The sequence below is a fragment of the Herbaspirillum sp. RTI4 genome, assembly GCF_034313965.1.
Lineage (GTDB): Bacteria > Pseudomonadota > Gammaproteobacteria > Burkholderiales > Burkholderiaceae_D > Herbaspirillum.
Window position 1 is genome coordinate 3,226,956 of the sequence record NZ_JAVIWQ010000002.1, and the last position, 230,686, is coordinate 3,457,641.

A 230,686-nucleotide genomic window follows, 5' to 3' on the forward strand; every position below is an offset into this window, starting at 1 on the left:
AGAACCAGACCAGAGTGCCGGCGGGGAAGGTATTGCCGGTCATGCTCAGATTAAAGGTATCGGCGGCATTTCCGGTGTTGTACAGCTTTTGCGTGAAGCGGAGCGTGCTGCCTGCGGTGGCAGTGGCGATGGTGTTGAGATCGTCTGCGCCATCTGCGGTGCCGGGTGTGACGTCCTTACCGCTGGTGACGGTGGCGACGGCATTTCCCATCACGACGCCATAGGTCGCCGTCACTTCGAACGGTGCGGGATTGGTCTCGGTGGGGGGGATGCCGGGTTCGTTCGGCGAGGTGTAGGTCACTTTGTTGGTGGTGGTGCTGGTGCCGACTGCGGCGGTCTCGTTGATGAGAACGACGAAGCTGATAGTGCCGGAGACGTTCGGCCCTACCCAATCGGCAGGCGTGGCGCTTCCCGCAGCGGGAACGGGGCTGAGGCCGACTTTGGCTGTGAGCTTGCGTTCTGCCGCAGAGTAGTTGAAGTCGATGCCGCTAGGATCGCCGCCGGGGCCATCGCCCAAAGCGACACCGCCGGCGCTGCTCCATACGGCGGAGCCGGTGACGTAGGTCAGGCCGGAAGGCAATTTGTCTTCCATCTGGAATACCCCTGCCACGCCGCCGGTGTTGCGGTAAGTCACGGTGTAGACGGTGTAGCTACAGGTTGGGCTGGAAGAGATGGCAGCGAAGCTGGTCGGGCAATTGGCGGCGGCGGAACGCGGGCCGCTGGACAGTGCTTTCGGCCAGGCGGCTCCACCCGGCGCGGCGACTTTGGGCGCGTCCATCGATTTGTTGGCGCTGAAGGCCGCGAGGTTGGTGACGGTAACTTTATCGGTATTGCTCAGCGTCGCCGGCGCATAGGTACTCAGTAACGACGAAGCGACCGGCGCAGCCTGGACGATGGCGGTGTTGTCCGTGCTGGCGGCCTGATTGCCGGGTACCGAATAAGCTACGACGAATTTGAATGTGCCGCCGTTACCGGCCACGGTTTTTGCCGCGACCTTACAGGTGGCGGTGGCCGAAGGCGTGACGGAACACAAGGGGGTGGTGCTGTCGGGCTGGCCGTCGCCATTGGCATCTTCGAACACTTCGATTTTGCTGAAGTCGAACGCGCCGGTGCTGTCGCTGACGGTAATGCTGAAGTCGTCCGGGCCGTTACCGGTGTTGGTCAGCGTGTGCGGTGCGTAAATGGTGTTACCGGCACCGGCCGACTTGACGTTATCGGATGTCAGAGTGAAAGAGCCGACCTGCGCCACTTCGGTTTGCACCAGATTGGAGGTCGACAGTTGCGGCTTGCCGTTGGCATCGACATACGAGGCCGAGGCTTGATTGCCAATTTTGGTCTTGGCCGGCGGCGCGGCCGCCATGGCGCCGGGAGTCGCGAACAGGGCGGCAACGCTCAGTGCGACGGCGCCCCATGCAAGGGCGGGACTAAGAGCCCGCAGACGATCAGATAATTGGGTTTTCAATTTCATATCCTTCGATTCGAATGAAAAAAAGCCCGCAAGCAAGCTTGGGGGCTGAAAAATAGTTAAGGACGAGCGTTAGCAATCGCGGGGGGAGCAAGCGGCATGGCGTGTGCTCCGGCCACGGAGGCGCCGGTAGGAGCGAACACAGGCACTACCGCACGCGCGCTGACAATTGCCTGACCGTGCGCAGCAAGCTGGCCTATGGTCCAGCGCAGGGTGCGGTAATCGGCGTAAGGCACTGGCTCTGTTTTACCGCCGATCTTGTGAATCAGCGGCTCAGCGCCGTACACCTGGTCGCTGGTGGCGGCTTGTACCGGGATGGCATTGGGTCGTGCGCTTTGAGACTGATATTCGAGGCCGACCGGAATCGGTAGCGTGGCAACGACGCCGCTGACGGCCTTGTCGCTGCGGTTGGTATAGGTGACGCGATACTCGATCACATCGCCGGGCTTGACCGATTTGGCATCGAGCAACTGTTCTTTGCCGTCGGCACCCTTCACCACTCTGGATTGGCTCAGTTGCACCGTCACGGCACTTTTTGCGGCCAATGCAGGGACTTCTGATTTTTTTGCTTCGGTCAGACGCGGGGTCTGCGCACTGGCGGAGACCATGCCCAAAGCCATCAGGGTGGCGATACCCAATTGCCTTGCTTTCAAGCCGGCAATGAATGTGATCGATTTGATTATTAGTTTTTCCATTATGCTTCCTTGATTTTTTGGCAAAATAACGCCCACCCTTCTTGCAAAAGAAGGTTTTTAAAAGTGCAATATCAATAAAAAATTTTGATTAAATGAAAAACGGATTTTTGCTTTTCATTGCTTAACCAGATGAATGAATTAATTCTTTTAAAAAATTCATTTCTGCCAAGGTATTTTTATAAGCTGCTAGCAGCTAATTTGCGCAACATAAATCTGAATAAATATGAATCTACAAATTAAACATGTAGATTATTTTTTATTTCCAAATAAAAATATTTAAAAATGAATATTTCTCAGTTTTAGAACTAATTTTTAACGAGCCCATTACAACATCTCCGTTTTTTCATGTCATTAGGATGAGTACTAATGTGTAGAAATTATTCGATTAACATTAAAAATTAATTCTATTTATTCATTTAGTACTCGTATTATTTTTTAGCTCGAAAATGTGTGATATTGGAATAACGCATAAAGGAAGGTGATTAAGGAGGAGTATTTGAAATGCAGCGTCGATCCGCAATGGCATCGGCGCTGAAATCCAGGACGGACTGGCGTAATCCTTATCGGATCACGCCACATCGCCTGTCGCTGCAGAAGTGAGAATGCGTGCTTGGTGCTTGGTGCTTAATACTTACGGCTTACGGCTTACTAGGGTCTGTTGCAACAGACCCTAAACATCGACTACTGCGAATGCCCGCCATCCGCTTTGGCCAGCATGTTGAAGATGCTGGAAAAATCCAGACCACCCGCACCCGACTTGCTGTGGATGTCGTACAGATTACGCGCCAGCGCACCCATTGGCACGCTGCTGGAGGTGCTGAGGGCATTTTCCACCGCCAGCCCGAGATCCTTGAGCATCAGATCCACGCCGAAACCGCCGGCGTAATTCTTCGACGACGGCGCTGCTTCCATCACGCCCGGACAAGGGTTATAGACTTCCAGCACCCAATTACGGCCGGAGCTTTTCGACATCACTTCGGACAGTACTTTCGGGTCCATCCCGTTCGCCATGCCCAGACGCAGCGCTTCGGCAGTGCCTATCATCTGAATCCCGAGCAGCATGTTGTTGCACATCTTGACCGTCTGTCCGCTGCCGCTGCCGCCAGCGTGATAAATCGCCTTGCCCATGATTTGCAAATAGGGCTGTGCAGCGACAAAGCCTTCCGCGCTGCCGCCGACCATAAAGGTCAGTGTGCCGGCAGTCGCGCCGCCGGTGCCGCCGGATACGGGAGCGTCGAGCATGGTGAAGCCCTTGGCTTCGGCTGCCGCCGCCACTTTGCGGGCGACGTCGGGTGCAATAGTGGAACAATCCAGCAGCAAGGCCCCGGCGCGGGCATGCGCCAGAATGCCGTTCTCTCCCAGATAAATCGATTCCACATGACGGCTGGCAGGCAGCATGGTGATGACAACATCGGCCTTGGTCACGGCCGCCATGGCATCGGCTTCGGTCTTGCCACCGGCTGCCACCAGCTTCTCGACACTGGACTTGACCAGATCATGGCCGCTGACTTGCAGGCCGGCGCGAGCCAGATTCTGGGCCATCGGCAGCCCCATATTGCCGAGTCCGATAAAAACGATATTGGCGCTCATGGTGATTCCCCTTTATTTCATGGAAATGGTGGTGTTGACCTTGCCGCCGTCGGCGTCGGGAGCAAACCAGCGGGCCGTGACGGTTTTGGTTTGCGTCCAGAATTGCAGCGCCTGTTTGCCGTTCGGGCCGAGATCGCCCAGCTTGGAAGCGCGTGAACCGGTGAAGCTGAAATACGCGACCGGCACTGGCAGCGGCACGTTGATGCCGACCTGACCGACGTCGATTTCATTCTGGAATTTACGCGCCGCCCAGCCCGACGAGGTAAATATGGAAGTGCCGTTACCGTTGGGATTGGCGTTGATGAAGGCGATAGCCTCATCCAAAGTAGCGACTTCGACAATGCACATGGCGGGGCCAAAAATTTCCTGGGTATAGATGTCCATCTCGACGCCCACGCCGCTGAAGACGGTAGGGCCGACGAAATTACCTTCGGCATAGCCTTCCACACGACAGTTGCGACCATCGAGCAGCAGCTTCGCGCCCTGCTCCACGCCGCTTGCGATCAGACCTTCGGTACGGGCCTTGGCGGCTTTCGACACCATAGGGCCAACGTCCGCTTCGCGGTCGGTGCCGGGGCCGATCTTGAGCAGCTTGGAGCGGGCCACGATTTCAGGAATCCATTCTTTGGTTTCGCCCACCAGCACCACCACCGAATTGGCCATGCAGCGCTGACCGGCTGCACCGAAGGCCGCACCGAGCAGGTTGTTGATGGCCTGATCCTTGTTTGCGTCGGGCAGCACGATGCAATGGTTCTTGGCACCCATCATCGATTGCGCGCGCTTGCCTGCCTGACTGGCACGGTTATAAACGTGGGTACCGACCTTGGTCGAACCGATGAACGAGACCGCGCGGATATCGGGATGATCGCAAATCATGTTGACCACGTCGGGGCCGCCATGCACCACATTGAGTACGCCCGGTGGCAGTCCGGCGCGATTGGCCAGTTCGACCAGGAAGAGGGAAGAAGTCGGGTCTTGTTCAGACGGTTTCAGCACGAAGGTGTTACCGGCAGCGACGGCAATCGGAAACATGAAGCAAGGCAGCATCACCGGGAAATTGAAGGCGGTGATGCCGGCACCGACGCCGATTGGCTGGTGGATGGTGTACACGTCGATACCGGAGGCGGCGTTTTCCGCCAGTTCGCCCAGTTGCAGCGAGGTGATAGAGCAGGCATGTTCCACCACTTCCAGACCGCGCATGACTTCACCTTCGGCGTCGGGCAGCGTCTTGCCGTGTTCGCGGGTAATCAATTCTGCCAATGGGGCAATGTTTTCACGCAGCAGTTGCTGGAACTTGAGCATGATGCGCATGCGCTGTCCCAGCGAGGTGTTGCGCCAGCTGGCGAACGCCTGTTTGGCATTGGCGACGGCCTGATTAACTTCGGCTTCGGTGGCGAACGGCACGCGCGCCACGACTTCCTGGGTGGCCGGATTGACGACGTCGCGCCATTCGGTGGAAACGGACTGAACGCGTTCGCCATTGATATACAGGGGGACGTTAAGAGAGTTGTTGGTTTGGCTCATGATGCGGGACTCCAATGAAATTAAAACGCAATTTGAAAAATGGCGACGCCGGCAGTGCGCCGGTCGCCGCGGGCAAAAATTATTTCGTCAGCGGGCAGCTGGCATCCATAGGCTTAAAGGCTTGCTGCGCCGGGATGGTCGACAACAGTTTCAGGTAATCCCAAGGCCCTTTCGATTCGGCCGGGGTCTTGACCTGATACAGATACATGTCATGGATGACGCGGCCATCAGGACGGATGGAAGCATTGCGCATGATCGGGTCCTGGATCGGCATGTCACGCATTTTTTGCGCCACGATTTTGGTATCCGCCGTTTTGGCGGCAACTCGCGCTTTCAGGAAGTGGTAGACGCTGGAGTACACGCCGGCCTGCACCATCGTTGGCTTGTTGCCCTTGGAAAGGGCTTCGAAACGGGTCGAGAAGGCGCGGGTGTCCTTGTCGAAGTCCCAATAGAAACCGTCGGTATAGATCAGACCCTGTGCCGCTTCCAGACCCAGCGCATGGACGTCGGACAGAAATACCAGCAAGGCCACCAGACGTTGGTTTTTGTCGCCGACAGCAAATGAGCGCGCCTGCTTGATCGCATTGACGGTATCGCCGCCGCCGTTAGCCAGTCCGATAACTTGCGCCTTGGAGCTTTGCGCTTGCAGCAGGAACGAGGAGAAATCGGAGGCGTTCAGCGGATGGCGCACTGAGCCGACTACCGTGCCGCCCAGACTCTTGACGACGTCGCCGGCATCTTTTTCCAGCGAGTGGCCGAAGGCGTAATCGACGGTGACGAAGTACCAGGATTTATTGCCCAGCTTGGTCAGGGCTGCGGCGGCACCGGCGGCTTGCGAGTAGGTGTCGAACATCCAGTGGAAACCGTTGGGTGAGCATTCGGCGTTGGTCAGCGCCGTCGTTGCCGGGCCGCTGAACAGGGCGATGCCGCCTTTTTCCTTGGTCATTTTTTGCACGGCCAGCGCCACCGAGGAATTGGTCAGGTCGGCAATGGCTTCCACTTTGTCGCGGTCCAGCCATTCGCGGGCGCGGTTGGCGCCGACGTCGGCCTTGTTCTGGTTGTCGGCGGAAAGCAGTTCTACTTTCATGCCTTTGCATTCGGCTTTCAGGCAATCTTCGATCGCCATGCGCGCGGCGACGACCGAACCCGGGCCACCCATGGACGAATAGGGGCCGGACATGTCGGTCAACACGCCGACTTTGATCGTATCGGAAGTTTGTGCGTGGGCTGCGGCAGCGCTTAAAGCGCAAGCGGCGGCCAGCAGCCTTACTGTGTGGCGTACTCGGTTCATGCTGTCTCCTGTAATTTTTATAGTGAGGACTTCCGCAAAAAGCCGCTGGCGTTGTTGCATCGCCCTGTCGCGCTCTGTGCTAACTGGCACTGCCCACGGCAATGCGCCTAGCCAGCGACATTTTGCGGAAGTCCTCTTAGTGTGATGAAGCGCAACTATTCTGCCTGTGCATTAATACAGATACAATAGCCATAAAATCAAGATGCTTTTGCATTAATGCACAAAAGGAGCGGCAACGATGGATTGGGATAATTTGCGGATATTCCTGGAGCTGACGCGCAGTCAGGGACTGGTGGATGCGGCTAAAAAGCTGGGCATAGACCATTCGACCGTCTCGCGGCGCATGAAGCGCTTTGAAGAGCAGGTGGGAAGTCAGTTATTCGACCGCAATCACCACGGTTATACGCTGACCGCCGACGGTTACCGGCTGGTGGACTATGCCGAACGGATGGAAAGCACCATGTATGCCGCGACCGAGGAACTGAGCGGGCATAACCGCCTGCTGTCCGGTCAGGTCAGACTGGGCGCGACCGAGGGCTTTGGTACCTTCGTTCTGGCGCCGCATATTGCGCATTTCTGTGCGCGTCACCCGCATATCGCGGTGGACATGCTGCCGATGCCGCGCCTGATCAATCTGTCCAAACGCGAAGCCGATATCAGCGTGACCATCGAACGCCCGCAAAGTGGTAATTATGTGGTCGCCAAACTAAGCGATTACCGGCTCAGGCTATACGCTACGCCGGGCTATCTGGCGGAGCACGCGCCGATTAGCAAGGTGGAGGATCTGAGCGCGCATCCGTTCATCGGTTATGTGGACGATCTGGTGTTCAGCGAAGAGCTGCGTTACAAGGACACGATTGCGCCGGCGGCTTTCCGCAATTTCCGCAGCACCAGCGTGGTGGCGCAATATACGGCGGCGCGGCAGGGCCAGGCGCTGGCAATCTTGCCGTGTTTTCTGGCGCAGCAATGCGACGATCTGGTGCCGGTGCTGCAAGAAGAAATCGAAATTACGCGCTCGTTCTGGCTGGTGGCGGCCGCCGAACAACGTCCGGTGGCGCGGGTATCGGCGCTGTGGAGCTATCTGCGCGAAGCGATAGAACCGAACCATGATTTTCTGATGGGTAAATCGCGGGAGATGGTGTGGCGGGAGTAGTTTGCCAACACGGAGGGGAGGTAATCGGCTTGCCCATAAAAAAATGCCGCTATGGTTAGATAGCGACATTTTTTGCGACGCGCTAAACGCTTGTCGCTGGTAATGCTGGCGTCCCCAGGGGGATTCGAACCCCCGTACTCACCGTGAAAGGGTGATGTCCTAGGCCTCTAGACGATGGGGACATATTGTCCGGTATTGCGGTTTGCTGTAAATGACACCGATGCGGGCGTGCCATATATCCATGCTCGTATTGTCAGTATGTCCGTATGCCTGATATACCTATGTACAACAGACGCCAGTCAGATCAAAACACTGGCGTCCCCAGGGGGATTCGAACCCCCGTACTCACCGTGAAAGGGTGATGTCCTAGGCCTCTAGACGATGGGGACAGTGACTTTCCGATACGACAAACTTAAGTTACTACCCAAAATTTACTGCTTAAAGCGTATTGCTTAAAACTTGCTACTTAAAAATCGGGCCGGTGCGGCTAACCGGCTTAACGACTTTTCAAACTCTTATTCTTCGCATAAAACTTGGTGGAGGTAAGCGGGATCGAACCGCTGACCTCTTGCATGCCATGCAAGCGCTCTCCCAGCTGAGCTATACCCCCCGGTGCGAAGAAGCGAGATTATAGCAATGTTTATCCGGCTTAGGGAAGTTTCTCTTCGAAAAATTCCTAGGCTCGATTTAAACCTTATTTTACGAATGCCGCCAGCCTCGCCAGCACGTTTTCGCGGCCGAATAATTCCAGTACAGCATCGATAGCCGGCGTCTGCAATTGCCCTGCCAGCAACAAGCGCAAAGGCATTGCCAGTTGCGGCATTTTCAGTTGGTGCTGCGCCAGCACTTCCTTGATCATCGCCGCCAGCGCTGCGCGATTCCACTCGACCTGCCCGCAACGCGCCGCGAAATCGGCCAAAGCAGGCGTAATGGCAGGCGTCACATGCTGCGCTACCAGAGCGGCATCCGGCGCAGGTGTGCGATAAAAAATCAGTGCCGCAGTCGCGATATCGTTGACTGTGTTGGCACGCTCTTTCAGCAAACCGACCACTGCCGCCAGATCAGGCGCGCCGGGAGTGAATTGCGCACCTTCGCGCTCCATCAGCGGCTGCGCCAGTTGCGCCAGGCGCACATTGTCGGCCAGCTTGATGTAATGGTTATTGAGCCAGTTCAGTTTTTCAGGATTGAATTGCGCCGCCGATTTGGACAAATGATCGAGATCGAACCAGCCGCAAAACTGCTCCATCGAAAACACTTCCTCATCGCCGTGGCTCCAGCCCAGACGCGCCAGATAATTCAGCATGGCTTCCGGCAGATAACCCTGCGCCGGATAATCCATCACGCTGACCGCACCGTGACGCTTGGACAGCTTTTCGCCATCCGCGCCCAGAATCATAGGCACATGGCCGTACAAAGGCAGCGGCGCGCCCAGCGCCTTGAGGATATTGATCTGACGCGGCGTGTTGTTAACATGGTCATCGCCGCGAATCACATGCGTGATGCCCATGTCCCAATCGTCCACCACCACGCAGAAGTTGTAAGTCGGCGTACCGTCAGGACGCGCAATGACCAGATCGTCCATTTCCTGATTGGAAATCGTGATTGGTCCCTTGACCACATCATCCCAGGTCACTTCGCCGTCCAGCGGATTGCAAAAGCGCACGACCGGTTGACGATCCGCCGGCACCGGCGGCAGTGTCTTGTCCTGCGCCGGCCGCCAGGTGCCGTCGTAACGTGGCTTGTCGCCCGCAGCGCGTTGCCGCTCGCGCATGGCCTCGACTTCCTGCGGCGACGAATAACAATAATAGGCCGTGCCTTGCGCCAGCATCTGCGCAATCACTTCGCGGTAACGATCCATGCGCCGCATCTGATAGAACGGGCCTTCGTCATGCGCCAGTCCCAGCCACTGCATGCCGTCGATGATGGCTTGCACCGCTTCCGGCGTGGAGCGTTCCAGATCGGTATCTTCAATCCGCAAGATGAAAGTGCCGCCGAAACGACGGGCAAACGCCCACGAAAACAAGGCAGTGCGTGCGCCTCCCAAATGCAGATAGCCAGTAGGGCTAGGGGCAAAACGGGTGCGGACGGGGGAGGAAGTAACTGAAGTCATGAGCAGTAATAAAAACGGCCTTGGCGCACCAAAGCCGTCATTAGCAAAAGAGGAAAGCAGTCATTTTACCGTGTCGCTGCAAAACCACAGCAGCAAAAGCCGAAGCGGCGCTTCAACACGGGACATTTCCAGCGCTTGAAAACATCACACAGAGAATTCCAGCACTTGAAAATGCTGGTCTCAGTACGGAGAACCAAGCCACATTCCTGTCTGAGCGCGCACTTGTCCCTTCCCCGTTAAGCCCCCTCCTCGTTCGCCCCTTAGTCGTTCTGAATCACAATCGTCGGAAACTTGCTGCTCATATCCTTCGCCGTTTCCGCGACCTTGACTGCCAACCGGCGCGCGATGCTCTTGTAGATCTCCGCCACCTGTCCGTCGGGCTCGGCCACCACGGTCGGGACGCCGGAATCCGTCTGCAAGCGAATCGACATCGTCAGCGGCAGCGCGCCCAGGAAATCGACGCCGAAATCGTGACACATACGCTCGCCGCCGCCTTCGCCGAAGATCGGCTCTGCATGGCCGCAATTCGAGCAAATGTGCGTGCTCATGTTTTCCACGATGCCCAGAATAGGAATGCCGACTTTTTCAAACATCTTCAAGCCCTTGCGCGCATCCAGCAGCGCAATATCCTGCGGCGTCGTCACAATCACCGCGCCGGTGACCGGCACTTTTTGCGACAGCGTCAGTTGCACGTCGCCGGTGCCGGGCGGCATATCGACGATCAGATAGTCGAGGTCGCGCCAGTTAGTCTGATCCAGCAATTGCTGCAAGGCTTGCGTCACGATAGGGCCGCGCCAGACCATAGGCTCGTCAGGATCAACCATGAAACCGATACTGGCCACCTGAATGCCGTAGTTTTCCAGCGGCTCCATGGTTTTGCCGTCCTTGGATTCAGGCCGGCCGGCAATGCCCATCATCATCGGCTGCGACGGCCCGTAGATATCCGCATCCAGTATCCCGACCTGCGCCCCTTCCGCTGCCAGCGCCAGCGCCAGATTGACCGCCGTAGTGGATTTGCCGACCCCGCCCTTGCCGGACGCCACCGCAATGATGTTCTTCACGTTGGCCTTGAGCTTGACGCCGCGTTGCACCGCATGGGCCACGATCTTCGAATACACATGCACCGTCACATCGTCCACACCGGGCAAGGCACGGATCGCCGCCGTCACTGCCGCCCGCATCGGCTCCAGCTGGCTCTTGGCCGGATAGCCCAATTCCACATCCAGCGCCACCAAACCGCCGTCGACCGCAATGTTTCTGGCCGAGCGCGTGCTCATCAGATCCTTGCCGGTATTGGCGTCGATCACGCCCGAAAGTGCTGCCTTGACTGCTTCTATCGTAATGCTCATTGAACGGATCTCCTGAAGGTTCGGACTGGAATGGCGCAAGTCTAAACTAATGCGGCGCAGCGCACAGAAGCAGACTAGGTAGCGGCGAAGTACAGCCGAAGTACAGGCGAAGTACCAGCTAAGGACCGGCGACTGCTAAAATCGCCCCTTTCCTCTATTTCCGAGCCCGCATCGCCAATGAGCATCTCCCCTCCCCGCCAGCTATTCGTCACCACCGCCCTCCCTTACGCCAATGGCGTGTTCCATATCGGCCACATCATGGAATACATCCAGGCCGATATCTGGGTGCGCTATCAGCGCATGCAGGGCAGTGAAGTCAATTTCGTCGGCGCCGACGATGCCCATGGCGCGCCGATCATGATCGCCGCCGAAAAAGCCGGCATTACCCCGCAGCAATTCGTGGCCAACATCGCCGCCGGGCGTAAACAGTATCTGGACGGCTTCCATATCGCCTTCGACAACTGGCACTCCACCGACGGCCCAGAAAACCACTTGCTGGCGCAGCAGATCTATATCGACCTGAAACAAGCCGGCCTGATCGAAGCCAAAACCATAGAACAATTCTTCGATCCCGACAAAGGCATGTTCTTGCCGGACCGCTTCATCAAGGGCGAATGCCCCAAATGCCACGCCAAAGACCAGTACGGCGACAACTGCGAAGTCTGCGGCGCGGTGTACGCCCCGACTGACCTGATCGCTCCCTACTCGGCCCTGACCGGCGCTACGCCCATCCTCAAAAGCGCCGAACACTTCTTCTTCAAGCTGTCCGACCCGCGCTGCGTGGAGTTTCTGGAGCAGTGGATACAGGGCAGCAACAGCAAGGGTCAACCGCATCTGCAAGCGGAAGTGGCCAACAAGGTCAAGGAATGGTTCTCGCCGCGCAAAAATCCCGACGGCAGCATCAGTGACGGCCTCGGAGATTGGGATATCAGCCGCGACGCGCCCTATTTCGGCATCGAAATCCCCGATGCGCCGGGCAAATATTTCTACGTCTGGCTCGACGCTCCGGTCGGCTATCTGGCCTCGCTGAAGAATCTGCTCGACAAGCGCGGCGAAGATTACGCTGCCTACCTCGCCAACAAAAACCTGGAACAGGTGCACTTCATCGGCAAGGACATCATCACCTTCCACACCCTGTTCTGGCCGGCAATGCTGCATTTCAGCGGCCGCAAAACCCCCGACAACATCTTTGTGCACGGCTTCCTGACCGTCAACAACGGTGAAAAAATGAGCAAAAGCCGCGGCACCGGCCTCGACCCGCTCAAGTACCTCAGCCTGGGCATGAACCCGGAATGGCTGCGCTACTACCTCGCCACCAAACTCAACGCCCGCAACGAAGACATCGACTTCAACGCCGAAGACTTCCTGCTGCGCGTCAACAGCGATCTGATCGGCAAATACGTCAATATCGCCAGTCGCTCGGCCGGTTTCATCGCCAAAAAATTCAACGGCAAAATCCGCCTCGACCCGCACAACCCGGCCGACGCCGTCCTGCAAAACCTGCGCGACGTCGCGCCCGATATCGCCGCGCTGTACAACCAGCGCGAATACAGCAAGGCCGTACGCCTCATCATGGAACAGGCCGACAAAATCAACGCCTATGTCGATGCCAACAAGCCGTGGGAACTGGCCAAGAAACCGGAGCAGGCCATTGCCCTGCATGAAGTCTGCAGCCGCTTGCTGGAAGCCTTCCGCATCCTGACCATCTATCTCAAGCCGGTCTTGCCGCAAATCGCCGCACAGGTGGAAAGTTTCCTCAATCTGGCACCGCTGGGCTGGAACGACGTCGCCACCGCATTGCCGGACGGTCACACCATCCAGAATTACGCGCACCTGATGACACGCGTCGAACCTCCCATGCTGGAAGCGCTGTTTGACATGCCTGAACCGGCTGCATCGGCCACATCAGCGGCCCCCGCAGCAGAACAAGCTACCCCGGCAGACTCAAGCGCCATCGAAGCCTTAGCCCCCGAAATCACCATCGACGATTTCGCCAAAATCGATTTACGCATTGCCTTGATCGTCAATTGCGAAGCCGTGGAAGGCTCCACCAAACTGCTGCGCCTGACGCTGGACGCCGGCGAAGGCCGCCACCGCAACGTCTTCAGCGGCATTGCCTCGGCCTACCAGCCGCAGGATCTGATCGGCAAACTGACCGTGCTGGTGGCTAACCTCGCCCCGCGCAAAATGAAATTCGGCATCTCCGAAGGCATGGTCATGGCCGCCTCCGCTGCCGATGAAAAAGCCCAACCCGGCATCTATGTGCTGGAACCGGGTCCGGGAGCGCAGCCGGGCATGCGGGTACGCTAAGAGGTTTACCCCTCAACTCAGAGTAAAATGCACAATTAGTTCGTACCATTTCTTCAATTAAACTCAACACGGCGACGAAAACATCATGTTCTTTTCCAAACAGATCCCAGGCTACCAATCGGAAGCGACCAAGTTCATCGCTGAACTGAAAGAAAAAAACCCACAACTGGAAGAAGCCCAGCGCGCCGGTCGCGCTCTGCTGTGGGACAAAGAACCAATCGACCTCGACAACACGGCCCGCACCAAAGCGGCGCTGATCAAGCAAACGCCTTACGTCTATCAAAATCACTAAAACGGTGACGGTCGCTGAGCATGCGCCCATAGGCGCTTCGCAACTGACGCTGGATGGCCGCCCGGACAGCACCCCGGACACGGTCGATGGCGTCGCCTTCGCCAAGCTGTACGGCGAACCGCTGTTCAAAATGCCCAACGACCTGTACATCCCACCGGATGCGCTGGAAATTTTCCTGGAAGCCTTTCAGGGACCGCTGGATCTGCTGCTCTACCTGATCCGCAAGCAAAATTTCAATATCCTCGATATCCCGATGGCGCAGGTCACCCTGCAATATCTGGAATACGTCGAGCAAATCCGCGAACACAATCTGGAACTGGCCGCCGAGTACCTGCTGATGGCCGCCATGCTGATCGAAATCAAATCGCGCATGCTGCTCCCGGTCCGGGGCGGCGACAGCGGCGAAGAAGCCGGCGACCCGCGTGCCGAACTGGTGCGTCGTCTGCTGGAATACGAACAGATCAAACTAGCCGCACAAGAGATCGACCGCATGCCGCAAATCGGCCGCGACTACGTGCGCCCGCAAGTGCATATCGAACAAGACACCATCACCCGCTGGCCGGACGTCGATGCGCTCGACCTGCAAGCAGCCTGGGCCGATGTGGTCAAACGCGCCAAACTGACGCAACACCACCACATCAGCCGCGAAGAATTATCCGTACGCGAACACATGACCGGTATTTTGCGACGTCTGCAATCGGCCAAATTCGTCGAATTCGCAGACCTGTTCGACCCCTCGCGCGGCGTGCCGGTGCTGGTCGTCAATTTCATCGCCATGCTGGAACTGGCCAAAGAAACGCTGATCGAAATCACCCAGGGCGAACCCTTCGCCCCGATTTATGTGCGTCTGGCGTATTTGCCGCACTGACTCACTGACGAACCGCCGCCTGACGCATCCGTCCTCCCTCTCCCTGCACCAACTTAATTAGCGGCCCCATGAAAATCATTTCCTCTATCGAAGAATTGCGCGCTCAGTTACGCGGCCAGTTGCGCACCGTGTTCGTCCCGACCATGGGCAATCTGCACGAAGGCCACCTGACGCTGATGCGTCTGGCGCGCCAGCATGGCGACCCTATCGTCGCCTCCATCTTTGTCAACCGCCTACAATTCGGCCCGGGCGAAGATTTTGAAAAATATCCGCGCACCTTCGAATCCGACGTCGCCAAGCTGGAACAAGAAGGCGTCTACGTGCTGTTTGCACCGACCGAAAAAGATTTGTATCCCGAACCGCAGGAATACCGCGTGCAGCCGCCGGACGGCCTGGGCAATACACTGGAAGGCGAATTCCGCCCCGGCTTTTTCACCGGCGTTTGCACTGTCGTAATGAAGTTGTTTTCCTGCGTGCAACCGAGCGCCGCCGTGTTCGGCAAAAAGGATTACCAGCAATTGATGATTGTGCGCAACATGGCGCGTCAGTTTGCAGTACCGACTCAGATCGTCGCCGCCGAAACGCATCGCGCCGATGACGGTCTGGCACTCTCTTCGCGCAACGGTTATCTCAGCGAAGACGAACGGGCCGCAGCCCCGCTCTTGTTTCGCACGCTAACGCAAGTCGCGCAGCAAATGCACGCAGGCGATCGCAACATCGCCGCGCTGCAAGCCCAAGCGATGAGCACGCTTGCTGCGGAAGGCTGGCAACCCGATTACATCGCCGTGCGCAAGCGCGCCGATCTGCAAGCCCCTTCCCCCGCCGATCTGGAGCAAGGCGAACCGCTAGTGGTGCTGGCCGCCGCCAAGCTGGGAAAGACACGCCTGATCGATAATCTGGAAGTCTAAAACGTAAAACGGATACGGCACCTATCCTGCCTTTGCGCTGAGTCCTGTTGAGAAAAACAGGACTCAGCGATTCAGCCGGAACAGCGCGTCTCAGGTCTCAGGTCTCAGGTCTCAGGTCTCAAGTTTCAAGTTTCAAGTTTCAAGTTTCAAGTTTCAAGTTTCAAATTTCAAATTTCAAATTTCAAGGATCAGGTCTCAATCCCCAATTGCGCCTCCAACTCCCGAATCAGCGGCGACAAGGCCATCTCCAGCGAATCGGCCAGCGCCATAATTTCCTGCTTCGCTATTTTATTTTTGCAGCCGTGCTCAATCGACGCTGCCAGTTCATTGATGCGATCCGCACCGGCATAGCTGGACGTGCTCTTGAGCGTATGCGCCAATCGTTCCGCCGTCGCTGAATCGTCCTGCGCCATTGCCGCATGAATGTCGGCCGCAGTGGTTTTCTGCGAGATTGCGTATTTTTTCAGAATCGATAAGTAAAGCGACTTCTTCCCCATGCAGGAGCGCAAGCCTTTCTCCGTATTCAGGCCCTCGATATTTTCAGGTAGCTCATCCTCTCCCAATACGATTTTTTTCACCGGCGCAGCCTCAATCACTACTGAAGGCGGCTTGTACCATTTCAACAAAGTGCGCCACAGCGCATCAACATCGATAGGCTTGCTGATGAAGTCATTCATCCCTGCCGCAAAGCAATTTTCCATGTCGGTTTGCATCGCATTGGCGGTCATCGCCAGAATCGGAATGGTGCGCAGATGTTCAAGCTTCCTGATTTCGCGCGTCGCCGTAATCCCATCCATGACAGGCATTTGCATGTCCATCAGAATCAGATCATAACTGGCCTCCTGCGCCATGCGCACACCAATCTCGCCGTTGTCTGCAATCGCAACGACCAGCCCTTCCGACGTTAATATTTCACTGGCAATCTGCTGATTAAGCTCGTTATCTTCCACCAGCAAGATACGGCCGCCGCTCAGCATCTTGATCTGTTCCTCCTGATAGGCCGAAGAAGACTCACTTCTCTCAGGCGTCTTGATGCCGGTATGCAGAACCTGCACTACCGCATTGAACAGTTGCGATGCCTGCACCGGTTTCACCAGCACGGTTTCCACGCCCATTTGCACCGCCTGAGCCTGAAGGTCACTACCGTCATACGAGGTCACCATCACCAGTTTAGGGAGATGCGGCAAGTCCATTGTCTGAATGCTTTTCGCGACAGCCAGACCGTCCATTTCCGGCATCTGCCAATCCAGAAAAACGACGTCGTAAGGCGCGCCCTTATCGTGCGCCTGTTGTATCGCCTGCAACGCAGCCATGCCGGAATGGACGGCGCGCGTTTTAAACAGCATCCCCTCCAATAAATCCTGCATCACTTCACGCGCACTATCCACATCGTCCACCACCAGGATGTTCCGCCCATGCAGCTCCGACTGCGGCATCAGCAATGCGCCAACATTCTTGGCAATACCCAAATGCGCGGTGAACCAGAAGGTACTGCCCTTGCCCGGCTCGCTTTCGACACCAACATCACCATTCATCAACTGCGCCAGCTTTTTAGCAATCACCAGACCTAAGCCAGTACCACCGTATTTGCGTGTAGTGCCGGAATCGGCTTGCTGAAACGACTGGAATAATTTATTGATCTGTTCCGGTGTCAGGCCGATGCCGGTGTCTTGCACCGCGAAATAGACGAACACATCATCGTTCGTATGTTCTTTCAAACGAACGATGACCTTGACCTCTCCTTGCTCGGTAAACTTCACGGCATTATTGGCATAGTTGATCAAGGTCTGCGCCAGACGCGTCGGGTCGCCGATTAAATAGCGCGGCAGAGCCTTGTCCACATCGAACACCAGCTCCAGCCCTTTGGCCGCCGCTTTGTCATTGATTAAATTAGCGACATTGTCGAGAACCTTTTCCAGCGAAAAATCAATCAGCTCAATGTCCAGTTTGCCGGCTTCAATTTTTGAAAAATCGAGGATGTCGTTAATGATGCCCAACAGGTGATTACCGGCCCCTTGTATCTTGGTGACATAGTCTCTCTGCTTGTCATTGAGTTTTGTTTTTTGCGCCAGATGGGAAAGCCCGATGATGGCATTCATCGGGGTGCGGATTTCATGGCTCATGGACGCCAGAAACTCGCTTTTTGCCTGGGTTGCCTTCTCCGCCACATCACGCGCATTTTCCAGATCGGCGTAGCTCAATTGCAATTGCGCCGTACGCTCTTCCACGCGCTGTTCCAACTCCATATTCAGTTTGAATATTTTTTGTTCCGCCTCCTTGTGACTGGCCACTTCCGCCGACAATTCACTGGTGCGTTCCGCAATCGTCTGCTCTAACCGCTCATTGGCCAGACGAATCGTTTCCTGCATCTCCAGCAACTTATTGTTGTTCTGAACCGCGGTCTCGTAAATGGAAAGCAGCAAACTCAAAATATGTTTCTTATCGGAGTCGATGTAATATTTTGCCCCGGAAAAAAAGACCGGCACCCCGCCTTTGTCTTCCTCATCGACGCGTATGTTGGAACTGAGCAGCATGTACTTGATCCGCAGCAGCAAATCATGGGCGTCATAAGGTTTGGTGAGAAAATTATCGGCGCGGCATTCAAGCCCGCGAATGACGTCGGTAGGATCGGTCAACGAGGTCAGCAAAATGACGGGAATATCTTTCAGCCCGGCGTCGTGCTTGAGCTGAGAACATAATTCAAAGCCGTTCATGTTGGGCATGTTGATATCGCTGATGATGATGTCCGGCTTTTTACTATGCGCTATTTCCAGCCCTTCCCTGCCGTTTTTTGCCAGCAACACCTGATAACCTTCGACCGCCAGCGTACGTTTCAGCATGAGTGCCTGAATACTACTGTCCTCAACAATCAGCACCGAAATGCTTTCACTGGACGCTGCGATTTCATCTGAATCGGAATGGAGTGCGCTCATGTTGTACTCGCAGGCATAAGTAAAGGGAGATTCCCCAAAAACTACGGATGAAACAACTGCCCGGCTAACCCGGCTTGACCAGCTGTTCCAGAAACGGTGCAATGTCATCCAGCGCCAAAACATGTCTGACCGAGCCTAGTTCAATCGCTTGCTTCGGCATGCCAAACACCACACAGCTTTCCGCATTCTGCGCAATGGTCATGCCCCCGGCATTGCTAACGGCCAGCATGCCATCGGCCCCGTCATTCCCCATTCCGGTGAGCAAGACAGAAATCATCTGTTTGCCAAAATGGGTCGCTGCCGAAATCATCGTCATGCTCACGGAAGGACAATGTCCACGATGCAGCATATCTTTTGAGATCACAAATCTGCCATGCGAATCAAACTCCAGATGCGCCTTTTCATGCGGAAAATAAATATTTCCAGGGACAGGAAATTCGCCGGCTTGCGCCACCCGACAGCTCAGTTTGCAGAGCGATCCCAGCCAGGAAATGAAGTTATCCAAAAAGCCATCACTGATATGCTGAACACAAACGATGGGCAAAGGAAAGTCAGCTGGCAATTCCGACAAAATCGACAGCAGCGCCTGTGGCCCGCCAGTAGAGGCGCCGATCACCAGCATCCGATATTCGTTACGGGATTTCACTTCCCCATACCCAATCATCGGGGGCAAACGTACGACAGGTGTGTGCCGTCGAAAAACATGCACGCCGGACAAGATGCGTATCTTGTCCAGCAACTCAGCGGCAATGCCGTTGTAGAGCCCCGCATCCTCCAACCCGGGTTTGGTCAGCACATCCAAGGCACCGGCTTCGATCAGCTTGAAGACATTGCCCGATCCCGATTGCGCTGAAATACTCACCACCAGCACCGGACGGGGATGATCCGCCATGATATTTTTCACCAGCTCCAGGCCATCCATTCCGGGCATATGAAAGTCGGTACACACCACCGCCGGATCCAGACTGGAAATCATTTGCAAGGCCTGATTGCCATCGTTTGCTGTTCCAACGACTTCAATGTCAGAAGTCTGTCCAATTATTTTTCTCAAAATCCGAATGGCGACTGGAGAATCATCGACGAGCAGTACCCGGATTTTTTCATCGTCCATATCAGACCAGTCTTTTCAAAGTATCGAGCAACAATTTCTGTTCAAAGGTCGCCTTAGAAATATACGCATTGGCACCCGCTTCCATACCGCGTTTTTTATCTTCGTCGGTCGATAACATGGTGACCAGCACCAGCGGCAATTTTGCATATTTCTTATGTGACCGGACTTTTTGCGCCAGCTCAAGGCCATCCATGTTGGGCATATTGATATCGCTGACAATCGCATCGAAAGGCCGGGTATCGAGTTTGGAATACGCGTCCATTCCATCGACCGCCATCACCACCTCGTAACCGCCGGACTCCAGAATCCGCTTCATCTGCGCGCGCGTGGTCAGGCTATCTTCTGCCAGCAGAATCAATTGTTTTTTGTGTACAACAGCGTGAGCGGAAGAGGCCGATTCGGTCGCCTGACGTTTCAGTTCCGCGACAAAATCGACTGGATTCAACACCATGCACACTTCCCCCGTCCCCAGAATAGTGACGCCGGACAAATCATTGATATGCCGCAGTAAAACGCTTTGCGATTTCAAAACGATTTCCTGCTCATCCAGTAACTCATCGACAATCAGACCAAAGCGCTCTTCATTGACTTCCATGATGATGCAAGGCGAGCGCTCTTCCGCTTTCTGCTGCGCGCCATCTTTTTCCGCCCGGACAAAATCTTTGCGTTTGAATTGCAGCAAATTCCCCAGGCGTGCCACCGCCACCGCCTTCTGTTCAAACATGGTCGCCAGATGCCCTTCGACCGTGAACAAGTCTTTCCAGGGCAGGGAGTAGGACTTTTGCACATGCTCCACCGGCACCGCGTACTTGACACCGTTATCGACCACAATCAGCACCCGCGAAGTAGCCAGCGTCAGCGGCAGTTGTATCCGTATCATGCAGGAGGTATCCGGCACCGACGAGACACTCACCGTCCCCTTCAGTTTTTTGACATTGGCATGGACCACATCCATGCCCACGCCACGCCCTGACACATCGGAAACAAAAGTGCTGGTAGAAAATCCCGGCATGAAAATCAGACTCATGATTTTTTCATCGTCCATCGCCGCCAGCTCTTCTTCGCGCCACAGATTCGTTTTCAGGGCCGAACGCCGTATCGCTTGCAGATTCAGTCCGCGCCCATCATCTTCGATATCGATCATCACGTTGGACGACGACTGATAAGCGCGCAAGCGGATATGGCCGGTAGCAGACTTGCCCTTGGCCAGCCGCTCTTGCGGCAACTCCAGTCCGTGATCGATGGCGTTTCGAATGATATGCATGAGAGGATCTTTCATCTCCTCCAGAATGCGCTTGTCGGCGGTAATGTCACCGCCCTCGATATGCAGCTCCACTTCCTTGCCACACTCGCGTGAAAGTTTCCTGACCATCAGCCCGAATAGATTGAAAATCGTCGACAGCGGCAGCAGCCGCACGGAACGAATGCCGTCCTCCAGCTCACCGGTCACAAAATCAAGGCGAGCGCTATCTTCATACGCGGCACCGACCACGTTCTCAAGCTGGCTGGCATATTGCTCCAGCAAGGCCGACAAGAGAGAATTTTCAGACGTGCTTTTTTTGAAATTCAAATGGATCTGATCCCACTTTTCCTGCAACTCTTCCAGATCCATATACCGTCGGGCAATTCTGACTTTGGCCACCGTCAGTTCCCCTGCATGCGTCATCAGCATATCGAGCTTGCGGGTTTCCACGCGGATGGTTTCAATCACAAACTGCTCCGCCCCCGCCTTGCCGCCCAGGATGGCTTTACTGACATTGAACATCTCATCGATCTGGCCCGCTGAGCCCGCATCAGAACTCCTCCGTTCGCCTGACATCGCAACATTTTCTTCGCTACCGGAATCGGCAAATAAGACCGCATCCGTAGCAGATTCGCGCTCCGCCCCAATGCCACCCGCGTCGCCCGCATCTGCCGCCTTGAGCACATCCAGCACAGCACCGACATCCACATTCGCGCGCTCGCCATGTGTCGCCTCGTTGACCAGTTTACGAATGGCATCCAGCGATTTGCACATGCAATCGATGGCCGCGCTGGTCAGCCGCTGTCCGCTGGTTCTGGCCTTGCCTAAAATATCTTCAAAGCGATGAAAAATGCGCTCGATATCGTACAGCTCCAGCATCCGCGATGCGCCCTTCAAACTATGTGACTCACGGAACAGCTCTTCAAGCAAAGGCACATTATCGGGATCTTTTTCAATGTGCAGCAAGCCGCTTTCAATGGCCTGCAAATGCTCGCTGCTTTCAATGCGAAACAGATCACGCAGTTCGCTGTCTTCAATCATGCTGGCTCCCATAACAGGCAGGGCAAATACCGCGCTTGAGTAGCGGACAATGCCCCGGCCAATCCACCTGCAAATCCACTTACCACCGTGGAATCATCATCGATGACTCATCATCGATGGCTCACGCTTTACATTATTTTCCTCAATTTATTATTCGTCTCGTTGAGGTTCTCAATGGCGGCCTTGCTCTGAATAAATCCTGTCGCCGTTTCCTTGGCACCGGCATTCATGGTGTTGGCTGCGCCCACCACTTCCGCAATGGCCGATGTTTGCTGTCTGGCATTGAGCGCGCTTTGCTGCGAACTTTGATACACCAGATTGGTGACGTTGGAAATCGATTCAAACAACTCGTTGACCCTGTCCACAATCCCCATCACCGTTTCGATATTGCGTGTTCCTTCTTCGGTCCGCATGATGGAAGTATCGGAAGCTTTTTGTATGCCCGACACAATCAACTTGGCCTGCTCCGCCGATTTTTTACTTTCCACCGACAGCTTGCGCACTTCTGCCGCTACTACCGAAAAACCTTTTCCATGCTCTCCCGCGCGCGCCGCTTCCACGGCGGCGTTCAGCGCCAGCATATTGATCTGGTTGGAGAGGTCCTTGAGCAGTTCGGTAATCGTGCCGATTTGTCCGGTCTGCTCGGACAGCGACAAAATCTGATCGGCAATCGCGCCTATCTTCAGCTTCAGACCATTCATCGCCTCCACCACCTGACGGATCGCATCATTACCGTCTTTGGTCAGGCTACTGGCGCTTTTCGCCATGTCGGCGGCGCTGGTCGACTGTTCCGTCGATTGTCGCGACGAGACCGAAAGCTCCTCCAGCGTCGTGGTCATTTCATTCGTCATGGCCGCTTGCTGGCTGGCAGTGCGTTCATGTTGAAGAATTTTCGCGGCAATTTCGTCGGAAGCGCTCACGCCCAAACTGATGCTACTGGTGATGCTGCGCATGAGCAGGAAGGCGGCCAACAGCCCAATAATAATGGAGCCGAGGGTCATCTCGATGATCAGAGTACGGACAGAGTTGTAGGTGTCCAGCGCTTCCTTTGCGCTCCGTGTAATTTCCGATTTTTGAAATTCGAAAAATGCTTCAATCGCATCGATGTATTTGATTTGCATCGGACGGGCTTCCTCCAGCAGAACCTTCTTCGCTTTGACGAAATCTTTCGTCGTGATCAGCCCGATGAAGCTCGTTTCCGGCACAAGATATACCGCACGCGCATCGACAATTTTCTTGAACAGTTCCCTGTCCTGACCGGGCTGATCGAGCTCCTTGTCCAGATCTGCCATGATTTCTTTGCGATGAATAATTTCCTTTTCCAGCCCTTTCACCTCTAGCGCAATCAAATCCGGCTCAGTGAGGATGAGCGTGTTACGCATGTGGCGCGCGCTTTGCAGTACGCTCACTTCCCATTCGCTGGCAAACACTATGCGGGGCACCCTGTCATCGCTAAGATGGACCAGGTTGTCTTTCAGCGCAGTCATATTAATCAGGCTAAAAGTGCCTAACATCAACATCAGCACCAGCATGAGGGAGAAGCCTAAAGTGATGCGGACCGACATTTTCATCTCATTGAATTTCATGACGAACCCCGTTTTTTTGACGACTATTAAAAGGATGAAGGCAATTCAATCTCTGGCAAAAGAGAAAAGGGAAAAAATATAAAATTAGCTGCGCTCACTCACGATCAGTTCTTTGCTTCTTAATATTTCAGGCAGATTGAGTATCGTCATTGCCTTGTCGTTGTAGTGAATCGTGCCGACGAAATAGCGCAACACATCCTGATGCGCAGAAGTAGGCAAAGGAACCACTTCGGTTGGATCGACCTGCACGATATCGTCGATATCGTCCACTGCCACGCCGACTAAAATGTTGTCCGTTGAACCGACCACAATCTTGGCACTAAGATTAAAGTTATCCACGGGCATTCCTAGTACCGTGCGGATATCAATGACGGTCAGAATATTGCCGCGCAGGTTCATGTTGCCCAACACATGGGAAGGACAATTGGGCAGAGGAATGATATTTTTTATTTTGGTGAATTCATTCACATAGCGGATATCCATGCCGAAATACTCATGCCCGAGCAGCACGACGGCAAATTGCTGGATTTCTTTTCCGGCATCCGCTTCGGTTTTGCGAATTAATTCCGCTGCCCGTTTTTGCAAAATATCGTGATCCGCAGAACTCAAGGGCTCCGCTGCCTGAACCACATTGCCCGAAAGACCTTCCTCCACAATCAGGTCGTCCCTGTGCGCAATGAGCAAGCGGTGATCGAGAATGCTGATGATCTGCTCGTCCACCCGCGCCATTCCCACTATCAGCGAGGATTGCCGATGCTGCGTGTCCTCCCACTTGGGCGGCAAATCAATTTGCGCTGCCTCAATGTGGATGACATCAAGCACCTCATTGACGATCATGCCCACCATCTCATGCCCCTCCTGGATGACCAGTACGGCATCGCTGAGATGGCGCTCCTGCCCTCTCCCGCCAAGCAACAGACTCAGGTCCAGCACCGGCATGATGCTGCCGCGCAAATTAATGACTCCGGCCACATACGCAGGCGCGCTTTCAATATGCTCGATAGCAGGCAGACTGAAGGTCATATTGACGAAGACCGAATCAATCGCATACAGGGAGTTGCGCATACTGAATACAAAATAAAGATTTCTGGATGCTTCCATTCAACCCCCGTTGGATAATTTAGCTTTGTATTGATCCAGCACCTTCAGCAACTCGCTGACGCTATGCCCATCGTAAAATTCAATGCTGGTTTTTTCCGGCATGTTTCTGGCGATCTGTAGCGCGGCATCCAGCATTTTCTCGGCCTTCTTTTTATCCGACTCCTGCTTGTAAATATTGAACAGTTCAATATGGCCGGCCAGAAATTCATGATCGATATACAAGGCTTTATTCAACAGCTCTTTACTCTCCTGACGCTTGCCCAAAATTTCGGCAATCTGGGACAACACAAAATAAGGCAGAGGAGAATCATGGTTGAGCGCAATGGCTTTGTGACAATCGGCAACGGCAAGATCGTAATTGCCTTGCCCGGCGTGCTTTTTCGCATGCTTAAGCAGCAAGGTGAAATCTGCAATCGGTTCTGATGAAGGATGCGGGGACGGATGCGGGGACGCCTGCGCTATTTTTTTTTGCGCCTGTTGTGGCGGCGAAACAAGCGTTGAAGAGGGGGTAAAAGAAGAAATAGCGACTGAATCAACAACAGGGGTAGATGATAATTTGGGATGTCTTCTGTTGCCGACTACCGGGGCTGTCACTGGTCTGGCGTCCGGTTGCGTGTTCGCTGCCACCTCTTTCCGATAAATGATCAGTTGATCTATCCATTCGACTTTCAAATCATGATTGTGAAACATGCCGAACTCGCTGTGTCCGGTCATGAGATAGCCATGCTCGGTTAAACAAGCGGCCATTTTTTTGGCGATCAGATTGATTGTCTTCGGCAAAAAATAAATGAATACGTTGCGGCAAATGATGAAATCGAAGGAGTAGAGCCCGGAGTAGAGATTGGGAAATTCATCCTCCACCAGGTTGCCATACGCAAACGTCACCATGTCCTGTATGTCCTGGTTAATTTTCCAGCCTTCCGCTTGCCGGGTGAAATAGCGGCTCTGCAAACCCGGATCAACCTGCCGGAATGACCAGTCGCTGTAAATGCCGGTTCTGGCCCGATTCAGAATGCTTTGATTGACATCGGTTGCCATGATGCAGATGTCCCATTTCTGGTTCGGGTCCAACAAAGACAGCAATTGACTGAGCAAAATAGCGATGGAATACGCTTCCTCGCCTGAGGCGCAAGCAGCGCTCCAGATGCGTAATTTGCGCATGGATTTATTTTGACTGATCAGCGTTGGAAGAATATGGTCCCGGAGTAAATCGCATTGCCCCTTGTCACGGAAAAAATACGACTCGCCCACCGTCAACAAGGCCATCAATTCATTCCACACCGGTGTTGACCCAGTATTTCCCTGCTGCAAACCAGTCAGAAAGGTGTCGGTATCCATCCCTAGTTTCACCCGGCTCATCTCCTCAATTTCTTTAGCCAGGCCGGTACGCGCTTCGGCACGCACAATCAACCCTGTGCGCCTCTCAATTAACCGGACAAGCTGACTGAACCAATCATTCACGCTTAACCTCTGACCTAGTTATCGAGCAATGAAATCAGGTACATCTGAAAAGGTATGGCGAAACTTGTAAGCTGCAGTGAAGAAGCGCAACCGTACTTGAGTACGATGAGCATTGTGAATCCTTGCAGCCCTAAGATTGCACCGCGCAGTAGCTTAATCAGCGGTTCTTAGGGAAGAGCGGCTTTATCGTCCGAATACATTTCTTTTATTTTGAGAATCTCAGGAAGTGCCCGTTCCAGCGCATCAATCAAGCTCGGATCGAAATGAGTGCCGGCTCCTTTTTTTATTTCTACGATTGCCGCGTCTACCGCCCAGCCTTCTTTATAGGGCCGCTTGCTGGTGAGTGCGTCAAATACATCGGAAATCGCCACGATGCGACCCGATAGCGGAATTTCTTCGTCTTTGAGTTGTTTTGGATAACCGCTACCGTCCCATTTCTCATGGTGGGTCAGGGCAACGACGCTGGCAAGCGCGAGCAGAGGGTTGACGGCGTCGCCTAAAATATCGGCACCGATTTCAGGATGCTTACGCATGATGGCCCATTCATCTGCATCCAACTTTCCATTCTTTTGCAGAATGCGGTCGGGGATGCCAATTTTTCCTACGTCATGCATGGGCGCGACGGTCAATAACATGTCGGCAGAAATATCATCGACACCGTAGGCCAGGGCAATCAGACGAGAATAGTGACTCATCCTGAGAATATGGTTGCCGGTATATTCGTCTTTATATTCGGAGGCGCACGCCAGTCGGAGGATGATCAGTTTTTGGGTTTGCTCCAGCTCAATTGTGCGTTGACGTACTTGCACTTCGAGTTCGCGCTTCTGGTCATACAGAGCTAGATGGGTACTGATCCGCGCCAGCACTACGGCAGGACTGATGGGTTTGGTGATGTAATCCACACCACCGACATCGAAGCCTTTTTTTTCGTCTGCCACATCGTTCATGGCAGTCACGAAAATAATAGGGATTTTTGCCAACCGAAAATCTTTTTTGAGTTCGACGCAGACCTCATAACCGTCCATGCCGGGCATCATGATGTCGAGCAAGATGATATCGGGAGGATTGGTTCTTGCCTCCTGCAGCGCCATCGCTCCATCAATAGCAATACGGACATCGTAAAAAGGCTCGAGCACATACCGCATTAACTCAAGATTGATTTCCGTATCATCAACAACCAGGACGCTCTGCTTTTCAAGCATGACAACCTCTTTTACGGTTATAGCATAAATGGAGCGGCGATGTTCCGTTTCTCACAGAGCAGATATAAACTCGGATAGGCTGTTTAAATAATTACATTTGAGACAATATATTATTATCTTTTATTAACTTGTTCGAACCAATTATATCCGCTAAAAACAAAATTTCAATAAAATAATATTTAAAAAAAATAAACAACTATTAAATTCATTTTAGAAATATTTATAATAAAGAAATATTTTTTATTGATAATATTTATAAAAATTAAATTAATTTTAATTGGTATCTGCATAGCAATATTTTACGAATAATATTAAATGACGTAGCGCCAGCTAAAGGTGCGAGACACCAATAATAAATTCCTGAAAAAGTGTGATGCGTTTCGTCAGATCAACGCAAGGAACGCAACCGTGCTCGCTAAAATACGGCAAAAAAAACCGCCATAAGATGGCGGCGCGCAGCGATAGGAGTGGCGAATCCTTGAATCAGGACTCACCAATCCGATTTAGTTATAAATCACTTCAATGCCACCAGTGCCGCCAGCAAAGGCTGCACTGCATCGGCAATCTGATCCAGACTCCGTTCACGCAAGGCCGCCAGATCGAGCGGTGCGGCCGTTTCCAGTCCCGCCCATACCAGCAGAGTTTGCAAAGCAGCCGGGGTATCGAATACGCCGTGCAGATACGTCCCCATCACTTGATCGTCAGCCGAACGCGCTCCCTCAGAACGACCATCAATATGCATCAATGGCCTTGCCATAGCCGCTCCGTGCGAAGTCCCCATGTGAATTTCGTAGCCGCTAATTTCAGCCTCGGCAAAAGCGCAGGGACCGCTGACTTGCGCCAGCCGCTTGGTCTGCGTCATTTCGGTGTCGATATCGAGCAAGCCGAAACCGGCGCTATCGCCCGCCGGGCCTTCCACGCCATGCGGATCGGCAACGCGATTTCCCAGCATTTGAAACCCGCCGCAGATCCCCATCACTTTCCCGCCATAACGCAAATGCTTTAGTAAAGCGGCATCCCAGCCATGCTTCTTGAGCCAGGCCAGATCAGCGCGTGTATTTTTACTGCCCGGCAAGATAATCAGATCGGCGGCTGGCACCGTCTGCCCGGCGGCAACAAAACGCAGATCGATTTGCGGATGCGCACGCAGAGCGTCGAAATCGGTGTGATTGCTGATGCGCGGCAATTGCGGCACGACGATGCGGAACGCCCCATGTCCAGACTGCCCTCCCTGCACCGTATCTTCCGCATCGAGTACCAGTCCTTGCAAATACGGCAGCACCGCCAGCACCGGTTTCCCGGTACGCTGCTCCAGCCAGTCCAGCCCCGATTGCAGCAAGCCGATATCGCCGCGAAAACGATTGATGACGAAGCCGATAATCCGCGCCTGTTCGCTTTCTGACAGGCAATCCAGCGTGCCGACGATATGCGCGAACACGCCGCCGCGATCAATATCGGCCACCAGAATCACCGGGCAATCCACGGCCTCGGCAAAACCCATGTTGGCGATATCGTGCTGACGCAAATTGATTTCAGCAGGACTGCCTGCGCCCTCCACCACAATGGTCTGGTACTGCTGTTGCAAGCGGTGATAAGAAGCCAGCACCGCCACCATTGCCTCTTTTTTATAGTGGTGATAATCGCGTGCATGCATGTCGGCCCGCACCTTGCCATGCACGATGACTTGCGCTCCGGTATCGCTGGAAGGTTTGAGCAAAATCGGATTCATGTCGCTGTGCGGCGGCACACCGGCGGCCAATGCCTGCAAGGCCTGACCGCGCCCGATTTCTCCACCGTCCACCGTCACTGCGCTATTGAGCGCCATGTTTTGCGGTTTGAACGGCACCACGGACACGCCCTGCCGCGCCAGCAAGCGACACAACGCCGCTACCAGCGTAGTCTTGCCGGCATCCGAAGTCGTGCCCTGCACCATCAATGTTGGGTAAGGAAAACTCATGCGGCCTCCTGCCATGTCGCCAGCGCGTGGTGCAAACGCTGCCAGGCGTTCTCATGGGGCGGCAAGCCCAGACGTACGCCGGTATCGCCGAAGCGTCGCACCCAGATCGCCTGTCGCGCCATGTGTGATTGAAACGCGACTGCCCGCGGCTCCGGCCACCACTGGAACAGCGCAGTGCCGCTGGAGGCAATCGCATACTGTGCCAGCAAGTCTTGCAAACGCTGTCCAGCTGCCAGCAATTGCGCGCGCATGGTCTGCTGCCAATCGGCATCGGCCAGGGCCGCGCAGCCTATGCTTTGCGCCGGCCCGCTGACCGTCCACGGCCCCAGCAGTTCGGACAAGGCCGTCAGTATGTCTTCATGCGCACCGACAAAGCCCAAGCGCAAACCAGCCAGCCCGAAAAATTTACCGACCGAGCGCAATACGATCAGCCCCGGCTGCCCGATATGCTGCGCCACGCTGATTTCCGGCGTCATGTCGCCGAAAGCTTCATCGACAATCAGCCAGCCGCCGCGCATCGCAAGTTGCTGCGCCCAGTCCAGCAACTGCGCGGGGGCGACGGTTTCGCCGGTCGGATTATTCGGGTTGCACACCACCACCACATCGCTATCCGCAATCGCCGCGCCCAGATCGGCATACGCCACGCGGCACAAGGTATGGCCCGCTGCAGCCCAGCAATGGCCGTGTTCGGCATAGGCCGGTGCCGCTACGCTGACCAGTCCCTGCGGTCGCAGACGCGGCAAAGCCTGAATCGCGGCCTGCGTGCCAGCCACCGGTAACAAATGCGGTGCGCCGTAATAGCGCATGGCGGCAAGCACCAGCGCCGGATCGTTTTCCGGCAGCCTATGCCAGGCATCCGGTTCCAGTGCCGGTGCCGGGTAAGCATGCGGGTTAATACCGGTAGACAAATCCAGCCATGCGCTGCGCGGCTGGCCGTAATAGGCCACCGCCGCTAATAAATTGCCGCCATGTTCAAGCATTCACAATCCCATCCAATTCGTTATTCCAATTACTTTTCAAGTTGCTTTTTAAATGATCCAGCCAAGCATGGCTAACGCCGCCAGCCACAACGCGGTAGTGCGCGCCACCAGCGTCCAGGCGCGGACGATATCCGCTGCGCACGCTACAGGTCCACTGCCCAGCGGCGGACGCACTTCCGCTTCGCCGTCGTACACCGCGCTGCCGCCCAGAGCCAGACCCAGCGCACCCGCGCCGGAGGCCATGACCGGCCCGGCGTTAGGACTAGGCCATGCCGGGGCTTGCGTGCGCCAGCAGTGCAGCGCCAGCCGCGTCTGGCCCAGTACGGCATAGGACAAGGCCGTCAGCCGTGCAGGAATCCAGTTCAGTACATCGTCGATGCGTGCGGCGACGCGTCCGAACAGGTCGTAACGTGCATTGCGATAACCCCACATTGCATCCAAGGTATTCACCAAACGGAACAACACCGCCCCCGGCGCACCCGCCACAACAAACCAGAACAGCGTGCCGAACACGGCGTCGTTACCGTTTTCCAGCAGCGATTCCACTGCGGCTTTGCTGAGGTCGGCGGCATCGGCAGCAGCCGTGTCGCGACTGACGATACGTGCCGTCAGTCGTCGCGCCTCGTCCATATCTCCGGCTTGCAGAGCGGCAAAGATAGGTTGCGTATGATCGCGCAAGCTGCGCAGACCCAGACATACATACAACAGCAAGGCCTGCAAACTCCACGACAGCCACGTTGGCAAAGTCGCACACAGCCATGTCGTGACAGCCACCGGTGGAAGCACTGCCAGCATCCATGCAAACATACCGCGCAGCACCCGTATCAGCGGCCTGCCTTGCTGGTTCAGACGATTTTCCAGCAGATTGGCGCAACGACCGAATCCGACCAAGGGGTGCCAGCGGCGCGTCTCGCCGAGCAAGGCGTCGAGCAGCACGCCGCCCAGCGCCAGCCACGCCAGCAGCGACAAACTCAGACCACTCAACATGCTGCACCCTTCATGAGCAGCGGCAGACCGGCAGCGACAAACACCGCCCGTTCGCAAATCGCCGCCACGTCCTGATTAAGTCGGCCCGCTTCATCGACAAACCAGCGCGACAGCGCCCCTTGCGGCACGATCCCCATACCGACTTCGCCGGATACCAGAATCACCTCGCCTTTGGCTGATGCCAGCGCGTGCAAAAAAGCCGCGCGTTGTTCTGCAAACGCCGCTGGCGGCTCAATCGCGCCAATCTCGGGATAATCGCGGATTTCGGAAAACAATAAATTGGATAGCCATACAGTCAGGCAATCGATCAGCAGCACACGCTGCGGCGCGCTCCATTCCGTGATGGCCGCACCCAATGCCAGCGGCGATTCCACCGTACGCCACACAGCCGGACGACGGGCGCGATGCTGTTCGATGCGCGTCTGCATTTCGCTGTCTCCGGCTTGCGCTGTAGCGAGATAAATCACTTCGCGGCCAGTGACGGCAGCCAACTGTTCGGCATGCGCGCTCTTGCCGCTGCGGTTGCCGCCGAACACCAACGTGCGGATGAGGGGAATCTGATTCATTCGGCGATCTCAATAAGATGACGGTGGGGAAAACAATTGCGCCGCTGCCTGCGGAGCGGAGGGGAAATAGGCATGCAAATACGTGGCGGTAATACGGCCCTGCCGATATAGCCCTTCCCCGGCTGAAGTGTTGTGCAGACGCTCGCCATGCGCGACTGCGGTCAGCGGCGTGGTCAGTGTCGAATGATGGAAGGTGTGCGTGCGCAGCGTGCCGCCCGGCAGTGACAAGGATTGATAACCCAAGCCTTGCAGTCGCGATTGCAAAGTGGCGTGACCGGGCAGCAGGCCAGTCATTGCGGCGCGTTGACCGGCGCGGTCGGTCAGGCTTTCCAGCAAATACAAAAGGCCACCGCATTCGGCATACAGCGTTTTTCCCTGAGCGATGTGCTGCTGCAAGGCGGCGTGCATGGCACGATTATTTTGTAGCGTTTGCAAATGCAATTCGGGATATCCGCCCGGTAAATAAACCGCGTCCACGTCGGGCAAGTGCTGGTCGGTCAGCGGCGAGAAATAATGCAGTTGCGCGCCCATCGCTTGCAGCCAGTCGATATTGGCCGGATACAAAAAAGAAAACGCTGCATCACGCGCAATGCCAATGCGCAGGCCCGCTAACAGCGGTTTCCTTGCTGGCGAAGGTGCGGCGGAAAACGCCACCGTATCAGGCAAGGCGGCCAGCGCAGTCGTCGACAATGCTGCGGCAACAGCATCGATGCGGGTATCGATGTCTTCGATCTCTGCTGCCTGCACTAATCCCAGGTGACGTTCCGGTAAAACAAAATCGGTGCTGCGCGGCAAGCCGCCGCAATACGGCAAACCGGCACCGCGCATGCCCTGCGCCAGCATTTCCGCATGACGCGGACTGGCAACGGAATTGGCCAGCGCCCCGGCAAAGCGCAATCCAGATCGATGCCGCGCCAGTCCGGCGGCAATCGCGCCGAAGGTCTGCGCCATGCCACGCGCATCAATCACGGCCAGCACCGGCACATCAAGCAGCAAGGCCAGATCGGCGCTGCTCGGTTGGCCGTCGTGCAGCCCCATCACGCCTTCGATCAGAATCAGATCGGCATCGGCGGCAGCCTGGTACACCATGTGGCGACAGGCATCGGCACCAGCCAGCCACAGATCAAGCTGATACGCGGGATGATCGCCAGCGGCAGCGCGCGCCAGCAACATGGGATCGAGAAAATCGGGGCCGGTTTTGAATACGCGCACCCGTCGTCCCTGCGCCGCATGATGACGTGCCAGCGCCGCCGTGACGGTGGTCTTGCCCTGATGCGAAGCCGGTGCGCTGACCAACAGGGCCGGCACATGGCGAACAGGATGCTGCTCGCTCAAAACTCGACACCCTTTTGCGCTTTGATGCCCTGCTCCTTGTACGGGTGTTTGAGCGGACGGATTTCACTGACCAGATCGGCGGCGTCAATCAGCGCCTGCGGTGCATGGCGGCCGGTCACAACAATATGCAGCATGGTGCGACGGGCGGCGAAAGCGGCCAGCACTTGTTCGATATCCAGATATCCGTATTTCAGCACGATGTTGAGTTCGTCCAGAATCACCATGTCGACGCTGGGATCGGCAATCATGCGCAGTGCGTGTTCCCAACCGGTCGCGGCAGTGCGCATGTCGGCCTGACGATCCTGTGTGTCCCAGGTATAGCCTTCGCCGACGACGTGAAATTCACAGTTGGCGTGCCCGCCCAGAATAGTGCGTTCAGCACTGTGCAAAGCACCCTTGATGAATTGCACTACGCCCAGTTTCATGTCGTGCCCGAGAATGCGCATGCCCATGCCGAACGCTGCGGTCGATTTACCCTTGCCGGTGCCGGTATAGACGATCAACAATCCTTTTTCATTTTGCGCGGCAGCTTTCTTTTTTTCGAAGCCTTCCTTGTGCCGTTGCGTCATACGTTGATGCGATGCGTCGTCGGTTTTCATGCACACACTCCAGAAAAAAGTTGTTTCATAACATGTCCGCTTGCGGGGCTTAATTAAGATGGCTATCCCATCCATCTCTGACGGGGAAATCTCCGCCTATCCCATGCCCAAAATACCTGCCTCTATTCCTGCCATGCCGCCCTTGAGCCGCGCATCTGCACTCCCGCTTGATACTGCACCCTCTGCATCTTCTTCTGCTCCTGTCGCGAAAGAAAGAAGAGGACCGTCGCATAGACCGCTGTTTTTCCACGCCAGACACTATGGCTATAGCGGGTCACTGCCACTTACACGGAAGACCGTAATCGTGACGCCACCGTTTCGCGGCTTGACCAGCGCCTCGCCGGTAGCCGCGGCCAGCCCCTCGGCTGTTCCGGCTTCTGTTTCACCTGCTATTTCAACGACTATTTCACTTTCTCTTTCGCGCTCGGCTCCAGGTTCCACGCCCCCCTCCATCCCAGCGACAATGTCAATGACAGCGCCCTCAACGAGCCAGTTGCCGCCTCCCGATGTGCGGGCCTCTTCATCGACGCAGGCAGCGAAAAAGCCTCAACTCTACGTCTCTATCCTCAAAAAAAGCCCGCGCCAGGAAATCGCTCACCAGCAACAACTCAAACGGCTGGCGAAGCAAGAAGTGTTAAACCATCCCAATAAATACAAATGGCGGATAGCCGCCAGAAACTATAAGGTAGATGGAAAATTTCCGTTTGTGAAACAGGACGGCAGCGTCGATTTGCTGGCTTATCACTGTCATGTCAATCAACTCTCACCGATGGAAATTAACGCCATACAGAATCGGTTAGCCCGGACAACAACAGCGCAATCTGGGCCCGTTGCAAGTGGTAGCCAATCAACACCAGCTCGCTGCCCTGACCCGGCTCCTGTCGCGGATCGGGAGTAAGCGTGATGCGGGCGCGCACGCCTTGCAGCAAGAGCGCCTGACCGGTATCGCGACAGCGCAGAAAGCCCTTGCTACGTAACAGCGGTGCGCTGCGCGCAATAGTGGTGAGGGCTTCCTGCACTTGCGCTGCCGATTGCGGTGCATCGCTGCGCAGCGTGAAAGAAAGCCAGCCGGGGTCTTGTTCATGGAAGTGGCGGTGCGTACTCAGACCATGCGTGTGCGCCGCCATGCCGGAATGGGCGTGTCCGTTAAAGCGCGTCTGGTTTGCCAGCGGTGTGCCATCTGCGGCCGACACCGGTATGTAAGTGTGCGGATGGGTGCGCTGCGTCGCCTGATGCAAGCGCAAACCCATCGCCAGCCGCACTTCCAGCTTGGCCTGATACGCCAACTCAAGAAAACGCACGTTGGGTGCCAGCTCACGCACTTGCGCTTCCGCCGCCAGCAAAGCGCTTTCGTCGAGATCGTCGATTTTATTGAGAACTACGACATCGGCGTATTCCAGCTGCCGGGCGAACAATGCCGTCACTGCCGCATCGGCCTCCATCTGCGCACCGTCAACGGATGCGCCGAAATGCCCGGCCAGCAACAAGGGCGTGTCGACCACCGCCAGCGTGGCATCCAGCACAAAGAAATCGGCCAGCGCCGGGCCTTGTAACAATTCCATTACTGCCGTCGGCAAGGCCAGTCCAGAGGTTTCAATCAGCACATGATCGATACCGGCACGGCGCGCCGCAATGGCCTGCATCGCGGGAATGAAGTGTTCATCGCCACCGTAAGCTATCAGGCCATCGGCGAAATCCTGAATCTGCACATGCGCATCGCCGGCCGCCTGCTCGCGCATCAGGATGCCGTCAATCGCCACATCGCCGAATTCATTGATTAGCAGCGCTAGTCTGCGCGTCTGGCGGCGTTGCACCAGACCACTGAGCAAGGTGGTTTTTCCCGAACCGAGAAAGCCGGTGATGACCGTCACCGGAATCGGTTGCAGCGGCGCGGGGGTCGGCAGGGATGTCGGTGTGACTGTCATTGTGCTGTGCTCACGCGGCCAGCCAGTGCGCCAGCTGCGCTCTGACTGCGGCAAAATCGGCTACTGCCAGCGGGTAATCGAGCGGCGGCCGACGCACGACCAGCAGCGGAATACCCAGCGCTGCGGCAGCGGCGGCTTTCGCTTCAAAACCACCGGCGGTGCCGGAGTCCTTGGTAACCACGCAATCGATGCGCCAGTCGCGCCACAATGCCTCATTGAAAGCCTTTGAAAACGGCCCCTGCATGGCACACAAATGGCTGCGCGGCAGGCCGAGGTCAATGGCGCGCTGAATAAATTCAGGTGCTGCCGTGACGCGCGCAAACCAGTCGCGGTCCTCGGCACCGGGCGCTTGCAGGAAGCTCTGCAAATCCTTGGAGCCGGTCGCCAGAAAGATGCGGCGGCCAGCGGCGATAGCGGCTTGCGCGGCAGCGGGCATATCAGCGCAAGGCCGCAACAGTTCATTGCCCACCTGCGTCTGCAAGCCGGTTAATTGGGTATCCGATTCCAATGCGCTGGGACGTTCATAACGCAAATAAGGAATGCCAAGTTCTTTCGACAACGCGATCAATTGCGTCGATATGACATTCGCAAAGGGATGCGTGGCATCGAGCAATACCCGCGCCCGACTCGCCGCCAGCGCTTGCCGGCGCGCTTCCACGCCCTGCCGTCCGGCCCAGACGTGTAAACCAGGACTATCTTGCGCCGCCAGTTCGCCGCCGTATTCGGTTGCCGCGGAAACCACGATAGGAATGCCATCGGCTGCCAGTTCCCGCGCCAGCGCATTGCCGTCGCCGGTACCGGAAAAGACCCACACGGCTTGCTGCGGAAATTCAGGAACAGCGGCAACCGAAGCAGCAGGAATAGCCTCGTCTGCCTGCCAGTCGTTATAGCCACGCGGGGTGAACATCCAGCCGCGTTTGCGTTGCGTGAATCGATTGCCGATCACAATCGTGGTCAGCATGTCGAATTTGAGCGTGAGCAATTCCTGCAAGGTATGGATGGCCACCGCCTGTTCCGGCCGGTAGGCGTTTCTGACCACGCCGCACAAGGTACCGGGGGCTTTCGATTCCAGCATGATGTTGAGGATGCGATACACGCCCTCTTGTCGTCCGGCGCTTTGCACGTTGTAGAACACGCAGGCCAGATCGGCTTGCGCAATATGTCGCGCGCGCTGTTCTATCCAGTCCCACGGACACAGCAGATCGGACAAACTGAGCGTGGCGAAATCATGCGACAGCGGCGACCCCAGCAGCGAGGCGCAGGCATTGGCCGAGGTGATGCCGGGTATGACGTTGACGCTGAAAGTGTCGCCTTCGCGCATGTCGTCGAAAGCCAGCGCCGCCATTGCATAGACGCCGATATCGCCGCTGGAAATTAAGGCCACCGTCGCGCCGGCGCGTGCTTTTTCCAGCGCCAGCAGCGCCCGTTCGCGCTCTTGCGTCAGCGGCGGGGTATGGATTTCCTTGCCTTCTATCCACGGCGCAATCCAGCGCAAATACAAATCGTAAGCGACGATCACATCGCTCTGACGCAGCGCTTCGATAGCGCGCGGCGCGATCATGTCGGAAAAGCCGGGACCGACCGACACCAGATTCAAGACTCCACTCATGCTTATTGCTCCTGCAGATTCGATGAAATGTTCGATGGAATATTCGTTGGAATATCCGATGAAATATTTGATGAAATATTCGATGAAATATTCGATGAAATATTCGATGAAGCAAATAGGGACGGCGCGGCGCCTGCGGCGCGGAAACCGTCCTCGACGATGGCAACGGCCACTCCGTTGAGCGCCGTCTTAGTCACGACCAAAACACCACGCGGCGCCGCCAGCAGGGCGCAAGGTTCGCACACACCGTCCAGACCCACATTGCTGCGCACCCATTCGGACGCCTGCCCGACCCAGCCGCGACCGGCAATCGAGGCATGCGAGAACACCCGCAGCGGTACATCGTGTTGCGCGCACAATGCCAGCAAGCCCGGCTCTTGCGCTTTCAGATCGACAGTGGCGATTTCTCGCACGTCGGCCATTGTTCTCCCGTCCAATTTTTCCAACGCGGCTTGCACAGCAGCGGCAATGCGTTCGGCTGACACCTCCTTGCGACAACCAATCCCCACCACCAGCGACTTGAGCGCCTCGGTTGCGGTCGTCACGACCGGGGTGGCACCGATCAATGCCGCTGCCTGAGCGGCAAGTCGGTTGGCACCGCCTTCATGGCCGCCCAATAAGGAAATCGCAAAGCGCCCCGCTTCGTCGATGACGACCAGCGCAGGGTCGCTGTGTTTATCTTGCGTAAGGCCGTCCAGAAAGCGCACGGCAATGCCGGTCGCACCGAGCAGCAGCCAGTGACGATGGTGGGGATAGGCGGAGGCGAATTGTTGTTTCTGGCTGCGCGTTGTATCAAGCCAGGGCCGGTAAAGCGTACCGCCCAGTCCTGACTGCAACACCGCTGCCAGCGGTTCGGCTTCGGTACGCACTAACCAGATGCCGATTCCGTCCTCGGAAGGAGTCGGCTTAAGAGTCGGCTTAAGATTCGGATTAAGCATCGCCGGCAACGGCGGCGTTGTCTTGTGTTGCCAATTCAGTTGCAGATTCGGTTGCAGATTCGTTGGCGGATTCCGTGACATCGGTAACGCCGGCGGCAAGGTCGGCTACAAGGTCGGCGCCAGCTTCAGTCGCTTCGACGCCACGGCGTTTTTTGGTTTTTTTGACTACGCGGAACAGGTGGGTGTAGTCCTTGGAATACAGGCTGGATTCGACTTGCTCGCCATGTCCGAGCGCTTCGCCCACCAGCATCATGGTCGTCAGGTTCCAGCTGCCGCGTTTGGTTTCAGCCAGGACCGTCGCCAGCGTGCCCTCATAGATGCGCTCTTCAGGCCAGGTAGCGCGATAGACCAGCTTGACCGGGGTATCGTCGGGATAATGCAGGCGCAGATCGGTCACGATTTGCTTCAGATGCGGGCCGGACAGAAAAATGCACATGGTGGCGCGGTGGGCGGCGAGTCCGGCGATCGCTTCACTTTCCGGCACAGCGGAGGCGCGCCCCGATACGCGGGTCAGGATGATCGTTTGCGATACCGTCGGCTTGGTCAGTTCGGACTTCACCACGGCGGCAGCGGCGCTGAAGGAAGAAACCCCCGGCACGATTTCATACGGAATGGCCAGCGCTTCAAGCCGCCGCATCTGTTCGGCCGTCGCGCCATAAATGGCAGGATCGCCGGAATGCAGCCGCGCCACATCGCAACCGGCGGCCTGTGCGCGTACGTAACAGGCTTGCTGCTGTTCCAGGTCGAGCTGGGCGGTGTCAATCAGTTCAGCGCTGGCGGAGCAATGCTCCAGCATGGCGGTCGGCACCAGAGACCCTGCATACAACACCATGCCAACACTGCCCAGCAAACGCGCACCGCGCAAGGTAATCAGGTCGGAAGCGCCGGGGCCAGCGCCGATGAAATAGACTTTCATGTGCGAATCATTTTCTTGTTGGTGGGACAGAATAGTCGCAGGATAGCGAGCAGAGAAATCTGCATGTCGACATTCTACCCTTCCCCTATGAAAAACCTAGGGCGCTGGCGATAAAACAGGCTTGTTGCAGGGACTTTTATTCAGGGACTCGACTGCTGCGCTGTTATTGCGAAGAGGAAGGCGTCTGTTACGGAGTCTGTTACGGAGTCTGTTACGGAGTCTGTTACGGAGTCTGATGCGGGGGAATTGCGCGGGAAAATTTCGAATTTCTGGCGGATTTTTCTAGAGATATTGTGAGATACCACTTTGTTATTGGCATCGAACGGAGCGGCCTGCGTCGTCCCATCGTCGAAATGGGCAATGCATTGGGTGCCTGCCCAACTGACGGTGTCCGGCTAGCCTGGCGCATGAAATGTGCGATTTACAGCGGCTTTTCCGGGGAGGCCTCCGATTCCTCTTGCAACTTGGCCTCCAACTCTAGCCAGGACGATCGATAAAAGAGTCTAAAAAATAAAATGCAAAACTCATTCACGAGTCGATAAAAAAATGATTTCTTTCGCTTTTCCAGCATTGTATAAATATCTGCACGTACTTCCTCCTCGTTAAAACAACCCCACACTGGCGGCGCAACACACATTAAATTTCCACCACAAACTGGAGCGACCTCTCGAAATAAAATTTTTTTAATCTCTTTTATATCGAATCCTTTTAAATGGCGAGTAATGTAAATATATTCAATTTCGGTGTCTACAAATATATCAGATAAAGCATCCCATATTTTTTCACGTTCCAAATCTGTCATTGCATCTACCTCAATATAATAATTAAAAAAATAAAATATTTTAAAAAAATCAAAATAATAACTTGAAAAATTTATTTTTATATATGCCCGAATATATTTTTATCAAAGTTAAATTATCTTACATATATTTATATATTTTTTTACATCCATCACATAATTTATTTTTTTAGTGCAATCCCGATCGTATAAGTAAGATTTATAAAGAGGGCATGCATTTATCAAAACACCCCTGATAGCCTTGTCAATCTATTTAATGACGGCGATTTTTAATTGAAAATATTTAATTAAAAATCGCAATCAGATAATCATTAAATATTTCTTAATTCGACAATCAACTTCAGGGAGTCCGCATGGGCAAGAGGTATTTCATTCACGAAGGCGACAAAACCACCGTGGGCGGCGTTGTGCTGCCGAGCAGTCTGACCACAATCAACTGGCATGGCATCAAACATTCCTACATCGGCGATCAAATCGACTGCCAGAAGTGCAATTCGACAGGGACAATCGAAGCCTCCGGCACACGGCACACCATCGCCTTGATGGGACGGATACCGGCCCTCAATGGCGATCTTTGCATCTGCAAATGCCACCCTGCCCCGCTTCTGGTCGCCTCACAAACCACCGAAAAATGTTCCGGCGAACCGGATTTGGCCACCGCCGCCCACACGGAAACAGAGGGGCATGACCGTCGCGTGCAGATGACCGACGCACTCACCGGCGTACCGCTGGCTCACCATCCTTACCGGCTGGAACACGAGGGCGGCTATATCGACGGACATACCGACGCCGACGGCATGACCCTGCCCGTACACACCGGCGACGCCAGCCGCAAAGTTCAGGCGCACATCATCGGCATCGACAACGAGGAGGACGCCAATGGCTAAGTCGGCACAATACGAGGCATTCAGAAGAAATGAAGAGTGCAGCTACACCAGCATTCAAACCAGCGAGTTCCCCTCTACCCCGGTGACGGACAAAACGCCGCACACCATGGCCAGCAACGAACTGGCAGACGCCATCAAATATATGGAAGGCACGGCAGCGGCATTTGCCGAGAGTTTTATCAAAGATCCCAAGGCGCGGGTTGAATACAACCAAAGAACGAAAGCGGCTTCCGATGAAATCGTAAAGCTCGTGAAGGAAAGGAAAATTACGCCGTTTGAAGGGGCGTTGAGTGCTCATCGAATACGTAAAGACTTAAAGAACATTATCCGTAAAAAATCTACTTATTTAGGAGAGCATGTTGCTATAAACATCAAAAAAGATGGGCCTTCTTTTTATGAACTAGAGTCAAAATATGCTGAAAAACTCTTCCATAAATCCTTCGACCAGCTATCCCAATCCGAGAGGGAAGCGGTATGGGTGAGAATCGTTGAAGGCTCAGGCACTCCGCAGGCCAAGGCTAACCTTGAAGCGAAAATATGGGGCATTGCCGGCCGCACGCTCATGGTCATGGCGGTGTTTTCTGCCGCCTATAATATTTACGAAGCCAAAGATAAAACAAGACAGGCCAGCAAAGAAGCGGTCACCTTTGGTTCAGGAATCGTGGGCGGGGCGGCAGGTGGCGCATTGAGCGCTTTTTTATTAACAAGCAACCCTATTGGCTGGGTTACTGGCCTGGCAATGCTTCTTGCCGGTGCTGTCAGCGTAGCTGCGAGCAGCGAAGCCTTTGACATGTACTGGATTGAAAAACGATGAGCACCTCCACTGAGCTGTTAGTCGAGTGTGGTCGCATCGCATTTAATGATGACGGAATTGAAATTAATTTAACCCGAAAATTATTAATGCTGGCACGAGTAAAAATAAGGATCCCATGGAAAAGTGTCAGCTTTGTCTGCCCCACCCCTTATGTGATGAGAAGTGACAATGATTGGGCCACTTACAGGGGAGAAAAACTAACAGCAGACGCCATTTCAAAAGGACTTTCTTTTTATAGTTTTGAGATTGCACTGGTAGATAGAAATGAAATTTTGGAAGGAAAATCTCGTTACATGAAAGCCTGGATTAAACATACCTTATATTTAAGTGCTTTTGAAAAATTAGATTTCCCTCCTTTTAATGACATTGATTATCAAAAAAGAGGGTACATAAACTTATATCTCAAAGAAAAATGGATCCGAAATAACGGGGATAAAATATTAATTGCACTAGATTTAATTGAGCGCCATTCTAGATTTGAACTCATTTGCTGCAATGATTAATTCCACTGAACTATTAGCCGAGTGTGGTCGCATCACATTTAATGACGACGGCATTGAAATTAATTTAAGCCGAAAATTATTAATGCTGGCACGAGTAAAAATAAGTATCCCATGGGAAAGTGTCAGCTTTGTCTGCCCCACCCCTTACGTGAAGAGAGGTGATCATGGATGGCTTACTTTCGAGAATGAAGCGATAACAACAGAGGCCATCTTAAAAGGACTTTCTTTTTATAGTTTTGATATTGCTCTGATAGATCGAAATACGATTCTAGAAGGCAAATCTCGTTACATGAAAGCCTGGATTAAACATACCTTATATTTATGTGCTTTTGAAAAATTAGATTTTCCTCCTTTTAATGATATTGATTATCAAAAAAGAGGGTACATAGATTTAAATCTTAAAAAAAAATGGGTCCGTAATAACGGGGATAAAATATTAATTGCGCTTGATTTAATTGAGCGTTATTCTAGATTTGAACTCATTTGCTGTAATGATTAATTCTACTGAACTATTAGTCGAGTGTGGTCGCATCACATTTAATGACGATGGCATTGAAATTAATTTAACCCGAAAATTATTAATGCTGGCACGGATAAAAATAAATATCCCATGGAAAAGTGTCAGCTTTGTCTCCCCCACCCCTTACGTGAAGAGAGGTGATCATGGCTGGCTTACTTTCGAGAATGAAGCGATAACAACAGAGGCCATTTTAAAAGGACTTTCTTTTTATGGTTTTGAGATTGCACTGGTAGATAGAAATGAAATTTTGGAAGGCAAATCTCGTTACATGAAAGCCTGGATTAAACATACCTTATATTTAAGTGCTTTTGAAAAATTAGATTTCCCTACTGATGATGACATTGCTTATCAAAAAAGCGGCTACATAAACTTATATCTCAAAAAAAAATGGGTCCGCAATAACGGGGATAGAATATTAATTGCACTAGATTTAATTGAGCGTCATTCTAGATTTGAACTCATTTGCTGCAATGATTAATTCCACTGAACTATTAGTCGAATGTGGTCGCATCACATTTAATGACGACGGCATTGAAATTAATTTAACCCGAAAATTATTAATGTTGGCACGGATAAAAATAAATATCCCATGGAAAAGTGTCAGCTTTGTCTGCCCCACCCCTTATGTGATGAGAAGTGACAATGATTGGGCTACTCACAGGGGAGAAAAACTAACAGCAGACGCCATTTCAAAAGGACTTTCTTTTTATAGTTTTGAGATTGCTCTGATAGATCGAAATACGATTCTAGAAGGCAAATCTCGTTACATGAAAGCCTGGATTAAACATACCTTATATTTAAGTGCTTTTGAAAAATTAGATTTCCCTCCTTTTAATAACATTGATTATCAAAAAAGAGGATACATAAACTTATATCTCAAAGAAAAATGGGTCCGTAATAACGGGGATAAAATATTAATTGCACTAGATTTAATTGAGCGTCATTCCCGTTTTGACCTTATTTGTTTTGAATATCAATCGAATTATTTGATAGGAAATAGATTAAAAGTCTGCGGACGACTAAGCCAATCTATTATCCGAAGGTGCCTGGGATGGGAAGTCATCTCCCCCATTCCCGGCCACAACGCAGGCAATTTTTAACAATCCCGCTCTCCACGCAACAAGGGCCCGTGATTCACATCACAGGCCCCGACACAAACAGCTTACGAACAACGAATTAACCAAGACAACTCAAGCAACTGAGGCAACTGAGGCAACTAAGGCAACTGAGGCACCTAAAGTACCTAAGCCAACTAAGCCATCACCCCATCGCCACCGCATTTTTAGCAATCACGCCAGCCAGCGGCAGTTGCTCGATTTTCCAGCACAGGTCCATCAGTCGTTTCGATTGCGCTTTTGGCAAAATGCCGTCGATCAGATCAGCGAATTTCACTTCCAGTTGCGCGTCCGTCATCGGCACTTCCACGCTGCCAATGGCATGTTCAATGAAACGATGCAGCTTGCGTCCATCGGTAGTGGTGATGGTCATGTCGACTTGTTCGGGCTTGATCTTCGGGTCGATGATGGCGTTGACCTTGTCGCGCAGCGCAATGATCTTGGGATTGCGCACCGCCGCGTCGCTGTACTGTTTTTCACCGGCGGCACCGTCAATGAGGGCGGCAGCAACGGAATGGAACACGCTGAACTTGCCTTCGAGTCCGATCTGCGGCGTCTTCTTGCCGGTCAGTTCGATAACCAGAGGATGGACGCGTATTTCGATGCCGGCAACCTGCTCCGCCGTGAGGTGGTACTCATTGCGTAACTGAATCGCCGCATCAATCGCCGGGTGGATCACAATTCCGCAGGCAAACGGTTTGTAGGTATTCAAGGCAGACTCATAGCGGGTACCGAGACCCTCGGTGATTTCGCGATAGTCTTGTTTGGTGCTGATGGTGTTAGCCCAGCCGCGTTTGGCTTCGATCATGCCTTCGGAGCTGGTGAAATTTTTCTCTGCCAGCAAAGCGGCAAACAAACCATTGCTCGCGGCCCGGCCAGGATTGAAACTCTTGTTCATCGAGCCGAACGATTCGCGCAAACCAACCGGTTGCGACGCCGCCAGTCCAAGCGCCCACACCATTTGCTGTTCGTTCAGGCCGAGAATTTTTCCGACCGCCGCTGCCGCGCCAAACACACCGGCAGTGCCGGTGATATGCCAGCCCACGTCGTAGTGATTCGGATAAACCGAATTACCAATGCGGCATTCCGTTTCGACGCCAAGAATCAGCGCATTGAGGAAATCTTTGCCCGTGATCGGCCGATATTCCGACAGCGCAATCAAGGCCGAAATGACGGGTCCACCCGGATGGATAATGGTTTTGAGATGCGTGTCGTCGTAATCAAAAATATGGCTGCTGACGCCATTGATAAAGGCGGCATTCATGATATCGAAGCGCTCGCGACGTCCGAACAAACCGGCTTGCCGTGGGCCTGAAAACGGGCCAAGCGCCGCAACTGCGCGCTCTATCGTTTCGTGATGCGAACCACCGACGGCGACACCAACCCAGTTCAGCAGCGTGCGCGTGCCTTCCTTGCGCACGTTGGCGGGCAAGTCCTCGTAACGCGCTTTCACGATATAGCTGGCAAGGGTATGCGTTACGCCATGCACTTCCGCTGCAGCAAGGGGTTTGATTGTTGTACTGGCAGCAACATCGGCCGCCTGAGCAGTACTCGCCATCGGGGGTACCACGACGGCGGCGGCGCTCATGGCGCTGACTTTTAAGAATTGACGACGATCCAGATCACTCATGCATATCTCCGATTTTATTTTTTTATCAAGGTCCAGACTAATACTCTGGTGCGGCGAGTATAACCAGTGATACAAGAGTCTGCTGAGGGCGATTAAAAGCGGCCAGCGCGCCTATTCAGAGGGACACAAAAATTACTTCACCGCCACCTCAGGCACGTCGTTTTTCTCGCGGCGTTTTACGGATCAGCATGGTCGCCAGATAACCGCTGGCATCCTCCGCCGACAGCTCGCTCACATCCGTCGCCAGCAGCTCGCCGGACAGTCCGATACGGCGTGCAAACGCGCAGTGACCGGCAATGCCCATCTCTTGCAGCAGTTCCAGCACCCACGATAAACGCGGGCCGATCTTCATCAGTACCACGATGTCGTGCGTCAGAATATCCTCGCGCAGCGCGGCGGAATCGTCGGGGCAAGGCAGGATCAGCGTGCGCTCCTTGCCCTCGCCCAGCGGCCAGCCAAGCGCGGAAGCCGCCGCGGCGTAACTGGTAATGCCGGGGAAAGTCCGGTGCGGCAAATGCGGCAGGCGTTCCAGAAGCGCCGCCAGCAAATAGCCATAGGTTGAATAGGTCAGCGAATCGCCGATGGTCAGGTAAGCCACATGCCGACCGGCGCTGAGCTCGGCGGCGATCACATCGGCCAGATGCGCGTAATGACCGGCCAGCACGCGGCGGTCGGGGTCCATATTGAATTCGATTTCGCGCAGCTTGAGCGGATCGAGAGGAATGCCTTCCAGACATTGCAGCGCGACCGAAGCGTCGGCGCCTCGCGCGCGCGGCGCATAAATCAGATCGGCTTTCTGCAAGGCTTCCAGCGCGGCCACCGGCAAATAACCGGCCGGCCCGGGACCAACGCCAAGACCCCACAGGGTGCCGCAGGGAATGTTGTTTTCAGCTTGATTCTTTTCAGCTCGGCTCATGCGCTTGCTTTCTGCTTTGATAGTGTCATTTGTTTTATGCCATTTGCTTCATGCGATTTGCTTCATGCGATTCGAGTGATGCAATCCGAGTGAGGCAATTCGGGTGATGCAATCCGATTAATACAGGTGGATTAATACAGGTGGATTAATACAGGTGGATTAATGCAAGTAAATTAATGCAGGTAGATTAATGCCGATGGATTACTGTGAGCGACGGCTTATGCCACCGACTCGCCCGCCCGCTCCAGTCCCAGCACATTACCGGCCATGTCGAACAAGCGCACCCGCACACAGTCCACTGCCGGTACGCGTTGATGCACACGTTGCGCAATGCGATGTTCGATGTCGCTCCACAACGCCGGGCCGTCCGCTTCGTTTTTCAGTAACTCAACCGCCGCTTCCACGGTATTGGCCGCGACCAGCGCATCGACCAGCGCCGCGCTATGACCGCGACCGGCAGCAACCCGCGCCACCGCGCCCATCGCCATATCGCTGCGGCTGGAATGGGTGTCCCAGACATCGTCGAGCACCTTGGCTAATTTTCCCGGATGACCGGCCAGCCACAGTTGCGGCAAACGCCGCTGCCGTTCGGCCAGCGCGGTTTGCGTGAAGTCCAGCGCGTCGCCGAGAAAATTGGCAATCTGCACTGCTCGCCGCTCCGGCAAACCGAGCACGTCACGGGCAAAGTCGCGGCCGATTTTTCCGGGCAGATACGCCACGCATTCGGCTCCGCTGTCTGCCGCGCTGTCTGCCGCGCTGTTTTGTGCGCTGTTTTGTGCGCTATCTGCCGCGCCGTCGCCGCCATCGGCCAGCGCCACCCGCACATACACTTCAATCGAGGCAATCCACGAAGCCATCGACATCGGTTCCACGATGCCCGAGGTCCCCAGAATCGAAATGCCGCCGACGATGCCCAGTCGCGGGTTGAAAGTTTTACGGGCAATCGCTTCGCCGCCTTCGCAACCGATGGCGAGATCGAAACCCTGCGCATCGCCTGCCAGCGCGGCAACAGCTTGGCGCATCATGCGGCGCGGTACCGGGTTGATGGCCGGCTCACCGACCGCCACGCGCAAGCCGGGTCGGGTCGCAGTGCCGACGCCTTGTGCCGCAAAAAATCGCAGCATGCCTAGCGTGTTGCGTCGCACTTCGGCAAAAATGGTCGCGCCGTGGGTGCTGTCGGGATCGTCGCCGCCATCCTTGAGTACTTCCGCCCGCACCGTCTGCGCATCCTGCCAGCGGACGTGCTGAATAGGCACCACTAAATAGTGCTGCTGGTCGGGCAGCATGACTTCCGCTTCCGTCACCGTTTCATTGCGCAACATCAAATGCAGCGCGGCACTGACTGCCGCCGTAGCGCAACTGCCGGTGGTGCGACCGCGCCGCAAGCCGTTGAGTGCCAGTACGCGCAGATCGAATTCGGCGCGCATCGGTTCTGGAGCGGCATCCATTTCAGGCACTGGCACCATCGGCACTATCGGCACTATCGACACTATCAGCCAGTTGATTTTGCGCATCGATCATCATGCCGTTGACCACGCTGGCCGCCCACGGCGAACCGCCGCGTGTGCCGCTGTTCGTGATGCGCGGCACTTGCAGGCAGCGACGCAAATCTTCCTTGCTTTCACGCGTGCCGACAAAACCCACCGGCAGGCCGATCACCAGTTGCGGTCGCCAGCCTTGTTCGCGAATCAGGCGGGTGGTTTCGGCAATCGCAGTGGGCGCGTCGCCGATAGCCAGCACGATGTCGTTACCGAATTTTTCAAACGCACGACGGATGCCAGCGGCGGAGCGCGTGATGCCGTGACTGGCGGCCATCAGATGCGTTTCGCGGTCATGCACGCCGCACCAGGTTTCAATCTCCAACTGTTCCAGCAAGGCGCGTTTGAGTCCGGTCTGCACCATCGTTACATCGGTGACGATGCGCTTGCAGCGCAGCAAGGCGCGAATGCCGGTTTCCACCGCACCGGGCGAGAGGTAAATATCGTCCACTGCGCCAAAGTCGCCGCTGGTATGCACCAGTCTTTGCAGGACAGTCAGGTGAGCGGCGGGGAACATCGACCAGTCGCGTCCGGCGGCGATAATGCGAAAACTTTCGGCTTCGATAGGATGCGGAACATAGCGCGGCAATGCGCCTATGCCGTCCGATGTGGCGGGCAGCGAGGCATCAGCCGCCTCTTTTTGCAGCAGGCCGCGCACCTGCAAATGATGGGCGCGTTGCGGTTCGCCGACCTGCTCTTCAAAACCGACGATCTGCACCCGGTATTTGCACAGCGTGCAATTCATGTCGGCGCGACCCAGCACCGCTTCGCGGGCACGGTCGATCAGTACGTCGGCCACCAGCGGATCGGGGCCGAAGTAGCCGGCATCGACGATATCGAGTTCCGGTTCGCGCTGACGGGCATCCTCGGAGGCGGCATAAATGCGCTTGACCAGTACGCCGTCGAACAGAAAAAACGGCAACACGATCAGCCTTGCAAAGCCTAGCTGCGCGGCGGCACGCAAGCCATCGGCCACCAGCGGTTTGGCGCTGCCGGAATAGCAGGTCAGCGAAGCGCCGAAACCCATGCCCTCCTCCAACATGCGCGCCAGTTTGGCCACTTCGCCGTTGGCGTCGGGATCGGTGGTGCCGCGGCCGACCAGCACCAGCAGCGTATCGGCACGGCTGATGCCGGGACGGCCTTTGGCTTCGGCGGTGACGATGCGTTCTTGTGCCAGTTGCAGTAATTGCGGATGCAATTTGAGCGGCGCGCCGAAATGGAAATCGATGCCGGGCCAGGTTTGCGCGGCGGTCAGCAATTCCGCCGGCATGTCGTTCTTGGCGTGACGCGCCGCCAGCAGCACACCCGGCACCATGGCGATTTGTTTGCTGCCGGCGGCGAGATTGGCGGCGATCGCTTCGGCGATGGTAGGACTGGAAAACTCCAGATAGCCATGCGTCACCACTTGCTGCGGCGCGCGCGCCCGAATCAGTTCCACCAGGGTTTCGAATTCACGGACGGCATCGGCGTCGCGACTGCCGTGGCCAGCAACCACGATGCCGAAATGCTCAGCGGGGGCGCTCAGACTCATACGGACTCCGGCGCGGCTTCGATCTGGCTGGCCATCGGCGTCTGGGTGCGGATCAGCATGATGCTCATGTCGCTAAAAATTTTCTGCGCGCATTCGGCCAGCGTGCCGTGCCATTCGGCTTCGGCGCGGGTCAGGTTTTCCCAGACTTCGGTCGGATGGTCGGGGGCGATGCCCTGTTCCAGCAAATAGGTGGCGATATGCGGCGGCATGAAGGAACGCGCGGCATCCCACGGACAGGGAATGACGATGGCATTGCGGCCGTCGTTGAGCACATGCACCAGATGCCGCTTGAACGGCGTGAGGTCGCCGCGCCGGTGGAAAGTGATGAAAGTGGTTTCGTCGAAACACACCTTGGCGCGGGAGGCCAGTACCTGCGCCGAAGAAATGCCCGGCAGGGTATCGACCGGATGACCGCAGGCGCGCTCGACCCGTTCCAGATATTGAAAGCCGCTGAAGTGGATATCGCCCATGAATACCACCACGCAACGCTTGCCGGCGTGGTGCGCCTTGGCAACCAGATCGAGCTGCGCCACCTGATCGCGGTAATTCATCAGCACCACTTCAGCGCTGGCCGGAATCAGGGTTTGCACCACGTTGACGACCGCATCGAAGCCGGCGATGAGGTCGGCTTCGCGCAGCAATTGCGCGCCGCGTTGGGTCAGGTAACCTGGGTCGCCGGGGCCGGCGCCGATGCAGATGATCATGGAAAACTTCCTTCGGGTTAAATCAGTTAAACGAGTCAGTGAGTCGGCTAAATAAGTCAGCTAAACAAGTCGGCTAAATAAGCAGCCAAATGCGTCAGCTAAATACGTCACTCCAGTGAAACAGTTCAGTGCATCCGGGCGCGGATGGCCAGCGCCAGATTATCCGCTGTTAATTGCTCCAGGGTGAGACAAGTCGCGCCCAGGGCTGTGGCGAGACTTGCGGCGCGGCCGAGTCGCAACATGCCCTGTTCGGTGTCGAGCACCAAAGCCGGTGTGCCGCGCGCGGCCAGTTGCTCTGCCAGCGCCAGCGTTTGCTGCCACGGATCGCCATCGGCTTGCAGCGCGACATTGGCCTTGCCGTCGCTGAGCAGCACCAGCAGCGGTGGTGCGCTATCGCGGGTGCGCCGCTGGAGCATCTCTAGCGCCAGTTGCAGCGCATGCGGCAGCGGCGTACGACCGCCGGTCGGCAAGCTGTGCAGACCTTGTTCGGCCAGATCGACGCTGCGGGTCGGCGCCAGCAACACGCCCGCCGTGGCACCGCCGAAAGAGATCACGGCGACTTCATCGCGTCGCTGATAGGCATCTGTCAGCAGCGCCAGCACCGCGCCCTTGACTGCTTCCATGCGACGCTGCGCGGCCATCGAACCGGAGGCATCCACTACGAACAGAATCAGATTGGCGCTGCCGGCCACCCGCACTTGTTGATGCAGATCGGCCGTCGTGACCTGGAATTGGCTGGCGTCGCGCAAAGCGGCGCTGCGCAAGGTGGCGGCGATGGCCAGACTGGTCGGAGCGGGATCTGGCACGCTGCGCAGGGTGCGGCCACGCGAGGTGGAATCGACTTCGCTGCGGCGACCAGCGGCAAAGGCGGCATCGGGCGCGGTGAGCGATTCGACGGAAATGGCGCGGGCTGCGCCGATTGCTGCGCCGACGAAAATTTGTTGCGGCGGGGCTGGGCGCTGGCTGATGTCCTGATCGTTGTGTTGATCGTTGTGTTGATCGTTGTGTTGATCGTTGCGCGGGTCATTATTTTGATCGTGGCCTGGGTCATTGCCTGGGTCATTGCCTGGGTCATTGCCTGGGTCATTGCTTTCGTCACTGCTACCGTCATTGCTTTGATCCTTGCCTTCTGCCTCGCCATTTGCGCCCGTCCTCTGATCGTTCTCCTTGCCCGGCGGCGCGGCGGCTTGCTGCATCAGTTCATCCAGCTTGTCCTGATCCAGCCCCGGCTGTTCAAACGGAGTACGACGACGACGATGCGGCAGCACCAGTTCGGCGGCGGCGCGCACGTCGCTGGCGGTGGCGCGGGAACGGCCGTCCAGCGCGGCCAGCGCACGCGCGGCCTTGTGCATGACGATGTCGGCGCGCAGGCTGGCGACTTCGAATTCGCAACACAGGTGGCTGATCAGTTCCAGCAACGTATCGTCCAGCACCACCAAGGGATGCAGGCGCTGGGCGTGTTGCAATTGCTCGCGCAGCACCGATTGCGCAGCGCACCAGCGTTGGGCGAACGCGGCCGGATCGGCTTCGTAGGCGATGCGGCGACGCACGACTTCGGCGCGTTGGGTTTTATCTCGCGGCGCGCCGACGTCCACCATCAGGCCGAAACGATCCAGCAACTGCGGCCGCAATTCGCCCTCTTCCTGATTCATGGTGCCGATCAGGGTGAAGCGCGCCGGATGGCTGACCGAAAGTCCTTCGCGCTGCACGACATTGACTCCCATGGCAGCGGCGTCCAGCAAGACATCGACCAGATGGTCGGCCAGCAAGTTGACTTCGTCGATATACAACATGCCGCGATGGGCGCTGGCCAGCAGGCCGGGCTGAAAACTGCGCGCTGCACCTTGCAGGGCGCGTTGCAAATCGAGCGTGCCGAGTACGCGATCTTCGGTTGCGCCCAGCGGCAGTGTGACGAAAGGTACGCTGACGTGTTGCACGCGCCGTGCCGGATCGGCGCAGGCAACGCATTGGGCGTAGGGTGCAGCCGGGTCGCAGTTGTAGGCGCAACCGACAATCCTTTGCAGCAGCGGCAGCAACACCGGCAAGGCGCGCGCGGCAGTGCTTTTGGCGCTGCCCTTGTCGCCGCGAATGAGGACGCCGCCCAGCGTGGGGTCGATGGCGCACAAGAGCAAGGCGGTTTTCAGTTGCGGCTGGCCGACGATGGCGGCGAAGGGGAACAGCGCTGTGCGGCTGTCGCTGCCGCTGTCGTTATCGTTGTTGGTAGGGATGTCGGGAGTCATGAGACGCTGCGCGGGGTTTCGCCACGCGCTTCCAGTAAGGTTTCGCTATCGAGATAAAGCTGGCGCAGCGCTTCCAGCGTGGCCGGGTCGGGCGCGGCCCACATGCCGCGACTGGCCGCTTCCAGCAAGCGTTCGGCAATCGCGTTTTGCGCCCAGGGGTTGGCGTCCTGCAAGAAGGCCTGCATCACTGGCTCGAAGGCATAGGTGCGGGCGACTTCTTCGTACATCCAGTCTTCCATGACTTGCGCGGTGGCGTCGTAGCCAAACAGGTAATCGACGGTGGCGGTCAGTTCCAGGCCGCCTTTGTAGCCATGTCGCTGGATGCCGGTCAGCCATTTCGGATTGACCACGCGGGAGCGGAAGACGCGCAAGGTTTCTTCTTTCAGGTCGCGCACCTGCGCCCGCGCCGGGTCGTGACTGTCGCCGAAATAATGGCGCGGCTGATTGCCGGTGAGTGCGCGGATGGTGGCAATCATGCCGCCGTGAAATTGCAGGTAATCATCGCTATCGAAAATGTCGTGTTCGCGGTTGTCCTGATTGTGCAGCGCGACTTCGACCCCGGACAGGCGCTGACGGAAGGCGGCGCGTTGATCGATGCCGTGGGTGTCGCGACCATAGGCGTAGCCGCCCCAGTTGACGTAGGCTTCGGCGAAATCGGTATCGGTGCTCCAGTTTTTTTCCTGAATCAGCGGCAGGATGCCGGCTCCGTAGCTGCCCGGTTTGGCACCGAACAGCCGCCAGCCGGCACGCTGCTGCGCTTCTTTGGCCGGCACGCCCTGCTCCAGCCATTTGTCGAGGTCTTCCAGATAATGCTTGCGCACGAAGTTCGATTCCGGCGGTTCGTCCAGCGCCAGCACGGCGTGGACGGCATCGTCGATCAGTTCGATCAATTGCGGGAAGGCGTCGCGGAAAAAGCCGCTGATGCGGGTGGTGACGTCGATGCGCGGTCGTTTGAGTTCAGCCAGCGGCACCACTTCGATGCCGGTCAGTTGCCGGTTTTCAGGACGCCAGAGCGGACGCACGCCGAGCAGCGCCAGAATTTGCGCAACGTCGTCGCCGTGAGTGCGCATGGCGCTGGTGCCCCAGACGCTGATGGCGACGCTTTCGGGATAGCGGCCGGTTTCGCGCAGATGTCGGGTGAGGACTTCGGTGGCCAGTTGGCGACCGACGCGCCACGCCGATTGCGACGGAACGCTGCGCGGATCGACCGAATAGAAATTGCGTCCGGTCGGCAGGATGTGCGCCATGCCGCGAGTCGGCGCGCCGCTCGGCCCGGCCGGGATGTAGCCGCCCGCAAGTCCGTTGAGCAGATTGTCGATTTCATCGGTGGCGCGCGCCAGATTGGGAACCAGTGTGGCGCAGGCGAAATGCAGCACGCGGCGCAGGGCGACGAAGCGGTCGGCGGCAGTGGCGGGGGTGGAGCTGCTTGCCGCTGTTGCCTGCGCTGTTGCCTGCGCTATAGCCCTCACTGTCGCTGCCGGGGGGGTGGATTTGATCGGTGCGGCAGGCATAGTCCGCTGCGTGGGTTTGCCCGTTGACGATAACAAACTCCCCAGACTACCACCGGCCCGTCGCGCCGCCGGTTGCAGCAAAGTCCGCGCGGCGCTGAGGTCGGTCGCGCCGAACAGTTGCACCAGCACCGTATCGATGGCCGTCGGTGCGTAGTCGGCCTCAGCCAGTTGTTGCATCAGCTTGCGGCACAACAGGTCGATGGCGTCCAGCGCATCGGCGCGGGTGACGATGGCGCACGCGCTCAGTTGCGCCAGTGCCGGATCGGCATTCAGACGGCGACCTTTCTGATCGAGCAGCATGGTGGTGTCGAGACCGAACAGGCGGGCGACTTCTTGTTGCAGGCCGGGGATGTCCTGATTCGGCAGACGCAGCAGCGACACCAGCATATCGACCAGTTGTTCCCCCTGCGGACTGCCGCCGAGGATGTGCAGGCCGTCGCGGATTTGCGCCGCGCCCAGTTCGCACAGATAGCCGTCCAGGTCTTCGATCAGATGGGCGACGCCGGCACCGTCCAGGGTGCTGAGGGCATCGGGCAAGCCTTCGTCGTGGGCGTGGTGGTCGTGGTCGTGATGATCGTGACCGTGGTGGTCGTGACCCTCGTGCGCGTGGGGATGGCCGCGATCGTGCGGGTGATCGTGCGGGTGATCGTGTCCATGATCGTGGCCTTCGCCATGCGCATGGTCGTGATGCAATAAGCGCGCCTGCAAGTCGCTGTCGAGATTGGTTTTCTTGACCAGATCCCAGATTTGCTGTTGCAGCAGCGGCAGTTTGCCGGGATCCAGCACTTCGACCTGATAGTACTCATCGACCAGTTGCGTCAGTTGCGCCAGTTCGCCGTAGGTATCGGCGGTGGTCATCGGTGGCGTCAGGTGATCGACCACGACAGCGTGGGCGCGGCGCTTGGCTTGCGCGCCTTCGCCGGGGTCGTTGATGATGAAGGGATAAAACAGGGGCATGTCGCCCATCAGCGCATCGGGGAAACAGTTTTCAGACAGGCCGACGCCTTTGCCGGGCAGCCATTCCAATGTGCCGTGTTTGCCGACGTGAACAATCGCGTCGGCGCGCCATTCGTCGCGCAGCCAGCGGTACAGCGCGTAGTAGTGATGGGTGGGCGGCAGATCGGGCTGGTGGTAGATGGCGTCGGGGTCCATGCCGTAGCCGCGCGGCGGTTGCAGCACGACCAGCGCGTTGCCGAGTTCCAGTCCGGCGAAGACCAGCTGGTCGTCATGCACATAGGCCGCGCCGGGGGCGGCGCCCCATTGCTGCGTCATGCGCGCTTGCATGGCCGGTGGTAAATCGGCCAGCCAGCCGGCGTATTGCGCGGCCGAGACATGGCCGACGGCGTTGTTCAGTTGCTCGGCGGTGAGGTAAATCTCGTCGTAGGAACAGCGGTCGATGAGCTGGTGAATCAGGGCGCTGCCGCTGTCCGGCAGTTTTCCCTGTGCGTCACCGACTTGATAGCCGGCCGCTTGCAGCGCTTCCAGGATGTGCATCAGCGAGGCTGGGGCATCAAGGCCGACCGCGTTGCCGATCTGCGAGGCTTTGCTGTTGGAATTGGTGAAGATGAAGGCGATCCGCTTGTCGCTGGCCGGGGTGCGGCGCAAGCGCGTCATTTTATGCGCCAGTCCGGCGACGCGGGCGGCGCGGTCGGGTACGGGTTGGTATTCGACGGCGCTGGCGGCGTTATCGGCCTGCGTTTTGAAGGAGATGGGGACGGTGATGATGCGGCCGTCGAATTCGGGCAGCACCACGTTCATGGCGGCGTCGAGCGGATTCATGCCGCGTGCCGATTGCTCCCAGGCGGCCTGCGTCATGCCGCTGGCGATGGCTTGCAGTACCGGCAGGTTGAGTTGTTCCAGCAAGGCGACCGACCAGCCGGGAGTAGTGGTACCGCCAGCGTTGATGTCGCCCATGGCGAAAGCAGTGGTGTTGATGAGGACGTCGATCAGCGGCTGTGATGCGTCGTCGCTGTCGAGGAAGTAGCGCAGCGCGGTCGGTACGCCGCTGTCGGCACCGTGGCGCAACGAGGAAGTAAATACCGGGAGGGCGTTCATGCCGCGCTGTTCCAGGGCGTCGATCAGGACGTCGATGAAGCGGGTGTTGCCGCTGATCCAGTGGGCGCGATAAAACACGATGCCGACGGCGGGACGCTGGCTTTTTCCTTGTTCGGCATGGGCGGCGCGCCAGTCGGCGCTGCTGGCGCCCTGCTCCAGATCGGGATGGTAAATGCCGTGATCCGGTAGAGGCTGCGCGGGCAGGTAGCCGAGGCCGCTCAGAAGCAGATGATCGGACAGGTAGCGCAGCAGTTGCGCCAGATTGACGCTGCCGCCTGCCTGAAAATACGCGGCGGCCTGATCGGCGACGGCGGCGGAGACGGTGGAGACCGCGGCCAGTTCGGGATCGGGTTCGCCGGTGCCGCTGATGGCGATCAGGTGACAGCCTTGCTGACGGACGTGACGCAGCAGTTCGCCGAAACCGGGAATGCTGCCCAGCCGACCCAGTACGCGCACGATGAGGATACGGGCGGTGGCGAGTTCGGTGCGCAGCAATTCGGCCATGCGGCTGTCGCTTTCCAGCGCTTGCAGGTCGATGCCGCGAATGGCGGCGGCGAATTCGACGGGCAACTGGCGGCGCGCATTGTGCAGTACGGCCAGGTCGTTGGCGGTGTGGGTCAGCAGGGCGAGGTCGCAGGGCATCAGCGCAGATTCAGGGGCAGTGGGCGTCATGCTAGTGGCTCCGGGGGAATGGACACATCCTGATCTTCCGGCGGATCGACGTCGCCGCTGCCGAGCCGGTGAAATACCAGATCGCTGACTTCGCGGCCGTGTTCCAGGTGTTCTTCGACGATGCGTTCCAGCGCCTCACCGTCGTGGCAGCGGTACCAGATTCCTTCGGGGTACACCACCAGCAGCGGTCCCTGATTTTTGCAGGCGACCATGCATTGCGTGCGGGTGCGTTTGACGCGCAACTGCGGGCGGGCGTCAATCGCGGCACCGAGTCGGGCGAACATGGCTTCCGAGTGAACGCCGTCTTCGGTGCAACGGGGGCCGGTACACATCAGGACGTGGCGGGTGTGAGTGCGCATGGGGATTTCTTCAGGCCGACCGGGTTGTATGGTCAGCGGTCAGGGGTAACAAATGAGGGCGAAGCGACGCGCCGCAGGCTGCTGGCAGGCGCGGCGACATCTGACTCGCCCTCCGCGAGACAAACTGCATGACTGTTTCAGGCCGGTATCCGGGCTTGCGAGGGGAATGGGGTCGCCCATTCCGGGAGGGTGCGCCTTCCCGGAGGTGGCTTGCGCCGAATCCAGTGGCTGGTTGCATCTCCCTGATTGCATTTCCATGCAACGCCGAGCGCTTGCGCCCTGCGTTTTCACTCGCTTACCGTTGCGGGGGCAGCATCGGCATGGTGGAACTAAGCACTCAGTTCCCTGCACCGATTTCCCGTTTAATTTCACGCCTTCTGGACGTGGAACACCTGAAACGATTAGCTGCGCAGTATAGCTGGTTCGTGACCAGGTCTGCTGTCTGCCGCCTGTCGTCGGTATAAGGATCGGGCAGGTAGGGCTAATTCAGCTCCAGCGTCGTCAATTCGCCATAGGCAATGCTGTGCGGTGTACTGGCAGCGTGCAGCGCGGTTTCCGGCAAGCTCAGTCCCAACTGACAGGCTGCCAGCAGGCGGATAGTGCCGGCATGGCACACGACGATCGTTTCGCCGTCGGCGCGCGTCAGTACATCGTCGTAGAACGCGCGTACCCGCGTCGCCATTTGCAGCACGCTTTCGCCGCCGCCGGGTTGGTAGCGCACCATATCCTGCGCCCAGGCGTCGACGGCGTCCTTGCCGATGACATCCCAGTGGCGCATTTCCCATGTCCCGAAATGCATTTCGAGGAGTCGCGCATCGGGGGTGGGAGTGGCGTTACCGAGTGCAGCCGCCAGCGGCAGAGCCAGTAGACGGCAACGCTGCAAGGGGCTGTAAAACATCGATGCCTTGGGCGGCAAACGTTGTATCAACGCGGCAATGAGCGTGGCGAGCGGTTCCGGCTTGAGCGGCAGGTCGCTGCTGCCATAGCAAATGCCGCTTTCCACTTGCGGCGGCGGGTGACGGATCAGATGGAGGCGTTGTCGCATGGCATCAAATAAGCGTTTTATGAAAGTCAAATAATGCCAAGAGGCTACTTTGTGGAACTTATCTTATTTTTACAAAGGTGAAATCCATGAACATCCAGCCCACAGCACCCTCGCCTCCGGTAAAGACTGAAAACAAGACGGTCAAAACAACGCTGTCCAACCTGATGAAATCGGCATTCCAGGTCAAGCACCCGGCCGCAATGGCTCCACTCAGTCAACAGTTTGTGCGGGCGGGCAATTCCACGGCCACCATGCATAAGGTCCGCCCCGGCGACATCGCCCATCCACGCAAATCGATTGAAGTGCGCTATACCAAGGACGTGAAGCAGCATCTGACCGGGGTGCGCATGCATCAGAGGACGAACTCAATCGGTGAAACCAGCTTCATCGAACAGCCCTTACCTTTACCGCGAATCACGCTCACCGATGTTTCACAATCCACGAGTGACCTCTTTACGGAAGCAGGGAACACGGCCAAGCTCCCTGCAAAACGAAACAAGCTGGATATCGACCCACGCTGACATCGCCGGAGCGCGCTGCCCCCGGCCTTAAAACCGGGGCTTCTTTTCTTAATAGTGAGGGAGATTAAGCAGCAGACAGAGATAGCAGGCCACCTCGGTCAGTTGCTGCACCGCCCCCAGACAATCGCCGGTGTAACCGCCAAGACGACGACGAAACAGCCGCATCAGCCACAGCGTCACACCGGCCACCGCGATACACATCAGCGCTATACGCGGCCATGACAACCCGCCTCCCACTCCTGCCAGCAGCAACGGCAACACGCCCCCCACGATAGCGACCATCCATGCAGCGGGAGGCATTTTCTGCACCATGCCATGCGCCTTGCCCTCTGTTCTGGCATAGGGCAATCGCGCCGTCAGCATCATGCTGGCCAGCCGGGATAAAGGATGCGCCACGAATAAACCGACGACGGCCTGTGGCAGAGGCAGCGACATCAGCGTGACGCACTTTAATGCCAATAACAGCAGCAAACCGAGCACGCCATAGGTGCCTAGCCGCGAATCGCGCATGATGTCCAGCGCCCGTTCGCGGCTCACGCTACCGCCCAGTCCGTCGCAGACATCCGCCCAGCCATCTTCATGCAGCGCGCCGGTCAGAACAATGCCGAGTGCGCTTGCCAGCAAAACCGCGACGACTGGCGGCCAGATGTGCAACAGCAAGGCATACGCCAATGCCGTTAAACCGCCTACCAGGATGCCGACTATCGGAAAATACGCCAGCGAAGGACTACGCCAGGCAGGATCGAAACCGACCCAGCGCGGAACAGGCAGACGGGTAAAGAATTGCAGCGCCGTAAAAAACAGCCTTAGCTGATACATGACGGTGGATGTCGCGATCTTGATCACTGCGCGGGACTATCGACCAGTTTTCCACTGACCTGCGCCGACGAAAACGTCGCCATTTGCGTCAGGAAGTTGACCGCCGAGTGCAGCAGCGGCATCGCCAGCGCGCAACCGCTGCCCTCGCCCAGCCGCAAGTCGAGATGCAACAGCGGCCGCGCGTGCAGATACTCCAGCAGGAGCCGGTGTCCCTGCTCTTGGGAGCAATGTGAAAACACGCAGTAATCGAGTATTGCCGGTTGCATCCTTGCCGCTACCAGCAAGGCGGCGGAGACGATGAAACCATCGATCAGCAACACCATGCGACGTTCGGCGGCGCGCAGCATGGCACCGACCATCATGGCGATTTCAAAACCGCCGTAGGTGGCCAGCACGGCCAGCGGTTCGGTCACTTCAGCGTGAAGTCGGTGCGCGGCCTCAATCGCCTGCTGTTTGCGCTGCACGCCGTCGGCATCCAGACCGGTGCCGGTGCCGACGCACTGAGCCGCTGCCAAGCCGGTCAGCACATGCATCAAGGCGGCGGCAGAGGTGGTATTGCCGATGCCCATTTCACCGAAACCGACGACATTGCCGTTCAGTTCATCGACCAGCGACGCACCATGTTGTAAAGCGAGCTCGCATTCGGCCGCACTCATGGCTGGTTCGCGCACAAAATTGCGTGTGCCGGGAGCGACTTTACGGTCGACTAAACCGGGGCGGGTGCCGAATTCATGATTGACGCCGGCGTCGATAATTTTCAGCGCGCAGCCGTTTTGTCGCGCAAATACATTAATTGCCGCGCCTCCCTGCAAAAAATTTTCCATCATTTGCCAGGTGACACTTTGCGGAAACGCGGAAATATTTTCCGCAGTGACACCATGATCGCCGGCAAATATCAGAATGACCGGTTCGATTAATTGTGGCGCGCAACTTTTCTGGATCAGACCGATGCGGGCGGCAAGCCCTTCCAGCAGCCCCAAACTGCCGCGTGGTTTGGTTTTATTGTCTATGGCGAGGTGCAGAGAAGTGGCCAGGGCGGCGTCTGCGGTCGGAACGATGGTGGGTGCGAACATTACCGGAAAGAACCTTATCAGGAAGTGAAAATAAATGCCCCGGCAGAAACTGAATACCTTCGAGCAAAACGCGCCATTGTACGAGCCGCCACGTTGAATCACAATGCGGGTGCAGATTCACCGCACTGTCCTAATTTAGACTGCTATGATACGGATCAAGGAAGGAAATGCGCCTTATAATTAATCAATTCCAAGCGTATTGAACGTAAGCACTGGGGGTGCTTACAAAAACAAAGATGAAAACGACGAGGGCGTAACTGCATAAAGATACTGTTTTAACAGATATGCGCTTTACATTGCTCATCGCAGTCATCTTATTCATCCGCGGCACCTGACGTAAAAACAGGCAAGAAAAAAAAGGAGCGCCGCTACAAGGCCGGCGCGCCGAAACTGAAATTATCAAAGCAAAGAGAGGCCAGATTATGAGTGATGCAGATGTTGATTTAGAGGCCTTGTTCGATGAAATTTCCTCGCAAGGCGCTGCAGAATCTGCCGCGACAAGCAACGCTCCAGACGCCGCAGCAGAAACCACCGCAGACCCCGTCCCGGAAGTTGCAGAACACACCGCCTCTGCCCACGACACTTCTGACGCGCCGCCAGATACAGGCGAAACCGAAGCTGGCGCCGACGCCGGCAACATGTTCGGGCGACTGGGCGGTATCGTTCGACTGCTGCATGACTCCATGCGCGAACTCGGCTATGACCGCTCACTGACAGATGCCGCCTCGCAGATAGGCGATGCGCAAAGCCGCCTCGAATACATTGCCACGCTGACCGAGCAAGCCGCCAACAAAGTACTCAACGCCATTGATGAAGGCATGCCTGCGCAAGACAAACTCGCTGCGCACGCCAAGGACATCGACACCCGTTGGAGTGAATTGTTTGCCGGCCAGATGGATATGGAACAGTTCAAAACTCTGGCTAACGACTCCCGCACTTTCTCCTCCGCTGTGACACTATCGACCGAACTTGAAAAAGCACGGATGATGGAAATCATGATGGCGCAGGACTTTCAGGACATCACCGGCCAGCTGATCAAGAAAATCGTCAACATCACCGTTCTGGTTGAACAGCAACTAGCCATGCTGTTGCGCGACAATGCACCGCCGTCCGTGATCGCCGCCATCGATGCAGACAAGCCGGAAACACTGGCAAATGGACCCTCCCTTGCCGGATCGGGCCTGGAACAAGACGATGTAGATAACTTACTTGACAGCCTGGGGTTCTGATGGATGATGACATGCTCAAGGATTTTGTTGTCGAAGCTCTGGAGCTGGCAACAAGCGTCGAGTCACATTTACTGACGCTGGAGCGCCAACCGGAAGACAAAGAAGTCATCAATGCCGTGTTCCGAGCGTTCCACACAATCAAGGGCGGCGCAGGCTTCGTCAATTTGCCTGCGATGGTTTCCGCATGTCATCTGACTGAAAACCTGTTTGATGCACTGCGCACCGGCAAAGCCAAAGTCACCCCGCTGGCCATCGAAGCCGCACTGCAAGCCAGCGGCTTTGTTGCCGATCAGCTGGAACAATTATCGAACGGTGAAAATCCGGCCAGCCTGGCTCCCATGCCACAAGAGCTGGAAGATATCCTGACCCACGCCATCGAAGGCGAATCCGAAGTCGCCCCGGTCAGCGCGCCAATGAGCGCACCGGCGGCAGCCACACCAGTCGCCAGCGAGCAGAACACCGATGCAGACGCAAGCTCCGACGAAGATCTCAGCGGCGTCAGTACCGTCGACGCCAATGGCGAACTCAACTGGGCAGCCATGCATCAGGCGGTGTCGGGTAAAGGCGGTTCGGCAGAAGCATCTGCCGACGCCGAAAGCAGCGAAGCGGCAGCAGTCAGTCTGCATCCGAAATCACTGCCCTCTGCAACACCGAAGCCCGTAGCAGATGCCGTTGCTGCGCCCGCTACTGCCGCACCGGATGCCGTTCGCGCGAACCGCCGCGCCAGTGACGGTCCGGCCAAGGAAGAAAGTATCCGCATCGACGCTGGCAAGCTCGACGCCTTGCTGGAAGTCGCCGGCGAATCGGTGCAGGCGGCCAATCAGGCCACCGTCCTGCTGGAAAAACTCCAGCAATTCAAGTTCGAAGGTTCCGCTGCGGCACTCATGAGCACCCTGGCAGAAACGCTCAGCCGCGCTTCACGCTACTCCAGCGAACTGCAAAGAGCCACGCTGTCGACACGCATGCAACCGGTCGGTCGTCTGTTTCAGAAATTCCCTCGCCTGATCCGCGAACTTGCAAAAGACTTGGGCAAAGACGTTGACCTGGCCATTTCCGGTGCCGAAACCGAAGTCGACCGCGTGGTCGTTGACAGTCTCTACGATCCGCTGGTGCACATGCTGCGCAACTCGCTCGATCACGGCATCGAAAGCGCAGCCGATCGCGCCAAGAGCGGCAAACCAGCACGCGCCACGATTTCCCTCAACGCCTGGCAGGAAGCCAGCAGCGTGATGATAGAAATTTTCGACGATGGCAAGGGCATGGACCCTGACTTTCTGCGGCAGAAAGCACGCAGCAAGGGCCTGATCGGTGAAAACGATGCCCAAAGCGTGAATGAAGCGCTGCAACTGGTGTTCCTGCCAGGGTTTTCGACTAAGGAAGTCGCCTCCAGCGTATCGGGCCGCGGCGTCGGCATGGACGTGGTCAAAACTGCCGTAGAAAAACACCGCGGCAGCATCCACATCGACTCCACCATGGGCGTAGGCACACGATTCTCAATCCGCCTGCCGATTGAACTGTCGATCATCCCCACCATGCTGGTCCGCACTTCGGCTGCCGCGCTCGCGCTGCCGATGTCGTCGGTCCAGCGTGTGGTCGAGTTGCCGGCTGAATTTGAAAAAGTCGGCGGTGCGCCAGTCATGCGCGATCAGGGTCGGCCATTGCCGGTGCATTCCCTGGCCGGTGTGCTCGGTTATGAACCCGGCAGTGAACGGGTCGGAATCGTCATGGCTGTGCCACAGCCCTACATCTTGAGTGTGGAAGCGGTAGAAGGAACAGCCGATCTGGTGATCAAGCCACTGACTGCCATCCGCACCAACGGCGTGACCGGCACTGCCCGTTCTGCCGAAGGCGAACTGGTACTGGTGGTGGGACTTTCCTTCCTGCTGGACGGTTGCCGTACAGGTCTGGCCAAAATAGCGGCCTGATAAGGAAGAGGCCGGCGCACGCTACCGGCCTCTCCCGTTCGCCTTCCCTGCTAATGCAAGTCTGCACAAGCAACTCACTTCAATTCCCTCTCAAACCGCAACACAATATTCGTCTACGCCTGCGCGCGCCGATAACGCTCGGCCAGGGCGTCGTACAAAGGCGGGGCAAACAGACGCGATATCTGGCTGGCAATGAGCGCCGTCGCCATCAATGAAATCACCAGCGCGTGGCCATCGATCATTTCCATCACGATGACGAAAGCGGTAATCGGCGATTGCGTCACCGCGGCCAGATAACCGACCATCGCCAGCGCAATCAGCAAAGGCAGCGAGATATCGCCGCTCAGCATGTGCAGTAAATTGCCCAGCCCCGCGCCAATCGACAGAGACGGGGCGAAAATCCCACCCGGAATACCCGGCAGATACGAGCCCACCATCGAAGCCATTTTGAGCAGCGGATACCAGCCCGACAATTGCGCTGTTCCGCTCAGCAAGCCATTCGCTTCGGCATAGCCGCTGCCGAAGGTAACGCCGCCGGCAATCACGCCGATCACCGCCACCAACAAACCGCACAGCGCTGCGAACACCACAGGCCGGTTGGCGCGCAGATGCCGCAGCGGCGCGGGAATCCAGCGGTGGGTATTGAGCAGCAACCAGCAAAAAATGCCGCCGGCGATACCGCTCACAACTCCTGCCGCCAGCACTGCAATGACGATGCTGCGGCTGATGTCGCCGCTCATCCGCAAGATGCCGAAATAGGTGTAGTTGCCATTCATGCCCAGCGCCACCACCCCGGCGAACACAATGGTGGTAATGACCACGCCGCTGGCGCGCTGCTCAAAGCTGCGTGACAGCTCCTCGATGGCAAAGACAATCCCGGCCAACGGTGTATTGAACGCCGCCGCCAGACCCGCTGCCGCCCCGGCCAGAATCAGGCGTTTTTCCATCATCACGCTGGGTCGGGGAAACCAGCGGCGCATGTAATACATCAACACCGCGCCGATCTGCACCGTCGGCCCTTCGCGTCCGATAGTCAGACCGCCAACCACGCCCAGCGTCGACAGCACAATCTTGCCCACCATCACCCGCAGTGACAGCAACTGCGGCGCACGCCCGGCCGTTTCGTCTTCCAGAACCGCGATCACTTGCGGGATGCCGCTGCCTTCCGCGCCAGGGAAAAAACGCCGCGTCAGATAGACCGCCAGCGCACTGAGCGTCGGCGTCAACAGCAAGGGCAACCAGAAATAGCTGCTCTGCATCCAGCGAAACAAGTGAAAACCGGCGTCAATCAAGCGCGCATACAGCACCGCGATCAGCCCGGTCACGATGGCCCCCACCCAAAGAATCCCGTAGTGCAACCAGAATCGTCGTATGTGTCGCAGATTTTTGTGGATTAGCCGGGAAAACAGTGCTGTCATCTTGATCGTTCATCCATTCTCAGGGTATGGACGGCGGGCAGGATGCGCCACCGCTTTGTTGCACTACAACTCGTAAAGGTCTTTCTCACCATCCATCACTTGCCCGATCAGTTTCCGGTTCAGCGTCGGCGCCATCAATTCGATGAAGGTATACACGTAGCTGCGCAGATACGCGCCCTGTTTGAGCGCCAGCCTTGAGACATTGGTGCCGAACAGATGACCGGCCGGCAGCGACCGCAAACCCTTGTCCCGTTCGGCATCGAAGGCCATGCCGGCAATAATCCCTATTCCCATGCCCAGTTCGACATAGGTCTTGATGACATCGGCATCGATCGCTTCCAGCACGATATCCGGCTTCAGATCGCGCAGCGCGAAGGCATGATCGATCCGGGTACGGCCGGCAAAAGCGGCGTCGTAAGTAATGAGCGGATAAGTCGCAATTTCTTCCAGCGACAGGTTTTTGGAGCGCAGCAAGGGATGGTCGGGCGGCGTCACGACCACATGCTCCCACTGATAACAAGGCAGCGAAATCAAGCCGTCCACCTCACCCAGCGATTCGGTGGCAATCGCCAGATCGGCCTGATCGTTACGTACCATCTCCATGATTTGCTTGGGATTGCCTTGCAGCAAGGACAGGCGCACCTTAGGAAATTTCTGGGTAAATGCCTGCACGACCTTGGGCAGGGAATAGCGCGCCTGGGTGTGCGTGGTGGCAATGGTCAGGCTACCGCTGTCGTGCGCGGCGAACTCCATGCCGATGCGCTTGAGGCCTTCGACTTCCAGCAAAATCGCTTCCACCGAATGCAACACCGCCCGCCCCGGCTCGGTCAGGCCGCGTATGCGTTTGCCGTGACGGGTGAAAATGTCCACGCCTAGCTCTTCTTCCAGTTCAATAATCGCCTTGGAAACACCAGGTTGCGAGGTGTACAGCGCTTTGGCGGCTTCGGTCAGGTTGAAATTTTGCCTGACAGCTTCCCTGACAAAGCGGAATTGATGGAGGTTCATCGAGGCACCCTTGAGAATGAAAAATGAGAGAACTCATTTGCATATATCAAATACGTATATAAGCAAATAAATACTCTGTAGTTTGGAATATAGACGAAGTTTATTACGATTCTGTCTATCTTGTTGGGAGTCTTATGACCGTTTCGTATGTAATTAGTGGATTTGCCGTCGGCTTATTGGTCGGATTGACCGGCGTAGGCGGCGGCTCACTGATGACGCCGCTGTTGACCTTGATGTTCGGCATCCACCCCAGTGTGGCCGTCGGGACCGACCTCGCCTTCGCTTCGCTGACCAAAACCGCCGGTACGATCGCACACCGCTCACGCGGCACGGTGCGCTGGGATATTGTGCGTCGACTATCGCTGGGGGCACTGCCGGCGGCCATCATCACGACGCTGCTGCTCAAGCATTTCGGCGCGGTGAGTCCGCAACTCAGCAGCATTATTCGCTATAGCATTGCCGGCTCGGTGATGCTGACCGTGATCGCTTTGCTATTCAAGAGTAAACTACAGGGCTGGCTGAACGCACATCCAGAACGGCATCTGCAAGGCCGGTCACTGGCGGGTGCCACGATCGCCTCCGGCGTCTTGCTTGGCACGCTGGTCACTATTTCTTCCATCGGCGCGGGTGCAGTGGGTGCAACTTTGCTGGTTGTCCTCTATCCTCGCCTGTCACCGGCTGAAATCGCCGGTACCGACATTGCCTATGCCGTACCCCTGACCGCCATCGCCGCATTCGGCCACTGGTGGCTGGGATCAATAGACTGGGCTTTGCTGGGTGCGCTGCTGTTGGGTTCCATCCCCGGCATCACGCTAGGCTCGCTGGCAGCCAAAGGCGTATCGGAAAAATTGCTGCGCGGTTTGTTAGCCGTCACGCTGACAACCGTGGCGCTGAAGCTGGTGTGGTAAGTTCATGCCCCTGTCAATGACAGCGGCATGAAAATCGTAGACGAATTTTATAAGGGAAGCTCTGATCAAGCACTGTGCAGTCGCTTAATCAGAGGCTCCCAATACCTTTTTAAAGGACACGAGAGATGTACCGCTACGATCAATACGATCATCAGATCGTCAAAGAACGCATTACCCAATACCGCGACCAGGTCCGCCGCCGCCTGAGCGACGAATTGGCAGAAGACGAATTCCGCATCCTGCGCCTGCAAAACGGCCTGTACATGCAGCGCCATGCCTACATGCTGCGCGTTGCTGTCCCCTATGGCTTGCTGGCAGCGCAACAGGTGCGCATGTTTGCCCATATCGCCCGCAAATATGACCGCGGCTATGGCCACTTCACTACCCGTCAAAATATCCAGTTCAACTGGATCAAGCTGGAAGAGTCGCCGGACATTCTGGCCGATCTGGCGACCGTCGAAATGCACGCCATCCAGACTTCCGGCAATTGCATCCGCAACACCACCTCGGACGAGCTGGCCGGTGTGGCGCAGGATGAAATCATCGATCCGCGTCCCTACGCCGAGCTGATCCGGGAATGGAGCACTTTCCATCCTGAATTTGCCTATCTGCCGCGCAAATTCAAGATCGCTATTACCGGTGCCGAACAAGATCGCGCCGCAACAGCCGTGCATGATGTCGGCCTGCATGTGATCCGTAATGCCGAAGGCGAAATCGGTTTCCGTGTGCTGGTCGGCGGCGGCATGGGTCGCACCCCGATTCTGGGCAGCGTCATCCGCGATTTCCTGCCGTGGCAGCACACCATGTCCTATCTGGAAGCAGTGCTGCGCGTCTATAACCAGTACGGTCGGCGCGACAACATTTACAAGGCCCGCATCAAAATTCTGGTCAAAGCGATTGGTCCCGAGGAATTCGCCCGTCAGGTCGAACTGGAATGGCAGTCGATCAAGGACGGCCCTTCCACCCTGACGGTCGAGGAACTGGAACGCGTCGCGCAGTTTTTCACTGCGCCCGCCTATGCCACGCTGCCCGCAGTCGATGCCGAATTCGAGCGTCTGAAAGCGGAAGAAAAAGGCTTTGCCAACTGGCTCAAGCGCAATGTCAAACCGCACAAAGTGCCCGGTTACGCCGCCGTCATCCTGTCGCTGAAGAAAACCGGCGTACCGCCGGGCGACATCACCGCCGACCAGATGGACTTCGTCGCCGATCTGTCGGATCGCTACAGCTTTTCCGAATTGCGCGTCACGCATGAGCAAAATCTGGTGCTGGCCGATGTCGAACAGTCGAAACTCCATGCCCTGTGGCTGGAAGCCAAGTCGCAAGGTCTGGCGACGCCGAATATCGGTCTGCTGACCGATATCATTTGCTGCCCCGGCGGCGATTTCTGCTCGCTGGCCAATGCCAAGTCGATTCCGATTGCGCAAGCGATTGCCGAAAAATTCGACAATATCGATTACCAGCATGACATCGGTGAAATCGAACTCAATATCTCGGGCTGTATCAACGCCTGCGGCCACCACCATGTCGGCAACATCGGCATTCTGGGCGTCGATAAGGATGGTGCCGAGTGGTATCAGGTCTCCATCGGCGGCGCGCAGGGCAATGAATCGAGCATAGGCAAAATCATCGGGCCTTCGTTCTCCGCGCATCAGATGCCAACCGTGGTCGATCGTCTGCTGCAGGTCTACGTCAAGCAACGCAACGGGGAAGAGTTGTTTATCGATACCGTGCGCCGCCTGGGTGTTGCCCCCTTCAAGGAGCATGTGTACGCCACACCGATCAAAACCAGCGCCACACGCGGAGAAGACAATGCCTAATAAAATCATCAAAGACCGGCTCGTCGTCAGCGATGACTGGACTGTTCTGCGCCTGAGCGAAGGCGAAACCGCCGCCGACATCGTCGTCCCCGAAGGCAAGGTCATCGTGCCGCTGACCGTCTGGCAGGCGCAAACCGAGAAACTGAAACTACGCCCGCAACTGGGCGTGTGGCTGGCCAGCAATGAGCGGCCGGAAGAGCTGGCGGATCAATTAGCCTCGTTTCAGGTCATTGCCGTGGACTTCCCCAAGTTCGTCGATGGCCGTGGCTATTCAAGCGCCTACAACCTGCGCGCGCGACTGGGTTACACCGGCGAACTGCGCGCCATTGGCGATGTGCTGCGCGACCAGTTGTTTTATCTGCAGCGGGTTGGCTTCAACGCCTTCGCGGTGCGGGCCGACAAGAATATCGACGATGCGCTCAAGGGCCTGACCGACTTCTCTGAAAAATACCAGACCTCCTGGGATGAGAAAAATCCCTTGTTCCGCCGTGGCCGCAGTGCTGCTGCGGCGGGTAATGCTGGCACTGCAGCGACTAAGGAGTAATCCAGCCATGACGACTGACCTCAACACCCTGATCGCCGAGACCCTGACGACCCTGCGCAAAATCGCCAGCGACTTCTCGCCGGCGGTGATGGCCTCCAGTCTGGCAGCCGAAGACATGGTGCTGACCGACATGATCCTGCGCGACGGTCTGCCTATCGGCATCTTTACGCTGGAAACCGGACGTCTGCATTCCGAGACCCTGGGCATGCTCGACCGTATTCGTGAAACTTACGCTTACGACGTCACGCCCTACCGCCCGGAACCGGCGGCAATCGACACGTTTGTGGCCGATCATGGCCTCAACGGTTTTTACGACAGCATCGACCTGCGCAAGGAATGCTGCCGTATCCGCAAGATGGAACCGCTGAACCGCGCTCTGGCTGGCAATGCCGCCTGGGTCACCGGTCAACGCCGTGCGCAATCGGTCACCCGTACTGCGCTCGATGTGCAGGAGCAGGATGCCGCGCACAACATGGTCAAGTTCAATCCGCTGGCCGACTGGTCGGAAGAACAGGTCTGGCAATATCTGCGCGAGCGTCAGGTGCCGTACAACCCGCTGCATGACAAGGGCTATCCCTCCATCGGTTGCGCGCCCTGCACCCGTGCGATCCAGCCCGGCGAAGACGTGCGCGCCGGTCGCTGGTGGTGGGAAAACCCCGACTCCAAGGAATGCGGCCTGCATGTGGTCGACGGCAAACTGGTGCGCATGAAGCCGGTTCAGGCCACGGTCACCGGCAGTTAAGCACTGCGCTTGGCGCGTACTTATCAGCACTTATCAGCACTTATCAGCACTTATTAGCACTTATTAGCACGATTTGATCTCGCTTCGCCCTTATTGATTATTCGCCGCCTATTCACTATCTATTCACCGCCGTTTTGCGCTGCTTTCTCCTTACAGAGCAAGCTCGCCCAACCGCAGACCTCCACAGGACTACCGAATGAACACCGCCGTACAGAACTCCCTCCCTGAGCGCGCCAGCAACCGCCATCTGGACTGGCTGGAATCCGAAGCCATCCACATCATGCGTGAAGTCGCCGCCGAATGCGGCAATCCGGCCCTGCTGTTTTCCGGCGGCAAAGATTCCGTCGTGCTGCTGCGTCTGGCCGAAAAAGCCTTCCGTCCGGGCAAATTCCCGTTTCCACTGGTGCATATCGATACCGGCCATAATTTTGCCGAAGTCATCACCTTCCGCGACCAGCGCGCGGCTGAACTGGGCGAAAGACTGATCGTCGGTTCGGTGGAAGACTCCATCGCCCGCGGCACGGTGCGGCTGCGCAATCCCCTGACCGATTCCCGCAACGCGGCGCAAGCCGTGACGCTGCTGGAAACGATTGCCCAATACAAATTCGACGCCTGCATAGGCGGCGCTCGTCGCGATGAAGAAAAAGCACGCGCCAAGGAACGTATTTTTTCTTTCCGCGATGAATTCGGTCAGTGGAACCCGAAGGCGCAACGGCCTGAGCTGTGGGATTTGTATAACACCCGCGTCCATCCCGGCGAAAACATGCGCGTATTCCCGATTTCCAACTGGACTGAGCTGGACGTCTGGCAGTACATCGAGCGCGAACAGCTGGCTTTGCCGCCGATTTATTTCGCCCATCAGCGCCAGGTGATCCCGCGCAACGGCCTGCTGGTGCCGCTGACCGATCTGACCCCTGCCCTCGAAGGCGAAAAGGTGGAAACGATGTCGGTGCGCTTCCGTACGGTCGGTGATATTTCCTGCACCTGCCCGGTAGCATCCGACGCCAGCGATCTGGCCGCGATCATCGCCGAAACGGCCGTAACGCAAATTACCGAACGCGGCGCGACCCGGATGGATGATCAAACCTCCGAAGCCTCGATGGAAAAACGTAAAAAAGAAGGATATTTCTGATGACCGCCGCACTGAGCACCGCACCGACCACCCACCGCGCCGACACGGCTGACCACGACTCGCAGGAACGCGGCATGCTGCGCTTCATTACGGCCGGTTCGGTGGACGATGGCAAAAGCACGCTGATCGGCCGCCTGCTGTTCGACAGCAAGGGCATTTTCGCCGACCAGCTCGACGCCATGTCACGCGCCAAACACAAGCGCACCGTGGGCGATACCATCGACCTGTCGCTGCTGACCGATGGACTGGAAGCCGAGCGCGAACAAGGCATCACCATCGACGTCGCCTACCGCTACTTCGCCACGCCGAAACGCAAGTTCATCATTGCCGATACGCCGGGCCATGAGCAGTACACCCGCAACATGGTCACTGGCGCATCGACGGCCGATGCGGTCATCATTCTGATCGATGTGTCCAAGGTCAAGCTGGGCGATGACGGCAGCGTTGAGTTGCTGACGCAAACCAAGCGCCATTCGATCATCGCGCATCTGCTGCAAATCGAGCATGTGGTGGTAGCAGTCAACAAGATGGATCTGGTCAACTACGACCAATCGGTATACGACCGCATCGTTGCTGCCTACGGCGAGTTTGCCGCCCAGCTCGGATTGAAGGACGTGCATCCGCTGCCGCTGTCCGCACTGGCGGGCGACAACGTGGTTGTGGCCGGCGACCGCATGCCGTGGTATCAGGGCCCGACGCTGATCGAGCTGCTGGAATCGCTCAAGGTCTACGACAATGCGCATACCGCGCCGCTGCGCTTTCCGGTGCAACTGGTGGCGCGTCACAACGGTCACGCGGCGGAAGATTTCCGCGGCTACATGGGTCGCATCGAAGCAGGCCGTGTCAGCAAGGGCGACAAACTGGTGGTGCAACCGGGTGGCCAGAGCGCAACGGTCAAAGATATCCGGGTGATCGACACCTCGCTGGAATCGGCCGGTGCCGGGCAATCGGTGACCTTGCTGCTGGAAGAGTATCTCGATATTTCTCGCGGCGACATGCTGGCATCTGCCTCGCAGCCGCCGACGCTGCTGAAAACGCTGAAGGCCGATCTGTGCTGGCTGTCGGAAGATGCGCTCGATCTGCGCCGCAAATACTGGCTCAAGCACACCACGCGCCAGGTCACTGCACGCATGAGCAGCATTGAAAGCCTGCTCGACATCAATACTCAGGAGCGCCGTCCTTCGGCGCTGCCCTTGCAGCTCAATGACATTGCCCGTGTCACGCTGAACCTGCAACAACCGGTCGCTGCCGATAGCTACGATGACAGCCGGACTACAGGTTCTTTCATTCTGATCGATGAAGTGACGCACCAGACGGTGGCGGCCGGTATGATACGGCTGGATTAATACGGCTGGATTAAGACTCACCCACAAGGCATGGCAATGACAACAGCGTCCTCAGCGGCAGCGGCAGCTTCAGCAGTAGCTTCAATGGCAGCTTCAGTGGCTACCGCCGCTCCGGTATTCGGCAAAGTCTATCTGGTAGGGGCCGGCCCCGGCGCAGCGGATCTGATTACGCTGCGCGGCGCACGCATTCTGGCGCTGGCCGATGTGGTGTTGCACGATGCCCTGTCCGGCGCCGACATGTTGGCGCTCTGCCCGCAGGCGCGTCTGATTCCGGTGGGCAAACGCAGTGGTCAGCGTTCGACCGCGCAAGTCGATATCAATGAGCGTCTGGTTGAATGCGCCCGTCAGTATCAGCATGTCGTGCGACTCAAAGGCGGTGACCCTATGCTGTTCGGTCGCGCCGATGAAGAATTGCGGATGCTGGAAAGCCACGGTATTGCCTATGAAATCGTGCCCGGCATTACTGCCGCGCTGGCCGCCGCAGCGGCCGCTCATCAGCCTTTGACCAAGCGCGGCGTGGCACGCAGCGTGTCGCTATTCACTTCCAGTACCGGCGCCGATGAGCCGCACGATGTCAGCATGCCGAATGGCGATACGCTGGTTCAGTACATGGGTGGCCGGGAGGCCGCAGCTACCGCGCTTCGTTTGCTGGAGGCGGGACATGCTGCCGATACGCCGGTCGTAGTGGTCGAAAACTGCAGCCGCAGCGATCAGCGCATCCTGCGCTTGCCGCTGGCCGCCCTGGAGCAGGGCCTGACGTCTTGTCTGGGGCCGGTGCTGGTCATGATAGGCGAGGCGCTGAGGCGGCGGGAGAATGGCTTGGCGGGGGATGGGGAGGAGGCACATCCAGCGTCTATGACGGCACAGGCACGCTGAGCAACACCACAGCACTTGCCGGGATTTCCTCCGCGCTATCCGGCTTGCTCAGTACCAACCCCACTCTTGCATCGGTCGCTGTGAGCGATTCGATCAATCAAGGCATTGTCAGCAACTTGTAAACGGCGGCGAATCGCACCGCCCCAATGATCGTTGATCGTTGATCGTTGATCGTTGATCGTTGATCGCTGATCGTTGATCGTTGATCGTTGATCGTTGATCGTTGATCGCTGATCGTTGATCGTTGATCGTTGATCGTTGATCGTTGATCGCTGATCGTTGATCGTTGATCGATCAGGCGGCGATAAAAAAACCAGAACTGCTTGCGCGGTTCCGGTTTTTTTATGCAGAGGGAAATGGCATTGCGCATTTCCCTCGGTTACTGCATTTGCTGCATTTGCCTCATTTACTCGACTACTACTCGACTATTACTCAACTTCCACCTTTTCCAGCGGCTCGGCCGGTGGACGTGTCAGATCGACGATGGCGGGGAATTCCAGTACGACCTGATCCTTGTCATCCAGATCCACATTCACCCGTCCGCCACTGACCAGTTTGCCGAACAGCAGCTCGTCGGCCAGCGCCTTGCGGATCATGTCTTGTATCAGACGTGCCATCGGCCGTGCGCCCATGAGTGGATCGAAGCCCTTCTTGCCGAGGAATTGACGGAGCTTGTCGCTGAAGACGGCTTCCACTTTTTTCTCGTGCAATTGCTCTTCCAGCTCCATCAGGAACTTGTCCACCACGCGCAGGATGATTTCTTCGTCCAGTGCGCGGAAGCTGATGATCGAATCCAGACGGTTGCGGAACTCGGGAGTGAACATCCGCTTGATGTCGATCATTTCGTCGCCGGCTTCTTTCTTTTCAGTAAAGCCGATGGTGCGTTTTTGCAGGCTTTCCGCGCCGGCATTGGTCGTCATGATGATGATCACATTGCGGAAATCCGCTTTGCGGCCGTTGTTGTCGGTCAGCGTGCCGTGGTCCATGACCTGCAACAGGATGTTGAAGATGTCCGGATGGGCTTTTTCGATTTCATCGAGCAGCAGTACGGAATGCGGCTTCTTGGTAATCGCCTCCGTCAGCAATCCGCCCTGTTCGAAACCGACATAGCCCGGCGGTGCGCCTATCAGACGGCTCACTGCATGACGTTCCATGTACTCGGACATGTCGAAACGGATTACTTCGATGCCGAGAATGAAGGCAAGCTGCTTCGCCACTTCGGTCTTGCCGACGCCGGTCGGGCCGGAGAACAGGAAGGAGCCGATAGGTTTGTCGGTCTTGCCCAAACCTGCGCGCGCCATTTTGATGGCCGATGCCAGCGCTTCAATGGCCGGCTCTTGTCCGAACACGACATTTTTGAGGTCGCGTTCAATGGTTTGCAGCTTGGAGCGATCATCCTGATTGACCGATTGCGTCGGGATGCGCGCAATACGGGCGATGATCTCTTCGATTTCGTTCTTGCCGATGGTCTTCTTCTGCTTCGATTTTGGCAGGATACGTTGTGCTGCACCCGCTTCGTCGATCACGTCGATGGCCTTGTCGGGCAGATGACGATCATTAATGAAACGCGCTGCCAGCTCGGCGGCAGAGGTCAGTGCAGAGGCAGAATACTTGACGCCATGATGCTCTTCGAAGCGCGACTTGAGTCCGCGCAAAATCTGCACGGTTTGTTCGACGGTCGGTTCGATAACATCGATCTTCTGGAAGCGCCTTGCCAGTGCCTGGTCTTTTTCAAACACGCCGCGGTATTCAGCGTACGTGGTCGCACCGATGCACTTGAGCTGACCGCTGGACAGTGCCGGCTTGAGCAGGTTGGAGGCATCCAAGGTGCCGCCGGAGGCAGAACCGGCACCGATGATGGTATGGATTTCATCAATGAACAGGATGCCGTTCGGGCTGTCCTTCAATTGCTTGAGCACTGCTTTCAGACGTTGCTCGAAGTCGCCGCGGTATTTGGTGCCGGCCAGCAGCGCGCCCATATCGAGCGAGTAGACGATGCCGTTGCGCAGGATTTCAGGCACATCGTTTTGCGTGATGCGCCAGGCCAGCCCCTCGGCGATGGCGGTCTTGCCAACACCTGCTTCGCCTACCAGCAAGGGGTTGTTTTTCCGACGGCGGCACAAGGTCTGAATGACGCGCTCGACTTCGAAATCGCGTCCGATCAAGGGGTCGATCTTGCCTTCGAGAGCGGCCTTGTTCAGGTTTTGCGTGAACTGATCGAGAGGACTTTCTTTTTGCTGGCCTTCTGCTTGCACGTCTTCCACTCCTTCCGGGGCTTTTTGCGGATCGGCCTGCTGGTCCTTGCGTACGCCATGGGAAATGAAATTGACGACATCCAGACGTGTGACGCCCTGCTGATGCAGGTAGTACACGGCGTGAGAATCTTTTTCGCCAAAGATCGCTACCAGCACGTTGGCACCGGTGACTTCTTTTTTACCGTTCGAGGCCGACTGTACGTGCATGATCGCACGCTGGATCACGCGCTGGAAACCCAGCGTCGGCTGTGTATCGACTTCGCTGGTGCCGGGCACCATGGGCGTGTTGTCGTTGATGAAATTGGTCAGCGTCTTCCGCAGATCATCAATGTTGACCGCGCAGGCGCGCATTACTTCGGCTGCAGACGGATTGTCCAGCAGCGCCAGCAACAGGTGCTCCACGGTGATGAATTCATGACGCGATTGTCGGGCTTCGACAAAGGCCATGTGCAAACTGACTTCTAATTCCTGCGCAATCATACTTCCTCCATCACACACTGCAGGGGATGTCCTGCTTTTCGAGCGTGGCTCAACACGAGTTCAACTTTTGTGGAGGCGACATCTTTCGAATACACCCCGCACATCCCTTTTCCATCTCGGTGAACTTTGAGCATAATCTGCATCGCCGTTTCACGATCCTTGCTGAAATACTCCTGGATGATCGCCACGACGAATTCCATGGGCGTGTAATCATCATTGAGTAAGAATACCTGGTACATCGATGGCGGCTTGAGCTTTTGCTCCTGCCGGGTCAGAACCGTACCATCATCGTAATCGCGCTTAGTGGCCATGCGTTTAATCTACAACTTTCAGATGCGTAGGCATTGCACAAATATTGTGAGGTAAACCCATTACTGGATATTACGCGTTTTCAGAATAATTCGCAGATGGCGTTGATTCACGCCAAAACAAGGCTTTGCTGGATTTGAATAAAATTTAGCTATGGAAATAAAATAAAATAGCCTCAAAAAATACGCCTTGACTTTCCTTTTTTTTGCGAGAAGAATGGAATTCGTTGATTGGCGTCACCGCTTTTCAATAAGAAGGGGCCGGAGTTTCAGGGGGGCTGCGATGCGTTTTATTTGCTTGCATGCTCATACGATTGGTTTTTATTGAAAGATGCATTTATGTCTACAGGTACAGTCAAGTGGTTCAACGATTCTAAAGGCTTCGGCTTTATCACTCCCGATGATGGCGGTGAAGATTTGTTTGCACACTTCTCAGCAATCCAGATGAACGGCTTCAAAACATTGAAAGAAGGTCAAAAGGTCCAGTTTGAAGTGACGCAAGGCCCCAAAGGCAAGCAAGCTTCCAACATCCAAGCTCCGTAACCCCTTCTGCGTTCAACCCTCCTGGTAAACAATCCGGCAATCGGGTATTTTCACCCCGACATCACTTCTGAAGTGGCAAGGTAACATTTCCAGGTTTAACTTGACGGCCCGCAAGCATCTGCCTACGGGCCGTTTTGTTTTACCAAGCGCTCGCGTTTCCCCGTATCCCCCATCCCTAGCGTCATCAATTCTGACTTGGTAATTCTGGCTTAGTAAACGAACAAGCCCCGGCATAGGCCGAGGCTTGTTCGCAACAAAGCAGAAGGATCAGCGTTAACCGATACCCTCCTATTTTGCCTGCATCATTTACATATTTTCTACCATCACATCACCGAAGCCGGAGCATGACACTTGCGTAGCGCCTTCCATCAATCGGGCAAAATCGTAGGTGACTTTTTTCGATGAAATCGATTTTTGCATGGACCCGATGATTAAATCTGCCGCCTCTGTCCAACCCATGTGGCGCAACATCATTTCAGCGGACAAGATCAAGGAACCCGGATTCACATAGTCCTTACCTGCGTATTTCGGTGCTGTCCCGTGAGTGGCCTCGAACATCGCGATCGAATCCGACAAATTAGCCCCCGGTGCAATACCGATACCGCCGACTTGCGCGGCGAGCGCATCGGAAATGTAATCACCGTTCAGATTCAGCGTAGCAATCACGCTGTACTCAGCGGGACGCAGCAGGATCTGTTGCAAGAACGCATCGGCAATAGAATCCTTGACGATGATGTCTTTACCTGTCTTAGGATTCTTGAATTTGGCCCATGGCCCACCATCGATCAGCTCTGCACCGAATTCTTTTTCCGCCAGTGCATAGGACCAGTCGCGGAATCCACCTTCGGTGAATTTCATGATGTTGCCCTTGTGTACGATGGTCACGGACGGCTTGTCATTGTCGATGGCATACTGAATCGCCTTGCGGACCAGACGTTCGGTGCCTTCGCGCGAAACAGGCTTGATGCCGATACCAGAGGATTCTGGGAAACGGATTTTAGTGACGCCCATTTCCTTGATCAGGAAATTGATCAGTTTTTTGGCGTCGTCGCTACCCTCTTGCCATTCGATACCGGCATAGATGTCTTCCGAGTTTTCACGGAAAATCACCATGTCCGTCTTTTCCGGCGCACGCACCGGCGAAGGCACGCCAGTAAAATACCGCACAGGGCGCAGGCACACGTACAAATCAAGCTGCTGGCGCATCGCCACGTTCAGCGAGCGGATACCGCCACCGACCGGCGTTGTGAGCGGGCCCTTGATCGACACCACATAATCTTTCACTGCAGCCAGCGTTTCTTCTGGCAGCCATACGTCGGGACCATAGACCTTGGTCGATTTCTCACCCGCAAATACTTCCATCCAGCTGATTTTGCGTTTGCCGGCATAAGCCTTGGCAACCGCCGCATCCACCACCTTCATCATCACCGGAGTGATATCGACGCCAGTACCATCACCTTCGATGAAGGGAATGATGGGATTGACCGGAACATTCAGTGAAAAATCGCTATTGACGGTAATTTGCTTACCTTCTGCTGGTACTTTGATATGTTGATACATAGTAGTCTCCGAATTGTGCGGAAAAAAGGAAAGACGATCGTGCTGCGTTTAGCCTGCGTCAAACCGCGGCAGTAAGCTCTCGCACTTAGTCTTTCAGACAAGTCTTATATAAGACATAAGACAATTGCGTTCCATTATGCACTACTATTTTGCAGCACGCTATGTTTGTGCGATAACGTCAGTACTTGCATAAACGAAGTCAATTGGCGCAACATACGACACCTTAATGAAACCGGCAAGACACCATCGCAGCGCCCGACTCTGAAAACACCTCTGTCCATGCCCCTGATTTTATTTAACAAACCATTCCAGACCATGTGTCAGTTCTCCCCCCAGGAAGGGCGGGAAACACTGGCAGACTATCTGGACATTCCCGACATCTACCCTGCGGGACGCCTGGACGCCGATAGCGAAGGACTGCTACTGCTGACCGATGACGGCAAGCTCCAGCACAGAATCAGCCACCCCCGTCGCAAGCAGCCCAAAACCTATCTGGTACAGGTCGAAGGGATTCCCGATGAGCAGCAGTTGCAGCGCTTGCGGCAGCCGCTGCAACTCAACGATTTCCTGACTCAGCCCTGTCAGGCGAAGCAAGTGCAAACACCGGATTGGCTTTGGCCAAGAGAGCCGCCGGTACGGATACGACTTGAAATTCCCACCAGTTGGCTGGCACTGACGATCAGCGAAGGAAAAAACCGACAGGTCAGACGAATGACAGCGGCGGTCGGCTTGCCGACACTACGCCTGATCAGAACCGCAATCGGTCCTTTTTCACTGCAAACTCATCCCTTATGGCCCGGACAATGGCAAACAGTTGATCCCGGCGCGATGGACGGCTCGGTATAATCATTCACTTATTTTTCTTTTCACCGGATACCCAACAATGCGCCAACTGCCTGCCGTTCTGATTGCTTTTGCCTCCTGCATTTTCTTAGCAGCTTCGCCAGTGGCACTATCGCAAACGCTGGCAAAATTTCCGGTAGCTTCGCTCAATGCAGGCATTCACCTGATCAAGGCGGAAGTCGCGGCAAACGAAGCGCAAAGAGAACAAGGTCTGATGTTCCGCAAACAACTCGGCCCGAATGAAGGAATGGTTTTTTTGTTTGGCGAGCCGGCCGGGATTTGCATGTGGATGAAAAATACGCTGATTCCCTTGTCGGTGGCCTTTCTCGACAGCAGCGGCAAGATCATCAACATCGAAGACATGGAGGCGCAGACCACGAATTCGCACTGTGCGACCAAGCCGGCCTTTTATGCGCTGGAAATGAGTCTGGGATGGTTCCGGCAAAAAAATATCAAACCCGGCATGATGATAGAAGGAATCCCCCACCGATAAGACTGAAGCCGACACGGCGGGTAAAAGGGCAAGTGAGATGCCCTCTTGCCACTACGCTTTAACCAAATTGTGCGCCGCTAGGGCCTTGTTGACGTCTGATATGGGAGCGGGAGCGGGCCATTGCGATGACCGGGGAAGCCGCGCTGGCCCAGGGCTTAGTCAAGAATTAAACAAACAACTAAGCAACAACTAAGCAGCAATTCAGCAGCAATTCAGCAATCCACAGCACCAACAAATAAAACCCGCCTGACTGAGTCAGGCGGGTTTTATTTGATTTGCAACTGTCCCGCAAAATTAACTTAATTTAATTTTGCTTAACTGATTCCACAAGCTATGCCCTAAAGCCACACCTGTAAATTAGTATCGGCACCGGAAAGATTCTCTCCGGAAAACAAGGCGCTTACTATCGCTTAATATTATCTACTGCTTAATATTATATTAAGCAGCCAATGCCTTCAGCGCAGCAGACAGACGGCTCTTATGGCGCGCTGCTTTATTCTTGTGAATGATTTTCTTGTCAGCGATGCAGTCGATAGTAGAAATCGACGATTGGAACACAGCAGTCGCTTTCTCTTTATCGCCGGCTTCGATCGCCTTACGAACAGCCTTGATGGCGGTACGCAGAGTCGAGCGTTGGCTCGAGTTATGCAAGTTTTGTTTGACTGCTTGACGAGCACGCTTGCGCGCTTGTGCTGTATTTGCCATGAATATATATCCTAGATCGGTCAAAGCCTCATCGTGTACGGCATATAAACCTGCCTAGCGATGCGGAATTCTGTAAAGCCTAAGATTATAGCCGCTTTTCTACAAACTAGCAATCCGCACGCAGCATTACTCGAAGTTACCCTAAAAACACTGGCGCCTGTTGATAATTCGCTTACGGCTGCGAAGGGCTACACCCCCAGCAAGTACCTTGGCAAACGTTCAAGGAAGGGGCCAGCTCAGGCGAGCATAGCAGTTATAATCCACCCCCATGAATCTGCACAAAACGCTTGCCACCATCTCTGGCATGACGATGTTGTCCCGCATTACAGGACTCGTTCGAGAGATATTGTTCGCCCGTGCATTCGGCGCATCGGCTTTTACCGATGCCTTTAATGTCGCATTCCGCATCCCCAACCTGTTGCGTCGCCTGTTCGCGGAAGGTGCCTTTTCCCAGGCCTTCGTCCCCATCCTCGCTGAATACAAAAACCAGAAGGGTACGGAAGCGACCAAGGAACTGATCGACCATGTCGCCACTGTCCTCACCTGGACCATGCTGCTGACCTGCGTAATCGGCATCCTGTGCACTCCCCTGCTTGTGTTTTTCATAGCCACTGGCCTGAAATACAACCCGCAGGCATTCGATGCCTCGGTGCTGATGACGCGCATCATGTTCCCTTACATCGGATTCATGTCCTTCGTCGCCCTGTCGGGCGGCATTCTGAACACCTGGAGCGAATTCAAAGTACCCGCATTCACCTCGGTGCTATTAAATGTGGCCTTTATCATCGCCTCCCTGTTCGTCGCTCCCTACATGGCGCAACCGATCTATGCCATGGCCGGCGCTGTATTTGTCGGCGGCATATTGCAAGTCGCCTTCCAGATCCCGGCGCTGCTCAAAATCGGCATGTTGCCGCATCTTTACCTCAATCCTGCATTCGGATTACGCGACCCCGGCGTCAAGCGCGTACTGAAAAAAATGGGCCCGGCGGTGTTCGCCGTCTCTGCCGCGCAAATCAGCCTGATGATTAATACCAATATCGCCTCGCGCCTGCCGCATGGCAGCGTGTCCTGGCTCTCGTATGCCGACCGTCTGATGGAATTCCCGACAGCCCTACTCGGCGTGGCGCTGGGCACCATCTTGCTCCCCAGCCTGGCCAGCGCCCACACTCGTGGCGACCATAAAGAGTATTCCGCCTTGCTCGACTGGGGTCTGCGTCTCACGTTTCTGCTGGCCTTGCCCTGCGCCGTCTGTCTGGCGACGATGTCGCAAGCGTTGACGGCCACCCTGTTCCACTACGGAAAATTCGATGCACTGGCAGTAGCCATGACCAGCCGCGCGCTGGTCGCTTACGGCGTCGGACTTATTGGACTGATTCTGGTCAAGATACTGGCGCCGGGCTTTTACGCCAAGCAAGATATCCGCACTCCGGTGCGCATCGCGATAGGCGTGCTGATTGCTACACAGTTGATGAATTATCTGTTTGTACCCTGGATTGCCCATGCCGGACTGGCCTTATCGATAGGTATCGGTGCCAGCCTGAATGCCGCGTTTCTGTTCACCGGTTTGCGCAAACGCAATATTTATGTCCCCTTGCCCGGATGGGGCTGGTTTTTCCTCAAACAAGCGACCGCTCTGCTCTTGCTGGCAGGCGTCAGTTTCTACGCAGCACGCCAGGTCGATTGGATAGGTTTGCACAGCCAGCCGCTCGTGCGCGTAGGAGCCCTGTTTGTCGTCATTCTGTTGTCAGGGGGCGTCTATTTTTCAGCACTGTTCCTGATGGGATTCCGGCTCAGCCAATTCAAACGTAGCGCAAGGTAATGTGTAATAAGCAATATGTCTTCCGGCATGAGGCCGCCAATTGCATCCGTCGTTTCGTTTAACAAAATAGTTTGGTAGGATGGCTGACATATGCCGCTAAAATCCCTCGAATATTTTGAATCACTGGTTAAACAAGACGACTCCATTCCCTTGTTTGAAACCGCGCTGGCGATCGCACAGGATGTTTATCCTCAGCTCGATCTGGAAGCGTGCGAACTCGAAATCGATACCCTGGCGCTCAAATTGCAACAACGGCTACCGGCAGATGCCTCGCATATCCAGAAATTGCGCACGCTGAACCATTTCTTCTTCAAGGAAATGGCCTTCGCCGGCAACGTCAATAATTACTACGATCCCGACAACAGCTATCTGCACCGCGTACTGGCAACCCGGCGCGGCATCCCGATTTCGCTGGCCATCGTCTATATGGAACTGGGGTTGCAAATCGGCCTGAGCATGAAAGGGGTGTCCTTCCCCGGCCATTTCCTGATGAAACTGACGGTGCAATCGGGCGATATCGTGCTTGACCCTATGGACGGAGCCAGTCTGTCGCGCGAGGAGCTGGAAGAACGCCTGGAACCCTACCTGGAGCAACAGGATTACGGCGACGAATTACCGCTAGGCGCTTACCTGAGAGCCGCCCATCCGCGTGAAATTCTGGCGCGCATGCTGCGCAATCTGAAGGCGATTTTTCTCGATGCACAACGCTGGCAGCGTGTGCTGGACGTACAGGAAAGACTGGTGATTTTATTGCCGGATGAAATTACTGAACGGCGCGACCGCGGACTGGCCTATGCCAATCTGGCCTACCCACAGGAAGCGCTGGACGACCTGGAGGCCTATCTGAATCTGCGTCCCGACGCCGAGGATGCCCCCGAGCTGGAACGACGGCTACCGCGCCTGCGGGCAGACAGCGGCCGATAAAAAACAAGGCTGGCTTCCTATGCAGATAAGCCAGCCTTCTTCCCGCTCTTTGGAATTACCCGAGTATTACCCGCGCGCCTCGATCTGCTCCCACTTCTCAAGACTGATCAGTAATTGCGCATCGATTTCGGCAAAACGTGCATTGAGACGCACGGCTTCGTCGGGTTGACGCTGATAGACGCTGCCATCGGCCAGTTTCTCAGTGATCGCTTTTTGCTCCGCTTCGAGCTGCGCAATCAATACCGGCAACTCATCCAGTTCGCGCTGTTCCTTGTAGCTGAGTTTTTTCTGCTTGGCAGCAGGTGCTACGGCCGCTGTAACTGACTTCACATCAGAAACAGTGTCTGCCTTGGCCCGGGCCGTTGCTGCCACCGGACGCACACGCTCCCAGTCGCTATAACCGCCGACGTATTCGCGCCACAAACCATCACCTTCGGCGGCGATCACTTGCGTGACTACATTGTCGAGGAAAGTCCGGTCATGGCTGACCAGGAACACGGTGCCGGTATATTCTTCCAGCAATTCTTCCAACAATTCCAGCGTATCGATATCCAGATCGTTGGTCGGCTCATCCAGCACCAGCACATTGGCCGGCTTGGCAAACAAACGCGCCAGCAACAGCCGGTTGCGTTCGCCACCGGACAGCGACTTGACCGGCGATCTGGCGCGCTCAGGCGCAAACAGGAAGTCTGCCAGATACGTCATCACATGCTTGCGCTGGCCGTTGACTTCCACCCAGTCGCTACCCGGCGCAATGGTATCGGCCAGACTGGCTTCATCATCGAGCTGACCGCGCATCTGATCGAAATACGCCACCTGCAACTTGGTGCCCTGCTTCACAGTACCGCTATCCGGCTGAATTTCACCCAGAATCAGCTTGAGCAGCGTAGTTTTACCTGCGCCGTTATGACCGATCAGACCGACCTTATCGCCGCGCAGAATCGTGCCTGTAAAGTCGTTGACGATACGTCTGTCGCCATACGATTTATTCACATTGGTCAGTTCCGCGACGATCTTGCCGGAGCGTTCGCCGGAAGAGACTTCCAGCTTGACCTGACCTTGACGGTCACGACGCGCAACGCGTTCGCCGCGCAAAGATTCGAGACGCCGCACACGACCTTCGTCGCGGGTACGACGCGCCTGCACGCCCTTGCGGATCCAGATTTCTTCCTGCGCCAGAAATTTATCGAACTTGGCATTTTCCACTTCTTCATTGGCGAGCAAGTCGGCCTTGCGCGTCTGATAGGTGGTGAAATTACCGGGAAACGACAGCAACTTGCCGCGATCGAGTTCGATAATCCGGGTCGCCACATTGTCCAGAAAACTCCGGTCATGGGTGATGAACAGCACGCTGCCCTTGTAGTCGCGCAGCAGACCTTCGAGCCAGAGGATGGAGCTGAAATCCAGATGGTTGGTCGGCTCATCGAGCAGCAGCACATCGGGTGCGCCCACCAGTCCGCGCGCCAGCGCCACGCGCTTTTGCATACCGCCTGACAAAGCGCCCATCAGCGAACTGCGATCCAGGTTGAGGCGATCCAGAGTCGTTTCGACCTTGTTGCCCAGATTCCAGGCATCCGCCGCATCCAGCTTGACCTGAATGACGTGCATGCGCTCCATGATGGCATCGTCGTCGCCGTTGCCGAATTGTCCGGTCAGCGCATCGTATTCCGCCAGCAGACCGGGCATTTCACCCAATCCCAGCGCTACCGCATCGAACACGGTCATTTCAGGCTCAAAGTGCGGTTCCTGATCGACATACGCGATCTTGATGCCTTGCTGCATCACCAGCAAGCCATCGTCCAGACGCGATGCGCCGGCGATCGTCTTGAGCAAGGAAGATTTGCCCGTACCGTTACGGCCGATCAGGCCGACCCGTTCGCCGGCTTCCAGCGAAAATTCTGCACGATCGAGCAATGCGACGTGACCGAACGCCAGTTGGGCGTTGGAGAGAGAGATGACTGCCATAAATGAGTAGGTAATGCCGGGCGATGCCGCTCGGCGTAATAAGGAAATCAGGAAACCGGATTGCACCACCTGGCGCAGAACGGAAGAAAACGATCGCATGTCGCAGCATGGAGCTGCGAGCAACAGGTCATCAAGGCAAACAGGGAATACATTGCACTGGCTGGCCCGCACAATCGCGGTAAAAGTGGTTGGTGCCCCCGACACGGATCGAACGTGTGACCTATCCCTTCGTACCACTATGGCTTTCGCCACCGAAGCGTTTGTGGTCTGGACTATACCTTGACCATGAACCGCAGTTATCAAGAAACCTGCGGCCTGTAGGCCGGAGCCGTCTAGTCTCTACACCTTCCCGCCGACATCGTGGCGGGCTTGGCTCGGTATTGCCATCAGCATCCGGTAAGAGATTCTGGAAGGGTTCACCGACTTTGACTCCATTCACGCGGCGCCTTTCGAGGCCGGTGCCCAAATTTAGGAGGGGATCGCTCTATCCACTGAGCTACGGGGGCTCCAAGGGCGCTATTGTAACGGCTGGGGCCTGAGATGGAAAGCAAGATACAGACGCCGCACTGCCTCGCCCGGGCTCCTTTGCCGTTTCTTTTCAGGTTGTTGCGTCTTTGGCCTGCGGTCATGTCCGAAAAACAACGACTTGCGCCCTATAATGGGTCTCTGCTGAAATTCCCTCCCGTTCGCACTCCGGGTTCTCTCCCGAATCCAGCTCCCCCTCATTCCGTTTGCGACTGCGAATTCATTATGCTTTTTATCACCAGGCAATCGAAAGCCAGTACGGCAGTGCTACGCGCCGCCACTGCCACGCTACGGAAACCCCTGCGTCTGCTCATACTGCTGAGCGCCATCCTTGCCAGTGCCGCGCAGCCCGTCCGCGCCGACGACGCCTTACCCGACACCATGCAGCAGCGCATGGCCGCCTGTACCGCGTGCCATGGCAAACAAGGCAGTGCCGGCACCGATGGCTACTATCCGCGTATCGCCGGCAAGCCGGCCGGCTATCTGTACAACCAGTTACGCAATTTCCGCGATGGACGCCGGCAATACCCTTTGATGACCTACATGCTGGACCATATGTCGGATGCGTATTTGCATGAAATCGCGCAATACTTTTCCGAGCAGCATCCGCCCTACCCGCCGCCACAACCGATCACCGACTCCCCCGCTCTGCTGGAGCGCGGACGGACACTGGTGTTCAACGGCGACCCTGCCAAAAAAGTCCCCGCCTGTATCGCCTGCCACGGCCAGACATTGACCGGCGTCGCGCCCTTTATCCCGGGCCTGCTCGGCTTGCCGCGTGATTACGTGAATGCCCAATTCGGCGCATGGCGTAACGGCATCCGTCGGGCCAGCGCGCCCGATTGCATGGCGTTCATTACCGGTCGCCTGTCACTGGAAGACATCGGTGCCGTGAGCGCCTGGCTCGCCGCCCAGCCGGTCGCCGCCAATCCCTTGCCCCTACCCTCGGTGGCATCGCTACCCTCGCCCCCACCCGTGACTTGCGGCAGTCTGGCCCAGGAAAATAAATGAAACGCCTCTTAATCACTCTCCTTGCTCTGATCGTCCTGATACCCGCCGCCATCATAGTCTGGCAATTAAAGGATGCCGATGATGACACCTCGACCACGACCGTTCCGGCAGCAACAAGCTCTCCGGCAGATGCCGCCCGCCTGCTAGAAACCGGGCGCTATCTGGCCCGGGCCGGCGATTGCATGGCTTGCCACACCGCACGCAGCGGCAAAGAGTACGCTGGCGGACGCGCCGTCCCGACCCCATTCGGTACGATCTACACGCCCAACATCACCTCCGATGAGCAGACCGGCATCGGCAAGTGGAACGCCGGAGACTTCTGGCGCGCCCTGCATCACGGCAAATCCAAAGATGGCAGCTTCCTGTACCCGGCCTTTCCTTTTACCGAATACACCAAAATCAGCCGCGGCGATTCCGATGCACTATTCGCTTATATGAAAACCGTGGCCCCTGTGGCACAGGCCAACCGCGAAAATGCCTTGCGCTTTCCTTATAACCAGCGGATTTTGCTGGCGTTCTGGCGCGCGCTGTATTTCCGGCCCGGCGTGTTTCAGCCAGATACCAAGCAATCGATGGACTGGAACCGCGGGGCCTATCTGGTGCAGGGTCTGGGACATTGCGCAGCCTGCCACACGACGCGCAACGCACTCGGTGCCACGTCCAGTTACGCCCCACTGGCGGGTGGACTGATCCCGGTGCTGAACTGGTACGCTCCATCACTCACCTCCGACGCCGAAGCCGGCCTCGGCAATTGGGAGCTGCAATCGATTCATGATTTATTGCGCACCGGCGTTTCGACACGCAGCACAGTGTTCGGCCCGATGGCGGAAGTAGTCGGTGCCAGTCTGCAATATTTGAGCGACAGTGACATCAAGGCGATGGCGCTTTACCTCAAATCCCTGCCGCAGAATGAACGCGCACCGGTCATCGAAACGCCGCAACCCTCAGAGCGTGAAGCGGAACGGATAATGGCTTCCGGCGCAATCCTCTACAAAAACAATTGTGCTGAATGCCATAAAGCCTCAGGAGCAGGTATCCCACTGGCCTATCCGCCGCTGTCGGGCAACCGGGCTATCACCATGGGCTCTGCGATCAATCCCATCCGCATCGTCCTCAATGGCGGCTTCCCGCCCACCACGACCGGCAATCCCCGTCCGTACGGCATGCCGCCGTTCAGTCAGTTACTGAGCGATCAGGAAATTGCCGATGTGGTGTCGTATATTCGGAATAGCTGGGAAAACAAGGCGGGTTACGTCAGCCCGGCGGAAGTGAACCGTTCAAGGGCGGTACCGCTGGACGATTGATCGGGTGGGCGAGGAGTTCTCCTGCCCGAGAGCCTCTTTAAGAGACGTGCTTCATGCGGGGACAGACCGGCTAAGGCTGCTGAGCTGGTACCCCACTCCGCGCACCGTCTTGATGTAGTCGTGCGCAGGGCCGAGCGATTTACGCAAGCGCATGATGTGCACGTCGACGGTCCGCTCTTCTATGAAGGCATGGTCGCCCCATACTTTGTCGAGCAATTGCGCACGCGAGTACACCCGTTCCGGGTGTGCCACCAGATAGCGCAGCAATTTGAATTCGGCCTGATCCAGCATCACCGGCATGTCCCCGACAGTCACTTCCAACCGCTCGAGATCGATTTTAATCAATCCATAAATCTGAATTTGTTGGCCGATTTCAGGCATTTTCCGGCGTAACAAAGCCAGAATTCGGGCAACCAGTTCCTTCGGAGAAAATGGTTTGGTGACATAGTCATCCGCGCCCTCGTTCAAACCTTTGACCTTGTCTTCTTCCATCCCTTTTGCGGTCAGCATGATGACCGGCAAAATGGCAGTGCGGGGATTCCTGCGCCATTCTTTCAACAAACTCAGACCAGGCATATCCGGCAACATCCAGTCCAGCAACACCAGATGCGGCAAGCTCTGCGCCACCGCTTCGCGCGCTTGCGCTGCGCTAGGAACAATGACGACGGAAAAACCGGCATTTTCCAAGGAAAATTTCAATAATTCGGCAATACTCGGTTCGTCTTCCACTACCAGAAGATCGGTCTGTGGCTTTTGCATGCTATGCCTCTCAGACAAAGAACGTGAAATGATCGTAATCAGGCGGCAACGACAGTCGCGGCAATGCGCTGGGCAAGTGACTGCGCCACCTCGGCATCTTCCGCTTCTACCATGACACGAATCAGCGGCTCAGTGCCGGAGGGCCGGATCAGGACGCGTCCACGCTCGCCCAGCAGTTCTTCGACTGCCGCTTTTTCAGCCTGCATGGCAGGATTTTTTTGCCAGTCAAAGCCGGGAGCGATCCTGACGTTGATCAAGGATTGCGGATACATTCGAATATCGGCGGTGCTTTGTTCCAGTGTCAGGCCGCTTTGCTTCAATGCCGACAAGACTTGCAAGGCCGAGACGATGCCATCGCCGGTCGTATGCTTATCCAGGCATAGCAAGTGACCAGAACCTTCACCACCGAGAATCCAGCCGCGCTGTTGCAGCGTTTCCAGCACATAGCGGTCGCCGACTCTGGCGCGGGCGAAGCCAATACCGAGCTTCTTGAAAGCGACTTCCAGCGCCATATTCGTCATCAGCGTGCCGACTGCGCCAGCGACCGGGCCCAAAGCGAGACGATCCTTGACAATGACATACAACAATTCGTCGCCATTGTAGATGCGCCCGGCGGCATCGACCATCACCAGACGGTCGGCATCCCCATCGAGCGCAATACCGATATCGGCATGATTGGCGCGCACGGCCATGGCCAGCGCTTCCGGGGCTGTCGCACCAAAACCGGCATTGATGTTCAGGCCATTAGGCTGATTGCCGATTGTGATGACCTCCGCACCCAGTTCGTGCAGCACATCCGGCGCGATATGGTAAGCCGCACCATTGGCGCAATCGACCACGATGGTCATGCCCTTCAGGTCGAGCGCATTAGGGAAAGTGCTTTTGCAAAATTCGATATAACGGCCTCGGGCATCGTCGAGCCGTCGGGCTTTGCCCAATTTATCCGATGCCACACATTGCATCGGTTGTTCCAGCGCCGCTTCGATTTCGGCCTCTACCGAATCCGGCAGTTTATTGCCGGAACCGGAGAAAAATTTAATGCCGTTATCGTGATAAGGATTGTGTGAGGCTGAAATGACCACCCCGGCGGCCAGCCGCAAAGTCCGCGTCAGGTAGGCGACGGCCGGCGTGGGAATCGGCCCAGCCAGCATCACATCGACGCCGGCTGCCGCAAAACCGGCTTCCAATGCGGCTTCCAGCATATAACCAGAAATGCGCGTGTCCTTGCCAATGAGCACAGTCGGCTTCCCGGTTTTTGCCGCCGCACTGGTCAGCACCACTCCCGCCGCGTAGCCCAGCCGCATGACGAAATCAGGCGTAATCGGCGCTTTGCCGACCAGACCGCGCACTCCATCGGTACCGAAATATTTAGATGCCATAGTTCCCACTTTTTTAATTTTCTATTTGTTTATACGTTGTTTGGCTGCCATACCTTGGGCTTAATGCAGAAGTGCCTCGATACCCGTCCCTCAGCTCATGCCAGCCTGCCACACCCGCAAGGCATCCACAGTCGCCGCGACATCATGCACGCGCACGATTGCCGCACCTTGCGCAGCGGCAACCAGCGCTGCACCCACACTACCGGCAAGACGGTTTTCAATACCTCTGCCGGTCAGATCGCCAATCATTCTTTTGCGGGACATGCCTGCCAATAAAGGCAGATCAAGTGTCCTGGCAATATGCCCTATATTTTTTAACAGGGTCCGATTGTGTTCGCTGTTTTTGCCGAAGCCGAAGCCGGGATCGATGCTCAAGCGCGGGCGTTCGATGCCAGCTTCCAGCAATACATCGACACGCTGGCGAAGGAAGTCGCTGACTTCCTGAACGACATCGGCATACTGCGGTTCCTCCTGCATAGTTTGCGGCACACCTTGCATGTGCATGATGCACAAACCGCAATCACTGTCGCGAACGACGTCGATTGCGCCATCGCTCCGAAAACCGAAAATGTCATTGATCATATCGGCACCGGCCGCCAGCGTTTCCCGCATGACGGCGGGTTTGTAGGTATCGATGGACAGGGGTTTGCCGCAATCGCGCAAAGCGTAGACCACCGGCATCAGGCGACGCAATTCTTCTTCCAGTGCCAGCGGAGGGGAACCGGGCCGTGTCGATTCGCCACCGATATCGATGATATCGACGCCATCCGCAATCATCTGCTCCGCATGGGACAGTGCCAGATCCAGCGAATGAAAACTCCCACCGTCGGAAAATGAGTCAGGCGTGATGTTCAATATGCCCATCACCAGCGGACGGGGTCCGCGATCAAGCGGAAATCGGTAACGTCCACAGTGAAAATAATGTTGCTTCATGGGTTTTTGGAATACTGAAGTACCGGGACAAGTCAAAAATAACAATCGCCCCAAATGAAAAAAGGTGAGGATTTCTCCTCACCCCTAGGCCTGGATACTACCTTCGCTTAGGCCGGAGCCGTTGCGCTTGGTGAGACATCGCTTGGCGGATTATCTGGCGGTGGCGTTTTCTTAGTCTGCGGATACTTAGGCTGACGTGGCTCGTTGCCGCTCATGATGTCGTTGACCTGATCTGCATCGATGGTTTCCCATTCCAGCAGCGTCTTGGCCATCAATTCCACTTTTTCACGATTTTCCTCCAGCAGTTTGCGCGAGAGAGCATATTGCGCATCCAGTATCCGGCGGATTTCAGCGTCGACCTTTTGTTGCGTCGCTTCAGACACCGTCTTGGAAGACATGCGGCCAAAATAAGCATCCTGCTCGGTATCTTCATAGACCATGGTGCCGAGGCTTTCCGACATACCGTAGCGCGTGACCATCGCCCGAGCCAGTTTAGTAGCGCGCTCGAAGTCGTTGGAAGCGCCGGTCGACATCTGATGCATGAAAATTTCTTCTGAAATACGACCGCCAAAAAGGATGGCGATTTCTTCCAGCATCTTGTCTTTGTACATATTGACGCGGTCATGCTCAGGCAATTGCCATGTCAGACCCAGCGCGAAACCGCGAGGCATGATGGTGACTTTGTGAACCGGATCGGCCTTGGGCAACAATTTTGCAACGACTGCATGGCCAGATTCATGGAAAGCCGTATTGCGACGTTCTTCTTCGCGCATGACGGCGGATTTGCGTTCCGGCCCCATGACGATTTTGTCCTTGGCATCTTCGAAATCCTGCATTTCGACGACGCGCTTGCTGCGGCGTGCAGCAAACAACGCCGCTTCATTCACTAAGTTGGCCAGATCAGCACCGGAAAAACCTGGAGTACCACGCGCCAGGATATCTGCCTTAACGTCTGTCGCGATAGGCACCTTGCGCATGTGAACATACAAGATCTGTTCGCGGCCACGGATATCGGGCAGGCCCACCGACACTTGACGATCGAAACGACCTGGACGCAGCAGCGCCTTGTCGAGTACGTCGGCACGGTTAGTTGCGGCAATCACGATGACGCCGGAATTTGCTTCAAAGCCGTCCATTTCAACCAGCATCTGGTTGAGCGTTTGTTCCCGTTCGTCGTTCCCGCCGCCCATGCCTGCGCCGCGATGACGACCGACCGCATCAATTTCATCGATGAAAATAATGCAGGGCGCGTGTTTCTTGGCGTTTTCAAACATGTCGCGCACACGGGATGCGCCGACACCGACAAACATTTCAACGAAATCAGAACCGGAAATAGTGAAAAACGGGACCTTCGCTTCGCCGGCAATCGCTCTCGCCAGCAGCGTTTTACCGGTACCAGGAGGGCCGACCATCAGCACGCCGTGAGGAATGCGTCCGCCGAGTTTCTGGAATTTAGTAGGATCGCGCAGAAATTCGACCAGCTCCTGCACTTCTTCTTTGGCTTCGTCGCAACCGGCGACGTCGGCAAAGGTGATGGTATTGCTGTTTTCATCCATCATGCGCGCTTTGGACTTGCCGAATGAAAAGGCACCGCCCTTGCCGCCACCTTGCATCTGGCGCATGAAGAACACCCAGACGCCGATCAGCAACAGCATCGGGAACCAGGAAATGAATATCTGAGACAGGAAAGATGGCTCTTCAGGCTGTTTGACGTCGAATTTGACACCATTGGCCAGCAAGTCGCCGACTAAGCCGCGATCCAGGAAAGTAGCTGCCGTCTTGAGTTTCTTACCATCTTGCGTGGTCGCAAGAATAGTCCGGTCCTCAATCGTCGCGTCCTTGATGTGCCCCGCCTTGACCTCGCTGATGAAATCCGAATAGGCGATTGGCGCCGCTACCGCAGCTTGGCCGCGATTGTCGAACTGTTTGAATACCATAAACAGTACCAGGGCGATAACTACCCATATGGCGGCTTTGGAAAACATATTATTCACAAGAACTCCTCAGGCGCGAGCGCCCCACTTTACGGATATAGATTTTTCGATTTTACTCGGAATACCCGGCTCTTACTAGGAAACAGCAGTTTGTTATGCTGCGCCCAACGTCAGCATTCGCGGACAACCGGGAAAGACAATCAGGATTGCATCTGACAAGGTCAACGTAGTTGCTTCGTTGGCAATGTTTGATAGCGTTAGTGACGAACAATTGAACCCTGCCTACACAACTTCTTCCGCTTCATATTGTGACCGCAGCAGTAATAACAAGAAAAACTTTTATAATTTCTTATTCGTTCTTAGGCATGGACGATGAATGAGGTTCATTGCAGAGGGTTTTTCAGTATTTTCCCGAGTAAAAATATTTCCGACGACTTATCGCGACTGGCTTTTGGCTTTTTCGCCACAACCGTCTGAAATTCGGCGCGGAACTTCATGAGTATTTCGTTATAGCCTGTTCCATTGAAGCATTTGACCAGAAGTGCCCCGCTTGGCTTCATGTGCGCTTTAGCAAATTCAACTGCCAAATCGATCAGATACTCCACCCGCGCCGCATCCGAGATCGCAATCCCGGACAAATTCGGCGCCATATCCGACAACACCAGATCAACCTGACGCCCGGCCAGTAGCGTTTGCAGCTGCTGCAAGGATTCATCCTCGCGGAAATCGCCCTGAATGAAATGCACGTCAGCGATCGGATCCATCGGCAACATGTCGAGACCGATGATGATCCCTCGGATGCCGCCGCCCTCCTGCCCTGCCAGCTTGTTGCGCGCGTATTGCGACCAGCTTCCAGGCGTACTACCCAGATCGACAATGATCTGCCCGGGTTTGATCAGATGTTCGCTTTCATCGATCTCCTTGAGCTTGTAGGCAGCGCGTGCGCGGTAGCCTTCTTTCTGTGCCAACTTGACGTAGGGATCGTTGATATGATCGTGCAGCCAGTTTTTGTTTAATTTGTTCTTTGCCATTCGCGTAGAATACCGGTTTTACCTAATGCACAGCAGGGCCGGGATCGGCACTGCCTGTCAGAAAATCTTAAAGTCCATGTTCACACTCTCTTCCGCCGAGCGCAGCGAATTACGCGCCGAAGCCCATGCATTGAATCCTGTCGTCATCATCGGCGAGGCGGGATTGACACCGCCCGTCCTCAAGGAAATCAGCGCCGGGCTCAATATCCACGGTTTAATCAAAATCCGTGTCTTCGGCGACGACCGCGCAGCGCGCGTTGCCATGTACGAAGCTATCTGCGAACAAATGCAGGCGGCACCAGTACAACACATCGGCAAACTGCTCATCATCTATCGGCCGAAAAAAGAAACCGAGAAAGAGCGTACCGAATCACGCGGCAAGGGCATGCGTGAAGTCACTATCGTCAAGCCTAGCCCCAGCGGTACCAAGCGACCTACAGTGACCAAGGTCATGGTCAAGGGTAATGAACGGGTGACTGCGGGCGGCTCTATCAAGCGCGCCAAACCTCGCCAGAAAAGCACGAAGAAAACCCGTCTCGGCTAATATTTCTGCAGGAAGCCGTCCTTAAAGGAGGGCTCCCGCTACGGAAATTCCGGGAATAAACCGCCGCATTGAAAAGTGCGGCGTGTTTTTTTGCGTCGATGACTAAGTAACTCAGCGCAGCTTCAGAATCAGCGCTGCGCCCAATAAGCTTTGAATCAGATAGATGCCACTCGCGATCCCGTGCAGAGCGCCAAACTGCATCTTGGCTGCCGACTCCATTACCCCGCCAGGTCCGGCAGCGGCACGCAATCCGGCCATCCAGGGCTGCACCGCAAAATAACCAATCAGAGTACAAACCAGCATCGTACCAATCAGTCGCAGGCAACTGCGGCGGCGTATAGGATCAGCCTCCCGCATCAACAAGCACGCCAACAGCACTGCCGATACCACCGACAACCAAGCCACAATACGAAACAGGCTACCGGCAATCGTTCCTGCCAGCACCCTGTCGGCCAGCGTGGCAAACAGGGTCGGCGCAACAACATAGCCAATCGCCCACAAGCTCCCGACCCACAGCGTGGCAATCAGGATCCTGACAGAGGCAAGCGGCATGGACATCTTCATACGTAACGCACATCCAGAATTTCGTATTCGCACAAGCCGGACGGTGCCTCTACAACCACCACATCGCCGGCACTTTTGCCAATCATGGCGCGGGCGATCGGTGAAGTGATAGAAACCTTCGCCGCCTTGACATCAGCTTCGTCCAAACCGACGATCTGATACGTGACTTTTTCGCCGGTTTCCAGATTTTCCAGATCGACAGTCGACGCGAAGACCACGCGGCCCTCTGCGTTCAGCGTGGCGGGATCGACGATCAGCGACGAGCCCAGCTTGCCTTCCAGATCGGCAATACGGCCTTCAATAAACGACTGCTTTTCCTTCGCTGCATCGTATTCGGCGTTTTCCGACAGGTCTCCGTGGGCGCGCGCTTCTGCGATTGCGTTGATGACGGCAGGCCGTTCCTTGGTCTTCAGGCGCACCAATTCCTGCTTCAGCATCTCGGCGCCCAACTTGGTAATAGGTACAGTACTCATAATATCGTTCAGATTTAAAAAACCACAGAGGGCATCGAATACTCAGATGCCCTCTGTGATTGAGGCGTTTGCAAAACATATCCAGCAAGAAAAATACGCAATGCCGACAGGCCCGGCAAACGCCGTTCAAGGATGAAAAAGTGTGAGGTCAGTGTATAGCTTTATGCAAGCCTTGTAAATCATACACATCCAGCGCATCCAGATGCCGCATCCCCTCAACGGCGGCTTCTGCACCGGCAATCGTGGTAAACGTGGTGACCCGCGCCATCAACGACGAAGTACGAATCGCACCGGAATCCGCAATGGCCGTCCGTTTTTCTTCCACGGTATTGACCACCAGCGTCAGCTCATTATTCTTGATCATGTCGACAATATGAGGACGGCCTTCGACCACCTTATTGACGATAGTCACCGGAATACCGGCTGCGCTGATTGCCGCTGCCGTACCGCGCGTGGCGACAATGCTAAAGCCCAGAGCGACCAGATCTTTTGCCACCTGCACCGCGCGCGGCTTATCGCTGGCCTTGACGCTGATAAAGACTTTGCCGCTCGTCGGCAATTTAACGCCCGCGCCCAGTTGCGATTTGACAAATGCCTCACCGAAAGTTTTGCCCACGCCCATCACTTCACCGGTCGATTTCATTTCCGGTCCGAGGATGGTGTCGACGCCAGGGAATTTAACAAACGGGAAGACCGCTTCCTTGACACTAAAATACGGCGGCACAACTTCGTTGTGGATACTCTGACTATCAAGCGACTGGCCAACCATGCAGCGCGCCGCAATTTTCGCCAGTTGCAAGCCGGTTGCCTTCGACACAAACGGCACTGTGCGCGAAGCGCGTGGATTGACTTCCAGCACAAACACCACGTCCTCCATCTTGCCGTCGACTTCTTTTTGCTGAATGGCAAACTGCACATTCATCAGACCGACCACATTCAACCCCTTGGCCATCATGGAAGTCTGACGCTTCAGTTCATCGATGGTTTCTTTCGACAAGGAGTAAGGCGGCAGCGAACAGGCGGAATCACCCGAGTGCACGCCGGCCTGCTCAATATGCTCCATCACACCGCCGATGAAAGTGCGCTCACCGTCGGAAAGGCAATCCACATCGACTTCAATCGCATCATTGAGAAAGCGATCCAGCAATACCGGCGAATCGTGCGACACCTTGACCGCTTCGCGCATGTAGCGCTCCAGATCACGCTGCTCGTGCACAATTTCCATCGCCCGGCCGCCCAGCACATACGAAGGACGCACCACCAGCGGGTAACCGATTTCCTGCGCCAGACGCAAAGCATCCACTTCCGTGCGCGCAGTGCGATTGGGCGGTTGACGCAAGCCCAGATCCTGCAACAGCTTCTGGAAACGCTCGCGGTCTTCCGCCGCATCGATCATGTCCGGCGAAGTGCCGACGATGGGTACGCCGTTGGCTTCCAGATCCAGCGCCAGCTTTAGCGGAGTCTGACCGCCGTACTGCACGATCACGCCGTAAGGCTTTTCCTTGTCGACGATTTCCAGCACGTCTTCCAGCGTCAGGGATTCAAAATACAGACGATCGGAAGTGTCGTAATCGGTGGACACGGTTTCGGGATTGCAATTGACCATGATGGTTTCATAGCCATCCTGACGCATCGCCAGCGCCGCATGCACGCAGCAATAATCGAATTCGATACCCTGACCGATACGGTTAGGACCGCCGCCCAGCACCATGATTTTCTTATTGTTGGTCGGATGCGATTCGCACTCGCCATCGCCGTCGCCATTACCTTCGTAAGTCGAATACATGTACGCGGTGCTGGTGGAAAATTCGCCGGCGCAGGTATCGACGCGCTTGTAGACCGGGCGCACGTTCAGCGCCAGGCGCCGTTGCCGCACGGCCGTATCGGTCGTGTGCAGCAGCTTGGCCAGACGACGATCGGCAAATCCTTTTTGCTTGAGCTGGAACAGCGTAGCGCGATCCAGCGCATCGAGCGTCTGGCTGCTTTCCAGCCACAGTTCGATGTCGATGAGTTCCTTGATCTGCGACAGGAACCACGGATCGATATGCGTCAACTGATGCACTTCTTCCAGCGAAAAACCCTGGGCAAACGCATCGCCGACATACCAGATACGATCCGGCCCCGGCTCGCCCAGTTCTTCCTTGATGGTTTCGTGGTCGGTGGTCTTTTCGTTCATGCCGTCGACGCCGACTTCCAGTCCGCGCAAGGCTTTCTGGAAGGATTCCTGGAAAGTACGGCCGATTGCCATCACTTCGCCGACCGACTTCATTTGCGTCGTCAGGTGATGATCGGCCTGCGGGAATTTTTCAAAGGCAAAACGCGGAATCTTGGTAACGACGTAATCGATCGAAGGCTCAAACGATGCCGGGGTTGCGCCGCCGGTAATTTCATTGCGCAGTTCATCTAGAGTGAAACCCACTGCCAGCTTGGCCGCGATCTTGGCGATCGGGAAACCGGTAGCCTTCGACGCCAGCGCGGACGAACGCGATACGCGCGGATTCATTTCGATAACGATCATGCGGCCATCCGCCGGATTGACCGAAAACTGTACGTTGGAACCGCCTGTATCGACGCCGATTTCACGCAGTACCGCCAATGAGGCGTTACGCATGATCTGATATTCCTTGTCGGTCAGCGTTTGCGCCGGCGCCACAGTGATCGAGTCGCCGGTATGCACGCCCATCGGGTCCAGATTTTCGATAGAGCAAACGATGATGCAGTTGTCGGCTTTATCGCGCACGACTTCCATTTCATACTCTTTCCAGCCGATCAGCGATTCTTCGATCAGCAGTTCGGAGGTAGGCGACGCTTCCAGGCCGCGCTTGCAGATGGTTTCGAATTCTTCCGAGTTATAGGCAATCCCGCCGCCCGTGCCACCCATGGTGAAGGAAGGCCGGATAATAACCGGAAAGCCGAGGCCCTTTTGCACTGTCCACGCTTCTTCGAGCGTGTGCGCCACGCCGGAGCGTGCAGAAGCCAGACCGATCTTGGTCATGGCATCCTTGAATTTGGAACGGTCCTCGGCCTTGTCGATTGCTTCCGGGGAAGCGCCGATCAGTTCGCAGCCGTATTTCTCCAGCACGCCGTGACGATGCAGATCCAGTGCGCAGTTCAGCGCGGTCTGGCCGCCCATGGTCGGCAGAATCGCATCCGGTTTTTCCTTGGCGATGATGCGCTCAACGATTTGCCAGGTAATCGGCTCGATATAAGTGACATCGGCCATTTCGGGGTCGGTCATGATCGTGGCCGGATTGCTGTTGACCAGGATGACTTTGTAACCCTCTTCGCGCAGGGCTTTGCAGGCTTGCGCGCCGGAATAGTCGAATTCGCAGGCCTGACCGATGATGATAGGGCCAGCGCCGATAATCAGAATACTTTTAATGTCGTTACGCTTAGGCATGTTTCTTTTTCTCCATCATCGCCACAAATTTATCGAACAACGGGGCGATGTCGTGCGGACCGGGGGACGCTTCGGGGTGACCCTGGAAGCAAAAGGCAGGCTGATCGGTGCGCTCGAAACCTTGCAGCGAACCGTCGAACAGCGATATGTGGGTAATGCGGCAATTGGCCGGCAGCGTCTCCGCATCGACAGCGAAACCATGATTCTGGGAAGTGATCATCACTTTTTTGCTGTCCAGATCCTGTACCGGATGATTGGCGCCGTGGTGGCCGAACTTCATCTTCAGTGTCTGCGCGCCAGACGCCAGCGCCATGATCTGATGACCGAGGCAAATACCAAAAGTCGGAATGCCGCGCTCGATCAATTCTTTGCTGGCGGCAATCGCGTAATCGCAAGGCTCAGGATCACCGGGGCCGTTCGACAGGAAAATACCGTCAGGATTGAACGCCAGGGCGTCGGCCGCAGTGGCTTGCGCCGGCAGCACAGTCACCTTGCAGCCGCGCTCGGCCAGCATGCGCAAAATATTGAATTTCACGCCATAGTCGAAAGCGACGACATGGTGCTTAGGCGCGATTTGCTGGCCGTATCCACGCCCCAGCTTCCATTCGGTTTCGGTCCAGTTGTAGGCCTTGGCCGTCGTCACTACCTTGGCCAGATCCATTCCGGCCAAGCCGGGGAAGCCGCGCGCCAGTTCCAGTGCCTTTGCCTTGGCGGCGTCAACATCGGCAAAACCGGCAATGATCGCCCCGCCTTGTGCGCCTTTTTCGCGCAGGATGCGGGTCAGTTTGCGCGTGTCGATACCGGCGATAGCAACAATATTGCCCTCAACCAGGTAATCGGACAGCGATTGGCGACTGCGGAAGTTCGAGACCAGACGCGGCAGATCTTTGATGATCAGTCCGGCGACATGAATTTTTGTCGATTCGACATCTTCACGGTTGACACCGGTGTTGCCGATATGGGGATAAGTCAGCGTTACGATCTGACGGGTATAACTGGGGTCGGTCAGAATTTCCTGATAGCCGGACATGGCGGTATTGAATACCACTTCACCGGTCGTATTGCCGGTGGCACCGATCGAAAAACCCTGAAAGACAGTTCCGTCTGCTAGCGCGAGGATGGCTGGGACAGGGACCGCACCCGGTGAATCACCGTTAGCGATCGCGGAGCCGGAAAAAGAAGGCAGCAAGGGTAACTCCTGAGATGGTTACCGCCGCTAGGCCCAGACATCTCATCCTCCATAATCAAGCCGATTTACAGCACCCCTGCGCTTGGTGCGGGCGGGGCCGATGCAACGGTCAATACGAGTGATGTGACGATGAAAAGAGGGTGTATGCGCTAGGGCGGAATAAAATAAGCTAAACCGCACGATTATAGCGCAAAACGACCCTCCCGACAAACCGGAAGTTGCCCGGGAAGACAGTTTGCGGCACCTGAAGGGGCAAATTGCCCCGTAATTTCCAGGTTAGCCGCAGCGTATCAAAGTCCTAGCGCTGCAATCCCGGCTTTAGCGATTTGCACATCTTCCGCAGATTTGACACCGGAAACACCTACCGCGCCGACAAACACGCCATCGACCACAATTGGCACGCCGCCTTCGAGTGCGCCGTCGATCGGAGCAGTCAGGAACGCATAGCGACCGTTATTGATCATGTCTTCGTAAATTTTGGTTTCGCGCTGACCGAGAGCGGAGGTTCTGGCCTTGGCCGGGGCGATATGGGCGCTCAAAGGAGCGGCGCCATCGAGCCGCTGCAACCACAGCAAATGACCGCCGTCGTCAACGATGGAAATAGAGACTGCCCATTTGTTGGCAATGGCCTCGGCTTCGGCTGCCGCAGCGATTTTTTTGATGTCTTGCAGTTCCAGGATAGGCTTGGTCTTCATAGAATTCCTTGTAGGGATGGGTTCGAAAAAACACGATTGTAAGGCTAGTGCAGGTATTTGGCATTCTTTGACTTGAAATGACCTGCATCCTCCACTTGTACTATATGGAGCGAAGCATTGACTCCTTGTCACAATTCGCTTACATTCTGAAACATTCAACGCCCAACAGGACTTTTCTCCCGATGCAGCTAACCCGACCGCCCCGACTCCGACGATACATAGCGCAAACCTGTATTCTGGCAGCTGGCCTCTGGATTTCTAGCACCGCCTGGAGCATCGACTCCCTTCCGCAAGACCCCGCCGCAAGCAAAAGCAACAGCGCCCTTTCGCGACTGCACGACATCACCTCCCAGGTCACCTCCCGCGTTACTACTCGCGCCTCAGAACTGGCGATGCAGGCATTCAGCATGCTCGGCATTAATTATCGCTACGGCGGCACCTCCCCGGAAAGCGGTCTGGATTGCAGCGGTCTGGTGCGCTACGTATTTAAAGAAGCGTGGGGCAAGGATTTGCCACGCACATCAGCAGAAATCAGCCGGGTTGGCGAAAAAGTAGAAAAACCGGATCTGCAACCAGGTGACCTGGTGTTTTACAACACACTGAAACGCGGCTTTTCGCATGTAGGGATTTATCTGGGTGACCAGAAATTTATCCACTCCCCTTCCGCTGGCGGTCAGGTTCGAATTGAAAGTATGGACGTGGCCTACTGGAAGCAGCGCTTCAACGGGGCGCGTCGAATCAATGACAACGAAGGCGGTAATTAAAGAATTAACTAAAGCCGCAACCAAAGCCACTACCGTATCTCATGAGTCTAAAAAAAACCACGCCTCCGTAGCGTGGTTTTTTTATACCTCGACCTTATTCCGTCGCAAAACTACTGATCGCAACAAATTACGGCACACGCCGTAGTTTCAACTTGCGCAGAATTTCCGGCATCATCGCCGTGGCAGCCTGCTCACCGGCAAGAATCGCCGTATTGCGCGCTGCGAAATCGCTGCCACTCATCTTTCCCAAAGCCGGCTGAATCACGACATCGGCATTTTTAAGCTCATACGCATTGATGCTCTGCCCCATAATCGCAAAAGTTTGTAGCAACGCATCCAGCGAGCTGGTGGATATCTGAGATTGTGGTTGCGCCGAGATATTCACGGCAATCACAAACTCCGCCCCCATCTCGCGCGCGAAGCGTACCGGCACCGGCGACACCAGCCCGCCATCGACATAATTACGATCTCCTATCCTGACCGACTGAAAAACTCCCGGCACCGCCGATGAAGCCCGTACTGCAAGACCGGCATTACCGCGCTGAAACAGAACCGGAGCACCGCTGCCCAAATCGGTGGCCACTGCTCCGAAGGGAATTTTGAATTTTTCTATCGGCACATTGTTCACGGCCCGGTTCACAAAACTCTGCAAGCCCTCCCCCTTGAGCACGCCGCTGACCTTGGCAAACAGAGGCACCGACCAGTCTGAAATAGCCGCCTCATCCATATCCAGCGCCATCTTCTGCAGAGCAAAACCGGTATTGCCGGCCGCGTACAGCGCCCCCACCAGACTGCCGGCACTGGTACCGACAACGATATCCGGCACGATGCCTTGCGCTTCCAATACCTTAATCACGCCAATATGCGCAAACCCGCGCGCAGCACCACCGCCCAGCGCCAGTCCGATCCGTATCCGAGGGCGGGAAGGATTATCCGGTACCGCCAACACACCGACCAGTGGTGCCGGCGTCCGCGCTGCAGGCGTCACACAGCCCGCGAGCAAAAAAGCCGCAACGAGAGGCAAAAGCGCAAAGCGCCGGCCCAAAGAGGGAAAAGAGAGGGTCATGAGATCAGCAGTACGCCGCGGCAAAGCGACAAGAAGGGAAGAGGCGTCCGGCACACACCGGCTGGCCTGAATTGTAGCCCAAGCCGCGTTCAGGGCAGGGAGGGAGCGAGCGAGACAAGCAAACCAGCCAACCCGATAGGAAGACGACGTAAGAAGCCTATGAGTAAGCGTAGCGAGCGGCGCAAATTCAGGATAAGAAGCGCAATCGTACTTACTTACGATGAGCATCGCAGTCCGGAGATTACGTCGCGCAGTAGCGTAATCAGAGCTTCCTTAATCCAATTCCGGCAAAGGGGTGAATTCATTCGCTATAGCGCTGACCGGAAAAGTGACCGTAAACACGCTGCCCTGCTCCGGTACGGATTCGATGCTCATCGTCCCCTTATGACGCAGCAGGACGTGGCGCACGATAGCCAGCCCGAGACCGGTTCCCTGCGTTTCGCGGGAGCGGCTTTTGTCGACCCGATAAAAGCGTTCAGTCAACCGTGAAATATGCTCAGGGCCAATACCAATGCCGGTATCGCTGACCACAAAACGCGGGCCCGCAGAGTGTGCTTCCCAGCGCATGCCAATCGAACCGCCGGTCGGCGTATACCGGATGGCATTCGTGACCAGATTACTGAAAGCGCTGCGCAATTCATCGATGCTACCGCTCAGATCAGGACCATCGACCTCCAGCGTGAAGTGATGCTGTCCCGCCGACAAGGCCTGCGCCTCCTCCAGAATTCCCTCCAACAGCTCCGGCATCCTGACCCGCTCGGCGCGCATCGGATAATCAACCGACTCCAAGCGCGTCAGAGTCAGCATATCGCCGATCAGATTTTGCATCCGATGGCCTTGCTCGGTCATCAGTTTCAAATGCGCGGTGCGGGTAACGGCATCCAGTTGTGGCTGCGCCAGCGCAATTTCCAGAAATCCATTGATCACGGTCAGCGGCGTGCGCAGCTCATGCGAAGCATTGGCAATAAAATCGCGCCGCATCATCTCTATGCGCGCCGCATCGGTGGCATCGTGCGTCACCAGAATCTGACGCCGGTTTTCAAAAGGAATAATCTGCATCACCAGCTTGCGGTCCTTGAACGTCAACGTCAGCGGCTGATCGTAACGACCCAGAATGATGTAGTCGATAAAGGCAGGATTGCGCACCAGATTCGTCACGCGCATGCCCTTGTCGCGCTCCAGCTGCAAGCCAAGATGCTGCTGTGCCGCCGGATTGCACCACTCAAGGAACAGGACATCGTCCATGATCACCACCCCGTCCGGCAGCAGACTCATCGCCTGTCGGAAGCGCGCCAGCCACTCGCTTAATTCGAGCTGATTCTTTTCATCGTCGCGGCGCATGCGGTACAAGCGGGCGAAAATATCGGTCCAGGCACCCCAGCCGTCCGGCAGGCGGATATCGCCCGGATTATCGAGCCAGTTACTGAGACGAAACAGATTGCGCAACTGAATAAACACCATCCAGCTCATCCCAATCAGCGCAGCTGCCAGCGCCTCGGTCGAGCCGAAAAAAAACCATACCACCCCGATGACGGCCATAAACAACAGGAACCGCAGCGCGGCCGGAATCCAGAAAAGCAATTGCGGGGTCATTGATAGAAACTCATTTCTTATGGAACCTCTGATAAAGCATGGCGGGCAAAACAAGCGGCGGATAAAAACCACAACCGGACATGCGCACGGTGTTTATGTACCGTTTTGGGATATCGTGTTTGCGTGCCGTTTTTGCGTGCCGATTTTGCGTACCGTGTTGCGCACAAAAGGCATCACACCCTAAAGATGGCAGCGCACATTAACTTGATCAGTGACGCCCTTATTATTTCAACCGCAACGGGATCAACCCGAAGCAGCGGCGGCAAATACGGCCAGACGATGATGGAGAGAGTGATACTCTCCGGCGGGGTTGTGAGCGAGCAGAATTATTTTTCCGACAACATATACCCTACGCTGCGCACCGTTTTAATCAGTGTCTCCGCCTCGCGTAAAGCCTTGCGCAGACGCAGCACATGCACATCCACTGTCCGCTCCTCAATCACCACATGGTCGCCCCAAACTTTGTCGAGCAACTGGCTTCTTGAGAATACACGATCAGGATGCGCCAGAAAAAATTTCAGCAACTTATATTCAGCATGGCCGATCTCAATGCGCACGCCATCAATTGCCACTGAGCAACTGACCGGATCAAGGGAAACAGCACCGGCGCTCAGTGTCTCTTGCGCATGCTCCGGACTTTTCCTGCGCAGCAAGGCCTTGATGCGCGCAGTCAGTTCACGCGGAGAAAACGGCTTGGTGATGTAATCATCCGCGCCATTATCCAGTCCGACGATTTTGTCTTCTTCCATGCTCCTGGCAGTCAGCATGATCACCGGCATTTGCTGCACCTGACGGTCGCCGCGAATCTTCGACAACAAATGCAAACCGCTGCGGTCAGGCAACATCCAGTCCAGCAAGGCCAGTTGTGGAGTGCGGCGCTGAACAAATTCCCAGGCAGAAGCGGTATCGCCAGCAACGAAGCTATCCCATCCAGCACCTTTTACCGTGTAAGCAATTAACTCGGCAATCGCGGGCTCATCTTCAACGATCAGGATAGTAGTCATTTAATGCCATTTCAAAGTCTCGAAAATAAAACGGCTGCCACAAACCATGGCAGCCGCTTGTCGCACCTTACTTATTTGTGGTCTGGTGCATTTTTTAATTCGCCGTCGCTGACACTTGCGCTCAGGTTGGCAAAAGCGCTCGGGTGGCGGATATCTTTGCCGCCCACAACGTAGATGACATATTCCGCCACGTTTTTAGCGTGGTCACCGATGCGCTCGATGGCCTTGGCCACCCACATCGTGTCAATCGCCGTCGAAATCGTGCGCGGATCTTCCATCATGAAAGTAATCAGATTGCGCGTAATGCCCCGAAAGCCATTGTCGATATTGACGTCTTGCGCAATCAGTTTGCGCGCCTGTGTGTCATCGAGCCGGGCAAAGGCGTCCAGCGCACTGTGCAACATACCGGTCGCATCTTCAGCAATTTCACGCACGGTTTCATAGTGATCAATCAAGCCGATGCCGCGCTTGTGCAAGTGCATCGCATAACGTGCGATTTTGCTCGCCTCATCGCCCACCCGTTCAAGATCGGTCACGATCTTGATGGTCGCCATGACAGTGCGCAAATCGTTGGCGGTCGGCTGACGTCGCACGATCAGATGACTGCAGGCTTCGTCGAGATCGACCTCAAACCGGTTAACCCTGTCGTCTGCGGCAATGACTTGTTCCGCGAGATTGACATTGCCGTTGCGGAAGGCCGCAATCGCATCCTGGAACTGCCGTTCGACGATACCGCCCATGGCCAGTACCTCGGAGCGTATCTGTTCCAGATCGGCATCGTATTGCTTGGAGGAGTGTTCGCCCATCATAAAATATTTTCCTTAGCTGAAATGATGATCAACCGAAACGGCCGGTAATGTAATCTTGTGTTTCCTTGCGGCCCGGATTCATGAAAATCTGATCGGTCTTGCCAAACTCCATCAACTCACCCAAATACATGTACGCCGTGTAGTCAGAGCAGCGTGCTGCCTGCTGCATGTTGTGCGTGACGATGGCGATGGTGTAATCATTTTTCAATTCGCCGATCAGTTCCTCGACCTTGGCCGTCGATATCGGATCGAGCGCCGAAGTCGGCTCATCGAGCAACAACACTTCCGGTTTGACTGCCACGCCGCGCGCAATACAGAGCCGCTGCTGCTGGCCGCCGGACAAGGACAGACCGCTCTTGTTGAGCTTGTCCTTGACTTCGCCCCACAGCGCCGCCTTGTTCAGAGCCCATTCAACGCGCTCGTCCATTTCGCCTTTCGACAAATTTTCATACAAACGGATACCGAAGGCAATGTTGTCATAGACCGACATCGGGAACGGTGTCGGCTTCTGAAACACCATGCCGACTTTGGCGCGCAGCATGTTCAGATCCTGACCGGCATCGAGAATATTGCTGCCGGCATACATGATCTTGCCCTCTGCGCGCTGACCGGGATACAAGTCATACATGCGGTTAAAGGTGCGCAGCAAAGTCGACTTGCCGCAACCTGAAGGGCCGATAAACGCCGTGACCTTACCCTCATAGATATTGAGGTCGATATTTTTCAGGCCATGGAATGCGCCATAAAAGAAATTCAATCCGGAAACAGCGATCGTCGATTTCTTCTCGGCAACGGCGTTCGCTGCGGGTGTTGCGAATGCTTGAGTATTCATAGGGATCACTTGAAATTAACTGGAGACTTTTTGGCTGAACAAGGTACGCGACAGGATATTGAGCAGCAGCACACTGAAGGTAATCAGCAATGCGCCGCCCCATGCCAGCGACACCCAGTTATCGTAAGGACTCATCGCAAACTGATTGATCACCACCGGCAGATTGGCCAGAGGCCGGTTCATGTTGGCGCTGAAAAACTGGTTATTCAATGCGGTAAACAACAAAGGGGCGGTTTCGCCGGAGATACGCGCAACGGCCAGCAAGACGCCCGTCACCACACCAGCCCTGACCGCACGCAAACGCACGTTCATGGCCACTTTCCAGCGCGGCGCGCCGAGCGAAAATGCCGCTTCGCGCAGACTGGCCGGAACCAGTCGCAGCATATTGTCCGTCGTACGCACCACCACCGGTATGGCGATCAGCGAAATGGCAAAGGTACCAGCCCAGCCGGAAAAGTGACCGACACGCGCCACATAGATCGCATACACAAACAGACCAATGACAATCGACGGTGCCGACAACATAATGTCTGTAACGAAGCGAGTGACTTTTGCCAGCGTGCTTTGCTCACCGTATTCCGCCAGATAAATACCGGCCAGAATCCCGATCGGCGTACTGATCAGCGTCGCAATCCCCACCATCAACAGACTACCAACGATAGGGTTGAGCAAGCCGCCGCCATCGTCGCCGGGAGAAGGCGTCATGTGCGTCAGCATTTCCAGATCGAGCGCGCCAAAACCCTTGATGATCAAGGTGAACAAAATCCACATCAGCACGCACAAGCCGAAACCCATCGCCAGAAATGAGAACACCATGCCGATCCGGTGCTGCCGCAAACGCTTGCGATAAACCGGGTTGGCACCGGACTTCAATTGATCCAAATCCTGATGCTTGCTCATTTTTCGCCTTCCTTGCGTTCCATTCCCATCAACATCAGTTTTGCTATCGACAAGACAATGAAGGTGATCACGAACAGGATCAAACCGAGTGCGAACAGCGTTGACACATGCAACTCCGTCGACGCTTCTGCAATTTCGTTGGCCAGAGTGGACGCGATACTGTTACCGGCCGCAAACAAGGACCACGACAAGCGGTGCGAATTACCGATCACAAACGTAACCGCCATCGTTTCGCCCAAGGCCCGACCCAAGCCCAGCATCACCCCCCCCACCACACCGTTCTTGGTGTACGGCAGCACAACCTTGCGCACCACTTCCCAGCGCGTGCAGCCGAGGCCGTAAGCGGATTCTTTCAGCACCGCCGGCACGACTTCAAACACATCGCGCATGACCGAAGCAATAAAAGGAATGATCATGACCGACAGGATCAGACCTGCAGTCAGAATACCGATACCCATTGTCGGGCCGGCAAACAGCTCACCGATCACCGGCACCTGACCGAGCGTTGCTTTGAGCGCCGGCTGTACATATTCAGCAAACAGCGGTGCAAAAATGAACAGGCCCCACATACCGTAAATGATGCTCGGCACACCTGCGAGCAACTCAACGGCGATTCCCAGAGACTGACGCAGTCTGGCCGGGCAAATTTCAGTGAGGAACAAGGCGATACCGAAGCTAATCGGAAAGGCGATCAACAAAGCAATGAACGACGTCACCAGCGTCCCTACGATAGGGACCAGCGCACCGTATTGCTCCGTCATCGGATTCCATTCGCTACTGGTGATAAAACCCGGCCCGAAGGCGTGGAATGCAGGCCACGCGCCGATGAACAGTGAAACAATAATCCCGCCCAGCATTAACAGAACTGTCAGTGCAAAAGTCAGCGTGATTTTATGAAACAGGAAATCCTGCACGCGTTGCTTGCGCATCGTGCTCAGCAGCGCTTTATGCGACTGCGATTGCTGTTGATTATTTATATTTAAGGGCATATTACTCAGGCCGACGTGCGGCAGATCTGTGACTAAAATATTCGTACTCATAGTGCGCCCCCTACAAAGCGGGCCAGCGCAATGCGCCGGCCCGGTTATCCCCTTAATTACTCGCGTGTATTACCAGACTTCTTTGCCGTTGGCGGCTTTGATGCCTTTCCACGATTCTTCAACCAGCGCCACTACGCTGGCTGGCAGGGCAACATAGTCCAGCTCGCCAGCAGATTTGCCACCGTTCTTGTATGCCCATGCGAAAAACTTCAACACTTCTTTTACTTTAGCGCCGTCATCGGCCAAAGTTTTATGCACCAGCACGAAAGTCGCGCTGCTGATAGGCCAGCTGGCTTTACCGGCGGCATCAGTGAAGTCCACTGCAAAAGCAGGTGTCTTATCCCAGGCAGCGGCAGCAGTTGCAGCCTTGAATGCAGCCTGGTCTGGCTTGACAAATGCACCGTCACGGTTTTTCAACTGGGTGTACAGCAGGTTGTTTTTCTTGACGTAAGCGTATTCGACAAAACCAATTGAACCCTTGATTTTGGCGACGTTGGCTGCAACGCCTTCGTTACCCTTGCCGCCCACACCTGCAGGCCAGCTGACTGCCGTGCTTGCGCCGACTTTAGCCTTGAATGTTTCGCTGACTTTCGACAGATAGCTGGTGAACACATACGATGTGCCCGACGCATCGGAACGATAGACCGGTGTGATGTCATCGGCAGGCAGTTTCACACCTGGGTTCAGAGCCGCGATATCAGCTGCATCCCATTTAGTGATCTTGCCCAGGTAAATGTCAGCAATCACAGCGCCGGACAATTTCAGTTGACCCGGTGTGATACCTGCCAGATTCACCACTGGAACAACACCGCCGACGACTGCCGGGAATTGTGTCAGGTTGCTCGCTTGCAATTCTTGCGGGCTCAAAGGCATGTCGGAAGCACCGAAATCGACAGTGTTTGCCTTGATTTGCTTGATACCGCCGCCGGAACCGATCGATTGATAGTTCAGACTGTTGTTTGTAGCAGCCTTGTACGATTCAGCCCATTTTGCATAGATCGGATACGGGAAAGAAGCGCCCGCACCAGTGATGTCTGCCGCGTGAACCGCAGTAAATGCAGCTGCGCCACAGATCGCCACTGCGACCGATTTAAACAATTGATTCAATACCATGTCTTGCTCCTATGATTGGCAAAATAATTTGTCTTTGAACGGCTGGTACATTGTTTGTTGCACAACCTTCGCAGGTCGGGAAAGCTTCCCTCGAAGCGGATGACGATCCACAGACCCCGGCAGTGCAGCAAAAATTGATGAAACGTTCTTACAGACGGATGAAACTGTAACCAGCTAATGTGACGAGTTTATGACCATTGCTAGAAAGAATTAAACGAAAATATAAAAATCCGACTATACAAAATCAAAATATTTCCTTAATACAATACTTTGGCTATTGGATTACTCTGTCAAAAATCATCGATTTCTCGTCACCCCTTTGTCACATCCAACTCATATAATGAAGTTACTTTTGCGTACTACTGGGCCCAGGATGATCAAAAAAATAAAACCGGAGGAAAATAGCACCCCCGGCGAAGCTCCATCAAGCGCGATTTATCTGAATCGTGAAATTTCCCAACTAGCGTTCAACCGACGCGTTCTGGCGCAAGCGGAAGACACCAGTCTGCCCCTGCTCGAGCGTCTGCGCTATTTGTGCATCTGCAGCAGCAATCTGGATGAGTTTTTCGAAGTCAGAATCGCCAGCCTGCTGGCCAACCGCATCGGCGGCGAGCAAATCGACCCGCCCGACCTGACCGAAGCACTGGAACGCACCAGCGTCGAATGCCACGAAATCGTTGCCCGCCAGTACCAGCTGCTTAACCACGACATCCTGCCGCAACTCGCCGCCAAAGGCGTGTATTTACTGCGCCATGAAGATCGCAACGAAGCACAGCGCGCCTGGGTCAAGGGTTACTTCGATGCCAATGTGCGTCCACTGCTGACACCGATCGGCCTCGATCCGGCACATCCCTTCCCACAGGTACTGAACAAGAGTCTCAACTTCATCATTGAATTGTCCGGCAAGGATGCCTTCGGTCGCGGCACTGCCATCGCCATCGTCAAGGCCCCGCGCGTATTGCCGCGCGTGATTGAACTGCCGCCTGAGCTGTCGGGCAAAAAAGGGGTGTCGTTTTGTCTGCTCTCCTCAATCATTCACGCCCATATCGGAGAAATGTTTTCCGGGCGCGAAATCATCGCCTATTCGCAGTTCCGGGTTACCCGCAACAGCGACCTGTGGGTGGATGAAGAAGAAGTCAAAAACCTGCGTCAGGCCTTGCAAACCGAACTGCACAGCCGTCAGTTCGGCGTTGCGGTGCGTCTGGAAGTGGCCAGCAATTGCCCGGAAAATTTATCCAATTTCCTGCTAGAGCAATTCGGCATCGATCACAACCGCCTGTACCCGGTCGATGGACTGGTCAATCTGGTGCGACTCTCAGAAATGGTCGATCAGGTCAAACAGCCGACGATGCGCTTCCCGCCATTTTCAGCGTCGCTGCCAGCGGCCCTGAGTAACGAAAATATTTTCTCGATATTGCAAAAAAAAGATGTGCTGCTGCATCACCCCTTCCAGTCATTCCAGCCGGTCGTCGATTTCATCCGCACTGCGGCGCACGACCCGGCGGTGGTAGCGATCAAGCAAACGATTTACCGCACCGGCATGAATTCCGAACTGATGGAAGCGCTGATCTATGCCGCCCAGCGCGGCAAGGAAGTCACCGTCATCGTGGAACTGATGGCGCGCTTCGATGAAGAAGCCAATATCAACTGGGCAGTGCGGCTTGAACAGGCGGGGGCGCAGGTGGTGTATGGTGTCGTCGGCTTAAAAACCCATGCCAAACTGGCGCTGGTGATCCGCCGCGAAGATAATGCGCTGCGGTTTTACGCCCATCTGGGAACCGGCAATTACCATCCGACCACCACCAAGTTTTATACCGACTTCGGCCTTCTGACGGCACATCCGAAGCTGACCGTCGACGTCAACGAAGTTTTCATCCATCTGACCAGCCTGACCAAACCAACCAACCTCAACTATCTGTGGCTGGCCCCGTTTGCGCTGCAAAAAGAAATTATCCGCGCCATCCGCAACGAAGGGCTGATCGCCAGCCAGGGCCGTCCGGGACGCATCATCGCCAAGATGAATGCCCTGCTCGACGAATCGGTCATTCGTGCGCTGTACGCGGCCTCCGCGCAAGGCGTGAAAATTGACCTGATCGTACGCGGTGCCTGCGCCTTGCGGCCGGGCGTGCCGGGCTTGTCGGAAAATATCAAGGTACGCTCCATCATCGGTCGTTTCCTGGAACACTCCCGCATCTATTATTTCCGCAACGATCTGGCGCACGATGTCTACCTCGGCAGCGCCGACTGGATGAATCGCAACCTGTTCCGCCGCATCGAAGTGGCCTTCCCCATCCTCGATCCTGCGCTCAAGAAACGCGTTATCAACGAAGGCTTGAACCCCTATCTGAAAGACAATACCAACAGCTGGATACTCGACGGTGACGGCATTTACACCAAGAAAAAATCACGCAACAAACAACTGGCCTACGGTGCGCAACAAGAACTGGTGAAGCTATTCACCACCCCGGTGATCAGTCCCACCATATAGCGTCAGACAAAGGAGTGCGGCATGGATTTGATTTTATGGCGACACGCGGAAGCGGAAATTGGCGACCCACATCATGATCTCGATCGCGCACTCACAGCAAAGGGGCTGAAGCAGGCCGCAAAAATGGCGGACTGGCTCGACCGCAACCTGCCGGAAAGCTGCCGGATTCTGACCAGTCCCGCCAAACGCACGCTGCAAACGGTCACGGCACTGCAACGCAAATTCAAGATCGTGCCGGAGCTGGCACCGAACGCCACGGCGGAGCAAGTGCTGGCCGCCGCCAACTGGCCCGACAGCAAAGAACCGGTATTGATCGTGGGGCATCAGCCAACGCTGGGGCAGATCGCCGCCCTGCTGCTCGGAGGTAATCGGCAGGATTGGACCATCCGAAAAGGAAACGTCTGGTGGCTAGCGCATCGCGAACGCGACGATGTTGAAAGCATCTACCTGCGGGTTGCGATAGCGCCGGATTTCCTCACTAAATAGCTAAGTAACTAAGTAACTAACTAACTAACTAAGTAATAAGGCAGCAGCAGGGCCGCTTAAGTTACGCTGCCGCGCCCTGCTCCCGCGCTGTTCCTGCCCCGTTCCCGCCCCATCGCCACCCTTTCACAACAAAGGTCTGTCAGACCACACCCGAATACGTCAGGGCATGCCCCTGTAATTTGAATATGCCGATGGAGCGCGCCAGCAATTGCGACTGCTCTTGCAAACTTTCCGCAGCGGCAGCGGCTTCTTCTACCAGTGCCGCATTCTGCTGGGTAATCTCATCGATCTGACCCACGGCATTATTGACTTCGGCAATGCCGGCACTCTGAACCTGGCTGGCCGCAGTAATCTGACTCATGATGGACGCCACATGCTGCACTGAGCTGACAATGTCGCCCATGGTCTTGCCCGCCTCATCGACCAGCTGACCGCCGGCATCGACCTTATCGACCGAATCGCCAATCAGAATCTTGATTTCCTTGGCCGCGCTGGCAGATCGTTGCGCCAGACTGCGCACTTCACTGGCAACCACCGCAAAGCCCCTGCCCTGCTCACCGGCACGCGCTGCTTCCACTGCGGCATTGAGCGCCAGAATATTCGTCTGGAAAGCGATGCCGTCGATAACGCCAATGATGTCAACGATCTTGCGCGAACTTTCCTTGATCGAGCCCATGGTATGCACCACATCATCCACCACCTTGCCGCCTTTGACGGCATGCTCGGATGCCCGCACTACCAACTCATTGGCCTGACGCGCATTGTCGGCATTTTCCTTCACCGTCTTCGTCAGCTGCTCCATCGAGCTGGCAGTTTCTTCCAGATTCGACGCCTGCATTTCCGTGCGATGCGACAAATCCAGATTGCCGCTGGCGATTTCTTTCGACGCCACCGCAATCACGCTCGCGCTTTCCTTGATTTCACTGACGGTAATGAGCAGATTCCCCTGCATTTTTTTCAGTGTATTGAGCAATTGCCCGGCTTCATCGTGTGAGCCGGGAGGAATCGAGGCGGAAAGATCGCCGCTGGCAATGGTATCGGCAATCGCGCCGGCACTACGCAAGGGAACGATAATGCTGCGCGTAATGACCCAGGTAAAAAACACGCCGATCAATATCGTGAAAAGGCCGATGCCAAGCATGCCCGCCCGCGCATTTTTATAATTCGCCACGGATGTGGTCTCCGCCGCCATCATTTCCTCTTGCTGAAAAGAAGCAAGCGCGCTGAGATTTTTCATCCATTTGTCATGCAAGGGCATGAAATCGTTTTTTAACAATTGCGCCGCATCGAAATAATTATTGGTGCCGATCTGCTCACGTATTTTTTCAAGCTGAGGAAAGATGCCTTTGGCCTGCGCACTTACCCGATCTGCCAGCGCAGTACCTTCGGCATTAGTGGCCAGAGAGGCAATGTTTTTCTCATTGGCGGCATACGATTTCATAATCTGGACGATGTGCTGGCCTTCGGCAGTCCCTTCGGCAGTATCGGTCGGCGCCACTACTTTACGCAGCGCCAGCGCCAGCGCAGCACCCTCTTCGCGCATGGTCATGGCGGAAGTCAGACTGGCTACTTTTTTAGTGATGATGTAATCGCTGTTGGCTTGCAATTCGCTCATGCGCCATAAACCAATCAGCAAAATGGCTAGCGCACAAAGCAGCACCAAGCAAAATCCCAACGTGAGCCGCGCACCAATTTTCATGTTGGTAATAAAAGACATTGCCTATCTCCGGATATATTGCTGCTGTTAAGTTTTAGTTCCTTAAGACAACATACAGCAATATCCATACCCTGAATGGAATAATCATTAATTCCACTCGACGGCTAAATGAGGGGGAAAGAGAATGCGCGCGCCCCACCTGCAGCCATGCACCAGCTGGGTGCGGGACACAGCTTGGTGTATCAGCGAGGTGCGGGAAGCATGCCCGCGTCGGCCATCATGGGCCGCGCCGGATGCAGATGTTCCAGAAATTGCTGGGTTGCGGCTTCCCAGGAAAAAGTCAACGCGTGTTCACGGGTGCGCTCACGGTCAAGCTTCAGGGCTTCATGGCATGCCTTCCCGAGATCTTCATCGAGAATGCCGGAAACCCCGTTGGCCACCACATCCAATGGACCAGGCACCGGGTAAGCAGCAACCGGCACACCGCAGGCCATTGCCTCGACCAGCACCAGACCGAAGGTATCGGTGCGGCTAGGGAAGACGAAAACATCGGCGCAGTTGTAATACACACTCAACTGATCGTGCGACTTCGCGCCCAGAAAACGTACTTGCGGATAACGCGACTCCAGTTCCGCTCGCATCGGACCATCTCCGATCACCCACTTGTTTCCCGGCAAATCCAGTTTTAAAAAAGCCTCGATATTTTTTTCACGCGCCACCCGCCCGACATACAGGAATAAGGGGCGCTCAATGCAGGCGCGATCTTCCACATCCGGTTTGAAGCAATCCGCATCGACGCCGCGGCTCCAGAGCGCAACATTGCGGAAACCTTGCGCTTCCAGCGCCGTCTTGATCGCAGGCGACGGCGCCATGACGGCTTTTGATCGTCCATGAAACCAGCGCAGCAAGCGATAAGTCAGCGCCTGCGGCAACAGCTTGCGCGCGCTCAGATACTCAGGAAAGCGGGTGTGGTAAGCGGTTGTGAAATCGAGTCCGTGACGCAGACAGTAACGGCGCGCCGCCAAACCCAATGGGCCTTCGGTGGCGATATGAATGCAGTCCGGCTGGAAGGCGGTGAGCAGTGCCGAGATCTTGCGGTAAGGCTGGTAAGCCAGCCGGATTTCAGGATAAGTGGGGCAAGCAAACGTATGAAAATCGCGCGGCTCGACCATCAGTACATTGTGCCCTGCTTCGCGCAGACAGCGCTGCGTGGCACTCAGGGTATGAACGACACCGTTGACCTGCGGCGCACCGGCGTCACTTATTATGGCAATACGCATGAAAGCTCGGTTTCTGTGATTTTGAATCTGTTTTTAATCTGCATGATTTCCTGCCAGGTCACCAGCCGTAACTCACCGCTGGCATCTTCTACCAGCGCCGAGAGACTTTCTACCCAGTCGCCATCGTTACAGTATTTGATACCGCCGATGTCACGAATTTCCGGTTTATGGATATGGCCGCAGATCACGCCATCCAGTCCCTTTTTTTCTGCCTCTGCCGCCAATGCATCCTCGAACGAAGAAATGTAATTGACCGCATTCTTGACCTTCAGCTTCAGATATTGCGACAGCGACCAATACGGCAAACCCGCTCTTGCACGGGCGCGATTGAGCCACTGATTGAACTTGAGAATCATGCTGTAGAGGTTGTCGCCAACATAGGCCAGCCATTTGGCGCAGGCGATCACACCGTCGAAACGATCGCCATGCAGCACCAGCATGCGCTTGCCGTTAGCCGTCGTATGTACCAGTTCATCGCGGATTTTGATGCCGCCGAAATCGAGTCCGTGAAACTGGCGAATCGACTCATCGTGATTGCCAGGCACGAAGATCACTTCAGTACCTTTTTTGGCCTTCTTCAATACCAGTTGCACCACGTTGTTATGCGTTTGCTCCCAGTACCAGCGGCGCTTCAGTTGCCAGCCATCAATAATGTCGCCGACCAGGTACAGCGTTTCCGATTCCGTGGCGCGCAAAAATTCCAGCAAACGCCCTGCCTGACAGCCGGGCGTGCCCAGATGAACATCGGAAATCCAGATAGTGCGAAAGCGTATCGGATCGTGCTTGGTGCCCATGCCGGCAGCAAAATCATCTGAATCGAATAACGCATCGCGTGACTTCATGCTGGGCTCGCTTCCTTCGGCTCTTTCAGATAATGGCGGGCGTAGCGCGCGTCCAGTTTGGACAAGGGCAACAGCAAAAAGAAATCAGCGCTATGGAAATCAGGGTCCCAGGCCGGTTCGCCGCAGACCCATGCTCCGCTGCGCAGATAGCCCTTCAGTAAGGGTGGCGTGTTGGCGGTATGGCCAGGTTCGCGTTCCTCGATGGGAAATGGCAAGAGCGGCGTGACACGGTAATCAGGAGGCGCAAGATTGTCGCGACTCATTGCGTGATACAAGGCAGCGGCATTGTGTCCACCATCATTAAGACTGACGCTCGCACAGCCCATCAGATAATCGCAGCGTTCCTTGCGCATGAACGAGGCCAGTCCGGCCCACAGCAGCATGATGACGGCACCGCTGCGGTAGTCGGGATGAATGCAGGCGCGGCCCGCTTCGGCAATCGAATTGCGCAGGTGCGCCAGGCGGCTCAGATCGAATTCTTGCTCCGAATAAAACTGCCCTTTGCGACGCGCTGCATCCGGCCCCATCACGCGATAGGTACCGACCACTTTCAGGGTCTGGGAATCGCGTACGATCAGATGGTCGCAATAATCGTCGAAGTCGTCTTTGTCGAGTTCTTCCGAATTGGCCAGCGCCGACAGATTCATGGTTTCAATAAACACTTTGTAACGCAAGCGCTGCACTTCGCGCACTTCTTTTTTCGTGCTGGCAAGACTCAAGGTCAACTTCGAAGTACTTGGATTTGCATCTGCAGAATTGGATAGCAGTCTCATTGCATTGTCCTTTTTTGATTATCGAATGTGCAGATCGTAGCGGCCGATTATTTCAAGGACGTGACCTTGCGCAGTGTGTGTTGTCGGCAAGCTGCATGTCTTAGCGCTACAATCAAGGGCTGCGCCGTCCCTTCCCTGCGGCACTCCTTCCCCTCATCGTTACCGAAAGAAAACTATGCTGCTCAAAAACAAAGTTGCTCTGATTACCGGCGCTGCCAGCGGCATCGGCAAGGAAATTGCCATGGAGTACGCACGCCAGGGTGCCAGTATCGTGATTGCCGATCTGGCGCTGGATGCGGCCAAAGCGACTGCCGATGAAATTATCAGCAAGGGCGGCAAGGCACTGGCAGTGTCCATGAACGTGGTTGATGAAGCTGCAGTGGACAAGGGCATCGCCGATGCAGTCGCGACCTTTGGCGGCATCGACATCCTCATCAGCAATGCCGGCATTCAAATCATCAGCTCCATCGTTGACAGCACGCTGGAGAACTGGCGCAAGATGCTGGCGATCCATCTCGACGGCGCCTTCCTCACTACCCGCGCGTCCATGCGTGCAATGATCAAGTCAGGCAAAGGCGGCAGCATTATTTACATGGGGTCGGTGCATTCACACGAAGCCTCGCCGCTGAAAGCGCCTTACGTGACAGCGAAGCACGGCCTGATCGGTCTGGCCAAGGTAGTGGCGAAAGAAGGCGCGGCGCATGGCATCCGCTCGAATGTGATCTGTCCTGGCTTTGTGCGCACGCCGCTGGTCGAAAGACAGATTCCTGAACAGGCCAAGGAATTCGGCATCAGCGAAGAAGACGTTATAAAGAAAATCATGCTCAAGGATACGGTCGATGGAGAATTCACCACCACCGGCGATGTGGCGCAGACAGCGGTATTTTTGGCGTCGTTCCCTAGCAATGCACTGACGGGTCAGTCCATCGTGGTCAGCCACGGCTGGTTCATGCAGTAAGAGTTTGTGAGACGACCCGGCGCGCTGCCGGGTCCGTCAATAGCGTATGCGTCAGCTTGCTCAGGCGCACTCAATCCAGCTCCAGCGCCGCCTGTTTCGGGTAAACCTTGACCAACAGAATGCGCGGCCCCTTCATGCGCTTGACCACGATATCAAAACTATCGAACTCCACGCGCTGTCCTTCTTTCGGCAAATCGCCCAGTTTTTCCATCACCAGACCACCGACCGATTCAACGCTTTCATCGCCGGTCACGTCGATTCCCAACATGCGTTCCAGCGAGAAAATCGACAAGCTGCCTTTGCCCAGAAAAGTGCCGTCGTCCTGCCGCATCCATTCATTTTCGGTGTGCAGAAATTCGTCGCGGATTTCGCCTACCAGCGCGCCGAGCATATTGTCGAACGTGATGAATCCCAGTGCCGGCTGGTCTGCTTTGCCGATGATCGCAAAATGCGGCGAGCCGCTGCGGAAGCGGCGAAACAACTCAAGTGCGGATAAACCGGGGGCAATGATTTGTACCGGGCGCAGGTATTTCTCCAGCCCGGCAAGTTCTTTGCCCTCCTGTTGCGCGATGAATAAATCTTTCAGATGAATCATGCCCAACACCACTCCGGTGGACTGGGAAATATACGGATAACGACTGAAACGGTAACGGGAAATTTTTTGCAGATTTTCCTTCAGGTCGGCGGCATCGCTCAGGGCGATCAATTCATTGGCCGGTCGCATCAGTTCGGCCACGCTCAAATCACCGAAGTCCAGACTTTGCGCAAAGACTCTCCACTCATCGTCGGTGAAGTTACCGCCTTGATGTCCGGTGCGCAAAATCAATTTCAGCTCATCGGCGGAATAATTCATTTCGTGTCCGTGCGTGGCGCTCAGCCCTGCTCTGCGCAATACCCAGTTGGCGCTGGAATTCAATACCCAAATCAGCGGATAGGTGCCCCAGTAAAAGCAATACAGGGGCAAGGCGCTCCACAGGCCGATGGCTTCGGGATGACGAATTGCCACCGATTTTGGTGCCAGTTCGCCAATCACGATATGCAGAAAAGAAATCACCAAAAAGGCAAAGGCAAAGGAAATGCCGTGTACCAGCTCCGGCGAGGCAATGCCCAGCATCGCCAGTAAGGGTTGCAGCAGGCTGGCAAAGGCCGGCTCGCCAATCCAGCCCAGACCCAGCGAAGCCAGCGTAATGCCGAGCTGACAAGCGGAAAGATAAGCATCCAGTTGGTGATGCACACGCAAAAGAATACGGCCGCGCAGGCCCTGGGTTTTGGCAATGGCCTGGATGCGTGTCTGACGCAGTTTGACCAGGCCAAATTCGGCGGCGACGAAAAAACCGTTCAATGCTACCAACAACAAGGCAATGACGATCAGTAGCAGGTTTTCCAACGGCGAGATCCTATCAAATCGAGAATAAAAGCGCGGGTTCCGTCTGAATCAGGAATCGCTGCAAACAATTTAACATGAGACGCCATTTTGCTTAACGGCAATGCCGGTTCTGAAGAAGGCAAGCGCTTGCGGCAAGGAGGCAATCCTATGCGTTGCCGAGGCCGACATCGGCTCCTGATCCCGGTCGGGCAGGAAGTGGCACCGGGTGCTCACGCCCGCATTGACGGCGGCTTGCATGTCCGAGTCTTTGTCGCCAATCATGATGGAATTAACCAGATCGAGATCAAATTGCTCTGCTGCGCGGAGCAACATGCCGGGATGCGGTTTGCGGTCGAACGAGTCTTTACGGTAGATGCCGACGCCGTGTTCGGGATGGAAGGGACAATGGAAAACACCGCTGATCGGCGCACCTTCTTTGACGAACACCTCACCCATCCAGCGCGTCAGCGCAGCGAAATCTTCCTCGGAATAATAGCCGCGTCCTATTCCTGCCTGATTGGTAATGACGATCAGCAGATAGCCGGATCGGCTGGCGGCGCGGCACAGTTCAAAGATGCCGTCGATAAAATGGAAATTGTCTGCGCTCGAGGTGTAGCCGGCATCGTGATTGATGACGCCGTCCCGATCAAGCAATAGCGCCCGGTGACGACCCACGCTCACAGTGCAGCCAGCAGGGTCTGTGCGAGCGCATAGTCGTGCGGCACGCCGATGTCGATAAACAGGCCGCGTGTGATGAATCCATTCAAGTGAACGTCTTTCAAGCGCAGCGCGAAGTAATCGCTTTCCATGGAAAAAGCCTGCCCCGGAGGGAAATCATCCAAGGCATTTTTGGGCAGCACATAGCAACCGGCATTGATCAGGCCCGGGCCGGCACTGTCTTTGTCAGCGAAGCCAACGACTCTTCCGTCTTGCAGCGTCACCCGACCGAAACGGGCGGTATCCGGCACTTCACGCACCACCATCACGGGATGATGTTCCGCTTGCCACAGATGCTCCAGAGCATCGGCTTCAATATCCAGATAGGTGTCGCCATTGAAGACGAAGGCGTGGTCGTGCGTGCAACGGGCCAGAGCAGCGCGAATCGCACCGCCAGTGCCCAATGGTTGCGCTTCGACTTCGTAGACCAGTTCCATGCCTTGATAACTGGCACCGAAATGGCCGCTGATTTTTTCCGACAGAAATCCCAGCGAAAGAATCACGCGCGTGAAACCGCGCCGGGCCAGTGAGGCGAGCAGTATGTCGAGGAAAGGACGGCCGGCCACCGGGGCCATCGGCTTTGGCAGGTCAGGAACCAGCGCGCGTAGTCGTGTGCCGAATCCTCCAGCCAGAACGATTGCTTCCATCAGACGGGTGCCTTGAATAGTTCGCGCTCAATCAGACCGCACAGGATATGTCCCAGCACCAGATGTCCTTCCTGGATTTTAGGGGTGTCGGCCGAAGGCACTTGCAGGATGTGGTCGCACAATTCCGGCATGGCACTGTCGCGGTTTCCGGTCAGGCCAATAGTGATCAGACCGCGCTGGTGCGCCTCTTCCAATGCGCCCACAATGTTGGGCGATTTGCCGGAAGTCGAGTAAGCAATAAAGACGTCACCCTTGTTGCCGTGCGCCTGAATCTGGCGGGTAAACAGTTTTTCATATCCGTAATCGTTGCCGATGGCGGTGAGGACGGAGGAATCGACGGTCAGGGCAATCGCTGGCAAGCCGGGCCTATCAAACGCAAAACGGCTCACCAGTTCGCCTGCAATGTGCTGCGCATCGGCTGCGCTGCCGCCGTTTCCGGCCAGCAAAATTTTCCCGCCGTTTTGCAGACAGGTAATGCAGGCGCGCGCAGCCGCTTCGGTGGCGGCCAGCAAGGCAGGGGCGGACAATATGGCATCCATCACCTGTCGCGTTTCGCTCACTTTTTCAGTGACATACAAGGACATCCAATTCGTTTGCATCAAAGTCTCCAGGCTTCCGTGCCATGTTTGGTGAAATGGCAATTGCTGACCTGCCCGTGAAAATTGCCCAATGCGCGAATCACGTCCATGCGTTTTTCCGGCGGCACAAAAAACATCATGAATCCCCCTCCACCAGCGCCAGAGGCCTTGCCGGCTAATGCCCCTGCGGCAATGGCGGCGTCGTAAATCTGATCGATCTGCGGATTGGAAACCGTTTTTGCCGAGCGCTTTTTGTTCTCCCAGCCTTGTCGCATCGATTCGACGATGCCGCTGAAATCGCCGCGTAACAGGCATTCTTTCATGACCAGCGCTTCATGCTTCATGCCGTGCATTGCCTCCAGCGACTCGGCTTTCCCGGCCTGGATATTGTTGCTCTGATCGGCAATAATTTTTGCCGATTCGCGCGATACGCCGGTGTAAAACAGCACCAGCGAGGCTTCCAGTTCGCAAATGATCCAGTTCTTGATGCGCAAGGAGTTGATGACTGCGCGTTCGTCTGCGTAAAACTCCATGAAATTGAAACCGCCGAAGGTCGCGGAATACTGATCCTGACGTCCGCCTTGCAAGCCGCAGTCGATGCGTTCGATCTGATAGGCCAGGGAGGCCATGGAGTAATCGTCCATCGGCAAATTGAGCAGTTCGGCAAAGGCGCGGATCATGGCCACGACCAGCGTCGATGAAGAACCCAGACCGGAGCCGACAGGCGCGTCGCAATAAGTGCTCAACTCCAGCGCGATTCGCTTGCCGCCGTTGTAATGCGTGATCATGTGGTGATAGACGGCCTTGTGCAGATCAAGTTTGCCGTCGAGAGCCAATGTATCGGAAAGGGTCTTGACCTCGGTGGTTTGCTGATCGGTGGCGACGAAGCGCAGAACCGGCTCTTCCAGCGTGGTGATGACGGCGTAGGCATAGCGGTCGATGGAGGCATTCAAGACATAGCCGCCATGCAAATCGCAGAAAGGGGAAACATCGGTGCCGCCACCGGCGAGGCCCAGGCGCAACGGGGCGCGGGCGCGAACGATCATGGTCATGCTGTGAGGCGCAATTCTGTCAGGCCTAATTCTGTCAGGCCTGATACAGCGTAAAAGGGGTCACGCAAGATGCGACGGGGGCGAGGACAATCCGATTTTTTAAACATGTAGTGTGATTTCCACTGTGGCGTTCTCTGTTTCATCCGCCATCAGCAAGATTTATAGCGTTGGGAAACGTCTGGGTCAGTGACTGCGCGAGGCAATCTCAGGGCGGCATTTCTTCTTGGAACTGGCATCGTTGGCCCTCCACCATCAGAGTCGCCACCAAGACTTGTTTCATTCTATCAGCGCCGGACTATTCATAGATAAGAACGATCAAAGAATACGGCGGCAAATATGAAGGCCACTGGGATGCGTCAGAAGGGCGCTTGGCCGATCCGCGATTGAATTCAGATGCAATGCGCGAAGAAGAAACTCAGGCTGCGGGCGCGAATGCGTCGTGTCCGCGACCGCCTGAGCGTGTCAATATCGTGCCAGGACTTCCCGTATTTTGTTGGCCAGATCCAGTGCCACAAATTTGGCGACATACGCATCAGCCCCCACGGTTTTGACGTGTTCTTCATTGGCCGAACCGGACAATGAGGAATGGATGATGACTGGGATATTTTTGAAACGCGGATCGTTTTTAATATTGCGCGTCAGTGTAAAGCCATCCATTTCCGGCATTTCCAGATCGGTCAGTACCAAAGCGACTTTGTCATACGCGGTTTTGCCCTCTGCTTCGGCTTCGGCGGCCATGATTTGCAATCGATCCCAGCCCTGCTTGCCGGTTTTGGTCATGATGTAAGGAACATTCATGGCCTTGAATGCCTGTTCAATCAACGCCCGGGCTACCGCGGAATCGTCTGCCGACAGAATGACGGTGCCGGGTCGCAATTTCAGTTTGAGGCCTGCGGCATTCGGATCGACTTCCTTGATATCGGTGGAGGTGATCTGGTGCAGTATCTGCTCCACATCCAGCACCTGTGCCAGCCGGGTGCTGTCGACATTGCCGTCGAGACGGACAATGCTGGTCACCATGGCGGTGCTGCCGGCATTGCCTTCGGCCGACATCACCTGGCTCCACTCCAGCCGCACGATGTCTTCCACCGACTCCACGGCAAAGGCTTGCGTCGAACGCGCATATTCGGTCACGAGCATGATGTTCAAACCGGTTTTCGGATTGCAACCGACGACGCTGGGTAAATCAATGACTGAAATGACTTGTCCGCGCAAATTGGTCATCCCGAGGATATGCCTGGGCGATCCGGCAATGGCCGTCACGACCGGCATTTCAACGATCTCCCTCACTTTAAAAACATTAATCCCGAATAATTCAGATCGATCGCCATTGGCATCTCCTCCGAGGCGAAATAATAGCAATTCGAATTTATTGGAGCTGGTGAGATTGGTACGTTCGTCTACTTCCTGCTGTATGGTATCCATATTTATCCGTGATTAATTTAATTGCGGGATGCAGGGCAATAAAACCTCATGTCGCGACATTTATAGTCATTTGACAAAATCGTATTAGATATTGATTAGTCGTGTCGACTTTACGCTGCGGAACTGCAGTATGCAAGCGCATCTAATGCGTTTATTTATATCAATCAAAAAGAAATATTTTTAATCAGAAATATTTAATTGGATTAAATTTTCTAGGCTGTAATTTTATTTATTTAATTGAGTAATTAATTGATTTTAAGACGCGATAGAATTGCAAATTAAATATTTTTACTTATTATTTATAAATATAATTAACTATCTGCAACTGTATATATTCAGCCACATGTTTATATTAATCAATATTAGAAATTACATTAACCAATAAAAATATTATTAATGCCATTATAAAAATACACGCAGGAAATTAATTTCCATGCGGATTATTATTTATTTTTGTAACAAGCAATAATGCTTATTTTCAATAAGGGCGAACGCTCTCCCTGTCCATCGTCTCTTTTGGCTGAGCCGTTTGACACGGACAGAGGTGAGATTGCCGAAGGCAGGCCGAGCAGGTGCAATGCGGTGATCGGGCGTGTGACTCTCATTTGCGAGTGCGAACGCCCTGACGGGTGCAGGATGAGGAGGAAAATTGATAAGAAGCCCGGAAATAACAAAAGCCAGCGCAAAGGCTGGCTTTTCTGATTCTGGTGGAAAGTGCAAGTTTCGAACTTGCGACCCCTGCAGTGTGAATGCAGTGCTCTACCCCTGAGCTAACCTTCCCTTTTTTCTGACTTGATTCAGATTCTGACGTGCGCCGCAATGAAATTTTTCAGCCAAGAAAGCGATCTATTCAATTGCAAGCGGAGCGCATTATGGCACGGAACCGCCGCAAAACACCAGCGCTGACAAAGAAAAACCAATATTGCCGGCAGATCAGGCAATCCCGGCCATCCGCTGGCGGCAATCAGCTCGCGGCAACGGCTGGAACTTCGACTTCTTTGCGCCACACGCACTGCCCGCGCGACTCCTTGTCCAGACTATCGAGCATGGCTTCATGCTGCTGTTGCTCTGCGGCAGACGCTAAGCGCACCAGCACCGGTGCCAGTGGCGGCAGTTCGATGATGGCACCGTCGGCATCCGATTCGGGGGCATCGTCCAATTCCATGCCGAGGCTGTTCTGACCGCGCGTCATCGCCAGATACACTTCCGCCAACAGTGCCGCATCCAGCAAACCGCCGTGCAAGGTGCGGTGGGCATTGGAAATTTCGTAACGGTCGCAGAGTGCATCGAGTGAATTGCGACGTCCCGGATGCAGTTCCCGCGCCATCGGCAAGGTATCGAGGATGGAAGCGACGTGCTCACGGAAGGGAGGCAAGCCGAGCAAGGCAAATTCGGCCTCCAGGAAGCCAAGGTCGAACGGCGCGTTGTGAATCACGATTTCCGCATCGCGCAGATATTCACGGAATTCGGCGGCGATCTCGGCGAAGCGCGGCTTGTCGCTCAGAAAGGCGGTAGTCAGTCCATGCACCGCCAGCGCGCCCTCTTCGGAATCGCGCTCAGGGTTGATATAACGATGGAAATTATTACCGGTCAACTGCCGGTTGACCATCTCCACACAGCCGATTTCGATGATCCGGTCGCCGGAGCGGGCGTTGAGGCCGGTTGTTTCAGTATCGAGAATGATTTGTCGCATAGGGTTCACATTTTAAAAAAGCAGCACTGACGCAAAGGCCGGTGACAAAACAAGCAGCACGACAAGCCGATGCAGCAACGCCAGCGGCTTATTGCGCCAATTCTAAAAAGTAGTTATCCGCCGGGCGAGGTCACGCCCCGATTGGCCAGTACGTCGGCGCGCTCATTACCGGGATGGCCGGCATGGCCGCGCACCCAGCGCCATTCGATAGTGTGTTGCACCTGGATGGCATCGAGCGCCTGCCACAAATCGACATTCTTGACCGGTTCGCGGGCCGCCGTTTTCCAGCCGCGCGCCTTCCAGCCGTGAATCCATTCGCTGATGCCTTTTTGGACGTACTGGCTATCGGTGTACACCACGACCTGACAAGGCCGGTTCAGTGTCGTCAGCGCCTCGATGACGGCTTTCAGTTCCATCCGGTTATTGGTGGTATTGGACTCGCCACCAAATATTTCCTTCTCTTTGCCGTCGGCGACCAGCAAGGCTCCCCAGCCGCCCCGCCCAGGATTGCCCTTGCAGGCGCCATCGGAAAATATTTCCACTTTTCCTGCGTTTGTTTCTGCCATTTCCATTTTTTCCTTGGTGCTTTGCCCGAATGGGTTAAAAAATTGATCGCTGAAATACTTATTGCTCAGTACCAATGCGTCTGAAGCGACGGTGAGCGTCTGACGAACAAACGATCTGGCGAGCATGCAATGAGAAAAATCATTCGCCCTTGTTGTTTTCCCTGACCTTGTTGGTAGCCGGAACTGCCTGACGCGCCTTGGATTTTTGCCGGAAGCGGGCTGGCCCCACCAGCCGCATGCCTTTGACACGCTTGATTGCCCTGACAATATGAACCGCGCCCAAATACGGCCACCAGCGACTGCCGACCGTTTCCATGAAATGGAAGCGCCGCAGCCACTTGTCGGTCGCAAAATACGGCGCGTAACAACCGTAATCGCCACGTCCGACTTCCATGTCCAATAGTTCCAGCCAGTCCTTGAGCCGCGAGAGATGAATGAAATCCCCGCCTTGCGGCAGGAAATGCGCCCCGGTCAGACGCGCCACGGAACGGCGCAAGCCCCACAAACTGAGCGGATTGAAACCACAGATGATGAGCTGCCCCTCCGGAATCAGTACCCGCTCCACCTCACGCAAGACCTGATGCGGCGCGGCAGAAAATTCCAGCACATGCGGCAATATCACCAGATCCAGGCTTTGAGAAGCGAACGGCAATTCGGAGAAGTCATGGATCAGCGCCTGGGGCAGCGTCACGGCAGCTTGCGATACCGATGCCGATGCCGACGGCGGCGTAGCGTCACTCACAAAGCGATACGGCATGCGGTTAGCGGCCAGTGCATCAATCCCGGGCGCGCCTATCTGCACCGCATTAAAACCAAAAATATCGGCCGTCAGCCGGTTCAGGCAAGCGTGCTCCCATTCGCGCACGTAAATGCCACCCGGCGTTTGCAGCCAGGCAGCGAGGTCTATAATCGGTTCTTCTGTCACAGCCTGCCTCATGCGCCCACCATCTCCCATGTCCAATTCACCGTTGAGTGTAGTCGCTGTACCCGCTTTTTCCGACAATTATCTCTGGCTGATTCACAACGGCAGCGACGCCGTCATCGTCGATCCCGGCGACGCGGAACCTGTATTGGCCGCGCTGAAGCAACGATCACTCACGCTACGCGCCATTCTGCTCACGCATCACCATGCCGATCACGTCGGCGGGGTTCCTGCCTTGCTGCAACACACCAGCGTCCCGGTGTTTGGCCCGCGTGGAGAAGCCATTCCCACCATCACCGTCCCGCTCAGTGACGGCGACCGGGTCGAGCCGCCCTTGCCCGGTCTGCATCTGTCCGTCATTGATGTGCCGGGACATACCAGCGGCCATATCGCCTACGTCGCAGCGGAACAAGGCTGGCTGTTTTGCGGCGATACGCTGTTTGGCGGCGGCTGCGGCCGGCTATTCGAAGGCACGCCGGCGCAAATGCTGTCGTCCTTGCAGAAACTGGCGGCGCTGCCGGAAACAACCCAAGTCTTTTGCGCCCATGAGTATACCTTGTCCAATCTGCGCTTTGCGCAGCAGGCCGACCCCGACAACCCGGCGCTGGCCGCACGCATCGTGCGCGAACAGGCCAAGCGCGACAACGGTCAGGCGACGATCCCCTCCACCATAGGGCTGGAAAAATCGACCAATCCCTTCCTCCGGTCCGACGATCCTGCCATCCGGCAAAGCCTGACCAACACCGGACGCCTGCAGGGAAACGATGCGGTCGCCGCTTTTTCCGCCTTGCGCGGCTGGAAAGATACCTTTAAGTGACACAGGCCAACATGGCCGCAAACGCACCCGTCTTTCACCCCATCTTTCGCCCTGATTTTTGTCCTGCCAACATGCTTGTAGGACACAAATCTCAAACTAATCAAGGGCTTAGCCTCGCAATAAGTGAAGTTTTAGCTTGACGGATGAAAAGCCGCTTACGTACACTGTGCAATTCCCGAAATTTTCATAGCGGTGGCCACCGCTCACAGGACCTTGACCCCATGCAGAGTACGCTGAAGAAACTTTCCCTTTCCGCGCTGTTATCTCTCAGCATTCCCCTCTTCGCTCAGGCGAATGACATCTCGATCTACCCGGTTTCCTTCAACTCTTTCAATCCCAACGACCCTGCTGCTCTGGCAGGCATGGAAGACACGGACGTCTGGGTTCGTATCCGCAAAGGCTTTGGCATTCCCGATCTGGAAAATCCGCTGGTCGTGAACCAGACCCAATGGTATAGCTCACGCCCCGATTACATCCAGCGCACCACAACCCGCGCCTCCCGTTATCTTTACCACGTGGTGCAGGAACTGGAAAAACGCGGCATGCCGACGGAACTGGCGCTGCTGCCCTTCATCGAATCGGCTTTCAATCCGCAAGCCTATTCCAGCGCAAAAGCGGCCGGCATGTGGCAATTCATCCCCTCCACCGGGCTCGATTTCAACCTCAAGCAAAACATGTTCAAGGACGAGCGCCGCGATGTCCTGGCCTCCACCGACGCCGCGCTGACCTATCTGCAAAAACTGTACGGCATGTTCGGCGACTGGCAACTCGCGCTGGCCGCCTACAACTGGGGCGAAGGCTCCGTGCAGCGCGCCGTCAACCGCAACATCGCTGCGGGCCTGCCCACCGACTTCAATACCCTGTCGGCGCAAATGCCCGCCGAAACCCGTAACTACGTCCCCAAGCTGCAAGCCGTCAAAAATATTATCGCCAACCCGGGCGAGTACGGACTGACCCTCCCTAAAGTAGATAACCAGCCGTATTTCGTCACCATCGGCAAAATGCGCGACATCGACGTCAAGGTCGCCGCGCAACTGGCCGAACTGTCGATCGACGAATTTCAGGCACTCAATCCGCAGTTCAATCGCCCGGTCATCATCGGCAGCGAAGACACCAAGATTCTGCTACCTCAAAGCAACGCTGAAAAATTCAAGGAAAACATCGCCAAATGGACGCACAAGCTGTCGTCCTGGACCTCGCATAAAGTCATGAGCGCCCGCGAGCGCATTGAAACCATCGCCAGCAAGTTCGGCACGACCCCGGAAATCATCCGTAGCGTCAACCACATCCCGCCAAAGATGGTGCTGACCGCAGGCTCGACCATTCTGGTTCCGAAAACGGAAGCCGGCGGCGAATCTGACATTTCAGCCGAAGTCGCCGACAATGCCCGTCTGGCCGTCGCCCCCGATGTCCCCGACACCCGCCGGATTTTCGTCAAAACAAGCAAAAGAGACAGCCTGAGTTCCATCGCAAAGCGCTACAACGTCAGCGTGAGCGAAATCAAGCAATGGAACGAACTCCGTCGCGACACGCTGGTCGCCGGCCAAAGCCTGCGCCTGCAAGTACCCTACAACTCCCGCCTGGCCAGTACCAAAACCGCTCATTCAGCACCGCCACGTCAAATCGCCCATGCCAAGGCAACACCTTCACGCACCAAGGTTGCCGCTTCTGGCAAACAGACTCGCACAGCACAACAGCAAAACAAAAAACGTCCCTCAATGACCCTGGCCTCTGGCAAAGGATCGCATCACCAATAAGCGTTGAGACAATGCCTCACTGAAAACCGGCCGCAATGCAAAACGGGTTCTCATCACGAGAACCCGTTTTTTTATCTGCAAAAACAAACCCACTTCCATGAAACTCCTGAGTAAGCGCAGCGAACGCCGCAAGCTCAGGGCAACAAGCGCAGCCGCAACAAGCAAGGCGAGCAAAGCAAAGCCGACCTAAGCACAACAACGCCCCAATGACTCCACCGAAACCCCTGAGCAAGCGTAGCGAACGGCACAAGCTAAAAATAAGAAGCGCAACCGCAACAAGCAAGGCGAGCAAAGCAAAGCCGTCCTAAACACAACAACGCCCCAATGACTCCACCGAAACCCCTGAGTAAGCGTAACGAACGGCACAAGCTAAAAATAAGAAGCGCAGCCGCAACAAGCAAGGCGAGCAAAGCAAAGCCGTCCTAAACACAACAACGCCCCAATGACTCCACCGAAACCCCTGAGCAAGCGTAGCGAACGGCACAAGCTAAAAATAAGAAGCGCAGCCGCAACAAGCAAGGCGAGCAAAGCAAAGCCGTCCTAAACGCAACAACGACCCAATGACTCCACCGAAACCCCTGAGCAAGCGCAGCGAACGGCACAAGCTAAAAATAAGAAGCGCAACCGCAACAAGCAAGGCGAGCAAAGCAAAGCCGACCTAAGCACAACAACGACCCAATGACTCCGCCGAAACCCCTGAGCAAGCGCAGCGAACGGCACAAGCTAAAAATAAGAAGCGCAACCGCAACAAGCAAGGCGAGCAAAGCAAAGCCGACCTAAGCACAACAACGACCCAATGACTCCGCCGAAACCCCTGAGTAAGCGTAGCGAGCGGCGCAAGGTCAGGGTAAGAAGCGCAGCCGTACTTGAGTACGGCGAGCATCGCAGCCCTGAGATTGCGCCGCGCAGTAGCTTAATCAGGGGTTTCAGTTAGAAGGTGTATTTGAGGTCCGCATACAGAGTTCGTTGGGGAAAGGCGTGATACAGGAAATACTGTTTGTTGGTGAGATTGTCGATCCCCACCGAGGCAGTCCAGTGACGGTCCACCTTGTACTGGATACGAGTGTCGATAACGAAGTAGCCATCAAACCCCTGATAAGTAGACGTATTGGTATCGGTATTGTCCACAGTCGCGTACATGCGGCGGCTGAAACGACCGGCCAGCGTACCCGCCCACTGATCGTCAGGCCGGTAAGTGGCCACCACCGTAGCGCGCAGTTGCGGCACATACGGCACACGCTTGCCAACGGACGTGGCACCCGGTGTCGTCGCGACATAGCTGCTGTTTTCAGTAATGACGGCATCGACCCAGGTCACGCTACCGGACAACTGCAAACCTTTGACCAGCACGTCATCGTGTTGCCCTGCAATTTCGATGCCGCGCTGGCGCGTGGCATCCACGTTTTGGGTGAAGGCCGTCGGTGTTGTAGTCCCGGTAATGGTTGAGGTCTGAGAAATCAAGGCATCGCGAACATGCTCTTCAAACAGCGAGATACGCAGCTTGCTGTCGGCCGTGTTGCGTTCAAACGCCAGCTCGCCGGAGAGAACTTTTTCCGGCCTCAGGTAGGGATTAGCCTGCGTGTAGGTCGAGCCAGTCGAGATATTCTGGTACAGCTCGCCCACGGTCGGGAAACGCAATGCCTTGCCGAAGGAAGCGGTCACGCTCCACAAATCGCTCGCTTGCCAGGCTAGCGACAACTTCGGGGAAAACCCGGAAGCCGTCACTTCTGGCTGATTGATGGCATAGGTCGTTCCGGAGGAGGCGGTCGCAAAGTTATAACCATCATAAGCACGCCACCATTCAAAACGGCCACCGATGGTCGCTACCACGGAAGGCGACCAGCGCCACGCATCTTGCGCCCATAAGGCTTCGGTGCTGGTCTTGCCGCGCGAATCACTGTAAAGCGATCCGTTAGCGCCATTCATCCAATCTGTGGTGTTGTAGGTGGGGTTGACCAGCTTGTACTGATCCAGATGCCCACCGAAACTCACGGTATGCGATGGTGCAAGGCCTTCCTCATGCCAGGTTCCCTTCATATCCAGCGTGCTCCAGCCGGTACCGCCGGCATCAGAAATCCGCCCGGTCCCGCTCAGTTGAGCCGCCGGATACAGGCCGGTCGAAGTCCTTGTCAAATCTTGCGAATAAAAGAAATTGGTCGCAACGGCTTCCCAGTCCCACGCGCCTTGCTTTTTGGCATTGAGCGACAGGCTTTGCATCCAGTGCTGTTGCTGCACCGTATTGCTGGAAAACTGGCTGCCGATGGAACTGGCCGAATAGGAATTGCCGCCGATATTGACGTTGCCGCTGCTGCCGCCGTAGTAAGGCGTACCTGACGCGGTGCGCAGATACGACTGCGCTGTGGCGACCTGATTGTTTTGCCAGAAACCCAGGGTATAAGCCCCTGTGACCAAAGGTGAAAAATCATAGGCCAGTTTGATTTTGGCGATATCTTGCAAGGTATGCGTGGCGCTGCCCGCTCCCACCAGTTGTATCGCACCGCCGGTCCGGCTCTGCGCTGCAATCGCACCGTTAATGACAGGCGAAGAACCCGACGCCGCAGTGGTCGATTGCGTCACGCTGCCGAAGGTAATCGGCTGACTGAAGCTATCCAGATGGTTAGCGCTGAACCACCATGACAAATCGCCTGAGCGATTGCCCAGATTGACATTGACTTCGCCCGCCGGCAAACGCGTACTCGTGCTGTACAGATTGAAATTTTCAGTCGCGACGCTGGCCTTGACGCTGCCTTCGAACTCGGTCGGCATACGCGTCTTGATGACCGTGACCGCGCCGTAGGAATTGCCCGCATACATGGCAGAAAACGGACCGTACATGATATCGACGCGCTCGATTTCTTCAGGCGCAACCATGAACCACTGCGGCGAACCGTTGCCGTTGTTATTGTTGATCAGCGCCGACAACAAAATACCATCGGCATAAACAAGTGACCGTGCGCTGGCGTTAATGCCCGTGGTGCGCGTCGCCATGGGTGCATTGGTATCGCCGATAAAGCGCTTGCGTACCAGAACGCTAGGCGCGTATTTGATCGTGTCCTCGACATTCATGCCATTGATGACCTGGGCGGCCTGAGCGGCGGTGATGCTCTCGGTCGTTACCGGCAACAGATTTTCCTCGGCAACGGAGCGGCTGCCTTTGACGACGACGGCAGGCAAGGTGGATTCAGCGGCCTGCGCGAAGACAGAGGCACTGCAACAGGCGAGCACAGCGGCGGCGATCGGACGCAGTGCGCCGAGGCGATAGATAGAGCGATTCATTATTCTTCCCTGTTTTATTTTTGTCAGGACGTACGCAAAAAGTTTTTACGTAAGTCCTAGTGGTATCTATGTCTGCGGTCAGGCCCGTCAGGGCGCATGCCGGACATGGGACAGCATTGAAATACCGGCATCACCCGAGTGAGTGCGACCGGCAAAAATCAGGAAAGAACGGGAGGGGCGCGCGCCTGCGCGACATGCCACGCAAACAGCGGACGGGGAGAATGCAGAAACAGCGGCGGCAGCACAAGCGCACCGCTCACCAGCGGCAGCGGCATCGTGCCGACAGGAGGAAGCAGGCCAGGGCCAGCGGGAGAGGCGCAACAAAATGCGCAATGTTCGAAATGGGCCGATCCCTTGGGAGGAGCAGAATCCTTGACGACGTCACCGGCAGGCGTCAGATATTTGATTCCTTGCACCGAACAAATTTCGGTCAGGCTGGAAAACTGGTCGGGAGATGACGCCGCCAAGGCACTATGAATGGTCGGCACGAGCGACGCCATCAGAATGGCCAGCGAGGCAATCATGGCAAAACATCGGCGGCGCAGGCTTGAACGACTCATCAGGATAGAAGCTCGAAATCGATCAAAATAATGTCGGGGGCGGTACTTGTCGCTACTTGCCGGTACTTGTCGCTACTTGCCGGCACCTGCCATTTAATTGATGTAATGGTGCAAGTCACTCACAGGCAAAGCGACGCTACCGCATTGTCCGCGTGGATTATATAAGGAAGCTCTGCTGACGTGTTGAGAACCGCACACACAGAATACGCAGGCAATCGCCACCGTTCCCCATAGACCATTGCGAATCAATCTCTTACACTGAATCGCGCCAGAACCCGCTGACATTCCCCGACTGTCCCGAGCCCTAGAACCAGGCATGTTCGCGCTACGTTCCAATGACTCCCGACTGAACGCCCCGCTACTGAAAGCACTATAACGATGAACGTGTTCACTGATGTTGTGATGAATGTTTCCCAAATTCTCCAGTTTCATGCTGGCAACGCCAGTGCAATCTGGCTCTGGACCACCCTAGTCTTCGCCCTGTCCATCGTCCCTATCGCCGCCCTGCGCCGCCACGATCAGCGAGCGCTCGATGGCGTCAATGTGTGGATGAAACCACTCAAGTTTGCTCTGGCGCTGGCGATGCACTTCGCCACGTTTTTCATTATCGTGATCTGCCTGCCGAACCAATCTGGCGATAGCTACGCGATGACCGTTACCGCAAGCGTCTCGGCGTTTGCCGGCATTGCAGAACTTGGCTATATCGCCCTGCAAGCGGGTCGCCACCGGAATTCACACTTCAACCTCGCCACACCGTGGGAAGCGCTGGCCTACCGGCTCATGGGCCTCGGCTCTATCGCGCTGATTTCTCCGGCGATACTGATCGGCGTCGTGTTGTGTACCCAGCCGCCGCCCTGGCCAAGCGCAGTCATTGCGGGTACCGCCGCAAGCCTGTTCCTGGGATTCGGTCTGACCTTGCTGACCGGATTGAGCATGGGTGCGCGCATGAGCCACTTCAACGATCAGCAGGGAAATTCGCAGCGCACAATGTGGCTGACTGGCTGGTCACTGGATCGCGCCGACTTGCGGCCGGCCCATTTTCTTGGCACGCACACGATCCAGGTTGTGCCGCTCGCCGCTATCATGGCGTCGCGACTGCTTCCACCCGGCACCGCTCTGGTCGCCTGCCTGGGATTGGCGCTGGCCTGGAGCGCACTCACACTTGGCATATTGCTTGCAACCCTTAGGGGGAAATCGCTGATGCAGATGGTGCCGCTTCCCCTGTGGCGCACTGACAATCGCCCGTAATCTGCCTACCCTGCGCAGGCGCCAAGGAACGCTCACTGTGCAAATAGCGGCCTGCACAAGCCGCGCTCATCTCATTTAGTGACAGTCGATGAATACATCGCCGCCGCCAGTAGCTGCTGTGTATAGGGATGCGTAGGCGAACCCAATACCGCTGCCGTGGCGCCACTCTCGACCACCCTCCCCTCCTTCATCACCAGCACGCCATGCGCCATCGCCCGCACCACAGCCAGATCGTGGCTGATTAAGACATAGGCAATGCCGTACTTGCGCTGCAATTGCGCCAGCAGTTGCAATACTTGCTGCTGCACTGACACATCGAGCGAGGAAGTCGGCTCATCGAGCAAAATCAGCTCGGGCTTGAGAATAACGGCGCGGGCGATGGCGATACGCTGCCGCTGTCCGCCGGAAAACTCATGCGGATAGCGTTCCAGAATATCGTCCGGCAGCCCGACTTCCTGTAACGCCGCGCACACCGCCGCACGTAATTGTGCAGGACTCAGTTGCGGCTGATGCAGCGCCAGCCCCTCACCGATCAGCTTTTGCACCGTATAGCGCGGCGAGAGCGAACCGAACGGGTCCTGAAACACCACCTGCATCCGCGCCCGCAAGGGCCGGATCGCCGCGCTGGACATGGAACTGATAGTTTGCCCGCCAAACCGGATCGTGCCGCTCACCTCGGCCGCCGACAGGCGCAACAGCGCCAGCCCTAAAGTCGATTTACCGGAACCGGATTCACCCACAATCCCCAGCGTTTCGCCCCGATGCAGTTGCAGATCGACCGGCGCCACCGCCACAAACGGCGTTTTGCGAAACCAGCCGCGCGGCAGCATGAAACGACATTCCAGCCGCTCGGCCGACAGCAAGGGTTCGGCCGGGGTCGATTCCGATGTCTCTGGCAGCGGTTCGACGATGCGCTGCGGACGGCTGGCCAGTAAGGCACGCGTGTAATCGGCCTGCGGCCGGGCGAACAATTCATCGGTCGCGGCGCTCTCCACCAGCCGGCCGTGATGCATGACGCCGACCCGGTCGGCAAAGTGGCGCACCAGATTCAGATCGTGCGAGATCATCAGAATCGCCATGTTTTCGCTGCGCTGCAATTGCTGCAACAACTCCATTATCTGCACCTGAATGGTCACATCCAGCGCCGTGGTTGGCTCATCGGCGATCAGGAGCTTGGGCTTGCAGGCCAGCGCCATGGCGATCATCGCCCGCTGCCGCTGGCCACCGGACAACTGGTGCGGATAGGCATTGGCGCGCCGCGCCGGTTCCGGGATGCCGGTCTGGTCCAGCAATTCGACCGTGCGTACAGCGGCGGCGCGGGCGCTGAGTCCTTCGTGCAAGCGCAAGACTTCGGCGATCTGGCTGCCGATGGTCAGCAGCGGATTGAGCGCCGTCATCGGCTCCTGGAAAATCATCGCCACCTGATTGCCGCGCACGGCGCGCATGGCGCGTTCCGGTTTTTGCAGAATGTCTTCACCGTCGAGCAGGATGCTGCCCTGATAGTGCGCCCCCTGATTGAGTCGCAGCACCGACAAAGCAGAGACGGTTTTACCGGAACCGGATTCGCCCACCAGCGCAAATTTCTCGCCGGCCTCAATCGACAAACTGAGATCACTGACGACTTCCTTGCCGTCGAAAGCGACGTGCAAGCCTTTGATTTTCAGCAGGCTCATGGTGCTTTCCTCACATCCAGTGCGCTACGCAAGGCGTCGCCAATCTGCGTCAGCAGCAGCAGCGAGAGCGTCAGCACGACAAAGGTCGAGAGCGAAATCCACCAGGCGTCCAGATTATTTTTTCCTTGCGCCAGCATTTCACCCAGACTGGCGGTGGATGGCGGCACGCCGAGCCCGAGAAAGTCGAGGCTGGTCAGCGCCAGAATTGCCGCGCTCATGCGGAACGGTAAAAACGTCACCAGCGGCGTGAGGCTATTGGGCAGCACATGCCGCCACATGATTTGCGCCGGCGACAAGCCGACCGCCCGCGCCGCCAGGACGTAATCGAGATTCCGATTGCGCAGGAAATCAGCGCGCACGTAATCCGACAAACCCATCCAGCCGAACAGCGACAGCAGCAGCAGCAACATCAGCAGCCCGGGTTCGAAGATCGACGAAAAAATAATCAGCAAATACAACTCCGGCATGGAGCCCCAGATTTCCATGAAGCGTTGAAAAAACAGATCGGTGCGCCCGGCGAAATAGCCTTGCACCGCGCCGGTTAATAAACCCAGCACGACGCCGGTCAACGTCAGGGCCAGGCCGAACAAAATGGAAATGCGGAAACCGTAGAGCAAGCGTGCCAAGACATCGCGCCCACGGTCGTCGGTACCGAGCCAGTTTTCAGCCGACGGCGGCGCGGGATTGGGGACGGTGGAAAAATAATTGAGCGTATCGAAACGGTAATGATTGGGCGGGTACAGCGCCCAGTTGCCGTCGCGCTGGAATTGCTCGCGGATAAAGGGATCAAGGTAATCGGCAGGGGAATCGAAATCGCCGCCGAACGATTTTTCGGAGTAATCGGTGACGATGGGAAACACGATGTGGCCGTGATAACGCGCTATCAGCGGCTTGTCATTGGACAGGACATCGGCCAGCAGACTGGCGATGAACAGAAACAGGAATAGCCACAGGCTCCAGTAACCGCGCCGGTCGGCACGGAAACGCCGCCAGACGCGCCCGGCGGGAGATTGCGTCGGCAACAAGGACGGCGCGCTCAACGCAGGCTTTCGAATTGCACGCGCGGATCGGCCCAGACGTAGCACAGGTCACCCAGTAATTTGACGACCAGTCCGATCAGCGTGAACAAATACAAGGTGCCCATGACCACCGGATAATCGCGCCGGATCACCGATTCATACGACAGCAAGCCCAGCCCATCGAGAGAAAACAGGGTTTCGATCAGCAGGCTGCCGGCGAAAAAAGCCCCGATGAAAGCCGCCGGGAAACCGGTTACCAGCGGTATCAGGGCGTTACGGAATACATGCTTGTACAGGATGCTGCGTTCGCTCAGTCCCTTGGCTCGGGCGGTGAGGACATACTGCTTGCGGATTTCTTCCAGAAAGGTATTGCGGGTCAGCATGGTCATCACGGCGAATGCGCCGGCCACCGAGGCGGTAATCGGCAAGGTGATGTGCCACAGGTAATCCTTGATCTTGCCCAGCAGGGAAAAGGTGGCCCAGTCGTCCGAAGTCAATCCGCGCAAGGGGAACCACTGCACGAAGCTGCCGCCGCCGAACAGCACCAGCAGCAATACGCCGAGCACGAATCCGGGAATGGAGTAGGCAACCAGCACCAGCAGACTGGTCAGCGTATCGAAGCGGCTGCCCTCGCGCACTGCCTTGGCAATGCCCAGCGGCACGGAAATCAGATAGGTCAGGAAAAACGTCCATAGTCCGATACTGATGGAGACCGGCAGTTTGGATTTGACCAGCGTCCAGACATCGCCGTGATGATAAAAACTGTTGCCCAGGTCAAAGGTGGCGAAGCCTTTGAGCATTTGCCAGAAGCGTTGCGCGACGGGTTTATCGAATCCGTAGAGCGCCTTGATTTCATTGACGCGTTCGATATCCAGCCCCTGCCGTCCGCGATATTGCGGCGCGCCGCCGCCGGACGCTTCCCCGGCACCGCCGCGCCCTTTCATTTCAAGCAGCGCCTGCTCCACCGGGCCGCCGGGGACGAACTGAATCACGGCGAAAGTGATGGCAATCACGCCGAACAGGGTCGGCACCATCAGCAATATACGTTTCAAAATATAGGACCAGATATTCATGGCGTTTCGATCTGAAAATGTAAAAGGAAGCAGCGGGAGCAGAGGAAAAAATAGCGTGACGCGCTCATTTCGGCGTCACTTCCCACCAGGTCGACAGCACATACGCATCGGCCTGATAGTAAAGCGGCAGCTTCGCCGGCATGCCGAAACGGTTGCGATAGGCCACCCGATGACTGGCGGAATACCAGTGCGGCACGACCAGGTATTTGTGCAGCAGCACGCGGTCGAGCGCGCGCGCGGCGGCGGCCAGTTCCCGCCGTGAATCGGCTGCTACGATGGCCTTCACCAGCAAATCCACCGTCGGGTCTTTCAGACCCCACAGATTATTGGAACCGTTTTCATCGGCGGCTCTGGAACCGAACATGTCGAACAATTCATTGCCGGGACTGCTGATGTCACCGAAGCGCATGCTGGTCATGTCGTAATCGAAGTCTTCCATGCGCTTGGCGATCAGCGCATAGTCGGCGGTGCGCTGGCTGACCTGGATGCCGAGTTTTTGCAGATTGCGCACGTAGATGCTGATGACACGCGACATGGCCGACTGATCGTCGATGATTTCAAAGGCGAAGGGCTCGCCCTTGGCGTTGCGCAATTGACCGTCGCGGTACACCCAGCCGGCCTGCCGCAGCAATTCGCGGGCTTGCAGCAGGTTGGCGCGCAGCGATCCGGGAGCGACGGTGGACGGCGGTATCGATGCCGGGCCGAATACGGCAGGATCAAGGGGATTGCCGGCAGCGCGCAGAGATTCCAGCAGCGCCCGTTCTTCGCCCTGTGGCGTACCGCGAGCGGCCAGATCGCTATTGCCGAAAAAAGAATCGATGCGGCGGTACTGGTTATAAAACAGTTGCCGGTTCATCCATTCAAAATCGAGGGCCAGCGCCAGCGCCTGACGTACGCGGGGGTCCTGGAACAGAGGTCGCCGCAGATTCATGATGAAACCCTGCATGCCGGCGCCGTTGGAGTGGGCGAATTCGCGCTTGACGATGTCGCCGCTCGTAAATTTGGGACCGGTGTAGGCGCGCATCCAGTTCTTGGCGCTCATTTCGACAGAGACATCGAACTCCCCTGCCTTGAAGGCTTCCAGCCGCGCCACGTCGTCCTTGTAAAAGCGGTAAGCGATGCGGTTAAAGTTATACGTCCCTATGCGTACCGGCAGTTGCTTGCCCCAGTAGGCCGGATTGCGCCGGTAACGGATGCTGCGCCCTGCGTCGTATTCATCGATCAGGTAAGGGCCGCTGACGATGGGCGGGATTAACTGGATTTTGTCGAAGGGCGTGCCAGCAGCCCATTTGCGCGAAAACACGGGCAGGCCACCTGCGATCAAGGGCAGTTCGCGGTTCTTGTTTTTGAAATCGAAACGCACCGTCAGCCGGTCCAGCACGACGCATTGCGCAATATCGGCAAAGCCCGACTTGATTTGCGGCGCGCCCTTAGCCATCAGCGTATCAAAGGAGTATTTGACGTCGGCCGCCAGTACCGGATCGCCATTATTGAAGCGCGCGGCGGGGTTGAGATGAAAAGTCATCGCCATGCGATCAGGGGCCAGTTGCATGTCGTCGGCCAGCAGGCCGTACATGCTGGCGATTTCATCCGAAGAACCGACCGCCAGCGTTTCAAACATCAGCCCGGCAACGCCCGCCGCGGCAACGCCCTTGAGCGAGAACGGATTGAATTTATCGAAGCTGGTACGGCGGTCGGGATTGGCCAGATACAGCGTGCCGCCTTGGGGGGCATCGGGATTGACATAGTCGAAATGCGTAAAACCGGGCGGGTATTTGGGCGTGTCGTAGAGCGAGAATGCGTGCGCGGCGTGGGCGTTGTTGCTGGCAATGCCGCTGACAATACCGCTGACTATCGAAAGCGCGGTGAACACAATGGCAGGGGACACCCGGAGGGCAAGTCGTTTCAGCATGCAGACAGTCATTTATGTTGAAAAAATGGGAGAAATAAGTGATTTGAACTAGGGCAATCTTACGGTAAAAACTCAGCAAAGCGACGCCAATCTTGCCCGCGACCTGCTACGCCCTTACAATCTGCCCCAGTCTTTGGCAAATCACTGCTTGCTGCATAGCGCGGCAACCGCCCTTACCACCACCTCGGCCGCTTTGTAGCGGAGGCATCATCGGAGTTATTCATGGCATTTCTGCAAGGTAAAAAAATCCTGATCACCGGCTTATTGTCCAACCGTTCGATCGCTTATGGCATTGCGCAGGCCTGCAAACGCGAAGGCGCAGAACTGGCGTTCACCTATGTAGGCGAACGCTTCAAGGACCGTATCACCAAATTCGCCGCTGAATTCGACAGCGAACTGATCTTTGATTGCGACGTCGGCAGCGATGAGCAAATTAATGCCCTGTTCGCCGACCTCGGCAAGAGCTGGAGCCAGCTCGACGGGCTGGTACACGCCATCGGTTTCGCTCCTAGCGAAGCGATTGCCGGCGATTTCCTGGAAGGCCTGTCGCGCGAAGGTTTCAAGATTGCGCACGATATTTCGGCTTATAGCTTCCCGGCAATGGCCAAGGCCGCGCTGCCAATGTTGCGTGAAAATTCGGCGCTGCTGACGCTGACCTATCTGGGCGCAGAGCGCGTGGTGCCTAACTACAATACGATGGGTCTGGCCAAGGCCTCGCTGGAAGCCAGCGTGCGTTATCTGGCGGAATCACTCGGTCCCAAGGGCGTGCGCGTCAATGGCATTTCTGCCGGCCCGATCAAGACGCTGGCCGCCAGCGGTATCAAGGGCTTCGGCAAAATCCTCGGCTTTGTCGCGGCCAATGCTCCGCTGCGTCGCAATATCACTACCGACGATGTCGGCAATGCCGCTGCCTTTTTGTTGTCCGACCTGGCAGGGGGTATTACGGGCGAAATCACCTATGTAGATGGGGGCTTCTCGCGCATTGTTGGCGGTATCGCAGAATAAATATTGGTGCTTATTCCATAGATTTACTGTATTATGCGGTTTGTGCGTTGCAGTGCAGCGCACAAACAGTGATTGCATGTCGAAGTCGCGTCTTTCTTCGCGTTGGTGATGGGTTAGTTAGTAGATAATTAATGACTCATTCACGGCTAATTTATAGCTCATAACGCATCGATACCGATTTTGGCCGGTAAGAAAGCAATCGATACCGTCTGTTACGGTATCGATGCTCATAAAATTAATAGCAGCTTCCAAGCCTTGGCCTGTCCCTCTAGACAGGCGTGGTAAAAGCCCTCCCGCCTTGTGTGTCATTTCAGACACCGTCCCGGCGCAAAGCTTTTGTGCCGAAATTTCTTGTATTCATAGTCATTTCGTTAGTGGTTGGCGTTGCTTTTTTGCGTTCGTCTTATTCGCACTGTAATGGTCCGAACGCTGATCCTTTACGAAAGAAACAAATGACTTTTGAAACACTAGGCCTCCACGCATCCGTTATCAAGGCACTGAACGAAGCCGGCTACACCCAGCCAACTCCAGTGCAAGAACAAGCCATCCCTGCTGCCATCGAAGGCCGCGATCTGCTGGTGTCCTCGCAGACCGGTTCCGGCAAAACTGCCGCCTTCATGCTGCCTGCGCTGCATAAATTCGCTTCCATCGTCGTCGATCCAGCTGCTGCTGCCGGAAAAACACCGAACCAGCAAAAACAAGCTGCCGGCGCTCGTGGCGAACGCCCACGTTTCCGCGCTGCGCAACCAAAAATGCTGGTCCTGACGCCTACTCGCGAACTGGCCCTGCAAGTGACTACCGCAACTGACAAGTACGGCTCATTCCTGCGCAACATCAAGGCCGTCTCTATCCTGGGCGGTATGCCTTATCCAAAGCAAATGCAATTGCTGGCACGCAATCCTGAAATCCTGGTTGCCACGCCTGGCCGCCTGATTGATCACATGGACTCCGGCAAGATCGACTTTTCGCAACTGGAAATTCTGGTCCTGGACGAAGCTGACCGCATGCTGGACATGGGTTTCATCGACGACATCGAAAAAATCGTTGCCGCTACGCCTGATACCCGTCAAACCATGCTGTTCTCCGCTACGCTCGACGGCGTGGTCGGCAACATGGCTCGCCGCATCACTAACAATGCCCTGACGATCCAGATCGCCGGCTCGGCAACTCGCCACGAAAACATTTCGCAGCGCGTTCACTTTGTCGATGACCTGTCGCACAAAAATCGTCTGCTCGATCACCTGCTGCGCGATCCTACGATGGATCAAGCCGTGGTGTTTACTGCAACCAAGCGTGACGCTGACACGATCGCCGACCGTTTGAATGTGGCTGGCTTTGCTGCTGCCGCGCTGCATGGCGACATGCATCAGGGCGCACGTAACCGTACACTGGACGGCATGCGTCGTGCGCAGGTTCGTGTTCTGGTTGCTACCGACGTTGCCGCTCGCGGTATCGACGTGCCAGGCATCACCCACGTGTTCAACTACGATTTGCCTAAGTTCCCGGAAGACTACGTCCACCGTATCGGCCGTACTGGCCGTGCCGGTCGCAACGGCGTTGCCGTTTCGCTGGTCAACCATGGCGAAGCTGCTAACGTCAAGCGCATCGAGCGCTTCACTAAACAGTTGATCCCGGTCGAAGTCGTTGAAGGTTTCGAAGCCAAAAAGACATCCTCGCCTTCCCGCGCCGGCGCTAAGCCAGGCGGCTGGCGTCCAGGTGACACTCGTGGCGGCTTCAAGGGTAAACCAGCCGGTAACGGTGCTGCACCACGCACCTTCAGCAAGCCAGGCGCTCCTTCCGCTGGTCCGCGCAAGGAAAGCGGCGGCTACAAAGGCAATGCTCCACGCGCAGATGGCGGCGCAGCACGTCGTACTTTCAGCGACCGTTAAGTCCTGATTCGTTCAGTTCCTCTCTGCGGCGGCAGTCAGCGCCGCAAGGGAACGAAAGCGATAAAAAAGCCGGCTACCTGTTTTTCAGGTCGCCGGCTTTTTCACGTCAAGGGACTCTTACCAATTGAACAAAGTCCCGTTGATGTACTCCTTCATGGTCGCGGCCAGATGCATATCGATTTTTTCTTTCACCGCCGGCTTCGCGCTGTAAAAGGCGTCATAGACATTCACAAAGTCGATGGGGAAAAATTGATGGCTACTTTCGTCATACACAATATTTCCGGCATGCAAATCGCCGTGAATAATCTTTACCTCATTCAAATTCACAATCATGTCGAAATAAAGCGCCCGGATCTGATCGAGGGAAAGCGTGCCTCTTTCCAGTTGGTTGAGCGGCGTTCCCGGTATTTTCAGCATGCGCAAATAAATGGCGCCGTCCTCTTCGATTACCTCTGAGGACTGCTCTCCGTAATACCGGTTGAACAAACGGGACTCTTCCTTGGCTTCGCGCAATACCGCGCCATCATCGTCTGAATAGGCGGCATATTTTTTCAGCACGAATGCCGGGTCCGTCGCATCCTCGTAAACTTCGCCGCTGCCGCCTATCCCTATCCGGTCGCCGCATTGGTCTTGCAGCGATCGACGGCAGGAGACCAGTGGTGATTTTTCCACTCTGCCGTGCCTGCTCACATCCCTCCCGCGCCGTGCTGCTGTGGGGGGAGGAAGGGCATGAGGGATTTGATTTATTCCAGAAAAGTGCCTTCCGAATGCCGAGGAAGGCGCTCCCGAGACCGTTGCCAGACGATTTAACAGCCGGGGCGGGGAAACAGGCGGGAAAAATCGTGTGCGTTCTATCGGCATGAGGGTCGATGAATGAAACCGGGCTTGATCCCCTTCCCTGCGCATGTTCCGCTGGGAGACAAGAGATCAGCCCCTTGTGAGAAACCCGCCACAATAAACACAAGAGCGGTAAAAATACATCTGACCCGTCCTTTTATTCAGCCACATTTGCGTTCAGACAGCATCACGGATGGTCAGCCGCCACAAGCCGTTTTACTCCCGGCTGCGAGCGCCTCCACTGTCGCGGCAATCGCCCCTGTTGCCTGAGCCACCGTGCGCTGCACGCCCTGCACCAGCGCATCCAGATCGGCACCCTGCACAGCCTCACTGACAGTCAGCTGGCAAGCGCTTATGCGGCCATCGTCGCTATGCGAGACCGTCCAGCTATAACTCGCCTGCACCCGCTCGCCCCTGACCGCGCTCAATTGTCGCAGGCTGACTGCGATACGCCAGACAGGCTGCCCGCTGCGTCCGCCGCGCGCAACGTCGGTGGCCCCCAGACGGGCAGTCAGCCCTGCCGACAAGGCATCGCGCAATTCATTGTTGAATGGCGACGACCAACGATCCGCTTCCAGCACGTCGATACGTGCGCCGCCGCCCGATTGCTGTCCCAGCACCAGTTGCGGACGCGCCAGATTTTCAGGCACAGCAACCGGCAACACGTCGATCAGCAATGTCGCCGGCCGGGCCGCTGCCGACGACGTAGCCGCCGGAGACAGCGGCGTTGCCAGTGTATAAAACCGGGTCGGCGGCGAAGCGCAGGCAGCCAGCAGCGCCGTGATGGAGACAATGGCAGCGCATCGTGTCATTTGTATTGCATAGGTCTGCGTGAAAGTCATGCTTAGTCCTCCTGCCTGCCGCGAATCAGCGATTCGGGATGGCGTCCCAGATAGTCGGTGAGCACCCGCAGCGAAGCCGCCGAGCGCGTTAATTCCTGCAAGGTTTGTCGCACATCCTGCTGCAACGGCCCGTCATCGGCCAGCGTGCCCTGCGCCGCATTGAGCGTCTTGCGCACATCTTTCATGGCCGCCGTGATTTCCGGTGCGACATCGTTATTGAGGCGCTTGGTCAGTTCCTCGGCGTTCGCCAGCGTGCGGTTCATGGCCACCAGCGTGGTGCGCAGTTCAGTCCCGATCTGATCGAACGGCACCTTGCTCAATTTGCTCACGATGTCCGCAAGCTGATTCTGCAACTGATCCAGACTGCCGGGAATCGTTGGCAGTTGCAGCGGTACGGCATTGACGTCAATGGTCACCGGCGGCTCTTTCGGGAAGAAATCGAAGGCCACATACACTTGTCCGGTCAGCAGATTGCCGCTACGCAGTTGCGCGCGCAGCCCCTTGCCTATCATGTAGCGCAGACGCTGCATTTGCGAATAAGGCGAAGTGTGCTGGGCATCGTTGAAATTGCGCCCCAGTCGCTGCGGATACACCTGCACCAGAACCGGCATGCGGAACTCGCGCTTTTCACGATCGTAATCAATACCGATCGACTTGACCTCGCCCAGCGTCACACCGCGGAAATCGACGCTGGCCCCGGGCGACAAGCCGCGCAGAGACTGGTTGAAATACAGCAGCAAGGTTTCCGACTCGCCATCCGGCTCCTTCATCGCCGTGGTCTCGTCTTTCTCCAGCATGAAGGCCGTATTTTCAGTGGCGGCAGCAGCGGCAGTATTGCTGCCATCCTCCGGCAACTGAAAGGCAATCCCGCCCAGTATCACCGTCAACAGCGACTGCGTGCTCAGTTTGAAACCATTCGAGTTCAGTTCCAGATCGACGCCACTGGCATGCCAGAAGCGGGTCTTGATACTGACAAATTTGTCGTAAGGCGCATCGACGAAGATACGCAACGTCACGCCCTTGCCGTCGGCGTCGAGGTCAGAAGCGGCGACCTGCCCGACCTTGATGCGGCGGTAATACACCGGCGAACCGATATCGAGCGAACCAATATCGTTGGCGTGCAGCACGAACTGCTTGCCGGACGAGCCACGGGTAATGATGGGAGGCACTTCCAGTCCGGTGAATTCATCGGTCTTTTCACCGTCGCTACCGGGATCAGCGGCGATGTAAGCGCCGGAAAGCAAGGTCCCCAAACCGGAAATTCCGGATGCTGCCACTTTCGGCCGCACCACCCAGAAACGCGTAGAGGAAGCGGCGAAACCGGCCGCCTCCTTGGTCAACTGCACTTGCACCAGGACGTGCGACATATCCTTGCTCAGGCGGATCGAATTGACGGTGCCGATATCGACATTCTTGTACTTGACCCGGGTCTTGCTGGCATCCAGACCTTCTGCGTTACGGAACGCGATGCTGATGGAAGGCCCCCGCTCCATGAGTACCTTCGCCACCAGGGTGAGGCCGATCACTGCGGCGACAATCGGAATCAGCCAGACCAGCGAAGGCAGCCAGCGCTTGCGGCGCACGCGGCGCGGCGCGGGCGTCGTCGTCGTCGTTAATGCGGCGGCGGGCGGTTTCCCGGGGACGGCGGTCGGTTCCTGCTTGTCACTCATGGCGTTCCTTGCTTTCTTTTTCATCAGTACTAAAGGCGATGCTCACTATTTCACTATTTTCTACAGGGCTATGCGGATTAAACGGGCCGAAAAAATGCCTTGCTCCCGGCAAATTCAACCGCCATGATGGCTGATCGACTCGGCTGGCACGACCGTTTCAGTCGCATCGGCCTCATCCCAAATCAGCCGTGGATCGAAGCTGAGCGAGGCCAGCATGGTCAACACGACCACCGAGGCGAAAGCAGCAAGACCCACCCCGGCGTCAATCCGTCCAAAACCTTCCAGCTGAACCAGACCCGTCAACAGCGACACCACGAACACATCCAGCATGGACCAGCGACCAATCTGTTCCAGCGCCCGGTATAGCCGGGCGCGTTCCCTGCGCCGCCAGCGGCTGCGGTTCTGCGCGGTAATCAGCAGCAGCAGCAGCACCGTCAGTTTGAACAAAGGCACCAGCAAACTGGCAATGAACACGATCACCGCCAGACTCCAGGCCCCGGTCACCCAAAAATAGATAATGCCGCTCATGATCGTATCGACCTGCTGGTTCAGCAGCGTAGTGGTCACCATCACCGGCAACAGATTGGCCGGGATATACATGATGAAAGCGGCAATCAGCAGTGCCCAGGTGCGCCTGAGACTGTCCGGCTTGCGCAGACGCAGGCGGGTATTGCAGCGTTGGCAACGGGCCTCTGGAGTGATATCGGGGGTGATATCGGGGGTGGCATCGGGGGTAGCAGTTGTGCATCGCCATACCGTGCCGCAATGATGGCAGGCGATCACGCCCAGACTGGCGGCCGTGACCACGGGAGGAGATGCCGTTACGGGCAATGCAGCGGGCAGTACTGCGGGTAAGGACAACTCAGTCATCGCGCCCCGCCTTTGGGGGTAACTCTACCCAACGCCAGAAATAATGGGGGCTGAGCGAAACGATCGCTGCCAGCAACACCGTCAGCGCAGCGAATGCCCACAAAGCCACGCCCGGTATCACGGTTGCAATTTTCAATAGTTTCACCAGCGCTACCAGAATTCCGAGCAAAAACACTTCGATCATGCCCCACGGGCGCAGGTCTTGCACAACGCGCAACAACCAGGCGAAACCGGGCGGCCGTCGCTGCTGAGACGACGGTGCCAGCAAATAAGCAAGGATTAACATTTGCAACAGAGGAAAAAGCAAGGTCGTCACCAATACCAGCGTCGCCACCAGTGGTCGCCCCTCGCGCGCCAGCATCATCACCGCGCCGATCAGCGTGGTCTGGCTGCGCAGCCCGTTCAACTCCAGTTCGATAATGGGAAAGCAATTGGCCAGCAGAAGCAACACCAGACTGGCCAGCGTGAGCGGGAAAATCCGCCCCACCCAGTCGCCGACGTGCCGGTCCAATTCGGCATTGCAGCGCAGGCAACGAGAAACTTCATGCGGACGCAGCGTAATTCGACGGTAAGCCGCATCACATTCTTCGCACACCAATATATCGGGGAGTTCCTCCATCTGCTTCAATCTTTCCCTGCCTTAATTTTTCTATCCGACAATATACCGCCATTCGACGCCTAAGCTCAGCATCAAGCACGCGATACCCCCCGATTGCCCCGGGCGCAGAGGAAAACAGTCGTCAATACGGTGTGTTAACGCAGCACACTGGCTCAATTTTATGTGAGGCCGGGCTCAATAATACTTGACAAATCGCCGCCCCATCTTCTACATTAGCCGGATGCTTAACGCAAATACCTCCCTCTTCCTCCGGTCCGACGACTCGCACAATGCTGGCACGCTGCCAGCAGAGCTATCGTTGCGACTACTATCGGCACTGCTACTACTAGCACGCTGACCCGTCTTACCCCGTTTCCTATTACCGTTTCCCTGCATTACCGTTTGAGCTGTCGCACCGATTGGCAACAAATACCGAACAAACGCCATCGCCGCTACAGCACTCCCTGATTCCTTACCCTATCGAGTACGCCATGCATTTCATGCCACTTACCGCTACCACGCACACGATGTTGCCTCCCGCCACATCCCTCCGCCTGCGACTGCTACCGATCGGTTGCCTGGCCATGCGTTAGTGGCAGCCAGACAGCCCGACAGCCACAAAACAACGCATACACCAACGAAAAACCAACACAAAAACCAACGTAACCAAGAGGCCCATCATGATGTTAAGCAACCCGGCAGCCAAATACCGCGCCTTCCCCCAAATCCCTTTGGCCGACCGCACCTGGCCGAACCAGATCATCAACCACCCGCCGATCTGGATGAGCACCGATCTGCGCGATGGCAATCAGGCGCTGATCGAGCCGATGAGCCCGGAACGCAAACTGCGCTTTTTCGAAATGCTGGTTAAAGTCGGCCTGAAAGAAATTGAAGTGGGCTTTCCCTCTGCCTCGCAAACCGATTTCGATTTCGTGCGCAAACTGGTCGACGAAAATCGCATCCCCGACGACGTTACCATCATTGTCCTCACCCAGTCGCGCGAAGAACTGATTCGCCGCACAGTAGATTCAGTCACCGGCAGCAAGCGCGCCATCATCCATCTTTACAACTCCGTCGCCCCGGCCTTCCGCAAAATCGTGTTCAACATGAGCCGCGAAGAGATCAAGGAAATCGCCGTCTCCGGCACCCGTCTGGTCAAGCAACTGACCGATGCCCTGCCGCAAACCGACTGGTTCTACGAATACACCCCGGAATCGTTCAGCAGCACCGAACTCGATTTCTCCAAAGACATCTGCGACGCCGTCACCGCCGTCTGGCAACCGACGCCCGAGCGCAAGATGATCATCAACATGCCCTCCACCGTCGAAGGCAGCACACCCAACATCTACGCCGACCAGATCGAATGGATGCACCGCAATCTGGCCCGGCGCGACAGCCTGATCCTCTCCGTCCATCCGCATAACGACCGCGGCACCGCCGTCGCCTCAGCGGAACTGGCCGTGATGGCCGGCGCGCAGCGCGTCGAAGGATGCCTGTTCGGCAACGGCGAACGCACCGGCAACGTCGATCTGGTCACGCTGGCACTGAACCTGTACACCCAAGGCGTCCATCCCGGACTGGATTTTTCGGATATCGACGTCGTGCGCCAATGTGTCGAAGAATGCAATCAGATTCCGGTTCACCCGCGTCATCCATATGTCGGCGATCTGGTCTTCACCGCCTTTTCCGGCTCGCATCAGGATGCGATCAAAAAAGGCTTCGCCAAACAAAAAGCCGACGCCTTGTGGGAAGTCCCTTATCTGCCAATCGACCCGGCCGATCTCGGTCGCAGCTACGATGCCGTCATCCGCGTCAACAGCCAGTCCGGCAAGGGCGGCATGGCCTATTTGCTGGAACAGGAATACGGCCTGTCGCTGCCGCGCCGCCTGCAAATCGAATTCAGCCGCGCCGTCCAGCGCGAAGCCGACGCCACCGGCAAGGAAATCGCTGCGTCCGATATCTACGCCATCTTCAAGCAGGAATATCTGGATCGCTCCGCCCCTTACCTGTATTGCGGCCACCGCATGAACGAAGACAGTGCGCAGGAAAAATCGATACGGATTGAAATCGACATCGAACGCGACGGCAAGAAAGTCAGCCTGTCCGGCAGCGGCAACGGCCCTATCGACGCCTTCGTCAATGCACTGGGACTGGACATCACGCTGATGGACTTCCACGAGCATTCGCTGGGAGCAGGGGCCAATGCACAAGCGGCCAGCTATATCGAAATGCGTGTGAGCGACTCCCCGACCGGTTTCGGTGTGGGCGTTGACAGCAACATCGTCACGGCCTCGTTCAAGGCAGTGCTGAGTGCCGTCAATCGTCAGATTGCATTGAATCCGGCAGTGCTGGCGGCGCGTGCAGCGGCTTGATTTTTTCTTTAAGCGCACACCGGGCAGACTAGGGTCTGCCTGACAAAATAAAAATTGCCGGTCTTCAAAGCCGGCAATTTTTACGTCTGCTGCACATCGTTGCACTCCGACACCGATCAGGATCTGGCCAGTCGAATTCCACTCAATTGCCAGCGAACCGTCGCCGGGAAAAAATTGCGATAACTGTGACGCGCATGGCCCGATGGCGTCGCGCTGGAGGAACCGCGCAGCACATACTGGTTCACCATGAATTTGCCGTTGTATTCGCCCACCGCCCCGGCGGGAATGGCGTAACCGGGATACGGCGCATAGCTGCTGCTGGTCCATTGCCAGGCAGTGCCGAAAAAGTCTCCGTCCGATCCGCTATCGACTGCCGCCAGCTCCCACTCCGCCTCCGTCGGCAAGCGCGCATCGGCCCAGCGGGCGTAGGCTTCCGCTTCAAAATAACTCACATGCCGCACCGCCTGCTCCATTTCCAGCGGCTGCATGCCATGCAATCCGAATTCTTCCCAACCGGTAGCGCTCTCGCGCCAGTACAGCGGATGTTGCCACTGATGCCGGCCAACCCAGTCCCAGCCTTCTGCCAGCCAATAACGGACATTGCGATAGCCGCCCTCTTCGACAAAGGCCAGATACTCGCGGTTACTGACCAAGCGCGGTGCGAGCGAAAAAGCTTCGATGAATTCTCTGTGCGCAGGCAGTTCGTTGTCGAAACAAAATCCTGTGCCGCGATGGCCGATTGTGCGCACCCCTGCGTCGAAAGTATGCCAGTCGGGCGCTGCCGAAACCGTCGCCGCAAGCGGCTTAGGAGCGCTACTGCTCAAATAGGCGGGTTTCAAGGGATTGATCGACAACAAGTGCTGGATATCGGTCAGCATCAGCTCCTGATGCTGCTGCTCGTGATGCAGACCCAGTTCCAGCAATGGCCCGACGACGTCGGCTTGCGCTTGCGCTTGCGAGCGGATCAACTCAGCGATACGGCGATCCACATCGGCCCGATACGCCAGCACCTCGCCGAGACTCGGGCGCGTCAGCAAGCCGCGCTGGGCGCGGGTAAATTGCTCGCCCACGCCTTCGTAATAGGAATTGAACAGCATCCGAAACGCCGGGTGAAACGGCTGAAAATCCGCCTCATGCGCTTCCAGAATGAAGGTTTCGAAAAACCAGGTGGTATGCGCCAGATGCCATTTCATCGGGCTGGCATCCGCCATCGATTGCGCGCCGCAATCCTCCGCCGACAGAGGCGCGGCCAGTTTCAGCGAATCTGCCCGTACGGCATCGAAGCGTTGCCGCAACGATGAGCAATCCAGTAAATCCGTAATGTGAACTTGCATTGCCACTCCGTATAAAAAGCTTGAATATCCGCTCAAGAGCAGAGATTTTAGCGACGCTGCTTACACAGCCCGCGCATGGCACACCATGAACCACCGCTGCGGATCGAACCACTGGCTGATCTCACCGAAACCGGCTTGCCCCAGCAAGTCGGCAAAGCCTTCGGCCGTAAATTTATAGCTGCTTTCGGTATGAATGCGCTCACCCTGCTGAAAGCGGCGCTGGCCGCCGTTGCGCCAATGCACCAGCACATCGCGCCGGGCTTCCAGATGCATTTCCACGCGCTGCAATTTGGCATTGAAAAATCCACGGTGCTGCCAGTCGCGCAAAGCGAAATCGGCGTCCAGCAAGCGGTTCAGATGGCGCAGCAGATTCAGATTGAACGCCGCCGTCACGCCCAGCTCATCGTCATACGCCGCATTGAGCAGCGTCGGCGCTTTGACCAGATCGACGCCCAGCAATACACCGCCCGCCTCGCCGGTGGGCAGCGCCTGCCGCAAACGGCGCAGAAATTGCAAAGCCTCGGCAGGAGCGAAGTTGCCCAGCGAGGAGCCGGGGTAAAAGAACAAGCGATGTTCGCGCTGCACCGAATCCGGCAGCGCCAGCACGCTGGAAAAATCCATCCCCACTTCCTGAATCGGCAATTGTGGGAAACGCTGACGCAAGCCCTCGACCGCCGCGCCCAGAAAATCGACGGAAATATCAACCGGCACATACTGCCGCGGCAACAAGGAAGGGAATAGACGCGCTGCCTTGGCGCAATTGCCGGCGCCCAGATCAATCAAGGTGACGCCGGTACCGGTCGCTGCCGCGATGTCCTCGCCGTGAAGTTCGAAAATCGCCGCTTCGGTGCGCGTAGGGTAATACTCCGGCAGTTCGCAAATCGCCTCAAACAGGCGCGAACCGAGCGCATCGTAGAGAAACTTGGGCGATACCTGCGCTGTCGGGGCCAGCAGACCCTGCTGCAGCTCGTCCAGGGTGTCGTCGTGGGGATTGGGGGAGGACGTATCGTTACCGGAACGGTCATTCAGAATCTTGCCTGCTACGGGAGGAACTACCACATAGGGTTCAGTCATTGGCTCCATCAGTTCTCCTGGTTATCTGCCTGAGGGTGTTCCACCGCATCAAGCGATGCAACATCCTGCGCTGCGATGCAATACACTAGCGAATTGACCGCAGCGTAGTCGATTAATGAGATATCCATAAAATACGTGGTCGCAAGTATAAGCTTATGTGATTTTTTTATCGGACTAGGGTCTGTATCAGAACCCAAGGACCTCCCCCGACAGCCCGCCCACCAGCACCACCGGCAGTGCAACTCTTATTTTGACTTTCTGACTTTGTGACTATGACCACCATCGAATCGGCAACACCCGCGCCTAAAAATAAAAGCAGTCTTCGCACTCTTGTCGGTCTGTTCCCCTTCCTGAAGCCTTACCGGCGGCAAATCCTGCTGGCCGGTCTGGCGCTGGTGACGGCCGCTGCGTCCACGCTGACCATACCGTATGCCTTCAAGCAGATGATCGATCTCGGCTTCGGCGCGGGAGGCATCAGCAACGCCACCCATATCGATCTGTATTTTCTGGCGCTGTTTGCCGTCGCCTGCGTGCTGGGACTGGCCACGGCCGCCCGGTTTTACATGGTGTCCTGGCTGGGCGAACGCGTGACGGCCGACCTGCGCAGCGCGGTCTACGCCCATGTCTTGCTGCAAAGTCCGCAGTTTTTTGAAACTACCAAGACCGGCGAAGTGCTGTCGCGCCTGACTACCGACACCACGCTGATCCAGACGCTGGTCGGCACCAGCATTTCGATGGCATTGCGCAATGTGCTGCTCTTCGTCGGCGGCCTCGGCCTGCTGTTTTTCACCAGCGTCAAGCTGTCCGCAATCATTATCGTGATGCTGGCACTGGTGGTGGTGCCCATCGTTTTTTTCGGTCGCCGCGTACGCAAACTCTCGCGCGAATCGCAAGACCGGGTGGCCGATGCCTCCGGTCTGGCAGGAGAAATCCTCAACGCCATGCCCATCGTGCAAGCCTATACGCATGAAGAAATCGAAGCCGGCCGCTTCGGCTCTTCCATCGAACGCGCCTTCAGCACGGCCATGCAGCGCATCCGCGCACGGTCTATTCTGACCGCGCTGGCCATCGTGCTGGTGTTCGGCGCCATCGTGTTCGTGCTGTGGCTGGGCGCGCATGCGGTCATCCAAGGCAAGATGAGCGGCGGCCAGCTCGGCCAGTTCATCCTGTACGCCGCCATGGTGGCCGGTTCGCTGGGTGCCTTGTCGGAAGTCTTGGGTGATGCCCAGCGTGCCGCCGGTGCCGCCGAACGTCTGCTCGATCTGCTGACGGCGCATTCGCCGGTGCAATCGCCGCTGCTGCCGGAAACCCTGCCGCCGCGTGCCGCTGCGGGTGCCGCGCTGTCCTTGCAGCAAGTTAACTTTTACTACCCGTCCCGTCCTGATGGTGCCGCGCTAAGCGATCTCTCGCTCAACATTGCGGCTGGCGAAACCGTCGCCGTGGTCGGTCCCTCGGGCGCTGGTAAAACCACGCTGTTCCAGTTGCTGCTGCGCTTTTACGATCCGCAACAGGGTGCAATCCTGCTCGATGGCGTCGATATCCGCCATCTCGAATTGCACACCCTGCGCAACGCTATCGGCATCGTGCCGCAAGACACGGTGATTTTTTCCGAGAACGCCATGGAAAATATTCGCTACGGTCGTCCTGAAGCCAGCGACGCCGAAGTCATTGCCGCGGCCCGCATGGCCGCGGCGCATGAGTTCATTGAACGTCTGCCGGAAGGCTATCAATCCTTCCTGGGCGAACGCGGTGTGCGGCTGTCAGGCGGTCAACGCCAGCGCATTGCTATTGCCCGCGCGCTGCTTAAGAATCCGCCGCTGCTGCTGCTGGACGAAGCCACCAGCGCGCTGGACGCCGAATCCGAACGCGCCGTACAAGGCGCGCTGGAAGCCGCCATGCAGGGGCGCACCACGCTGGTCATTGCGCACCGATTGGCAACCGTGCAGCGCGCCGACCGCATCCTCGTGCTGGAAAACGGCTGCATCGTGGAAACCGGCACCCATGCCGAACTGGTCGCGCTAGACGGTTTGTACGCCAGTCTGGCGGCCCTGCAATTCCAGACGGATTAAGCAGGCTTCAAGGAACTGTAACGGGCGCGGCCGGCGCAAAACCGGCCGCGCTATACGCAGAAACCCGAAATAAAATAGACTGCTCTTTTCCTTTTCCGGAGTTCCCGATGAGCAGTACTCTCTTTTCCCCACTGCGCTTGCGCGGCGTAACCCTTCCTAACCGCATCGCCGTCTCGCCCATGTGCCAGTACAGCGCCGAGGATGGCTTCGCCAATGACTGGCATATGGTGCATCTGAGCAGCCGCGCCGTCGGCGGTGCCGGTCTGGTCATTACCGAAGCCGCTGCCGTGCAGGCCGAAGGTCGCATCACGCCGCAAGATCTGGGTATCTGGAAAGACGAGCACATCGCCCCGCTGCAACGCATTACGCGCTTCATCGAACAACAGGGTTCTGTCCCGGGTATTCAGCTGGCCCATGCAGGACGCAAGGCCAGTTCGCACATCCCTTGGGCCAGCCAGTCCGGCAGCGTGGAAATCGGTCAGGGCGGCTGGCAACCGGTTGGCCCGTCGGCCATCGCCTTCGATTCCCACTCCACTACGCCCAGCGCCATGAGCCTGGCGGAAATCGCTGCATTGACACAGGCCTTGGTCGACGCGACAGAACGCTCCTTGCGCGCCGGTTTCAAAGTCGTCGAAGTCCATGCGGCGCACGGCTATTTGCTGCATGCCTTTTTGTCGCCACTGAGCAATCAACGCACCGACGAGTACGGCGGCAGCTTCGAGAACCGTATTCGTTTGCTGCTGGAAGTTTCCACGGCGGTGCGACAGGCATGGCCGGCGGAATTGCCGGTATTTGTCCGCTTGTCGGCCACCGACTGGATGGACGGCGGCTGGACGGCCGACGAAACGGTCGCGGTCTCGGCCTTGCTGCGCGAACTGGGCATCGATCTGATCGATGTCTCCAGCGGCGGTACCGATGCGGCGGCGGTGATTCCGGTCGGCCCCGGCTACCAGACCGCGTTCGCGGCACGCGTCCGGCAGGAAGCGCGTATTGCCAGCGGCGCGGTCGGCATGATCACTAACGCGGTGCAGGCTGAGCACATCCTGCGCACCGGACAGGCCGATCTGGTGCTGCTGGCGCGGGAACTCTTGCGCGATCCTTACTGGCCGCTGCACGCCGCCGAAGAATTGCGCGCCGCCACGCCGTGGCCGCCACAGTACCTGCGGGCGTCGTCGTCGAGCAAAACGCTGCGTCGGGCGGAAGTGGATTACAGCGGCAAGAAGGAATAACGCGCTGTCCCTGAGTCGCTATGTTGGAATGGTGGCCTGGGGGATTTTCCCGTTGAGGGAAATGCTCGGTGGCGGGAGGTGTTGCGGCACATTGGCACTCCCGGTGTGCCGCAACACCCTTCGATACGCCTTGCGGTCTACTCAGGAGGAACGGGGGAGATACATTGCACTTATTCAGGAAAAATACCCGGATACACTTATCGTCAGACGTGAATTTTGACAGTCAGATCAAGGCCAAGCGCGTTCATCACGGCAAGCGTGGTTTTCAAGGTCGGATTGCCGTTCTCACTAAAAGAACGATATAGCTGCTCACGGGAAAGTCCCGTTTGTCCGGCAATTTGCGCCATCCCCTTTGCACGAGCGACCACGCCTAGCGCATGCGCTATATAACTGGCGTCGTTCGTCTCAAACGCTTCGGCCATGAAGCTCGCCATTGCTTCGTCAGAAGCCAAATTCTCAGCGGGATCATAGGTGGTCAGTTTTTCAGTCATTTGATTCACTCCATTCGGCAGACAAGCGTTTTGCGATCTTGATATCTTTTGCTTGTGTACTTTTATCGCCACCGCAAAGTAAAACGATGATTGTTTCGCCTCGCTGATGGAAATAAATACGATCGCCGGGGCCGAAGTGGATGCGCAACTGGCTGATCGCTTGACTCACTGGCGCTACCATCGCCCGCATGACCGAAAGAGAGACGATCTCAGCGAGACGCGACCAAACCGCGTACCCGGTCGTCCTTGAGCTGCATTCGCCATTTTCGAAAAGCGGCCGTTTGCCTTATCTCGATCATGCGACAATGTGATTTATAAACTACTTGTTTGCAAGCGCGGTCACAGGTGGAATCCCCTCTGACGCGCCCCGCCGTATGCAACCATCCCCTCCTCTTACAACTTGCTTTTCCCACGATTACGCAAGAAGGCAATCACGCCCGGAAGAATCGACAGCACGACAATCGCCAGAATCAGCAAGCTCAGGTTCTGTTTGACCACCGGCAGGTTGCCGAAAAAATATCCCGCGTAGCCGAAGCTGCACACCCACAACACGCCGCCGATCACGTTATAGGCAAAAAATCGCGTATAGGTCATGGCGCCGACGCCGGCGACGAACGGGGCGAAGGTGCGCACGATGGGGGCGAAGCGGGCGATGATGACGGTCTTGCCGCCATGCCGTTCATAAAACGCATGGGTCTTGTCCAGATGGGCGCGGCGGAAAATGCGTGAGCCGGGCCGATCGAACAGTGCCAGGCCCAAGGCTTTGCCAATCGCATAATTGACGCTGTCGCCGAGAATCGCGGCCACTGCCAGCGTGAGCAACATCAAGTGGATATCGTAAGCGCCGGTCGCTGCAATCGCGCCGGTCACGAACAGCAGGGAATCGCCGGGCAAAAACGGCATGACGACCAGCCCGGTTTCGCAAAACACGATCAGGAACAAAATCAGGAACAGCCAGGCACCGTAGGCCAGCGCCAGCTCGTTCAGGTGACGATCGATATGCAGGATGAAGTCGATCAGAAAAGCAATGAATTCCATATTTGCCAAGGGTGAGGTGGGGGAAGCGGCATTTTACCCTGCGCACTGCTCCTGGCCCTGATACTGGTACTCGCTTACACAGCGATGCCCTGCGGTCCTCGCTGCTACAATCATGCACTTCTGCGGCGTCATCCCTGCGACGCCCCTCCTCTTCCCCCTCGACCGCCATGAAACAATACCTCGATCTCGTCCAAGATGTCCTCGCCAACGGCAGCTGGCAGGAAAACCGCACCGGCATCCGCACCATCAGCGTGCCGGGGGCGATGCTGCGCATGGATTTGCAAAAAGACGGTTTCCCGGCCGTCACGACCAAGCGTCTGGCATTCAAATCGGTGGTCGGTGAGCTGGTCGGATTTTTGCGCGCCTCGCGCAGCGCGGCTGAGTTCCGCGCGCTCGGCTGCAAGGTCTGGGATCAGAACGCCAATGAAAACCGGGCCTGGCTGGCCAATCCCTATCGGATGGGGGAAGACGATCTGGGTCCGGTCTATGGCGCGCAGTGGCGTCAGTGGCCAGCCTACAAATTACTCGACGCAGACCGTACGGCACAGATCGAGGATGCGCTGGGCAAGGGCTTCCGTATGGTGTCCGCCCTGAGCGACGAGGGCCGCGATAAAGTACTGCTGTATAAAGCCGTGGATCAGCTGCGCACCTGCCTCGACACCATCATCAAGGACCCCGGCAGCCGACGCATCCTGTTCCACGGCTGGAATTGCGCCGATCTGGACACCATTGCGCTGCCGGCCTGCCATCTGCTGTATCAATTCATGCCGAACGCGGCGACGCGGGAAATTTCGCTCTGCCTGTACATCCGTAGTAACGATATCGGCCTCGGCACGCCCTTCAATCTGGCCGAAGGCGCGGCGCTGCTGCATCTGGTCGGTCGGCTGACCGGCTATACCCCGCGCTGGTTTACTTACTTCATCGGCGACGCGCATATCTATGAAAACCATCTGCCGATGCTGCAAGAGCAACTCACACGCACTCCGCATCCGGCGCCGACGCTGCGCCTCTCGGACCGCATCCCTGATTTTGCGCTCACCGGCCGCTATCAGCCGGAATGGCTGGAACAGGTAGAACCGTCCGATTTTTCGCTGGAAAACTATACCCACGATGCGCCGCTGAGCGCACCGATGGCAGTCTGACAACACAGCGCAATCCGCCCTGCTCAGACGGCAAAAATACAGATGGAAAAGTCCCTCAGGAACAACAATAAAGGGGGATCAGCGTGGTAAAGTGGCGCGCCGCAACGTCACGGCCACATGGTGCTGGTGGCGGCGGCGCAATTCCAGTAAGAGATAAAGAACAACGAAAATATTTCCCAGCAACACGGCCGCGTTCATCCAGGTCGTGTGCAGCAGCAAATGGCGGATTTCCAGCGGAATGTACAGTGCGCCCGATACCGCGCCCAGCCATTCCGCCCACACCCGGCTGTACCACAAACCATAAGCCTCAAAAAACCGCAATCCGATGTAAGCCGTGGCGACCAGAATGATGGTGCGTCGACTCTGGTCGCTGAGGATATCAGCGTAATGCAGAAAAATAGACGGATAGGGCGCATCAGGATGAAGCCCGAAATGGCCGATCAGCTCAACGGCCAGATGCCGCAGATCATGGTGCAACAGACTGAGCAAGCCAATGGCGGCGGCCAACGCAGCCATTCCCTTGACCAGCTCGAAAACAGCAATGACGCGCAGAGTCCGGCGTTTGGCCGGTGGCAATGCTGCCACAGGGGTATCGGGAAAAAGTGGGGTGGACATGGTGGAAACTTTAAGGAAAAGCAAAATGGTCTGAGCAGAGAATGCCGCTAGGGCGTGTTGCAGTGTAACAAGCGCAGGGAAGCTTGGGGAATTTGCCTGTTGCGCCACCCCGCTGACAAGTCTCGGATAGCGTCGCTCACGTCTCTTGTTGCGCAATTGTTCTCATTCACCCCGCTAATCGCCCGAATTTACCCGAAAATCTGCCTATTTTTGCTATTTGTATTTTTTTATCGGAATGAGGTCATCCCTTAGCACTGGAAACCGTTACTTCCCAACGTGATCGGTCGTTCGGTAATACGCCCTGCGACTTTGCTCCATCTTTCATTTTTTATGTCTACTCTTGATTTAGTTGTTTCCCACGAAGTCGCACCAGCCACTACCGTGAATAGCCAAAACATCCTGCACGGCGAATTACGTCTCGATTTGCTGCGCGACGAAACCCTCGCCGACCTGCTCCAGGCCAGCGCCAACCGTTTGCCGGAACAAGTCGCGCTGATCGCCGGCGAACAGACCCTGACTTATCAGCAACTCAATGCGCAGGCCGATACCGTCGCCGCCGCCCTGCACGCCGCCGGGGTAAGACCCGGCCACATCGTCGGTTTATGGCTGCCGCGCGGTATCGCGCTGCTGGTGATGCAAGCGGGTATCGCCAAAAGCGGTGCCGCCTGGCTGCCCTTCGATGCCGACACCCCGCCGGAACGTATCGCCATCTGTCTTGAGGACGCGAGCGCCTTCGGTCTGCTCAGCTGCGCCGCGCTGCTGGATGCCGCTGGCAACAGCGCGACGCTGGCCCCCATCGTCTGGCGCGCCGAACAACTCAGTCTCCCTGTTGCTGCCACCCTTGCTAAGGCTATCCCACGCGCAACCGGGCAAGATCCTGCCTACGTCATCTACACCTCGGGTTCGACCGGCAAACCGAAAGGCATTGTCGTCAACCAAGCCAGCATCTGCCATTTTTTACGCAGCGAAAACAGCATCCTCGGCATCGTCGCCAGCGATCGCGTGTATCAGGGCTTTTCGGTCGCGTTTGACATGTCGTTCGAAGAAATCTGGATCAGCTATCTGGTCGGTGCCACGCTCTGGCTGGCACCCAAAGAAGTCAGCGTCGATCCCGAACTGCTGCCCCAAGAATTAGCCCGCCACCACATTACCGTGCTGCATACCGTGCCGACCATGCTGGCCCTGTTCAGTCAGGATGTGCCGAGTTTGCGCATTATCAATCTGGGCGGCGAAGCCTGTCCCGAAACACTGGTGCCGCGCTGGGCCCGTCCGGGCCGGCAACTGTTCAATACCTACGGCCCGACCGAAGCCACGGTATCGGCCAGTCTGGCCCAACTGCAACCGGGCGAGCCGGTTACTATCGGCCGTCCCCTGCCCAATTACGGCTTGCTGATTATCGATGCAGAACAACAGACCCATCTGACACTGCTGCCTCGCGGCGAGACCGGCGAGCTGTGCATCATCGGCCCCGGCATTGCCGCCGGCTATCTCGGTCGCCCCGACCTGAGCGCAGAAAAATTTCTGCCCAATCCCTGGGCTGCCGCCGGGTCCAGCGAGCGGCTGTACCGTACCGGCGATCTGGCGCGTATCACGCCAGAAGGCATGGTGCAGTGTCTCGGGCGTGCCGACGATCAGGTCAAAATTCGCGGCTTCCGGGTCGAGCTGGGAGAAATCGAAGCGCTGCTGACCTCTCAGCCCGGCGTCGGTGCCGCCGCTGTCGTGCTGCGCAAGGAAGATGGCATCGATCAGCTGCTGGCATTCGTGGTGCCGGAAGAAAACGTCGTCCCGCTCACCAGCGCCGTGCTGCGCGCCGCGCTCACGGCCAAATTGCCTGCCTATATGGTGCCGGGCGTATTTGAAATGCTGACGCAGATGCCGCGCCTGATTTCCGGCAAGATAGACCGCAAACAGCTCGCGACGCTGCCTCTGACCCATGCGGCCCTTGACCCGTCAGAATCCGATACTCCGCAAAACGACGCCGAACAGGTCTTGTTCGCTGCACTGAATAAATTATTCCCCGGTCAGGCACTACGCCGCGACGCCGACTTTTTCACCGATCTGGGCGGCCATTCGCTGCTGGCGGCGCGACTGGTATCGAGTCTGCGCACCGATGCGCGTTACGCCTATTTCAAGATCAGCGATATTTACCAGAACCGTAGCCTCGCCCGCATTGCCGATGCGCTGGGAAGCACTGCTGCTGCGATGCCGGAGATCGAAGCCGACTGGACGCCTCCCTCCTCCTGGCGGCGCTGGACTTGCGGTGCCGCGCAGGCCGCCGCCGTCCCCATCCTGGTGGCCTTGCACATGATGCTCTGGCTGGCACCCTTTTTCGCCTACCACTACTTTACCGGCGAACCGGGGGACTCTGTAGCGCGCGCCATTGCCATGTCGGTTGGCGCATTTTTGTTGCTGACGATTTGCGAATTCGGCATCGCCATTGCCGGAAAATGGCTGATCGCGGGCCGTCTGAAACCGGGCAAGTACCCGTTGTGGGGCCTGACCTATTACCGCTGGTGGCTGGCAGATCGCCTGGTCGAAGCCGCTCCTACTTATCTGCTGACCGGCTCCTCGCTCTACTCCTGGTGGCTGCGGGCCTTGGGCGCACGCATCGGACACGATGTCATCATCGGCTCGATCACTTTGCGCGCACCGGACCTGCTGACCATCGGCGACCACGTCAGCATCGGCAGCGCCGCCAATTTCGAAAACGCCCGGGTGCAACGCGGGCAATTGCATCTGGGACGCATCTCCCTCGGACGCGATGCCTGCGTCGGTTCCTACTCCGTTCTGGAAGGTAATGTCAGCGTCGGAGAATCCGGTCATCTCGAAGGCCTCTCCGCCTTACGCGACGGCGAAGCTGTCCCGGCCGGCCGCATCTGGCGCGGCTCCCCCGCGCGCGATATCGGCGCATTCGTCGCAACGACTGTGCGACCTGCGGTAACAAAACGCCGACTGGCAGGTGAATCTGTCTTTTTCCTGTTCGGAGCCATGCTGGTAACTACCTTGTTTTTCATGCCGGTGTTTCCTAGTTTTATCCTCATCGACTGGTTCGATGACGATAAATTTTCCTGGATGCAAACCAATAACGTGTTCCTGCAGCTGATCAAATATTTTGTCCTGTCCTTCCCGGCCACGGCGGTATTGATCGTCTGTACCGCGCTGCTATCGGCGGCAGTGCGCTGGACGGTACTGCCACGCATGAAGGCAGGCAGCTGGCCCATTCATAGCCGGATTTATTGCTGCAAATGGCTGGTCAACCAGATTCAGGAATCGAGCCTCAACGTGCTGCATGGCGTGTATGCGACGATTTATGCGCCGTTCTGGTATCGCATGCTGGGTGCGAAAGTCGGACGCGGCGCGGAAATTTCAACTGCGCTGGGCGTCGTTCCCGACATGCTGACGCTGGGCGATGAAAGTTTTATCGCTGATGCGGTGCTGCTCGGCGACGAACACATCGACGGCGGCTGGATGCGGGTGCAACCAACCGTCATCTCGCGCCGCAGTTTCGTCGGTAATGGCGCGTATATCCCGGATGGCACCACCATCCCGGAAAATGTCCTGATCGGCGTGCATTCCAGCGTACCGGCAGCCGGCGCGATGCGCGAGGGCGATACCTGGCTGGGTTCGCCGCCCATCCATCTGCCAGCGCGGGAAGAAGTTACCGGGTTTTCCGAACGACTGACCTTCCGACCCTCGATTGCACGTCGCTTAGGACGCGGGCTGGTCGAAGCGCTGCGCATCATTACGCCGCACGCCATCGTCATCGCCGTCGGTTACACCACCGTGCTCAATCTGATGCCGGCGGCAGGCGACGGTCGCTGGGGGGAAGTGATTTTTTATCTGACGCTGGCAGGCTTGCTGTACGGTATCGGTACTTTCTGCTTCGTGCTGATACTGAAATGGGTATTGATCCGCCGCTACAGCACCAGCAGCGTGCCGATGTGGACGCCGTTCGTCTGGCTCTCCGAAGGCATCACCAATTTGTATGAAGGCATAGCCGTTCCTAATTTCATGCGCTATCTGCGCGGCACGCCGTGGTTGCCGGTGGCATTCAATCTGCTGGGGTGCCACATCGGCAAGGGCACCTACATGGATACCACCGACCTGACCGAATTCGATTGCGTCCACATTGGCGCGCATAGCGAGCTGAACGCGCTGGTCTGCCCGCAAACCCATCTGTTCGAGGACCGCGTGATGAAAATCGACCATGTGCATATCGGTCAGCGCGTCTACATGGGGCCGCGCAGCGCCGCACTGTACGGAGCACGGGTGGGCGACGGCGCGCGTCTGGGACCGATGACGCTGGTGATGAAGGGCGAGTACATTCCTGCTGGTTCCAGCTGGCGCGGCTGCCCGGCGGCGGTCGCCGCAGTGTAAGACTGGCGCTCACAGCGCTTGCCGCCATGACGGATGGAAGATCAGGTCCGCTGCAATCAACAGGAGAAATCATGGATGTCATAAAAATTGCAGCGTTCTCTGACGGACAGGCAGGAGGCAATCCGGCTGGCGTGTGGATTGCCGACCACTTTCCCACTGACGCTGAGATGCAGCGCATCGCGGCAGAGGTCGGATTTTCGGAAACGGTCTTTGCGATTCCCTGCGCAGACGCATGGCGAGTCCGTTACTTTTCGCCAGAAACTGAAATTCCTTTTTGCGGTCACGCCACGATCGCACTTGGTGCGGCACTGGGGCTCAAGCATGGTGATGGCGTGTTTTCTTTGATTCTCAATCAAACGGCCATTACGGTGGAAAGTAGTTGCAAGGACGGCCTCATTACCGCTGCGCTGCAATCGCCCCGCACGCATAGCACACCGGCATCGTCTGAACTTGCCTCCTCCGCGCTCGCCTTGTTCAACTACACCAGCGACGATCTTGATCTCAGAATTCCCCCGGCGCGCATCCATGCCGGCGCAGATCATCTGATCCTGGCACTGAAGTCGCGCCAAGCGCTTGCCTCCATGCATTACGATTTGAGTGCCGGTCGGATTTTCATGCATCAAGAAGGTCTGGCCACCATTCTGCTGGCCTATGCGGAGACCTCCCAGCTATTCCACACTCGCAATCCATTTGCCAGCGGAGGGGTTTATGAAGACCCGGCGACCGGTGCGGCCACTGCGGCGATTGGCGGCTACTTGCGAGACCTCAATTGGCCGCATGGCGGTCAGATCGATGTGATTCAGGGCAAAGATATGGGCATGCGCTCGCTGCTTCGGGCAACTATCCCCCCACTACCGGGCCATTCGATCCGCGTTTCGGGCACGGCGCGCATCATGCCGTCTTGATTCCAGTACGCTTTCGGGAGCCGCCGCGTCACGACAGTTCCTGCATCAGGTCGTCACTTCTCTGTCTCTGCGCGATTTCTTACGCCACATCGTCGTGTTCTCCTACAGACCGCAACAGCTGGTAGCAGTACAGTTAAATCCCCTGATCAGAAGTTGATCTTTGCCCGCCTCGTGCGGGCTTTTTTATTTCCGATTGCTTTTCCAGGATGACGGTTGCGGTACCAATCAGCCTATCGATACCTGCATTAAGAACCGCGCCACCTCGCCCCTCACACTCACATCTGCACTCCATGAATTGACGATACGCAAATCGCCCGCTATCAAGATCGGCGCTGCATTGAGTGCCGCCATCGGAGGCTACCCAGCCTTTTTGACAAGGCAGTGACATCTCCGAAAATTCGGGTGCTCAACTCTTCATCTGCATTACCTGCACAACACCCCTCCCGCAAAAGCCGGAACGTGCCAATCCATTGCCTGAACTCGCGCTTACACTTCCTCGCCTGCCATCGCCAGCTCCTTTTAGCTCGGGCACGCGTGCCATCCCGATGGCCACTTTTGACCTTGCCATACCCTCTTCTATCGCGACAGTCTCATTACGGAGTTCAACCATGATGCCTGCTTCCACCTCCCACCACTCCGCCGGATATCGGCCAACGCCCATTTTTCTCAATATCAGCGACTGCCAGATCATTACTGCACAGACCTACAGCCCGCCCTCACCTGTACGCACTCCTACCGACCAACGCATCATGTTTGACAGCGCCGAGTTCCACGACTTTGAAACATTCGAACGGCAGGGTCTTTATAAACTGAGTCGGGCGCAACTAATTGAGTCAATCGATGAAATCAAATGTTTCGTCAATAGGGCGACTTCCTCTCCGCGCACCGCGCAAGAAATTTGCGATGCGCTCGACAGCTTCCTGAGCAGCGTCCGCTTCGCCGCCAATCCTGTCCGGGAAACCGTTTACGGAAAACTGAAAGCAGTACTGCACCGAATTTGTGACTGCTTGCTGGATGAAGATATCGCCCTGCACTTGCGGCTCAAGGCCGTGCAGGAATTTGCACTGGGGGTCATCGAATGCATCAGCGGCGCCAGCAATGCGCTGGACAAAATATTGAACGAGTTGGAATTGGCCGGCGCTGGCTTCAGCGGTCACTTCGCGCAAATGCTGGAGGATAAATTCAATAGCGAAGTGGCCGAGTTCGTTCAGCAACTAATTCAATCCGAAACGAAAACTGCGCAAAAAAAACTCCTGCTGTCGTATGAAACGCATATCGGTCGTTACTACCGCGACCGGTATGGCGAAATGGTCGGACTCGCGCCTGCGGAAGGCGTCGATATGCACGCCAGCCATCTGCCTCACATAAGCTCAAAGCACAACAGACTCGTAGAGCAATTCGAACAAAATCTGCTCAAACGACTGTCAGCAACCAGCATTGCAATGGAACTGAGCATGCGACTGAAAGAGGAACTCCATGCCGCCATCCCCGCTGATTTATTGAATGCGAACGGCGAATTTTATGTGGCAGGCTGCGCCGCATTGGAACGCCATCTGTCCTTGCCGGAAACACGCCTGCACTACGGCCTGATCTCACCCTCGGCAGTCTTGCAGATTCAGGACAATGGCGAATTCAAACTGGCTTCTGCACAGCACGTCCTCGCCTGCATCATCCTGAAAAATGCTCTGGATGAAAATATTATCGACCGCTGGGAGGCCCGCATTCCCAGGGGTCTGGGTTTGCAGGCATCTGCAGCCGGATGGAATGTGCTTGGTTTAGGTGAATTATTCTGGGCCGAAGCGCCCGGAGAAAGCACTCCACAAGCGCTGACATTCAGCCTTCTCAATGATTGCAAGGCAGCCTGCGTGCTGCCCTCTGCGATGCTATTGGAAGCGCTGGCCAACACCGCTCCCGAAGAACGCCTGACGCAATTGCGCACAAGCTGGCTTGGTCATCCCACCGGTAACGAAGAGCCGTCTCCGAGCAATAGCGCTCAGGTACTTGCCTGGGCAATACGCCACAACGATGCTGCGCTATTTGAAAAAATCGTCGCGCATTATCAGCAATACAAAGCTGCTCCGGACGAGTCCGACATGGCGATGCTGATTGATGCACAACATAGCGCCAGCAGTGCGCACTATTTCAACAAACTGCTGACGCATTTTTTCCCGGTCGAACAAGGACCGGCACTCCTGCAACAGACCATCCGCATCCGCGCACCGGAACTGTTGAACGCCCTGGTGCGACAATTGCCGTTCAAAAATCCTGAATTGAAGGCCGCGCTGCAACAATGCGTCAAAGAAAATTTCAGTGCCGGTTGTCGCTCTCTGCTGGAAACCCACGCCGATCTGCTGCACTCCATCGAACATCATCGAGGCAGCCGCAAGGAAGGCATCGGCCAGAATGGCAAGAGTCAAGCCAGCTTCGGCTATGACCCCTCACTTTTACTCGATGTGCAGAGTGCGGAAATCGCCCGCATGCTCATTACTGCCGGCGCAGAAATCAATGTGCGGGTGCCTTTGGGCCGCGAAAAAATCTCGCCGCTGGGATGTGCGATACGCATGGAGCGCAATGAGGTGGCGGTAGAGCTGTATAGCGCAGGCGCGCTGCTGCTGGAGCAGGATATGTCCGATTTAATGGAGAATCCGGTTTTGCTCAAAGAGTTGCTGATCAAGCGCACGCCCAGCTTTTTCGATACCGAGCAACCCGCACTGACGATGTTGCGAACGGCGCTGCTGGAGGGACAAATCAGTTCTGCCGAACTGTTACTGCAAGGCTTCCTGGAGCGTAATGCAGCGAACCCCAAAAAACTTCACAAACTATTTGAGCCCTTTGCTCCGCGGCAAAACGATCTGCTGACCTATGCCGTCTCGGAAGGCCATGCATCCATAGTGGAAATTTTTCTGAAATATTCGCACTTCCTCAATCCCGCCGATCTGAATGAAAGCAAGCGCTCCGATGGCTTCAACGCCCTGATGCTGGCCGCCCGTATCGGTAACCGGCACATGCTGAAGATGCTACTGCGCTGCGAGGCAATTGAGCTTCATCCTAAGAATCGCAAGACCGGCAACAATACAACGTGGGACTTTGGACGGGACAGAGAACTCAATCAGATCGTGCGGGAACGCAAAGGATTGCGGCCACAGCCTGCAGAAATCCCCATGTAGGACGTGCCGGCTGCGCCGTGGCACACATGGCGCAGCCGGCAGACTTGGCAGAATCTCTTCCCGGCATTACAACTTCTCCGTATCGCCGGAAGTAGGCTGCCATTTCATCAGACGTTTTTCGATGACGCCAACCGCCAGATCCAGCACCAGCGCAAAAACAGTCAACACCACAATACCGGCAAACACGGTATTGATATCGAAGGTCCCTTCCGCCTGCAAAATCAAATAACCGATACCGCGCGCGGAACCGAGGTATTCACCCACGACCGCGCCGACAAAGGCCAGACCGATAGCAGTATGCAAGCTGGAAAAGACCCAGGAAGTTGCCGAGGGCAGATAGACCGTACGCAGCAACTGGCGGGCGTTGGCACCCAACATGCGGGCATTGGCCAGCACTACCGGGCTGACTTCCTTGACGCCCTGATAGACATTGAAAAAGACAATAAAAAAGACCAGCGTCACCGCCAGCGCCACCTTGGACCAGATACCCAGGCCAAACCACATGGCGAAGATGGGAGCCAGAATCACACGCGGCATCGAATTGGCGGCCTTGACGTAAGGATCAAAAATCGCCGAGGCGACCGGTGCCAGCGCCAGCCACAAGCCCATGCCTAATCCAGAGACCGTACCGATGGCAAACGCCAGCAGGGTTTCGGTTAGCGTAATGAGCAGATGCGAATAAATTTCAGCGGGAAACGTCAGCGTGAACCAGTTCCAGTCGCCGATGCCGACTTCAAGCGTGCCGCTGCCCACCGTGAACCATTGCCAGATACGCACCACGATTTTGAGCGGTTCGCCGAAGAAAAAAGCGGTTTGCGGATCGCGGGTGGCGATATGCCAGATGCCGATAATCACCACCAGCACCAGGCATTGCCAGTAGCGGATGTTGTTGCGGTTGGGAGTCAGGTAAGAGAAAAATTGTCGCATGCTCAGGCCATCCGTTTTTGTTGTTGGTATCCCTTGAGGACTTCATCGCGCAGCACATTCCAGATTTGCCGGTGCAATTCGATAAAGCGGGGATGGCTGCGAATTTCTGCGACGTCACGCGGCCGGTCGAGATCAATCACGAATTCGCCGATCGGATGCGTCGCCGGGCCAGCCGACAGGACGATCACGCGATCCGACATGGCAATCGCCTCATCCAGATCATGCGTGATGAAGAGCACCGCTTTTTTCTTGGCCTGCCACAGCTCCAGCACTTCGTTTTCCATCAGTTGCCGGGTCTGGATGTCGAGCGCGGAAAATGGCTCGTCCATCAGGATGATGTCGGGATCGAGAATCAGCGTTTGCGCCAGCGCTACCCGCTTGCGCATGCCGCCCGATAACTGGTGCGGGTAACGGTCGCCAAAGCCTTGCAAGCCGACACGCGTGAGCCATTGTTCGCCCAGCTCGACTGCTTCGGCGTCGTCCATGCCGCGATATTGCAAACCGGCGATGACGTTTTGCAGCGCGCTGCGCCACGGCATCAGCGCTTCTGCCTGGAACATGTACCCGGCCCGAGGGTTGATCGAAGTCAGCTCTTCGCCGAAGACTTTGACGCTGCCGGTAGACGGCTGTAACAGTCCGGCACCGACATTGAGCAGCGTCGATTTACCGCAGCCGGTAGGGCCGACCACGGAAACGAATTCGCCGGGGGCAATCGTCAGCGTGGTATCGGCTACGGCAGTGTAGCGCTGGGAGGGGTTGTCCTTGGAGACAAAGGTGCAGGAAATATTATCGAAACTGAGTGCTGGGATCATCGTGAAAACTTTTCACACGGTAAGAAAGAAAAAGACAATGCGCCACAGAGAGAAACGAAGTGGCGCATTGCATTATGCAGATTAGGGGCAGCGCACCTGAGCACGCTGCGAGCTGGTACTGACTGGTATTTTTTACTTGTATTTTGCGTCGGCTTTGAGGACGAATTCGTTGGTGTAGGTTTTCGACAGATCGAAAGTTTTTCCGGCCAGATCAGGCTCGAAAGTTTGCAGTGTTTTCAATGCCGTGGCAGGGCCAGCGGCCGGGAACAGGCCATCCGGCGACATCGCTTCCCGCACTTTCATGAAAGCAGCCAGGTACAAGGCACGGTCGCCCAATTGGTAGCTTTCCGGCACCACCTTGATGATGTCGGACGGGCCAGCTTGTTGTATCCACTTCAGCGCCCGCACCATGGCGTTAGTCAAAGCCTGCGTCGTATGCGGATTTTTTTTCAGAAAGGCGTCGGACGCGTACAGCGTCGCTGCCGGCATCGGACCGCCAAAGACGCTCTGGGTGTCTTTCAGCGTGCGGGTATCGGCAATCACACGCATTTCATTTTTTTGCTCCAGCATCGAAATGACCGGGTCCAGATTGGCCATGGCGTCGATCTGACCGGAGCGGAACGCAGCGACTGCACCCGCGCCAGCGCCGACACCGACGAAGGACACATCAGACGGTTTCAGACCGCCCTTGGCCAACACAAAACTGGCCATGATGCTGGTCGATGAACCGGGCGCCGTAACGCCAATTTTTTTGCCTTTCAGATCGGCAATGCTTTTGTAATTCGGCATGGTCTTGTTGGAGACGCCCAACACGATCTGCGGCGCGCGTCCCTGCAGGACGAAGGCGGTAATGGCCTGACCCTTGGCTTGCATGTTGATCGTATGTTCATACGCGCCGGATACCACATCCGCGCTGCCGCCTATCATGGCCTGCAAGGCCTTGGCACCGCCGGCGAAGTCGGAAATTTCGACTTGCAAGCCTTCATCTTTGAAATAGCCGAGTTGCTCGGCAATGGTCAGCGGCAAATAATAAAACAGGTTTTTGCCGCCAACGGCGAGTGCGATTCTGGTTTTTTCGAGAGCGGGCGCGGGTGGCGCAGATTGGGCGAACAGCTTGCCGTTGAAAGTAAAGTAACCGAGTAAAAAGAGTCCGAGGGCGATCGCCAGCTGCTTCCAATTCATTTTCATTTTTTTGTCTCCGGGAGTTGATGCAGGGCCAGTCTCAACGACCCTTTTTGTTTTATTTGTGGCACCACTGATTCGGCACAGCAAGCAAGGCAAACTCAGGGAGAAAAACACAGCCTTGAGATTGCACCGCGCAGCGGCTTCATCCGTGGTGCCTTATTGATGTGTGACGCATCAGCACACTGCCAACATCATACCCCAGCATGGAGGCATGCCGCTCTCAGGTCGCCCTGCGGTCGAGCATGGCACGGGCGATGGTACCGGCATCGACATACTCCAGCTCGCCTCCCACCGGCACGCCGCGCGCCAAACGGCTGACTTTGAGACCGCGCGCTTTCATCATTTCGCTGATGTAATGTGCCGTTGCTTCACCTTCATTGGTGAAATTGGTGGCCAGCACGACTTCCTGAACCACGCCGTCGGCGGCGCGGGCGATCAGCTTGTCGAGATGAATATCCTTGGGGCCTATGCCATCGAGCGGCGACAAGCGCCCCATCAGCACAAAATACAGTCCTTTATAGGTCAGCGTCTGTTCGATCATTAATTGATCGCCCGGCGTTTCGACCACGCACAGCAGGCTGGTGTCGCGTCCCTCGTCCTGACAGGTATCGCACAGCGATTCTTCGGTAAAGGTATTGCACTGCGCGCAATGGCGGATGTTTTGCGCTGCCTGCGCCAGCGCGCGGCTCAATTGGGCGGCACCGTCGCGGTCGTGCTGCAAGAGGTGAAAAGCAATCCGTTGCGCGGATTTCGGCCCGACGCCGGGCAGATGGCGCAGAGATTCAGTGAGGAAAACGAGGCTGTCAGGTGTTTTCAAGGCGTCTTCTAATAGTTATTAATATATAAAAGCGATATAAAAGCGATACGAATGCGACAACAATGCGACACCAATGCGTCCATCCACAACGGGACGAAAGCGGGACGGAAGCGGGACGAATCAGGCCTGACGAAAACCCGCCAATGCTTCCGCCGTCATCGAGGGAATGAACTCGGTAATCGTATATTCCGCCACTTCCCCGATGGAAAATGGATCGGATTCCATGATCGATTCCATCTCGGCGCGATCAGCCACGTCGGCAATAATGATGCCGCCTTTTCGCGGCACCTTGCGCCCCGACATCAGGAAATTCCCGTTGGCGTAATGCTCGTTCAAAAAATGCTTATGCGCAGTCAGCAAGAGATCGACCTCCGCCGCTGACTTAATGTAAGTAATCGAAATAACGAACATGACGCCTCCCATTAACATTCAGGCAGTACGTTGCGGAAATCGCTGGGTCAATAACTAAGCGGCATCGCGCAGTAAATTTCAATCTCAGCAAGGAACTGCTGAACGTGGAAGCATCAAGCGGGCAAGATAAAAACAAAACCGCAGTAACACTTCAGTACGGTGAACATCACATCCCCGAAATGACACCGGGCAGTAGCTCTTCCCTCCCCCACCGCACGCCACAGGAATCGCTGACCAAGCGTAGCGAGCGACAGGGTAAGAAGCGCAGCCGTACTTGAGTACGGTGACGATTTTGAATCCTTGCAGCCCTGAGATTGCGCCGCGCAGCAGCTTAATCAGCGATTCCTCTCAGAAGGGCATTTTGAAGCCGGGAGGCATGCCGGCGGTCATGCCCGACATTTTTTCCTGCGACACGGCCTCGGCCTTGCGCACTGCGTCGTTAAATGCGGCGGCGACCAGATCTTCGAGCATGTCCTTGTCGTCGCTCAGAAGCGATGGATCGATCGATACCCGTTTGACATCGTTCTTGCAGGTCATCACGACCTTGACCAGCCCGGCTCCGGACTGACCTTCAACTTCGACCAGCGCCAGCTGATCCTGGGCTTTTTTCATGTTGTCCTGCATGGCCTGCGCCTGCTTCATCAGTCCTGCCAGTTGCCCCTTCATCATGCGTATGCTCCTCGTTCACTATGAATGTAAAAAATTGATGTGTCTTGCACCACAACCAGGCCCTGCGCTGTCTATCTCCGCTGTCTGCCCCTACAGCGGGCGAATGGTTCCCGGTAAAATGCTGGCGCCGAAATCACGCATCATCGCCTGTACGAAAGAATTGCCAAGCAAACTGGTTTCGGCTTGTTGCAGACGGTGTTGCCGCAAGGTGGTCGCCTGGACTGCCGCAGTATGCACGACGCTGCCGGTTTCGGTATCGATGCGGACACGCTTGCCAAAATGTTCGCTCAGGGTAGCTGCCAGTTTTTCTATCGTCCCGGCAGGACACAGATTGACGATGGCGGCAGGTAGCCGAAAATAAAAATCGAGGGCGTCGCCGGTGACTTCACAGCGCAGCAATTCGCTGTTCTGCGCCAGTTGCTGTGCTACGCCGCGCACCGGCAGAACTGCCGCCAGCAGCGGCCAGTCGCCATCCCATCCGAAGCTGGCGCCAACTTGTTGCAATCGGAGCAAGGTTTCGGGGTCTGGTACGGCCGGAGCGGCTACTGGCGCGGAGATCACGACTGCGGCCGGCGTCGCAACCGGCGCTATCGCGCTCGTTACGGCACTTGATTCAGTTTTTTTTTGAGCTGGCGAGCGGGCTTCCATTGAGGGGTCTTCGTCCCATGGCGGCGGTTCGCTGGAAAATTGCATTTCTGGTACTGGCGCTGCGCTGGCCGTTGCACGCGGTGCGACCTCGACTGCAACAACCGGGGCGGCAGCAACGACTGGCACAGGGGCGCTCACAGCAGGTGCCGGAGTGCGTCCGGTTCGGGTGGAATTAGGACGCACGCGCGCGGCTTCCAATGCCGCCGCTCTGCCAGCGCTCATCGGCATGCCCGGGGCGATGGCAACTACTGGCGGTGCCGGAGGAGCAACGGTAGCCAGAGCCGCTGGCGCAGATTCGCGCGTCACTGCAACGCTGGCGACTGCCACCGCCGGGGTCGCCAGTAATGGCGCAGCAGGACGGATGGATGCGGGTGCGGATTGCGACGTGGCAGGTACGGCAGAGGCAGCAGGTCTGACCGCGGCAACGGCGGCAGCTCTGGCGGTACCCGGCGGCGCTGAGGGAGCCGGTTCGGCGCCGGTCACTGGCCGGAAAGCGAGCATGCGCAACAGCGTCATGCTGAAACCGGCGTATTCGTCCGGGGCCAGACCCAGTTCGTTGCGTCCATGCACGGCAATCTGGTAAAACAACTGCACATCTTCGGGCGTGAACGCCGTCGCCAGTCGCAAAACATCTTCGCGATGCGGCAAATCGTCAGCCAAGGCGGCCGGCACGGTTTGCGCCAAAGCCACCTGATGCAACAGGGTGCCGAGATCCTGCAAGGCCGAGTTATAAGAAAGGCTGCGTGCCGCCATGTCATCGGCAATCGCTAACAAACCTACGCCATCCTGCGCCGCCAGCGCATCGAGCACGCGGATCAGATACGACTGGTCGAGCGCGCCCAGCATGCCTTGCACAGCATCGAGCGTGACCTTGCCTGCGGCGTAGGCAATGGCCTGATCGGTCAGCGACAAGGCATCGCGCATCGAACCTTGCGCACCCTGCGCCAGCAAACGCAAGGCGGGGGTTTCAAAGGCGATGTCTTCCTGTCCGAGGATATCTTCCAGATGGCTGACGATGTGGCCGGGCGGCATCTGCTTGAGATTGAATTGCAGGCAGCGCGACAACACCGTGACGGGGATTTTTTGCGGATCGGTCGTTGCCAGAATGAACTTGACGTGCGCAGGCGGCTCTTCCAGCGTTTTCAGCATCGAGTTGAAAGCGTGGTTGGTCAGCATGTGGACTTCATCGATCATATAGACCTTGAAGCGGGCATTGGACGGCGCGTAGACCGCCTGTTCCAGCAACTGCGCCATTTCATCGACGCCGCGATTGGAGGCAGCATCCATTTCGATGTAATCAACAAAGCGTCCGGCATCAATCGCCACGCAGGCTTCGCATACGCCGCAGGGCGTGGCGGTGATGTCGCCATGTCCATCCACGCCACGGCAATTCAGGGCCTTGGCCAGAATACGCGATAGGGTGGTCTTGCCGACGCCGCGCGTCCCGGTAAATAAGTACGCATGATGCAGGCGCTGCTGCTCCAGCGCATGACGCAGAGCGCGCACGACATGCTCTTGCCCGACCAGCGTATCGAAGCTTCCGGGGCGATATTTACGAGCGAGGACTTGATAGGACATCAGGGTGGGGAACGAGTGGTGGGATCAACAGGCATTTTACCCGACCTGCGATAAGAGACCCTGATAATCGCCCGGGTGCAAATCGCGACTCTTCAGAGACAAGGATGAGACAAGGATGGAACGGCAAACTGTGGAAAAAACAAATGAGGCAGCAGAGGGAGAATAAAGCGGAATGATACTGAGGGGACTAAGGTAATTGCGCCATGCCTGAGCAATTACAACATCTAAAAAGGCGAGCCTTGTCTGCGGCACTTGCAGGTAATGACTGTGGCTGCTTCGTTCCCGACCTGACCAGGTTGGCCATGCCACAATGCGCAGGGGCCCGCCGGGGTGGATTGTACCTCAAACCAGGGGGGCCTCGCGCACTACCTGCCGGAAAAATATTGGCGATGGCGGTGCGCTGGCATGGATCCCGGCAACTTAGATTCCCAATTGCTCCCAGATGTCGTCCACCCGACGCTTGACCTCGGCGCTCATTTCTATCGGACGGCCCCATTCGCGCGAGGTTTCGCCCGGCCACTTATTAGTAGCGTCGATGCCCATCTTGCTGCCCAGCCCGCTGACCGGCGAGGCAAAGTCCAGGTAATCGATAGGAGTGTTGTCGACCATGACCGTATCGCGCACCGGATCGACGCGGGTGGTAATGGCCCAGATCACTTCTTTCCAGTCGCGGATATTCACATCTTCGTCGACCACGACAATGAACTTGGTATACATGAACTGACGCAAAAAACTCCAGACGCCGAACATCACCCGTTTAGCGTGACCGGCATACGATTTTTTCATTTGCACCACGGCCATCCGATAACTACAGCCTTCGGGCGGTAGATAGAAGTCGGTAATTTCGGGAAATTGTTTTTGCAGCAGCGGAATGAACACTTCGTTGAGCGCCACGCCCAGTATCGCCGGTTCATCCGGCGGTTTGCCGGTATAGGTGGAGTGATAGATAGGGTCGCGGCGCATGGTGATGCGGTCGACCGTAAACACCGGGAACATGTCCTGCTCATTATAGTAACCAGTGTGGTCGCCATACGGCCCTTCCAGCGCATGCTCGAATCCCGAGGAATGGCTGGCATCAGGATAGATATGCCCTTCCAGCACGATTTCAGCGAAGGCCGGCACCTGCAAGTCGCTGCCGATCGCCTTGGTCAGTACGGTGCGGCTGCCGCGCAGCAAACCGGCGAACTGATATTCGGACAGATTATCCGGCACCGGCGTGACGGCCCCCAAAATAGTCGCAGGGTCAGCGCCCAGCGCGACCGAGATCGGGTACGGTTTGCCAGGATGCAGCAGCGCGTGTTCGCGAAAATCCAGCGCCCCGCCCCGATGCGCCAGCCAGCGCATGATCAGCCGGTTGCGGTCGAGCACCTGCTGCCGATAAATCCCTAAATTTTGCCGCTTTTTATGCGGCCCCTTAGTTATTACCAGTCCCCATGTAATAAGAGGGGCGATATCGCCCGGCCAGCAATGCTGAATCGGCAAACGGGCCAGATCGACATCATTCCCTTCCCAGACAATTTCCTGACACGCGGCGCTCTTCACCACTTTAGGCGCCATGTCCCACAAGGATTTGACCAGCGTGCCGAGGCCGAGGATGTCCTTGAAATCTTTAGGAGGTTGCGGCTCTTTCAGGCGCGCCAGCAGGTGGCCGATATTACGCAGCTCGCTGACATCTTCCGCGCCCATCCCCAGCGCCACGCGGCGCGGCGTACCAAACAGATTGGCTAGCACAGGGATGTTCTGATGACCGGCATGCTCGAAAAGAAGCGCTGGTCCGGCCGCCCGCAGGGTGCGGTCACAGATCTCAGTCATCTCCAAATGGGGTGATACGGGTATCGAAATGCGTTTAAGCTCATTAATTTGTTGCAATTGGGTAATAAAATCACGTAAATCTGAATATTTCATCTTTTATCCGCATCTCGATAATTAGCGTAACTGCTTCAAGTCCGCTAGGCAAACGTTTGATTTTATTGATTTTTAGGGGCTGACTAGTCCGATAGTAAGACATAAAAGTAATATAAAATTACATTATCAGTATTGACTCAATATAAAGAGCCTCTTACAATTCGCCCACTTTGAAACAAGTGCGAATGCAACGTAAAAAACAAACGCTCAAAAAAACACGATGTCAAGGATTTTCACCGGGACTGGGCCCATAGCATTTTTTCTAAGAGTGTATTCATAAGGCGTCAGCCTTAACCCTGGTAATTGTTTGCATAGACGCTAGCCAAGCTAAGCATATGCGAACCAACGAAGCCCACCGTAACGCTTGCGACGGTCGGCTATTTGATTGCAGCAGAAGTCCATTTTAATGAGCCCTTACTCTTGGCTCGGGAATGCCTTTTGCCGCCGTAATTTGGAGGTCCATTTGTTAAATCAATCCCTGGCTTTGCCGTTGGACGGCGCGCGCCATGCACTAAACAAGTATGTAGCCCCTGTGCTGCAAGTCGCTACGCGCGTCTACAAAGCAACGCACCACGCCTTAACGCTGGCGGGTGTTGTCGCGCTGGCGACTCTGGCAGTCATGTTTTTCAACCCGAGCTTTGCCGACCGCCTGATGGCCTTGTCGCCATTCGCCAGCGAAGACGCTCAGGAAGCCCCTATTGCCGTCCTGGCACCAGTGCAGTCCCCACCCCTCGCCAACCTGATGAGCCCGCCACAAGCGCCGGTAATGGATGTCACTACCGCCACCCCCACACCGCTCAGCGCCGAAGAGCGCAGCATGATGGGTACCCCCCGGCAACAGAAGCTGGTCACCAACTGGCTGTCAAAACGCTATCGTGTGGCCGGTGACGCGACCGATATGCTGGTTTCCGCCGCCTATCTGACGGCGCGCGACATCAAGATCGACCCTTTGCTGATCCTGGCCGTGATGGCGATTGAGTCGGGATTCAACCCCTTTGCAGAAAGCCCGATGGGCGCGCAAGGCCTGATGCAAGTCATGTCCAAAGTGCATCACGATAAATTCCAGCGACTGGGCGGCATCAAGGCCGCATTGAATCCTGTCGCCAATATTCAGGTGGGCGCATTGATCCTGAAAGAATACGTAACACGCAGCGGTTCCGTAGAAGGCGGTCTGAAAAGCTACGTCGGCGCAGCGGACATGCAAAACGACGGCGGTTACGGCTCCAAGGTTCTGTCCGAATATCAACGCCTGAAAGAAGTATCGAATGGCAAGAACGTACCGTTAATCACCAATGCCGTCATGCTCAAACCACGTCCGGCAGCAGCACCGGTATCGAAAGAAGCCGATGCAAGCGCAGCCAGCATGCACCAGAACGCGCTTGAAATCGCGCAGCTGACCAAACTCTGACCTAAGCTAAGACACGCCGCCACACGCTACTACGAGGATTATTAGCGCCGCTTAACCGCAGCGCTCACCCTTAGCACAAAGATATAAAGCAAAAAAGCCGGATTCCTGTTTTCAGGTATCCGGCTTTTTTCATTAGGCCTTGCGCGACGAATGAGACTTGGGCGTGTTGACGTTTCGTTTGCGAATGCGAACGCTTAAATTGCCTTAATCAGACGACGCCACGCGCCGCTCCCTGCCGGCAAAAAAGACCTGCAAGCGCCGCACGGCCTCTTCCAGATTCTCCATCGAAGTGGCATACGACAGTCGCAGATACCGGCGCGCCGTATGCGGCCCGAAATCCAGTCCCGGCACCAGCACCACCCCCGCCTCATTGAGCATCTCCAGCGTCAAACGATCCGCGTCGTCAGACCAGCCACTGCAATCGGCATACACGTAAAAGGCACCGTCCGGCTTGACCGGCACCGTGAAGCCAAGGCTTTCCAGCGCCGGCACGATATAGTCGCGGCGACGCTTGAACTCGGCCTTGCGCTCTTCATAAAGCGCAATCGAATCCGGCGTAAAGCACGCCAGCGCCGCATGCTGGGAAATCGCAGAAGGACAAATGAACAGGTTTTGCGCCAGTTTTTCAATCTGCGGTACCAGCGCCTCCGGCGCCACCAGCCAGCCCAAGCGCCAGCCGGTCATGTTGAAGTATTTGGAAAAACTGTTGATAACGATCACGTCCTCGCCCAGCGCCAGCGCCGAAGCGGGTGCGCCGTCGTAAAACAGGCCCTGATAAATTTCATCGACGATGGTAAAACCGTTCCGCTCACGTACGGCCTCGACAATCCCACGCAACTCCTCGGGATGAATCGAGGTACCGGTCGGATTGGAAGGTGAAGCCAGCAGCACGCCGCGCGTCGCCTCAGACCAATGTTCCCTGACCATCGCTTGCGTCAGCTGAAAGCGCTGCTCCGGTCCGCTGGGAATCAGCTTGGCATGGCCCTCAAAGGCCGAGACGAAATGGCGGTTGCAGGGATAAGAAGGATCGGGCATCAAGACTTCGCTGCCTTTTTCCACCAGCGCTGCGCACACCAGCAACAAGGCGGCGGAAGCGCCAGCCGTCACCACGATGCGCGACGGTGCAATCTGTAAGCCATAGACCCGCTGATAGTAGGCAGATATTTCGGCACGCAGCTCGGGCAAACCGGTCGCCGCCGTATATTGCATCTTGCCGTCCTGCATCGCCGCGGTGGCCGCGGCAACTACGGCGGGTGGCGCGGTAAAGTCGGGCTCGCCTATGCCCATATGGATCATGTGGCGGCCCTGCTGCTCCAGCGCTGTAGCCAGCTTGGCCAGCTCCATCACATGAAACGGCTCAATCTGCTGCAAACGGGAAGCAAAATTCATGGGGTCGGTTACCAGACTAGGAAGAAAGAAATAAGGAATAACAGGAAGTGGTCGCCGCCGAAAGGCGGGCCGGAGTCGCTGACAAGCTCCGGCGAGCCGGACGCTGTCAGGAGATCTTACTTGCGGGCTGCGCCGACTTCTGCAACGCGCACCTTGGCCGCGAACTTGTCGAGGACGCCGTTCACGTATTTATGGCCGTCGATACCGCCGAACGATTTAGTCAATTCAACCGCTTCGTTGATGACCACCCGGTAAGGGATTTCAATATGGTTCTGCAATTCGTAAGCACCGATCAGCAAAACAGCGTGTTCGACCGGGGACAACTCCGTCACCTTGCGGTCGATCAGCGGTGCCAGATCGGCGCGCAGCGCGCCGGCATCGCGGATAGAGCCATTGAGCAGGGCGTGGAAGTGTTCGTTGTCTGCCTTGTCGAAACCATGCGCTTCGCGGATGTTGGATTCAATGGCGCTGGCGTCTTCGTTGTGCAACAGCCATTGATACAGTCCTTGCAGGGCGAATTCGCGCGCGCGATGGCGCGGTGTGCGGTTCTTGCTGGGATTGGCGTGCGGGGTTTTTGAGGTGGTCATGGTATGCAGACAAAGTCGGTAGGAGAGAGTTAGAAATGCCGGCGGCAAGCATAACGCTCACCTGCCGCCATCAGTCGTGGCCGGCGTCGATCACGACGGCCAGCGCTTGCGCTTAGGCACTTAGTCAATCACCTCATCGTCATCGTCGAGCGCGCTTGCCAGTTCGGCCAGCGCCAGCGACAGATTCGCCATTTCCACTGCGACCCGGGCGGCATCCGCGCCTTTTATTTCCATCCGGGCTTCGGCCTGCTCATCGTTTTCGGTGGTCAGCACGGCATTGGCAATCGGCAATCCGCTGTCGAGTCCGACCCGCGTGATACCCGCGCCGACTTCATTGGAGACCAGCTCGAAATGATAGGTCTCGCCGCGAATGACGGCGCCGATGGCAATCAGGGCATCGAATTGCCCGGTATCGGCCATTTTTTGCAAGGCCAGAGGGATTTCCAGCGCACCGGGCACGCTGACATGCAGAACGTCTTCATCCTGCACGCCCAAATGCATCAGTTCGGCCAGCGCCGAAGCCAGCAAACCGTGGCAAACGTCTTCGTTGAAGCGCGACTGGACAATGCCTATGCGCAAGCCCGCTCCGGCCAGATTTGCTTCGTAGGTGCCTATAGTCATGATTTCTCCTTTGAGACGCGCAATGCGCGGGGTAATGAATTACAACGGACCTGGCAGCCGGATTCAATTCCGGCCAGACTCAGGGTACCGTCTGATAGCTGGACACTTCCAGATTGAAACCGGTCATCGAAGGCATTTTCCTTGGGTTGGCAAGCAACTTCATCTTGCACACGCCGAGGTCTTTCAATATTTGCGAGCCGATACCGTAAGTGCGTAAATCCATACTGGCCGATTTGCGCGGCTTGGGCGTTTGGTTTTCTGCATCGCTGAGAGCGGCAAACTGGTGAAACAACTGATCTGCCGATTCTTCGCAATTGAGCAGCACCAGCACGCCGGACGGCGCGGCCTTGATCGCCTTCATGGCGGCAGCGATGCTCCAGGAGTGCGTCGTCGCTTCGCTTTCCAGCAAATCGAGCACGGAGACCGGCTGATGCACCCGTACCAACGTCTCGATGCCAGGAGCAATCTCGCCATGCACCAGCGCCAGATGCGCGCCGCCGCTCGGCTTGTCGCGATAAGCAATGGTGTGGAACGGGCCATGCACCGTCTGCATCGCACGCTCCGCCACTTTTTCGATGATGCTTTCGTTGCGGCTGCGGTATTGGATCAGATCAGCGATGGTGCCGATCTTCAGGCCATGCAGCTCGGCGAACTGAAGCAGGTCCGGCATGCGGGCCATGCTGCCGTCATCCTTCAATATTTCGCAAATGACCGAGGCCGGCGTCAGGCCTGCCATCTGGGTCAGATCGCAACCGGCTTCGGTATGGCCGGCGCGCATCAGCACCCCGCCCTTCTGCGCCCGCAAGGGAAAGATATGGCCGGGCTGGACGATGTCACTCGCCACAGCATCTTTGGCAACCGCTGTCTGAATGGTACGGGCCCTATCGGCGGCGGAAATACCGGTGGTCACGCCTTCGGCGGCCTCGATCGATACCGTGAAGTTGGTACCGAACTGTGTGCCGTTGCGTGTGGACATCATGCTCAGTTCGAGCTGATCGCAGCGCTCTTCCGACAAGGTCAGGCACACCAGACCACGCGCATGCGTGACCATGAAATTGATGGCTTCGGGGGTGACGAAATCGGCGGCAAGCACCAGATCGCCTTCGTTTTCGCGGTCTTCTTCGTCGACCAGAATGACCATGCGCCCGGCGCGCAATTCTTCGATGATTTCTTTGGTAGTAGCAATCGGCATGATGGATATCCCTGAATAGCCCGCTATTTTAAAGGATTTAAGTCCGGGCTACGGTACGAACGACGAATGAGCAATAAATCGTCGAGGAATTAACACTCAAGCGACGATGCGCTGCATGCGTTGGAGCGCCTGACGCAGCAATTCAGGATCGCCGGCGGCGAGCAGTTTGGAATCGGACAAAGTCTGACGGAACGCCCGCGCTCCCGGCAGCCCGGCCATCAGACCCAGCATGTGGCGCGTGATGCTATTGACCCGCAAACCCTTGCCGCCATCACCGTGGCGCGCCAGCTGCTCGCGCATGTAGGGCAGCATGGCTTCGATGACCTCCTCGCGCGAAGCGGCTAAGCCATCTGGCTGATCCGGGTAGTAGCGGCGGTCGAAGTCCGCCATCAGAAAGGGATTGTGATAGGCCTCGCGTCCCAGCATCACGCCATCGACATGCTGCAAATGCAGGTCAATGTCCTGCACCGTTTTGACGCCGCCGTTGAGGATGATTTCCAGCGCCGGAAAATCGCGCTTGAGCTGATACACCACCTCATATTTCAGCGGAGGAATTTCACGGTTCTCCTTGGGACTCAATCCTTTCAGCACCGCATTACGGGCATGCACGATGAATGTGCTGCAACCGGCCTGCGCCACAGTACCGATGAAATCACGCACAAAACCGTAAGCATCGATATCGTCGATGCCGATGCGGTGCTTGACCGTCACATCGATATCCACCGCATCGCGCATGGCCTTGACGCCATCGGCCACCAGCGCCGGTTCCGCCATCAGGCAAGCACCGAAGGCCCCCTTTTGCACGCGCTCCGAAGGACAGCCGCAATTGAGGTTGATTTCATCGTATCCCCACTGCGCACCTAGCCGAGCGCTTTTGGCCAGATCGGCCGGTTCGCTGCCGCCCAGTTGCAAGGCGACCGGATGCTCCTGCTCGCTGAAATCCAGATGCCGCGCCACATCGCCATGCAACAAGGCACCGGTGGTGACCATTTCCGTATAAAGGAAACTGTGGCGCGTGATTTGCCGGTGGAAAACGCGGCAGTGACGGTCGGTCCAGTCCATCATCGGGGCGACGCTGATGGTTCTTTTGCCGGCAGAGGTTGATTTCATGGAAATAGCGGCCTGATTTTCAGATTTTGATCAATCTGGGTGAAAAATTGGGTTGTGGCAAAAAAGCATACGACTTCATGCTATTTGCACCGGGGCACCTCAAAAGTGTGCCAATGTGTCGCCAATGAAGCGCATCAAGGCGACGAATGCAACGCGGGATGGTTCATGCAAACCGTTGCAAGGGCCGACAGTTTATCAGCAAGTCGCTTCAGAAAAAGGGAATTGCGCAGGGAACCGCTCTCTGCGCATCTTCATCGGACATCCATCCTCATTAAAAATAATGAAATATTTTTTCTTGCTGTGCCTGGCCATCCTCCCTTTGCATACTTCTGCCGACAGCATGGAGAAGGATATCAATGAGTCCGTCGTGACCGTTCCCGTGACGGTCGCCGATATGTATGGGAAGGTCATCACCGGCAAGCTCATCGTGACGCAGTTCAAACCGGTCGGCGACGGGCCGTTTCCGATTGCCATCATCAACCACGGCCGCAGCGGCACCAATCGCGAAAAACCGGGACGTTTCCGCTATACCGATCAGGTGCGGTTTTTTATCAAGCGCGGGTTTGCCGTGTTTGTCCCTACCCGGCTCGGCTATGGCGATACCGGCATCTATCCCGATCCGGAGGAAAGCGGGCAATGTCAAAATAAAAGCTATGCCCCGATGGCAGAGGCGGGCAGCATAGAAATTCTGGCGGTGCTGGACTATGCCAGGCAACTTGCCTATACCAATCCGACGCGCGTATTACTGGTCGGCCAGTCGGTGGGCGGCTATGTGACGACCGCTACAGCGGCTAAAAATCCGCCGGGGGTGATTGCTGCGATTAATTTTGCAGGCGGATCGGGCGGCGATCCGTACGCGCATCCGGGCGTGCCCTGCCAGGGCCAAAAGCTGGAGGCCATGTACGCTCGTTTCGGCGCGACAAGCAAAGTGCCGATGCTGTGGATTTACACCGAAAACGATTATTTTTTTAGCCCTGCCTTCAGTCAGGCATGGAACGCCGCCTTCGTCAAAGCCGGCGGGCAAGCGGAATTCAAATTACTGCCGCCTTATTCCAGCAATGGGCACGCGCTGTTTAGCACAGGCACTCGCCTGTGGAGCCCCATCGTCGCGCAGTTTCTTGAGACGATCCCATTCGACGGACCAACCGCGAAATAATCGGCAGCATCCCGGACGGCGCCACGTCAGCGCGCCAAATTAAGTTGCCCTGCGTCCATCAATCTGATAATAATGTGACAATTATTAATATTGGCGTAGCCCTGCATTCTTTATCTGGGCGGGTTCCATAAAAAAGGTCGTGGGGGGCTTGGGAACAGCGCATAAATTGACAGCAAAACGGGCAACAAATCGGACAACAAAGTCGGCAGCTCAAACAGACAGCTCCAGCGAATACGAATGCGCCCAGGAATATTGTCGACTCCATTCTGCCGTTCCGCAGATTTTTTGAATATTCACAGAATTTGCCGCCAACATGACCACGATTCAACAGTTTGAAGAATTCTCCTCCGCTCCGGACATGGTGGTAGCTCCGCCGCTCCATTCGCCAGAGATGACGCAGCGCTTCAAATATTTGATCGCCAATACTTCCGCGATCATTTACAGCAGCGTGCCGAGCGGGGATTTCAAGATGACCTTCGTCAGCGAAAACGCGCAGCGCATTCTGGGATACGATCCTCAGGAAATGGTCGACGACCCCAATTTCTGGTTCGACCACATCCATCCTGACGACGCCCCCACCGTTTTTTCCAGTCTGGCGCAGCTATTTGTCGAAGGGCAGCGGGCCTACGAATATCGTTTCATGACCAAGGCCGGGCATTACCTCTGGATGCATGACACCTTGCGCCTGATTCGCGATGAACAAAACAATCCGGTGGAAGTCATCGGTTCCCTGACCGACATCACCGACCGCAAGCTCATGGAAGAAGCCTTGCAGCGCACCGGTGAAGAGCAACTCAACCTGATCAATCAATTGACAGACACCCAGGCGCAGCTGCTGCAATCGGAAAAAATGGCCTCCATCGGTCAGCTCGCCGCCGGTGTGGCGCATGAAATCAACAATCCTATCGGCTTCGTCAACTCGAACATGCGTTCGCTGCAAACCTATGTCGATACTTTGCTCAACGTGATCGGGCAGCAAACCAGCATGCTGCTCTCCGACACCGTGGGCGCGGACATTCAACATCAGGCAAAGCAATTGAATGAAAGCGCCGACCTGTCCTATTTGCAAAATGACGTCAAAGATCTGATGAGCGAATCGCTGGATGGTCTCAAGCGGGTCAAGGATATTGTGCAGTCGCTCAAGGATTTTTCACATGTCGGCGAAAGCGAATGGCAGATGGTGGATATCCATAAAGGTCTGGACAGCACCCTGACCATTGCCAGCAATGAATTCAAATATAAAGCTGTCGTCGAGAAGCATTATGGCGATCTGCCGCAGGTGAAAGGTCTGGCGTCGCAGCTGAACCAGGTGTTCATGAACTTGCTGGTCAACGCCGCGCACGCCATCGCGGAAAGAGGAACCATTAGCATTGCTACCGAATGCCGCGATCAATGGGTCTACATCCGCTTTACCGACAGCGGTTGTGGCATTCCTGAAGAAAATATGGCGCGCATCTTTGAGCCGTTTTTCACCACCAAGCCTATCGGCAGCGGCACCGGCCTCGGTCTTTCCCTTTCCTACGGCATCCTCCAGAAACACGGCGGCCGCATCGAAGTACAAAGCACCGTCGGCACCGGCACTACCTTTACGATTTGTTTGCCGGTCGAACAGGGGACGACGCCAGCGTAACGTCTGCCGATCATCCACTGGTGAGCGCGAACACCCGGCAGGCGACGACGCCTGCCCCAGATCAATCCTCTTCGCTACTGCCGCCGATTCCCAGTTCCTGGATCTTGCGCGTGATGGTATTGCGGCCAATTCCCAGCCGGACTGCTGCATCGTTCTTGCGACCATGCGTATGCCTGAGCGCCATCCGGATGACCGTCGCTTCAAACTGACGGCCCAACACATCCATCACATCCGACTGATCCGATTCCAGCATCCGCACCGCTTCTGTTTCAAGTAAATTGAGCCATTGCAGCGCATCGCCTGCGGGGGTGTGCAGTGGGATTCCGGACGATGAGCTTGCGCCGCTCTCAAGCGCATTGTTCAATGTCATGTCAGTACTGACGCGGGCAATGCTGCCGGTCGGCTGCGCGAGCGAGATATGGCTTTCTTCCAATAATTCCCGCGGCATATCCTTGATTTCAACCGTCTGCCCTGGAGCCATCACGGTAATCCAGTTGCACAGGTTTTCCAGCTGACGCACGTTACCGGGCAATTCCAGCGTCGATAAAAACTGCATGGATTGCGGCGACAGACGTTTCGCTTCCACCCCGAGTTGCCGTGCGCTTTGCGCGAGAAAATGGCGGGCCAGAATCGGAATGTCTTCGCTACGCTCACGCAAGCTGGGCAGTCGCAAGCGAATCACATTGAGGCGATGATACAAATCTTCGCGGAACAAGCCTTCGCGCACCCGGTGTTCCAGATTCTGGTGGGTGGCGGCAATCACGCGCACATCGGCTTTCATCGGCTGATGACCGCCCACCCGATAGAAATGTCCGTCCGACAGCACGCGCAGCAAACGCGTCTGCAATTCCAGCGGCATGTCGCCGATTTCATCGAGGAACAGGGTGCCGCCTTCGGCTTGTTCGAAGCGGCCGCGCCGCATGGCCTGCGCGCCGGTGAAAGCGCCGCGCTCATGTCCAAACAATTCGGACTCCAGCAAATCCTTGGGAATGGCCGCCGTATTCAAGGCCACGAACGCTTGCGATGAACGTGGGCTGTGTTTGTGCAGCGCGCGCGCTACCAGCTCTTTTCCCGAACCGGATTCGCCGGTGATAAGCACCGTCACATTCGATTGCGACAGCCGGCCGATGGCGCGAAATACATCTTGCATGGCCGGTGCCTGCCCCAGAATTTCGGGCGTATCGGCAGAAGTTTGCTCGACACTGGCTTCGCGCAGGCTTTCTTCCAGCGCGCGACGGATCAGTTCAACCGCTTTTTCCAGATCGAAAGGCTTGGCCAGATATTCAAAAGCCCCGCCCTGAAACGCGGAGACAGCCGAATCCAGATCGGAAAAAGCGGTAATGATAATGACGGGAATGCCAGGGTGCTTGGTCTTGATCGTTTGCAACAGATCGAGGCCCGAAGCGCCCGGCATGCGGATATCGGAGACCAGTACTTGGGGGGTGTCGGTTTGCAATGCCAGCATGGCATCGCGGGCGCTGGAAAAGCTTCGTGTGACCAGATTTTCTCGCGCCAGGGCTTTTTCCAGCACCCAGCGGATCGATTCATCGTCGTCAACAATCCAGATTGGTTTCATTAGTGTTTCATCCTGTTTTCATACTGTTTATTGATTCGGTCTTCAAATGCCCTGTACACAAAGGTCAAGGCAACGGTATCAATATTCTGAAGTTGGTACATCCCGGCCGGCTTTCGCATTCGATCACGCCCATATGTTGCTGCACAAAAGTTTGCGCCAGCGTCAACCCCAAACCGCTACCACCCTCCCGTCCAGAAACGAGCGGGTAAAAAATCCGGTCCTGAATAGCGGGGGGGATACCGGGGCCGTTATCAATGATATGCAAGTCTAATGCCAGCCTGTATCTGACCTTGGCCAGCGTCACCTGCCGCGCTACGCGCGTCTGCAAAATCAGCTCTGCGTCACCATTGCGGATACGCTCGGCCAGGGCCTGCGCGGCGTTATGCACGATATTGAGCAAAGCCTGTATCAATTGCTCCTGATCACCCCGGAACTCAGGAATCGACAGGTCATAGTCGCGCCGGATGGTCAGACCGCTCTGGAATTCCGCCAGAACCAGACTGCGCACCCGTTCGCACACTTCGTGAATGTTGACGTCGCCCACAATATGCGGACGGCGATGCGGTGCCAGCAAGCGGTCGACCAGCGTTTGCAGCCGGTCGGCTTCCTTGATGATGACTTGCGTGTATTCGCGCAACTCTTTCAGATGGCGCTCCGGCAACTCCATCTCCAGCAATTGCGCCGCGCCGCGAATGCCGCCCAGCGGATTCTTGATTTCATGCGCCAGATTGCGGATCAGCTCCTTGTTGGCCTGACTCTGATCGAGCAGGCGCTCTTCGCGGCTGAGTTTGAGTTGCTGTTCGTTTTCGCGCAGCTCCAGCAAGACCGGCCGCGCGGGATCGTCGAGCGCCGTTACGATCGCATGCACTTGCAACGCTTCGCGCCCTGAGCGTTCCAGCGCCAGATCGAGCCGCTTATCGGCGAACTGGTGCTGTACGGCCTGTTCGAACAGCAAGAGCAGTTCGTCGCCGTTCAAAAACAGATCGCTCAGTTTCTGATGCGACAGCACTTTGAGGGAGCTTTCCAGCAAATTTTCAGCGGCGGCATTAGCGTAAACGATCATGCCGCCGTCGTCGAGAATGATGACTGCCGAGGCCAGTAAATCGAGGCCGTCCAGCGAGGTAGGGGAATTTTTCATACTACGATTCATGAGGGTTGCGCCATGCACACAAGGCGCACAGACGGCGTCGTCGCCATAAAAAAAGGGGAAGCAAGCTTCCCCTTTTCACGATGCCGATCAACGATTACCGGCGTACATTACAAAGCTATTACAGCGAGTAGTACATGTCGAATTCGATAGGATGAGTCGTCATGCGATAGCGCTGCACTTCCTGACCCTTCAGTTCGAGGTAAGCATCAATCATGCTGTCGGAGAACACACCGCCGCGCGTCAGGAATTCTCTGTCGTTGTTGAGGTGTTCCAGTGCTTCTTCCAGCGAAGCGCAGACAGTTGGGATCAACTTGTCTTCTTCTGGCGGCAAATGGTACAGATCCTTCGTGGCAGCTTCGCCCGGATGGATCTTGTTCTGCACGCCATCCAGACCCGCCATCAACAGTGCGGCGAAGCACAGGTAAGGATTGGCCAGTGGATCAGGGAAACGTGTTTCGATGCGGCGACCCTTTGGATTCGGCACATGCGGGATACGGATAGAAGCGGAACGGTTACGGGCCGAATACGCCAGCTTGACCGGTGCTTCAAAACCTGGAACCAGACGCTTGTACGAGTTAGTACCCGGGTTAGTAATCGCATTGAGCGCTTTAGCATGCTTGATGATGCCGCCGATGTAGTACAGCGCGAAATCGGACAGACCGGCATAGCCGTCGCCAGCGAACAGGTTCTTGCCATCTTTCCAGACCGATTGATGCACGTGCATGCCGGAACCGTTATCACCGACCAGTGGCTTAGGCATGAAAGTCGCCGTTTTGCCATAGGTATGGGCCACGTTCCAGACCACGTATTTCAATGTCTGAGTCCAGTCAGCGCGCTCGACCAGAGTCGAGAAGCGGGTGCCCAGTTCGTTTTGACCGGCGCCAGCGACTTCATGGTGATGCACTTCCACCGGAATGCCCAGGGCTTCCAGAATCAGCGACATTTCCGAACGCATGTCCTGGCAGCTATCGACTGGAGGAACAGGGAAATAACCACCCTTGACGGTAGGACGGTGACCGGTATTGCCGCCTTCGAGCTTGGCGCCGGTGCTCCACGATGCTTCTTCGGATTCGATCTTGACGAACGAGCCGGACATGTCCGCGCCCCAACGTACGCCGTCGAAGATGAAAAATTCTGGCTCAGGACCGAAGTAGGCGGTGTCGCCCAGACCGGATGCCTTGAGGTAGGCTTCAGCGCGCTTGGCGATCGAACGTGGATCACGGTCGTAACCCTTGCCATCGGCCGGTTCGATCACGTCACATTGCATGAACAATGTGGTTTCTTCCATGAACGGATCGATATTCGCGGTGTTAGGGTCTGGAATCAGGATCATGTCCGAAGACTCGATACCCTTCCAGCCGGCGATCGACGAACCGTCGAATGCGTGACCGGATTCAAATTTGTCCATGTCAAAATGCGAAACAGGAACCGTGACGTGCTGCTCTTTACCACGCGTGTCGGCAAAGCGAAAATCGACAAATTTAACTTCATTGTCCTTAACCATCTTCAAAACTTCTGCGGCCGTCCTTGCCATGCGAATCTCCTAAAACGTGGGAAGAGTAATGTAAAACTAAAATTGGATTGAGCCGTTTGGGTGCGCTTTGTAGCCACTCTGTCATGCACTCTGGCGCAACGAGCGACAAGGCAGCCAATGATCCGGCAGAACTCAGCGGGATAATAGCAGATTCCATGCCACCGGGTTTCGTACAAAATCCAAATGAAAATGAGAAATTTAAGCAGCTTCCCTGGCAAAAAAACCAAAAATGCAGGATTCCTAAAATATAAACATACTCCGATTATTTTTTAACGCCTCAAAATAGTGCGCAGTCATTTTTGCGCACTATTTTGGCGCATAGGGCTCAGACCGGTACAGAGGATGAACATGGACTATAATTTTTGCATAGCGGCTACACGCTCCCCAACCAGTTCCTAGGAAAGGAATCTCGCCATGACATCACTCCCCCCTATCATTGCCAGTGCCATCAAGTCTGGATCGGATCAGCAACTGAGCTACGCTGGCGCAGTCTCACCGCACCAGGCCTTCTCCCTCTTGCAAAGCAACGCCAACATTTTTCTGATCGACGTACGCACTAAAGCCGAGCGCGACTGGGTGGGACAAGTCGCGCTCCCCCCGGCACAACACTTCTCAGTACAGTGGAATTTATATCCCGAAGGCCGCCCCAATCCTCATTTTCTGGATGAATTGCACCAAATAGCAGCAGATCGTGAAAACGTCCTGCTGTTTTTGTGCCGCAGCGGGGTACGCTCAAAAGCAGCCGCAACCGCTGCCACTAAGGCAGGCTACCGTCACTGCTTCGATATTTTGCAAGGTTTCGAAGGCGGCAAGGATGCGCAAGGGCATCGCAAAATGATCGATGGCTGGTGCTATGCCGGCTTGCCCTGGACCGGCGCCTGATTAGCGGAGGACTGAATCCCCGATACCCTACGGCCTCCTCCACCTGTTTTTTACACTTTATTACGCTCTCAACGCCCGACGTTTGCCATACTGCACTTACTCTTTTTAAAGTGGACAAGGTCAGTATGGGCAATTCCCTTCGCACAGGCCACCCTTTCTCCAGGCACAGATCCGTCCGCTTAGCGCCCAGGTTAACGCGCAGGCTAGTCGTCACCCTCCTCCTGCTCAGCCTGACCGGAATCGCCCGGGCGCAAGCGCTGACAGCGCAGGAAAAAGCACTGCACGTCCTTAATCGACTCGGCTACGGCCCGGCTCCCGGCGACATGGAAAACGTCACCCGCATGGGCCCGCAGCGCTATATTGAGCAACAACTGCATCCTGAGAGAATCGCCCTGCCGCCGCAGCTACTGGCGAAGCTCGACAGCCTCCCCACCACCAGAATGAACGCCACGCAGTTGTACGTGCAATACGGCCCGCCCTCGTTCCCGCCCAAGGATGCGACGCAAGAGGAAAAAACCGCCGCGCAGCAACGCGCCGGCAAGGAAATCACGCCGCAAGCGCATCTCGCCCGTCTGTGGCAAGCCAGCGAAAGTCCACGCCAGTTGCAAGAAGTGATGACCGAATTCTGGTTCAATCACTTCAATGTTTTCGAAGGCAAGGAATGGGTGCGCTACTGGGAAGCCGATTACGAAAAAAATGCACTGCGTCCCAACGCGCTCGGCAATTTCCGCCAGTTGCTCGGTGCCGTCGCACATCACCCGGCGATGCTGTATTACCTGGATAACTGGCTCAGCAGCGGCGTCAACACGCCGGAAGCCAAAGGCCGCTTCAAGGGCCTCAATGAAAACTATGCCCGCGAACTGATGGAGCTGCATACGCTGGGCGTCAACGGCGGCTATACGCAAGACGATGTAATCGCCCTGGCGCGCCTGCTCAGCGGCTGGACCATCGACGAAAAAGGCATGCGAGAAGGTTTATCGCCCTTCGTCTTTAATCCGCGCCGACATGATGGCGCGCCCAAAGTGTTCCTCGGCCAGAGGATAAGCGGTGGCGGCGAACAAGATGCGGAGCGGGCGCTCGACATCCTGGCCGCCAGCCCGGCAACCGCCCGTTTTATTTCCACCAAACTGGTGCGCTATTTTGTCTCCGACCAGCCTGATCCTCATCTGGTCGAGCAACTGAGCCGACGCTTCCTGGACACCCACGGCGACATCCGCGCCGTCTTGCAAAGCTTGTTCGACAGTCCTTCATTCTGGGATCGCAACAATTATCAAAGCCAGTTCAAGACGCCCTACCAATACGTACTGTCCTCGCTGCGCGCCAGCGGCTTGCCGATCCTGAATCAGAAACCGGTAGAAGGCATCCTCAACCAACTGGGGATGCCCTTATACGGCTGGCTGACGCCGGAGGGCTACCAATTTTCGGAAGCAGCCTGGCTCAGTCCCGACGCCCTGCTACGCCGCATTAATTTCGCCAGCGGACTAGGCAACGGCAAGTCGCCCATCGCCCGGCCGGACGGCGCACCCGCCAACAATTTCCCGGCGGCCATCGATCCGCGCCAATTGATGCTGACCTTAGCCCCCACGCTAAGCGCCGACCGCATGGAAAAAATACTCGCCGCGCCGACCAATTTGCAGACCGCACTCATACTGGGCGGCCCCGACTTCATGAAGCGTTGAACACGCAGGTCAAGGACATACCATGCAACGACGAGAATTCCTCCGCTACGCCGCACTGGCCAGTAGCGGCGCGCTAGTGGTACCGATTGGCTTATCCGGCTGCGCGGTAGTCGCGACCGATAAAAGCGCGGGTACCGCCTCCAGACCGCCTGCGCCGGTGGTCTACGACGGCCCCAGCAAACGGGCGCACGCCAACGGCAACGGCGCACCGCGTCTGGTGGTGGTTTTTCTGCGCGGCGCAGTCGATGGCTTGAACGTCGTCGTGCCGCACGCCGACCCGGAATATTACCGGGCGCGTCCCGGCATTGCCGTCGCTCGTCCCGGCGCAGCCAACGGGGCCATCGACCTGACCGGTTATTTCGGCTTGCATCCGGCGCTGCGCCCACTGCATCCCTATTGGGATAGCGGACAACTCGCTTTCGTCCACGCCTCCGGCTCGCCCGATAGTTCGCGTTCGCACTTCGAAGCGCAGGATTTCATGGAAACCGGCACGCCAGGGCAACACAATACGCCGGACGGCTGGATGAATCGCCTGATGGGATTCTTGCCGCAGACAGAATCGCCGCTGCAAGCCTTGACGCTGGGCGAAACCACGCCGCGCATTCTGGTCGGCAAACAAGTCATCGCCAATATGCCCACCGGACGCGACGCCGGACGTCCGACCGCCATCGATCAGCCGCGGATCAGCGATAGTTTCAACAGCGCCTATGCCGCCAACGACAATCTGGGCAAAGCTTTTCGGGACGGTCTGGCAGCGCGCAAGAAAATGCTGTCGGAAATCAATGCCAACGACGAACAGAAAATGGCCAACAATGGCGCGCCTTTGCCGAACGGACTGGCGCTGGACACCGCTCGCCTGGGACGTCTGATGCGCAACGACCCGCGTATCCGCCTGAGTTTTCTGGCCGTCGGCGGTTGGGATACGCATGCCAATCAGGGCAGCGGTACGGGTCAGTTAGCCAATCGGCTGGCACCTTTAGCCGACGGATTGGCCACGCTGGCGAAAGAGTTAGGCCCGGCGTTCAACGACACCGTCATCGTGGTGCTGTCCGAATTCGGCCGCACCTTTACCGAAAACGGCAACGGCGGCACCGATCACGGACATGGCAATGTGATGTGGCTATTGGGGGGAAATGTGCGGGGAAAGGCCGTCTACGGCCAATGGCCGGGGCTGAGCAAGGCAGCGCTCAACGAAGGCCGCGATCTCGCCATCACTACCGATTTCCGGTCGGTGCTGGCGTCGCTGGGAGAAAAACATATGCGCATACCCGATTCAGCGTTGCAGAAGATTTTTCCGCAATTTTCCGGGTATCGGGCGGCTTCGCACAATTATTTGCTGTAGCTGAACTGCGCCGGGGTAACAGCGGAAAAAACCGCCGGGGAAGCCTCAGCGCAAAGAAAAGCTTTAGTTAACCCTTCAGTCTGCCCCTCAGTTACCTTCAATTACCACCTTCAATTACTTTCAGTCAGCCTCTTCTATCCACGCCGCCTGAATCGCTTCCAGCACTTTTTCGCCGGCGCGATTGGCGTCGTCGTCAAAGCCATCAAGTTCCATGACCCAGCGGTGCAGGTCGGTGAAACGAACCGTCTTCGGATCGATCTCGGGAAACTTGTCGTTCAACTCTTCCGCAATCGTTTGAATATCAACCCATTTCATAGGAATACCTCAATGATTTTCGCTGACTTGGTTGATGGTGTATTTCGGAATTTCAATCACCAGATCGGTGTCGCCCAGCATGACCTGACACGACAGACGTGAATTGGCTTCCAGGCCCCAGGCCATGTCGAGCAAATCTTCTTCCTTGTCGGTCGGCTCATTGAGCGCCTCAAAGCCTTCGCGAACGACCACATGGCAGGTAGTGCAGGCGCAGGATTTTTCACAAGCGTGTTCGATATCAACATCGCTGTTAAGCATGGCGTCGCACAGCGAGGTACCGGCCGGGGCGTCGATGACGGCGCCGCCGGGGCATAAAGTAGGGTGTGGCAGGATAACGATCTGTGGCACGGGGTTTACCTCAATAATGAATTACAACTCGCTCAGTTTTTTTCCGGTCAGCGCGGCATGCACGCTGCGGTCCATGCGCTTGGCCGCGAAATCTTCGGTGCCATGCGCAAGGGCATCAATCGCCGCTTTGATCGCCAGATGGTCGCTGCCTTTGGCGCTCTCCGCCGTCAGCGCAATCAGTGTGGCAATGGTGGCCGCTTCGCCCTCCGACAGCAAGGCGCGGTCGGCATTCAGGGCGGCTTGCGTCGCTTCCACGATGCGTTCGGCTTCGACTTGTTCTTCGCGCAATTTGCGCTGCTGCATATCGGTATCGGCCGACTGGTAAGCCTCTTGCAGCATGCGGGCGATCTGATCGTCCTCCAGCCCATAAGAGGGCTTGACGGTGATGGCGGCTTCGACACCCGATTTCATTTCACGCGCCGCGACCGACAGCAAGCCATCGGCATCCACCTGATACGTCACGCGAATACGCGCTGCACCGGCGGCCATAGGCGGGATGCCGCGCAGCTCGAAGCGCGCCAGTGAACGGCAATCGCTGACCAGTTCGCGTTCGCCCTGCACCACATGCACCGCCAATGCGGTCTGTCCATCTTTGAAAGTGGTGAATTCCTGCGCACGCGCGCAAGGAATAGTCGAATTGCGGGGAATGACTTTTTCCGCCAGTCCACCCATGGTTTCGATGCCGAGCGACAGCGGGATCACATCCAGCAGCAGCCAGTCGTCGCCATTGGCGCGGTTGCCGGCCAGCAGATTGGCCTGAATCGCCGCGCCAAGAGCGACGACTTTGTCGGGATCGATATTGGCCAGCGGTACGGTCTGGAAAAAATCGCCGACGGCCTTGCGCACTTGCGGCATGCGCGTAGCACCACCGACCAGCACCACGCCGTCGATATCTTCGATATTCAATCCGGCATCGCGTAGAGCCTTGCGGGTCGGCGTGATGGTTTTGACGACCAGATGCTGCGTCAGCGCGACGAATTCCTCGGTACTCAGCAGCAGATGGACTTCTTCACCGGAATTGAGTACGGCGTCGATACGGGTTTCGGTATGCGTCGAAAGCAATTCTTTGGCTTCGCGTGCCTTGACCATCAGAATGCGCGTGTCTTCATGCGACAGTGGTGCCAGTTGCGCTTCTGCGCCTATCCAGCAAAACAGGCGGTGGTCGAAATCGTCGCCGCCCAGCGCGGCATCGCCGCCGGTGGCCAGGACTTCAAACACGCCCTTGGTCAGCTTCAGGATGGAGACATCGAAGGTGCCGCCGCCCAGATCGTAGACGGCGAAGATGCCTTCCGAGCCATTGTCGAGGCCGTAGGCAATCGCCGCGGCAGTCGGTTCGTTGAGCAGGCGCAGCACGTTCAGTCCGGCCAATTGCGCCGCATCTTTGGTGGCCTGACGTTGGGCATCGTCGAAATAAGCCGGTACGGTAATAACGGCACCGACTAAATCATCGCCCAGCGCGTCTTCCGCCATCTGCCGCAGAGTAGCCAGAATCTGGGCCGAGACTTCGACCGGGCTTTTTACACCCGCAACGGTTTTGATTTGCACCATGCCCGGCGCATCCTGAAAATCGTAGGGCAGATTTTCTGCATGGGCGATGTCTTTCAGACCCCGACCCATGAAGCGCTTGACCGACACCACGGTATTTTTAGGATCGGTCGTTTGCGCTGCCTGTGCCTTATAGCCGATATGCGCGTTGCCATCCGGCAGATAGCGCACGATAGATGGCAGCAGGCTGCGCCCTTGCTCGTCGCTCAGTATTTCGGGGACGCTGTTACGCACCGTGGCGACCAGCGAGTTGGTGGTGCCGAGATCGATCCCCACCGCCAGCCGATGCTGATGCGGTGCGGTGGACATGCCGGGTTCGGAGATTTGAAGTAGCGCCATAATTAATTAAGGTCGTGCATTTGATTGTTACGTTTTATTGCGGCGTTGTATTGCGGCGTTTTATTGCGGCGTTGTATTGCTGCGCTGTATTGCTGCATTTTATTGCTCCAGCAAAGCAAAGGCGTCACCGATTTCCTCGGCGAATTTCTCAAGGAACATCAATTGCCTGACCTGCGTTGCGGCGGCAGCGTAGTCGTCCTTGTCGAGCAAGTTAGCGATGCTGGCGATCTGCGCCTTGAGCGCACTGCGTAGCGCTGCATCCAGACCATCGAGTGCGCTGCTGTCGCGGCTGTGTTTGACGTCATCGAGCTCTTCGCGCCATTCCATTTGCTGCATCAGAAAACCCGGGGCCATGGCGGTATTGGTTTCAGTTTGCAGATCAATGCCATGCAATTCGCACATATAGCGGGCGCGCTTGAGCGGGCTTTTTAGTGTGCGATAGGCTTCGTTGGCACGCGTGGCCCATTGCATCGCAACGCGTTTTTCGGCGTCGCCGGCATGCGCAAATTTATCGGGATGCACCTGGCTCTGGACTTCGTGGTACGCCTTGTCGAGTGCCGCGCCGTCCATCTCGAAGCGCGCCGGCAAATGGAATAAGTCGAAGTGATTTTGCATGGCTAGAAAAAAAATAGCCGTTTCTTACCGCAAACGGCTTGATGCAAACAGGGTGGGGATATCCGGGAGTACTCCCCGGAATCGGGCAGCATCAACAAGGGCATGCAGACGCCGAATTCGGATGCGAGAGTCAGATACGAAAGTCAGATACGGAAACTTTCGCCACAGCCGCATTCATCTTTGACATTGGGATTCTGAAACTTGAATCCTTCGTTCAGTCCTTCGCGGGCGAAATCGAGTTCAGTACCATCGATATATGGCAAGCTCTTTGGATCGACGAAAACCCGCACGCCGTGGGATTCAAACATCGCATCCTCGGCTGCGACTTCATCGACGTATTCCAGCTTGTACGCCAACCCGGAACAGCCCGTGGTGCGCACGCCCAGACGCAAGCCGAGACCTTTGCCGCGCCGTTCCATGTAGCGGCTGATGTGCTTGGCCGCTTTTTCAGTCAATGTAATGGTCATGTTGCCCGCCTTCTCTATTCCGTTCCAATTACGTTGCAAACCCGTTCCAAACCCTACCTTGCCGCGTCTGAACGGGGCAAGGCATTGCAACTTACTGCGCAGCGACTTGCTTAGGCAGCCGCTACTTCAACTACGGCAGCGTGCTTGGTTTTGTAATCCAGCACAGCGGCCTTGATCGCATCTTCTGCCAGGATAGAGCAGTGGATTTTGACCGGTGGCAGCGCCAGTTCTTCAGCGATATGCGTGTTTTTAATCAGCAATGCCTGATCAAGTGTCTTGCCCTTGACCCATTCGGTGACCAAGGATGAGGAGGCAATAGCCGATCCGCAACCGTAGGTTTTGAATTTGGCATCCTGAATCACGCCGTCCGCGCCGACCTTGATTTGCAGCTTCATCACGTCGCCGCAAGCTGGCGCGCCGACCATGCCGGTGCCGATGGTGTCGTCGCCTTTTTCAAAGGCGCCGACGTTACGTGGGTTTTCGTAGTGATCAAGAACTTCTTTTGAATAAGCCATGGTGATACTCCTTCTAAGATGATTACCTGCCGCACACAAGCAGCTGCGCGGCACAGGACATGCGCGTGGTCAGTGGGCCGCCCACTGGATGGTGCTGATGTCGATGCCTTCCTTGTACATATCCCACAGCGGGGACAATTCACGCAGTTTGGCGACTTTGGTTTTGATCAGATCGATGGTGAAATCGATGTCTTCCTCTGTCGTGAAGCGGCCGATCGTGAAACGGATGGAGCTGTGCGCCAGTTCGTCGCTGCGACCCAGTGCGCGCAAAACATACGACGGTTCCAGGCTGGCTGAGGTGCAGGCCGAGCCGGACGATACGGCAATATCCTTGATCGCCATGATCAGCGATTCGCCTTCGACGTAATTGAAGCTCACGTTCAGGTTGTGCGGCACACGGTGTTCCATGTCGCCGTTGATGTAGGTTTCTTCGACTTCCTGCAAGCCCTTGGCGAGACGGTCGCGCATGGCACGCACATGCGCCAGTTCGGATTCCATTTCGACGCCAGCCAGACGGAATGCTTCGCCCATGCCGACGATCTGATGCGGTGCCAGAGTACCGGAACGCAGGCCGCGTTCATGTCCGCCACCGTGGATTTGCGCTTCGATGCGCACACGCGGTTTGCGACGAACGTACAGCGCGCCGATGCCTTTAGGGCCATAAGTTTTGTGCGCCGAAAAACTCATCAGGTCGACTTTCCAGTTTTCCAGATCGATCTTGACCTTGCCGGTGGCTTGCGCGGCGTCGCTATGAAAAATGATGCCTTTGGCGCGGCACAGTTCGCCGATTTCCTTAATCGGCTGGATCACGCCGATTTCATTGTTGACGACCATGACCGAGATCAGGATGGTGTCGGGACGAATCGCGGCAGCGATCTGCTCTATCGTCACCAGACCGTTGTCTTGTGGTTGCAGATAAGTCGCTTCGAAGCCTTGACGTTCCAGTTCGCGCACAGTGTCCAGCACGGCTTTATGCTCGGTCTTGACAGTGATGATGTGCTTGCCTTTGGACTGGTAAAAATGGGCTGCGCCCTTGATCGCCAGGTTGTTGCTTTCGGTCGCGCCGGAAGTCCAGATAATCTCGCGGGAATCGGCATTGACCAGCTTGGCCACTTCTTCGCGTGCTTCTTCTACCGCTTTTTCCGCCGTCCAGCCATACATATGGCTGCGCGAAGCGGGATTGCCGAACTGTTCGCGCAGGAACGGAATCATCAAGTCGGCCACGCGCGGATCCACCGGCGTCGTCGCCGAGTAATCCATATAGATAGGAAAATGCGGCGCCTTTAATGTATCCATCAGGCTTTTTTCGAGAGGTGCATTCATGTTTAAAACTCCTTCAGAGCGCCACGAATGTCGTACTGCGGTGCATGACGACCACATTCGGGCTTGTTTCAGTTTGCTTCTGCTGCCGATCGACCAAATCTTTCAGCGAGACAGAATCCAGATATTCAACCATTTTTTCATTCAGCGTTGACCACAACTCATGGGTCATACAGCGGCCGGCGCCAGCGGGATGGTCCGCACCGTGGCAATTTTCCTTGCCGCCACATTGCGTGGCGTCCAGCGGTTCATCGACTGCGATGATGATATCCGCCACAGTGACGTCTTCCGCACGCCGCGCCAGGTTGTAACCACCACCCGGGCCGCGTACTGACTCCACAATTTCATGCCGGCGCAACTTGCCGAACAACTGTTCCAGATAAGACAGCGAAATCTCCTGGCGTTCGCTGATGGCAGAAAGCGTGACCGGGCCTTTGCCCTGGCGCAGCGCCAGATCAATCATTGCAGTGACTGCAAAACGGCCTTTAGTGGTCAGACGCATGTACTTAACTCCAGACAAAATTATTTCGAAAACCTGATTTATCGAATTCTTTTGAGAAGTATAACAAACTTGAGTAATTCCGTCAGGTACTCCCCTTTTTCGGGAACTGCCGGGAAAAAGGGGCGATCAGGCAGCGCAAAATAGGACAATCCGCCCCGAACAACACTGCAATTAATACTTGCGTAAATACGTTTTATTGATTTATATTATTTATACAATTTAAAAAGGATATTTCATGACCACTCAAAAACCAACAAATGTTGCTGCAGCAGCACCAGTGCCGACAGCAGCACCGGTGGCCATCAAACCGGCCGCACCAGCACGCGCACCACGCGTAGTGAAAACTGCCAGCGTCGCCAAGGCACCCGCCAAGCCGGCAGCCGCCGCAGCCAAAGTCAAAGCTGCGCCACTCAAAAAAGTCACGGTTGCGCCTAAAGTAAAGACTGAAATCAAGCCTGTCGCCAAGCCAGAAAAAAATCTGCCTAAGCCAGCGCCAAAAGCAAAACCAGTCAAAGCTGCTGCGGCGGTTAAGCCGGTTAGTCCTGTCAAAGCGGCAAAGCCTGCAAAAGCAGCCAAGCCAGTTGCTGTAGCGGAAGTCAAGATCAAGAAAATCAAGCAAATCCGTGACAGTTTCACCATGCCTGAATCGGAATATGCAGTCATTGCCGACGTCAAGCGCGTTTCTCTTAAAGCCGGCTTTGAAATCAAGAAAAGCGATTTGTTACGTATCGGCATCCAGCTGATCAAGGGCCTGGACGTTGCGAAATTAAAAGAACTGCATGGCAAGTTGCTGCCGTTGAAAGCAGGCCGTCCTAAAAAATAAATATGACGCGCAGTTGTCACGCGCAGTGATGCAAAAACGCCGGTCCGATTATTTTATCGGCCGGCGTTTTTTATTGGGAACTGCTTATTTTGAACACAGATCGTCTTGCACAATTTTGCTAACAGCGTTGCGCTAGCAATTTGCAGTGCAATGCGGCGCGGAGGAAAAACACGTCCTAGCGGCCATAGTAATCGTAACCGCCAGAACCCCTGCGATGGTGCGAATATTCGCCCGGCACAATAATGCAGGCCGATAGCATGCTACAGGCAACGACGGCAAGCAGCAGCAGTTTAATCAGCTTTTTCATGGCATTTCCCGAAAGGAATAAAAGCTCAGTTTGCCTGCAATACCAACAGCGCAGTGATGCTGCAATGTTTCATTTGTAATCAAAACTGTTTGACTACCCTGATGCGCCAGTTCAGTCCTGTAGGGTCAGTATCCGATTTTTTATTCGGCCTCCGCCACAAGCCGTCGATAGATCAAAGTTGCTGCGGCAAGATCCTCAAGAGCCGTACCCACCGCTTTGAAGATCGTTCGTTGCTCATCACTTTCACGCACTCGACACTGGCCCCGGCACAAGGCTTCCAGCGTCCCTGCCACATCGCTGGCATTGAATGCACCGGACTTAAATGCATTGAGCAAATCACCCGATTTGCCGACCGCCTCCATCGTGTCTATCCATAAAGAAGCGCCGGTGAAGCAGGCCGGTTCGGCCTCCGTCATCTGCGGTGTGAAGCTGCCGATCAGGTCGAGATGACTTCCGGGAGAAAGCCATGAGGCCTGCACGAAGGGTTCCTCGGCCAAGGTCGCGCAACTGACAATGTCTGCGCTGCGCACCGCAGAGGCCAGATCATCAACTACCTTTGCCTGAAAGCCTTGATCGAGTAATGTGCGCACGCAGCGCTGCGCGGCTTCGGGATTAATATCCCAGATATCGACCTGTCTGATTTCCCGCACTGCCGCCATGGCAGGGGCAATCAGACTACCAACGCGACCCGCCCCGGCAATCAGAAGACGGGAGGCATCTTTTCTCGCGAGAAAGGAAGCGCCGAGTGCTGCGGCAGCAGCAGTCCGACGCGAGGTAATCTCATCCCCATCCAGAATCGCCAGCGGCTCGCCAGTGCGAGCGCTATACAGCACGTAAGTCGAATGCAGTCCGGGCAGTCCTTCATTACGATTAGCCGGAAAAATATTGACGATCTTGACACCGTAGAACCCTTCGTCAGTCCATGCAGGCATCAGCAGCGAAGTTCCCACCCCGCCGGCCACTTCAATATGGTGGGTATGCCGCAAGGGAACATGCGCGCCAGTAATAAAGGCCTCGCGCAGCCCGGGCACCAGAAGATTAAAAGGCAAAAGTTCTTTGATGCGCAAACTCTCAGGCTGGAACATGACGAATACTCCTGGTCAATGCGTAGTGAAAAATGCACGAAGCTGTACGTTCGCGGCGAGAATTTTTACTATGTCGATGAATGGAACAGCACACACGAACTACATCTTGAAACTTCGTCGATCCGCACCCCAGCTAAGCACCCACCGCACAGGAACCTCTGAGTAAGCGTAGCGAGCGACGCAAGCTCAGGGTAAGAAGCGCAACCCTACTTGCGCAGGAAAAGGTTCGCAGCCCTGATATTAATCAGCACCTCAGCTAAGCACCCACCGCACTGGAGCCGCTGAGTAAGCGTAGCGAGCGGCCCAAGGTCAGGGCAAGAAGCGCAGTCGTACTTGAGTACGCCGAACATCGCCGCCCTGAGATTGCGACGTGCAGTAGCGGCGCATCTCAAGGTCCCGGAACCACTGAGTAAGCGTAGCGAGCGGCGCAAGGTCAGGGCAAGAAGCGCAGTCGTACTTGAGTACGACGAGCATCGCAGCCCTGAGATTGCGACGTGCAGTAGCGGCGCATCTCAAGGTCCCGGAACCACTGAGTAAGCGTAGCGAGCGGCGCAAGGTCAGGGTAAGAAGCGCAGTCGTACTTGAGTACGACGAGCATCGCAGCCCTGAGATTGCGCCGCGCAGTAGCTTAATCAGTGGTTCCCTAGCAAAGGGGGGAGTAGGAGGTGGGAACCAGCAATTGATTTTCGATGCGCTCAACAATCACTCCGTCTGCCTCACTCGCACTTCTGGCCTTGACCCAATCCGCATCAGTAGAAAAGGCGTTCCATTTTTTTCACGTTCGGCCAGACTGTCCCATTGCAGCATATAGGTGAGCGTCTGATTGCTCGGTCCTACCAGCGCAGTCCAGAAACCCAGCGGCCGGATACCGTATTTAGTCCACATTTTGAGCGTGGTTTCTTCAAAGCGACGGTTCAGCGCAGGCAAACGGCCCGGCGCGCAATGGTAAATTCTAAGTTCATGGATCATGGAATTCCTTGATGGGGTAGCGCTCATCTTGTCAATGAGCAGTAAAAGTATCCGACAACTCAGCAGCAGCAACCGTAACGCCATCGTGCGACAAAACACGCATTTCTATTGCGGAGATACCGATGCCCGGCTGCGGTTACGCTGAGGGCCATCATATATCCAGACCAGAAACGCCGCAGGGAAGTACTCGCCACCAGCCCCATTTGCAGCCAGACGGTTTTTAAACCCGGGTTCTGTTTGGTACTGCCGCCAGTTCGTCAGGGTAAATCAGATGAACGTCGAACCCTTCATCAGGTTCAAACCGCAGCTCAAATGAGGAAGGTTCCGGCAACAATTTTTTCAAGGTTTCAGCAATGCGCAACAAACGAAAATCATCATCGGATGCCTCGTCGCAGGTGTCATTAATGCAGAAGAATGGCAATTTCCCGAACATGGAAAACAAAGAATCAAACTGTTGCTTCGCGCTCAGATCGCTCGTGCTGATGTGCAAGGGGTCCAGTGTTTTTTGATGTGCATAGCCGACGTGTACCATCCAGCGTGGTACAAGATCGGGGATCACGGCTGGCGCCCGCCAAGAACGAAATACCGTTGAACGTACTTGCTGAAATAATTCCGGCGCTATTTTTTCCAGCTCAAACATCGCACTCTTGAGCATGGGCCGTGGGCCGTGCGAATAAAGACGTGGGTCGTGGATATAGTTCGGGTAACGGCTTGCCATCCAGTTTTTCGAGAGGATGGAAGCGTTGACCAGGGCGGTCTCGTCGGGCTGCAACTCATCGTAATCAGCAATGGGCGTCGCCTCGGCGAACACCCTCAGGCGCTCTCCGAACCACCATGCCGTATCGACTTTTGCGCCGAAAAAAACATCGTCGTTTAAATAGATAAAGCGCTCGGACAGTCCGGGAATGTGATGGAGGTAGGACTCAATATGCCCGGAATCGAATACCGGCATCGACGTCGCCGGAATCAGATCGCGATGATCGATCACGGTAAGCCGGTCGGAAGAGCGCAACCAGGTTGGCGTTTGTCCGTCACTGACTATATAGACATGACCATGATCGGGGAAAAATTTCTCTAATGCGCGCAAATTAAACAGCAGCTCGCCATTGTCTCGATACCGACCTGCCCCGTTTCCATAGATGGCCAGTTCATCGGCATGTTCTTGTATCCACTTTGAATAGGCTTGCTCGCGTTTTTTGCCCCACACCGGATCTGATCCATCTACCCACAGGTAAACGATATCGATTGCTTCGGAATTTTCTTTTGCATCCATCATAGATTCACTTTGATTTCTACTGTTGATTGGGGCAAGTCAAGCTGAGTGCCACGCTATCAAGCCCACATGGTGGTGATTTTTTCTTCTGTACTTTTTCTGCTGGTACTTCTTGAGCAGTACTACACACGGCACCTTCCCCGCCATCGGAACAACTTGCGCTTCGGTGAATGCGCCGACCTAACTAACCTAACTAATACATACCTAAGTCCGGCTCACCGGACCGAAGAAAAATCGCGCCCGAATAGCAAAAAACCGTTGCAAGCCTGAGCTTGTAACGGTTTTCACTTATTTGGTTGCGGGGACAGGATTTGAACCTGTGACCTTCGGGTTATGAGCCCGACGAGCTGCCAGACTGCTCCACCCCGCGTCTGAAGAATGAAAGTATAAAGCAATTCTAGAAACAATGCAAACTATCTTCGAACAAAGTAAGAATACGTCGGAGTGATACACTCTTACCTAGCGATTCCGAGCCATTGCTCACTCAGGAACCACGCCACGCGCAAGATCTTTTTCTCCACTCCCCACTACGCCGTTATCGCCTCTATGAAATTTTGTTCCGACTGTGCGCATCCCGTTTCGCGGCTTACTCCTCCTGGCGACAACCGGCCGCGCTACGTTTGCGAGAATTGCGGCGCGATTCATTATCAGAATCCAAAGCTCGTCGTAGGATCAATCCCGGTCTGGGAACACGGCGACGACCTGCGCGTACTCCTGTGCCGACGCGCGATAGAACCGCGCCGCGGATTCTGGACCCTGCCAGCAGGCTTCATGGAAAACAGTGAAACCACCTCAGAGGCAGCGCAGCGCGAGACAGAAGAAGAATCCGGCGCACATATCGATCTGCACACGCTCTTTTCTATCGTCAACGTCCCGCACGTGCATCAGGTGCATCTGTTTTACCGCGCCACCCTGCTCGACCTCGAATATGAGGCAGGAGAAGAAAGCCTGGAAGTCGCCATGTTTAGCGAACAAGACATCCCCTGGTCGGACATCGCCTTCCCCACCGTCGAATACACATTGCGCGCATTTTTTACCGATCACGCCAGAATCGCCCGCGAAGGCGGTGAATTCCTGCTGCATAGTGAAGACATCCGTCATCCCATGATGCGGCCAGACTAAAAACGATGCACTCATCCACGCTGGTATCGAACCCGCGCATCGCCCCATGATTCCCTGGCTGGAGGCCGACACCCCCTTCCCCGACGCGGGCGAAGCATTGACTGAGGAACAAGGCCCCGCCGGATTACTCGCCGCCGGTGCAGACCTTTCGCCGCAGCGCTTGATACAGGCCTACCAGCGCGGCATCTTCCCCTGGTTCTCGGAAGGCCAGCCGATACTCTGGTGGAGCACCGATCCGCGCATGGTGCTGTATACAGAGCATTTCCTCGTTTCCCACAGCCTGAAAAAAACAGTACGCAAAGTGCAGCACAGCCACGAGAGCGGCGGTCGCTGGCAAATCCGCTTCGACTCGGCATTCAGAGAAGTCATGCTGGCCTGCGCCGAACCGCGTGATGGCGAAGCCGGCACCTGGATTTCCGACGACATCATCGACGGCTATTGCGGTTTGCATCGCGCCGGTTACGCACACTCGTCCGAAGTCTGGCTCGATGGCGAACTGGTCGGCGGTGCCTATGGCGTCTCTATCGGCAAGATGTTTTACGGCGAATCGATGTTCGCGCGAGTAAGCGATGCCTCCAAAGTCGCCTTGACGTATCTGGTCACGTTCCTGCGCGCCCACGGCGTGGGCATGATCGACTGCCAGCAAGAAACACCACATCTGGCATCGCTGGGCGCTGCCCCCATCAGCCGCAACGCCTTCCTCGCACACCTGCAACAAGCGGTACGGGAACCGCAAATCGTCGACTGGAAACCGCTACCCCCCTTCCGCGCATCAACGTAGTTTCCCGGTTCTGGTGTAAATTAGGCCCCATGTCCTCGTGTATGCAGGAGTTCCTATGACGCATCTGAAAGAATTACCCTTTTCCACACTGCAGTTTTACGCCACTGCCCCCTATTCCTGCAGCTACCTCGATGGTCTGCAAGCGCGCTCCCAGGTCGCCACACCCTCGCACCTGATCAATGCCGACATCTACTCCGAACTGGTCAAGACCGGTTTTCGCCGCAGCGGCATTTTCACCTACCGCCCCTATTGCGACGACTGCCATGCCTGCACGCCGGTACGCATCCGCGTCGCAGAATTCACCCCCAACCGCAGCCAGCGACGGGCATGGTTAAAATGCCAGTCCCTGCAAGCCGTAGTCAGCCCCCTGGCTTACGCGGAAGACCATTACGCACTGTATGTGCGCTATCAAACGGCACGCCACGCCGGCGGCGGCATGGATCAGGACAGCCGCGAGCAATACGCGCAATTCTTGCTGCAAAGCAAAGTCAACTCCCGCCTGGTCGAATTCCGCGACACCGATGGCATCTTGCGCATGGTCAGCATCATCGACCTGCTCAACGACGGCTTGTCCTCGGTCTACACCTTCTACGATCCCGACGAAGCGCAAGCCTCTTACGGCACCTATAACGTGCTCTGGCAAATCGAACAGGCGCGGCAACTGGAGATGCCGTATATCTACCTCGGCTACTGGATCAAGGAAAGCAAAAAAATGCGTTACAAGATGAATTTTCAACCGCTGGAAGCGCTGCGCGGCGGGCAATGGGGTCTATCGGAAGTGGTGTCGGAAGTGGTGTCGGCAGTCGCGTCGAAAGTCTGAAACTGAAAGCGGAGCTATCGTCTTACCCGCTCTGGAAAGCAGGTCGCACTACGCTAAAACAGCCGCGCAAACCAACGCCAACCGGTTACAATCATTCCCCTTCGATCACCCGCCAGCCCGCGCCCGCCAGCGACCACTCAGAACCTCCATGCCTATTTTCTCCGCTCCGCTCTACGCACTCATTCGTCCGCTGCTCTTTACACTGGACCCGGAAGCAGCACATCATCTGACTCTGCCCCTGTTGCAACGCGCGGCCAAACTCGGGCTCACCGGTCTGCTGCACCGCCCCGCTCCCGACCCGCGCACACTGATGGGACTGACCTTCCCCAACCCGGTCGGTCTGGCTGCAGGACTGGACAAAGATGGCGCGTATATCGATGGACTGGCTGCACTCGGATTCGGCTTCCTTGAAATCGGCACCGTGACCCCACGGCCGCAACCAGGCAACCCTTTGCCGCGCATGTTCCGCTTGCCGGAGGCGCGGGCGCTGATTAATCGTATGGGATTTAATAACGAAGGCGTCGATGCTTTCGTGCGCAACGTGCAGGCGTCGCAGTTCTATCAGGAGCGCAAAGGCGTGCTGGGTTTGAATATCGGCAAGAACATGACTACGCCGATCGAAAATGCCGCCGACGACTATCTGCACTGCCTGGAAAAAATTTATCCCTACGCCAGCTATGTAACGATCAATGTCTCCTCGCCCAACACACAAAATCTGCGCCTGTTGCAAGAGACCACCGCACTCGACTTGCTGCTATCCAAACTGAGAACCGCCAGCCTGCGACTATCCGACCAGCACAAACGCTATGTGCCGCTGGTATTGAAGATCGCACCGGATCTGGGTGATGAGGAAATAAAGAATATCGCCGCCGCGCTGTTGCGCAACCAGATCGATGGCGTGATCGCCAGCAACACCACCCTCAGCCGCACGGACGTTGCGGGCCTGCCGCATGCCGAAGAAAACGGCGGCGTGTCCGGTGCGCCAGTTCAGGAAAAATCGAACCGGGTCATTGCTGGTCTGAAAGCGGAAATTGGTGACGCGCTGCCTATCATCGGCGTCGGCGGCATTTTCAGCGGCGACGATGCCCGCGCCAAACGCGATGCAGGCGCATCGCTGGTGCAGGTCTATACCGGACTGATCTATCGCGGTCCGGCGCTGGTAGGGGAATGTGCAAAGGCGCTACGCCAGCCGCGCACATTACGCGCCTAAAACGACATACGACAGACCGGGCAACGCTTAATGACCCACTCCGTCATTGAGCGCATTAACGATATCGGCCCGCGTCAGTTCCGGCGCAAAACGCAAGATGAAATCGTAGGTATAGGCGCGCAAATAAGCGCCGCGTCGCACAGCCAGCCGAGTGATGTTCGGCGCAAACAAATGCGCTGCCTCGACCGCATGCAAGCCGTGATGCTTGCCCTGCTCAATCGCCATCGACGCCACAATCCCCACGCCCAGACCCAGCGCCACATATTGCTGAATCACATCCGAATCCATTGCGGTCAGCACGATATCGGTGGTGATACCGGCCGCCTTGAACGCGGCATCGATATGGCCACGTCCGGTAAACCCGACGTCGTACGTAATGAGCGGATAGCGCGCCAAATCCTGCAAGCTCAGCGGCGCTTTCAGTGACAACAAGGGATGCCCTTGCGGCACCACCACTACATGACTCCAGGTGTAGCAAGGGAAGGAAACCAGATCGCGGAACTGACTCAGTCCTTCGGTAGCGATACCCACATCGGCCTTGCCCGACATCACCCATTCGGCGATATGCTCCGGCGCGCTTTGCTGCAAGGCGATGCGCACTTCGGGAAACGCGGCGCGAAAACTTTGCACCACTTGCGGCAATACATAGCGCGCCTGCGTATGGGTCGTCGCCACCGACAAAGTGCCGCTTTGTTCGCCGGCATATTCGCGGCTCGCCTGACGCAGGTTTTCCGACTCCAGCAACAGCCGCTCAACGATATGCAAAATGCCCTTGCCCGGCTCGGTCAAACCGGTCAGACGCTTGCCGTTGCGTTCAAAAATATCGACGCCCAATTCCTCTTCCAGTTCACGAATCTGACGACTCACACCGGGCTGAGAAGTGAACAAGACATTCGCCACTTCGGTCAGATTAAAACCGCAGCGCGCCGCTTCGCGGATAGACCGTAGCTGCTGGAAATTCATGGAGCACTCCGGTTCGGCTCAAGGTTTGGCTGAAGGTTTGGATCAATGTTCGGCTCACGGCTCGGATCAATAAACACCTGCAAACGGCGCGGTCGCAATACCAGCGTTTCACCTTCATGCAAATTGAGTTGCGCAAAGCGTTCGCTGGAAATAGTCGCTTCGATGAACTCGGCGTTATCGTCGCGTTCCAGCTCCAGTTGCGCCAATGGCCCGATAGAGTGCGAGCGACGCAAACGCGCCACAATACCTTTCGCTCCGGCCGTATAGCGATCAATCTCCAGATCATGCGGCCGCACATACGCCACGCCGGACGCATCCTGCGTTTCTGCATATTCCGGTGCCTGAAACGCCACGCCGCCGGCATCCAGCACACCTTCATGCACACGGCCGTGGAACAAATTGACGTTCCCCAAAAATCCGTACACGAAAGGAGAAACCGGATGGTTGTACACCTCGGCCGGTGAACCGACCTGCTCCACCTGCCCCTTGTTCATCAACACGATGCGATCAGCCACTTCCAGCGCCTCTTCCTGATCGTGCGTGACGAAGATACTGGTGACGTGCAATTCATCGTGCAAGCGACGCAACCAGCGACGCAATTCCTTGCGCACCTTGGCGTCCAGCGCACCGAAGGGCTCATCGAGCAACAAGACCCGCGGCTCCACCGCCAGCGCCCGCGCCAGTGCAATCCGCTGCCGCTGACCACCGGATAATTGCGGTGGATAACGATCGGCCAGCCAATCCAGTTGCACCAGTTCCAGCAAACGCGTGACCTTGTCGCGGATCACCGATTCCGACGGACGCTGGCTGCGCGGCTTGACGCGCAAACCGAAGGCAATGTTTTCAAACACCGTCATGTGCTTGAACAAAGCATAATGCTGGAATACGAAACCGACCTGCCGTTCGCGCACGTGGCGCGCTGAAGCATCTTCTCCCTCCAGCAAAACCTGTCCCGCATCAGCCGATTCCAATCCGGCAATAATCCGCAGCAAGGTCGTCTTGCCGCAACCGGAAGGGCCGAGCAAGGCCGTCAGTTCGCCTGTAGGAAAATCCAGCGACACGTCATTTAACGCGACGAAATCACCGAACCGCTTTTGGATATGATTGACCTGAATGCTCATGTACTGCGCTCCTGTAAGTGCGGCTTGCCTTCGTTGCGCAAACGCCATTCGATCCATGATTTGAGTGCCAGAGTGACCAGTGCCAGAAATGCCAGCAGAGAGGCCACCGCAAACGCGCCCACAAAGTTATATTCGTTGTAAAGAATTTCGACCTGCAAGGGAATCGTATTGGTTTCGCCGCGAATATGTCCTGATACTACCGATACCGCGCCAAACTCGCCCATGGCCCGCGCATTACACAGGATCACGCCATACAACAGGCCCCATTTGATGTTGGGCAAAGTGACATACCAGAATGTCTTCCAGCCGGAAGCTCCCAGTACCAGCGCCGCTTCTTCTTCTTCCTGTCCCTGCGACTGCATCAGTGGAATCAATTCGCGTGCCACAAACGGAAAGGTGACGAACACCGTTGCCAGCACGATGCCTGGCACGGCAAACAAAATGCGAATATCGTGCTCGCGCAACCAGCCGCCGAACCAACCCTGCGCGCCGAAGATCAGCACATAGATCAGGCCGGAGATGATAGGCGAAATAGAGAATGGCAAATCGATCAGCGTCAGCAACACTTGCTTGCCGCGGAATTCAAACTTGGCAATGCTCCACGATGCCGCCACGCCGAACACCAGATTGAGTGGCACCGCAATCGCCGCCGTGAGCAGGGTCAGCTTGATGGCTTCCCAGGCATCGGGCTCGACGATGGCCGCCAGATACACATCCGCCCCTTTTTGCAGCGCCTCAACAAACACCGCGATCAGCGGCACGAATAAAAACAAGGTAAGAAATACCAGAGTGACGCCAATCAACAGCCATCTGACCAGCAAGGGCTCCAGCGTGGCATCGGGGGTGCGAACCGGCACAGTAGTGACTGTGCGGGCGGTACTGGATGAAGTAGCAGCGGGCATCTTAAGCTTTCGACGACTGGCCGCGCTTACGGGTCCAGGCTTGCAATAAATTAATAGTCAGCAACAAGGCAAACGACACCAGCAGCATCACGACAGCAATGGCAGTGGCGCCGGCATAATCGTATTGTTCCAGTTTGGTCACGATGAACAGCGGCGTAATTTCAGAAATCATCGGCATATTGCCGGCAATGAAAATCACCGAGCCGTACTCGCCGGTGGCACGCGCAAAAGCCAACGCAAAACCGGTCAGCAGCGCTGGCGCAATCGAAGGGAAAATCACGCGCAAAAACACTTGCGCACGACCAGCGCCCAGACTGGCGGCAGCTTCTTCCAGTTCGCGCTCCGCCTCCTGCAGTACCGGCTGCACGGTTCGCACCACAAAGGGCAAACCAATGAAAGTCAGCGCGACTAATATCCCCAGCGGAGTGAACGCCACCTTAATGCCGAGCGGCACCAGCCAGCGACCGAGCCAGCCGTTGGGTGCATACAAAGTAGTCAGGGCAATCCCGGCCACGGCGGTCGGCAATGCAAACGGCAGATCGACCAGCGCATCGATGATGCGCTTGCCGGGAAAGCGGTAACGCACCAGCACCCACGCCACGATGCCGCCAAACACCACATTGAGCGCCGCCGCCAGCAGCGACATGCCAAACGTGAGCCGGTACGAAGACATGACGCGCGGCGATGTCACCGCATCAATAAACGCCCCCCAGGTCATGGTAAATGTCTTGAGGAAAATCGCAGACAAAGGCAGCAAGACGATCAGCGCCAGATAGAACAAGGTAAACCCGAGAGTCAGCCGAAAACCGGGCAGCACCGAGACGCGTTTGACGGGCAGGAGAGGCTGTGTGGGCGAAGCAATCATGGCACCTTATTACAAATATGACTATCGATTGCCAATAATCGCACTCACTTGTTATAAACGAAAATAATTTTTTTGCATGTCTATATACGGAATACGCATAAAGAGCGGAGGAGGATGAGGAAAAATAGTGGCAGGGAGAGTGCAGATGCAAGCCTGAGCGCTCAGGCCTGCGGACGGATTATTGGTGTTTTTGAGACGTCGCCAAACGCATAGTGCGAAGAAAGTCAGAACTTAAACTTAAATTTTTTCCAAATTTTATATCCGAAAAATGTCATTACCGATGAAACGAGGGATGTAACCAAAAATACGGAATACACTTCCAGAACACCGATAGAATCTGCATCTTTGGCATCAAAAAAATCTGTCAAAAATAGGGCCACTTTTTCAGGGGGGCGAGGAATCGCATCGGGATGATGTAGCCATAAATACGACAATGATAAGGTAGAAAAAATAAGCCAAATAATTATGCTGAAAATAAAGAAATTCTTGTTCATCGAACCGATACCTTTCCGTATGCCAATATATGCTTTCCAGGTATTTCTATTTGCATAGATTTTTTTAAAATATTTTTAATTACTTGAAAATCATCAATAGCCTCAATCGTAATGCATCCTTTACTTATTCCATAAACTCCTTTTGGATGCAATCTAAAATTACCTCTCGCAACCTGATTGCAATAAACTTCATCGTCGATATTATTATCAATTCCATATAAAGAAAACCAGTCTTTTTGACCCGATACCATGTCACGCAGAGGCCCTAAAATACCACCAGACTGTCGATCTATTATGTAATAAGCCCCAGGTGGAATTGGCCCTACATCAGTAACACACGCGAAAGCACGCCGATTGGCGTAAGCCTGCAATCCAGAAAAGGCAGGAAAAGATTTCCCCCCGCATTTAAAAACACTCATCGGCTTATTATTCAATTCAAAAGAACACTCAATCATTGATAACTCTCCATTTAAAAATTAATTTTTAAAATTAAATAAATTAAAAATCCATCCACGGAATACGCATAAAGAGCGGAGGAGGATGAGGAAAAATAGTGGCAGGGAGAGTGCAGATGCAAGCCTGAGCGCTCAGGCCTGCGGACGGATTATCGGTGTTTTTGAGACGTCGCCAAACGCATAGTGCGAAGAAAGTCAGAACTTAAACTTAAATGTTTTCCAAATTTTATATCCGAAAAATGTCATTGCCGATGAAATGACACATGTAACGAAAAGCATATAACAAACTTCAACTGTATCGAAAGAATCCGCATCATGTGCATCGAATAAATTACTGAGAAAAAGTCCAAATACCTGAGGAGCCCTAGGGATTAAATCTGGATTATTAGCCCATAAGTGTGTTAGTAAAAATGTTAAAACAAATATCCATAAAATAAAAGATAAAATTATATTTTTACGAGTCATTTTACTAACACCATTCCATATGAATATAAATTTTTACCTGTGATTATTTTTTTCTCCGTTGATTTAAGCAGAGCGCGAACGAGCTTAAAATCACAAGCACTTTTTAACGTAATGCATCCTTTACTAGAACCAATACTACCTTGCGGATGAAGCCGGAAATTTCCTCTTTTAACTCGCTCACAATACATTTCATCATCAACATTATCGTCAATTGCGTATAGCGAAAACCACCCATCTCGGCTTGAGTAATAATCACGAATAGGCCCGAGAAAACCACCCGACTCTCGATCAATAATATGGTAGCGTCCAGGAGGAATTGGCCGCAGGTCAGGTACGCATGAATAAAATTTTTTATTAGCATGACTTTCATAACCTGAAAATGCAGGAACGCTATAAGGGCCGCATTTAAAAACACTCATCGGCTTATTATTCAATTCAAAAGAACACTCAATCATTGACCACTCCCCATTTAAAAATTTATTTTTAAAATTAAATAAATTAAAAATCCATCCGACACTTCCATAGGAAGCATCAGTCGTTCTTTTTAATTCGGAGGGTATTTTTGCATGTGAGAACGAGCGTCCTCAATTGGATTAAGAAGATAATCCGTCTATTTCTGACTTATAAGAAAATACCGGTATCGGCAATGTTTTTCACCAGTTCTGCCAATAAATCCTGTCCTTCTTCCCAATCGCCCAATCCCGAATCGGCGTTGATATGCCCCAACGCGCCGGCATTGATAAAACGACTGCCCCACTGCCCTGCCCAGTAGCGGGCGCGCGACGCGGACATCCACGGATCGTCCGTGCTGCCGACGACGATGGAGGGCGCATTCAGCGCCACCCCTACCTGATCCGCCACGCCGAATTTGTCGGGATCGGCCGGGGCAACCAGCAAGGCTCCCTCCAGATGGGCGCGACTGCGCCGCGCCGCGTGTACCGTCGTGAGACATCCAAAGCTATGCGCCACCAGCAAGGTAGGCTGCGCAGATTGCGCCAGTGCGTGTTGCAGACGCGCCGACCAGATGTCCAGACGCGGCGCATCCCATTGCTCTTGCTCCACCCGTATAAATGCAGGATGCAGCTGCTGCCAGCGGGTTTGCCAGTGCTCCGGACCGCTGTCATGCAAGCCCGGCACAATCAACACTCGGAAATCGGCAAGAGTCAGGGCCATGGTCGGGTCGCCGTGGAATTAAACGCTGAAAACTCCGGTGCCAGTTCAGGCCGCAGCCACGGCATCCGGTGCAAATCCATCCAAAACAGGTGCGGGTTTATCCCACAGATAACCCTGCACCTGCACACGTACTGCATGCTGTGCCGCCAGCCCTTCTATCAGACGCGCCACTTTGTCATCTTCGACACGCTTGAAGGCAATGCCCACGCTCTGCTGAGATGCCTTGCGCAGCAAGGCGTCAAGCCCCGCTTCGTCGTTCAACTGACGGCCATCGATCTTAATCAGATCGGGGCGCACATGGTCCAGCAAGCTCGTCGCTTCGCTCACATCGCGCGCGCCGATGGCAACCTGAAATCCGTTGCCGCGGTAATTGTCCAACACATAGTTGAGCAGCCAGCCACGCGGTTGCTGCTGCGAGGTGCTGCCAGGTAATTGCAAGATGATTTTTTCGTGCGGCAAGTCCAGCAAACTTAAAATGCGCCGGAAGGCAATGCCGTGATTACTGTCAACCGCCGCCAGCAAACGGGAATGCACATTCAGATGCAAGTTCAGTCCCGTTGCCGCCGGCTGTCGATAAAAATTGATGGTGTGGAGAATCCGGCACAGCCGGTCCAGTTCTATCGATTCGGCATCGCTTGCGGCGTGGTCCAGCAATTTCCACAGCGACAGGCCGCTATCGTTTTCCGCATAGCTGCGGGCAAATCCTTCATAACCGGTCATCACGCCACCGGGAGTACGTACTGCCTGGAATGCCGAAGTCAGGGTCGTGCTGAAATACTTGCCTTGCGCCTTCCCTTCGGCATCCAGCCACACCCTGGCGTCAGGACGCTGTTGGGCGTTCAGACGGTCCAGGTATTTTTCCAAAAAAGGAAATGGCATGGAGTTCCTTACAGTTTGGCGATCGAAACTTCGGTCGCCTTCACCAACGCCACCACTTCGGTGCCGATGACCAGACCCAGATCTTTGACCGAGCGCGTCGTAATGACCGAAGTCACGATACCGGCCGGTGTTTCCACATCGACTTCAGAGACAACGGAGCCTTCGATGATGGCCTTGATTTTGCCTTTGAATTGATTACGGACGTTGATGGCTTGGATAGTCATGATGTATTCCTCTTAAATAACGATAAATGAAGGTGACGAGAGCACTACGTTTGAAACTAATGAAACCTGAAAATGAAACTATAAAAACGGCATTTTAAAAACGGCTATTCTGACCAACCCTTTCTCGCTGTCGTGAGCCTGCGTTAAATCGCCCACTGCACCTGGCTGACGCTGCGCTGGAACGACACATCGCCCAGTTCCGAATCTAGCGCCTGCACTGGCTGCTTCAAAACACGCGCCAGAATTTCCGCTTCCAGCCGCGCAAAACGGACATCGCCGCGTTGTCGTGGCCGTGGCAAATCGATGCGACGGTTCAGTGCAATCCGACCATCCTCAATCAGAATCACGCGGTCGGCCAGCACAATAGCTTCCTGCACATCATGTGTGACCAGCACTGCACTGAAGCCCTGCTCCAGCCACAAAGATTCAATCAGTTGCTGCATGTCGATACGGGTCAAGGCATCCAGCGCGCCCAGCGGTTCGTCCAGCAACAAGAGTTGCGGATCGTGCACCAGCGCCCGTGCCAGTGCTACCCGCTGCCGCTGGCCGCCAGACAACACCGCCGGCCATTCACCACTGCGCTCTTCCAGACCAACCTGCCGCAAAACGGCGGCGGCGCGTGATCGCGCAGTCTTTGGCAGTCCCAGAGCGACATTGTCGAGGACGCGTTTCCAAGGCAGCAGCCGCGAATCCTGAAACATGATGCGGATTTCCGGTGCCACCGGAGTAAGGTCTGCGTCAGAAAAACCGATACTCCCGCCATCGGATTTTTCCAGTTGCGCAATCAGCCGCAACAGGGTGCTTTTACCGCAACCGCTGCGGCCGACGATGGCGACAAATTCACCTGCCTCGACCTGGAGCGCTACGTCCTCCAGAACATGGCGTCCGCCATATTTTTTGGATAGTGCAGCGATACGAATAGGCACACCGCGCACTGCTTGTTCGGTTTGTTCCACTGAATTATTTTCTATCGATATGGTTTGCATGGCCGTCCTTTTAACGATAGCCCGGATGCCAGCGCAACCAGTATTTTTCCAGCCCGCGCGCCAATGTATCGGCGATTTTTCCCAGCAGGGCATAGAGCAGGATGCCGACCAGCACGACATCCGTTTGTAAAAATTCACGCGCATTCATGGTCATGTAACCGATACCGGACTGTGCAGAAATCGTTTCTGCGACGATCAGTAAAACCCACATCAGGCCCAGAGAAAAACGCAAACCGACCAGAATCGAAGGCAAAGCGCCGGGCAGAATGACATCGCGATAGAGAGGCCAGCCGGACAAGCCGTAACTTTTGGCCATTTCAATCAGCCCCTTATCGACGGAACGGATGCCATGAAAGGTATTGAGGTAAATCGGAAAGAACACACCGATCGACACCAAAAATAATTTCGACGATTCATCAATACCGAACCACAGGATGACCAGCGGGATCAGCGCCAGCGGCGGGATATTGCGTACCATTTGCAAGCTTGTGTCGAGCAAGGTTTCTGCATGACGGAAAGTCCCGGTCAGCAGACCCAGTAATAAACCAAGCCCTCCGCCGACCACCAGCCCGGACAATGCGCGCATGCTGCTGACACCCAGATGCAGCCACAATTCGCCGGAGGCAGAGAGCGTCCATGCGGCACGCAGCACTGCCAATGGTTCCGGCAGAATGCGGCTGGATAACCAGCCTTGTTGCGCGGCCAATTGCCAGGCTGCAATCAGCGTGACCGGTAGCACCCACGACAGCACTTGCTGCCGACCGATACGCCAGGCCGCACTTTCGGCAAGCAGACTGCCCTCCTTGCGCGACGTCCTGATGGCACGGATGAACCGCCCCGACAAGGCGGAAAATAGTCCGGGAGAAGAGAGCGTACTCATTGCATCCTCAGCTTGCCGCTGTCTGTCGCGCAGCAGGCACGAAGGTGTTGGCAACCACTTCACCGAACGGGCCGGACAAACTGAATCCCGGCAAGCTGGCGCGTTGCGGCCGCGGCAACAGAGGGAACACCAGTTCGGCAAAGCGATACGCTTCTTCCAGATGCGGATAGCCGGACAGGATGAAGGTTTCAATTCCCAGATCGGCATATTCCTGCATGCGGTCAGCGACCGTTTGCGGATCGCCGACCAGCGCTGTGCCTGCCCCGCCGCGCACCAGTCCGACACCGGCCCACAGGTTAGGACTGACTTCCAGCTTGTCGCGACGACCGCCATGCAGTGCGGTCATGCGACGCTGTCCTTCGGAATCCATAGTGGCGAATTTGGCTTGCGCTTTGGCGATGGTTTCATCGTCGAGCTTGCTGATTAATTCTTCTGCGGCACGCCATGCCGCGTCATTGGTTTCCCGCACGATCACATGCAGGCGTATGCCGAAACGCAGCGTACGGCCGTGGCGCGCAGCGCGTTCGCGCATGTCGGCGATTTTGGCGGCAACGGCGGCCGGTGGTTCGCCCCAGGTCAGATAGACATCGACCTGCTCGGCTGCCAGTTCCAGTGCAGGGTCGGAAGAGCCGCCGAAATACAGCGGTGGATACGGCTCCTGAATCGGTGGGTACAGCACGGTCGCGCCCTTGACTTGCAAATGCTTGCCGTCGAAATCGACGGTGCCGCCGGTATGCGTTTTGGTCAGCAAGTCGCGCCAGATGTGCAGGAACTCATCGCTGACTTCATAACGCTCGGCATGGGTACCGAAGATGCCGTCACCTTCTTGTTCGATAGGATCGCCGCCGGTGACGACGTTGACCAGCAAACGCCCGCCGGACAGCCGGTCGAAAGTGGCGGCCATGCGCGCCGCCAGACTAGGCGCAGTCAGGCCGGGACGGACGGCGACCAGAAATTTCAAATCTTTGGTTGCCCCGAGCAGGCTGGAAGCAGTTACCCAGGCATCCTCGCAAGAACGGCCGGTAGGCAACAACACGCCATCGTAACCAAGGGTATCGGCCGCCACGGCGACCTGTTTCATGTAATCGTAGCTGACGGCGCGGCCGCCCTCTGTGGTGCCGAGATAGCGGCTATCGCCGTGGGTGGGAATAAACCAGAAAACATTCATGCGAACTCCGATAGGTCACTATGTGGATTGTCAAAACAGGGCAATGCGTTTCGCTTTAGCGGTGCAGCACTGCCTCTTTAACATTGAGTTTTTTAGGGATCAGTTTCAATTCAAAAAAGCTGTCCGCGATGCGCTGTTGTTCGTCCAGTACGCCATCGTCGATAGGACGGAAAATGTGGGCGTAGCGTTTCAGGCCGACTTCGATAATGTCGGCGTCCAGGCCCTGAATCGGCGCAAGCTGGGCGGCGGCGTCTTTGATATGGCCGCGAATCCACTGTCCTTCTTTACTGATTTCATCGAGCAAAGCCGTCAGCACTGCTTGATTTTTTTCAGCGAATGGACGCGCACTGAGGAAAAACTGGTGATGGCTGACTACGCCAGTGCCGGAGGCCAAACGTCGTGCGCCGATTTGTTTTTCGGCTGCGGCCTGGAACGGGTCCCAGATCGCCCAGGCGTCGATAGCGCCACGCTCAAAAGCAGCACGAGCATCGGCAGGTGCTAGATAGACCGGTTGGATATCGCTATAAGTCAGGCCGGCTTTTTTTAGCAAGGCGACCACTAACCAATGCACATCCGAGCCTTTGTTGAAGGCAATCTTCTTGCCTTTGAGTTCGGCCACCGATTTGATCGGTGAGTTTTTTGGCACCAGCAAACCTTCTGCTTCGGGCGTCGGAATTTCATAGGCGGTGTAGACGAAATCGGCACCGGCTGCCTGCGCAAACACCGGCGGCGCTTCACCGACATAGCCGAAATCGATAGAGCCCACATTCAGCGCTTCCAGCAATTGCGGACCAGCGGTGAACTCCGCCCATTTGACCTCGACGCCTTGCGCCTGCAAGCGTTTTTCCAGCGTGCCATGCGCTTTTAACAAGACCAGTGTGCTGGCAGCTTTTTGGTAACCGATGCGCAAGACTTTGGTTTCTGCCTGCGCGGTTGCTGGCAGTGCGTTCGCGATCACGGCCACAGCAATACCGGCCAGTAAAGACAGCGTACGGCGTTTAGGGGATCGCTTGAATTGCTTGTTTTTCATTTTCCAAAATCCTTGTCGTTAGCTTTGTCGATAACTTTGTCGCTATCTGAGCGCGGGAATCAATGCCAGGCTGCGGCGAATCAGGTGCTGTACTGAATTTGCGCGAACTGGACATCCAGAAATTCGCTGTGGGCGGCCCGATGCAAGGTTTGCAGGCTGTCTGACAATTGCTCGACCCCTTCTTGCACCCGCGCCAGAATGTTTTCTTCCAGCCAGAGTCCGTCGGCATCGGTCCATGCCACTTGCGCTTCGGTGGCGTAGATACTGGGTAAAACGTGCCTTGCCGCCAGCGAGGACAACACCGGCCGCAATGCGTAGTCCAGCGCCAGCATGTGTGACTGGCTGCCGCCCGTGGCCAGAGGCAGCACCAGCTTGCCGGCCAGTCCGAATTGCGGCAGCAGATCGAGGAAGGTTTTCAGTGCGCCGCTGTAGGCCGCTTTGTAGACCGGCGTTGCCACGACGACGGCACTGGCACCGGCTACCAGCGCGAGTGCGGCTTTCACCTCGGGGTCATTGAAATCGGCGCGTAACAGGGCATTTCCCGGTAAATCACGCACTTCCAGCTTGATGATTTTGTGGCCGCGTTGCGTCAGTTTTTCACCGACAAAATTAAGCAGTCGCGTGGAACGGGACGGACTGGACGGGCTGCCCGCTAATAAAAGTATGCTCATGTTCAGTTTTTCTGTTGGTGCTTTTGTTGACACTTTTGGTGGTGCGCCTGTTCGTGCATTAATTCGTGCATTGGTTCGCGCACTTGTTGGCGCACTTCTTGGCGCACCTATCGGTGAATTTATTTGGAAGTAGGCGCGTAAATCTGATCGAAACTGCCGCCGTCAGAGAAGTGATCCTTTTGCGCCTTGGTCCAACCGCCGAAGGTGTCATTGACCGTGAATAATTTGATCGCTGGGAAATTTTTCGCGTATTTCGCGGCCACTTTGGCATCCACCGGACGATAGTAATTGCGTGCGGCGATCTCCTGGCCTTCTGGCGAATACAAGTACTCGAGATAAGCCTCGGCGACCTTGCGGGTACCGCGTCGGTCAACTACTTTGTCGACGACGGCGACTGGCGGCTCTGCCAGGATGCTGATGGGCGGATAAACGATATCGAATTTGTCGGCGCCGAATTCTTTCGATGCCAGGTAGGCCTCATTTTCCCAGGCCAGCAAGACATCGCCCTGATCGCGTTGAGCGAAGGTGACCGTTGCGCCCCGTGCGCCGGAATCAAGGATAGGAACATGCTTGAACAGTTCTGCCACGTAGGCCTTGGCTTTGTTCTGATCGCCGTTGTTTTTCTTCAGTGCATAGCCCCATGCTGCCAGATAGCCCCAACGTGCGCCGCCCGATGTTTTAGGATTGGCCGTGATCACCGATACGCCCGGTTTGATCAGATCGCTCCAGTCCTTCAAGCCTTTGGGATTGCCTTTGCGCACCAGGAAAATATAAGTGGAGGTGTAAGGCGAGCTGTTGTTCGGCAAGCGTTTTTGCCATTCCGGCGACAAGACTTTGGCTTTTTCGGCGATGGCGTCAATATCGTAGGCCAGCGCCAGTGTGACTACATCGGCGTCAATGCCATCGATGACCGAGCGGGCTTGTTTTCCCGAGCCGCCATGCGAATTCTTGATGCTGACGTTGTCACCGGTCTTTGCTTTCCAATACGTGGCGAAGGCCTTGTTGTACTCTTGGTAGAGTTCGCGGGTCGGGTCGTAGGAAACGTTCAACAAGGTAATATCGGCGGCATGTGCCGCTTGCACTACCGGCGACAACAGCGTGACGGCGATCAGTGACTGCAATAGCTTCTTCAATACCATTTGTTTCCCCTGTGCATTTGCGTGTTCTGGAATGCACAGGTTAAATATCTGCAACAAAAAACAAAACGAATAGTTTCTTCTCTTGATATGCGAAAAACAAATAAGCAAGCATCGTGAGAATGAATATAGAACGCTGCCTTCATGCGCAATCTTGCATAAGCCTCTGATTTCTCTCAGGGATTTCCCCCTTACCGGTAACTTGCCGGAACTGTCCGTCTAGTCATTTTCGGTTCCCGTTTTCACATTGTGGTATAAAGAATCTCCGCATTGCATTCGAATGCCACATTGAAAACGGACATGAAAGAAGGCGACAGCAGCATTTCCATCCAGGTAATCGAGCGCATGGTGTCATTGCTTGACGCACTGGAAAATTATCCGGATCCGGTCAGTCTGAAAGAATTATCGGCAGTCACCAAGCTGCACCCCTCGACTGCGCACCGGATACTCAACGATCTTGTGGTCAAGCGTTTCGTTGATCGGGTGGAGCCGGGTACCTACAGGCTTGGCATGCGTCTGCTGGAGTTAGGCAACGTGGTCAAAAGCCGCTTGAGCGTGCGCGACGCTGCCCTCGACCTGATGCGCGCCCTGCATCGAAAAACTCACCAGACCATTAATTTGTCAGTGCGACAAAGCGATGAAATTATCTATATCGACCGCTCGTTTTCGGAACGCTCCGGCATGCAGGTAGTCCGCGCCATCGGCGGCCGCGCTCCTTTGCATCTGACGTCGACCGGCAAACTGTTCCTGTCCATCGATGAACCACAGGCAGTGCGTGCCTACGCTACCCGCACCGGTCTGGCGGGACACAACAAGAATTCGATTACCGACCTGCCCAAGCTGGAGCGGGAATTAAGCCTGGTACGAGCGCTCGGTTACGCCCGGGATAACGAAGAGCTGGAATTGGGCGTGCGCTGCATGGCGGCCGCCATTCGTGACGATAGCGGCAAGCTGGTGGCGGGACTGTCTATTTCCGCCCCGGCTGATCGCTTGCAGGACGATTGGGTGGAGGATCTGATGAGTACCGCGCAGAAAATCTCCGCCGCTCTGGGTTATATCGCACAAGCGGACGCCTGACGGCTTGCTTGCTCTGGGCGGGTCCGAGGCAGTGCCGTACGCAGTCCAGACCGACGAGGGCTGAGCTTGCCATGCGTTGGTGGTGCACACAGCCGCTAGAGCGGCTCCGTTGATGCTCAGTTCCTGCTCAGTTCCCGATACCTCTGCATCAGCAATGCATGAATCTGCCCTTGAGGCCTATTCATGTACCCTGCGACGCCACACAGCAGGACCATCCGGTCTGTTGAGCCTGAGCGGAGGTGTGCCCACTGGGCCGATGGCATTGTCACCGGATTCAAAACCAACGCGATCTTCGAGCGCTGACAATCGTATGCTGTCATTGAGGGTTGCGTGGTAAAACGCTTTCCATTCCCTTAATCCCCAGCCTTGCGTATTGATTTCGCGCGGCCGCCCTGAATGACTTGCCTGATCTGAAGAAGGTGGAGTGAGTGAAGGTAGCTCAGGCTCTTCTGCCGCCTGCTTGCGCTCTCCTGGTATGGCGGCATTGCCAAGCACTCTTCTGAGTTGATGCCGTTGAACGCCCTGCGCATGGAAACCAGTATTGCCATGCTTGAATCCCTCTGTTTTTGATCGCTCTGGCCACGTCTTTTCAAGTCTGAGACAGCGCGTCAATACGCCTCTGAAAAAAACACTCAGCCTTCTTGTGCCCAAGCTGGAGACCTGCGCTTGCGTCCCGCGTGAACTGATCAGGGGAGATTTTTCGGTACTGTTTTTTGACATCCGCAAGGCTTGCCGGAATATCGGCGATGTTTTAGTCAGACGCTCCCTTTGGCGAAGGGGAAAAGTACTCGTTTTAGCCGGGCTTGCATGAAAAAGCGGAATTTTTAAGCCTGGCTTGATATTTAATGGCATGTTCGATTGTCAATATTGTTTTACAGTTATTTAGAATTTTTACTCTACTTAAACACAATAGTTTCTACTTTCACAAATCGACCGATCCCCCTGTGCGGGGACACCGCTCCGACGAGCTGCGTTCGCCGATGGACAGGAACAACCGTCAATTTCGGGAGCAATTGATACGCCCTGCTTTTCATCAGACGTAAAAAAAGCGCACCCTGGGTGCGCCCTTGTCCTGCAATCCACTTGCGACCAGATAATCAGCCCTGATCATCCTTCATCCTGCCTCGCGTCAGATTTTTCGGCCCTTGCTCCGAGATGTATTTACGCATGCGTGCGGCATCGGCCACATGCGACAGTTTGCCCTTTGAATCGAGGAATACCATCACAACAGAGCGACCTTCGATGCGCGTCAACATGACCAGGCAATGCCCTGCCTCATTGATATAACCAGTCTTTTGCAATTCGATATCCCAGTCTTTGCTCGCAACCAGACGGTTGGAACTGGCGTATTGCAGTGAATGCCCACTCGGCTCCACCATGTATTTCGCATCGGTTGAATACTGACGAATGAGGGGGTATTGATACGCGTAAATCGCCAGCCTGGCCAGGTCGCGCGCGCTGGCGACATTGAGACTGGACAAACCCGTGGAATCGACATAATGCGTTTCAACCATGCCCAGCGACCTTGCCTTCAGGTTCATTGCCGACACAAACGCCGGCAATCCGCCCGGATAATTATGGCCCAATGCCGAAGCGGCGCGATTTTCCGAACTCATCAGAGCGATGTGCAGCATGTCGTCGCGCGAAAGCTGAGAACCGACGCGCAAACGCGAACTGCTGTGCTTGACGTTATCCACGTCATCTTCAGTAACGGTCAGAACCTCTTGCATGTTCATGTGCGCTTCGACCACGACCAGTGCCGTCATCAGCTTGGTGACAGAGGCGATCGGCAAAGCGACCTGAGAATTTTTTTCAAACAAGACCTTGGAACTGGCCTGATCAATGACATAGGCGACATTCGATTTCAGCGCCAGCGAGTCTTGCGTCAGGTTAAGTCCAGCCAGTTCGCCGGCGGAAATGACTGCGGGCACAACGGGTATCGCTACGACTCGTGGCCGTATATAGCTAACGCGGTGCCGGCCATTGCGAGCGGCAATATTGCTGACGGGTTTTTGATGTGTTGCGACAGAAGCGCGCGCTTTACGGCTGGAACTGACAGTTTTTTTGGCGCGGGTGGCAACCGTGCGGGCTTTTGCCACTTTGTCGGAATGTGGTTTTTTGACAGGCTTTTTGGGAGCGGCGTCAGCTGAGACAGTCCCGAGTATCAGGAAAATAGATGCAATAAAAATGATTGCAGATTTAAACATCGGTTTTCCTCTTACCCATCTGTTCGAAAATTTACGATTATTAGTGTAACAAAAAAATCAAAAACAGCAAGAAAATTAAGTAGTTAGCGCAATCCCTTAAACAATTTTCTACTGTCTGCCGCAGCGCTGCGCTATGGCAGCCCTGCTAGGCCCGCAGTATACCTGTTGCAGTATTAGTACGAAATAATTGTTTTAAGCACAAATCAGGGAAGAATCTCAGCCCTTTGAACCGGCTTGCGCACCACGCAGGCAACACCGATGACAGCCACTATCATGCCCACTGCTCCGATAGTGCTAAACGTCTCGCCGAAGAGCAACCAGGCAAAAATTGCCGTCGCCACTGGCGTCAGATAGAGCAAGCTGGTTACTTGCGTTGCCGCACCTTCGCGAATCAGTGTAAATAAGAGAAAAATAGCGCCTATCGACAAGGCCAGCACCGACCAGAGCAACGCACCGATAAACTGCGGCGTCCACTGTACTTGCGCCAGATTCAGGCTGAAATCCTCGAAATAAATAGCAAATGGCAGGACAACAATAATCGAGGCAATGAATTGGACCAGCGTACCGGTACGCAAATCGAAGTGTGCGCAATACCGTTTCTGATAGAGCGTCCCAGAAGTGATCGACAGCAAAGCGAAGAGCGCCAGCCCGATACTGGTCAAAGATAAGCCAATCAGCGATATTTTATTCGCCACCACCAGGGCAACGCCGAAAAATCCCAGCGCCAGTCCCATCCATTGCCGACGTTTCACCGTTTCACCGACCAGCGAAGCTGACAGCGCCGTCAACACCGGTTGCATGCCGACAATCAAGGCGCTCAGTCCGGCCGGCATCCCTAACTTGATTGCGCACCATACGCCGGCGAGGTATCCCGCCTGCATGAGCACTCCCGCTACGGCGATATGCAGCGACTGACGGCCAGGCCAGGGTGCGCGCAACAGCAGAACCAAGGGAAGCAGTACCACCAGCACGCCAGCAAAACGCAATAACAGGAAAGTGAGCGGCGGGGCGTAAGGCAAACCAAATTTGGCGACAATAAAGCCGGTACTCCAGATCACCACGAATACCGCAGGAATCAGTGCGGCCCAACGATGTGGCATTGCGGAAACAGGAACAACAGGGTGAAGACTCATAAGTAAATCAATCAATATTGTGCTGGAGCAACACACTCCGTACGACACTTTTTTGCTATGAAAAAGAAGGAAAATGAAGCATTAACTAACGGACTCGTTGCTCACCGTAATTGCCATCCTGCATGAATAAACGCAACAAAATTCTATCTAGCTATCACGAAAAATGCCGCAGCGCAATAAAAATAAATTGACAAATAAATCAACAGCGATAAAACTCTGATTGTGCAGAGCACAAATAAATCCGTTCAAGCAAGTCGCTTCGCAAGCATGCCCCTCTCTCTACTATCAAGGATGACGCCCATGACTACCGCAACCGAACAATTTTCCTCCGCTATCAAAGCCAACCTGGAAGGCAACATCGCCTTCTTCTCCACGCTGTCGCATAAAGCGTTTGAAGGCGTCGAGAAACTGACTGACCTGCATCTGACAACTCTGAAAACATCGCTTGCAGAAGCAAAGGACCGCACCGACCTGTTTGCAGCGAAAGATGCCAGTGAATTACTGTCATTGGGAACGGGCCATGCTCAGCCTGCGCTGGAAAAAACCTTCGCCTACGGTCAACATCTGGCGAGCATCGTGTCTGGCACACAAGCGGAACTTGTCAAAACAGCGGAAAACCATCTCGCAGACAGCAAGCGATCCTTCAGCGCACTGCTTGATGAAACATCGAGCAAATTGCCAGCAGGCTATGAGAGCGTGACATCCTATTGGAAATCGGCATTCGGCCAATTTAATACGCACGTCGAACAGTTCAGCCAGAGTGCCAAACAAGCGGTCTCTTTGCTGGAAAACAATGTATCCAGCGCCGCCGCTGAACTTTCGGAAAAAATCATCAAGCCTGCCGCGCGCGCAACTAAAAAATAAGCTGGCAAGCCAAGGGGTTGTTGACATTGCATTTATAAAATATCAACAATCCCTGCCCCTCATACTGACATCGGTTTAGTCCCCTGGCACGTATTTGGCCTGCAAGCTTTGCAAACCGGCCAGCATGGCATCGTAAGCCACCATAACCTGCCCTGGTTCGCCCTTCACCCCCAAATCGATATGCGGGCGCGTAGCGCCATCCCCGACGTGCGGCAGACTGAACACCTTGATCTGCGGGTAGTTTGCTTCCAGCGCTTCCATGAGCGGCGTCAGTGTCGACTCCATCATTCCAAATACCAATACCGACTTTTCGGCAAACGTATTTTGATGCAATAAATGCGAGTAACGGCTATCGAGCACCCATTCGAACATGGGCCAGGCCATCACAGGAAATCCCGGTACAAAATAATGCGCCCCGTGGCCGCTGCGATTCTCAATCCAAAATCCGGGAATTTTATTGTAAGGATTCGGAATAATGGACGCGCCTTCCGGGAATTCGCCCATCTTCAGACGATGCAGATTATCGGGCGCCGCCAGATCAGGAGCGCTGCCGCCCGCACCGACCATATCAAATATGCGCTCCTGGATTTTTATCTTCGCGTCAGGATGGAGTACCAGCGGCACATCCAATGCCGCCGCAGCACACTGGCGCGTATGGTCGTCCGGCGTCGCACCGATGCCGCCGGTGCAAAACACGATATCGTCAGACTGCAGCGTCCGGCGCAAAGTCGCCGTGATACGTGGCGGCTCATCACCGATGTATTCGACCCAGGACAACTGCAGGCCGCGCGCGCTAAGAAGTTCGAGCACCTTGGGAAAGTGCTTGTCGGTACGCCTGCCGGAAAGAATTTCATCTCCGATAATGATCAGACCAATAGCCATGGGAATACCTTGTTGTCATTGTCCGTAACAGAGTACGGAAGTCCATCTGAATAAATGTAGGAACGTCTGATCAACTTATGAAGGGCAAAGAACCCGGCAAAGTCAGGATCAGAAGCGCTGCCGTACTTGAGTACGGGAACACCAGCACCCGGAAATGGCGCAGCGTTGTAGCGCAATCAAAGATTCCTGCACTGATTATGCCCTATCAGCTCAGAGAGAGAAGAGGCATGCCCCTTTGCGGCAGACAACGCTCAGCCTATCGGTGCAGCGCCGCCGCATCATTTGTTAACCGGAGTTCAAGCAAGGCTTGCAGACAATAATATTGAAACCACAGTCCGGTAAAGACGAATACCAGCACGTATAGCCAGATGGCGACAGCCGCCAGAAGCGGAAAGAAAATGACTGAAAGAGCCCCACCCAGCCATAACAGCGTCGGCAAAGTCCCCAAAGTGCCGGCCACTGCGCCCATCGTCAACAGCGCCCAGCGATGACGATGCAGCAAAAATTGACGTTCCTCTGCGCTGGCATAATCTGCCAGGGTGTCATAAGCCATCACGCGATAGGTGAGCCAGCCCCACAACAATGGATGCAGCACCAAGGCCAGGGGCGGTATTAGCGTCAATGGCAGGGTCAACAGCCACAGCACGACAAAAACGGCGAAACACCAGAGCGAGGTCCACAAACTGCCCAGCACGCTGCCACCATGACGCTTGGCCAGCGCCGGATAATGATAACGACCGACATGACGCGCAATCACCGGCACCGCACACAAGCCGACCAACACCAGCGCGGTCAGTATCATCAGCGGCAGAAGGGCCCACATCGCCAAAAAAGGCACGATCACTGTTTTCAGCGCCAGCAGATTGAACCATCCGAGAATCACGGTGGCGCTGTGAAAGCCGTCGTGTTGAATAAAAAATTCCTGCAACCAGTCGATCAGAAACTGCAGACGCCACCACAGCAAAGCGCCCCAAAGCAAAAGAGACAGCCCAAAGGGCAGCAAGGTCAGCAGCAACATCCGGATATGCAATTGCGAACGCAAGGCCCGGTAGCAGGAAATGAGTACTGCCCGCATCATCGAACCATCATCATCGTGTTTCGCGCCCGGCGCTGCGGCCAAACAAGCGCTTGAACCCCAGCCACTGCTGCGACCAGAAGCCGCTCCCGTAATCACGTCCCTTGCCTTGCGGTGGCGGCAACTGATCGCGCACACCGGTTCTGGCATAGCCGCCTCCAAAACGCGCGGTGCGGAAAACGATATCCCAGATCGGAAGCAGCACCGCAAAATTATGCCCTCCCAGGGAGCCGCTACCGTGGCTCTCGTGACCGAGACCAATCGCGTGATGCAAGCGATGAAAGCGCGGCGATACCAGGAGCGGCTCGCCCAAACGGCCAAAATGGAGACGGATATTGGCATGCTGCAAGCTTTGCAACATGCGCGAGACCGATACCAGCAAAATGAACTGCGCCGGCTGCACACCGATCGTCAGCGCCAGCAGACCAATCATCAGATCGTGAATCAGATCATCCAGGATATGGTTGCGGTCGTCGCTCCACAGATTCATGTTTTGCTGGCTGTGATGCAGGCTGTGCAAGGCCCACATCCAGCGTATGCCGTGCTGGGCGCGGTGATACCAGTACTCGAAGAAATCCAGCGCAACCAGATAAAACATGAATGTCACCAGCGGCCTGTCAGACATGCCGGGCCACACATCTTCAAGATTGAACGTCCCCAGGTCGTACCAGTGCAGCCATTCGCTAATCTGTGCAAAAAGAGGATCGAGCAGGAAAAATACAATGAGGGCAAAGACACCCAGCCGATGCAGCACGGTATAGATGAAGTCAGTCCAGCGCGCGCGCGGATCATCGAAAGCATGCACAGGAATGGCGGCTTCCAGCGGACGCAATACCAAAAACAGCAACGCCAGTTCGCACACGCCGATCAAAAACCATTCAGTCCCGTCGAAGGCATCTTCCACATATTCCGCCAGGCCGAGAGCAAAAACGAGCGGCTGCACGGCAGTTTCGAACAGCCAGCCCTGTACATTGGCGAAGGCGTCGACCAGAGTTTGAATCATGATGAAGATGCCGGTTTGAATAGATGACGGTAGCTAGGATGATCGCGCAAAGTGGCGAAGCAATACCCTTTGCGTTCGAGGCCGCTGATCAGCGGCTCCAGCACCGCTGGCGCCCAGGGATCGCGACGCGACCAGATGCCGAGATGCGCCATAACGATATCGCC

At 56.1% G+C, this 230,686-nt stretch carries 202 protein-coding genes, 5 tRNA genes, 1 other RNA gene, 1 pseudogene and 1 riboswitch (2 of these 210 only partly in view); of the genes and pseudogenes, 60 read left to right on the forward strand and 149 right to left on the reverse strand.

What is annotated here, in order from left to right:
- The 5 genes from RGU70_RS14400 to RGU70_RS14420 form a co-directional block, all read right to left on the reverse strand.
- A protein-coding gene (locus RGU70_RS14400; protein WP_322210088.1) for a hypothetical protein crosses the window boundary here: on the reverse strand, positions 1 to 1,462 show its 5' portion. 1,433 nt of this gene lie to the left of the window's left edge; 1,462 of the gene's 2,895 nt are visible here — the first part of the coding sequence; its start codon is at positions 1,460 to 1,462; the stop codon falls past the left edge of the window.
- Between the two features lie 62 nt (positions 1,463 to 1,524).
- The gene (locus RGU70_RS14405; RefSeq protein WP_322210089.1) at positions 1,525 to 2,160 is read right to left on the reverse strand and encodes a hypothetical protein; all 636 of its coding nucleotides are present in this window, start codon (positions 2,158 to 2,160) and stop codon (positions 1,525 to 1,527) included.
- Positions 2,161 to 2,841: 681 nt separating this feature from the next.
- Complete coding sequence (gene mmsB / locus RGU70_RS14410; protein ID WP_322210090.1) at positions 2,842 to 3,750, reverse strand: 3-hydroxyisobutyrate dehydrogenase; 909 nt, start codon at positions 3,748 to 3,750, stop codon at positions 2,842 to 2,844.
- Between the two features lie 12 nt (positions 3,751 to 3,762).
- On the reverse strand, positions 3,763 to 5,274 hold the full coding sequence (locus RGU70_RS14415; RefSeq protein WP_322210091.1) for a CoA-acylating methylmalonate-semialdehyde dehydrogenase: 1,512 nt from the start codon (positions 5,272 to 5,274) through the stop codon (positions 3,763 to 3,765).
- A 79-nt stretch (positions 5,275 to 5,353) separates the two neighbouring features.
- Positions 5,354 to 6,565: an ABC transporter substrate-binding protein gene (locus RGU70_RS14420; RefSeq protein ID WP_322210092.1), complete on the reverse strand. Its 1,212-nt coding sequence runs from the start codon at positions 6,563 to 6,565 to the stop codon at positions 5,354 to 5,356.
- Between the two features lie 238 nt (positions 6,566 to 6,803).
- On the opposite strand from RGU70_RS14420, the gene RGU70_RS14425 reads away from it, so the two are divergent.
- On the forward strand, positions 6,804 to 7,718 hold the full coding sequence (locus RGU70_RS14425; RefSeq protein WP_322210093.1) for a LysR family transcriptional regulator: 915 nt from the start codon (positions 6,804 to 6,806) through the stop codon (positions 7,716 to 7,718).
- Between the two features lie 106 nt (positions 7,719 to 7,824).
- Here the strand turns inward: RGU70_RS14425 and RGU70_RS14430 are convergent.
- From RGU70_RS14430 to gltX, 4 genes are all read right to left on the reverse strand, one after another.
- A tRNA-Glu gene (locus RGU70_RS14430) sits at positions 7,825 to 7,900 on the reverse strand.
- A gap of 131 nt (positions 7,901 to 8,031) precedes the next feature.
- Positions 8,032 to 8,107, reverse strand: a tRNA-Glu gene (locus tag RGU70_RS14435).
- Positions 8,108 to 8,252: 145 nt separating this feature from the next.
- Positions 8,253 to 8,328: transfer RNA gene (locus RGU70_RS14440), tRNA-Ala, on the reverse strand.
- A gap of 84 nt (positions 8,329 to 8,412) precedes the next feature.
- The gene (gltX, locus tag RGU70_RS14445; protein ID WP_322210094.1) at positions 8,413 to 9,828 is read right to left on the reverse strand and encodes a glutamate--tRNA ligase; all 1,416 of its coding nucleotides are present in this window, start codon (positions 9,826 to 9,828) and stop codon (positions 8,413 to 8,415) included.
- Between gltX and RGU70_RS14450 the strand changes: the two genes are divergently transcribed.
- Positions 9,827 to 9,967 carry a hypothetical protein gene (locus RGU70_RS14450; protein ID WP_322210095.1) on the forward strand — a complete coding sequence of 47 codons (141 nt, stop codon included), beginning with the start codon at positions 9,827 to 9,829 and terminating at the stop codon, positions 9,965 to 9,967. The two genes, gltX and RGU70_RS14450, sit on opposite strands and share 2 nt — an antisense overlap.
- Before the next feature lie 121 nt (positions 9,968 to 10,088).
- Here RGU70_RS14450 and apbC read toward each other — a convergent pair whose 3' ends face one another.
- Positions 10,089 to 11,177, reverse strand: a complete 1,089-nt coding sequence (gene apbC / locus RGU70_RS14455) for an iron-sulfur cluster carrier protein ApbC (protein WP_322210096.1) — start codon at positions 11,175 to 11,177, stop codon at positions 10,089 to 10,091.
- Between the two features lie 177 nt (positions 11,178 to 11,354).
- Between apbC and metG the strand changes: the two genes are divergently transcribed.
- The 4 genes from metG (at position 11,355) to panC (ending at position 15,555) form a co-directional block, all read left to right on the forward strand.
- Positions 11,355 to 13,487 (forward strand): methionine--tRNA ligase, encoded by a 2,133-nt coding sequence (metG, locus tag RGU70_RS14460; RefSeq protein WP_322210097.1) that lies wholly within the window; start codon positions 11,355 to 11,357, stop codon positions 13,485 to 13,487.
- An 85-nt stretch (positions 13,488 to 13,572) separates the two neighbouring features.
- Positions 13,573 to 13,779 carry a DUF3460 family protein gene (locus RGU70_RS14465; protein WP_322210098.1) on the forward strand — a complete coding sequence of 69 codons (207 nt, stop codon included), beginning with the start codon at positions 13,573 to 13,575 and terminating at the stop codon, positions 13,777 to 13,779.
- Between the two features lie 4 nt (positions 13,780 to 13,783).
- A complete protein-coding gene (locus RGU70_RS14470; protein WP_322210099.1) occupies positions 13,784 to 14,647 on the forward strand; it encodes a ScpA family protein in 864 nt (287 codons plus the stop codon).
- A gap of 68 nt (positions 14,648 to 14,715) precedes the next feature.
- The gene (panC, locus tag RGU70_RS14475) at positions 14,716 to 15,555 is read left to right on the forward strand and encodes a pantoate--beta-alanine ligase (RefSeq protein ID WP_322210100.1); all 840 of its coding nucleotides are present in this window, start codon (positions 14,716 to 14,718) and stop codon (positions 15,553 to 15,555) included.
- Positions 15,556 to 15,743: 188 nt separating this feature from the next.
- Here the strand turns inward: panC and RGU70_RS14480 are convergent, their stop codons facing one another.
- The 18 genes from RGU70_RS14480 to RGU70_RS14565 all read right to left on the reverse strand — a co-directional run bounded on the left by RGU70_RS14480 (position 15,744) and on the right by RGU70_RS14565 (position 39,847).
- A complete protein-coding gene (locus RGU70_RS14480) occupies positions 15,744 to 18,488 on the reverse strand; it encodes a response regulator (RefSeq protein WP_322210101.1) in 2,745 nt (914 codons plus the stop codon).
- Between the two features lie 64 nt (positions 18,489 to 18,552).
- Positions 18,553 to 19,599: a chemotaxis-specific protein-glutamate methyltransferase CheB gene (gene cheB / locus RGU70_RS14485; protein ID WP_322210102.1), complete on the reverse strand. Its 1,047-nt coding sequence runs from the start codon at positions 19,597 to 19,599 to the stop codon at positions 18,553 to 18,555.
- A 1-nt stretch (position 19,600) separates the two neighbouring features.
- Positions 19,601 to 21,883 carry a hybrid sensor histidine kinase/response regulator gene (locus RGU70_RS14490; protein ID WP_322210103.1) on the reverse strand — a complete coding sequence of 761 codons (2,283 nt, stop codon included), beginning with the start codon at positions 21,881 to 21,883 and terminating at the stop codon, positions 19,601 to 19,603.
- A 128-nt stretch (positions 21,884 to 22,011) separates the two neighbouring features.
- Positions 22,012 to 23,469, reverse strand: coding sequence for a methyl-accepting chemotaxis protein (locus RGU70_RS14495; RefSeq protein WP_322210104.1), 1,458 nt, complete (start codon positions 23,467 to 23,469; stop codon positions 22,012 to 22,014).
- An 84-nt stretch (positions 23,470 to 23,553) separates the two neighbouring features.
- On the reverse strand, positions 23,554 to 24,570 hold the full coding sequence (locus RGU70_RS14500) for a chemotaxis protein CheW (RefSeq protein WP_322210105.1): 1,017 nt from the start codon (positions 24,568 to 24,570) through the stop codon (positions 23,554 to 23,556).
- Complete coding sequence (locus RGU70_RS14505) at positions 24,571 to 25,974, reverse strand: CheR family methyltransferase (RefSeq protein ID WP_322210811.1); 1,404 nt, start codon at positions 25,972 to 25,974, stop codon at positions 24,571 to 24,573.
- Positions 25,975 to 26,198: 224 nt separating this feature from the next.
- A complete protein-coding gene (locus RGU70_RS14510) occupies positions 26,199 to 27,233 on the reverse strand; it encodes an HD-GYP domain-containing protein (protein WP_322210106.1) in 1,035 nt (344 codons plus the stop codon).
- A 514-nt stretch (positions 27,234 to 27,747) separates the two neighbouring features.
- Entirely contained in the window at positions 27,748 to 29,190 is a 1,443-nt protein-coding gene (locus tag RGU70_RS14515) for a cobyric acid synthase (protein WP_322210107.1), read from the reverse strand.
- Positions 29,187 to 30,170: a threonine-phosphate decarboxylase CobD gene (gene cobD, locus RGU70_RS14520; protein WP_322210108.1), complete on the reverse strand. Its 984-nt coding sequence runs from the start codon at positions 30,168 to 30,170 to the stop codon at positions 29,187 to 29,189. The genes RGU70_RS14515 and cobD overlap by 4 nt, the downstream gene beginning before the upstream one ends.
- 48 nt (positions 30,171 to 30,218) lie before the next feature.
- A complete protein-coding gene (gene cbiB / locus RGU70_RS14525) occupies positions 30,219 to 31,157 on the reverse strand; it encodes an adenosylcobinamide-phosphate synthase CbiB (protein ID WP_322210109.1) in 939 nt (312 codons plus the stop codon).
- On the reverse strand, positions 31,151 to 31,723 hold the full coding sequence (gene cobU, locus RGU70_RS14530) for a bifunctional adenosylcobinamide kinase/adenosylcobinamide-phosphate guanylyltransferase (protein WP_322210110.1): 573 nt from the start codon (positions 31,721 to 31,723) through the stop codon (positions 31,151 to 31,153). The genes cbiB and cobU overlap by 7 nt, the downstream gene beginning before the upstream one ends.
- A gap of 9 nt (positions 31,724 to 31,732) precedes the next feature.
- A complete protein-coding gene (locus tag RGU70_RS14535; RefSeq protein WP_322210111.1) occupies positions 31,733 to 33,058 on the reverse strand; it encodes a cobyrinate a,c-diamide synthase in 1,326 nt (441 codons plus the stop codon).
- Positions 33,055 to 33,657: a cob(I)yrinic acid a,c-diamide adenosyltransferase gene (gene cobO / locus RGU70_RS14540; protein WP_322210112.1), complete on the reverse strand. Its 603-nt coding sequence runs from the start codon at positions 33,655 to 33,657 to the stop codon at positions 33,055 to 33,057. Before cobO ends, RGU70_RS14535 begins: the two co-directional genes overlap by 4 nt.
- A 776-nt stretch (positions 33,658 to 34,433) precedes the next feature.
- Positions 34,434 to 35,582: a GTP-binding protein gene (locus tag RGU70_RS14545; RefSeq protein WP_322210113.1), complete on the reverse strand. Its 1,149-nt coding sequence runs from the start codon at positions 35,580 to 35,582 to the stop codon at positions 34,434 to 34,436.
- Between the two features lie 10 nt (positions 35,583 to 35,592).
- On the reverse strand, positions 35,593 to 37,191 hold the full coding sequence (gene cobJ / locus RGU70_RS14550) for a precorrin-3B C(17)-methyltransferase (RefSeq protein ID WP_322210114.1): 1,599 nt from the start codon (positions 37,189 to 37,191) through the stop codon (positions 35,593 to 35,595).
- 2 nt (positions 37,192 to 37,193) lie between these two features.
- Complete coding sequence (locus tag RGU70_RS14555; RefSeq protein WP_322210812.1) at positions 37,194 to 38,129, reverse strand: cobalamin biosynthesis protein; 936 nt, start codon at positions 38,127 to 38,129, stop codon at positions 37,194 to 37,196.
- Positions 38,122 to 39,045 (reverse strand): precorrin-4 C(11)-methyltransferase, encoded by a 924-nt coding sequence (cobM, locus tag RGU70_RS14560; protein WP_322210115.1) that lies wholly within the window; start codon positions 39,043 to 39,045, stop codon positions 38,122 to 38,124. Before cobM ends, RGU70_RS14555 begins: the two co-directional genes overlap by 8 nt.
- A 421-nt stretch (positions 39,046 to 39,466) precedes the next feature.
- Positions 39,467 to 39,847, reverse strand: coding sequence for a hypothetical protein (locus tag RGU70_RS14565; protein WP_322210116.1), 381 nt, complete (start codon positions 39,845 to 39,847; stop codon positions 39,467 to 39,469).
- A 350-nt stretch (positions 39,848 to 40,197) separates the two neighbouring features.
- Between RGU70_RS14565 and RGU70_RS14570 the strand changes: the two genes are divergently transcribed.
- From RGU70_RS14570 to RGU70_RS14595, 6 genes are read left to right on the forward strand one after another with little or no spacing between them, the layout of a single operon-like run.
- Entirely contained in the window at positions 40,198 to 40,731 is a 534-nt protein-coding gene (locus tag RGU70_RS14570) for a PAAR domain-containing protein (protein ID WP_322210117.1), read from the forward strand.
- The gene (locus RGU70_RS14575; protein ID WP_322210118.1) at positions 40,724 to 41,545 is read left to right on the forward strand and encodes a hypothetical protein; all 822 of its coding nucleotides are present in this window, start codon (positions 40,724 to 40,726) and stop codon (positions 41,543 to 41,545) included. The genes RGU70_RS14570 and RGU70_RS14575 overlap by 8 nt, the downstream gene beginning before the upstream one ends.
- On the forward strand, positions 41,542 to 42,048 hold the full coding sequence (locus RGU70_RS14580; protein WP_322210119.1) for a hypothetical protein: 507 nt from the start codon (positions 41,542 to 41,544) through the stop codon (positions 42,046 to 42,048). Before RGU70_RS14575 ends, RGU70_RS14580 begins: the two co-directional genes overlap by 4 nt.
- The gene (locus tag RGU70_RS14585; RefSeq protein ID WP_322210120.1) at positions 42,041 to 42,547 is read left to right on the forward strand and encodes a hypothetical protein; all 507 of its coding nucleotides are present in this window, start codon (positions 42,041 to 42,043) and stop codon (positions 42,545 to 42,547) included. Before RGU70_RS14580 ends, RGU70_RS14585 begins: the two co-directional genes overlap by 8 nt.
- Positions 42,540 to 43,046, forward strand: coding sequence for a hypothetical protein (locus RGU70_RS14590; protein ID WP_322210121.1), 507 nt, complete (start codon positions 42,540 to 42,542; stop codon positions 43,044 to 43,046). Before RGU70_RS14585 ends, RGU70_RS14590 begins: the two co-directional genes overlap by 8 nt.
- On the forward strand, positions 43,039 to 43,668 hold the full coding sequence (locus RGU70_RS14595; protein ID WP_322210122.1) for a hypothetical protein: 630 nt from the start codon (positions 43,039 to 43,041) through the stop codon (positions 43,666 to 43,668). The genes RGU70_RS14590 and RGU70_RS14595 overlap by 8 nt, the downstream gene beginning before the upstream one ends.
- 160 nt (positions 43,669 to 43,828) lie before the next feature.
- Here the strand turns inward: RGU70_RS14595 and RGU70_RS14600 are convergent, their stop codons facing one another.
- The 9 genes from RGU70_RS14600 to RGU70_RS14640 form a co-directional block, all read right to left on the reverse strand.
- Positions 43,829 to 45,313: an MmgE/PrpD family protein gene (locus RGU70_RS14600; protein WP_322210123.1), complete on the reverse strand. Its 1,485-nt coding sequence runs from the start codon at positions 45,311 to 45,313 to the stop codon at positions 43,829 to 43,831.
- Between the two features lie 148 nt (positions 45,314 to 45,461).
- The gene (gene cobI, locus RGU70_RS14605) at positions 45,462 to 46,229 is read right to left on the reverse strand and encodes a precorrin-2 C(20)-methyltransferase (RefSeq protein WP_322210124.1); all 768 of its coding nucleotides are present in this window, start codon (positions 46,227 to 46,229) and stop codon (positions 45,462 to 45,464) included.
- Between the two features lie 218 nt (positions 46,230 to 46,447).
- Entirely contained in the window at positions 46,448 to 47,677 is a 1,230-nt protein-coding gene (gene cbiD, locus RGU70_RS14610) for a cobalt-precorrin-5B (C(1))-methyltransferase CbiD (protein ID WP_322210813.1), read from the reverse strand.
- A gap of 1 nt (position 47,678) precedes the next feature.
- Positions 47,679 to 49,298 carry a precorrin-8X methylmutase gene (locus RGU70_RS14615; protein WP_322210125.1) on the reverse strand — a complete coding sequence of 540 codons (1,620 nt, stop codon included), beginning with the start codon at positions 49,296 to 49,298 and terminating at the stop codon, positions 47,679 to 47,681.
- Positions 49,295 to 50,002, reverse strand: coding sequence for a cobalt-precorrin-7 (C(5))-methyltransferase (locus tag RGU70_RS14620; RefSeq protein WP_322210126.1), 708 nt, complete (start codon positions 50,000 to 50,002; stop codon positions 49,295 to 49,297). Before RGU70_RS14620 ends, RGU70_RS14615 begins: the two co-directional genes overlap by 4 nt.
- A 125-nt stretch (positions 50,003 to 50,127) precedes the next feature.
- Positions 50,128 to 52,242 (reverse strand): putative cobaltochelatase, encoded by a 2,115-nt coding sequence (locus tag RGU70_RS14625; RefSeq protein WP_322210127.1) that lies wholly within the window; start codon positions 52,240 to 52,242, stop codon positions 50,128 to 50,130.
- Positions 52,239 to 56,480, reverse strand: coding sequence for a cobaltochelatase subunit CobN (locus tag RGU70_RS14630; protein WP_322210128.1), 4,242 nt, complete (start codon positions 56,478 to 56,480; stop codon positions 52,239 to 52,241). Before RGU70_RS14630 ends, RGU70_RS14625 begins: the two co-directional genes overlap by 4 nt.
- Positions 56,477 to 56,839 (reverse strand): ferredoxin, encoded by a 363-nt coding sequence (locus RGU70_RS14635; RefSeq protein ID WP_322210129.1) that lies wholly within the window; start codon positions 56,837 to 56,839, stop codon positions 56,477 to 56,479. Before RGU70_RS14635 ends, RGU70_RS14630 begins: the two co-directional genes overlap by 4 nt.
- Positions 56,840 to 56,961: 122 nt before the next feature.
- Positions 56,962 to 57,250, reverse strand: a riboswitch (cobalamin riboswitch).
- 70 nt (positions 57,251 to 57,320) lie between these two features.
- Positions 57,321 to 57,884 carry a histidine phosphatase family protein gene (locus tag RGU70_RS14640; RefSeq protein ID WP_322210130.1) on the reverse strand — a complete coding sequence of 188 codons (564 nt, stop codon included), beginning with the start codon at positions 57,882 to 57,884 and terminating at the stop codon, positions 57,321 to 57,323.
- An 86-nt stretch (positions 57,885 to 57,970) separates the two neighbouring features.
- On the opposite strand from RGU70_RS14640, the gene RGU70_RS14645 reads away from it, so the two are divergent.
- Positions 57,971 to 58,405 (forward strand): hypothetical protein, encoded by a 435-nt coding sequence (locus tag RGU70_RS14645; RefSeq protein ID WP_322210131.1) that lies wholly within the window; start codon positions 57,971 to 57,973, stop codon positions 58,403 to 58,405.
- 48 nt (positions 58,406 to 58,453) lie between these two features.
- On the opposite strand, the gene cobS is transcribed toward RGU70_RS14645, so the two are convergent.
- On the reverse strand, positions 58,454 to 59,251 hold the full coding sequence (gene cobS, locus RGU70_RS14650) for an adenosylcobinamide-GDP ribazoletransferase (protein ID WP_322210132.1): 798 nt from the start codon (positions 59,249 to 59,251) through the stop codon (positions 58,454 to 58,456).
- On the reverse strand, positions 59,248 to 60,297 hold the full coding sequence (gene cobT, locus RGU70_RS14655) for a nicotinate-nucleotide--dimethylbenzimidazole phosphoribosyltransferase (RefSeq protein ID WP_322210133.1): 1,050 nt from the start codon (positions 60,295 to 60,297) through the stop codon (positions 59,248 to 59,250). The genes cobS and cobT overlap by 4 nt, the downstream gene beginning before the upstream one ends.
- 422 nt (positions 60,298 to 60,719) lie before the next feature.
- Here cobT and RGU70_RS14660 point away from each other — a divergent pair, with 422 nt between their 5' ends.
- Together RGU70_RS14660 and RGU70_RS14665 are read left to right on the forward strand one after the other, a co-directional pair.
- Complete coding sequence (locus RGU70_RS14660; protein WP_322210134.1) at positions 60,720 to 61,526, forward strand: protein phosphatase CheZ; 807 nt, start codon at positions 60,720 to 60,722, stop codon at positions 61,524 to 61,526.
- Positions 61,526 to 63,451 carry a chemotaxis protein CheA gene (locus RGU70_RS14665; protein ID WP_322210135.1) on the forward strand — a complete coding sequence of 642 codons (1,926 nt, stop codon included), beginning with the start codon at positions 61,526 to 61,528 and terminating at the stop codon, positions 63,449 to 63,451. Before RGU70_RS14660 ends, RGU70_RS14665 begins: the two co-directional genes overlap by 1 nt.
- A gap of 113 nt (positions 63,452 to 63,564) precedes the next feature.
- Here the strand turns inward: RGU70_RS14665 and RGU70_RS14670 are convergent, their stop codons facing one another.
- Positions 63,565 to 64,869, reverse strand: coding sequence for a chloride channel protein (locus RGU70_RS14670; protein ID WP_322210136.1), 1,305 nt, complete (start codon positions 64,867 to 64,869; stop codon positions 63,565 to 63,567).
- A gap of 63 nt (positions 64,870 to 64,932) precedes the next feature.
- Positions 64,933 to 65,874: a CysB family HTH-type transcriptional regulator gene (locus RGU70_RS14675; RefSeq protein WP_322210137.1), complete on the reverse strand. Its 942-nt coding sequence runs from the start codon at positions 65,872 to 65,874 to the stop codon at positions 64,933 to 64,935.
- A 134-nt stretch (positions 65,875 to 66,008) separates the two neighbouring features.
- Between RGU70_RS14675 and RGU70_RS14680 the strand changes: the two genes are divergently transcribed.
- The 7 genes from RGU70_RS14680 to cobA all read left to right on the forward strand — a co-directional run bounded on the left by RGU70_RS14680 (position 66,009) and on the right by cobA (position 73,239).
- A complete protein-coding gene (locus tag RGU70_RS14680; protein WP_322210138.1) occupies positions 66,009 to 66,782 on the forward strand; it encodes a sulfite exporter TauE/SafE family protein in 774 nt (257 codons plus the stop codon).
- 125 nt (positions 66,783 to 66,907) lie between these two features.
- Positions 66,908 to 68,599: a nitrite/sulfite reductase gene (locus RGU70_RS14685; protein WP_322210139.1), complete on the forward strand. Its 1,692-nt coding sequence runs from the start codon at positions 66,908 to 66,910 to the stop codon at positions 68,597 to 68,599.
- Positions 68,592 to 69,143, forward strand: coding sequence for a DUF934 domain-containing protein (locus RGU70_RS14690; protein WP_322210140.1), 552 nt, complete (start codon positions 68,592 to 68,594; stop codon positions 69,141 to 69,143). Before RGU70_RS14685 ends, RGU70_RS14690 begins: the two co-directional genes overlap by 8 nt.
- 7 nt (positions 69,144 to 69,150) lie before the next feature.
- Positions 69,151 to 69,885, forward strand: a complete 735-nt coding sequence (locus RGU70_RS14695) for a phosphoadenylyl-sulfate reductase (RefSeq protein WP_322210141.1) — start codon at positions 69,151 to 69,153, stop codon at positions 69,883 to 69,885.
- Between the two features lie 196 nt (positions 69,886 to 70,081).
- Positions 70,082 to 71,017 (forward strand): sulfate adenylyltransferase subunit CysD, encoded by a 936-nt coding sequence (gene cysD / locus RGU70_RS14700; RefSeq protein ID WP_322210142.1) that lies wholly within the window; start codon positions 70,082 to 70,084, stop codon positions 71,015 to 71,017.
- Complete coding sequence (locus RGU70_RS14705; protein WP_416186527.1) at positions 71,017 to 72,363, forward strand: sulfate adenylyltransferase subunit 1; 1,347 nt, start codon at positions 71,017 to 71,019, stop codon at positions 72,361 to 72,363. The genes cysD and RGU70_RS14705 overlap by 1 nt, the downstream gene beginning before the upstream one ends.
- Before the next feature lie 84 nt (positions 72,364 to 72,447).
- Positions 72,448 to 73,239 carry a uroporphyrinogen-III C-methyltransferase gene (gene cobA, locus RGU70_RS14710; protein ID WP_322210143.1) on the forward strand — a complete coding sequence of 264 codons (792 nt, stop codon included), beginning with the start codon at positions 72,448 to 72,450 and terminating at the stop codon, positions 73,237 to 73,239.
- A gap of 97 nt (positions 73,240 to 73,336) precedes the next feature.
- Here the strand turns inward: cobA and RGU70_RS14715 are convergent, their stop codons facing one another.
- From RGU70_RS14715 to clpS, 3 genes are read right to left on the reverse strand one after another with little or no spacing between them, the layout of a single operon-like run.
- Entirely contained in the window at positions 73,337 to 73,609 is a 273-nt protein-coding gene (locus RGU70_RS14715; protein WP_322210144.1) for a hypothetical protein, read from the reverse strand.
- A gap of 58 nt (positions 73,610 to 73,667) precedes the next feature.
- Positions 73,668 to 75,974, reverse strand: a complete 2,307-nt coding sequence (gene clpA / locus RGU70_RS14720; RefSeq protein ID WP_322210145.1) for an ATP-dependent Clp protease ATP-binding subunit ClpA — start codon at positions 75,972 to 75,974, stop codon at positions 73,668 to 73,670.
- Positions 75,971 to 76,285: an ATP-dependent Clp protease adapter ClpS gene (gene clpS, locus RGU70_RS14725; RefSeq protein WP_322210146.1), complete on the reverse strand. Its 315-nt coding sequence runs from the start codon at positions 76,283 to 76,285 to the stop codon at positions 75,971 to 75,973. The genes clpA and clpS overlap by 4 nt, the downstream gene beginning before the upstream one ends.
- 336 nt (positions 76,286 to 76,621) lie before the next feature.
- Here clpS and RGU70_RS14730 point away from each other — a divergent pair, with 336 nt between their 5' ends.
- The gene (locus tag RGU70_RS14730) at positions 76,622 to 76,825 is read left to right on the forward strand and encodes a cold-shock protein (RefSeq protein ID WP_322210815.1); all 204 of its coding nucleotides are present in this window, start codon (positions 76,622 to 76,624) and stop codon (positions 76,823 to 76,825) included.
- A gap of 306 nt (positions 76,826 to 77,131) precedes the next feature.
- Here RGU70_RS14730 and icd read toward each other — a convergent pair whose 3' ends face one another.
- On the reverse strand, positions 77,132 to 78,385 hold the full coding sequence (gene icd, locus RGU70_RS14735; protein ID WP_322210147.1) for an NADP-dependent isocitrate dehydrogenase: 1,254 nt from the start codon (positions 78,383 to 78,385) through the stop codon (positions 77,132 to 77,134).
- Between the two features lie 279 nt (positions 78,386 to 78,664).
- Between icd and RGU70_RS14740 the strand changes: the two genes are divergently transcribed.
- Positions 78,665 to 79,231: a pseudouridine synthase gene (locus RGU70_RS14740; protein ID WP_322210148.1), complete on the forward strand. Its 567-nt coding sequence runs from the start codon at positions 78,665 to 78,667 to the stop codon at positions 79,229 to 79,231.
- Positions 79,232 to 79,268: 37 nt separating this feature from the next.
- Positions 79,269 to 79,721, forward strand: coding sequence for a DUF192 domain-containing protein (locus tag RGU70_RS14745; RefSeq protein WP_322210149.1), 453 nt, complete (start codon positions 79,269 to 79,271; stop codon positions 79,719 to 79,721).
- 438 nt (positions 79,722 to 80,159) lie between these two features.
- Here the strand turns inward: RGU70_RS14745 and rpsT are convergent, their stop codons facing one another.
- Positions 80,160 to 80,426, reverse strand: coding sequence for a 30S ribosomal protein S20 (gene rpsT, locus RGU70_RS14750; protein ID WP_322210150.1), 267 nt, complete (start codon positions 80,424 to 80,426; stop codon positions 80,160 to 80,162).
- 268 nt (positions 80,427 to 80,694) lie between these two features.
- Here rpsT and murJ point away from each other — a divergent pair, with 268 nt between their 5' ends.
- The gene (gene murJ, locus RGU70_RS14755) at positions 80,695 to 82,245 is read left to right on the forward strand and encodes a murein biosynthesis integral membrane protein MurJ (RefSeq protein ID WP_322210151.1); all 1,551 of its coding nucleotides are present in this window, start codon (positions 80,695 to 80,697) and stop codon (positions 82,243 to 82,245) included.
- A 90-nt stretch (positions 82,246 to 82,335) separates the two neighbouring features.
- Positions 82,336 to 83,169: a SirB1 family protein gene (locus RGU70_RS14760; protein ID WP_322210152.1), complete on the forward strand. Its 834-nt coding sequence runs from the start codon at positions 82,336 to 82,338 to the stop codon at positions 83,167 to 83,169.
- Positions 83,170 to 83,235: 66 nt separating this feature from the next.
- Here the strand turns inward: RGU70_RS14760 and RGU70_RS14765 are convergent, their stop codons facing one another.
- Positions 83,236 to 85,134: an ATP-binding cassette domain-containing protein gene (locus tag RGU70_RS14765; protein ID WP_322210816.1), complete on the reverse strand. Its 1,899-nt coding sequence runs from the start codon at positions 85,132 to 85,134 to the stop codon at positions 83,236 to 83,238.
- 750 nt (positions 85,135 to 85,884) lie between these two features.
- Here RGU70_RS14765 and RGU70_RS14770 point away from each other — a divergent pair.
- Both RGU70_RS14770 and RGU70_RS14775 read left to right on the forward strand, forming a co-directional pair.
- Positions 85,885 to 86,670: a c-type cytochrome gene (locus RGU70_RS14770; RefSeq protein ID WP_416186528.1), complete on the forward strand. Its 786-nt coding sequence runs from the start codon at positions 85,885 to 85,887 to the stop codon at positions 86,668 to 86,670.
- Positions 86,667 to 87,974: a cytochrome c gene (locus RGU70_RS14775; protein ID WP_322210153.1), complete on the forward strand. Its 1,308-nt coding sequence runs from the start codon at positions 86,667 to 86,669 to the stop codon at positions 87,972 to 87,974. Before RGU70_RS14770 ends, RGU70_RS14775 begins: the two co-directional genes overlap by 4 nt.
- Before the next feature lie 51 nt (positions 87,975 to 88,025).
- Here RGU70_RS14775 and RGU70_RS14780 read toward each other — a convergent pair whose 3' ends face one another.
- From RGU70_RS14780 to RGU70_RS14800, 5 genes are all read right to left on the reverse strand, one after another.
- Positions 88,026 to 88,733, reverse strand: coding sequence for a response regulator (locus RGU70_RS14780; protein ID WP_322210154.1), 708 nt, complete (start codon positions 88,731 to 88,733; stop codon positions 88,026 to 88,028).
- 38 nt (positions 88,734 to 88,771) lie between these two features.
- On the reverse strand, positions 88,772 to 90,112 hold the full coding sequence (gene glmM, locus RGU70_RS14785) for a phosphoglucosamine mutase (RefSeq protein WP_322210155.1): 1,341 nt from the start codon (positions 90,110 to 90,112) through the stop codon (positions 88,772 to 88,774).
- Positions 90,113 to 90,202: 90 nt separating this feature from the next.
- Positions 90,203 to 91,045: a dihydropteroate synthase gene (folP, locus tag RGU70_RS14790; RefSeq protein ID WP_322210156.1), complete on the reverse strand. Its 843-nt coding sequence runs from the start codon at positions 91,043 to 91,045 to the stop codon at positions 90,203 to 90,205.
- Between the two features lie 107 nt (positions 91,046 to 91,152).
- Positions 91,153 to 93,039, reverse strand: a complete 1,887-nt coding sequence (gene ftsH / locus RGU70_RS14795; protein WP_322210157.1) for an ATP-dependent zinc metalloprotease FtsH — start codon at positions 93,037 to 93,039, stop codon at positions 91,153 to 91,155.
- Positions 93,040 to 93,362: 323 nt separating this feature from the next.
- Positions 93,363 to 94,010, reverse strand: a complete 648-nt coding sequence (locus tag RGU70_RS14800) for an RlmE family RNA methyltransferase (protein ID WP_322210158.1) — start codon at positions 94,008 to 94,010, stop codon at positions 93,363 to 93,365.
- A gap of 76 nt (positions 94,011 to 94,086) precedes the next feature.
- Between RGU70_RS14800 and RGU70_RS14805 the strand changes: the two genes are divergently transcribed.
- On the forward strand, positions 94,087 to 94,554 hold the full coding sequence (locus RGU70_RS14805) for a YhbY family RNA-binding protein (protein WP_322210159.1): 468 nt from the start codon (positions 94,087 to 94,089) through the stop codon (positions 94,552 to 94,554).
- A 111-nt stretch (positions 94,555 to 94,665) separates the two neighbouring features.
- Here the strand turns inward: RGU70_RS14805 and RGU70_RS14810 are convergent, their stop codons facing one another.
- The 5 genes from RGU70_RS14810 to RGU70_RS14830 form a co-directional block, all read right to left on the reverse strand.
- Complete coding sequence (locus tag RGU70_RS14810) at positions 94,666 to 95,106, reverse strand: DUF4149 domain-containing protein (RefSeq protein ID WP_322210160.1); 441 nt, start codon at positions 95,104 to 95,106, stop codon at positions 94,666 to 94,668.
- Positions 95,107 to 95,114: 8 nt separating this feature from the next.
- On the reverse strand, positions 95,115 to 95,591 hold the full coding sequence (gene greA / locus RGU70_RS14815) for a transcription elongation factor GreA (protein ID WP_322210161.1): 477 nt from the start codon (positions 95,589 to 95,591) through the stop codon (positions 95,115 to 95,117).
- A 148-nt stretch (positions 95,592 to 95,739) separates the two neighbouring features.
- Entirely contained in the window at positions 95,740 to 98,991 is a 3,252-nt protein-coding gene (carB, locus tag RGU70_RS14820; RefSeq protein WP_322210162.1) for a carbamoyl-phosphate synthase large subunit, read from the reverse strand.
- Entirely contained in the window at positions 98,984 to 100,180 is a 1,197-nt protein-coding gene (gene carA, locus RGU70_RS14825; RefSeq protein WP_416186529.1) for a glutamine-hydrolyzing carbamoyl-phosphate synthase small subunit, read from the reverse strand. Before carA ends, carB begins: the two co-directional genes overlap by 8 nt.
- Before the next feature lie 290 nt (positions 100,181 to 100,470).
- The gene (locus RGU70_RS14830) at positions 100,471 to 100,875 is read right to left on the reverse strand and encodes a heme-binding protein (RefSeq protein ID WP_322210163.1); all 405 of its coding nucleotides are present in this window, start codon (positions 100,873 to 100,875) and stop codon (positions 100,471 to 100,473) included.
- A gap of 182 nt (positions 100,876 to 101,057) precedes the next feature.
- On the opposite strand from RGU70_RS14830, the gene RGU70_RS14835 reads away from it, so the two are divergent.
- Positions 101,058 to 101,639 (forward strand): C40 family peptidase, encoded by a 582-nt coding sequence (locus RGU70_RS14835; protein WP_322210164.1) that lies wholly within the window; start codon positions 101,058 to 101,060, stop codon positions 101,637 to 101,639.
- A 127-nt stretch (positions 101,640 to 101,766) separates the two neighbouring features.
- Here RGU70_RS14835 and RGU70_RS14840 read toward each other — a convergent pair whose 3' ends face one another.
- From RGU70_RS14840 to pstS, 8 genes are all read right to left on the reverse strand, one after another.
- Positions 101,767 to 102,705 carry a patatin-like phospholipase family protein gene (locus RGU70_RS14840; protein ID WP_322210165.1) on the reverse strand — a complete coding sequence of 313 codons (939 nt, stop codon included), beginning with the start codon at positions 102,703 to 102,705 and terminating at the stop codon, positions 101,767 to 101,769.
- A gap of 273 nt (positions 102,706 to 102,978) precedes the next feature.
- Entirely contained in the window at positions 102,979 to 104,298 is a 1,320-nt protein-coding gene (gene phoR, locus RGU70_RS14845) for a phosphate regulon sensor histidine kinase PhoR (protein ID WP_322210166.1), read from the reverse strand.
- A 326-nt stretch (positions 104,299 to 104,624) separates the two neighbouring features.
- Positions 104,625 to 105,302 (reverse strand): response regulator, encoded by a 678-nt coding sequence (locus RGU70_RS14850; protein WP_322210167.1) that lies wholly within the window; start codon positions 105,300 to 105,302, stop codon positions 104,625 to 104,627.
- 71 nt (positions 105,303 to 105,373) lie between these two features.
- The gene (gene phoU, locus RGU70_RS14855) at positions 105,374 to 106,111 is read right to left on the reverse strand and encodes a phosphate signaling complex protein PhoU (protein ID WP_322210168.1); all 738 of its coding nucleotides are present in this window, start codon (positions 106,109 to 106,111) and stop codon (positions 105,374 to 105,376) included.
- A 28-nt stretch (positions 106,112 to 106,139) separates the two neighbouring features.
- On the reverse strand, positions 106,140 to 106,943 hold the full coding sequence (gene pstB / locus RGU70_RS14860; protein ID WP_322210169.1) for a phosphate ABC transporter ATP-binding protein PstB: 804 nt from the start codon (positions 106,941 to 106,943) through the stop codon (positions 106,140 to 106,142).
- Positions 106,944 to 106,958: 15 nt separating this feature from the next.
- Complete coding sequence (gene pstA / locus RGU70_RS14865) at positions 106,959 to 107,843, reverse strand: phosphate ABC transporter permease PstA (protein WP_322210170.1); 885 nt, start codon at positions 107,841 to 107,843, stop codon at positions 106,959 to 106,961.
- Positions 107,840 to 108,832, reverse strand: a complete 993-nt coding sequence (gene pstC, locus RGU70_RS14870) for a phosphate ABC transporter permease subunit PstC (protein ID WP_322210171.1) — start codon at positions 108,830 to 108,832, stop codon at positions 107,840 to 107,842. Before pstC ends, pstA begins: the two co-directional genes overlap by 4 nt.
- A 120-nt stretch (positions 108,833 to 108,952) precedes the next feature.
- Positions 108,953 to 109,996, reverse strand: a complete 1,044-nt coding sequence (pstS, locus tag RGU70_RS14875; RefSeq protein ID WP_322210172.1) for a phosphate ABC transporter substrate-binding protein PstS — start codon at positions 109,994 to 109,996, stop codon at positions 108,953 to 108,955.
- A gap of 373 nt (positions 109,997 to 110,369) precedes the next feature.
- Between pstS and ppk1 the strand changes: the two genes are divergently transcribed.
- Together ppk1 and sixA are read left to right on the forward strand one after the other, a co-directional pair.
- A complete protein-coding gene (ppk1, locus tag RGU70_RS14880) occupies positions 110,370 to 112,484 on the forward strand; it encodes a polyphosphate kinase 1 (RefSeq protein WP_322210173.1) in 2,115 nt (704 codons plus the stop codon).
- Positions 112,485 to 112,505: 21 nt separating this feature from the next.
- Positions 112,506 to 112,970, forward strand: coding sequence for a phosphohistidine phosphatase SixA (gene sixA / locus RGU70_RS14885; RefSeq protein WP_322210174.1), 465 nt, complete (start codon positions 112,506 to 112,508; stop codon positions 112,968 to 112,970).
- Positions 112,971 to 113,109: 139 nt separating this feature from the next.
- On the opposite strand, the gene RGU70_RS14890 is transcribed toward sixA, so the two are convergent.
- From RGU70_RS14890 to RGU70_RS14905, 4 genes are all read right to left on the reverse strand, one after another.
- Positions 113,110 to 114,687: a methyl-accepting chemotaxis protein gene (locus RGU70_RS14890; RefSeq protein ID WP_322210175.1), complete on the reverse strand. Its 1,578-nt coding sequence runs from the start codon at positions 114,685 to 114,687 to the stop codon at positions 113,110 to 113,112.
- A gap of 182 nt (positions 114,688 to 114,869) precedes the next feature.
- Positions 114,870 to 115,907, reverse strand: a complete 1,038-nt coding sequence (locus tag RGU70_RS14895) for a glycosyltransferase family 1 protein (protein ID WP_322210176.1) — start codon at positions 115,905 to 115,907, stop codon at positions 114,870 to 114,872.
- Complete coding sequence (locus tag RGU70_RS14900; RefSeq protein ID WP_416186530.1) at positions 115,892 to 116,749, reverse strand: UDP-2,3-diacylglucosamine diphosphatase; 858 nt, start codon at positions 116,747 to 116,749, stop codon at positions 115,892 to 115,894. Before RGU70_RS14900 ends, RGU70_RS14895 begins: the two co-directional genes overlap by 16 nt.
- Positions 116,746 to 117,522: a GNAT family N-acetyltransferase gene (locus RGU70_RS14905; protein WP_322210177.1), complete on the reverse strand. Its 777-nt coding sequence runs from the start codon at positions 117,520 to 117,522 to the stop codon at positions 116,746 to 116,748. Before RGU70_RS14905 ends, RGU70_RS14900 begins: the two co-directional genes overlap by 4 nt.
- Before the next feature lie 175 nt (positions 117,523 to 117,697).
- Here RGU70_RS14905 and RGU70_RS14910 point away from each other — a divergent pair, with 175 nt between their 5' ends.
- The gene (locus tag RGU70_RS14910) at positions 117,698 to 118,480 is read left to right on the forward strand and encodes a 3-hydroxybutyrate dehydrogenase (RefSeq protein ID WP_322210178.1); all 783 of its coding nucleotides are present in this window, start codon (positions 117,698 to 117,700) and stop codon (positions 118,478 to 118,480) included.
- Between the two features lie 70 nt (positions 118,481 to 118,550).
- Here RGU70_RS14910 and RGU70_RS14915 read toward each other — a convergent pair whose 3' ends face one another.
- From RGU70_RS14915 to RGU70_RS14960, 10 genes are all read right to left on the reverse strand, one after another.
- Positions 118,551 to 119,867, reverse strand: coding sequence for a hemolysin family protein (locus RGU70_RS14915; protein ID WP_322210179.1), 1,317 nt, complete (start codon positions 119,865 to 119,867; stop codon positions 118,551 to 118,553).
- Between the two features lie 69 nt (positions 119,868 to 119,936).
- A complete protein-coding gene (locus tag RGU70_RS14920; protein WP_322210180.1) occupies positions 119,937 to 120,527 on the reverse strand; it encodes an HAD family hydrolase in 591 nt (196 codons plus the stop codon).
- The gene (locus tag RGU70_RS14925) at positions 120,524 to 121,210 is read right to left on the reverse strand and encodes a nucleotidyltransferase family protein (RefSeq protein WP_322210181.1); all 687 of its coding nucleotides are present in this window, start codon (positions 121,208 to 121,210) and stop codon (positions 120,524 to 120,526) included. Before RGU70_RS14925 ends, RGU70_RS14920 begins: the two co-directional genes overlap by 4 nt.
- Positions 121,210 to 121,809: a D-sedoheptulose 7-phosphate isomerase gene (locus RGU70_RS14930; protein ID WP_322210182.1), complete on the reverse strand. Its 600-nt coding sequence runs from the start codon at positions 121,807 to 121,809 to the stop codon at positions 121,210 to 121,212. The genes RGU70_RS14925 and RGU70_RS14930 overlap by 1 nt, the downstream gene beginning before the upstream one ends.
- The gene (locus RGU70_RS14935; RefSeq protein ID WP_322210183.1) at positions 121,809 to 122,840 is read right to left on the reverse strand and encodes a dehydrogenase; all 1,032 of its coding nucleotides are present in this window, start codon (positions 122,838 to 122,840) and stop codon (positions 121,809 to 121,811) included. Before RGU70_RS14935 ends, RGU70_RS14930 begins: the two co-directional genes overlap by 1 nt.
- Before the next feature lie 462 nt (positions 122,841 to 123,302).
- Entirely contained in the window at positions 123,303 to 124,265 is a 963-nt protein-coding gene (locus RGU70_RS14940) for a chemotaxis protein (RefSeq protein WP_322210184.1), read from the reverse strand.
- Between the two features lie 705 nt (positions 124,266 to 124,970).
- Positions 124,971 to 125,045 (reverse strand) — tRNA-Val (locus tag RGU70_RS14945).
- A 184-nt stretch (positions 125,046 to 125,229) separates the two neighbouring features.
- Complete coding sequence (gene dnaQ, locus RGU70_RS14950) at positions 125,230 to 125,958, reverse strand: DNA polymerase III subunit epsilon (RefSeq protein WP_322210185.1); 729 nt, start codon at positions 125,956 to 125,958, stop codon at positions 125,230 to 125,232.
- Positions 125,959 to 126,071: 113 nt separating this feature from the next.
- A complete protein-coding gene (gene rnhA, locus RGU70_RS14955) occupies positions 126,072 to 126,524 on the reverse strand; it encodes a ribonuclease HI (RefSeq protein ID WP_416186531.1) in 453 nt (150 codons plus the stop codon).
- A gap of 139 nt (positions 126,525 to 126,663) precedes the next feature.
- Positions 126,664 to 127,461 carry a class I SAM-dependent methyltransferase gene (locus tag RGU70_RS14960; RefSeq protein WP_322210186.1) on the reverse strand — a complete coding sequence of 266 codons (798 nt, stop codon included), beginning with the start codon at positions 127,459 to 127,461 and terminating at the stop codon, positions 126,664 to 126,666.
- A 16-nt stretch (positions 127,462 to 127,477) separates the two neighbouring features.
- Here RGU70_RS14960 and gloB point away from each other — a divergent pair, with 16 nt between their 5' ends.
- Both gloB and RGU70_RS14970 read left to right on the forward strand, forming a co-directional pair.
- Positions 127,478 to 128,263 carry a hydroxyacylglutathione hydrolase gene (gene gloB, locus RGU70_RS14965; RefSeq protein WP_322210187.1) on the forward strand — a complete coding sequence of 262 codons (786 nt, stop codon included), beginning with the start codon at positions 127,478 to 127,480 and terminating at the stop codon, positions 128,261 to 128,263.
- A 221-nt stretch (positions 128,264 to 128,484) separates the two neighbouring features.
- Positions 128,485 to 130,020, forward strand: coding sequence for a transglycosylase SLT domain-containing protein (locus RGU70_RS14970; protein ID WP_322210188.1), 1,536 nt, complete (start codon positions 128,485 to 128,487; stop codon positions 130,018 to 130,020).
- A 930-nt stretch (positions 130,021 to 130,950) separates the two neighbouring features.
- On the opposite strand, the gene RGU70_RS14975 is transcribed toward RGU70_RS14970, so the two are convergent.
- Both RGU70_RS14975 and RGU70_RS14980 read right to left on the reverse strand, forming a co-directional pair.
- Complete coding sequence (locus RGU70_RS14975) at positions 130,951 to 133,296, reverse strand: TonB-dependent receptor (protein ID WP_322210189.1); 2,346 nt, start codon at positions 133,294 to 133,296, stop codon at positions 130,951 to 130,953.
- Between the two features lie 158 nt (positions 133,297 to 133,454).
- Positions 133,455 to 133,856 carry a DUF2946 domain-containing protein gene (locus RGU70_RS14980; protein ID WP_322210190.1) on the reverse strand — a complete coding sequence of 134 codons (402 nt, stop codon included), beginning with the start codon at positions 133,854 to 133,856 and terminating at the stop codon, positions 133,455 to 133,457.
- A gap of 402 nt (positions 133,857 to 134,258) precedes the next feature.
- Between RGU70_RS14980 and RGU70_RS14985 the strand changes: the two genes are divergently transcribed.
- A complete protein-coding gene (locus RGU70_RS14985; RefSeq protein ID WP_322210191.1) occupies positions 134,259 to 135,104 on the forward strand; it encodes a hypothetical protein in 846 nt (281 codons plus the stop codon).
- A 71-nt stretch (positions 135,105 to 135,175) separates the two neighbouring features.
- Here the strand turns inward: RGU70_RS14985 and RGU70_RS14990 are convergent, their stop codons facing one another.
- From RGU70_RS14990 to RGU70_RS15005, 4 genes are all read right to left on the reverse strand, one after another.
- Positions 135,176 to 136,777 carry a dipeptide ABC transporter ATP-binding protein gene (locus tag RGU70_RS14990; protein WP_322210192.1) on the reverse strand — a complete coding sequence of 534 codons (1,602 nt, stop codon included), beginning with the start codon at positions 136,775 to 136,777 and terminating at the stop codon, positions 135,176 to 135,178.
- Positions 136,774 to 137,817: an ABC transporter permease gene (locus RGU70_RS14995; RefSeq protein ID WP_322210193.1), complete on the reverse strand. Its 1,044-nt coding sequence runs from the start codon at positions 137,815 to 137,817 to the stop codon at positions 136,774 to 136,776. The genes RGU70_RS14990 and RGU70_RS14995 overlap by 4 nt, the downstream gene beginning before the upstream one ends.
- Positions 137,814 to 138,869 (reverse strand): microcin C ABC transporter permease YejB, encoded by a 1,056-nt coding sequence (locus tag RGU70_RS15000; RefSeq protein ID WP_322210194.1) that lies wholly within the window; start codon positions 138,867 to 138,869, stop codon positions 137,814 to 137,816. Before RGU70_RS15000 ends, RGU70_RS14995 begins: the two co-directional genes overlap by 4 nt.
- 64 nt (positions 138,870 to 138,933) lie before the next feature.
- On the reverse strand, positions 138,934 to 140,781 hold the full coding sequence (locus tag RGU70_RS15005) for an extracellular solute-binding protein (protein WP_322210195.1): 1,848 nt from the start codon (positions 140,779 to 140,781) through the stop codon (positions 138,934 to 138,936).
- A gap of 222 nt (positions 140,782 to 141,003) precedes the next feature.
- Between RGU70_RS15005 and fabI the strand changes: the two genes are divergently transcribed.
- A complete protein-coding gene (fabI, locus tag RGU70_RS15010; RefSeq protein ID WP_322210196.1) occupies positions 141,004 to 141,786 on the forward strand; it encodes an enoyl-ACP reductase FabI in 783 nt (260 codons plus the stop codon).
- A gap of 452 nt (positions 141,787 to 142,238) precedes the next feature.
- Entirely contained in the window at positions 142,239 to 143,675 is a 1,437-nt protein-coding gene (locus RGU70_RS15015; RefSeq protein WP_322210197.1) for a DEAD/DEAH box helicase, read from the forward strand.
- 117 nt (positions 143,676 to 143,792) lie between these two features.
- Here RGU70_RS15015 and RGU70_RS15020 read toward each other — a convergent pair whose 3' ends face one another.
- From RGU70_RS15020 to RGU70_RS15040, 5 genes are all read right to left on the reverse strand, one after another.
- Positions 143,793 to 144,347 (reverse strand): serine/threonine-protein kinase, encoded by a 555-nt coding sequence (locus tag RGU70_RS15020; protein WP_322210198.1) that lies wholly within the window; start codon positions 144,345 to 144,347, stop codon positions 143,793 to 143,795.
- 362 nt (positions 144,348 to 144,709) lie between these two features.
- The gene (locus RGU70_RS15025) at positions 144,710 to 145,354 is read right to left on the reverse strand and encodes a PqiC family protein (protein ID WP_322210199.1); all 645 of its coding nucleotides are present in this window, start codon (positions 145,352 to 145,354) and stop codon (positions 144,710 to 144,712) included.
- Positions 145,355 to 145,356: 2 nt separating this feature from the next.
- The gene (locus RGU70_RS15030; RefSeq protein WP_322210200.1) at positions 145,357 to 147,024 is read right to left on the reverse strand and encodes an intermembrane transport protein PqiB; all 1,668 of its coding nucleotides are present in this window, start codon (positions 147,022 to 147,024) and stop codon (positions 145,357 to 145,359) included.
- Positions 147,025 to 147,138: 114 nt separating this feature from the next.
- On the reverse strand, positions 147,139 to 147,894 hold the full coding sequence (locus RGU70_RS15035) for a paraquat-inducible protein A (RefSeq protein WP_322210201.1): 756 nt from the start codon (positions 147,892 to 147,894) through the stop codon (positions 147,139 to 147,141).
- Positions 147,887 to 148,513, reverse strand: coding sequence for a paraquat-inducible protein A (locus RGU70_RS15040; protein WP_322210202.1), 627 nt, complete (start codon positions 148,511 to 148,513; stop codon positions 147,887 to 147,889). Before RGU70_RS15040 ends, RGU70_RS15035 begins: the two co-directional genes overlap by 8 nt.
- Positions 148,514 to 149,172: 659 nt before the next feature.
- On the opposite strand from RGU70_RS15040, the gene leuA reads away from it, so the two are divergent.
- Positions 149,173 to 150,864, forward strand: coding sequence for a 2-isopropylmalate synthase (gene leuA / locus RGU70_RS15045; RefSeq protein WP_322210203.1), 1,692 nt, complete (start codon positions 149,173 to 149,175; stop codon positions 150,862 to 150,864).
- Positions 150,865 to 150,980: 116 nt separating this feature from the next.
- Here leuA and egtB read toward each other — a convergent pair whose 3' ends face one another.
- Positions 150,981 to 152,198: an ergothioneine biosynthesis protein EgtB gene (gene egtB / locus RGU70_RS15050; protein WP_322210204.1), complete on the reverse strand. Its 1,218-nt coding sequence runs from the start codon at positions 152,196 to 152,198 to the stop codon at positions 150,981 to 150,983.
- A gap of 60 nt (positions 152,199 to 152,258) precedes the next feature.
- Positions 152,259 to 153,272, reverse strand: coding sequence for an L-histidine N(alpha)-methyltransferase (gene egtD, locus RGU70_RS15055; protein ID WP_416186570.1), 1,014 nt, complete (start codon positions 153,270 to 153,272; stop codon positions 152,259 to 152,261).
- A 272-nt stretch (positions 153,273 to 153,544) separates the two neighbouring features.
- Between egtD and RGU70_RS15060 the strand changes: the two genes are divergently transcribed.
- Together RGU70_RS15060 and RGU70_RS15065 are read left to right on the forward strand one after the other, a co-directional pair.
- The gene (locus tag RGU70_RS15060; RefSeq protein ID WP_322210206.1) at positions 153,545 to 155,341 is read left to right on the forward strand and encodes an ABC transporter transmembrane domain-containing protein; all 1,797 of its coding nucleotides are present in this window, start codon (positions 153,545 to 153,547) and stop codon (positions 155,339 to 155,341) included.
- 107 nt (positions 155,342 to 155,448) lie between these two features.
- The gene (locus tag RGU70_RS15065) at positions 155,449 to 156,570 is read left to right on the forward strand and encodes an NADH:flavin oxidoreductase/NADH oxidase (RefSeq protein WP_322210207.1); all 1,122 of its coding nucleotides are present in this window, start codon (positions 155,449 to 155,451) and stop codon (positions 156,568 to 156,570) included.
- 203 nt (positions 156,571 to 156,773) lie between these two features.
- On the opposite strand, the gene RGU70_RS15070 is transcribed toward RGU70_RS15065, so the two are convergent.
- From RGU70_RS15070 to RGU70_RS15080, 3 genes are all read right to left on the reverse strand, one after another.
- Positions 156,774 to 157,061 carry an addiction module antidote protein gene (locus tag RGU70_RS15070; RefSeq protein ID WP_322210208.1) on the reverse strand — a complete coding sequence of 96 codons (288 nt, stop codon included), beginning with the start codon at positions 157,059 to 157,061 and terminating at the stop codon, positions 156,774 to 156,776.
- Positions 157,054 to 157,230, reverse strand: coding sequence for a type II toxin-antitoxin system RelE/ParE family toxin (locus RGU70_RS15075; RefSeq protein ID WP_322210209.1), 177 nt, complete (start codon positions 157,228 to 157,230; stop codon positions 157,054 to 157,056). The genes RGU70_RS15070 and RGU70_RS15075 overlap by 8 nt, the downstream gene beginning before the upstream one ends.
- Positions 157,231 to 157,454: 224 nt before the next feature.
- The gene (locus RGU70_RS15080) at positions 157,455 to 158,099 is read right to left on the reverse strand and encodes a DedA family protein (protein ID WP_322210210.1); all 645 of its coding nucleotides are present in this window, start codon (positions 158,097 to 158,099) and stop codon (positions 157,455 to 157,457) included.
- A gap of 167 nt (positions 158,100 to 158,266) precedes the next feature.
- On the opposite strand from RGU70_RS15080, the gene RGU70_RS15085 reads away from it, so the two are divergent.
- Positions 158,267 to 159,241 carry a thymidylate synthase gene (locus RGU70_RS15085; RefSeq protein WP_322210211.1) on the forward strand — a complete coding sequence of 325 codons (975 nt, stop codon included), beginning with the start codon at positions 158,267 to 158,269 and terminating at the stop codon, positions 159,239 to 159,241.
- A gap of 78 nt (positions 159,242 to 159,319) precedes the next feature.
- Here RGU70_RS15085 and RGU70_RS15090 read toward each other — a convergent pair whose 3' ends face one another.
- The gene (locus tag RGU70_RS15090) at positions 159,320 to 159,856 is read right to left on the reverse strand and encodes a DUF2127 domain-containing protein (protein ID WP_322210212.1); all 537 of its coding nucleotides are present in this window, start codon (positions 159,854 to 159,856) and stop codon (positions 159,320 to 159,322) included.
- A gap of 330 nt (positions 159,857 to 160,186) precedes the next feature.
- Between RGU70_RS15090 and RGU70_RS15095 the strand changes: the two genes are divergently transcribed.
- The 3 genes from RGU70_RS15095 to RGU70_RS15105 all read left to right on the forward strand — a co-directional run bounded on the left by RGU70_RS15095 (position 160,187) and on the right by RGU70_RS15105 (position 168,305).
- Complete coding sequence (locus tag RGU70_RS15095) at positions 160,187 to 164,233, forward strand: Pls/PosA family non-ribosomal peptide synthetase (protein WP_322210213.1); 4,047 nt, start codon at positions 160,187 to 160,189, stop codon at positions 164,231 to 164,233.
- A 71-nt stretch (positions 164,234 to 164,304) separates the two neighbouring features.
- Positions 164,305 to 165,138, forward strand: a complete 834-nt coding sequence (locus RGU70_RS15100) for a PhzF family phenazine biosynthesis protein (protein WP_322210214.1) — start codon at positions 164,305 to 164,307, stop codon at positions 165,136 to 165,138.
- Positions 165,139 to 165,746: 608 nt separating this feature from the next.
- Positions 165,747 to 168,305, forward strand: coding sequence for an ankyrin repeat domain-containing protein (locus RGU70_RS15105; RefSeq protein ID WP_322210215.1), 2,559 nt, complete (start codon positions 165,747 to 165,749; stop codon positions 168,303 to 168,305).
- A 66-nt stretch (positions 168,306 to 168,371) separates the two neighbouring features.
- Here RGU70_RS15105 and RGU70_RS15110 read toward each other — a convergent pair whose 3' ends face one another.
- From RGU70_RS15110 to ubiD, 9 genes are all read right to left on the reverse strand, one after another.
- Entirely contained in the window at positions 168,372 to 169,232 is an 861-nt protein-coding gene (locus RGU70_RS15110) for an ABC transporter permease (protein ID WP_322210216.1), read from the reverse strand.
- A 2-nt stretch (positions 169,233 to 169,234) separates the two neighbouring features.
- Positions 169,235 to 170,044 carry an ABC transporter ATP-binding protein gene (locus RGU70_RS15115; protein ID WP_322210217.1) on the reverse strand — a complete coding sequence of 270 codons (810 nt, stop codon included), beginning with the start codon at positions 170,042 to 170,044 and terminating at the stop codon, positions 169,235 to 169,237.
- Positions 170,045 to 170,176: 132 nt separating this feature from the next.
- Positions 170,177 to 171,232: an ABC transporter substrate-binding protein gene (locus tag RGU70_RS15120; RefSeq protein ID WP_322210218.1), complete on the reverse strand. Its 1,056-nt coding sequence runs from the start codon at positions 171,230 to 171,232 to the stop codon at positions 170,177 to 170,179.
- Between the two features lie 217 nt (positions 171,233 to 171,449).
- The gene (gene recR, locus RGU70_RS15125) at positions 171,450 to 172,046 is read right to left on the reverse strand and encodes a recombination mediator RecR (protein WP_322210219.1); all 597 of its coding nucleotides are present in this window, start codon (positions 172,044 to 172,046) and stop codon (positions 171,450 to 171,452) included.
- A 120-nt stretch (positions 172,047 to 172,166) separates the two neighbouring features.
- Positions 172,167 to 172,457 carry a YciI family protein gene (locus tag RGU70_RS15130; RefSeq protein ID WP_322210220.1) on the reverse strand — a complete coding sequence of 97 codons (291 nt, stop codon included), beginning with the start codon at positions 172,455 to 172,457 and terminating at the stop codon, positions 172,167 to 172,169.
- 348 nt (positions 172,458 to 172,805) lie between these two features.
- The gene (locus RGU70_RS15135; protein ID WP_322210221.1) at positions 172,806 to 173,126 is read right to left on the reverse strand and encodes a YbaB/EbfC family nucleoid-associated protein; all 321 of its coding nucleotides are present in this window, start codon (positions 173,124 to 173,126) and stop codon (positions 172,806 to 172,808) included.
- A gap of 90 nt (positions 173,127 to 173,216) precedes the next feature.
- Positions 173,217 to 175,352 carry a DNA polymerase III subunit gamma/tau gene (locus RGU70_RS15140; protein ID WP_322210222.1) on the reverse strand — a complete coding sequence of 712 codons (2,136 nt, stop codon included), beginning with the start codon at positions 175,350 to 175,352 and terminating at the stop codon, positions 173,217 to 173,219.
- A gap of 228 nt (positions 175,353 to 175,580) precedes the next feature.
- Positions 175,581 to 175,679: signal recognition particle sRNA small type (ffs, locus tag RGU70_RS15145), an RNA gene on the reverse strand.
- A gap of 93 nt (positions 175,680 to 175,772) precedes the next feature.
- On the reverse strand, positions 175,773 to 177,257 hold the full coding sequence (gene ubiD, locus RGU70_RS15150; RefSeq protein WP_322210223.1) for a 4-hydroxy-3-polyprenylbenzoate decarboxylase: 1,485 nt from the start codon (positions 177,255 to 177,257) through the stop codon (positions 175,773 to 175,775).
- A gap of 463 nt (positions 177,258 to 177,720) precedes the next feature.
- Between ubiD and RGU70_RS15155 the strand changes: the two genes are divergently transcribed.
- Complete coding sequence (locus tag RGU70_RS15155) at positions 177,721 to 178,665, forward strand: transglycosylase SLT domain-containing protein (protein ID WP_416186532.1); 945 nt, start codon at positions 177,721 to 177,723, stop codon at positions 178,663 to 178,665.
- A 204-nt stretch (positions 178,666 to 178,869) separates the two neighbouring features.
- Here RGU70_RS15155 and RGU70_RS15160 read toward each other — a convergent pair whose 3' ends face one another.
- From RGU70_RS15160 to dusA, 5 genes are all read right to left on the reverse strand, one after another.
- Complete coding sequence (locus tag RGU70_RS15160) at positions 178,870 to 180,054, reverse strand: pyridoxal phosphate-dependent aminotransferase (protein ID WP_322210224.1); 1,185 nt, start codon at positions 180,052 to 180,054, stop codon at positions 178,870 to 178,872.
- A 116-nt stretch (positions 180,055 to 180,170) separates the two neighbouring features.
- Positions 180,171 to 180,641 carry a transcription antitermination factor NusB gene (gene nusB / locus RGU70_RS15165; RefSeq protein WP_322210225.1) on the reverse strand — a complete coding sequence of 157 codons (471 nt, stop codon included), beginning with the start codon at positions 180,639 to 180,641 and terminating at the stop codon, positions 180,171 to 180,173.
- Positions 180,642 to 180,761: 120 nt separating this feature from the next.
- Positions 180,762 to 181,262 carry a 6,7-dimethyl-8-ribityllumazine synthase gene (ribH, locus tag RGU70_RS15170; RefSeq protein ID WP_322210226.1) on the reverse strand — a complete coding sequence of 167 codons (501 nt, stop codon included), beginning with the start codon at positions 181,260 to 181,262 and terminating at the stop codon, positions 180,762 to 180,764.
- A gap of 79 nt (positions 181,263 to 181,341) precedes the next feature.
- Positions 181,342 to 182,454, reverse strand: coding sequence for a bifunctional 3,4-dihydroxy-2-butanone-4-phosphate synthase/GTP cyclohydrolase II (gene ribBA, locus RGU70_RS15175; RefSeq protein ID WP_322210227.1), 1,113 nt, complete (start codon positions 182,452 to 182,454; stop codon positions 181,342 to 181,344).
- Between the two features lie 96 nt (positions 182,455 to 182,550).
- Positions 182,551 to 183,564: a tRNA dihydrouridine(20/20a) synthase DusA gene (dusA, locus tag RGU70_RS15180; RefSeq protein ID WP_322210228.1), complete on the reverse strand. Its 1,014-nt coding sequence runs from the start codon at positions 183,562 to 183,564 to the stop codon at positions 182,551 to 182,553.
- 280 nt (positions 183,565 to 183,844) lie between these two features.
- Here dusA and RGU70_RS15185 point away from each other — a divergent pair, with 280 nt between their 5' ends.
- On the forward strand, positions 183,845 to 184,720 hold the full coding sequence (locus RGU70_RS15185) for a dienelactone hydrolase family protein (protein WP_322210229.1): 876 nt from the start codon (positions 183,845 to 183,847) through the stop codon (positions 184,718 to 184,720).
- Positions 184,721 to 185,078: 358 nt separating this feature from the next.
- Entirely contained in the window at positions 185,079 to 186,350 is a 1,272-nt protein-coding gene (locus RGU70_RS15190; protein ID WP_322210822.1) for an ATP-binding protein, read from the forward strand.
- Between the two features lie 61 nt (positions 186,351 to 186,411).
- Here the strand turns inward: RGU70_RS15190 and ntrC are convergent, their stop codons facing one another.
- The 3 genes from ntrC to glnA form a co-directional block, all read right to left on the reverse strand.
- Positions 186,412 to 187,926: a nitrogen regulation protein NR(I) gene (ntrC, locus tag RGU70_RS15195; protein WP_322210230.1), complete on the reverse strand. Its 1,515-nt coding sequence runs from the start codon at positions 187,924 to 187,926 to the stop codon at positions 186,412 to 186,414.
- 64 nt (positions 187,927 to 187,990) lie between these two features.
- A complete protein-coding gene (gene glnL, locus RGU70_RS15200) occupies positions 187,991 to 189,064 on the reverse strand; it encodes a nitrogen regulation protein NR(II) (RefSeq protein WP_322210231.1) in 1,074 nt (357 codons plus the stop codon).
- A gap of 130 nt (positions 189,065 to 189,194) precedes the next feature.
- Positions 189,195 to 190,610, reverse strand: coding sequence for a type I glutamate--ammonia ligase (gene glnA, locus RGU70_RS15205; RefSeq protein ID WP_322210232.1), 1,416 nt, complete (start codon positions 190,608 to 190,610; stop codon positions 189,195 to 189,197).
- Positions 190,611 to 191,024: 414 nt separating this feature from the next.
- Here glnA and RGU70_RS15210 point away from each other — a divergent pair, with 414 nt between their 5' ends.
- The 3 genes from RGU70_RS15210 to RGU70_RS15220 all read left to right on the forward strand — a co-directional run bounded on the left by RGU70_RS15210 (position 191,025) and on the right by RGU70_RS15220 (position 194,513).
- Positions 191,025 to 191,492 carry a rhodanese-like domain-containing protein gene (locus RGU70_RS15210; protein ID WP_322210233.1) on the forward strand — a complete coding sequence of 156 codons (468 nt, stop codon included), beginning with the start codon at positions 191,025 to 191,027 and terminating at the stop codon, positions 191,490 to 191,492.
- 125 nt (positions 191,493 to 191,617) lie between these two features.
- Positions 191,618 to 193,171: a DUF1800 domain-containing protein gene (locus tag RGU70_RS15215; RefSeq protein ID WP_322210234.1), complete on the forward strand. Its 1,554-nt coding sequence runs from the start codon at positions 191,618 to 191,620 to the stop codon at positions 193,169 to 193,171.
- Between the two features lie 22 nt (positions 193,172 to 193,193).
- Positions 193,194 to 194,513, forward strand: coding sequence for a DUF1501 domain-containing protein (locus tag RGU70_RS15220; RefSeq protein ID WP_322210235.1), 1,320 nt, complete (start codon positions 193,194 to 193,196; stop codon positions 194,511 to 194,513).
- 120 nt (positions 194,514 to 194,633) lie between these two features.
- On the opposite strand, the gene iscX is transcribed toward RGU70_RS15220, so the two are convergent.
- The 8 genes from iscX to iscR form a co-directional block, all read right to left on the reverse strand.
- Positions 194,634 to 194,828 (reverse strand): Fe-S cluster assembly protein IscX, encoded by a 195-nt coding sequence (gene iscX / locus RGU70_RS15225; RefSeq protein ID WP_322210236.1) that lies wholly within the window; start codon positions 194,826 to 194,828, stop codon positions 194,634 to 194,636.
- Between the two features lie 9 nt (positions 194,829 to 194,837).
- Positions 194,838 to 195,176 carry an ISC system 2Fe-2S type ferredoxin gene (gene fdx, locus RGU70_RS15230; RefSeq protein WP_322210237.1) on the reverse strand — a complete coding sequence of 113 codons (339 nt, stop codon included), beginning with the start codon at positions 195,174 to 195,176 and terminating at the stop codon, positions 194,838 to 194,840.
- 21 nt (positions 195,177 to 195,197) lie between these two features.
- The gene (gene hscA / locus RGU70_RS15235) at positions 195,198 to 197,060 is read right to left on the reverse strand and encodes a Fe-S protein assembly chaperone HscA (protein WP_322210238.1); all 1,863 of its coding nucleotides are present in this window, start codon (positions 197,058 to 197,060) and stop codon (positions 195,198 to 195,200) included.
- A gap of 99 nt (positions 197,061 to 197,159) precedes the next feature.
- Positions 197,160 to 197,675, reverse strand: coding sequence for a Fe-S protein assembly co-chaperone HscB (gene hscB, locus RGU70_RS15240; RefSeq protein ID WP_322210239.1), 516 nt, complete (start codon positions 197,673 to 197,675; stop codon positions 197,160 to 197,162).
- Between the two features lie 143 nt (positions 197,676 to 197,818).
- Positions 197,819 to 198,142 (reverse strand): iron-sulfur cluster assembly protein IscA, encoded by a 324-nt coding sequence (iscA, locus tag RGU70_RS15245; protein ID WP_322210240.1) that lies wholly within the window; start codon positions 198,140 to 198,142, stop codon positions 197,819 to 197,821.
- 110 nt (positions 198,143 to 198,252) lie between these two features.
- Positions 198,253 to 198,657 (reverse strand): Fe-S cluster assembly scaffold IscU, encoded by a 405-nt coding sequence (gene iscU / locus RGU70_RS15250; protein ID WP_322210241.1) that lies wholly within the window; start codon positions 198,655 to 198,657, stop codon positions 198,253 to 198,255.
- A gap of 69 nt (positions 198,658 to 198,726) precedes the next feature.
- Positions 198,727 to 199,980, reverse strand: a complete 1,254-nt coding sequence (locus RGU70_RS15255; protein WP_322210242.1) for an IscS subfamily cysteine desulfurase — start codon at positions 199,978 to 199,980, stop codon at positions 198,727 to 198,729.
- A 13-nt stretch (positions 199,981 to 199,993) separates the two neighbouring features.
- Entirely contained in the window at positions 199,994 to 200,479 is a 486-nt protein-coding gene (gene iscR, locus RGU70_RS15260) for a Fe-S cluster assembly transcriptional regulator IscR (protein ID WP_322210243.1), read from the reverse strand.
- Between the two features lie 235 nt (positions 200,480 to 200,714).
- Between iscR and RGU70_RS15265 the strand changes: the two genes are divergently transcribed.
- Complete coding sequence (locus RGU70_RS15265; protein WP_322210244.1) at positions 200,715 to 201,302, forward strand: hypothetical protein; 588 nt, start codon at positions 200,715 to 200,717, stop codon at positions 201,300 to 201,302.
- A 175-nt stretch (positions 201,303 to 201,477) separates the two neighbouring features.
- Here the strand turns inward: RGU70_RS15265 and RGU70_RS15270 are convergent, their stop codons facing one another.
- From RGU70_RS15270 to RGU70_RS15290, 5 genes and pseudogenes are all read right to left on the reverse strand, one after another.
- Positions 201,478 to 201,609: a hypothetical protein gene (locus RGU70_RS15270; protein WP_322210245.1), complete on the reverse strand. Its 132-nt coding sequence runs from the start codon at positions 201,607 to 201,609 to the stop codon at positions 201,478 to 201,480.
- A 140-nt stretch (positions 201,610 to 201,749) separates the two neighbouring features.
- On the reverse strand, positions 201,750 to 202,694 hold the full coding sequence (locus tag RGU70_RS15275; protein WP_322210246.1) for an ornithine cyclodeaminase family protein: 945 nt from the start codon (positions 202,692 to 202,694) through the stop codon (positions 201,750 to 201,752).
- A 643-nt stretch (positions 202,695 to 203,337) separates the two neighbouring features.
- Positions 203,338 to 203,747: pseudogene (locus RGU70_RS15280) on the reverse strand (NIPSNAP family protein).
- A 136-nt stretch (positions 203,748 to 203,883) separates the two neighbouring features.
- Positions 203,884 to 204,939, reverse strand: coding sequence for a stealth family protein (locus RGU70_RS15285; RefSeq protein WP_322210247.1), 1,056 nt, complete (start codon positions 204,937 to 204,939; stop codon positions 203,884 to 203,886).
- Positions 204,940 to 205,229: 290 nt separating this feature from the next.
- Positions 205,230 to 205,306 (reverse strand) — tRNA-Met (locus RGU70_RS15290).
- A gap of 176 nt (positions 205,307 to 205,482) precedes the next feature.
- On the opposite strand from RGU70_RS15290, the gene RGU70_RS15295 reads away from it, so the two are divergent.
- The 4 genes from RGU70_RS15295 to RGU70_RS15310 all read left to right on the forward strand — a co-directional run bounded on the left by RGU70_RS15295 (position 205,483) and on the right by RGU70_RS15310 (position 208,869).
- On the forward strand, positions 205,483 to 206,058 hold the full coding sequence (locus tag RGU70_RS15295) for an NUDIX hydrolase (protein ID WP_322210248.1): 576 nt from the start codon (positions 205,483 to 205,485) through the stop codon (positions 206,056 to 206,058).
- 46 nt (positions 206,059 to 206,104) lie between these two features.
- Entirely contained in the window at positions 206,105 to 206,839 is a 735-nt protein-coding gene (gene aat, locus RGU70_RS15300; protein ID WP_322210249.1) for a leucyl/phenylalanyl-tRNA--protein transferase, read from the forward strand.
- Positions 206,840 to 206,894: 55 nt separating this feature from the next.
- Entirely contained in the window at positions 206,895 to 207,659 is a 765-nt protein-coding gene (locus RGU70_RS15305; protein ID WP_322210250.1) for an arginyltransferase, read from the forward strand.
- A gap of 148 nt (positions 207,660 to 207,807) precedes the next feature.
- Entirely contained in the window at positions 207,808 to 208,869 is a 1,062-nt protein-coding gene (locus RGU70_RS15310) for a quinone-dependent dihydroorotate dehydrogenase (RefSeq protein ID WP_322210251.1), read from the forward strand.
- A 27-nt stretch (positions 208,870 to 208,896) separates the two neighbouring features.
- Here the strand turns inward: RGU70_RS15310 and RGU70_RS15315 are convergent, their stop codons facing one another.
- The 15 genes from RGU70_RS15315 to ssuE form a co-directional block, all read right to left on the reverse strand.
- Entirely contained in the window at positions 208,897 to 209,832 is a 936-nt protein-coding gene (locus RGU70_RS15315; RefSeq protein ID WP_322210252.1) for a CysB family HTH-type transcriptional regulator, read from the reverse strand.
- Positions 209,829 to 210,953 carry a sulfate ABC transporter ATP-binding protein gene (locus RGU70_RS15320; RefSeq protein ID WP_322210253.1) on the reverse strand — a complete coding sequence of 375 codons (1,125 nt, stop codon included), beginning with the start codon at positions 210,951 to 210,953 and terminating at the stop codon, positions 209,829 to 209,831. The genes RGU70_RS15315 and RGU70_RS15320 overlap by 4 nt, the downstream gene beginning before the upstream one ends.
- Positions 210,950 to 211,855: a sulfate ABC transporter permease subunit CysW gene (gene cysW / locus RGU70_RS15325; protein ID WP_322210254.1), complete on the reverse strand. Its 906-nt coding sequence runs from the start codon at positions 211,853 to 211,855 to the stop codon at positions 210,950 to 210,952. The genes RGU70_RS15320 and cysW overlap by 4 nt, the downstream gene beginning before the upstream one ends.
- Position 211,856: 1 nt before the next feature.
- The gene (gene cysT / locus RGU70_RS15330) at positions 211,857 to 212,720 is read right to left on the reverse strand and encodes a sulfate ABC transporter permease subunit CysT (RefSeq protein WP_322210255.1); all 864 of its coding nucleotides are present in this window, start codon (positions 212,718 to 212,720) and stop codon (positions 211,857 to 211,859) included.
- Between the two features lie 224 nt (positions 212,721 to 212,944).
- Positions 212,945 to 213,214, reverse strand: coding sequence for a hypothetical protein (locus RGU70_RS15335; protein WP_322210256.1), 270 nt, complete (start codon positions 213,212 to 213,214; stop codon positions 212,945 to 212,947).
- Positions 213,211 to 213,669 (reverse strand): DUF2778 domain-containing protein, encoded by a 459-nt coding sequence (locus RGU70_RS15340; RefSeq protein ID WP_322210257.1) that lies wholly within the window; start codon positions 213,667 to 213,669, stop codon positions 213,211 to 213,213. The genes RGU70_RS15335 and RGU70_RS15340 overlap by 4 nt, the downstream gene beginning before the upstream one ends.
- Before the next feature lie 461 nt (positions 213,670 to 214,130).
- Complete coding sequence (locus RGU70_RS15345) at positions 214,131 to 214,589, reverse strand: DUF2778 domain-containing protein (protein WP_322210258.1); 459 nt, start codon at positions 214,587 to 214,589, stop codon at positions 214,131 to 214,133.
- Between the two features lie 166 nt (positions 214,590 to 214,755).
- Positions 214,756 to 215,307, reverse strand: a complete 552-nt coding sequence (locus RGU70_RS15350) for an alpha/beta hydrolase (protein ID WP_322210259.1) — start codon at positions 215,305 to 215,307, stop codon at positions 214,756 to 214,758.
- Between the two features lie 45 nt (positions 215,308 to 215,352).
- A complete protein-coding gene (locus RGU70_RS15355) occupies positions 215,353 to 216,186 on the reverse strand; it encodes an EAL domain-containing protein (protein WP_322210260.1) in 834 nt (277 codons plus the stop codon).
- 8 nt (positions 216,187 to 216,194) lie between these two features.
- Positions 216,195 to 216,410: a TOBE domain-containing protein gene (locus RGU70_RS15360; RefSeq protein ID WP_322210261.1), complete on the reverse strand. Its 216-nt coding sequence runs from the start codon at positions 216,408 to 216,410 to the stop codon at positions 216,195 to 216,197.
- Between the two features lie 143 nt (positions 216,411 to 216,553).
- Entirely contained in the window at positions 216,554 to 217,396 is an 843-nt protein-coding gene (locus RGU70_RS15365; protein WP_322210262.1) for an ATP-binding cassette domain-containing protein, read from the reverse strand.
- 10 nt (positions 217,397 to 217,406) lie between these two features.
- Positions 217,407 to 218,276: an aliphatic sulfonate ABC transporter permease SsuC gene (gene ssuC / locus RGU70_RS15370; protein WP_322210263.1), complete on the reverse strand. Its 870-nt coding sequence runs from the start codon at positions 218,274 to 218,276 to the stop codon at positions 217,407 to 217,409.
- Positions 218,277 to 218,283: 7 nt separating this feature from the next.
- A complete protein-coding gene (gene ssuD / locus RGU70_RS15375; protein ID WP_322210264.1) occupies positions 218,284 to 219,444 on the reverse strand; it encodes an FMNH2-dependent alkanesulfonate monooxygenase in 1,161 nt (386 codons plus the stop codon).
- Positions 219,445 to 219,499: 55 nt separating this feature from the next.
- Positions 219,500 to 220,474, reverse strand: a complete 975-nt coding sequence (locus RGU70_RS15380) for a sulfonate ABC transporter substrate-binding protein (protein WP_322210265.1) — start codon at positions 220,472 to 220,474, stop codon at positions 219,500 to 219,502.
- 80 nt (positions 220,475 to 220,554) lie between these two features.
- A complete protein-coding gene (gene ssuE, locus RGU70_RS15385; RefSeq protein WP_322210266.1) occupies positions 220,555 to 221,145 on the reverse strand; it encodes an NADPH-dependent FMN reductase in 591 nt (196 codons plus the stop codon).
- On the opposite strand from ssuE, the gene RGU70_RS15390 reads away from it, so the two are divergent.
- Positions 221,144 to 221,278, forward strand: coding sequence for a hypothetical protein (locus RGU70_RS15390; protein ID WP_322210267.1), 135 nt, complete (start codon positions 221,144 to 221,146; stop codon positions 221,276 to 221,278). The two genes, ssuE and RGU70_RS15390, sit on opposite strands and share 2 nt — an antisense overlap.
- Here the strand turns inward: RGU70_RS15390 and RGU70_RS15395 are convergent.
- The gene (locus RGU70_RS15395) at positions 221,265 to 222,284 is read right to left on the reverse strand and encodes a sulfate ABC transporter substrate-binding protein (RefSeq protein WP_322210268.1); all 1,020 of its coding nucleotides are present in this window, start codon (positions 222,282 to 222,284) and stop codon (positions 221,265 to 221,267) included. The genes RGU70_RS15390 and RGU70_RS15395 overlap by 14 nt on opposite strands.
- Before the next feature lie 297 nt (positions 222,285 to 222,581).
- Between RGU70_RS15395 and RGU70_RS15400 the strand changes: the two genes are divergently transcribed.
- Positions 222,582 to 223,358, forward strand: coding sequence for an IclR family transcriptional regulator (locus tag RGU70_RS15400; RefSeq protein ID WP_322210269.1), 777 nt, complete (start codon positions 222,582 to 222,584; stop codon positions 223,356 to 223,358).
- A 177-nt stretch (positions 223,359 to 223,535) separates the two neighbouring features.
- On the opposite strand, the gene RGU70_RS15405 is transcribed toward RGU70_RS15400, so the two are convergent.
- The 3 genes from RGU70_RS15405 to RGU70_RS15415 all read right to left on the reverse strand — a co-directional run bounded on the left by RGU70_RS15405 (position 223,536) and on the right by RGU70_RS15415 (position 226,665).
- Positions 223,536 to 224,210 carry a hypothetical protein gene (locus RGU70_RS15405; protein ID WP_322210270.1) on the reverse strand — a complete coding sequence of 225 codons (675 nt, stop codon included), beginning with the start codon at positions 224,208 to 224,210 and terminating at the stop codon, positions 223,536 to 223,538.
- 245 nt (positions 224,211 to 224,455) lie between these two features.
- Positions 224,456 to 225,565 (reverse strand): D-alanyl-D-alanine endopeptidase, encoded by a 1,110-nt coding sequence (gene pbpG, locus RGU70_RS15410; RefSeq protein ID WP_322210271.1) that lies wholly within the window; start codon positions 225,563 to 225,565, stop codon positions 224,456 to 224,458.
- A 203-nt stretch (positions 225,566 to 225,768) separates the two neighbouring features.
- Positions 225,769 to 226,665 (reverse strand): DMT family transporter, encoded by an 897-nt coding sequence (locus RGU70_RS15415; RefSeq protein ID WP_322210272.1) that lies wholly within the window; start codon positions 226,663 to 226,665, stop codon positions 225,769 to 225,771.
- Between the two features lie 255 nt (positions 226,666 to 226,920).
- On the opposite strand from RGU70_RS15415, the gene RGU70_RS15420 reads away from it, so the two are divergent.
- Positions 226,921 to 227,562: a phasin family protein gene (locus RGU70_RS15420; RefSeq protein ID WP_322210273.1), complete on the forward strand. Its 642-nt coding sequence runs from the start codon at positions 226,921 to 226,923 to the stop codon at positions 227,560 to 227,562.
- Between the two features lie 75 nt (positions 227,563 to 227,637).
- Here the strand turns inward: RGU70_RS15420 and RGU70_RS15425 are convergent, their stop codons facing one another.
- The 4 genes from RGU70_RS15425 to RGU70_RS15440 all read right to left on the reverse strand — a co-directional run.
- On the reverse strand, positions 227,638 to 228,444 hold the full coding sequence (locus tag RGU70_RS15425; protein WP_322210274.1) for a competence/damage-inducible protein A: 807 nt from the start codon (positions 228,442 to 228,444) through the stop codon (positions 227,638 to 227,640).
- A gap of 256 nt (positions 228,445 to 228,700) precedes the next feature.
- Positions 228,701 to 229,519 (reverse strand): EI24 domain-containing protein, encoded by an 819-nt coding sequence (locus tag RGU70_RS15430; protein WP_322210823.1) that lies wholly within the window; start codon positions 229,517 to 229,519, stop codon positions 228,701 to 228,703.
- Between the two features lie 13 nt (positions 229,520 to 229,532).
- On the reverse strand, positions 229,533 to 230,522 hold the full coding sequence (locus tag RGU70_RS15435) for a sterol desaturase family protein (protein ID WP_322210275.1): 990 nt from the start codon (positions 230,520 to 230,522) through the stop codon (positions 229,533 to 229,535).
- Positions 230,519 to 230,686: the final stretch of a polysaccharide deacetylase family protein gene (locus RGU70_RS15440; RefSeq protein WP_322210276.1), read on the reverse strand. 600 nt of this gene lie beyond the right edge of the window; 168 of the gene's 768 nt are visible here — the last part of the coding sequence; its start codon lies off the right edge, out of view; the stop codon is at positions 230,519 to 230,521. Before RGU70_RS15440 ends, RGU70_RS15435 begins: the two co-directional genes overlap by 4 nt.

What these genes read in the sequence shown, in the direction of transcription:
- pbpG (WP_322210271.1), bottom strand. Translation starts at nt 225,565, where the DNA reads ATGTTTAAATCTGCAATCATTTTTATTGCATCTATTTTCCTGATACTC.
- RGU70_RS15005 (WP_322210195.1), bottom strand. Translation starts at nt 140,781, where the DNA reads ATGCTGAAACGACTTGCCCTCCGGGTGTCCCCTGCCATTGTGTTCACC.
- ppk1 (WP_322210173.1), top strand. Translation starts at nt 110,370, where the DNA reads ATGATCAAAAAAATAAAACCGGAGGAAAATAGCACCCCCGGCGAAGCT.
- RGU70_RS14840 (WP_322210165.1), bottom strand. Translation starts at nt 102,705, where the DNA reads ATGACCCTCTCTTTTCCCTCTTTGGGCCGGCGCTTTGCGCTTTTGCCT.
- RGU70_RS15405 (WP_322210270.1), bottom strand. Translation starts at nt 224,210, where the DNA reads ATGCCATTAAATATCAAGCCAGGCTTAAAAATTCCGCTTTTTCATGCA.
- ssuC (WP_322210263.1), bottom strand. Translation starts at nt 218,276, where the DNA reads ATGAGTACGCTCTCTTCTCCCGGACTATTTTCCGCCTTGTCGGGGCGG.
- folP (WP_322210156.1), bottom strand. Translation starts at nt 91,045, where the DNA reads ATGAAGCAACATTATTTTCACTGTGGACGTTACCGATTTCCGCTTGAT.
- RGU70_RS14595 (WP_322210122.1), top strand. Translation starts at nt 43,039, where the DNA reads ATGATTAATTCCACTGAACTATTAGTCGAATGTGGTCGCATCACATTT.
- cbiB (WP_322210109.1), bottom strand. Translation starts at nt 31,157, where the DNA reads ATGTTGAGTGGTCTGAGTTTGTCGCTGCTGGCGTGGCTGGCGCTGGGC.
- iscU (WP_322210241.1), bottom strand. Translation starts at nt 198,657, where the DNA reads ATGGCTTATTCAAAAGAAGTTCTTGATCACTACGAAAACCCACGTAAC.
- RGU70_RS15415 (WP_322210272.1), bottom strand. Translation starts at nt 226,665, where the DNA reads ATGCCACATCGTTGGGCCGCACTGATTCCTGCGGTATTCGTGGTGATC.
- phoR (WP_322210166.1), bottom strand. Translation starts at nt 104,298, where the DNA reads ATGACCCCGCAATTGCTTTTCTGGATTCCGGCCGCGCTGCGGTTCCTG.
- RGU70_RS15350 (WP_322210259.1), bottom strand. Translation starts at nt 215,307, where the DNA reads ATGGCCCTGACTCTTGCCGATTTCCGAGTGTTGATTGTGCCGGGCTTG.
- RGU70_RS15185 (WP_322210229.1), top strand. Translation starts at nt 183,845, where the DNA reads ATGAAATATTTTTTCTTGCTGTGCCTGGCCATCCTCCCTTTGCATACT.
- RGU70_RS14420 (WP_322210092.1), bottom strand. Translation starts at nt 6,565, where the DNA reads ATGAACCGAGTACGCCACACAGTAAGGCTGCTGGCCGCCGCTTGCGCT.
- RGU70_RS15190 (WP_322210822.1), top strand. Translation starts at nt 185,079, where the DNA reads ATGGTGGTAGCTCCGCCGCTCCATTCGCCAGAGATGACGCAGCGCTTC.
- egtD (WP_416186570.1), bottom strand. Translation starts at nt 153,272, where the DNA reads ATGACTGAACCCTATGTGGTAGTTCCTCCCGTAGCAGGCAAGATTCTG.
- gloB (WP_322210187.1), top strand. Translation starts at nt 127,478, where the DNA reads ATGTCCAATTCACCGTTGAGTGTAGTCGCTGTACCCGCTTTTTCCGAC.
- RGU70_RS15090 (WP_322210212.1), bottom strand. Translation starts at nt 159,856, where the DNA reads ATGTCCACCCCACTTTTTCCCGATACCCCTGTGGCAGCATTGCCACCG.
- RGU70_RS15095 (WP_322210213.1), top strand. Translation starts at nt 160,187, where the DNA reads ATGTCTACTCTTGATTTAGTTGTTTCCCACGAAGTCGCACCAGCCACT.
- RGU70_RS14890 (WP_322210175.1), bottom strand. Translation starts at nt 114,687, where the DNA reads ATGTCTTTTATTACCAACATGAAAATTGGTGCGCGGCTCACGTTGGGA.
- RGU70_RS14495 (WP_322210104.1), bottom strand. Translation starts at nt 23,469, where the DNA reads ATGAAATTCAATGAGATGAAAATGTCGGTCCGCATCACTTTAGGCTTC.
- cysD (WP_322210142.1), top strand. Translation starts at nt 70,082, where the DNA reads ATGAACACCGCCGTACAGAACTCCCTCCCTGAGCGCGCCAGCAACCGC.
- RGU70_RS15030 (WP_322210200.1), bottom strand. Translation starts at nt 147,024, where the DNA reads ATGAGTGACAAGCAGGAACCGACCGCCGTCCCCGGGAAACCGCCCGCC.
- RGU70_RS15430 (WP_322210823.1), bottom strand. Translation starts at nt 229,519, where the DNA reads ATGCGGGCAGTACTCATTTCCTGCTACCGGGCCTTGCGTTCGCAATTG.
- RGU70_RS14690 (WP_322210140.1), top strand. Translation starts at nt 68,592, where the DNA reads ATGCCTAATAAAATCATCAAAGACCGGCTCGTCGTCAGCGATGACTGG.
- RGU70_RS15130 (WP_322210220.1), bottom strand. Translation starts at nt 172,457, where the DNA reads ATGTTCGTTATTTCGATTACTTACATTAAGTCAGCGGCGGAGGTCGAT.
- RGU70_RS15345 (WP_322210258.1), bottom strand. Translation starts at nt 214,589, where the DNA reads ATGATTGAGTGTTCTTTTGAATTGAATAATAAGCCGATGAGTGTTTTT.
- rnhA (WP_416186531.1), bottom strand. Translation starts at nt 126,524, where the DNA reads ATGGCAGAAACAAACGCAGGAAAAGTGGAAATATTTTCCGATGGCGCC.
- RGU70_RS15135 (WP_322210221.1), bottom strand. Translation starts at nt 173,126, where the DNA reads ATGATGAAGGGGCAACTGGCAGGACTGATGAAGCAGGCGCAGGCCATG.
- RGU70_RS15400 (WP_322210269.1), top strand. Translation starts at nt 222,582, where the DNA reads ATGAAAGAAGGCGACAGCAGCATTTCCATCCAGGTAATCGAGCGCATG.
- cobA (WP_322210143.1), top strand. Translation starts at nt 72,448, where the DNA reads ATGGCAGCTTCAGTGGCTACCGCCGCTCCGGTATTCGGCAAAGTCTAT.
- RGU70_RS15040 (WP_322210202.1), bottom strand. Translation starts at nt 148,513, where the DNA reads ATGGAGGAACTCCCCGATATATTGGTGTGCGAAGAATGTGATGCGGCT.
- RGU70_RS14905 (WP_322210177.1), bottom strand. Translation starts at nt 117,522, where the DNA reads ATGAGACTGCTATCCAATTCTGCAGATGCAAATCCAAGTACTTCGAAG.
- RGU70_RS15015 (WP_322210197.1), top strand. Translation starts at nt 142,239, where the DNA reads ATGACTTTTGAAACACTAGGCCTCCACGCATCCGTTATCAAGGCACTG.
- RGU70_RS14465 (WP_322210098.1), top strand. Translation starts at nt 13,573, where the DNA reads ATGTTCTTTTCCAAACAGATCCCAGGCTACCAATCGGAAGCGACCAAG.
- RGU70_RS14580 (WP_322210119.1), top strand. Translation starts at nt 41,542, where the DNA reads ATGAGCACCTCCACTGAGCTGTTAGTCGAGTGTGGTCGCATCGCATTT.
- RGU70_RS14480 (WP_322210101.1), bottom strand. Translation starts at nt 18,488, where the DNA reads ATGAGCGCACTCCATTCCGATTCAGATGAAATCGCAGCGTCCAGTGAA.
- dusA (WP_322210228.1), bottom strand. Translation starts at nt 183,564, where the DNA reads ATGAAATCAACCTCTGCCGGCAAAAGAACCATCAGCGTCGCCCCGATG.
- RGU70_RS14570 (WP_322210117.1), top strand. Translation starts at nt 40,198, where the DNA reads ATGGGCAAGAGGTATTTCATTCACGAAGGCGACAAAACCACCGTGGGC.
- RGU70_RS15065 (WP_322210207.1), top strand. Translation starts at nt 155,449, where the DNA reads ATGAGCAGTACTCTCTTTTCCCCACTGCGCTTGCGCGGCGTAACCCTT.
- RGU70_RS14970 (WP_322210188.1), top strand. Translation starts at nt 128,485, where the DNA reads ATGCAGAGTACGCTGAAGAAACTTTCCCTTTCCGCGCTGTTATCTCTC.
- RGU70_RS15365 (WP_322210262.1), bottom strand. Translation starts at nt 217,396, where the DNA reads ATGCAAACCATATCGATAGAAAATAATTCAGTGGAACAAACCGAACAA.
- RGU70_RS15320 (WP_322210253.1), bottom strand. Translation starts at nt 210,953, where the DNA reads ATGAGCATTCAGGTCAATCATATCCAAAAGCGGTTCGGTGATTTCGTC.
- greA (WP_322210161.1), bottom strand. Translation starts at nt 95,591, where the DNA reads ATGAGTACTGTACCTATTACCAAGTTGGGCGCCGAGATGCTGAAGCAG.
- iscX (WP_322210236.1), bottom strand. Translation starts at nt 194,828, where the DNA reads ATGAAATGGGTTGATATTCAAACGATTGCGGAAGAGTTGAACGACAAG.
- apbC (WP_322210096.1), bottom strand. Translation starts at nt 11,177, where the DNA reads ATGAGCATTACGATAGAAGCAGTCAAGGCAGCACTTTCGGGCGTGATC.
- pstA (WP_322210170.1), bottom strand. Translation starts at nt 107,843, where the DNA reads ATGAGCAAGCATCAGGATTTGGATCAATTGAAGTCCGGTGCCAACCCG.
- pstC (WP_322210171.1), bottom strand. Translation starts at nt 108,832, where the DNA reads ATGCCCTTAAATATAAATAATCAACAGCAATCGCAGTCGCATAAAGCG.
- hscB (WP_322210239.1), bottom strand. Translation starts at nt 197,675, where the DNA reads ATGCAAAATCACTTCGACTTATTCCATTTGCCGGCGCGCTTCGAGATG.
- RGU70_RS15215 (WP_322210234.1), top strand. Translation starts at nt 191,618, where the DNA reads ATGGGCAATTCCCTTCGCACAGGCCACCCTTTCTCCAGGCACAGATCC.
- RGU70_RS14990 (WP_322210192.1), bottom strand. Translation starts at nt 136,777, where the DNA reads ATGAGCCTGCTGAAAATCAAAGGCTTGCACGTCGCTTTCGACGGCAAG.
- hscA (WP_322210238.1), bottom strand. Translation starts at nt 197,060, where the DNA reads ATGGCGCTACTTCAAATCTCCGAACCCGGCATGTCCACCGCACCGCAT.
- cysT (WP_322210255.1), bottom strand. Translation starts at nt 212,720, where the DNA reads ATGATTGCTTCGCCCACACAGCCTCTCCTGCCCGTCAAACGCGTCTCG.
- RGU70_RS14640 (WP_322210130.1), bottom strand. Translation starts at nt 57,884, where the DNA reads ATGCGACAACGCCTCCATCTGATCCGTCACCCGCCGCCGCAAGTGGAA.
- RGU70_RS14940 (WP_322210184.1), bottom strand. Translation starts at nt 124,265, where the DNA reads ATGGATACCATACAGCAGGAAGTAGACGAACGTACCAATCTCACCAGC.
- RGU70_RS14670 (WP_322210136.1), bottom strand. Translation starts at nt 64,869, where the DNA reads ATGACAGCACTGTTTTCCCGGCTAATCCACAAAAATCTGCGACACATA.
- RGU70_RS14805 (WP_322210159.1), top strand. Translation starts at nt 94,087, where the DNA reads ATGTTCACACTCTCTTCCGCCGAGCGCAGCGAATTACGCGCCGAAGCC.
- RGU70_RS15110 (WP_322210216.1), bottom strand. Translation starts at nt 169,232, where the DNA reads ATGCGACAATTTTTCTCTTACCTGACTCCCAACCGCAACAACATCCGC.
- RGU70_RS14900 (WP_416186530.1), bottom strand. Translation starts at nt 116,749, where the DNA reads ATGAAGTCACGCGATGCGTTATTCGATTCAGATGATTTTGCTGCCGGC.
- RGU70_RS14980 (WP_322210190.1), bottom strand. Translation starts at nt 133,856, where the DNA reads ATGAGTCGTTCAAGCCTGCGCCGCCGATGTTTTGCCATGATTGCCTCG.
- RGU70_RS14985 (WP_322210191.1), top strand. Translation starts at nt 134,259, where the DNA reads ATGAATGTTTCCCAAATTCTCCAGTTTCATGCTGGCAACGCCAGTGCA.
- icd (WP_322210147.1), bottom strand. Translation starts at nt 78,385, where the DNA reads ATGTATCAACATATCAAAGTACCAGCAGAAGGTAAGCAAATTACCGTC.
- RGU70_RS14615 (WP_322210125.1), bottom strand. Translation starts at nt 49,298, where the DNA reads ATGAGTCTGAGCGCCCCCGCTGAGCATTTCGGCATCGTGGTTGCTGGC.
- RGU70_RS14740 (WP_322210148.1), top strand. Translation starts at nt 78,665, where the DNA reads ATGCCCCTGATTTTATTTAACAAACCATTCCAGACCATGTGTCAGTTC.
- cobD (WP_322210108.1), bottom strand. Translation starts at nt 30,170, where the DNA reads ATGCTTGAACATGGCGGCAATTTATTAGCGGCGGTGGCCTATTACGGC.
- RGU70_RS14850 (WP_322210167.1), bottom strand. Translation starts at nt 105,302, where the DNA reads ATGACTACTATCCTGATCGTTGAAGATGAGCCCGCGATTGCCGAGTTA.
- cysW (WP_322210254.1), bottom strand. Translation starts at nt 211,855, where the DNA reads ATGCCCGCTGCTACTTCATCCAGTACCGCCCGCACAGTCACTACTGTG.
- cheB (WP_322210102.1), bottom strand. Translation starts at nt 19,599, where the DNA reads ATGGACGATGAAAAAATCCGGGTACTGCTCGTCGATGATTCTCCAGTC.
- RGU70_RS14960 (WP_322210186.1), bottom strand. Translation starts at nt 127,461, where the DNA reads ATGAGGCAGGCTGTGACAGAAGAACCGATTATAGACCTCGCTGCCTGG.
- RGU70_RS14590 (WP_322210121.1), top strand. Translation starts at nt 42,540, where the DNA reads ATGATTAATTCTACTGAACTATTAGTCGAGTGTGGTCGCATCACATTT.
- cobT (WP_322210133.1), bottom strand. Translation starts at nt 60,297, where the DNA reads ATGTTCGCACCCACCATCGTTCCGACCGCAGACGCCGCCCTGGCCACT.
- RGU70_RS15140 (WP_322210222.1), bottom strand. Translation starts at nt 175,352, where the DNA reads ATGTCCTATCAAGTCCTCGCTCGTAAATATCGCCCCGGAAGCTTCGAT.
- metG (WP_322210097.1), top strand. Translation starts at nt 11,355, where the DNA reads ATGAGCATCTCCCCTCCCCGCCAGCTATTCGTCACCACCGCCCTCCCT.
- cobM (WP_322210115.1), bottom strand. Translation starts at nt 39,045, where the DNA reads ATGAAAGTCTATTTCATCGGCGCTGGCCCCGGCGCTTCCGACCTGATT.
- RGU70_RS14830 (WP_322210163.1), bottom strand. Translation starts at nt 100,875, where the DNA reads ATGAAGACCAAGCCTATCCTGGAACTGCAAGACATCAAAAAAATCGCT.
- RGU70_RS15380 (WP_322210265.1), bottom strand. Translation starts at nt 220,474, where the DNA reads ATGAAAAACAAGCAATTCAAGCGATCCCCTAAACGCCGTACGCTGTCT.
- ribH (WP_322210226.1), bottom strand. Translation starts at nt 181,262, where the DNA reads ATGACTATAGGCACCTACGAAGCAAATCTGGCCGGAGCGGGCTTGCGC.
- ribBA (WP_322210227.1), bottom strand. Translation starts at nt 182,454, where the DNA reads ATGCCGATTGCTACTACCAAAGAAATCATCGAAGAATTGCGCGCCGGG.
- nusB (WP_322210225.1), bottom strand. Translation starts at nt 180,641, where the DNA reads ATGACCACCTCAAAAACCCCGCACGCCAATCCCAGCAAGAACCGCACA.
- RGU70_RS14715 (WP_322210144.1), bottom strand. Translation starts at nt 73,609, where the DNA reads ATGCGCAATGCCATTTCCCTCTGCATAAAAAAACCGGAACCGCGCAAG.
- RGU70_RS14600 (WP_322210123.1), bottom strand. Translation starts at nt 45,313, where the DNA reads ATGAGTGATCTGGATCGTCGTCAATTCTTAAAAGTCAGCGCCATGAGC.
- iscA (WP_322210240.1), bottom strand. Translation starts at nt 198,142, where the DNA reads ATGACCATTACATTGACTGAAAAAGCGGCCAAGCACATCAGCCGCTAC.
- RGU70_RS14895 (WP_322210176.1), bottom strand. Translation starts at nt 115,907, where the DNA reads ATGCGTATTGCCATAATAAGTGACGCCGGTGCGCCGCAGGTCAACGGT.
- RGU70_RS14500 (WP_322210105.1), bottom strand. Translation starts at nt 24,570, where the DNA reads ATGGAAGCATCCAGAAATCTTTATTTTGTATTCAGTATGCGCAACTCC.
- RGU70_RS14450 (WP_322210095.1), top strand. Translation starts at nt 9,827, where the DNA reads ATGAGCAGTAATAAAAACGGCCTTGGCGCACCAAAGCCGTCATTAGCA.
- RGU70_RS14510 (WP_322210106.1), bottom strand. Translation starts at nt 27,233, where the DNA reads ATGCTTGAAAAGCAGAGCGTCCTGGTTGTTGATGATACGGAAATCAAT.
- RGU70_RS14555 (WP_322210812.1), bottom strand. Translation starts at nt 38,129, where the DNA reads ATGCTTAATCCGAATCTTAAGCCGACTCTTAAGCCGACTCCTTCCGAG.
- RGU70_RS14925 (WP_322210181.1), bottom strand. Translation starts at nt 121,210, where the DNA reads ATGGAAGCAATCGTTCTGGCTGGAGGATTCGGCACACGACTACGCGCG.
- RGU70_RS14800 (WP_322210158.1), bottom strand. Translation starts at nt 94,010, where the DNA reads ATGGCAAAGAACAAATTAAACAAAAACTGGCTGCACGATCATATCAAC.
- RGU70_RS15425 (WP_322210274.1), bottom strand. Translation starts at nt 228,444, where the DNA reads ATGGCTATTGGTCTGATCATTATCGGAGATGAAATTCTTTCCGGCAGG.
- cobJ (WP_322210114.1), bottom strand. Translation starts at nt 37,191, where the DNA reads ATGAGTGGAGTCTTGAATCTGGTGTCGGTCGGTCCCGGCTTTTCCGAC.
- RGU70_RS14680 (WP_322210138.1), top strand. Translation starts at nt 66,009, where the DNA reads ATGACCGTTTCGTATGTAATTAGTGGATTTGCCGTCGGCTTATTGGTC.
- RGU70_RS14515 (WP_322210107.1), bottom strand. Translation starts at nt 29,190, where the DNA reads ATGAGTTTTCCTTACCCAACATTGATGGTGCAGGGCACGACTTCGGAT.
- RGU70_RS15360 (WP_322210261.1), bottom strand. Translation starts at nt 216,410, where the DNA reads ATGACTATCCAAGCCATCAACGTCCGTAATCAATTCAAAGGCAAAATC.
- RGU70_RS14635 (WP_322210129.1), bottom strand. Translation starts at nt 56,839, where the DNA reads ATGCGCACTCACACCCGCCACGTCCTGATGTGTACCGGCCCCCGTTGC.
- egtB (WP_322210204.1), bottom strand. Translation starts at nt 152,198, where the DNA reads ATGCAAGTTCACATTACGGATTTACTGGATTGCTCATCGTTGCGGCAA.
- RGU70_RS15120 (WP_322210218.1), bottom strand. Translation starts at nt 171,232, where the DNA reads ATGAAAATGAATTGGAAGCAGCTGGCGATCGCCCTCGGACTCTTTTTA.
- RGU70_RS14770 (WP_416186528.1), top strand. Translation starts at nt 85,885, where the DNA reads ATGCTTTTTATCACCAGGCAATCGAAAGCCAGTACGGCAGTGCTACGC.
- RGU70_RS15035 (WP_322210201.1), bottom strand. Translation starts at nt 147,894, where the DNA reads ATGACTGAGTTGTCCTTACCCGCAGTACTGCCCGCTGCATTGCCCGTA.
- ssuD (WP_322210264.1), bottom strand. Translation starts at nt 219,444, where the DNA reads ATGAATGTTTTCTGGTTTATTCCCACCCACGGCGATAGCCGCTATCTC.
- RGU70_RS14425 (WP_322210093.1), top strand. Translation starts at nt 6,804, where the DNA reads ATGGATTGGGATAATTTGCGGATATTCCTGGAGCTGACGCGCAGTCAG.
- RGU70_RS14835 (WP_322210164.1), top strand. Translation starts at nt 101,058, where the DNA reads ATGCAGCTAACCCGACCGCCCCGACTCCGACGATACATAGCGCAAACC.
- RGU70_RS15000 (WP_322210194.1), bottom strand. Translation starts at nt 138,869, where the DNA reads ATGAATATCTGGTCCTATATTTTGAAACGTATATTGCTGATGGTGCCG.
- murJ (WP_322210151.1), top strand. Translation starts at nt 80,695, where the DNA reads ATGAATCTGCACAAAACGCTTGCCACCATCTCTGGCATGACGATGTTG.
- RGU70_RS14630 (WP_322210128.1), bottom strand. Translation starts at nt 56,480, where the DNA reads ATGACGCCCACTGCCCCTGAATCTGCGCTGATGCCCTGCGACCTCGCC.
- RGU70_RS15265 (WP_322210244.1), top strand. Translation starts at nt 200,715, where the DNA reads ATGACCACTCAAAAACCAACAAATGTTGCTGCAGCAGCACCAGTGCCG.
- cobI (WP_322210124.1), bottom strand. Translation starts at nt 46,229, where the DNA reads ATGAGCCGAGCTGAAAAGAATCAAGCTGAAAACAACATTCCCTGCGGC.
- RGU70_RS14975 (WP_322210189.1), bottom strand. Translation starts at nt 133,296, where the DNA reads ATGAATCGCTCTATCTATCGCCTCGGCGCACTGCGTCCGATCGCCGCC.
- glnL (WP_322210231.1), bottom strand. Translation starts at nt 189,064, where the DNA reads ATGAAAAATTCCCCTACCTCGCTGGACGGCCTCGATTTACTGGCCTCG.
- rpsT (WP_322210150.1), bottom strand. Translation starts at nt 80,426, where the DNA reads ATGGCAAATACAGCACAAGCGCGCAAGCGTGCTCGTCAAGCAGTCAAA.
- RGU70_RS14930 (WP_322210182.1), bottom strand. Translation starts at nt 121,809, where the DNA reads ATGCAAACGAATTGGATGTCCTTGTATGTCACTGAAAAAGTGAGCGAA.
- RGU70_RS14405 (WP_322210089.1), bottom strand. Translation starts at nt 2,160, where the DNA reads ATGGAAAAACTAATAATCAAATCGATCACATTCATTGCCGGCTTGAAA.
- RGU70_RS15115 (WP_322210217.1), bottom strand. Translation starts at nt 170,044, where the DNA reads ATGATCCCAGCACTCAGTTTCGATAATATTTCCTGCACCTTTGTCTCC.
- RGU70_RS15270 (WP_322210245.1), bottom strand. Translation starts at nt 201,609, where the DNA reads ATGAAAAAGCTGATTAAACTGCTGCTGCTTGCCGTCGTTGCCTGTAGC.
- RGU70_RS15315 (WP_322210252.1), bottom strand. Translation starts at nt 209,832, where the DNA reads ATGAATTTCCAGCAGCTACGGTCTATCCGCGAAGCGGCGCGCTGCGGT.
- RGU70_RS14685 (WP_322210139.1), top strand. Translation starts at nt 66,908, where the DNA reads ATGTACCGCTACGATCAATACGATCATCAGATCGTCAAAGAACGCATT.
- gltX (WP_322210094.1), bottom strand. Translation starts at nt 9,828, where the DNA reads ATGACTTCAGTTACTTCCTCCCCCGTCCGCACCCGTTTTGCCCCTAGC.
- glmM (WP_322210155.1), bottom strand. Translation starts at nt 90,112, where the DNA reads ATGGCATCTAAATATTTCGGTACCGATGGAGTGCGCGGTCTGGTCGGC.
- phoU (WP_322210168.1), bottom strand. Translation starts at nt 106,111, where the DNA reads ATGATGGGCGAACACTCCTCCAAGCAATACGATGCCGATCTGGAACAG.
- cobU (WP_322210110.1), bottom strand. Translation starts at nt 31,723, where the DNA reads ATGAATCAGATTCCCCTCATCCGCACGTTGGTGTTCGGCGGCAACCGC.
- RGU70_RS14660 (WP_322210134.1), top strand. Translation starts at nt 60,720, where the DNA reads ATGAGTGATGCAGATGTTGATTTAGAGGCCTTGTTCGATGAAATTTCC.
- RGU70_RS15355 (WP_322210260.1), bottom strand. Translation starts at nt 216,186, where the DNA reads ATGCCATTTCCTTTTTTGGAAAAATACCTGGACCGTCTGAACGCCCAA.
- RGU70_RS14935 (WP_322210183.1), bottom strand. Translation starts at nt 122,840, where the DNA reads ATGACCATGATCGTTCGCGCCCGCGCCCCGTTGCGCCTGGGCCTCGCC.
- RGU70_RS14775 (WP_322210153.1), top strand. Translation starts at nt 86,667, where the DNA reads ATGAAACGCCTCTTAATCACTCTCCTTGCTCTGATCGTCCTGATACCC.
- RGU70_RS15060 (WP_322210206.1), top strand. Translation starts at nt 153,545, where the DNA reads ATGACCACCATCGAATCGGCAACACCCGCGCCTAAAAATAAAAGCAGT.
- RGU70_RS15025 (WP_322210199.1), bottom strand. Translation starts at nt 145,354, where the DNA reads ATGACTTTCACGCAGACCTATGCAATACAAATGACACGATGCGCTGCC.
- RGU70_RS15105 (WP_322210215.1), top strand. Translation starts at nt 165,747, where the DNA reads ATGATGCCTGCTTCCACCTCCCACCACTCCGCCGGATATCGGCCAACG.
- RGU70_RS15395 (WP_322210268.1), bottom strand. Translation starts at nt 222,284, where the DNA reads ATGGTATTGAAGAAGCTATTGCAGTCACTGATCGCCGTCACGCTGTTG.
- RGU70_RS14810 (WP_322210160.1), bottom strand. Translation starts at nt 95,106, where the DNA reads ATGCCGCTTGCCTCTGTCAGGATCCTGATTGCCACGCTGTGGGTCGGG.
- RGU70_RS15160 (WP_322210224.1), bottom strand. Translation starts at nt 180,054, where the DNA reads ATGAATTTTGCTTCCCGTTTGCAGCAGATTGAGCCGTTTCATGTGATG.
- RGU70_RS15390 (WP_322210267.1), top strand. Translation starts at nt 221,144, where the DNA reads ATGTTCAGTTTTTCTGTTGGTGCTTTTGTTGACACTTTTGGTGGTGCG.
- mmsB (WP_322210090.1), bottom strand. Translation starts at nt 3,750, where the DNA reads ATGAGCGCCAATATCGTTTTTATCGGACTCGGCAATATGGGGCTGCCG.
- RGU70_RS15295 (WP_322210248.1), top strand. Translation starts at nt 205,483, where the DNA reads ATGAAATTTTGTTCCGACTGTGCGCATCCCGTTTCGCGGCTTACTCCT.
- RGU70_RS15310 (WP_322210251.1), top strand. Translation starts at nt 207,808, where the DNA reads ATGCCTATTTTCTCCGCTCCGCTCTACGCACTCATTCGTCCGCTGCTC.
- carB (WP_322210162.1), bottom strand. Translation starts at nt 98,991, where the DNA reads ATGCCTAAGCGTAACGACATTAAAAGTATTCTGATTATCGGCGCTGGC.
- RGU70_RS15255 (WP_322210242.1), bottom strand. Translation starts at nt 199,980, where the DNA reads ATGAATGCACCTCTCGAAAAAAGCCTGATGGATACATTAAAGGCGCCG.
- iscR (WP_322210243.1), bottom strand. Translation starts at nt 200,479, where the DNA reads ATGCGTCTGACCACTAAAGGCCGTTTTGCAGTCACTGCAATGATTGAT.
- clpS (WP_322210146.1), bottom strand. Translation starts at nt 76,285, where the DNA reads ATGGCCACTAAGCGCGATTACGATGATGGTACGGTTCTGACCCGGCAG.
- RGU70_RS15305 (WP_322210250.1), top strand. Translation starts at nt 206,895, where the DNA reads ATGACGCATCTGAAAGAATTACCCTTTTCCACACTGCAGTTTTACGCC.
- ntrC (WP_322210230.1), bottom strand. Translation starts at nt 187,926, where the DNA reads ATGAAACCAATCTGGATTGTTGACGACGATGAATCGATCCGCTGGGTG.
- glnA (WP_322210232.1), bottom strand. Translation starts at nt 190,610, where the DNA reads ATGGCAAGGACGGCCGCAGAAGTTTTGAAGATGGTTAAGGACAATGAA.
- sixA (WP_322210174.1), top strand. Translation starts at nt 112,506, where the DNA reads ATGGATTTGATTTTATGGCGACACGCGGAAGCGGAAATTGGCGACCCA.
- ubiD (WP_322210223.1), bottom strand. Translation starts at nt 177,257, where the DNA reads ATGAAATATTCAGATTTACGTGATTTTATTACCCAATTGCAACAAATT.
- RGU70_RS15275 (WP_322210246.1), bottom strand. Translation starts at nt 202,694, where the DNA reads ATGTTCCAGCCTGAGAGTTTGCGCATCAAAGAACTTTTGCCTTTTAAT.
- RGU70_RS14620 (WP_322210126.1), bottom strand. Translation starts at nt 50,002, where the DNA reads ATGATCATCTGCATCGGCGCCGGCCCCGGCGACCCAGGTTACCTGACC.
- RGU70_RS14585 (WP_322210120.1), top strand. Translation starts at nt 42,041, where the DNA reads ATGATTAATTCCACTGAACTATTAGCCGAGTGTGGTCGCATCACATTT.
- cbiD (WP_322210813.1), bottom strand. Translation starts at nt 47,677, where the DNA reads ATGGATGCCGCTCCAGAACCGATGCGCGCCGAATTCGATCTGCGCGTA.
- RGU70_RS14730 (WP_322210815.1), top strand. Translation starts at nt 76,622, where the DNA reads ATGTCTACAGGTACAGTCAAGTGGTTCAACGATTCTAAAGGCTTCGGC.
- aat (WP_322210249.1), top strand. Translation starts at nt 206,105, where the DNA reads ATGATTCCCTGGCTGGAGGCCGACACCCCCTTCCCCGACGCGGGCGAA.
- RGU70_RS15070 (WP_322210208.1), bottom strand. Translation starts at nt 157,061, where the DNA reads ATGACTGAAAAACTGACCACCTATGATCCCGCTGAGAATTTGGCTTCT.
- RGU70_RS14545 (WP_322210113.1), bottom strand. Translation starts at nt 35,582, where the DNA reads ATGACAGTCACACCGACATCCCTGCCGACCCCCGCGCCGCTGCAACCG.
- RGU70_RS15080 (WP_322210210.1), bottom strand. Translation starts at nt 158,099, where the DNA reads ATGGAATTCATTGCTTTTCTGATCGACTTCATCCTGCATATCGATCGT.
- RGU70_RS15085 (WP_322210211.1), top strand. Translation starts at nt 158,267, where the DNA reads ATGAAACAATACCTCGATCTCGTCCAAGATGTCCTCGCCAACGGCAGC.
- RGU70_RS15435 (WP_322210275.1), bottom strand. Translation starts at nt 230,522, where the DNA reads ATGATTCAAACTCTGGTCGACGCCTTCGCCAATGTACAGGGCTGGCTG.
- RGU70_RS15210 (WP_322210233.1), top strand. Translation starts at nt 191,025, where the DNA reads ATGACATCACTCCCCCCTATCATTGCCAGTGCCATCAAGTCTGGATCG.
- dnaQ (WP_322210185.1), bottom strand. Translation starts at nt 125,958, where the DNA reads ATGCGACAAATCATTCTCGATACTGAAACAACCGGCCTCAACGCCCGC.
- RGU70_RS14625 (WP_322210127.1), bottom strand. Translation starts at nt 52,242, where the DNA reads ATGACTCCCGACATCCCTACCAACAACGATAACGACAGCGGCAGCGAC.
- RGU70_RS14745 (WP_322210149.1), top strand. Translation starts at nt 79,269, where the DNA reads ATGCGCCAACTGCCTGCCGTTCTGATTGCTTTTGCCTCCTGCATTTTC.
- RGU70_RS14490 (WP_322210103.1), bottom strand. Translation starts at nt 21,883, where the DNA reads ATGATTGAAGACAGCGAACTGCGTGATCTGTTTCGCATTGAAAGCAGC.
- clpA (WP_322210145.1), bottom strand. Translation starts at nt 75,974, where the DNA reads ATGATTGCGCAGGAATTAGAAGTCAGTTTGCACATGGCCTTTGTCGAA.
- RGU70_RS14675 (WP_322210137.1), bottom strand. Translation starts at nt 65,874, where the DNA reads ATGAACCTCCATCAATTCCGCTTTGTCAGGGAAGCTGTCAGGCAAAAT.
- leuA (WP_322210203.1), top strand. Translation starts at nt 149,173, where the DNA reads ATGATGTTAAGCAACCCGGCAGCCAAATACCGCGCCTTCCCCCAAATC.
- RGU70_RS14665 (WP_322210135.1), top strand. Translation starts at nt 61,526, where the DNA reads ATGGATGATGACATGCTCAAGGATTTTGTTGTCGAAGCTCTGGAGCTG.
- RGU70_RS15285 (WP_322210247.1), bottom strand. Translation starts at nt 204,939, where the DNA reads ATGATGGATGCAAAAGAAAATTCCGAAGCAATCGATATCGTTTACCTG.
- panC (WP_322210100.1), top strand. Translation starts at nt 14,716, where the DNA reads ATGAAAATCATTTCCTCTATCGAAGAATTGCGCGCTCAGTTACGCGGC.
- ssuE (WP_322210266.1), bottom strand. Translation starts at nt 221,145, where the DNA reads ATGAGCATACTTTTATTAGCGGGCAGCCCGTCCAGTCCGTCCCGTTCC.
- pstS (WP_322210172.1), bottom strand. Translation starts at nt 109,996, where the DNA reads ATGGTATTGAATCAATTGTTTAAATCGGTCGCAGTGGCGATCTGTGGC.
- fabI (WP_322210196.1), top strand. Translation starts at nt 141,004, where the DNA reads ATGGCATTTCTGCAAGGTAAAAAAATCCTGATCACCGGCTTATTGTCC.
- RGU70_RS14760 (WP_322210152.1), top strand. Translation starts at nt 82,336, where the DNA reads ATGCCGCTAAAATCCCTCGAATATTTTGAATCACTGGTTAAACAAGAC.
- RGU70_RS14695 (WP_322210141.1), top strand. Translation starts at nt 69,151, where the DNA reads ATGACGACTGACCTCAACACCCTGATCGCCGAGACCCTGACGACCCTG.
- pstB (WP_322210169.1), bottom strand. Translation starts at nt 106,943, where the DNA reads ATGAATACTCAAGCATTCGCAACACCCGCAGCGAACGCCGTTGCCGAG.
- RGU70_RS15340 (WP_322210257.1), bottom strand. Translation starts at nt 213,669, where the DNA reads ATGATTGAGTGTTCTTTTGAATTGAATAATAAGCCGATGAGTGTTTTT.
- RGU70_RS14565 (WP_322210116.1), bottom strand. Translation starts at nt 39,847, where the DNA reads ATGACAGATTTGGAACGTGAAAAAATATGGGATGCTTTATCTGATATA.
- RGU70_RS15100 (WP_322210214.1), top strand. Translation starts at nt 164,305, where the DNA reads ATGGATGTCATAAAAATTGCAGCGTTCTCTGACGGACAGGCAGGAGGC.
- RGU70_RS15335 (WP_322210256.1), bottom strand. Translation starts at nt 213,214, where the DNA reads ATGAACAAGAATTTCTTTATTTTCAGCATAATTATTTGGCTTATTTTT.
- RGU70_RS14910 (WP_322210178.1), top strand. Translation starts at nt 117,698, where the DNA reads ATGCTGCTCAAAAACAAAGTTGCTCTGATTACCGGCGCTGCCAGCGGC.
- RGU70_RS14575 (WP_322210118.1), top strand. Translation starts at nt 40,724, where the DNA reads ATGGCTAAGTCGGCACAATACGAGGCATTCAGAAGAAATGAAGAGTGC.
- RGU70_RS14645 (WP_322210131.1), top strand. Translation starts at nt 57,971, where the DNA reads ATGAACATCCAGCCCACAGCACCCTCGCCTCCGGTAAAGACTGAAAAC.
- cobO (WP_322210112.1), bottom strand. Translation starts at nt 33,657, where the DNA reads ATGAAAACCGACGACGCATCGCATCAACGTATGACGCAACGGCACAAG.
- RGU70_RS14765 (WP_322210816.1), bottom strand. Translation starts at nt 85,134, where the DNA reads ATGGCAGTCATCTCTCTCTCCAACGCCCAACTGGCGTTCGGTCACGTC.
- RGU70_RS14415 (WP_322210091.1), bottom strand. Translation starts at nt 5,274, where the DNA reads ATGAGCCAAACCAACAACTCTCTTAACGTCCCCCTGTATATCAATGGC.
- RGU70_RS14780 (WP_322210154.1), bottom strand. Translation starts at nt 88,733, where the DNA reads ATGCAAAAGCCACAGACCGATCTTCTGGTAGTGGAAGACGAACCGAGT.
- RGU70_RS14705 (WP_416186527.1), top strand. Translation starts at nt 71,017, where the DNA reads ATGACCGCCGCACTGAGCACCGCACCGACCACCCACCGCGCCGACACG.
- RGU70_RS15220 (WP_322210235.1), top strand. Translation starts at nt 193,194, where the DNA reads ATGCAACGACGAGAATTCCTCCGCTACGCCGCACTGGCCAGTAGCGGC.